This is a genomic window from Antarctobacter sp., from assembly GCF_048262615.1.
In the GTDB taxonomy this organism is placed as follows: Bacteria; Pseudomonadota; Alphaproteobacteria; order Rhodobacterales; family Rhodobacteraceae; genus Antarctobacter.
Genome location: NZ_JBLXFB010000001.1, coordinates 279,712 through 447,054, shown reverse-complemented (window position 1 = coordinate 447,054; position 167,343 = coordinate 279,712). Strand labels below are relative to the sequence as shown.

Annotated in this window: 148 protein-coding genes, 2 tRNA genes, 1 other RNA gene, 2 pseudogenes and 1 riboswitch (1 of these 154 only partly in view); of the genes and pseudogenes, 70 read left to right on the top strand and 83 right to left on the bottom strand. The window is 64.0% G+C overall.

What is annotated here, in order from left to right:
- Positions 1 to 316: 316 nt before the first annotated feature.
- Positions 317 to 1,339 (bottom strand): LacI family DNA-binding transcriptional regulator, encoded by a 1,023-nt coding sequence (locus ACN0S5_RS02130; RefSeq protein ID WP_417205500.1) that lies wholly within the window; start codon positions 1,337 to 1,339, stop codon positions 317 to 319.
- 295 nt (positions 1,340 to 1,634) lie between these two features.
- Between ACN0S5_RS02130 and ACN0S5_RS02125 the strand changes: the two genes are divergently transcribed.
- From ACN0S5_RS02125 to ssrA, 9 genes are all read left to right on the top strand, one after another.
- On the top strand, positions 1,635 to 2,375 hold the full coding sequence (locus ACN0S5_RS02125) for an ATP-binding cassette domain-containing protein (protein ID WP_417205498.1): 741 nt from the start codon (positions 1,635 to 1,637) through the stop codon (positions 2,373 to 2,375).
- Entirely contained in the window at positions 2,372 to 3,430 is a 1,059-nt protein-coding gene (locus ACN0S5_RS02120) for an ABC transporter permease (RefSeq protein WP_417205496.1), read from the top strand. The genes ACN0S5_RS02125 and ACN0S5_RS02120 overlap by 4 nt, the downstream gene beginning before the upstream one ends.
- 35 nt (positions 3,431 to 3,465) lie before the next feature.
- Complete coding sequence (locus ACN0S5_RS02115; protein ID WP_417205494.1) at positions 3,466 to 4,458, top strand: sugar-binding protein; 993 nt, start codon at positions 3,466 to 3,468, stop codon at positions 4,456 to 4,458.
- Between the two features lie 130 nt (positions 4,459 to 4,588).
- Positions 4,589 to 5,668, top strand: a complete 1,080-nt coding sequence (locus ACN0S5_RS02110; protein ID WP_417205492.1) for a Gfo/Idh/MocA family protein — start codon at positions 4,589 to 4,591, stop codon at positions 5,666 to 5,668.
- 12 nt (positions 5,669 to 5,680) lie between these two features.
- Positions 5,681 to 6,517: an amidohydrolase family protein gene (locus ACN0S5_RS02105; RefSeq protein WP_417205490.1), complete on the top strand. Its 837-nt coding sequence runs from the start codon at positions 5,681 to 5,683 to the stop codon at positions 6,515 to 6,517.
- Positions 6,518 to 6,638: 121 nt separating this feature from the next.
- Positions 6,639 to 7,772, top strand: a complete 1,134-nt coding sequence (locus tag ACN0S5_RS02100) for a metallophosphoesterase family protein (protein ID WP_417205488.1) — start codon at positions 6,639 to 6,641, stop codon at positions 7,770 to 7,772.
- Positions 7,769 to 10,396 carry a chromosome segregation protein SMC gene (locus tag ACN0S5_RS02095; RefSeq protein WP_417205486.1) on the top strand — a complete coding sequence of 876 codons (2,628 nt, stop codon included), beginning with the start codon at positions 7,769 to 7,771 and terminating at the stop codon, positions 10,394 to 10,396. Before ACN0S5_RS02100 ends, ACN0S5_RS02095 begins: the two co-directional genes overlap by 4 nt.
- Before the next feature lie 5 nt (positions 10,397 to 10,401).
- Entirely contained in the window at positions 10,402 to 11,292 is an 891-nt protein-coding gene (locus ACN0S5_RS02090) for a fatty acid desaturase (RefSeq protein ID WP_417205484.1), read from the top strand.
- Between the two features lie 18 nt (positions 11,293 to 11,310).
- Positions 11,311 to 11,660: a transfer-messenger RNA gene (gene ssrA, locus ACN0S5_RS02085) on the top strand.
- 18 nt (positions 11,661 to 11,678) lie between these two features.
- On the opposite strand, the gene ACN0S5_RS02080 is transcribed toward ssrA, so the two are convergent.
- Entirely contained in the window at positions 11,679 to 13,310 is a 1,632-nt protein-coding gene (locus ACN0S5_RS02080) for a tryptophan halogenase family protein (protein WP_417205482.1), read from the bottom strand.
- A gap of 134 nt (positions 13,311 to 13,444) precedes the next feature.
- On the opposite strand from ACN0S5_RS02080, the gene chrA reads away from it, so the two are divergent.
- The 7 genes and pseudogenes from chrA (at position 13,445) to ACN0S5_RS02045 (ending at position 19,085) form a co-directional block, all read left to right on the top strand.
- The gene (gene chrA, locus ACN0S5_RS02075; RefSeq protein ID WP_417205480.1) at positions 13,445 to 14,689 is read left to right on the top strand and encodes a chromate efflux transporter; all 1,245 of its coding nucleotides are present in this window, start codon (positions 13,445 to 13,447) and stop codon (positions 14,687 to 14,689) included.
- 73 nt (positions 14,690 to 14,762) lie between these two features.
- A complete protein-coding gene (locus tag ACN0S5_RS02070; RefSeq protein WP_417205478.1) occupies positions 14,763 to 15,239 on the top strand; it encodes an SspB family protein in 477 nt (158 codons plus the stop codon).
- A 64-nt stretch (positions 15,240 to 15,303) separates the two neighbouring features.
- Entirely contained in the window at positions 15,304 to 16,359 is a 1,056-nt protein-coding gene (locus tag ACN0S5_RS02065) for an ATP-binding protein (RefSeq protein WP_417205476.1), read from the top strand.
- Between the two features lie 74 nt (positions 16,360 to 16,433).
- Complete coding sequence (gene fumC / locus ACN0S5_RS02060; protein ID WP_417205474.1) at positions 16,434 to 17,828, top strand: class II fumarate hydratase; 1,395 nt, start codon at positions 16,434 to 16,436, stop codon at positions 17,826 to 17,828.
- 159 nt (positions 17,829 to 17,987) lie between these two features.
- A pseudogene (locus ACN0S5_RS02055) lies at positions 17,988 to 18,389 on the top strand (ferric reductase-like transmembrane domain-containing protein); the annotation flags it as partial.
- 298 nt (positions 18,390 to 18,687) lie between these two features.
- Positions 18,688 to 18,861: a DUF4169 family protein gene (locus ACN0S5_RS02050; protein ID WP_417205472.1), complete on the top strand. Its 174-nt coding sequence runs from the start codon at positions 18,688 to 18,690 to the stop codon at positions 18,859 to 18,861.
- Positions 18,858 to 19,085 carry a ribbon-helix-helix domain-containing protein gene (locus tag ACN0S5_RS02045; protein WP_417205471.1) on the top strand — a complete coding sequence of 76 codons (228 nt, stop codon included), beginning with the start codon at positions 18,858 to 18,860 and terminating at the stop codon, positions 19,083 to 19,085. Before ACN0S5_RS02050 ends, ACN0S5_RS02045 begins: the two co-directional genes overlap by 4 nt.
- A gap of 30 nt (positions 19,086 to 19,115) precedes the next feature.
- Here the strand turns inward: ACN0S5_RS02045 and ACN0S5_RS02040 are convergent, their stop codons facing one another.
- From ACN0S5_RS02040 to ACN0S5_RS02030, 3 genes are read right to left on the bottom strand one after another with little or no spacing between them, the layout of a single operon-like run.
- A complete protein-coding gene (locus ACN0S5_RS02040; RefSeq protein WP_417205470.1) occupies positions 19,116 to 20,225 on the bottom strand; it encodes an ABC transporter ATP-binding protein in 1,110 nt (369 codons plus the stop codon).
- 43 nt (positions 20,226 to 20,268) lie between these two features.
- Positions 20,269 to 20,811, bottom strand: coding sequence for an RSP_2648 family PIN domain-containing protein (locus ACN0S5_RS02035; RefSeq protein ID WP_417205468.1), 543 nt, complete (start codon positions 20,809 to 20,811; stop codon positions 20,269 to 20,271).
- Positions 20,808 to 22,016 carry an RSP_2647 family RNA methyltransferase gene (locus tag ACN0S5_RS02030; RefSeq protein WP_417205466.1) on the bottom strand — a complete coding sequence of 403 codons (1,209 nt, stop codon included), beginning with the start codon at positions 22,014 to 22,016 and terminating at the stop codon, positions 20,808 to 20,810. Before ACN0S5_RS02030 ends, ACN0S5_RS02035 begins: the two co-directional genes overlap by 4 nt.
- Positions 22,017 to 22,183: 167 nt before the next feature.
- Between ACN0S5_RS02030 and edd the strand changes: the two genes are divergently transcribed.
- Complete coding sequence (edd, locus tag ACN0S5_RS02025; protein WP_417205465.1) at positions 22,184 to 23,989, top strand: phosphogluconate dehydratase; 1,806 nt, start codon at positions 22,184 to 22,186, stop codon at positions 23,987 to 23,989.
- Between the two features lie 60 nt (positions 23,990 to 24,049).
- Positions 24,050 to 24,694, top strand: coding sequence for a bifunctional 4-hydroxy-2-oxoglutarate aldolase/2-dehydro-3-deoxy-phosphogluconate aldolase (gene eda / locus ACN0S5_RS02020; RefSeq protein WP_417205463.1), 645 nt, complete (start codon positions 24,050 to 24,052; stop codon positions 24,692 to 24,694).
- 3 nt (positions 24,695 to 24,697) lie between these two features.
- Here the strand turns inward: eda and ACN0S5_RS02015 are convergent, their stop codons facing one another.
- Together ACN0S5_RS02015 and ACN0S5_RS02010 are read right to left on the bottom strand one after the other, a co-directional pair.
- The gene (locus tag ACN0S5_RS02015) at positions 24,698 to 24,982 is read right to left on the bottom strand and encodes a hypothetical protein (protein WP_417205461.1); all 285 of its coding nucleotides are present in this window, start codon (positions 24,980 to 24,982) and stop codon (positions 24,698 to 24,700) included.
- Positions 24,979 to 27,756: a glutamine-synthetase adenylyltransferase gene (locus ACN0S5_RS02010; protein ID WP_417205459.1), complete on the bottom strand. Its 2,778-nt coding sequence runs from the start codon at positions 27,754 to 27,756 to the stop codon at positions 24,979 to 24,981. The genes ACN0S5_RS02015 and ACN0S5_RS02010 overlap by 4 nt, the downstream gene beginning before the upstream one ends.
- Before the next feature lie 98 nt (positions 27,757 to 27,854).
- On the opposite strand from ACN0S5_RS02010, the gene ACN0S5_RS02005 reads away from it, so the two are divergent.
- The 5 genes from ACN0S5_RS02005 to ACN0S5_RS01985 all read left to right on the top strand — a co-directional run bounded on the left by ACN0S5_RS02005 (position 27,855) and on the right by ACN0S5_RS01985 (position 30,861).
- Positions 27,855 to 28,322, top strand: a complete 468-nt coding sequence (locus tag ACN0S5_RS02005; RefSeq protein ID WP_417205457.1) for a YbaK/EbsC family protein — start codon at positions 27,855 to 27,857, stop codon at positions 28,320 to 28,322.
- A 215-nt stretch (positions 28,323 to 28,537) separates the two neighbouring features.
- Positions 28,538 to 28,981, top strand: coding sequence for a DUF2852 domain-containing protein (locus ACN0S5_RS02000; protein ID WP_417205455.1), 444 nt, complete (start codon positions 28,538 to 28,540; stop codon positions 28,979 to 28,981).
- Positions 28,982 to 29,038: 57 nt separating this feature from the next.
- A complete protein-coding gene (locus tag ACN0S5_RS01995) occupies positions 29,039 to 29,482 on the top strand; it encodes an RDD family protein (protein WP_417205453.1) in 444 nt (147 codons plus the stop codon).
- A 162-nt stretch (positions 29,483 to 29,644) separates the two neighbouring features.
- Positions 29,645 to 30,457, top strand: coding sequence for an arginyltransferase (locus ACN0S5_RS01990; RefSeq protein WP_417205451.1), 813 nt, complete (start codon positions 29,645 to 29,647; stop codon positions 30,455 to 30,457).
- Between the two features lie 167 nt (positions 30,458 to 30,624).
- Positions 30,625 to 30,861: a hypothetical protein gene (locus ACN0S5_RS01985; protein ID WP_417205449.1), complete on the top strand. Its 237-nt coding sequence runs from the start codon at positions 30,625 to 30,627 to the stop codon at positions 30,859 to 30,861.
- Between the two features lie 77 nt (positions 30,862 to 30,938).
- On the opposite strand, the gene ACN0S5_RS01980 is transcribed toward ACN0S5_RS01985, so the two are convergent.
- The 4 genes from ACN0S5_RS01980 to ACN0S5_RS01965 all read right to left on the bottom strand — a co-directional run bounded on the left by ACN0S5_RS01980 (position 30,939) and on the right by ACN0S5_RS01965 (position 36,538).
- A complete protein-coding gene (locus ACN0S5_RS01980) occupies positions 30,939 to 33,299 on the bottom strand; it encodes a TRAP transporter large permease (RefSeq protein ID WP_417205447.1) in 2,361 nt (786 codons plus the stop codon).
- A 15-nt stretch (positions 33,300 to 33,314) separates the two neighbouring features.
- Positions 33,315 to 34,274 carry a TRAP transporter small permease subunit gene (locus tag ACN0S5_RS01975; protein WP_417205445.1) on the bottom strand — a complete coding sequence of 320 codons (960 nt, stop codon included), beginning with the start codon at positions 34,272 to 34,274 and terminating at the stop codon, positions 33,315 to 33,317.
- Between the two features lie 114 nt (positions 34,275 to 34,388).
- Positions 34,389 to 35,477 (bottom strand): TRAP transporter substrate-binding protein, encoded by a 1,089-nt coding sequence (locus ACN0S5_RS01970; RefSeq protein ID WP_417205443.1) that lies wholly within the window; start codon positions 35,475 to 35,477, stop codon positions 34,389 to 34,391.
- Between the two features lie 185 nt (positions 35,478 to 35,662).
- Complete coding sequence (locus ACN0S5_RS01965; protein ID WP_417205441.1) at positions 35,663 to 36,538, bottom strand: LysR substrate-binding domain-containing protein; 876 nt, start codon at positions 36,536 to 36,538, stop codon at positions 35,663 to 35,665.
- Positions 36,539 to 36,719: 181 nt separating this feature from the next.
- Between ACN0S5_RS01965 and ACN0S5_RS01960 the strand changes: the two genes are divergently transcribed.
- The 3 genes from ACN0S5_RS01960 to ACN0S5_RS01950 are packed head-to-tail and all read left to right on the top strand — an operon-like array spanning position 36,720 to position 39,031.
- Complete coding sequence (locus tag ACN0S5_RS01960) at positions 36,720 to 36,932, top strand: DUF6552 family protein (protein WP_417205440.1); 213 nt, start codon at positions 36,720 to 36,722, stop codon at positions 36,930 to 36,932.
- Between the two features lie 39 nt (positions 36,933 to 36,971).
- Positions 36,972 to 38,390, top strand: coding sequence for a cache domain-containing protein (locus tag ACN0S5_RS01955; RefSeq protein WP_417205438.1), 1,419 nt, complete (start codon positions 36,972 to 36,974; stop codon positions 38,388 to 38,390).
- Positions 38,387 to 39,031 (top strand): response regulator transcription factor, encoded by a 645-nt coding sequence (locus tag ACN0S5_RS01950; protein ID WP_417205436.1) that lies wholly within the window; start codon positions 38,387 to 38,389, stop codon positions 39,029 to 39,031. Before ACN0S5_RS01955 ends, ACN0S5_RS01950 begins: the two co-directional genes overlap by 4 nt.
- A gap of 32 nt (positions 39,032 to 39,063) precedes the next feature.
- Here ACN0S5_RS01950 and ACN0S5_RS01945 read toward each other — a convergent pair whose 3' ends face one another.
- Together ACN0S5_RS01945 and ACN0S5_RS01940 are read right to left on the bottom strand one after the other, a co-directional pair.
- A complete protein-coding gene (locus ACN0S5_RS01945; protein WP_417205434.1) occupies positions 39,064 to 39,273 on the bottom strand; it encodes a hypothetical protein in 210 nt (69 codons plus the stop codon).
- 95 nt (positions 39,274 to 39,368) lie between these two features.
- Positions 39,369 to 39,521, bottom strand: a complete 153-nt coding sequence (locus ACN0S5_RS01940; protein ID WP_417205432.1) for a hypothetical protein — start codon at positions 39,519 to 39,521, stop codon at positions 39,369 to 39,371.
- Positions 39,522 to 39,913: 392 nt separating this feature from the next.
- On the opposite strand from ACN0S5_RS01940, the gene ACN0S5_RS01935 reads away from it, so the two are divergent.
- Both ACN0S5_RS01935 and ACN0S5_RS01930 read left to right on the top strand, forming a co-directional pair.
- On the top strand, positions 39,914 to 41,668 hold the full coding sequence (locus ACN0S5_RS01935; protein WP_417205430.1) for an acetolactate synthase 3 large subunit: 1,755 nt from the start codon (positions 39,914 to 39,916) through the stop codon (positions 41,666 to 41,668).
- On the top strand, positions 41,665 to 42,657 hold the full coding sequence (locus ACN0S5_RS01930; RefSeq protein ID WP_417205428.1) for an acyltransferase family protein: 993 nt from the start codon (positions 41,665 to 41,667) through the stop codon (positions 42,655 to 42,657). The genes ACN0S5_RS01935 and ACN0S5_RS01930 overlap by 4 nt, the downstream gene beginning before the upstream one ends.
- Before the next feature lie 10 nt (positions 42,658 to 42,667).
- Here the strand turns inward: ACN0S5_RS01930 and ACN0S5_RS01925 are convergent, their stop codons facing one another.
- Positions 42,668 to 44,695 carry an ATP-binding protein gene (locus tag ACN0S5_RS01925; protein ID WP_417205426.1) on the bottom strand — a complete coding sequence of 676 codons (2,028 nt, stop codon included), beginning with the start codon at positions 44,693 to 44,695 and terminating at the stop codon, positions 42,668 to 42,670.
- Between the two features lie 191 nt (positions 44,696 to 44,886).
- Between ACN0S5_RS01925 and ilvN the strand changes: the two genes are divergently transcribed.
- The gene (ilvN, locus tag ACN0S5_RS01920) at positions 44,887 to 45,447 is read left to right on the top strand and encodes an acetolactate synthase small subunit (protein ID WP_323770344.1); all 561 of its coding nucleotides are present in this window, start codon (positions 44,887 to 44,889) and stop codon (positions 45,445 to 45,447) included.
- Positions 45,448 to 45,532: 85 nt separating this feature from the next.
- On the opposite strand, the gene ACN0S5_RS01915 is transcribed toward ilvN, so the two are convergent.
- Positions 45,533 to 45,853: a hypothetical protein gene (locus tag ACN0S5_RS01915; protein WP_417205424.1), complete on the bottom strand. Its 321-nt coding sequence runs from the start codon at positions 45,851 to 45,853 to the stop codon at positions 45,533 to 45,535.
- Positions 45,854 to 46,075: 222 nt separating this feature from the next.
- Between ACN0S5_RS01915 and ACN0S5_RS01910 the strand changes: the two genes are divergently transcribed.
- The 3 genes from ACN0S5_RS01910 (at position 46,076) to ACN0S5_RS01900 (ending at position 48,389) form a co-directional block, all read left to right on the top strand.
- Complete coding sequence (locus tag ACN0S5_RS01910) at positions 46,076 to 46,900, top strand: helix-turn-helix domain-containing protein (RefSeq protein WP_417205423.1); 825 nt, start codon at positions 46,076 to 46,078, stop codon at positions 46,898 to 46,900.
- 119 nt (positions 46,901 to 47,019) lie between these two features.
- Positions 47,020 to 48,180, top strand: a complete 1,161-nt coding sequence (locus tag ACN0S5_RS01905) for an aromatic ring-hydroxylating oxygenase subunit alpha (protein ID WP_417205421.1) — start codon at positions 47,020 to 47,022, stop codon at positions 48,178 to 48,180.
- Positions 48,177 to 48,389: a hypothetical protein gene (locus ACN0S5_RS01900; RefSeq protein ID WP_417205419.1), complete on the top strand. Its 213-nt coding sequence runs from the start codon at positions 48,177 to 48,179 to the stop codon at positions 48,387 to 48,389. Before ACN0S5_RS01905 ends, ACN0S5_RS01900 begins: the two co-directional genes overlap by 4 nt.
- 8 nt (positions 48,390 to 48,397) lie before the next feature.
- Here ACN0S5_RS01900 and ACN0S5_RS01895 read toward each other — a convergent pair whose 3' ends face one another.
- Positions 48,398 to 49,201 carry a DUF2189 domain-containing protein gene (locus ACN0S5_RS01895; protein ID WP_417205417.1) on the bottom strand — a complete coding sequence of 268 codons (804 nt, stop codon included), beginning with the start codon at positions 49,199 to 49,201 and terminating at the stop codon, positions 48,398 to 48,400.
- Positions 49,202 to 49,451: 250 nt separating this feature from the next.
- Here ACN0S5_RS01895 and ACN0S5_RS01890 point away from each other — a divergent pair, with 250 nt between their 5' ends.
- Positions 49,452 to 50,162: a hypothetical protein gene (locus ACN0S5_RS01890; RefSeq protein WP_417205416.1), complete on the top strand. Its 711-nt coding sequence runs from the start codon at positions 49,452 to 49,454 to the stop codon at positions 50,160 to 50,162.
- 53 nt (positions 50,163 to 50,215) lie between these two features.
- Here ACN0S5_RS01890 and ACN0S5_RS01885 read toward each other — a convergent pair whose 3' ends face one another.
- The 18 genes from ACN0S5_RS01885 to ACN0S5_RS01800 form a co-directional block, all read right to left on the bottom strand.
- Entirely contained in the window at positions 50,216 to 52,006 is a 1,791-nt protein-coding gene (locus ACN0S5_RS01885; RefSeq protein WP_417205414.1) for a gamma-glutamyltransferase family protein, read from the bottom strand.
- Between the two features lie 18 nt (positions 52,007 to 52,024).
- A complete protein-coding gene (locus ACN0S5_RS01880; RefSeq protein ID WP_417205412.1) occupies positions 52,025 to 52,915 on the bottom strand; it encodes a DUF1932 domain-containing protein in 891 nt (296 codons plus the stop codon).
- Entirely contained in the window at positions 52,908 to 53,567 is a 660-nt protein-coding gene (locus tag ACN0S5_RS01875) for a dienelactone hydrolase family protein (RefSeq protein ID WP_417205410.1), read from the bottom strand. The genes ACN0S5_RS01880 and ACN0S5_RS01875 overlap by 8 nt, the downstream gene beginning before the upstream one ends.
- A 62-nt stretch (positions 53,568 to 53,629) precedes the next feature.
- A complete protein-coding gene (locus ACN0S5_RS01870; RefSeq protein ID WP_417205408.1) occupies positions 53,630 to 54,604 on the bottom strand; it encodes a TAXI family TRAP transporter solute-binding subunit in 975 nt (324 codons plus the stop codon).
- On the bottom strand, positions 54,601 to 56,523 hold the full coding sequence (locus ACN0S5_RS01865; protein ID WP_417205407.1) for a TRAP transporter permease: 1,923 nt from the start codon (positions 56,521 to 56,523) through the stop codon (positions 54,601 to 54,603). The genes ACN0S5_RS01870 and ACN0S5_RS01865 overlap by 4 nt, the downstream gene beginning before the upstream one ends.
- Positions 56,520 to 57,410 carry an amidohydrolase family protein gene (locus ACN0S5_RS01860; RefSeq protein WP_417205405.1) on the bottom strand — a complete coding sequence of 297 codons (891 nt, stop codon included), beginning with the start codon at positions 57,408 to 57,410 and terminating at the stop codon, positions 56,520 to 56,522. Before ACN0S5_RS01860 ends, ACN0S5_RS01865 begins: the two co-directional genes overlap by 4 nt.
- A complete protein-coding gene (locus ACN0S5_RS01855; protein WP_417205403.1) occupies positions 57,407 to 58,474 on the bottom strand; it encodes a 4-oxalomesaconate tautomerase in 1,068 nt (355 codons plus the stop codon). Before ACN0S5_RS01855 ends, ACN0S5_RS01860 begins: the two co-directional genes overlap by 4 nt.
- Positions 58,467 to 59,138, bottom strand: a complete 672-nt coding sequence (locus tag ACN0S5_RS01850) for a 4-carboxy-4-hydroxy-2-oxoadipate aldolase/oxaloacetate decarboxylase (RefSeq protein ID WP_417205401.1) — start codon at positions 59,136 to 59,138, stop codon at positions 58,467 to 58,469. The genes ACN0S5_RS01855 and ACN0S5_RS01850 overlap by 8 nt, the downstream gene beginning before the upstream one ends.
- Positions 59,139 to 59,214: 76 nt before the next feature.
- On the bottom strand, positions 59,215 to 60,177 hold the full coding sequence (locus ACN0S5_RS01845) for a VOC family protein (RefSeq protein ID WP_417205399.1): 963 nt from the start codon (positions 60,175 to 60,177) through the stop codon (positions 59,215 to 59,217).
- Positions 60,178 to 60,199: 22 nt separating this feature from the next.
- Positions 60,200 to 60,931: a PIG-L deacetylase family protein gene (locus ACN0S5_RS01840; RefSeq protein WP_417205398.1), complete on the bottom strand. Its 732-nt coding sequence runs from the start codon at positions 60,929 to 60,931 to the stop codon at positions 60,200 to 60,202.
- 188 nt (positions 60,932 to 61,119) lie between these two features.
- Complete coding sequence (locus ACN0S5_RS01835; protein WP_417205396.1) at positions 61,120 to 62,439, bottom strand: MFS transporter; 1,320 nt, start codon at positions 62,437 to 62,439, stop codon at positions 61,120 to 61,122.
- Positions 62,440 to 62,568: 129 nt separating this feature from the next.
- Positions 62,569 to 63,381: an XdhC family protein gene (locus ACN0S5_RS01830; RefSeq protein WP_417205394.1), complete on the bottom strand. Its 813-nt coding sequence runs from the start codon at positions 63,379 to 63,381 to the stop codon at positions 62,569 to 62,571.
- A gap of 11 nt (positions 63,382 to 63,392) precedes the next feature.
- Positions 63,393 to 64,571 (bottom strand): vWA domain-containing protein, encoded by a 1,179-nt coding sequence (locus tag ACN0S5_RS01825; protein WP_417205392.1) that lies wholly within the window; start codon positions 64,569 to 64,571, stop codon positions 63,393 to 63,395.
- Positions 64,571 to 65,425, bottom strand: a complete 855-nt coding sequence (locus tag ACN0S5_RS01820; protein ID WP_417205390.1) for an AAA family ATPase — start codon at positions 65,423 to 65,425, stop codon at positions 64,571 to 64,573. Before ACN0S5_RS01820 ends, ACN0S5_RS01825 begins: the two co-directional genes overlap by 1 nt.
- Positions 65,426 to 65,523: 98 nt before the next feature.
- On the bottom strand, positions 65,524 to 67,941 hold the full coding sequence (locus ACN0S5_RS01815) for an aerobic carbon-monoxide dehydrogenase large subunit (RefSeq protein WP_417205388.1): 2,418 nt from the start codon (positions 67,939 to 67,941) through the stop codon (positions 65,524 to 65,526).
- A complete protein-coding gene (locus tag ACN0S5_RS01810; RefSeq protein WP_417205386.1) occupies positions 67,938 to 68,432 on the bottom strand; it encodes a (2Fe-2S)-binding protein in 495 nt (164 codons plus the stop codon). Before ACN0S5_RS01810 ends, ACN0S5_RS01815 begins: the two co-directional genes overlap by 4 nt.
- Before the next feature lie 12 nt (positions 68,433 to 68,444).
- Positions 68,445 to 69,281, bottom strand: a complete 837-nt coding sequence (locus tag ACN0S5_RS01805; RefSeq protein WP_417205384.1) for an FAD binding domain-containing protein — start codon at positions 69,279 to 69,281, stop codon at positions 68,445 to 68,447.
- A 249-nt stretch (positions 69,282 to 69,530) separates the two neighbouring features.
- Positions 69,531 to 70,649, bottom strand: coding sequence for an MHYT domain-containing protein (locus tag ACN0S5_RS01800; RefSeq protein ID WP_417205383.1), 1,119 nt, complete (start codon positions 70,647 to 70,649; stop codon positions 69,531 to 69,533).
- 553 nt (positions 70,650 to 71,202) lie between these two features.
- Here ACN0S5_RS01800 and ACN0S5_RS01795 point away from each other — a divergent pair.
- The gene (locus tag ACN0S5_RS01795) at positions 71,203 to 73,371 is read left to right on the top strand and encodes a M10 family metallopeptidase C-terminal domain-containing protein (protein WP_417205382.1); all 2,169 of its coding nucleotides are present in this window, start codon (positions 71,203 to 71,205) and stop codon (positions 73,369 to 73,371) included.
- Between the two features lie 6 nt (positions 73,372 to 73,377).
- Here ACN0S5_RS01795 and ACN0S5_RS01790 read toward each other — a convergent pair whose 3' ends face one another.
- From ACN0S5_RS01790 to ACN0S5_RS01770, 5 genes are all read right to left on the bottom strand, one after another.
- Positions 73,378 to 74,295 (bottom strand): transglutaminase family protein, encoded by a 918-nt coding sequence (locus ACN0S5_RS01790; RefSeq protein ID WP_417205380.1) that lies wholly within the window; start codon positions 74,293 to 74,295, stop codon positions 73,378 to 73,380.
- A 3-nt stretch (positions 74,296 to 74,298) separates the two neighbouring features.
- Positions 74,299 to 76,698, bottom strand: coding sequence for a circularly permuted type 2 ATP-grasp protein (locus ACN0S5_RS01785; protein WP_417205378.1), 2,400 nt, complete (start codon positions 76,696 to 76,698; stop codon positions 74,299 to 74,301).
- Positions 76,699 to 76,700: 2 nt separating this feature from the next.
- A complete protein-coding gene (locus tag ACN0S5_RS01780; protein ID WP_417205376.1) occupies positions 76,701 to 80,102 on the bottom strand; it encodes a DUF2126 domain-containing protein in 3,402 nt (1,133 codons plus the stop codon).
- Between the two features lie 281 nt (positions 80,103 to 80,383).
- Entirely contained in the window at positions 80,384 to 82,138 is a 1,755-nt protein-coding gene (locus tag ACN0S5_RS01775; protein WP_417205374.1) for a methyl-accepting chemotaxis protein, read from the bottom strand.
- Between the two features lie 47 nt (positions 82,139 to 82,185).
- The gene (locus ACN0S5_RS01770; RefSeq protein WP_417205372.1) at positions 82,186 to 82,755 is read right to left on the bottom strand and encodes a cache domain-containing protein; all 570 of its coding nucleotides are present in this window, start codon (positions 82,753 to 82,755) and stop codon (positions 82,186 to 82,188) included.
- Between the two features lie 304 nt (positions 82,756 to 83,059).
- On the opposite strand from ACN0S5_RS01770, the gene ACN0S5_RS01765 reads away from it, so the two are divergent.
- Complete coding sequence (locus ACN0S5_RS01765; protein ID WP_417205370.1) at positions 83,060 to 84,598, top strand: trimethylamine methyltransferase family protein; 1,539 nt, start codon at positions 83,060 to 83,062, stop codon at positions 84,596 to 84,598.
- Between the two features lie 193 nt (positions 84,599 to 84,791).
- Positions 84,792 to 85,121 carry an SMR family transporter gene (locus ACN0S5_RS01760; protein ID WP_417205368.1) on the top strand — a complete coding sequence of 110 codons (330 nt, stop codon included), beginning with the start codon at positions 84,792 to 84,794 and terminating at the stop codon, positions 85,119 to 85,121.
- Between the two features lie 171 nt (positions 85,122 to 85,292).
- Here ACN0S5_RS01760 and ACN0S5_RS01755 read toward each other — a convergent pair whose 3' ends face one another.
- Positions 85,293 to 85,877 (bottom strand): outer membrane protein, encoded by a 585-nt coding sequence (locus tag ACN0S5_RS01755; RefSeq protein ID WP_417205366.1) that lies wholly within the window; start codon positions 85,875 to 85,877, stop codon positions 85,293 to 85,295.
- Between the two features lie 311 nt (positions 85,878 to 86,188).
- Between ACN0S5_RS01755 and typA the strand changes: the two genes are divergently transcribed.
- A complete protein-coding gene (typA, locus tag ACN0S5_RS01750; RefSeq protein ID WP_417205365.1) occupies positions 86,189 to 88,009 on the top strand; it encodes a translational GTPase TypA in 1,821 nt (606 codons plus the stop codon).
- Positions 88,010 to 88,247: 238 nt separating this feature from the next.
- Here typA and ACN0S5_RS01745 read toward each other — a convergent pair whose 3' ends face one another.
- The 5 genes from ACN0S5_RS01745 to recA form a co-directional block, all read right to left on the bottom strand.
- On the bottom strand, positions 88,248 to 88,514 hold the full coding sequence (locus ACN0S5_RS01745; RefSeq protein WP_417205363.1) for a hypothetical protein: 267 nt from the start codon (positions 88,512 to 88,514) through the stop codon (positions 88,248 to 88,250).
- A 348-nt stretch (positions 88,515 to 88,862) separates the two neighbouring features.
- Positions 88,863 to 89,336, bottom strand: a complete 474-nt coding sequence (locus ACN0S5_RS01740) for an MOSC domain-containing protein (RefSeq protein WP_417205361.1) — start codon at positions 89,334 to 89,336, stop codon at positions 88,863 to 88,865.
- Positions 89,333 to 89,620, bottom strand: a complete 288-nt coding sequence (locus ACN0S5_RS01735; protein ID WP_417205359.1) for a DUF1330 domain-containing protein — start codon at positions 89,618 to 89,620, stop codon at positions 89,333 to 89,335. The genes ACN0S5_RS01740 and ACN0S5_RS01735 overlap by 4 nt, the downstream gene beginning before the upstream one ends.
- Position 89,621: 1 nt before the next feature.
- On the bottom strand, positions 89,622 to 92,300 hold the full coding sequence (gene alaS, locus ACN0S5_RS01730; RefSeq protein ID WP_417205358.1) for an alanine--tRNA ligase: 2,679 nt from the start codon (positions 92,298 to 92,300) through the stop codon (positions 89,622 to 89,624).
- A gap of 160 nt (positions 92,301 to 92,460) precedes the next feature.
- Positions 92,461 to 93,528: a recombinase RecA gene (gene recA, locus ACN0S5_RS01725; protein WP_417205356.1), complete on the bottom strand. Its 1,068-nt coding sequence runs from the start codon at positions 93,526 to 93,528 to the stop codon at positions 92,461 to 92,463.
- Positions 93,529 to 93,698: 170 nt separating this feature from the next.
- Here recA and ACN0S5_RS01720 point away from each other — a divergent pair, with 170 nt between their 5' ends.
- Positions 93,699 to 94,289, top strand: a complete 591-nt coding sequence (locus ACN0S5_RS01720) for a gamma-glutamyl kinase (protein ID WP_417205354.1) — start codon at positions 93,699 to 93,701, stop codon at positions 94,287 to 94,289.
- Positions 94,290 to 94,357: 68 nt separating this feature from the next.
- Here the strand turns inward: ACN0S5_RS01720 and ACN0S5_RS01715 are convergent, their stop codons facing one another.
- Both ACN0S5_RS01715 and ACN0S5_RS01710 read right to left on the bottom strand, forming a co-directional pair.
- Positions 94,358 to 96,610, bottom strand: a complete 2,253-nt coding sequence (locus ACN0S5_RS01715; RefSeq protein ID WP_417205353.1) for an ATP-binding protein — start codon at positions 96,608 to 96,610, stop codon at positions 94,358 to 94,360.
- Positions 96,611 to 96,761: 151 nt separating this feature from the next.
- Positions 96,762 to 97,913, bottom strand: coding sequence for an RsmB/NOP family class I SAM-dependent RNA methyltransferase (locus ACN0S5_RS01710; RefSeq protein WP_417205351.1), 1,152 nt, complete (start codon positions 97,911 to 97,913; stop codon positions 96,762 to 96,764).
- 255 nt (positions 97,914 to 98,168) lie between these two features.
- Here ACN0S5_RS01710 and ACN0S5_RS01705 point away from each other — a divergent pair, with 255 nt between their 5' ends.
- Both ACN0S5_RS01705 and ACN0S5_RS01700 read left to right on the top strand, forming a co-directional pair.
- The gene (locus tag ACN0S5_RS01705; protein WP_417205350.1) at positions 98,169 to 98,354 is read left to right on the top strand and encodes a hypothetical protein; all 186 of its coding nucleotides are present in this window, start codon (positions 98,169 to 98,171) and stop codon (positions 98,352 to 98,354) included.
- 24 nt (positions 98,355 to 98,378) lie between these two features.
- Positions 98,379 to 99,191 carry an NAD-dependent epimerase/dehydratase family protein gene (locus ACN0S5_RS01700; protein WP_417205349.1) on the top strand — a complete coding sequence of 271 codons (813 nt, stop codon included), beginning with the start codon at positions 98,379 to 98,381 and terminating at the stop codon, positions 99,189 to 99,191.
- A 432-nt stretch (positions 99,192 to 99,623) separates the two neighbouring features.
- Here ACN0S5_RS01700 and guaB read toward each other — a convergent pair whose 3' ends face one another.
- From guaB to ACN0S5_RS01685, 3 genes are all read right to left on the bottom strand, one after another.
- Positions 99,624 to 101,072, bottom strand: coding sequence for an IMP dehydrogenase (gene guaB, locus ACN0S5_RS01695; RefSeq protein ID WP_417205348.1), 1,449 nt, complete (start codon positions 101,070 to 101,072; stop codon positions 99,624 to 99,626).
- Positions 101,073 to 101,155: 83 nt separating this feature from the next.
- Complete coding sequence (gene bluB, locus ACN0S5_RS01690) at positions 101,156 to 101,857, bottom strand: 5,6-dimethylbenzimidazole synthase (RefSeq protein WP_417205347.1); 702 nt, start codon at positions 101,855 to 101,857, stop codon at positions 101,156 to 101,158.
- Between the two features lie 40 nt (positions 101,858 to 101,897).
- Positions 101,898 to 102,076: riboswitch (cobalamin riboswitch) on the bottom strand.
- A gap of 94 nt (positions 102,077 to 102,170) precedes the next feature.
- A complete protein-coding gene (locus ACN0S5_RS01685) occupies positions 102,171 to 103,652 on the bottom strand; it encodes a hypothetical protein (protein WP_417205346.1) in 1,482 nt (493 codons plus the stop codon).
- A gap of 314 nt (positions 103,653 to 103,966) precedes the next feature.
- Between ACN0S5_RS01685 and ACN0S5_RS01680 the strand changes: the two are divergent.
- The 3 genes and pseudogenes from ACN0S5_RS01680 to ACN0S5_RS01670 all read left to right on the top strand — a co-directional run.
- Positions 103,967 to 104,239 (top strand): annotated as a pseudogene (locus tag ACN0S5_RS01680) (arginase family protein); the annotation flags it as partial.
- A 159-nt stretch (positions 104,240 to 104,398) separates the two neighbouring features.
- Positions 104,399 to 105,547: a CaiB/BaiF CoA transferase family protein gene (locus ACN0S5_RS01675; protein ID WP_417205345.1), complete on the top strand. Its 1,149-nt coding sequence runs from the start codon at positions 104,399 to 104,401 to the stop codon at positions 105,545 to 105,547.
- A gap of 109 nt (positions 105,548 to 105,656) precedes the next feature.
- On the top strand, positions 105,657 to 107,696 hold the full coding sequence (locus tag ACN0S5_RS01670; protein WP_417205344.1) for an ASKHA domain-containing protein: 2,040 nt from the start codon (positions 105,657 to 105,659) through the stop codon (positions 107,694 to 107,696).
- A 19-nt stretch (positions 107,697 to 107,715) separates the two neighbouring features.
- Here the strand turns inward: ACN0S5_RS01670 and ACN0S5_RS01665 are convergent, their stop codons facing one another.
- Positions 107,716 to 108,858 carry a fumarylacetoacetate hydrolase family protein gene (locus ACN0S5_RS01665; protein WP_417205343.1) on the bottom strand — a complete coding sequence of 381 codons (1,143 nt, stop codon included), beginning with the start codon at positions 108,856 to 108,858 and terminating at the stop codon, positions 107,716 to 107,718.
- Between the two features lie 124 nt (positions 108,859 to 108,982).
- On the opposite strand from ACN0S5_RS01665, the gene ACN0S5_RS01660 reads away from it, so the two are divergent.
- Positions 108,983 to 109,056: transfer RNA gene (locus tag ACN0S5_RS01660), tRNA-Gly, on the top strand.
- 24 nt (positions 109,057 to 109,080) lie between these two features.
- On the opposite strand, the gene ACN0S5_RS01655 is transcribed toward ACN0S5_RS01660, so the two are convergent.
- Positions 109,081 to 110,193, bottom strand: coding sequence for an acetoin utilization protein AcuC (locus ACN0S5_RS01655; protein ID WP_417205341.1), 1,113 nt, complete (start codon positions 110,191 to 110,193; stop codon positions 109,081 to 109,083).
- A gap of 81 nt (positions 110,194 to 110,274) precedes the next feature.
- On the opposite strand from ACN0S5_RS01655, the gene ACN0S5_RS01650 reads away from it, so the two are divergent.
- Positions 110,275 to 111,348 carry an AbrB family transcriptional regulator gene (locus tag ACN0S5_RS01650; RefSeq protein ID WP_417205340.1) on the top strand — a complete coding sequence of 358 codons (1,074 nt, stop codon included), beginning with the start codon at positions 110,275 to 110,277 and terminating at the stop codon, positions 111,346 to 111,348.
- 7 nt (positions 111,349 to 111,355) lie between these two features.
- Here the strand turns inward: ACN0S5_RS01650 and ACN0S5_RS01645 are convergent, their stop codons facing one another.
- From ACN0S5_RS01645 to ACN0S5_RS01635, 3 genes are all read right to left on the bottom strand, one after another.
- A complete protein-coding gene (locus ACN0S5_RS01645; protein ID WP_417205339.1) occupies positions 111,356 to 113,173 on the bottom strand; it encodes an ABC-F family ATP-binding cassette domain-containing protein in 1,818 nt (605 codons plus the stop codon).
- 60 nt (positions 113,174 to 113,233) lie between these two features.
- Positions 113,234 to 113,962 (bottom strand): GNAT family N-acetyltransferase, encoded by a 729-nt coding sequence (locus ACN0S5_RS01640; RefSeq protein ID WP_417205338.1) that lies wholly within the window; start codon positions 113,960 to 113,962, stop codon positions 113,234 to 113,236.
- A gap of 109 nt (positions 113,963 to 114,071) precedes the next feature.
- Entirely contained in the window at positions 114,072 to 114,530 is a 459-nt protein-coding gene (locus ACN0S5_RS01635; RefSeq protein ID WP_417205337.1) for an outer membrane protein assembly factor BamE, read from the bottom strand.
- Between the two features lie 89 nt (positions 114,531 to 114,619).
- Here ACN0S5_RS01635 and ACN0S5_RS01630 point away from each other — a divergent pair, with 89 nt between their 5' ends.
- From ACN0S5_RS01630 to ACN0S5_RS01595, 8 genes are all read left to right on the top strand, one after another.
- Positions 114,620 to 115,198, top strand: coding sequence for a YceD family protein (locus ACN0S5_RS01630; RefSeq protein ID WP_417205335.1), 579 nt, complete (start codon positions 114,620 to 114,622; stop codon positions 115,196 to 115,198).
- A gap of 154 nt (positions 115,199 to 115,352) precedes the next feature.
- On the top strand, positions 115,353 to 115,559 hold the full coding sequence (rpmF, locus tag ACN0S5_RS01625; protein ID WP_089279710.1) for a 50S ribosomal protein L32: 207 nt from the start codon (positions 115,353 to 115,355) through the stop codon (positions 115,557 to 115,559).
- A gap of 27 nt (positions 115,560 to 115,586) precedes the next feature.
- Positions 115,587 to 116,687 carry a phosphate acyltransferase PlsX gene (gene plsX, locus ACN0S5_RS01620; RefSeq protein ID WP_417205334.1) on the top strand — a complete coding sequence of 367 codons (1,101 nt, stop codon included), beginning with the start codon at positions 115,587 to 115,589 and terminating at the stop codon, positions 116,685 to 116,687.
- Positions 116,684 to 117,655: a beta-ketoacyl-ACP synthase III gene (locus ACN0S5_RS01615; RefSeq protein WP_417205332.1), complete on the top strand. Its 972-nt coding sequence runs from the start codon at positions 116,684 to 116,686 to the stop codon at positions 117,653 to 117,655. The genes plsX and ACN0S5_RS01615 overlap by 4 nt, the downstream gene beginning before the upstream one ends.
- A 151-nt stretch (positions 117,656 to 117,806) precedes the next feature.
- The gene (gene ihfA / locus ACN0S5_RS01610; RefSeq protein WP_089279707.1) at positions 117,807 to 118,109 is read left to right on the top strand and encodes an integration host factor subunit alpha; all 303 of its coding nucleotides are present in this window, start codon (positions 117,807 to 117,809) and stop codon (positions 118,107 to 118,109) included.
- A 10-nt stretch (positions 118,110 to 118,119) separates the two neighbouring features.
- On the top strand, positions 118,120 to 119,262 hold the full coding sequence (locus ACN0S5_RS01605) for a MerR family transcriptional regulator (protein WP_417205330.1): 1,143 nt from the start codon (positions 118,120 to 118,122) through the stop codon (positions 119,260 to 119,262).
- Between the two features lie 65 nt (positions 119,263 to 119,327).
- Positions 119,328 to 119,404, top strand: a tRNA-Pro gene (locus ACN0S5_RS01600).
- A gap of 352 nt (positions 119,405 to 119,756) precedes the next feature.
- Positions 119,757 to 120,839 carry a 2'-deoxycytidine 5'-triphosphate deaminase gene (locus ACN0S5_RS01595; protein WP_417205328.1) on the top strand — a complete coding sequence of 361 codons (1,083 nt, stop codon included), beginning with the start codon at positions 119,757 to 119,759 and terminating at the stop codon, positions 120,837 to 120,839.
- Between the two features lie 9 nt (positions 120,840 to 120,848).
- On the opposite strand, the gene ACN0S5_RS01590 is transcribed toward ACN0S5_RS01595, so the two are convergent.
- The 8 genes from ACN0S5_RS01590 to ACN0S5_RS01555 all read right to left on the bottom strand — a co-directional run bounded on the left by ACN0S5_RS01590 (position 120,849) and on the right by ACN0S5_RS01555 (position 129,563).
- Positions 120,849 to 121,022, bottom strand: a complete 174-nt coding sequence (locus ACN0S5_RS01590) for a hypothetical protein (protein WP_417205326.1) — start codon at positions 121,020 to 121,022, stop codon at positions 120,849 to 120,851.
- Positions 121,023 to 121,082: 60 nt separating this feature from the next.
- Positions 121,083 to 121,766: an SMC-Scp complex subunit ScpB gene (scpB, locus tag ACN0S5_RS01585; protein WP_417205324.1), complete on the bottom strand. Its 684-nt coding sequence runs from the start codon at positions 121,764 to 121,766 to the stop codon at positions 121,083 to 121,085.
- Positions 121,759 to 122,550 carry a segregation and condensation protein A gene (locus tag ACN0S5_RS01580; protein ID WP_417205322.1) on the bottom strand — a complete coding sequence of 264 codons (792 nt, stop codon included), beginning with the start codon at positions 122,548 to 122,550 and terminating at the stop codon, positions 121,759 to 121,761. The genes scpB and ACN0S5_RS01580 overlap by 8 nt, the downstream gene beginning before the upstream one ends.
- Positions 122,547 to 123,557: a glycoside hydrolase family 3 N-terminal domain-containing protein gene (locus ACN0S5_RS01575; protein WP_417205320.1), complete on the bottom strand. Its 1,011-nt coding sequence runs from the start codon at positions 123,555 to 123,557 to the stop codon at positions 122,547 to 122,549. The genes ACN0S5_RS01580 and ACN0S5_RS01575 overlap by 4 nt, the downstream gene beginning before the upstream one ends.
- Entirely contained in the window at positions 123,554 to 124,483 is a 930-nt protein-coding gene (locus tag ACN0S5_RS01570; protein ID WP_417205318.1) for an SPOR domain-containing protein, read from the bottom strand. The genes ACN0S5_RS01575 and ACN0S5_RS01570 overlap by 4 nt, the downstream gene beginning before the upstream one ends.
- Positions 124,484 to 124,622: 139 nt before the next feature.
- Positions 124,623 to 126,365, bottom strand: coding sequence for an arginine--tRNA ligase (gene argS / locus ACN0S5_RS01565; RefSeq protein ID WP_417205317.1), 1,743 nt, complete (start codon positions 126,363 to 126,365; stop codon positions 124,623 to 124,625).
- Between the two features lie 51 nt (positions 126,366 to 126,416).
- Positions 126,417 to 128,273, bottom strand: a complete 1,857-nt coding sequence (locus ACN0S5_RS01560) for a cation:proton antiporter (RefSeq protein WP_417205315.1) — start codon at positions 128,271 to 128,273, stop codon at positions 126,417 to 126,419.
- A gap of 108 nt (positions 128,274 to 128,381) precedes the next feature.
- Positions 128,382 to 129,563, bottom strand: coding sequence for a deoxyguanosinetriphosphate triphosphohydrolase (locus ACN0S5_RS01555; RefSeq protein WP_417205313.1), 1,182 nt, complete (start codon positions 129,561 to 129,563; stop codon positions 128,382 to 128,384).
- 348 nt (positions 129,564 to 129,911) lie between these two features.
- On the opposite strand from ACN0S5_RS01555, the gene ACN0S5_RS01550 reads away from it, so the two are divergent.
- The 3 genes from ACN0S5_RS01550 (at position 129,912) to ACN0S5_RS01540 (ending at position 132,268) form a co-directional block, all read left to right on the top strand.
- A complete protein-coding gene (locus tag ACN0S5_RS01550; protein WP_417205311.1) occupies positions 129,912 to 131,042 on the top strand; it encodes a trypsin-like serine peptidase in 1,131 nt (376 codons plus the stop codon).
- A 120-nt stretch (positions 131,043 to 131,162) separates the two neighbouring features.
- Positions 131,163 to 131,879, top strand: coding sequence for a trypsin-like serine peptidase (locus tag ACN0S5_RS01545; protein WP_417205309.1), 717 nt, complete (start codon positions 131,163 to 131,165; stop codon positions 131,877 to 131,879).
- A 65-nt stretch (positions 131,880 to 131,944) separates the two neighbouring features.
- Positions 131,945 to 132,268, top strand: coding sequence for a HesB/IscA family protein (locus tag ACN0S5_RS01540; protein WP_417205308.1), 324 nt, complete (start codon positions 131,945 to 131,947; stop codon positions 132,266 to 132,268).
- Positions 132,269 to 132,367: 99 nt separating this feature from the next.
- Here ACN0S5_RS01540 and ACN0S5_RS01535 read toward each other — a convergent pair whose 3' ends face one another.
- The 3 genes from ACN0S5_RS01535 to ACN0S5_RS01525 form a co-directional block, all read right to left on the bottom strand.
- Positions 132,368 to 133,261, bottom strand: coding sequence for a DMT family transporter (locus ACN0S5_RS01535; protein WP_417205306.1), 894 nt, complete (start codon positions 133,259 to 133,261; stop codon positions 132,368 to 132,370).
- A complete protein-coding gene (locus ACN0S5_RS01530) occupies positions 133,258 to 134,316 on the bottom strand; it encodes a DUF6902 family protein (RefSeq protein WP_417205304.1) in 1,059 nt (352 codons plus the stop codon). Before ACN0S5_RS01530 ends, ACN0S5_RS01535 begins: the two co-directional genes overlap by 4 nt.
- Positions 134,317 to 134,381: 65 nt before the next feature.
- The gene (locus ACN0S5_RS01525; RefSeq protein WP_417205302.1) at positions 134,382 to 135,101 is read right to left on the bottom strand and encodes a hypothetical protein; all 720 of its coding nucleotides are present in this window, start codon (positions 135,099 to 135,101) and stop codon (positions 134,382 to 134,384) included.
- 413 nt (positions 135,102 to 135,514) lie between these two features.
- Between ACN0S5_RS01525 and xth the strand changes: the two genes are divergently transcribed.
- The 4 genes from xth (at position 135,515) to ACN0S5_RS01505 (ending at position 137,922) form a co-directional block, all read left to right on the top strand.
- Positions 135,515 to 136,297 carry an exodeoxyribonuclease III gene (gene xth / locus ACN0S5_RS01520; RefSeq protein WP_417205300.1) on the top strand — a complete coding sequence of 261 codons (783 nt, stop codon included), beginning with the start codon at positions 135,515 to 135,517 and terminating at the stop codon, positions 136,295 to 136,297.
- 79 nt (positions 136,298 to 136,376) lie between these two features.
- Entirely contained in the window at positions 136,377 to 136,613 is a 237-nt protein-coding gene (locus ACN0S5_RS01515; RefSeq protein ID WP_089277755.1) for a BolA/IbaG family iron-sulfur metabolism protein, read from the top strand.
- Between the two features lie 169 nt (positions 136,614 to 136,782).
- Positions 136,783 to 137,145 carry a Grx4 family monothiol glutaredoxin gene (gene grxD / locus ACN0S5_RS01510; RefSeq protein ID WP_417205298.1) on the top strand — a complete coding sequence of 121 codons (363 nt, stop codon included), beginning with the start codon at positions 136,783 to 136,785 and terminating at the stop codon, positions 137,143 to 137,145.
- 90 nt (positions 137,146 to 137,235) lie between these two features.
- Positions 137,236 to 137,922 (top strand): hypothetical protein, encoded by a 687-nt coding sequence (locus tag ACN0S5_RS01505; protein ID WP_417205297.1) that lies wholly within the window; start codon positions 137,236 to 137,238, stop codon positions 137,920 to 137,922.
- Between the two features lie 51 nt (positions 137,923 to 137,973).
- On the opposite strand, the gene ACN0S5_RS01500 is transcribed toward ACN0S5_RS01505, so the two are convergent.
- Together ACN0S5_RS01500 and ACN0S5_RS01495 are read right to left on the bottom strand one after the other, a co-directional pair.
- Entirely contained in the window at positions 137,974 to 138,375 is a 402-nt protein-coding gene (locus tag ACN0S5_RS01500) for a cell division protein ZapA (RefSeq protein WP_417205295.1), read from the bottom strand.
- A complete protein-coding gene (locus ACN0S5_RS01495) occupies positions 138,372 to 139,061 on the bottom strand; it encodes a hypothetical protein (RefSeq protein ID WP_417205293.1) in 690 nt (229 codons plus the stop codon). Before ACN0S5_RS01495 ends, ACN0S5_RS01500 begins: the two co-directional genes overlap by 4 nt.
- A 243-nt stretch (positions 139,062 to 139,304) precedes the next feature.
- Here ACN0S5_RS01495 and tkt point away from each other — a divergent pair, with 243 nt between their 5' ends.
- A complete protein-coding gene (tkt, locus tag ACN0S5_RS01490; RefSeq protein ID WP_417205291.1) occupies positions 139,305 to 141,320 on the top strand; it encodes a transketolase in 2,016 nt (671 codons plus the stop codon).
- Between the two features lie 79 nt (positions 141,321 to 141,399).
- On the opposite strand, the gene lpxB is transcribed toward tkt, so the two are convergent.
- The 12 genes from lpxB to frr form a co-directional block, all read right to left on the bottom strand.
- Positions 141,400 to 142,560: a lipid-A-disaccharide synthase gene (lpxB, locus tag ACN0S5_RS01485; protein WP_417205289.1), complete on the bottom strand. Its 1,161-nt coding sequence runs from the start codon at positions 142,558 to 142,560 to the stop codon at positions 141,400 to 141,402.
- Entirely contained in the window at positions 142,560 to 143,348 is a 789-nt protein-coding gene (locus tag ACN0S5_RS01480; protein ID WP_417205287.1) for an LpxI family protein, read from the bottom strand. The genes lpxB and ACN0S5_RS01480 overlap by 1 nt, the downstream gene beginning before the upstream one ends.
- Before the next feature lie 7 nt (positions 143,349 to 143,355).
- Complete coding sequence (lpxA, locus tag ACN0S5_RS01475) at positions 143,356 to 144,144, bottom strand: acyl-ACP--UDP-N-acetylglucosamine O-acyltransferase (protein WP_417205513.1); 789 nt, start codon at positions 144,142 to 144,144, stop codon at positions 143,356 to 143,358.
- Entirely contained in the window at positions 144,144 to 144,605 is a 462-nt protein-coding gene (gene fabZ / locus ACN0S5_RS01470) for a 3-hydroxyacyl-ACP dehydratase FabZ (protein ID WP_417205285.1), read from the bottom strand. The genes lpxA and fabZ overlap by 1 nt, the downstream gene beginning before the upstream one ends.
- 66 nt (positions 144,606 to 144,671) lie before the next feature.
- Entirely contained in the window at positions 144,672 to 145,286 is a 615-nt protein-coding gene (locus tag ACN0S5_RS01465) for an OmpH family outer membrane protein (RefSeq protein WP_417205283.1), read from the bottom strand.
- 7 nt (positions 145,287 to 145,293) lie between these two features.
- Positions 145,294 to 147,690: an outer membrane protein assembly factor BamA gene (gene bamA, locus ACN0S5_RS01460; RefSeq protein ID WP_417205281.1), complete on the bottom strand. Its 2,397-nt coding sequence runs from the start codon at positions 147,688 to 147,690 to the stop codon at positions 145,294 to 145,296.
- Positions 147,691 to 147,772: 82 nt separating this feature from the next.
- Positions 147,773 to 147,904 carry a hypothetical protein gene (locus tag ACN0S5_RS01455; RefSeq protein WP_281256095.1) on the bottom strand — a complete coding sequence of 44 codons (132 nt, stop codon included), beginning with the start codon at positions 147,902 to 147,904 and terminating at the stop codon, positions 147,773 to 147,775.
- Between the two features lie 85 nt (positions 147,905 to 147,989).
- Positions 147,990 to 149,333 (bottom strand): RIP metalloprotease RseP, encoded by a 1,344-nt coding sequence (gene rseP, locus ACN0S5_RS01450; RefSeq protein WP_417205279.1) that lies wholly within the window; start codon positions 149,331 to 149,333, stop codon positions 147,990 to 147,992.
- 14 nt (positions 149,334 to 149,347) lie between these two features.
- Entirely contained in the window at positions 149,348 to 150,523 is a 1,176-nt protein-coding gene (gene dxr / locus ACN0S5_RS01445) for a 1-deoxy-D-xylulose-5-phosphate reductoisomerase (RefSeq protein ID WP_417205277.1), read from the bottom strand.
- The gene (locus ACN0S5_RS01440) at positions 150,520 to 151,308 is read right to left on the bottom strand and encodes a phosphatidate cytidylyltransferase (RefSeq protein WP_417205276.1); all 789 of its coding nucleotides are present in this window, start codon (positions 151,306 to 151,308) and stop codon (positions 150,520 to 150,522) included. Before ACN0S5_RS01440 ends, dxr begins: the two co-directional genes overlap by 4 nt.
- Positions 151,305 to 152,030 (bottom strand): isoprenyl transferase, encoded by a 726-nt coding sequence (locus ACN0S5_RS01435; protein WP_323770251.1) that lies wholly within the window; start codon positions 152,028 to 152,030, stop codon positions 151,305 to 151,307. Before ACN0S5_RS01435 ends, ACN0S5_RS01440 begins: the two co-directional genes overlap by 4 nt.
- A 262-nt stretch (positions 152,031 to 152,292) precedes the next feature.
- Positions 152,293 to 152,856 carry a ribosome recycling factor gene (gene frr, locus ACN0S5_RS01430; protein ID WP_323770250.1) on the bottom strand — a complete coding sequence of 188 codons (564 nt, stop codon included), beginning with the start codon at positions 152,854 to 152,856 and terminating at the stop codon, positions 152,293 to 152,295.
- 106 nt (positions 152,857 to 152,962) lie between these two features.
- Between frr and ACN0S5_RS01425 the strand changes: the two genes are divergently transcribed.
- A complete protein-coding gene (locus ACN0S5_RS01425; protein ID WP_417205274.1) occupies positions 152,963 to 153,961 on the top strand; it encodes a GlxA family transcriptional regulator in 999 nt (332 codons plus the stop codon).
- 343 nt (positions 153,962 to 154,304) lie between these two features.
- On the opposite strand, the gene pyrH is transcribed toward ACN0S5_RS01425, so the two are convergent.
- Positions 154,305 to 155,084 carry a UMP kinase gene (gene pyrH / locus ACN0S5_RS01420; protein WP_417205273.1) on the bottom strand — a complete coding sequence of 260 codons (780 nt, stop codon included), beginning with the start codon at positions 155,082 to 155,084 and terminating at the stop codon, positions 154,305 to 154,307.
- Between the two features lie 110 nt (positions 155,085 to 155,194).
- Here pyrH and miaA point away from each other — a divergent pair, with 110 nt between their 5' ends.
- The 7 genes from miaA to ACN0S5_RS01385 all read left to right on the top strand — a co-directional run bounded on the left by miaA (position 155,195) and on the right by ACN0S5_RS01385 (position 165,279).
- Positions 155,195 to 156,100 (top strand): tRNA (adenosine(37)-N6)-dimethylallyltransferase MiaA, encoded by a 906-nt coding sequence (gene miaA, locus ACN0S5_RS01415; protein ID WP_417205271.1) that lies wholly within the window; start codon positions 155,195 to 155,197, stop codon positions 156,098 to 156,100.
- Complete coding sequence (locus ACN0S5_RS01410; RefSeq protein WP_417205269.1) at positions 156,067 to 156,954, top strand: AraC family transcriptional regulator; 888 nt, start codon at positions 156,067 to 156,069, stop codon at positions 156,952 to 156,954. The genes miaA and ACN0S5_RS01410 overlap by 34 nt, the downstream gene beginning before the upstream one ends.
- Before the next feature lie 251 nt (positions 156,955 to 157,205).
- Entirely contained in the window at positions 157,206 to 158,876 is a 1,671-nt protein-coding gene (locus ACN0S5_RS01405; RefSeq protein ID WP_417205267.1) for an ABC transporter substrate-binding protein, read from the top strand.
- 135 nt (positions 158,877 to 159,011) lie between these two features.
- Positions 159,012 to 160,148 carry an ABC transporter permease gene (locus tag ACN0S5_RS01400; RefSeq protein WP_417205266.1) on the top strand — a complete coding sequence of 379 codons (1,137 nt, stop codon included), beginning with the start codon at positions 159,012 to 159,014 and terminating at the stop codon, positions 160,146 to 160,148.
- Positions 160,149 to 160,158: 10 nt separating this feature from the next.
- On the top strand, positions 160,159 to 161,610 hold the full coding sequence (locus ACN0S5_RS01395; protein ID WP_417205264.1) for an ABC transporter permease: 1,452 nt from the start codon (positions 160,159 to 160,161) through the stop codon (positions 161,608 to 161,610).
- A 101-nt stretch (positions 161,611 to 161,711) separates the two neighbouring features.
- A complete protein-coding gene (locus tag ACN0S5_RS01390; RefSeq protein ID WP_417205262.1) occupies positions 161,712 to 163,799 on the top strand; it encodes a dipeptide ABC transporter ATP-binding protein in 2,088 nt (695 codons plus the stop codon).
- Between the two features lie 61 nt (positions 163,800 to 163,860).
- A complete protein-coding gene (locus ACN0S5_RS01385; RefSeq protein ID WP_417205261.1) occupies positions 163,861 to 165,279 on the top strand; it encodes a hypothetical protein in 1,419 nt (472 codons plus the stop codon).
- A gap of 239 nt (positions 165,280 to 165,518) precedes the next feature.
- Here ACN0S5_RS01385 and ACN0S5_RS01380 read toward each other — a convergent pair whose 3' ends face one another.
- Together ACN0S5_RS01380 and ACN0S5_RS01375 are read right to left on the bottom strand one after the other, a co-directional pair.
- On the bottom strand, positions 165,519 to 166,478 hold the full coding sequence (locus ACN0S5_RS01380; protein ID WP_417205259.1) for a hypothetical protein: 960 nt from the start codon (positions 166,476 to 166,478) through the stop codon (positions 165,519 to 165,521).
- 97 nt (positions 166,479 to 166,575) lie between these two features.
- On the bottom strand, positions 166,576 to 167,139 hold the full coding sequence (locus ACN0S5_RS01375) for a lytic transglycosylase domain-containing protein (RefSeq protein WP_417205511.1): 564 nt from the start codon (positions 167,137 to 167,139) through the stop codon (positions 166,576 to 166,578).
- 197 nt (positions 167,140 to 167,336) lie between these two features.
- Between ACN0S5_RS01375 and ssb the strand changes: the two genes are divergently transcribed.
- Positions 167,337 to 167,343, top strand: partial view of a single-stranded DNA-binding protein gene (gene ssb / locus ACN0S5_RS01370; protein WP_417205258.1) — the 5' end (the start) only. The gene runs 518 nt beyond the window's last position; 7 of the gene's 525 nt are visible here — the first part of the coding sequence; the start codon lies at positions 167,337 to 167,339; the stop codon falls past the right edge of the window.

Below are 167,343 nucleotides of genomic sequence, written 5' to 3'. Positions count from 1 at the left end.
ATGGTCCACGGCGGCCCCTACCCGGCCTCGACCAACTTTGGCGCAACCTCCGTCGGCACCATGGCCATCCGCCGCTTCCTGCGACCGGTCTGCTACCAGAACATGCCCGACGACCTGCTGCCCGAAGATCTGCGGTAACATCTGAACCCGAACCACAAATAAAGGGCCGCGCTGGTGCGCGTCCCTTTGCATGACGGTGATGGCCTGCGGTGGCCCCAGCACCCCGATCCCCGGTTGCGCCGACCGATAGCGGTGCCCCTTGGCACCTCCCGCAACCCATGGTCCCGGCCACCTTGGCCCCATCCGAGTCCGGGTGTCAGGCGCCGCAGTTGTACCGGGTATGAAGCAGGATCTGGGTCGGGTCCGGCTCGCTTGTCACCCCTTCGAGGAATGCGCCGATCCAGCGCACCGCCTGCGTCAGTTCCGCTTCCAGATCATGCGAAACAATGAAATCCATTGTGCCTGCCTGCAACAATCGGCGCGACACCGGTGTCAATTCGTGCCCCACAAGGATGGTATCCTCGGCGCGCCCGGTGTCCTCCAGCGCCTGCGCCACCCCCCGGTTGGCCCCGGCGACGTTGTAGATCGCCGGCGGCACCCCGTTGAGATCAAAGTAATCGGCAAGCTGCTGGCGGGTGGTTTCCGGGCTGTCATCGGAAAACAGGCGCTCCTCGATCCGCAAGTGGGGAAAGCTGGCGCGCAGGACCCGGCGGAATCCCATTTCGCGATCTTTCTGGCTGCGGAAGGCGGCGCTCATGATCAGCAGGATACGCAAGCTTGCCTTTGGCAACGACCGCCCGATCACCTGCGCCGCCACGCCGCCCGCCGCGTGCTGGTCATTGCCGACATAGGTATTCCGGCGCGAGCTGGGCAGATCGCTGGTCAGGCAGACCACCGGCTTTCCCGCCCGCCGCAATTGCCGGATTGCGCTGTTGATCGCCGGGTGCTCGCGCGCGACCACAACGCTGCCGTCGGTCCGACCGCCGTCTTCCAGCAAGCTTGCGGCAAAAACATTGGCGTCCAGTTCATTGGTCATGGTAAAGGCGCTGCTCACAACCACCCCCGGCTCGCTCCGGTGCAGGGCCCGGATGGCGGACCTGACCTCACCGTTAAAACTGTCGCCGGATTCACAGTGCAACGCGATGCGCAGCGGCTTGGCGTCCGAGGTTTCCTGCCGCAATTTCTCAAACGCGATGCGCACCCGCTGGCGCGTTTGTTCGCGCACACCGGGGCGGTTGTTCAGCACCCGGTCCACGGTGGCGGGGCCGACCCCGGACACCTCGGCGACCTGTTGAATTGTCGGGCCTTTCCAACCTGCTTTGCGATCTGACGTGGTCACGTCACCGGCCTCCCCCCGTGGTCACGGCCACATTGGCCTGCTTTCCGAATTTTGATGTTATTCACATCATTTTTTCCGGGTCTAGAGGCTTTGTGTTTAGCGGTAACTGGGCATACTCTGGCACACAATAAGGGAGGAGGCCGCCGCAAAAGGCGGCCCTTGCAAATCGACATACCGGGGCGCCGATACAGGCGCGGGTCCCATGATGCGGTGTTTTCCGTGTCTGGGTATGTGTTTGTCTGTCCTGGCGCATCCTTCGGGATGCCCAAGGACGAGGGATGAAAGGGAGTTGCCCATGAGCTTGATGGAGCTCAGACACGTCACCAAGAGTTTCGGCGCAATCCACGCGCTTAACGGGGTCGACCTAAAGCTGGAGCCGGGCGAAGCGGTTGGCCTGATGGGCGACAACGGTGCGGGAAAATCGACGCTGATGAAGATCATCGCCGGCAATTTTCCCCCGACAACGGGCGAAATCCTGATCGAGGACAAGCGGGTTCATTTCACACGCCCCATCGACGCGCGCGAAAATGGGATCGAGATCGTCTATCAGGATCTGGCGCTGTGCGACAACCTGACCGCCGGGGCCAATGTCTTTCTGGGCCGAGAGATCAAAAAGGGGATCTGGCCGTTCCGCAAGCTGGACCATCAGGCGATGAACACCCGCGCTGGCGAACTGTTCGGCGAACTGAAATCCGAAACCCGCCCCCGCGATCTGGTCAAACAGATGTCCGGCGGACAGCGGCAGGCGGTGGCGATCGCCCGCACCCGCCTGTCCGAACCGAAACTGGTGCTGATGGACGAACCCACCGCCGCCATCTCGGTCCGGCAGGTCGCCGAGGTGCTGAACCTCATCAAGCGGCTCAAGGATCAGGGCCACGCGGTCATTCTGGTCAGCCACCGGATGCCCGACGTCTTTGAGGTTTGCGACCGGGTTGCCGTGCTGCGGCGCGGAACCAAGGTCGCCGACAAGAAGATCAACGATACCAGCCCGGAAGAAGTGACCGGCCTCATCATCGGAGCGATCCAGGCAGCATGACCGACAATACCCAGACCCCGCAAGACGCCCACGACCAGACCGCGCAGACGCCCACGGTCGATCACGCCGCCATCGACGAAAGCATCACGCTCCGGCAGGAGGTCTCCAGTATTGGGGCGATCCTGCGGACCCAGCCGTTCTGGGTCTTCGTAGCGATCTTTGCCATCGGCGTAGTGATGACCTTTGTCTCTGACGCCTTCCTTACCGAACGCAATATGTTCAACATTACCCGCAACATGGCCTTCTTCGGCATCATGGCGCTGGGGATGTCGGCGGTGATCTGCACCGCCGGGATCGACCTGTCGGTCGGATCTCTGCTGGGCCTGTGCGGCATCAACCTTGCCCTAGTGCTGAATGCGGAATGGAGCGTCGGCGTCGGCTTTCTTGTCTGCATCGGCACGGCCGCTCTGGTGGGGTTCATCAACGGGGTGCTGATCGCCTATGTCCGGCTGGCTCCCTTTGTGGTCACGCTGGGGATGCTGGCCATGGCACGGTCCATCGCCATGGTGATCTCCAACAACAAGATGATCTATGAATTCGGCCCCGGACAAGACACCTTTGAATGGATCGGCGGCGGCAGCATGCTGGGTGTGCCCAATGTCGTCTGGGTGCTGACCGCCATGACGCTGTTTTTCCTCTGGGTCTGGAAGTATTCCGAATGGGGCCGCTGGGTCATCGCCATCGGCGGCAACGCCCACGCGGCCAAGCTGTCGGGCATCCCGGTCGAACGGGTGATCGTCTCTGTCTACATGGTCTGTTCCATGTGCACCGGCATCGCGGCCTTCATGTTCATCGGCTACACCGGGTCTGCCACCAACGGCATGGGCGCCACCTATGAGCTGAACGTCATCGCGGCCAGCGTGATCGGCGGGGCCAACCTGATGGGCGGCGTGGTCTATGCGCTTGGCGCGCCGATCGGGGCCGCGCTGGTCGAACTGATCCGCAACTCGCTGCTGCTGGCCGGAATCCCGGCGCTCTGGCAGCAATTCTTTGTCGGCTTGTTCCTCATCCTTGCTGTTTTGCTGGAACAACTCCGCAATCGCGGGGGCAAATAATGGCCCCCAACTTCATGACAACGGGAGGAAAATTCATGAAGAAACTACTGACCGCAACCGCGCTGCTGGGCGCACTGGCCGCACCGGCCTTTGCCGAAAGCCACGGCGGTTACACCTTTGCGCTGGTGCCCAAGGCGATGAACAACCCGTTCTTCGATCTGGCCCGCGACGGCTGTTACGCCGCGCAGGAAGAGCTGGCGGACGTGACCTGCGAATACATCGGCCCCGGTGAGCACACCGAACTGGAGCAGATCCAGATCGTTCAGGACCTGATCACCAAAGGTGTCGACGGGATCGCGGTGGCCCCCTCCAACGCACCGGCCATGGCCAAGGTGCTGAAGGGCGCGATGGATGCCGGTATTCCCGTCATGACATGGGACTCGGACCTGCTGCCCGAGGATCTCGCCCTGCGCACCACCTATGTGGGCACCAACAACTACAACATCGGCGTGCACCTCGCAGAGCTGGTGATGGCGCGTCATCCCGATGGCGGCACCGTCTGCCTGCAAACCGGCGGTGCGGCGGCGGCCAACCACAACGAACGCCTGCTGGGCGCGCGTGAGACGCTGGCCGGCATGGACCTTGGCGATCCTCCGGGCCGCCCGCTGGACGGTGACAACGGCTGGACCGAAATCGCCGGTTGCCCGCTGATCACCAACGATGACGGCAACGTCGCCGTGCAGGGCATGACCGACATTCTGGCCGCCAACCCGGACCTGACGGCGTTCCTGTCGACCGGTGCCTTTACCCAGTGGTTCGACAATGCCTATCGCAACGCCGCCGAGCCGTATAAGGCCAAGATGGACGCCGGTGAGCTGACCATCGTGGTCGCCGACACGCTGCCGATGCAGCTGGCGCAGACCAAGGACGGTCTGGGCAACGGTCTGGTCGGCCAGCGCCCCTACGAGATGGGCTACAAGGCGATGTACATCCTCAAGGACATCGTCGAGGGCAAGGACGTCGAGGACCCGATCTATACTGGCCTCGACATCTGCAACAACGACAACGTCGACACCTGCGTGAAGTGATCGACACCGCGTGACCTGTGACGGCGGCGCCCCGGCGCCGCCGTTGGCTTGGGGGCGCTGCCCCCGCCGCCCTTCGGGCGCCCCCCGGGGGATTTTTACAGAGAAGAAACGACAGAAAGGGGCTGGTTGGATGGACAAGGTGCGATACGCCGTGGTCGGCGCGGGCTGGATCTCGCAGATCGCCTTTATGCCGGCGGTGGCGCAGACCGGCAATTCCCGGATCACCGCCATTGTCAGCGGCAACGCCGAGGCCGCCGGAAAGCTGGCCGCGTTTCACGATGTCCCCGAGGTGGTCGGCTATGACGGCTACGATGCCCTGCTGGCCTCGGACCGGATCGACGCGGTCTACATCGCGCTGCCGAACTCGATGCACGCGGACTACACCATTCGGGCGTTGAAAGCGGGCAAACACGCGTTGGTGGAAAAGCCCCTTGCCCTGACCCAGGCCGAATGTCAGGCGATGATCGACGCGTCCGCGGCCTCGGGCGCGCTGCTGATGACTGCCTACCGGCTGCACCATGAGCCGGGCACCGTCGAGGTGCTGGACCGCATCCGGCGCGGCGATATCGGCGATCCGCGGGTTTTCAGTTCGGTCTTTGGCATTCAGACCGCCGCAGGCAATCACCGTTTGCGGGCGGAACACTGGGGCGGCCCGTTGCAGGACATTGGTGTCTATTGTCTCAACGCCGCGCGCCATGTGTTTGGCGACGAACCGGTCGAGGTGAGCGCCATGGGGTCCAACGGGGACAATGACCCGCGATTCTCGGAGGTTGCGGAAAGCGTTGCCGTGACCCTGCGCTTTCCGCGCGGCAGGCTGGCGCAATTTGTGGTCAGTTTTGGCACGGACGAGCAGGACAGTTATACGGTGATGGGCACCAAGGGGACGCTGATTGTCGACCCGGCCTTTCGGTTCGAGAGCCATATCGGGCTGCGCCACCGGGCCGAAGGTGTCGAACAATCGGCCTTTACCGCGCCCGATTGCGACCATTTCGGCGCGCAGACGGCCTATTTTTCGGATTGCATCCAGAGCGGTACAGGCCCGGAGAATGACGGCGGCGAAGGTCTGGCCGACGTGGCCATCCTGCGCGCGATCGAGGCTGCGATGCAGTCGGGAACGACGCACAGCATCGCCCAGCCGCCACGTCCCGGCCATCCGGACCGGACGACGATCCGGGACGTGCCGCGCACAGACCGCCGTCTTGTTTTCTGAACGGAAGCCGACATGACCCGGATCGACGCCCACCACCATTTCTGGAATCCCGCGCGGGGCGATTATGGCTGGATGCCCGATGACGACCCGATCCTGAGCCGCCCCTACACCGCCGCGGATCTGGCCCCGGCGTTGCAGGCCACCGGCGTCACCCGGAGTGTTCTGGTGCAGGCCGCGCCCTCGGTTGCGGAAACCGAATACCTGTTGGGCATCGCGGACAGCACCCCGCATGTGGCGGCGGTTGTCGGCTGGATCGATTTCGAGGATCGCGCTCAGAAAGCCACGCTGGAACGCCTCGCCCGGCATCCGAAATGCGTGGGCGTGCGGCCGATGATTCAGGACATCCCGGACGTCGACTGGATGCTGAGGCCGGATGTGCAATGGGCCTATGAGGCGTTGATTGATCTGGACCTGACCTTTGATTGCCTCGGTTTTACGCGCCATCAGGCGAATTTTCTGACGCTCCTGCGGCGCTATCCGGAATTGCGCGCGGTGCTGGACCATTGCCTGAAACCGCAATTGCGCGACCCGTCAGAGGCGCATTTCGACGCCTGGGCAGAGGGCATGACCCGGCTGGCCGAGGGCACCGCTGCGTTCTGCAAGCTGTCGGGCCTCGTGACCGAGGCGGATGACATGCCCGCAGAGTCGCTGCTGAAGCGCTACACCGACCACGTGATCGCGGCCTTTGGGCCTGAGCGGGTCATGTGGGGCTCGGACTGGCCGGTGGCGCGGTTGCGCTGCGAATATGCTGATTGGCACGCCATGGCAGAGCGATTGACGGCGCATCTGGCGCAGGACGCGCGGGCGCGCATTTTCGGCGGCACGGCGGCGGCGTTCTATCGGATCTGACCCGCGTGGTCCTTGCGCGCGCCGATGGCCGTGCCGCGCCGCTGTAAACCGCCCTCCCTTGTTACGTCCATTGCACTCTGCCCGCTGCCCTGAAAGAGTGGCGGCAAAGAGACTGTTTCGCATGCCCCCCATCCGATTTATCCATTCCTCCGACCTCCACCTTGGCCGACGTTTCGCCAATATCCCGGAACCGCAGGATGGCAACATTCGCGGCCGGTTGATGGAGGCGCGCCACGGCGTCATCACCCGGCTGGCAGAGGCCGCGCGCCGTCATGGCGCGGCGCATATCCTGCTGGCAGGCGATACCTTTGACACCGCCACGCCCTCGGCCCATGTGCTGCGGCAGGCACTCACCGCGATGGGTGAGGATGCCGCAATCCATTGGTGGCTGCTGCCCGGCAACCATGACAACCTGCGCAATGCCGAACCGCTGTGGGAGCGGCTGATGGCAGAGGCCCCGGCCAACGTCCACGCGCTGACCACCGCCACGCCCGTGATGCTGGACGACAGCGCCTGCCTGTTGCCTGCTCCGGTGACGCACCGTGCGCCGGGGCGCGATCTGACCGATGGTCTGGCGGCCCTGCCCGCGCCCGAGGGCGCTCTGCGGATCGGCCTTGCCCATGGCGGCGTGACCGATTTCGAGGACACCGGCGCGCATATCCCGCCCAACCGGGCGGAAAGCGCGCGGCTGGACTATCTCGCGCTTGGCGACTGGCACGGGCGGCTGACCATCGGCCCGCGCACGCATTACCCCGGCACGCCGGAACAGGATCGGTTCAAGCACGGGCGACGCGGCGTTTGCCTTGCGGTGACCATCGACGGCCCCGGTGCCGCCCCCCGTGTGGACGAGATCGAAACCGGCCAGTTCCACTGGACGGAAACGGAACTGCCGGTTCAGGCGGGACTGGACACGCCGGAGGCGCTGACAGGCCTCCTGCCGGAGACTGGCAGGCGCGACGTGCTGATGCGGGTCAGGGCGATCGGCTGGGCCAGCCTTGCGCAGCGCGCCGAACTGGAACGCGCCGCCCATGCCGCCGCCCCGGACTTCGCCCATTTTGAACTGGTCACAGACCGCCTTGGCGCGCTGCTCGACACCGTCGACATGGAGGCCATCGACCACGCGGGCGCGCTGCGCCAAGCCGCCGAAGACCTCAAGACAGAAGCAGAGGATACAACCCGCTCTGCCGAGGATCGCGGCATCGCGGCAGAGGCGCTGGCGCGGCTTTATGCCTATGTGACGGAACCCACCTCATGAAGCTGCGCCGCGTCGCCGTCCACAACCTTCGCCGGTTCACCTCGCCAGTCGAACTCTCCGGCCTCAGCGACGGGCTGAACGTCCTTGCCGCCCCGAATGAACAGGGCAAATCCACGCTGTTCGACGGCTTGCAGGCGCTGTTTTTCACCGCCCATGGCGGCCGCCCGAAAGAGATCAAGGCGCTGCAACCCCATGCGGGCGGCGCGCCCGAGGTGCTGGCCGAGGTCGAAACCGATGGCGGGCTGTTCACCCTCGCCAAACGCTGGATCTCCAAGCCGCGGGCCACGGTGCACCGCGATGGCCGCCTGATCGCGCAGGCCGATGAGGCCGAGGCATGGATTGCCCGCCTTGCCGCGACCGACGCGGGTGGCCCGGCGGGCCTGCTCTGGGTGCGTCAGGGGCTGACCGCGCTGGATGACGGCAGCAAACGGGAAAGCGAGGCCGCCCGCGAGGTGCGCCGCGACCTGCTGTCCTCCGTCACCGGCGAGGTCGAGGCCATGACCGGCGGCCAGCGTATGGATGCGGCGTTGAAACGCTGTCGGGCGGAACTGGACAATTACGCCACCGCCACCGGGCGTCCGCGCACCGGCGGCCCGTGGAAAGCCGCGCAGGACCGGGCCGAGGGGCTGCGTGCCCAGCACGAAGAGATGGCCCAGACCGTCGCCGCCCTGCAAGACGACCTGTCGGCGCGCAAACGCGCCCGCGCGGAACTGGCGGAACTGACCGACCCCGAGGCCGCGGAGCGCCGCAAATCCCGCCTGACAGAGGCCACCGCCGCGTTTGCCGCAGCGGAACGGCACGCGGCGCAGGTCGACACTCTGACCCGCGCCGCCGATACCGCGCGGCTGCGGCGGGACGGGCTGCTGACCCGCAAACGCGCGCAGGCAGAGGCGCGCGCAGAACAGGCTGAGGCCAGCACGCAGGCGCAAGCCGCCCGCGCAGCGCGCGCGACGACGGACAAGGCGCAGACGGACGCTCAGGATCTGGCGCAGGCCGCGCGCGAGACTCTGACCGCCACCCGCGCCGCCTTGGCCGAGGCGGAACAGCGCCTGCACGCCGCCCAACGCGCCGAGCGCGCGCAGGACACCGCCCGGCAGCGCGCAGAGTTGACAGACCGCCTGTCCAAGGCTGAAGCCCTGCGTGAGACCGCCGACGCGGCGCGCGCCGCCGCCGCAACCGGCCCCACCGCCGATGACCTCAAGACCCTTGAACGCATGGCCGCCGCCTTGGAACAGGCGCGCGCCTTGCAAGCCGCCAGCGCCGCGCGGCTGGAACTCCGCTATGCCCCCGGTCATCAGGGCCACATCCGGCGGGACGGCACCGCCCTGCCCGACGCCACCTCCTTGCCGCTGATCGCCACCACGGATCTGGAAATAGACGGCATCGGGCAGATCCGGTTCACCCCCGGCGGCAAAGGCGAGGATGGCAGCGTCGATGCCGCCAGCGAGGCGCTGACCGGCGCGCTGCGCAGGCTGGCCGTCGACACGATCGAGACCGCCCGCGCGCAGGCCGACGCCCGCGCGCAGGCTGAACGCAGGCTGTCCGAGGCGACCTCCGCGCTCAAGGCGCATGCGCCCAAGGGGCTGGACGCGCTGCACGATGCGCTTGCCGCGCTGCCCGCGCCGTTGGCGGATGACGCCGGCGATGCGCCCGCGCTCGACGAGGCCAACGCCACCCGCGCCAAATGCGGCGCCGACCGGATCACGGCCGAAACCGCGCTGGAAACCGCGCGCGACAGGCTAGATGCGGCCCGGCAGGAGGCCGCCCGCGCGCAGGCCGCAGCGCAGGCCGCCGAGGACCGCCTGACCCGCGCCGAGGCCGCGCTGTCGCGGATCGAGCCGATTTCGGACGCGGCCCTTACCGCCGAACTGGCGCAGGCCGAAACCGCGCTGACAGAGGCCGAAACCGCCTGCACGCAGGCCAAGGCCGCCGCGCCCGACCTCGAAAACACCAAAGCCGCGCTGGCGCGTGCACAATCGGCGGACCGCGCGGCGGATGACACTATCTCGCGCCTGAACATGGATCTTGCGCGGCTGGACGAACGGGTGCGCCGCAATGCCGATGGCGCGGTCGAGGAACGGCTGGAGGAGCTGTTGCAGGATCTGACCGCCGCCGAGGCCGACCTTGCCCGCATGACCCGCGAGGTTGCTGTCCTGCAACGTCTTGCCACCGCGCTGGAGGCCGCGAGGATCGCCGCACGTGACCGGTATTTCACGCCTGTTGCCAATACCTTGCGGCCACTTCTTCAACTGCTTTGGCCAGAGGCGCAACTGGATTGGGACGATTCCGACCTGCTGCCGCGCCATCTGATCCGCGACGGGCGCGAAGAACCGGTCGACATCCTCTCTGGCGGCACGCAGGAACAACTGGCCCTGCTGGTCCGCCTCGCCTTTGCCCGGCTCTTGGCGCAGGACGGGCGCGCCGCGCCGGTGATCCTCGACGATGCGCTGGTCTACACCGACGACGACCGGATCGAGCGGATGTTCGACGCCCTGCACCGGCAAGCGGGCGACATGCAGATCATCGTCCTGACCTGCCGCCAACGCGCCTTTCGCGAACTTGGCGGCCAGCAACTGAGCCTCCAGCCGCTGCGCCTGCCCGGCGATAGTCTGCTGGACATGTAGGCCCGATGGATCACAAAGCCGTCCTTGCCAGACTGCCCGCCGACACCCGCGCCCAACTGACGGAAACCCGCGACGCGCCGGGGCTTTGGCATCTGGCCAGCCACCTTGGCGCGATCATTGTCATCGGTGCGCTGATCCTTGCCCGCGTCCCGTTCTGGCCGGTGCTCATGCTGCCTCAAGGCATCCTGCTGGTGTTCCTGTTCACGCTGCTGCACGAAACGGTGCATGACACGCCCTTTCGCACCCGCTGGCTTAACCGCGCGGCGGGGCTGCTCTGCGGAGCGCTGCTGTTCCTGCCGCCGGTCTGGTTTCGCTGGTTTCACCTTGCCCATCACCGCCACACGCAGATCCCCGGCAAAGATCCGGAATTGGCCGAGCCCAAGCCCGAGGCCCTGCGCGGCTGGCTGCACCATGTCTCGGGCCTTCCGGTCTGGACCGGCCATGCCCGCACGCTGATACGGAATGCTACCGGACAGGGCGACGCCGCCTATGTGCCCACGGCCCGCCGCACGGATCTCACCCGCGAGGCGCGGCGGTTGCTTGGTCTCTACGCATGCCTGCTCCTGCTCAGCCTCATCGCGGGCAGCACCGCGCTGCTGTGGGTCTGGCTGATCCCGCTGCTGCTGGGGCAACCCTTTCTCAGGGTGTATCTGCTGGCCGAACACGGGCGCTGCGCCTTTGTCGCCAATATGCTGGAAAACAGCCGCACCACCTTTACCAACCGGCTTGTGCGCTGGCTGGCGTGGAACATGCCGTATCACGCCGAACACCACAGCTTTCCGGCGGTGCCGTTTCACCAACTGCCCGCGCTGCACGCCCATATGGCACCGCATCTGGCCGTGACAGAGAATGGATACCGCCGCTTCACCGCCAAATACCTGTCGACCCTGCGTTGACGGCGATTCCGCCGAATACCCCTTTGCAACGGCGCAAGACCTGCCTATATTCAATCTGTTCCCTCGGGAACTATGGGCATAAACGCGCATGTAATAAACGGATCGGACCCGGGGGCGGTACCCGGCGTCTCCACCATATATCCCTTGTTGGGGGATCTTGGGGACGAAATAGGATCGACGAACGCGTAAAGATGTGGCTTTGTCCCGGTGAGATACCACCGTTATCGGTTCACAAAGTACAATTGCCAACAACAATCGTGCTCCGGTGGCTCTCGCAGCGTAAGCTGTTAGAAATACCGAAATCTAAGCCCTTGCGCCTAGCAGCGTAAGGCGGGGTTCGCAGGCACCTGGCAACAGAAGCCTGCACTTTACCCCCCCCATTTTCACTACAAGATGCTGCTTTCGGCCAGATCCGGTGCGGCGCGCGGCACATTCACCGCCTCGCCGCGTTCCACGGCGCGCCGTTCGCGTCCCATCAGCTCGCCCCGGATCTCGCGGAGCAGATGCCGGTGATTGGCCGCGCGGCTTGCGAACTCCGCGTAGCGCGCCCGCCGTTGCGCCACGAACTCCCACCAGCGGTCCTCATCCAGCGCGTATCCGGCGGCGAAATTCTCGGCCTTGTAGCCCATGTCATAAACCCGCTTGCCCAGCAGGACCGCCTGATACACCTGCGCCGAAAACAACACGGCCGAGTCCAGATCGCCGGGCTGCGGCAGCGCGTGACGCCACAGCGCCAGATTTTCGGCCAGTGTGTCCGACACCGCCAGTTCCTCACGCGCGTCGATCCAGTATTGGCTGTCGGTGCGGTTCCCCAACGCATAGTGCAGGCAGATGAAATCGCGCACCTCATCGTACAGCCGTTCCATCTGGCGGTTGTAGCGGTGGCGCAGCGGATCGGCATAGCCGGTGTCCGGGAAATAGGTGATCAGCGCCCGCACGGCCATGTCGATCATGTGGATCGCGGTCGATTCCAGCGGCTCGATAAAGCCCCCGGACAGGCCCACCGCGACGCAGTTCTTGACCCAGTTTTCGCGGTTGCGACCAATCCGCATCGGAATCACGCGCGGCTCCAGCCCCTCACCCGCCGGGCCGACCCAGGACATCAGCTCATCGCGGGCCTGCTCATCGGTGCGGTGCGCGCTGGAGAAGACATAGCCGGTGCCGACCCGGTTGAACAACGGCACCCGCCATGTCCAACCGGCTCCCAGCGCGGTCGAGCGGGTCATCGGCTCGATGTCGTCGCTCAGGTGCGGCACCTGCACCGCCATCGCACGATCATTGGCGAGGTACTTGGAATAGCTGATGAATTCGCTGCCCAGGGCCTTGTTGATGATCAACCCGCGAAAGCCGGTGCAGTCCAGAACCAGTTCGACCCCGTGCCGCCCGCCCTTTTCCAGATGCAGCGCCGCGACCTTGCCGGTCTCGTCCAGTTCCACCTCCTCCAGATTGTCAAAGACATGCACCACACCGCGCGCGACGCAGGTGTCGCGCAGCAGCGCCGCGAATTTTCCGGCGTCCAGATGATAGGCGAACCCGGTGCCTTTGGCGAACTCTCCGGCGCGGAACGGGCGCGGCCCGCGCAATTCATCCCGCAGGTCAAGGCAAGGCGAAAAGAGATGAACAAAATCAAGGTCTCCGGCGCCATACTTCAGGTAATATGCGGCCAGCGGCGCACCGTTCAGCGGCGGCGGCGCGTCAAACGGATTGACATACGACACGGGCTGCCCGTCCGCGTCCACGTTCCAGTGATCGAACAGCACCCCCAGCTTGAAAGAGGCATTGCAGCAGCGAAAGAACTCGGCCTCCGAGATCCCGCAATCGGACAGGGTGCGCGGCATGTTGGGCACCGTCGCCTCGCCGACGCCGACCGTCGGGATGTTGGGCGATTCGATCAGCGTGATCTCGACCGCATCCTCGGGCGGGCGTTTCTCGCGCAACAGGCTGTTGAGCAGCGAGGCGGCCAGCCAGCCCGCGGTGCCGCCTCCGACGATGGTGATTTTCCGGATCGGTGCCGTCATGCCCTGCCCCCTTTTGACTTCCCTAACGGCAGCCTACCCCGGTCGCGGCGCAAATCAATCCCGCAGGCGGGCTTGACCCGGCGGCCTTGCCTGCCACACAGGGGCGGTGCCCTTCTCAGCAAAGCGTAGGCCCGATGACACCGCTTTCCACGCTTGCCCATGTCTTTGGCCGCATCGGGGTGTTGTCCTTCGGGGGGCCCGCCGCGCAGATCGCGCTGATGCACCGCGAACTGGTCGAGGACCGCCCTTGGCTGTCGGACCAGCAATTCCTGCGCGCGCTCAGCTTTTGCATGTTGCTGCCTGGACCGGAGGCGATGCAACTGGCCACCTATGCCGGGTGGCGGCTGCGCGGGGTTGCGGGCGGGCTGATCGCGGGCGGGCTGTTTGTGCTGCCGGGGGCCGTGGTGATCGCCTTGCTGGCCCTGCTGTACGCAGAGTTCGGCGCCCGGCCAGAGACAGAGGCGCTGTTGCTGGGGGTCAAGGCCTGCGTGGTGGTCATTGTCGCGCAGGCGCTTGTCCGGCTTTCGGCCAAAGCGTTGAAAGGCGCGCCGGACTACATCGTGGCGAGCCTGTCCTTTCTCGGCATCTTCGCGCTTGGCCTGCCGTTTCCGCTGATCATCGGGCTGGCCGCGCTTTGGGGCGCGACGCGGGGCACGCCCGCGCATGACACCCCGCCAGAGCCAACGGGGCGCAAGACCCGTCCCGCCACTCTTGGCCTCTGGGCCGCGCTCTGGCTGGCGCCGCTGCCGGTCCTCTGGATTACCGGGCAGCAACTGCTGTTCGACCTCGCCGCCTTTTTCGCCAAGCTGGCGGTTGTCACCTTTGGCGGTGCCTATGCGGTGCTGGCCTACATGGCGCAGGAGGTGGTCGAGACGCGCGGCTGGCTGGACGCCACACAAATGGTCGACGCGCTGGGACTGGCCGAAACCACCCCCGGTCCGCTGATCCTTGTGACGCAGTTTGTCGGGCAACTGGCGGGCCACGCGCAAGGCGGGCCATGGCTGGCGCTGGCGGCGGGGGTGCTGACGCTCTGGATGACCTTTGTGCCCTGTTTCCTGTGGATTTTCGCGGGCGCGCCCTATGTCGACAACCTGCTGGCCCGGCCGCGCCTGCAATCGGCGCTGGCCGCAATCACCGCCGCCGTGGTCGGCGTGATCCTCAACCTGTCGCTGTGGTTTGCGCTGCATGTGCTGTTTGCCGCGCTGACCCCGATCGCGCTGGGCCCCATCGGTTTTGCCGTGCCGGAACCGGCCACGCTGCGCCGGGACGTGTTGCCGCTGATCGCGCTTGCCGCGCTGCTGCTCTTGGGGGCCAAACGCGGCGTTCCGCTCACTCTTTTGACCTGCGCCGCGTCGGGCTGGGCTTTGTCGCTGCCATGATTTTCACCCCTTTCGCCCCTTTTACTCTCTGCCAAAAGCAATATGGTGGGGGGACGCTCAGAAGGATCCCCATATGTCCGAAGGCATCGATTACGGCAAGCTCATGCACCGCGCTATGCGTGGCCTGATCCAGCAGGTTCTCGAGGACGTGCAGCGCGACGGGCTGCCGGGCGACCATCATTTCTTCATCACCTTCGACACCGGGCATCCGGACGCCGAACTGGCCGACTGGCTGTCGGACCGCTACCCCGATGAAATGACGGTGGTGATGCAGCACTGGTACGACAATCTTGACGTGACCGACGACGGGTTTTCCGTCACGCTGAACTTCGGCGACGCGCCCGAGCGGCTGTATATCCCCTATGACGCGATCAAGACATTTGTCGATCCGTCGGTGGAATTCGGACTGCGCTTCGAGAGTCAGGACGAGGATGACGACGACGGCGACGATCCCACGCCACCGGACGGTCCGGGCCGCGATACCGACCGCGCCGACCACGCGGAACACCACGACGCCGAGGTTGTCAGCCTCGACCGTTTCCGCAAGTGAACCTTTCGTCAACTTTAACGCCGTAGCCTTTGCCGAATTCCCTTGGTCGGTATTGAGGCGCACGATGGAGCCATTAAGCTTCGACATTCTGGATTACGTGCCTCAGGCCGTATTTGCTCTGCGCCCGATCGACGGAGAGCCGATTTATGTCTTCTGGAACCGCACAGCCGAAAAACTCGGCGGTCGCAGTCGCGATCAGGTGATCGGCAAGACCGCCCGCGACATCTTTCAATCCGAACTGGGGGAAGAGGCCTATCAGCGTCACTGTGAGGTGATGCGGTCCGACAGCCAGATGGAATACGATCTGGTGCTGGATCTCGACGACAAGCTGTGTGAGGTCCGCACAACCCTGGCCCCGGTCCGGAATGCGCGGGGCGAGGTGGAGGCGATCGTGGGGTCTTCGGTGATCCTGTCCGACCAGCGCGCCGCCGAACAAAACCGGCTGGAGGCGATGGCCCTGATCGAACGCGCCCGCGTCGAGATGGAACAATACCTTGCCTTCGCCGCGCACGATCTGCGCGCGCCCATGCGCCGCATGTCCGGCCTCACCGGCCTCATTCAGGAGGAATTGCCCGACAGCGCCGTCGAGGCCCGCAAAATCGCCGCGATGATGGAGGATGTCAGCCTCAAGGCGCAGGCTTTGATCTCGGAGGTGCTGAATTTCTCCGAGGCCAACAACGCCGTCAGCTGTGTCGAGACCTTCGACCTGCGGGCCATGGCCCGCGACATCTTTACCGTGCTCGACCCTTTGCACAAACACGACCTCTCCGCGGAACGGGCACGGATTTCGACCGATCGCGTGGCCCTTCAGATCATCCTGCGCAACCTTGTGGACAACGCGATAAAGCATCGCGACAAGGGCAGGATCAGGCTCAAGATCGCGCTGGAAGACACGGCAGAGGGGCTGGCCATCCGCGTGACCGACAATGGCCCCGGTCTGCCCGCCACGGACCTGCAATTTCTCGACGGCAAGGGATTCGAATACGGCACCGGTTTTGGCCTGCTGGGCATCCGGCGTCTGATCACCACCCGCGGTGGATGTCTTTCGGCCAGCCTGCGGCCGGAGGGCGGCACCTGTTTCCGGATCAAACTGCCCTCGCTGACACGCATTTCGGGCTGATTGCGCCACCAGAATTGCCCTTTGCCGGGGCATCGGCTAGGCCGTGGCGCAACATAGTTCAGGAGCCACCTTCCATGACCGCGACCCGCACCGAATCCGACAGCTTTGGCCCGCTCGAAGTCCCCGCAGACAAGTACTGGGGCGCGCAGACCCAGCGGTCGATCATGAACTTTCCCATCGGCTGGGAAAAACAGCCCGTCGCCATCGTGCGCGCGCTGGGGGTGATCAAGCAGGCCTGCGCCATGCAGAACAAGGCCACCGGCAAGATGGATGCCAAGATCGCCGACGCGGTGATCCAGGCCGCCGGTGAGGTCATCGCGGGCAAGTTCGACGACAACTTTCCGCTGGTGGTCTGGCAGACCGGGTCCGGCACCCAGTCCAACATGAACTCGAACGAGGTCATCGCCAACCGCGCCATTGAACTGCTGGGTGGAGTGATCGGATCGAAAAACCCGGTGCACCCGAACGACCATTGCAACATGGGCCAGTCCTCCAACGACACCTTCCCCACCGCGATGCACATCGCCACCGCCATGATGGTGCGCGACGTGCTGGTGCCCGGCCTGACCAAACTGGCCGAGGGGCTGGAGGCAAAATCGGCCGAGTTCAAGGACATCATCAAGATCGGTCGCACCCATACCCAGGATGCAACCCCGCTGACTTTGGGTCAGGAGTTTTCCGGCTACGCCCACCAGATCCGTCAGGGGCTGAAACGGGTTGAGGCGGCGATGCCCGGTATTTACGAATTGGCGCAGGGCGGCACCGCCGTCGGCACCGGGCTGAACACCGCCCCCGGCTGGTCCGAGGCCGTGGCCGCCCACATGGCCGATATCACCGGCCTGCCCTTTGTCACCGCCCCCAATAAATTCGAGGCGCTGGCCGCCCATGACGCCATGGTCTTCCTCTCGGGCGCTTTGGCGACGATCGCCGGTTCCTGCTACAAGATCGCCAGCGACATCCGGTTCCTTGGCTCCGGCCCGCGCTCTGGGCTGGGCGAATTGATCCTGCCGGAAAACGAACCGGGCTCGTCGATCATGCCGGGCAAGGTCAACCCGACACAGGCAGAGGCGCTGACACAGGTGGCGGCGCATGTCATGGGCAATGACGCGGCGATCAAGTTTGCAGGCTCTCAGGGGCACTTTGAACTCAATGTCTACAACCCGATGATGAGCTATAACCTGTTGCAATCCATCCAGCTTCTGGGGGATGCCGCCGACAGCTTTACGCTGCGGATGCTGAACGGGATCAAGGCGAATGAGCCGCGCATCGACAAGCTGATGAAAGAATCGTTGATGCTGGTGACGGCGCTGGCGCCCACCATCGGTTATGACAACGCCACCAAGGTCGCCAAGACCGCGCATAAGAACGGCACCACCCTGAAGCAAGAGGCGATTGCGTTGGGCTTTGTCGATGAGGCCACCTTTGATGCTGTTGTGCGCCCGGAACAGATGATCGGCCCCAAGGACTGATCACTGGCGTCAACGCCGTCAGGGCGGCATTTCAAGACACACACAGTCAGGGCGCCGGTTTTCGATCCGGCGCCTTTTCTTTATCCTGAACGGAAATTTGCGACGGAACCCGCTCTGCCCGCCGTGTCACCCCGGCGACACAAACAAAAGAGCGTTCCAATGCCCCGATTGTCCCCCTACTGGCTTTGGCTGGTCCTCGCCCTGCCCGCCTTTGGCATGACCTATGACCTTGCCAGCACCACCAATCCCCGCATTTATCACATCCTTGTCCATCCGACCGGCGAATTTGCCGCGCGGTTCATGATCGTCGCCATGTTGGCCGCACCGCTGACCCTGCTGTTCAAAGGCTGGCGCGGGCCGCGCTGGCTGAAAAGGAACCGGCGTTATTTTGGCGTGGCGGCCTTTGCCTACGCCGCCGCGCACACCCTGTTTTACGTCATCGACAAAGCCAGCTTCGAACGGATCGTAGATGAGCTGCCACGGCTGTACATCTGGACCGGCTGGCTGGCCTTTGCGATCTTCATTCCGCTGGCTGTCACCTCGATGGATTTTTTTGTCCGCACCATGGGCAAGGGCTGGAAACAGCTTCAGCGCTGGACCTACGCGGCGGCGGTGCTGACATTGGTGCACTGGGCCGCGCTGCATGCTGGGGCCATCCGGCAGCGGCGCTGGTTCACTTTGCACCGCTTGCGGCGCTTGAGGCCTACCGCCTCTGGTACTGGTATCTGCGCCCCCGCCAGCCCTCTGTTGCCTGACCGGTCGCTCCGGGGCCACCGCTCCGGGGCGCGCATATCATGCGCATGGGGTGTGCATCATTTGTGCATGGATTGTGCCTGTCGATTTGCGCTAGAATTTGGCCATGTCGAAGGTCGTGAATCTCAACCGTTTCCGCAAACAGCAGGCCCGCGACGACAAACGTCGCGACGGCGATGCCAAGGCCGCGCAACATGGTCTGAGCAAGGCGCAAAAGGACCTTGCCAAGGCCCGCGCCGATAAGGCGAACCGCGATCTGGACGGGCATGAAACCGAATGAACGGGCGTCCGGTCAAACATTCCCTGACCCTCAAGGGGCACCGCACCTCGGTCTCGCTGGAGGATCTGTTCTGGCAGGAATTCCGGCGCATCGCCCGCGAGAAAAACAAGACAATCAATGCTTTGGCGTCGGAAATTGATGTAAGCCGCGATCCCGAGGTCGGTCTGGCCTCGTCGATCCGGGTGTTTGTCCTGACCCATTGCCTGTCTTCGCGCGCCGGGTGAGGTGTTATCCACAAGTCGCTGTGGATAAACCTAATGTGCCGGGAAAACAAAACAGCGGTCACGCCGGATGCTCAGCCACATCGGCGTGCCGGGTTTGGGCAGAAAGACATTCGGCACCGTCGCGCGCAGCTTTTGCCGATCGTGATCCATGCGGAACTCCACAAGGCTTTCCGATCCCATAAAGCGCGCCCGCTCCACCACACCGCGCGCCGGCGCCCCCGTCCGCGCCGAGGGGCTGGGCCCCTTGCCGGCGCGGTCAAAGTCAATGCTGACATGTTGCGGACGAAAGACGATCTCGACCGCGGTGCCATCGGCAAAGCCCGGCGCAAAGAACTGACCAAAGGGGGTTGCCACCAACGCCCCTTGAACCTTGCCGCGTATCGTATTGATATCGCTGAAAAAGGCCACCGCCTCACGGTCCGCCGGAGAGTTGTAGATATTGTACGGCGCGCCCATCTGGACGATATGCCCCTTGCGCATCAGGGCAATTTCATCGGCCATCCGCATGGCCTCTTCGGGTTCATGCGTGACCAGCAGGACAGAGGTGCCCTCTTCCTTGAGCAGTTCCAGCGTCTCATCCCGGATGCCGTCACGCAGCCGGTTGTCGAGGCCGGAAAACGGCTCATCCATCAGCATGACACGCGGTTTCGGGGCCAGCGCGCGGGCCAGCGCCACGCGCTGCTGCTCACCGCCCGACAGTTCGTGCGGAAAGCCGTCGATGAAATGTTCCAGCCCGACCCGGTCCAGAAACTCTCGGGCGCGGGCTTTCTTCTCCGGCCCCGGTCCCTTGAGCCCAAAGGCGACGTTCTCTCCGACGCTAAGGTGCGGAAAAAGCGCGAAATCCTGAAACATCAACCCGACTGACCGCCGTTCGGGCGGCACCCGGAACACGGTGTCGCAGATCAGGTTTCCGTCGACAAAGATGCTGCCCGCATCCTGCATCTCGACGCCTGCGATGATCCGCAACGTGGTGGATTTGCCGCAGCCCGACGGCCCCAGAAGGCAGGTCACATTGCCCGGCTGGATCGCCAGCGACACATTGTCGACCACCGGTTTGCCGTCATAGCGGCGGATGATATTGCGGATCTCAAGGCGGGGCGGCTGCACGGGCGGTCCTTTCCGGTCTCCGACGGATTTCATCGGATTTGGCGAGAGATAAAGCGCCCGGCCTGCCCCTGCAACCCTAGCCCGCCAGCGCCTTGCCCAGTCGCGGCAGACGCGCCTTTTTCATCAGGTCGCGCACCGTCCAGAGTTGCCCGGACAGCGCCTCGGCCTGCACGCGCACGGCCTCTCCGACCTGCGCCATCCTGTCGGGCTGCGCCTGCCAGAGACCCAGCAGGAAAGCATCGGGATCGGCGCGGCTAAGGCCTTCTTCGGCAAGGACATTCCTTGGAAAATCCTTGGCGTTGACGGTTATGATCACATCTGCGTTGCCGGACACCGCGGCGGCCAGAACATGCACGTCATTGTCGTCCGGCAGCCACAAACGCCCCTCCAGTGAGGGCTTCCACGTGACCTCGGCCTTGGGCCAAGCGGCGCGGGTCAGGGCGACCTCTCCGCGCGCCTGCGCCTCACCCTGCGGTCCCAGCTTGCGGGCCGCCCGCGCCCATTCCTCAAGGATGCGCGCGGACCAGAGCGGCGTGTACAGCCCCTGCCCCGCAGCCCCCAACAGGACCTCACGCATCACCGTCGGATACAGCACACATGTATCCAGCAGCACCTTCACAGGCGGAAAACCAGCGCCTTGAGGTAACCCGATTCAGCCAGTTGCGGCAAAAGCGGATGGTCCGGACCGGCAGCGCCCGTGTGGATCAGTTGCGCCCACCGGCCCGACCGGCCGATGCCGCGCAGGCAGGCCCCGGTAAAGCTGTTCAGATCGGCGGCATGGGAACAGGAGCACAGCACCAGATAGCCGTCCTCCGCCACCAGCGTCGCGGCAAGCCGCGCCACACGTTCATACGCGCGCAACCCCTTGTCCAGCGCCGGTTTGTTCGGCGCAAAGGCGGGCGGGTCGCAGATGACCACGTCGAACTTTGCGTCCTCTGCCACCAGCGCATCCATCACGGCAAAGGCATCGCCCTGGCGGGTCTCGAACCGGTCAGCCGCACCCATGGCAGCCGCCCCCTCGACGGCAAGCGCCAGCGCGGGGGCCGAGCCGTCCACCGCCAGCGCATCGGTCGCCCCACCGGCCAGCGCGGCAAGGCCAAAGCCGCCCACATGGGTGAATACGTCCAGCACGCTCTTGCCGCCTGCAAGGCGGGCGACAAAACCCTGATTGTCGCGCTGGTCGTAAAACAGGCCGGTCTTCTGACCGCCGGTGAGATCGGCCATGTAGGTGGCGCCGTTCATCTGGACCGGCAGCGGGCCTTCGGGGGCCGCGCCGTGCAGCACGGCGTCCACATCGTCCAGCCCTTCCAGCGTGCGGCCACGGCCAGAGGCGTTCTTGAGCACGTTGCTTACGCCGGTCACGGCGACCAGCGCCTTGGTCAACGACTCAAGGTGGGTTTCCGCCCAAACCGCATTGGGTTGCAGCACACAGGTATCGCCGAAACGGTCGATCACCACACCCGGCAGCCCGTCGCCCTCGGCGTGGACCAGTCGGTAGAACGGCGCGTCGTAGATGCTTTCACGCAGCGACAGCGCCTTTTGCAGGCGTGTGGTGAACCACGCCTCGTCGATCTCTGCGGCCGGATCGCGGTCCAGCACCCGCCCGACGATGCGCGAGGCGGGGTTGACCGCGACCGTCGCCAGCGGCGTGCGCTCTGCGTCCTCCAGCGTGGCGATGCTGCCGGGTGTCAGCGCCTTGCTGCGCCGGTCCATCACGAGTTCATTGTCAAAGACCCATGGCGCGCCGCGACGGATCGCGCGTGCATTGGCTTTGGGTTTCAGGCGCAGCACAGGGCGGCCTTGCGATGTGTCTATATCTGTCATGTCCTCCGATTAGCCTGCTTCGGGAACCGTGGAAAGCGTTGGTGCGTTTCCTCCTGTGCACCCTGCGCAGAATCCGCGCAGGAGGTCATTGGCCCTTTACCGTTAGCGCTAACTGGCGTAAGGGAAAGGCACCTCCAAGCCCACGCAGATCCCCAAGGGAGACCCGAATGCCGCTTGACGCCACAATCGCCCGTGTCACCGCCCGCATCGAAGCCCGCTCAGAGCAGATGCGCGCCACTTATCTGGACCGGATGCGCCGCGCCGCCGACGAAGGCCCGCGCCGCGCGCACCTGACCTGCGGCAATCAGGCCCATGCCTATGCCGCCATGGGCGACGACAAGGGCGCCTTGGCCGGTGGTCGGGCCCCGAACCTTGGGATCGTGACCGCCTACAATGATATGCTCTCGGCGCACCAGCCGTTTGAGACCTATCCGCAAGTGATCCGCGAGGCGGCGCGCGCGGCGGGCGGCACCGCGCAGGTCGCGGGCGGCGTGCCCGCCATGTGTGACGGCGTCACCCAGGGCCAGGTCGGCATGGAACTGTCGCTGTTTTCGCGCGACGTGATCGCGCTGGCCGCCGGGGTCGCGCTCAGCCACAACGTCTTTGACGCCGCCGTCTACCTGGGCGTCTGCGACAAGATCGTGCCGGGTCTGGTGATCGCCGCCGCCACCTTTGGCTATATCCCCGGCCTGTTCATTCCCGCCGGTCCGATGACCTCGGGCCTGCCCAACGACCAGAAAGCCAAGGTGCGCCAACAGTTTGCCAGCGGCGAAGTGGGCCGGGACAAGCTGATGGAGGCCGAGATGGCCTCATACCACGGCGCGGGCACCTGCACTTTTTACGGCACCGCCAATTCCAACCAGATGTTGATGGAGTTCATGGGCCTGCACCTGCCCGGCACTTCGTTCATCAACCCCGGCACCCCCCTGCGGGAGGCGCTGACCGTGGAGGCCGCGAAACACGCGCTGTCGATCACGGCGCTTGGCAATGCCTATCGCCCGGTCTGTGACATCCTCGATGCCAAGGCCTTTGTGAACGGGATCGTCGGGCTGATGGCCACCGGCGGGTCGACCAACCTTGTGCTGCACCTGCCCGCCATGGCGCGCGCCGCCGGTGTCGCGCTGGAGCTTGAGGATTTTGATGAGATCAGTTCGGCCACGCCGCTGATGGCCAAGGTCTATCCCAACGGTCTGGCGGACGTGAACCATTTCCACGCGGCGGGCGGCTTGCAGTACATGATCGGCAGCCTGCTGGACGCGGGCCTGCTGCACGACGATGTCAAGACCGTCGCCGGGGACGGCCTGTCGCTCTACACCCGCGAACCGGTCCTGACCGGGGGGGAGATCACCTATCGCGACGGCCCCCGCGACAGCCAGAACGACAAGATCCTGCGCCCCGCGCGCGCCCCGTTCCAGTCCACCGGCGGTCTGAAGCAACTGCACGGCAACCTTGGCCACGGCATGATCAAGGTCTCCGCCGTCGCGCCCGAGCGCCACGTGATCGAGGCCCCGGCCCGCGTCTTTCAGGATCAGGACAGCGTCAAGGCGGCGTTCAAGGCGGGTGAGTTCACCTCTGACACCGTGGTCGTCGTGCGCTTTCAAGGGCCAAAATCCAACGGCATGCCGGAACTGCACGGCCTTGTCCCCACGCTTGCCGTCTTGCAGGATCGCGGGCTGAAGGTGGCGCTGGTCACCGATGGCCGCATGTCCGGTGCGTCCGGCAAGGTGCCCGCCGCGATCCACATCTCGCCCGAGGCGGCCAACGGCGGCCCGCTGGCGCGCCTGCGTGACGGGGACATCATCCGCGTCGACGCCGTGAAAGGCACGCTGGAAACGCTGGCCCCGGATTTCGACAGCCGTGAGCCGGTTGTGGCTGACCTGACAGACAACGGTCACGGCGTCGGACGCGAGTTGTTCGCGGCGTTCCGCGCGAATGTTGGCCTTGCCTCCAACGGGGCTGCTGTGGTGGTGTGACTTGCCGCTTCTTCTTTGCCCAAATACCCAAAATCCCCCTGCCAGAGTGAGACCCCATTGATGACCCCACAGGACGCCAGCCAAAGCAACGAGGCGCTGTGCCGCCTTGCCCCCGTGATCCCGGTTCTTGTGATCGACGACGCCTCCAAGGCGCGCGCCTTGGCCGAGGCGCTGGTCGCCGGTGGCCTGCCGGTGCTGGAAGTGACGTTGCGCACCCCTGCCGCACTGGATGCGATCCGCGAAATGGCGCAGGTCGAGGGCGGCATCGTCGGCGCGGGCACCTTGCTGACCCCCGAGGACGTGGCCGCCGCCAAGGCCGCAGGCGCGAAATTCGGGGTGTCGCCGGGGGCGACCGATATCCTGCTGGACGCCTGTGAGGCCGCAGATCTGCCGCTGCTGCCCGGCATTGCCACCTCGACAGAGGCGATGCGCCTGCTGGAGCGCGGCTATACGGTGCAAAAGTTCTTTCCCGCCGAGGCCAATGGCGGCGTGCCCGCGCTGAAATCCATCGGCGGTCCGATCCCGCAGGTGCGGTTCTGCCCCACCGGCGGCGTCAGCCCGGCAAACGCGCCTGCCTATCTTGCCCTGTCGAACACGCTGTGCGTCGGCGGCAGCTGGGTCGCGCCCAAGGATCTGGTGGCTGCGGGCGACTGGGCCGGGATCACCGAACTGGCCCGCACCGCAGCGGCCCTGCCGCGCAGCTAAGGCTCAGCTTTCGCCCATGTCCGGGCGGGGCCGCGATTTCCAGCCCCCCCGACGGCGCGGCTTGCCCGTCGTTTCCAGCCCCTCGCGCAGAACCTGCGTCATCGGGTGGTCCGCCGCCGCGCCGTGGCGGGCCAGCATCGTGCCGATCAACGCCTGCATGTCCGCACCGTCCGGCAGCGACAGTGCCCAATCCAGAAAGATCGACCGGCATTCTTCGGCGGTGATCCCCTCGATGGCATAGGCATCGGCCATCAGGCCCTTGGCGTCGATCGTGTCGCCTTTTGTCATCTCTCACCCTCCGTTTGTGGCAGATCGCCGTCGATGATCTCTGCGGCGCGGGCGGCTTTCGCCTCCAGATCCGACCGCAGCGCAACCATATCCGACGCGCCCGCCACCCGCAGCAAAAAGGCGCATCCGCCGGTGCCAAGCCTGTCGGGGTCAAGCGCCTCGTCGCTGACCAGCCGCGCGCCGATCTGCAACGTCCAGAACAGCTCATAGGCGTCGACCAGCACCTTGCGGTCCGGTTCCGGCAACCAGTCGGCCAGCCGCAACGCACGCGGGGCCTCGCGCAAGGGGCGTCCCGCGATCAAGGCGCAGGTTTGCGCGTAAAGCTCGATATCCTGCAACCGCCCGGCACCGATCTTGGCGTCCAGCGGCCCGCCCGTCGCCTTGGCGGCGGCGATACGGGCGCGCATCTCGGCCACCGAGGTGCGCAACGCACCGGCGTCACGGGGCCTTGCAATCACTTCGCGGCGCAGCGCCTCGACGTCTTCGGCCAGTTCCGCAGGCCCCGCGACCACCCGCGCGCGGGTCAGCGCGAGGTGCTCCCAGGCCCAGGCCTCTTCACGCTGATAGCTCTGGTATGAGGCCCATGAGGTCGCCACCGGCCCCTGATTGCCCGAAGGACGCAGCCGCATGTCGATCTCGTACAGTTTGCCCTCGGCCATGGGCGCGGTCATCGCGGTGATCAGCGCCTGCGTCAGGCGCGCGTAATAGGTGCGGCTTGCCAGAGGTTTGCGCCCCTCCGAGGCGTCCACCCCTTCCGCGTCGTAAATCACGATCACATCCAGATCAGAGCGCGCATGCTGCCGCCGCGCCCCCAGCGATCCCATCCCCAGAACCACCGCGCCGCGCCCCGGCGGGGGGCCGTGTTTGACGGCGAACATCGTCTGCACCTGCGGCCAGATTCCGGCCAGAACCGCCCCGGCCAGATCGGCATAGGCCTTGCCCGCCTCCTCTGGACCTATCAGTCCCCGCAACAGATGCACCCCGATCCGGAAATGCCAGTCCTTGGCCCACCGCCGCGCGGCGTCCAGCTTCAGTTCATAGTCCCCGGCCTGGTCCAGATGCTCCAGCAGCGCCACCCGCAACGCGTCCCCCCCCGGCCAGGGGCTAAAGAAATCCCCCGCGATCACCGCGTCGAAAACGCTGGCGTTTCGGGACAGGTAACGGGCCAGATCGGGCGAAGTGCCGACAATGTCGACCAGCAGATCGATCAGTTGCGGATTGGCGTCGAACAGCGAGAAAAGTTGTACCCCCGCAGGCAACCCGCGCAGAAAGCTGTCAAAGGCGGCCAGCGCCTCATCCGGACGCGCGGCCTCGGACAGGCGGCGCAGGATCTCCGGGCGCAGACGCTTGAATATCTGCACGGCGCGCTGCGACCGCAGGCAGGGATAACTGTGCCAGCGCGACGGCAAAGGACTGTCGGCAAAGGCTTCGGGCGTGGCTTTTGACCCGCGCGTGTCAGGGGCAAAGAACCCTTCGGTCAGGTCGTGCACCTCGGTCAGCCGCGCGCGAAGATCGCGCTCGACCTCGTGCAGATCCCGGCCCATCAGGCAGGCCAGCCGCTGCATGCCCTCCGGGGACTTGGGCAAATCGTGGGTTTGCGCGTCGCCGACCATCTGAATCCGGTGTTCGACCTCCCGATGGGCGCGATAATGTTCGGCCAGCTTTCCGGCCACATCCTGCGGAATCCAGCCCTTTGCCGCCAGACACGTCAGCCCCTCGACGGTGCCGCGCACCCGCAGCTCCGGATCGCGCCCGCCAGCGATCAACTGCCGCGTCTGCGTGAAGAATTCGATCTCGCGAATACCGCCCCGGCCCAACTTCATGTTGTGGCCGGACAAGGTGATCGCCCCGTGAAAGCCTTTGTGCTCGCGGATCCGCAGCCGCATGTCATGGGCGTCCTGAATGGCGGCAAAATCCAGATGCTTGCGCCAGACAAACGGCGTCAATGACGTCAGGAACCGCGCCCCCGCCGCCAGATCCCCCGCCGAGGGCCGCGCCTTGATATAGGCGGCCCGCTCCCACGTGCGCCCGACGCTTTCGTAATAGCGCTCCGCCGCTTCCATCGCCATGCAGACAGGGGTCACCGACGGATCGGGCCGCAGCCGCAGATCGGTGCGAAAGACATAGCCCTCCCCCGTCAGATCGTTCAGGGTCGCGGCCATCTTGCGCGTGGCCCGCACAAGCGTGGACCGCGCCTCGTGGTAGTCGTCCGGGTCATAACGGGTCTCGTCAAACAGACAGATCAGGTCGATGTCCGACGAATAGTTCAGCTCTCCGGCCCCCATCTTGCCCATTGCCAGCGCCACCATGCCGCCCGCACTGGCAATGTCATCCTCGCCCATGCCCGGCAGTTTGCCGCGGGTGATCAGCGGGGCAATGGCCGCGCGCAGCGCCAAAGAGACGGCCAGATCGGCAAACTCCGTCAGCGTGCCGGTCACCTGTTCCAGCTCCCAGGCCCCAGACAGGTCGCACAGCGCGATCAATAACGCGACACGCCGCTTCGCCTGACGCAGGGCATCGCCAATCCCACCCGGCGCGACCGTTTCCAGATCGGCGCACAGCGCGGCCACCGCCGCCTCCGGATCGGCGACCGCCGCTTCAAGCCATTCTGTTTCCCTCAGGATCAGCCCGCGCAGATAGGGGCTCGATCCGCCGGTGCCCACGATCAGATCGGCCAGACGTCCAGAGGCCCAGGGACAGGCTTCCAGCGCCTCACGCCCGTGATCGGGATCAAAGGCGCGCGGGCTACGGGTCATACGGTTTTCCAGCGTCATGCCCGCAGATGGCCACCATTCGCGCCCAAGTGCAACTGCCTTGCGGAGCCAGCGCCGCTGTCGCACTCTGCGCCCAAACCGCCCGACCGGAGACCCCGATGAGCAAGAGCCTGAAACGCGTCCGCGCCGCCCTTGACGCCGCCGGACTGGTCCCGGACCTCCGCGAGGTGGGTCAGGCCCGCACCGCGCAAGAGGCCGCCGACAGCGTCGGCTGTACGCTCGACCAGATCGTCAAGTCGATCATCTTTCGCGCCGAGACCAGCAACGCGGCGGTGCTGTTCCTGACCGCCGGGGGCAACAGGGTCTGCGCCGACAAGGCCACCGCGCTCGCCGGGGAACCCCTTGGCAAGGCGGACGCCGGGCTGATCCGCGCACAGACCGGGTTCGCCATTGGCGGGGTCTCTCCGGTTGGCCATCTGACCCCGATCCGGGCCTGGCTGGACCCGCGCCTGATGGGTTTTGACAAGGTTTGGGCCGCCGCCGGAACACCCCGGCATGTGGTGGCGCTGGATCCAAGGGATCTGCCCCGCCTGACCGGAGCCACAGAGGCCGATTTCACGCTCTGACCCCGATCCGCGGCTTCTTCTCTGTGAAAATACACCCGGGGGAGTCGCCCGCAGGGCGACGGGGGCAGCGCCCCCACCTGCGCAACAGATTGAAAACAAAGCACGATCACGAAAAATGTAAAATACCTTCACATCCGCCCTTGAAAGCCGCGCAGCCAATCCCGATCTGTTTCAATGTGAAAGGCATTCACATCACATACCGAACGGAGAGAGACATGACCACCGCCGCATATACGACCCACCTGCCTGCCAACGCCGGCTGGCTTACACGGGCCGAGGCATGGCTGGATCACAAGGGCAAAGGTGCCTGGATCGCGGCCATGGTTCTCGGGTTCGTCTTCTTCTGGCCTGTTGGCCTTGCCCTTCTTGCCTATATGATCTGGAGCAAACGCATGTTTTCGAAATCCTGCCGCACCCACGGACGTCACCACGAAGGCCGCAAGGCGGCTTGGGCGGCGATGAAACCCTCGGGCAACAGCGCCTTCGACGCCTACAAGACCGAAACGCTGCGCCGCCTCGAATCCGAGCAAGAAGCCTTTCAGGAATTTCTTGAGCGTCTGCGCGAAGCCAAGGACAAGACCGAGTTCGACCAGTTCATGGACGACCGCGCCCGCCGCGCCCGGACCGCAGCCGATGCCGAGGCCGCCGAAGACGCCTGACCGTGCCGGCGCCCCCCGATCCGGGGGCGCCATCCTCTTTTCTGCCAGGAGCCATCAATGTATTCCGAGCCTATGTCCCACCTGCCCGATCCCGAACGTCAGGCCGCCTTTTACGATGGCGTGACCGTCAAGCGCGGTCTGGCCTGGGTGGTCGACACCGTGCTCATCGCACTGATCACCCTGCCGATCTCGGTGTTTTCCATCGTCGGACTGTTCATCCTGCCGCTGATGTTCCTTGTCATCGGCTTTCTCTATCGCTGGATGTTCATCGCGGGCGGGTCTTCGACACCGGGGATGCGGCTGATGTCGATCGAATTCCGCAACGCCTTTGGCGTGCGGCTGGATGGCGGTGAGGCCTTTCTGCACACGCTGGGCTATACGCTGATTTCCACAACGGTGATTCTGCAACTTGCCTCCATCGTGCTGATGTTCGTCAACGAACGCGGTCAGGGCCTGCACGACATGGTTCTGGGGACTGTCGCCCTCAATCGTCGCGTCTGAGGCAACAGACCTTTGGAATTCGACGTATTTTGCCGCATAATCACACCGTTTACCACGTAATAGGAAAGGCCCCGCCGGTGCGGGGTCTTTGGCGTTGTAGGACTTGGCGCTGGCCGGGATCATTGTTACCTTTTCATTAAATTGCCGAGGTATTTAGGTCCGATGCGCCACTCGCTGCCGCTAGCTCCACAGTTCTACGTCACCGCGCCCCAGCCCTGCCCCTATCTGGAAGGCCGGATGGAGAGGAAACTGTTCACGGCCTTGCAAGGCGACACGTCGCAAAAGTTGAACGACTCCCTGTCGAAACAGGGCTTTCGCCGCTCGCAAAACGTGCTGTACCGGCCGTCCTGCGCGGATTGTGCCGCCTGTCTGTCGGCCCGGATCGACGTGACCCGGTTTCAACCCTCGCGCAACCAGCGCCGAGTGATGCGGCGCAACGCCCATCTGGAACGGCGCGCCACCAGTCCCTGGGCGACAGAGGAACAATACGACCTGTTCCGCCGCTATCTCGACACTCGCCACGCGGATGGCGGCATGGCGGATATGGACGTGTTCGAATTTGCCGCCATGGTCGAAGAGACCCCGATCCGCAGTCGCGTGATCGAATACCTTGATCGCGACAGCGGTGCGCTGATCGCCACCTGCCTGACCGACATGCTGGATGACGGATTGTCGATGGTCTATTCCTTCTATGAGCCGGACCTTGCCCGCAACTCATTGGGAAAGTGGATGATTCTCGACCATATCGAAATCGCGCGTGAGGCCGGTCTGCCCTATGTCTATCTTGGCTATTGGGTGCCGGGCAGCGACAAGATGGGCTACAAGGCTGAATTCAACGCGCTGGAGATCTACCGCCGCGACGGTTGGGAACGGCTTGAGAATGCCAGCGATTTCAATGCCGAAATGCATCCGCTCTCGACCGATCCAATCGCCGAACAGGTTGCAAACATCTCCTTTCCTGATACGCGCGGCTGAAGCGACACTTGCCGGTTCGGCGGGTCTGCTGGCCCTTGTCGTTCCGGGCACGTCGGCGCGCTCCCCTAGCGGAATACTTGTGTCCTCAACGACCTGATCGCAAAAAAGTTGACCGGAAGGTCAAATTTGCCCTCCACATCCCATGGACAACTGGATAGTCGGGGCAAATGACGCAACCAGAAGAATACTTGCCGGCCTTTCTTGCCAGCATCGAGTCGCTTGAACCGGACCGTCAGGTCGGACAAGCGCGGGGCTTTGTCGTCGCCGTGGTCGAGCATCTCGGCTATGTTCTGGCGCGGGACACCGGCACGACCGCCGCGACCTCGGCCTTTATCCTCGCGGCCGAGTTGGAGAAACGTCTGAACTCACTGGAACTGATGGTCGAATCGGACCGGACCTCCTGAGGTTTCCATTCCCCCGAAAGAAAAAGGGCAGGCTGTGACGCCTGCCCATTTCGGTTTTCTCTGGAAAATGCCCCGGATCAGCGGCCCAGAAGCGCTGGCACAATCGTCACGATCCCCGGAAACAGCGCAAGGATCGCCAGACCCAGAACCTGAATCAGGACAAAGGGAATCACGCCACGGTAGATATGGCCGGTGGTGACTTCCTTGGGCGCAACGCCGCGCAGGTAGAACAGCGCAAAGCCGAAGGGCGGCGTCAGGAACGAGGTTTGCAGGTTGACCGCGATCATGATCGTCACCCATTTCGGGTCGAAATGCGCGCCGTAGATCACCGGCCCCACGATCGGCACCACGATGTAGATGATCTCAAGGAAATCCAGAACAAAGCCGAGGATAAACAGGATGATCATCACGATGATAAAGGCCGTGCGCGGATCGTCGAAGCTGCGCAGGAACTGCTGGATGTATTCCTCACCCCCGAATGAAATCACCACAAGGTTCAGCAGTTGCGAGGCGATCAAGATGGTGAACACCATCGAGGTCACCTTGGCCGTCTCCCGCACCGCTGGCGTCAACACCCCGGACCGGAACAGGACCCAGCAGCTGAACAGCAGACCAAAGAGCGCATACAACCAGCAGACATAGGCGAAGAAGAACGCCACCCATGTCTCGAATGAGACATTTTCGGTGTTGATGCGCAGGTCAAAGTTGATGCCCGTCAGGATCATCAGGACAACGGCCAGCGTCGACCAGATGACAATCTTGGGGCTCCGGTCTTCTTCTGACAGCTTGCGGTAGGCGGCCAGCATGATGGCCCCCGCCGCCCCCAGCGCCGCGGCGGGCGTCGGGTTGGTGATGCCGCCAAGGATCGACCCCAGCACCGCCACGATCAGAACCAGCGGCGGAAAGACCACGCGCAAAAGCTCGTTCTTGGACAAGCGGCCCATGGCGTAGAAGCACCCGTAGATGGTGATCGCCCAAGGCAGCGCCATGAGGATCACCGTCGTCAGCGACGAGGTGGTCGGAGACAGCAGGAAGACATCGACCAGCAGCCCCAGCACGATCCCAGCCGCGCCGATCTGCAACGGCAGCGGATTGGCCGAGGGCGACACACCGCGCGCCACCGACAGGATCAGGCCAAAGACGATGGCGAGGATGGCGATGCCGGTGCCCACAGGTGCCGCATTGGCAATGGTGTCCGCCCGCAGCGTGGTGATCTCTTCGGCGCTGAGGCGGGTGCTTGTCTGCGCCCCACCCCCGGCGTCGATTTCCGCCTGTTCGGCCACCGCCCTGTCCCATGCCTTTTGGCCATGCAGGTCGATCATCGACGCCTTGCACTGGTCCGACACATTGGTGCGCAAGGATGCGGAGTCGCCGGTATCGGTAAAACTGTTGACCTGCGTCGACTGCGTCCCGACCAGACCGACCTGCGCCAGCAGCATGACACCCGCGATCAGCGCCACCGGCACCCCCACGTACCATGTAAAGGCCTCACCGCGTGTGACCGGCTCACCGTGTGCCTCTGCCATGGCCACGGCAGGTGCCTTGGACGGGTTCAGCATGGCATAGCCGAAGGCATAAAGCGCGTAGAGCACCGCCAGCAGGATACCCGGCAACAAGGCCGCCTGAAACAACGTGCCGACAGAGACGACCGCCGGACTGCCCAGATAGGTCAGCGCGTCGGAACACCCCGCAAGCTGGGCCCGCGATTCCTGTGCCGCCGAGTAGAGATCCCCAGCCAGCGTTCCCAGAAGGACGATGACAATCGACGGCGGGATGATCTGCCCCAGCGTCCCAGAGGCCGCGATCACACCCGTCGCCAGTTCCGGCGCGTAGTTGTTACGCAGCATCGTCGGCAGCGCGAGCAGGCCCATCGTCACCACAGTCGCGCCGACGATCCCGGTCGAGGCGGCCAGAAAGGCCCCCACAACCACAATCGACACGGCCAGACCGCCGGGCAGCGGGCCAAAGACCCGCGCCATGGTGGTCAAAAGATCGTTGGCGATCTTCGAGCGTTCCAGCACGATGCCCATCAGGACAAACATCAGCACCGCCAGCAGCGTCTCGATGGACTGCCCCGCGATCACGCGTTCGTTGATCCGGTTGGTGATCCCCGCGATGACGCGTTTCATCGCGCCTTCGTAATCCCCGGCGGGAAAGATCGAATCCGCCGCCACGCGTGGCAGGTCAGGATACCGGAAGATCGAGATCGCCTTTTCCGGCACGCCAGAGGCAATCAGAGCCGCATAAGGTTCTGACGAACTGTCGATGGCCTGGTGAATGAGAATGCCTGCGCTGTCCAGCGCGGCGATGATACCGAAAGAGATGACCCCTGCGCCACCGATGGCAAAGGCCACCGGGAACCCCGAAAGGATCGCCGAAAAGAGCGCGAGAAAGACGATGATCAGGCCGATCTCGACGCCGTCCAGTCCGAATAGCATTATCCCACTGCCCCTTTAGAATTCTGCGTGATCGTAGGGCTCTTCGCCCTGTTCGATCACGTCTTTGTCCAGATATTTGCCGTCGCTTTCGGGTCCTTCGATCCACTCAAGGTACGAGCGGTAGAAAAAGGCCCATGCGTGGACAAAGATCATGCCGATCATGACCAGCATCAGGATCTTGAACAGAAAGTAGCCGTTGAACCCGTTGGGCGAAAAGCCGATGGTCTCGACGTTCCAGCGCAGCGCGCGGGCCTTGAGCACCAGCCGGTCCAGTTGATCGGTGGCGTTCACCGGCGGCACAATCAGCGACCGCCACATGAAGGTCCATGTGAACATCCAGATCAGCACCGCCATCGGCAGCATGAAGAAGAGCGAGCCGAACATGTCGATCACCCGCTTGGCGCGGTGCGACACCGCCGCATAGACAAGGTCAACCCGCACGTGGCCGCCCTGAACAAAGGTGTAGGTCAGGCACAGTGCAACCACCATCGCATTGTAAAGCTTGAGTTCTTCGGCATACCAGGAGATGTCGAATTGCAGCGGGATGCCAAAGCCGAAGACGATGTCGGGCCGGGTGAAGATCCGTTGCAGAAAGACGATGACCACCTGTTGCAGCACCATCAGCAAACCGGCCCAGGCGGCAAAGCGGCCAATGGTGTTGGCAAAGCCTTCCAACACCCGGACGACCCCCCAGAGAAAGCTGTTCTTCCAGACCCCGAACACAAAGATCATCAGGAAAAAGACGAAAGCCACAAAGAAGAACTCGACCGATGCGCCGTAGTAGACAAGGCGCATCATCGATTGCTTGGCTTCCAGCGTTTCCATGCCGCTCAGCCAGCCCAGCCAGTCGGCGGAATGCGTCACCGCATATCCCAGATTGTAAAACGCCATGGCGAGGTTTTGCAGGATCCAGACGATCCCATCCCCCAACGCACCCATGAATTGCCCGAAACCGACAGGCCCTGTCTCTTCCATTTGTCCCCCCACACCCCGCAGGATTCGTCCGGCCCAGATTGATCGGCACCAAACGTAGCACGAAAAGAAGCCCCCGCGTCACGCGCGAGGGCTTCGGCTTTCAAAGCTGACCGATCAGCCGCCCAGAACGCGCACGCGCTGTTCGACGTAGAACGCATCCGACTTGCCGATCCAGCTTGCCGAGTTGGCCATGCTGGTCTCGAACGAATTGCGGATCTTGGCGAACAGTTCGTCGCCCATGTTCTCGTCCATGACCTTCTTGGACGCGGCGCCGAAGGCATCCCAGACGTCGTTCGGGAACTGAAGCGTCTTGACGCCCTGCGATTGCAGACGCGCCAGCGCGGCTCCGTTGTTCGCAAGGGTTTCGGCCAGCTGATAATGCGTGGTCGCCATCGAGGCATAGCGCAGGATGTGCTGCTGCTGCGCGGTCAGGTCGTTCCACACGTCAAGGTTGACGTTGGCGGCCAGCGCCGAGCCCGGCTCATGGAAACCGGCGGTGTAGTAGATCTTGGCCACTTCCTGGAAGCCGGCGCGCTCATCCGCCATCGGGCCAACCCACTCCAGACCGTCCAGAGCACCAGACGACAGCGCCTGATACAATTCGCCGCCGGGAATGTTCTGCACCGATGCGCCCAGTTCGCCCAGCACCTTGCCGCCCAGACCGGGCATCCGGAACTTGAGACCGTTGAAATCGTCCGCCGAGGTGATCTCGTTGCGGAACCAGCCACCGGACTGCGACCCGGAGTTGCCCGCCAGCAGACCCTTCATGTTGAAGATCAGGCCCAGTTCGTCATGCAGTTCTTCGCCGCCGCCATGGTAGTACCAGTTGGTGACTTCCTGCGCGGTGCCGCCAAAGGGAACAGCGGTGAAATAGGCATAACCGGGGTGGTTGTTGATAAAGTAGTAGTCGGCGGAGTGGTACATGTCCGCCTGTCCCGACGACACGGCGTCGAACACTTCCAGCGCACCCACCAGCTCACCCGGCGCTTTCTTGTCGATGGTCAGCATGCCGTCGGACATTTCACCGACCATCTGCTCCAGATAGCTGGCGGCGTCGTCCAGAACGGCAAAGCCGCGCGGCCACGAGGTGACCATGGTCAGGGTCCGCTTGCCCTGAGCATAGGCCGGCGCGGCCAGAGTCGATGCTGCGGCGGCGGCACCGGCACCCAGAGTCGAGTTACGAAGGAAAGAACGGCGATCCATAGAAAACCTCCCAGTTTTTTGTTCTGCGCAAGGCTCCCCACCCCGCGCGGATCGATTTTTAGTGGATGCACCCTAGGGCGGCCTTTCGCGCAAAGAAATACCCAGTGCTACGGAGGTGGAGAGAAAATTTGACCAACCGGGCCGCAAATTCCGATCCGGGCCGCCTGCTCGGGTCCGCGCCCGCGTCACTGCTGGGCGCACGATTCGTTTTCCGCCGCCGCGCAGAGCCAGTCAAAGACCGTGCGCCGTGCCGGGTCGGCCAGATCCTCGCGCGGGCAAAGCGCGACGTAGCATTGGGCAGAGGTCAGACTCCCCGGCACCGCTTGCACCAACCGCCCCAGCCGCATGTCACGCGCCACGAGGAACCGGCTGGCCAGCGCCACGCCCTGTCCCGCAAGGGCGGCCTCTATGGCCAGCGTGATCTGGCTAAAGCGCGGCCCCGGCAGGTGATCGGGTCTGGCCTGCCCCATGACCGCGTCCAGAAACTCGGGCCAGATGTCCAGCGCATGGTGCAGCAGGACCCGCCCGGAGATCCCCTCACCGGGCAGGTCGGGGGCGCAGACGGCGATTGCCTCACCGGCAAACAGCCTGCGCATCTCCAGCCCCGCCGCTGACCTTGGCACCCCGTAGCGCACGGCAATATCCACCCCATCCGCATGAAACTGTGACAGCGCCTCTGTCGCAAGGACACGCAGATCGATGTCCGGGTGATGGGCGGTAAAATCCGGCATGTTCGGGATCAGCCATTTCGACGCAAACGACGGTGTCACCGATATGGTCACGCTGCGGGCGCTTGGGCGCAGGTCGCGCGTGGCGCTTTCCATCAGGCGAAAGGCCCGTGCGATCTGGTCGTGGTAGCGCCGCCCGTCCTCGGTCAGGCGCAACCCACGCGCGTGCCGTTCAAACAGCCGCAGGCCCAGCCGCGCCTCCATCCCGCGCACATGCTGCGCCACGGCCCCCTGCGTGACACGCAACTCCTGCGCCGCCGAGGCAAAGCTCAGATGCCGCCCCGCCGCCTCGAAGGCGCGCAGGGCATTCAGCGGAGGCAATCGTTCAGCCAATAGTTTTCCTATCGAGTCATAGCAGTCGTTCTGGCCTGTTCGACCCCCTGTATGCCGCATAATTCATGCGGGAAACACGCAAAACCGGGGTTTTGAAATGACTGTAGCGGAAATGGCAACTGCCTGTGCAGGCGATACAACACGGACGCTGGCGCCATCCGCGCCCCGTCAGGCCGGAGCGATGATCGACACCATCAAATGGGGCGCGTCCATCGCCCAGATCGGCGGATACACCGCCACCGGCTTTGGCTTCACCACATGGGCCCTGCCCTTTTTCGCGGTTGGCCTGCTTGGCTGGCTCGCGGTTGGCATGGCGTGGCGCGACCGGGCCATCGTGCTGATCCACATTGTCGCGATGGCCGCGATGTTGACGGGGCTGGCCACACGCGGCTGAGGCCTTTTCTTCGCCCTGGCACTCTGCTTTTCTGCGGTCATGCGCACCATCCTCCAGCGTTTTCGACCGTCCTACCGCCAAAAGCTGTTTCTTTTGGCGGCGGCCCCCTTGGTCATCGCCGTTTCGGCCATCGCGCTATTGGTGGCCGAACAATCGCGCGAGATGGCCGAGCAGGAAATCCGCCAGCTGGAATCGCAGATGCTGGAAACCAAGAAACGCGAACTGCACAATTATGTCACGCAGGCGCGCAACGGGTTCTATTTCATCTACGGCTCCGCCGCCCCCGACGACGAGGCGGCCAAGCAACAGGTCATGCAGATCCTCGCCGCAATGATCTATGGCGAAGAGGGGTTTTTCTTTGTCTACGACTACGAGGGCCAGAACCTTGTGTCACCGCGCCAGACCGAATTGATCAACGGCAATCACTGGGATCTGACCGACAGCGAAGGCACCTACGTGGTGCGCGACTTCATCGAGACCGCCCGTCAGGGCGCGGGATATGTCGAACACCTCTGGCCCAAGCCCTCGACCGGCGAAGAGGCCCGCATGATCACCTATGTCACCTCCTTTCCAAGCTGGCGCTGGACGGTGGGCACAGGCGTCTTTATCGACGATGTGCTGGCCAGCGTCGCGGCGGCCCGCGCCGAGGTTGAGGCCAAGGTGCGGCGCACTTTTCTGTATATCGGCGCAATCACCTTTGCGGCGCTTCTGGTGGTCTTTGCCTCCGGCCTTGTGCTGAACATCCGGGAACGGCGGCTGGCCGATGCCAAGCTGCGGGAACTGACCCAGCGGGTGCTGGACACCCAGGAAGAAGAGCGCGGCCGCGTCGCGCGCGAGTTGCACGACGGCATCAGCCAGATCCTTGTCGGCGTGCGCTACGCGCTGGATGTCGCCCGCCGCCGCGTCGCCTCGGGCGATCCTCGGGCCGTGGACACGCTGGCCAAAGGCACCGAGAACCTCGGGCTGGCGATTCAAGAGGTGCGTCGCATCAGCCGCGATCTGCGCCCCGGCGTGCTGGACGATCTGGGCCTTGGCCCCGCGATCAAGACACTGGCCGAGGATTTCAGCACCCGCACCGGGATCGAAACCGAATTTTCGACCGTCGTCTTTCGCAACCGTCTGGATCAGGACGCCAAGATCGCCCTCTACCGCATCGCGCAAGAGGCGCTGACCAATGTCGAACGGCATGCCAGCGCCACCCGTGTCAGCATTGACCTGCGCGGCCATCGCGCCGGTGCCACGCTGAAGGTGGCCGATGATGGCATCGGGCTGCGCGGCCTGCGCACGCCCTCTCCCGGCATCGGATTGCGCAACATGCAGGAACGGATGGACCAGCTTGGCGGCACGCTGCGTATCTTGTCCTCTCGCGACGGGACCATTATCGAGGCACAGGTGCCGCTCAGCCACCTGTTGCCCCCCGAAGATGGCACCGTCACCCAACCCAAGGTCCGCGCATGAACCCTCGTCCCACCCGCGTCGTCGTTGTCGATGATCACCCGATGGTCGCCGAAGGCATCGAGGCCATCCTCGAAAGCTATGAGGACGTCACCGTGCTTGCCACTCTGTCGGATGGGCAGACCATGATTGACCGGCTGGTCGAACTGTCGCCCGATGTCATCCTGATGGACCTGAACATGCCGGGGCTGGGCGGGCTGTCCGCGACGGAAATGATCCTGGAACTGCGGCCCGAGACGCGCATTCTGGTGCTGTCGATGCACGACTCACGCGAATATATCACCACCGCGCTCAGCCACGGCGCGCGGGGCTATGTGCTCAAGGATGTGCCGACCGATGAGATCAAGCGCGCCATCGACACGGTGATGGCGGGCGACCGCTATCTGTGTCCCGGCGCGGAGGGCGCATTGACCCCGTCCGGGCAGGAACGCGAGCAACTGACCAACCGCGAACAGATGGTGTTGCTGCAACTGGCGCAGGGCAAATCGAACAAGCAGGTGGCCGAGGCGCTGGATATCTCGGTCCGTACGGTGGAAACCCACCGCAAGAACATCCGCCGCAAACTGGGCGTCAGCAGCACCGCCGAACTGATGCGCTATGCGCTGGAACACGGTGTCTTGCAGGGAACCGGCGCGAACTTCTGAAATGAGAGGCGCGTCGCCGGGTCACAGGTCTGTCACAGGTCGACGATCGGCCCCACCGGAACACAATCTTCCCACGCCTTGTAAACCATGGCGGGAATGACCTCTGCCGCCGGCAACTCTGCCCCGGCATAGGCTGTCGACGACTTGGGCACCCCACCCAGAGCGACGGCGAGGCCCATCAACGCCACAAGTGCCACGGCCTTGCAGATGGTGAAATCGCGGTAAAATACATTTTTCGGCATGACGATCTCCTCGTCTCCTGTGAACTCATGCACAGCATCGCGGAAGTTCCGTCTCCGAACAACTCACGATGCCGCGCGCGATTGTTGCAAAACCCCTAGGGAACCCAGTCAACCGGGGCCCGCGTGACATCGACACCCCCCGTGGCGACAGACCCGCAGCCCTGAAGGATGCCCGCCGCAAAGATGAGCACGGCCAGCGAAGCGGCCTTGAACAAAGAGAAATTTCGGATCGTCCCGGACCGGAGCATGGGCGGTCTCCCAGAGAATGAACTGTTGGGTTCACTCATGCCAGACCGGCACACCCTGCGGCAATCGACAATATGCGCATGAATGCACATCAAATATGCATGACCCACCCCCCTGAGCGAAAATCACCCAGCCCGGCAACATTAATAAAGCCCGCCCGCATGCAAACGAAATTTGCTTTCTCCCACTTCACAGGTTGACGCCTAGTTCCTCGCGCCATAATGTCCCCGCGCAATGCAAGGGAGCCTCGGGCATGACCACGCTAGTGGTAATTGTAGGAGTAAGGCGCATGGGCCGGTAACGGAATCCCTACTAGGACCCCATGCGCCCCCGGAATGAACCTCGGGGGCTTTTTTGTGCGCAGAATTTCAGTGTCGTGAACGGAGAACATGCGATGACACGTCAGATGACCGGAGCGAAAATGGTGGTTCAGGCCCTCAAGGACCAGGGCGTGGACACGGTATTCGGCTACCCTGGCGGCGCTGTACTACCGATTTACGATGAGGTGTTTCAGCAAAACGACATCCGCCATATCCTTGTTCGCCATGAACAGGGCGCGGTGCACGCGGCAGAGGGCTATGCCCGCTCCACCGGCAAACCCGGTGTCGTTCTTGTGACCTCTGGCCCCGGTGCCACCAACGCGGTGACCGGGCTGACCGATGCGTTGATGGACTCGATCCCGATTATCGTGCTGACCGGACAGGTTCCGACCTTCATGATCGGCTCGGACGCCTTTCAGGAGGCCGATACCGTTGGCATCACCCGCCCCTGCACCAAGCACAACTGGCTGGTGAAGGACACCGCGCGGCTGTCGTCCACCATCCATGAGGCGTTCCACGTCGCCACCTCGGGCCGTCCCGGTCCGGTGCTTGTGGACATTCCCAAGGATGTCCAGTTCGCCAGCTCGCAATATCAGGGCATCCCCAAGGCCGCGACCAGCCACTATCAGCCGCAGGTCAAGGGCGACATGCAGATGATCGAACATCTGGTCGAGGCGATCGAGATGGCCGAACGCCCGGTGTTCTACACCGGTGGCGGCGTCATCAATTCCGGCCCCGCCGCCAGCCAGCTTTTGCGCGAAATCGTCGAGGCGACGGGCTTTCCGGTCACCTCGACGCTGATGGGGCTGGGTGCCTACCCGGCCTCCGGCAAGAACTGGCTGGGCATGCTCGGCATGCACGGTCTGTATGAGGCCAATCTGGTGATGCATGGCTGCGATCTGATGATCAACGTCGGCGCGCGGTTTGACGACCGCATCACGGGCCGCCTTGACGCCTTCAGCCCGCATTCGCGCAAGGCGCATATCGATATTGATCCGTCGTCGATCAACAAGGTGGTCAAGACCGACTACCCGGTTGTCGGCGACGTGGCCCACGTCCTCGAAGATGTGCTGAACCTCTGGAAAGCGCGCGGCCGCAAGGTCAACCGTGAGGCGATTGCCCGCTGGTGGAAGCAGATCGAGGAATGGAAAAAGGTCGACTGCCTGAAGTACAAGCCCTCCGAAGGCACCATCAGGCCGCAGCACGCGCTGGCCCGGCTTGAGGCGCTGACCAAGGACCGTGACCGCTATATCTGCACCGAGGTCGGTCAGCACCAGATGTGGGCCGCGCAGTATCTTGGCTTTGAGGATCCCAACCGCTGGATGACCTCCGGCGGGCTGGGCACCATGGGCTACGGCACACCCGCGTCGATCGGCGTGCAGATCGCGCACCCGGACTCGCTGGTGATCAACGTCGCCGGTGAGGCCTCGTGGCTGATGAACATGCAGGAGATGGGCACCGCGGTGCAGTACCGTCTGCCGGTCAAGCAGTTCATCCTCAACAACGAGCGTCTGGGCATGGTGCGCCAGTGGCAGGAACTGCTGCACGGCGAACGCTATTCGCAATCCTGGTCCGAGGCGCTGCCCGATTTTGTCAAGCTGGCCGAGGCGTTTGGCGCCAAGGGCATCCTTTGCAAGGATCCCGCCGATCTGGACGATGCGATCATGGAAATGCTGGACTACGACGGTCCGGTGATTTTCGACTGCCTCGTCGAAAAGCATGAAAACTGCTTCCCGATGATCCCCTCGGGCGCGCCGCACAACAAGATGTTGCTGGGCGATGCCTCGACCAAGGACGCCATCGGCTCCAAGGGCGCGGTGCTCGTGTGACCACCTCGCCGCTCACCCGGTCCGCCCCGGCGGGCCGGGTGGTGTGGCTGGACCGGGCCAAGGGGCTGGGCATCATACTGGTTGTCTTCGGCCATGCGTGGCTGGGGGCGCAGGCGGCAGGGCTTTTGCCCGCCGACAGGCTTTTCCATACGGTCGAAAAGCTGATCTACAACTTTCACATGCCGCTGTTCTTTCTGCTGTCGGGCGTCACGTTCGAGGCATCCGCACGACGAAAGCCGCTGTGGCGCGGTGTGCGCGACAAGGCGTTGCGCCTGCTCTGGCCGCTGCTGCTGTGGACCTACATCTTTGCCGGGTTCCGCTATCTTGCGGGTGGCGCCATCAACACCCCCGAGGCGCTGTCCGATCTGATTGGCTGGCCGCTGCCGCCACGGGATCACCTGTGGTTTCTCTGGGCGCTGTTCCTGATCCAGATGCTGGCCCTCTTGATCGCCGTGCCCGGCGCGCGGGCGCGTCCTACGTGGGTCTGGCTTGTGCTGGCTGTTGGGGCTGCGGCGGTCGTGTCGCTGCCCGGATTGCCGCTGGGTCCGCTGACGGTGAACGCCGCGCTGCATCTGGGGCTGTTCTGTCTGGGTGTCTGGCTGGCGCGGGCGGGGCCCCTGCCCTCTGGCACCTCCGCCGGGCTCAAGGCGCTGACGGTCTTTGCCGTGGTCCAGATCATCAGCTTTGGCCTGCCCGACAGCGTTCTGGCGTTTCAGATTGTTGCCGCGGTGCTGTCGCTTGGCATGATCGTGATGCTGAACGCCCGCTTTGGCGCATTGGGGCGGCTGCTGGTGCGGCTGGGCCAGCTTTCGATGCCGATCTATCTGGCGCACACGCTGTTCACCGCCGCCACGCGCATTGTTCTGTTCAAATTCACCGACGATGCGGCGCTGCATCTGGCCCTTGGCACGATGGCGGGATTGATTGGTCCGGTCGCGGTGTTTTACGCGGTGCGCGCCGTCGCCTCGCCCCGTTTGCTGGGGTTCTGAGACCGCGCCCTCACGAGGCCGCCGCCCGGTCAGACGCCGCGTTGATATGGGTGGCAATAGTCAGCAACAGCGCATCGCGGCGCACAGGTTTGCTCAGAAAACCGTCCATGCCCGCCTCTGACGCCGCCACGCGGTCCCGGTCAAAGGCGTTGCCCGTCAAGGCGATGATCGGGCGGTGCGGCCAGCCGCGTTGCCGCTCGCGGTCGCGGATCAGGCGGGTGGCGTCCAGACCGCTCATCTCGGGCATCGACAGATCCATAAGCACAAGGCCAAAGCGGTTGGGATCGTATAGCTCCAGCGCGCGGCGTCCATTGTCCGCCAGAACCACCTGCGCGCCCCGCCGCTCCAGCATTTTCTGCGCCACCGCCTGATTGGTGCGATTGTCCTCGACCACCAGAACACAAAGCCCGTCCAGACGCATCGCCTCGGTCGAGACCGGCGCGGCGTCCGGCGCACCGAAGGCCACCGCCGGCAGCGGCAAATCCACCGTAAACGTGGTTCCGCGACCTTCGTCCGAGGCGGCGGAAATCGTGCCACCCATGGCAGACACCAGCCGCTTGCAGATCGACAGGCCAAGGCCGGTGCCCTCGAACTGGCGTTCGTGGCCCTTGTGGACCTGTTCGAAGGGATCGAAAATCACCGCCAGCCGGTCCGCGGGGATGCCGATCCCGCTGTCGGTCAGGGTAAAGCGGATTTCATTGCCGCGCGCGGTCTTGCGCGACAGGTGCAAGGTCACCTGACCGGCCAGCGTGAACTTGATCGCATTGCCCATCAGGTTCATCAGCACCTGCCGGATGCGCAGGGCGTCCCCCTCGACCAGTTGCGGCACATCCGCATCAATAATGCACTTCAGCGACAGCCCCTTTTGCGCCGCCAGCGGCGACAACAGATCGCTGATCTCATCGACAAGCCCCGAAATCTCGAACGCCGCCGTTTCCAGTTCCAGATGTCCGGCCTCGACCTTGGAAAAGTCGAGAATGTCGGAAATCAGCGAGGTCAGCGCCAGCGCCGCCCCCCGGATGGTGGCCACGTAACTGGCCTGTTCGGGGCCAAGGTCGGTTTCGGTCAACAGATCCGCCATACCCACGATCCCATTCATCGGGGTGCGGATTTCATGGCTCATATTTGCAAGAAATGACGACTTCGCCTCATTGGCGACATTGGCGGCGTCCCGCGCGGCGCGCAGTTCGGCGTTCTGGTTGCGCAGCTCGGTGATGTCGGTGTGAACGATCACGTTTCCCAGCGGCGGGCGCGACGAGGCCTGCATCAGAAAGCTCCGACCGGAGTCGGGGATTTCCATCAGCACCTTGCGGCCTTCGAACAGCGCCTGCTGGACATCGCTGTGGGACGATGGATCGTTCGGGGCCTTGTTCTTCCGGACCAGCATGGCAAGGTGATCGCGGACCGGCGTGCCGTTGGGCACGTCCTCCGGTTGCAGGCCGAACAACTGGAGATACGCGGGGTTCACCTGTACGATCCGGTTGTCGGGATCGTCGAGCCGTGTCCCCGACGTCACCAGCAGCCCCTCGCCCATGCCCTGAACGATTTCGGTCAGCAGGTGGTTGGTTTCCGACAGTTCATTGGCCTTGTCGATCAGGCTTTGTTCCAGCACGGCGGTCCGTTTGTTCAGCCCGGCGACCAGCGAGTCCGTCACATCGGCCTTGCGCATGACCGCGCTGATGTTCAGCGTAATCCCGCGATAGCCGGAAAATTCGCCGTTTTCGGACCAGATCGGCACCGCGCTGTCCATCAGCACCGCACGTGTGCCGTTCACCATGATGCGTTCATAGCTGAGGCCGCGCACCTCACGCTGGTCGCGCAGCGCGTCCATCAGACGATCCAGCCCGGCCTCATCGCCGCTGGTGGTGTCCTGATCGAGAATATACAACCCGTTCAACTGCTGCGCCGACAGGTGCAGGCCAGAGTGGCGGATATTGACATAGCTCAGCCGGTAATCGGCATCCGACTCCCATGTCCATGCCGGCATGAGGTGAATGACATCCGCCCAGATCCTGGCGTCTTTTTCCCTCTCGGACATAAGTGGCACCTGATCTCCGGAAACAAACGCAACGCAATGACACCGGCGTAGAGGCAAACCGTTGACATGCGATTAAATCCCTTTCTTTGTCCGATTTCGCCGCTCTGGCCGCTGGCCAATGGCTGCAATCTTGGCTAACTTCCTGTGCGGCCCGCCTCTTGCGGGTCGGCACCCCTCAGAAAGGCCCGGCGATGTCAGCACTGAAGATCAAGAAAGGTTCGAGCAAGCACTCTGCCTATAACCTCCGCCCCAATTTTTCGGATGTGCAGGAGACACACACCCTTGCGGTGCTGGTAGAGAACGAACCGGGTGTACTGGCACGGGTCATCGGGCTGTTCGCGGGCCGTGGCTACAACATCGACAGCCTGACCGTGGCCGAGGTCGACCATCAGGGGCACCTCAGCCGCATCACCATCGTCACCACCGGCACGCCGCAGGTGATCGAACAGATCAAGGCCCAGCTTGGCCGCATCGTGCCCGTGCACGAGGTGCATGACCTCACGGTCGAAGGCAAATCGGTCGAACGGGAACTGGCGCTGTTCAAGGTCAACGGCACCGGCGACAAACGCGTCGAAGCGCTGCGCCTTGCGGATATCTTTCGGGCCAATGTGGTGGATTCGACGCTGGAAAGCTTTGTGTTCCAGCTCACCGGCACCCCGGACAAGATTGATGCCTTTGCCGATCTCATGCGCCCGCTTGGTCTGGCCGAGGTCGCCCGCACCGGCGTCGCGGCCCTGGCGCGCGGCGTCTGACACCTGACAACAAACATTTGGCGCGACACCCGATCATGGGTGTCGCGCCAAACGATCTGCCTTTTCCTTACCCGGCTTAGACGACTTACCCGGCGCGGCGCGCCTCGGGAAAGCTCACGACGTTGTCGGCCGTGCTGCTGCCCCTTGGACCCCGGTTGCGCAACTCACGCACGATGGTCGGGGCAAAGCCCGCATCCACACGGCGCAGATTGCGCGCCCGACGGACATCGCGATCCTCTCGCAGATCGAACTGGATCAGGTCGCCCGCATCCAGATCGATCCCCTCGTGCACGCTCTGCTCCGCAGCCGTGTAATACGCAAGGTTTCCGTGATCTTCGCACCAGATCACGGCTTTGCGGTCATCGACATCCGCCCACAAAACAACGCCCAGCATCTGATCCTGCATGTTACACCCACTGATGTTTGTAAGATGAAGGTGAACGAAACCTTTCCGACGCAATAGGTTATTTTCCGTGTCTTCGTCTTGATTTTTGTGGCGTGACAAGTCAATTTTGCCGCCAAGTAGCATCACACATGACGCCAATCAGCATCAAGTGGTGATGTAGCAGGGGACAATCGCGCGAAAATCCTGCAACCTAAAGGCGCTACAAGACAGGACTGGGACAACATGTCGGAAAAGTCTGCCACAAACTCGAACACGCGCGGACCGGCGCCGGCCGAGTTGCGCAGCATGCTTGGTGCCAATCTGCGCCAGTTGTCTCAACGCGCGCCGTCGATTTCCGCGCTGTGCCGAGACCTCGGGATCAACCGGACGCAGTTCAACCGCTACCTTGCCGGGGAAAGTTTCCCGCGCCCCGATGTTTTGCATCGCATTTGTTCGTATTTTCACGTCGACGCCCGCATCCTGCTGGAGTCCGTTCAGGAGATCACCAACAACGACGCCGGAATTCTGAACAACCCGGCGATCTCGGACTATCTGGGCAATGCGATGCGCCCGGTCAGCGAAGAGGCGTTTCCCAGCGGCTTCTACCGCTTTGCCCGGCGCAGCTTTCTGGATGAGCACATGTTTGTGCGCGGGCTGATCTACGTGTTCCGCAGCCGCGACGGCACCTTCCTCAAGGGGTTCGAGGCCAAGGACGCCATGCGCCAGCAGGGTTTACCCATCGACCCCGCAACGCGTGAGTTCCGCGGCGCGGTGATGCCGCAGGAGGACGGCATCGCCGCCCTTGTCAGCCGCCGGGGGGCCACCACCACCTCGTTCAACTTCCTCGCGCGGATCCCGTCGTTCGAAAACAACTTCTGGGTCGGATACGTGACCCGCACCGTGCGCGAGAACGTCGCCGGGCGCCGGGTCGAACGGCTGGTCTATGAATATCTGGGCAAGGACATGGCCCATGTGCTGCCCGCCGCCCGCAGCGCCGGCTTTTGTGCCGAGAGCGATCTGCTGGGCTATCAGCGCAATCTTCTCAAACCGTCCGAACCCTTCATTTGACACCGGGTCCGGCGGGCCTGCGGTCGCTGTGATACAAACTGTGTCGGGTTTGATCGGTTCAAGTCCGCTTTCTGCGTCTAACCGGGATACTGTCCCACGTCAGCAGAAGGCCCGCCCCGATGACCCTTCCCCCGACCGATCTGGCCAGCGTCCGCCGCCCCGTTGCACAGGCCAACGGCCTGCCCAACGCCCACTACATCGACCCCGATGTCTTTGCCGAGGAACGTGAGGCCGTGCTGTTCCGCCAATGGGCGGGCCTTGCCGTCACCGCCGATGTTCCCGAAGAAGGCGATGCCAGGCCGATCACCTTTCTCGGCATGCCGCTGTTGCTGTTGCGCGGGCGGGATGGGGCCGTGCGGGTCTTTCAGAACATCTGCCGCCACCGGGGCATGATCCTTGTCGAAGAGCCCCGCAAGATCGAGGGCGCGATCCGCTGCCCCTATCATTCGTGGTGCTACGGCACCGATGGCCGCCTTGTCAGCACGCCGCATGTCGGCGGCCCCGGACACAACACCCATGACGCCATCGACCGCGCCACCCTAGGCCTGATCGAGGTGCGCAGCCACATCTGGCGCGATGTGGTCTGGATCAATGTCTCAGGCGATGCCCCCGCCTTTGAAGAGGCCATGGCCGAGGTCATGACCCGCTGGGCCGAATTCGAGAAGCCGCTGTATCACGGCGGATCGGACAGCATGATCACGCTGGAGGTCGCGACCAACTGGAAACTCGCGGTCGAAAACTACTGTGAGAGCTATCACCTGCCCTGGGTCCATCCCGGCCTGAACTCTTATTCGCGGCTGGAAGACCATTACAACATCGAACAGCCGGGCTGCTTTTCCGGTCAGGGCACCGAGGTCTACCGTCAGGTCACCAATGAGAACGGCGATCCGTTCCCCGACTTCGACGATATCTCTGACAAATGGGATACCGCCGCCGAATACATCGCGGTCTATCCGAACGTGCTGTTCGGCGTCCACCGCGACCACGCCTTTGCCATCGTCCTGCTGCCCGAAGGTCCGGCCAAGACGGTCGAACATATCCACCTTTACTACGCGCAACCCAAGACCGACAGCGGCCTGCGCCAGCGCAACACGCAACTGTGGAAGACGGTCTTCGAGGAAGACATCTTTGTCGTCGAGGGGATGCAGCGTGGCCGCCATGCCAGCGGCTTTGACGGCGGGCGCTTTTCGCCCGCGATGGACAGCCCGACCCATTGTTTTCACGACTGGGTGGCCGCGCAGGTACAGGCCTGCCGCGACTTGGCCACGGCGGCAGAGTGAAACAGCTCGACGACAGGTTGCTGGAGGCGCACGCGCGGGATGACCGCGCGGCGCTGGTGGCCCTTTACGCGCAGGCGGCTGAAACGGTGAACGACCTGGACGCCGCCTGTTTCTACCTGACCCACGCCTATGTGTTTGCGCTGGAACTGGGCGACGCCCGCGCCGCCGGGCTGCACGCCCGCCTCAAGGCCGAAGGGCGCGAGGCCTGACAAGGCGCTCAGGCCGCCACATGGGCCCCGGCCTCATGGCTCTGGCCATAGGCCACCATGTCATACAGATGCCACGTCGCATGCCCCAGCAGCGGCAGCGAGATGAACAGCCCCAGAAACCCCGGCAGCATCGACACCAGCGTCACCACCGCAATAAAGATCGCCCAGCCCAGCATCGGCACAGGATGCGCCTGCACGTAGGCAAAAGAGGTGATCATCCCGGTCACGAAATCGATCTCCCGGTCCAGCAGCATCGGCAGCGACAGCACAGTGATCATGTACAGCAGCGCAGCGAACACCGCCCCCACCGCCGTGCCCACCGCCAGCATCGTCAGCCCGTTTGCGGTGAAATAGATATCCAGTGAGCTGGAGACATTGGTCATCGTCGACAGGCCCAGAAACAGCGCAAAGATCATATGCGCCAGAAAGAACCAGAACAGAAAGACCACAAGGATGATCGCCCCCAGCCAAGGCAACTGACGCCCGGACTCGCGCTTGACCACCCCTAGGATCTGCATCCAGTCCAGCGGGCGGCCCTGTTCGATCCGTCGGCTCACGTCGTAAAACCCCACCGCCGCAAAGGGCGCGATCAGCGGAAAGCCGATGGCGGCAAAGACCAGCCAATAGCTTTGTCCGGTGATCCATGTGATCCAGGCCATGAACCAGCCGCCCAGCACATAGACCAGCGCGAACAGCAGGGCAAACCCCGGCGCGCGCCTGAAGTCGCGCCAGCCGCGCCGCAACGCCTCTTTCAGCAGGCCCGCATCGACCGGACCCAACTCCGGCACACCGGGTTTGGGGGTATCAGGCACGGCTTTCCTCCCACGCTCAGCCCATTGCTCTGCATTCAGTAAAGGGCATATGAACGACCGGCGTCAACCGCGCGGTCGGCTGACGCCGGCCAGCGCGCGGCATCGGGCCATCTGCGGTAACAGGCCGCCCCGCCCAATAAAGTACGGATTTCGCGACCCGGTCACGGGCAGGCCGGGACTTGGCCTTTGCCGCGCGATTGTCTACATTTCAGAGACCTATTTGAGGTCCGTGGTATTTGAGGTCCCTGTCATGTTCCCTTGTCGCTGCCTGCCGATTGCCTTTGCCGGACTGCTGATGGCGCAGGCGGCCACCGCTCAGGACGGGCCCGGTGACATCACGCCCGCCGAGCAACTGATGGCCGACATCCTGATCGCCGTCGCCGAGATCGAGCTGGACCTGAAAAATCGCGGGGCCGAGGTGGGTGAGCCGCCGGACGGGTCCGGCGATCTGCTGGACACAACCCGCGACCGGGTTGCGGCGCTGGATGCGGTTGACCTCCCCGACCGCACCGTTGAGGTGCCCAAGGACGACCCGCCGGAAATCGTGTCCCCCGAAATCGTGTCCCCCGACATCGACCCGCCCGACATCGACCCGCCCGACATCGACCCACCAGACATCGACCCGCCTGAGGTGGACGTCGCCAAAGCCGATCCGCCTGTGGTCGACGGCGCGCCTGACGGGATCGGCGTAACGCCCGTTTCACGCAACGGCACCAGCGTTCACAGCGTGCTGTTTCAGGACCTCACCCCCGACGAGATCGCCAAACTGCCACAGGCCGACCCCGAGCGGTGCAGCGAACTGGGCGACTGGTTCCTGACTCTCGATCTGCAACGGGACTTTCTGGCCTTCTTCGTGGCCGAAAAGACCAATGTCCGCATCTGCCGCCGTCTGGGTCAATCGTGGTTCATCAAACGCGCAAGCAATGGCAACCGCGCGCATCTGGTGGCCGCGATCCAGTGAGCCGCGCCGCAGCGAGGCCCCCAAAAACCGACCTCCCCTTGGCTGATGCCCGGCTACCGCCCCGCCGCATAGGCCTGCATCAGGCGCGGCGTGGCCCCGGCGCGCAGGAGCCCATCCGCCCCGCGCGCCACCGCCGTCAACCGCCCCAAGGTCCAAGGGTCCGCCTGCGTGACCCGGTGGCCGCGCCCGCGCAGCGCCTCGACCGCGCCGGGGGCAAACCCCGGCTCGACCAGCAGCGCGCCCGGCTCTGACCCGCGCGGGTAAAAGCTCGACTGCAAATGCCCCGACAGCACCAGCGGCGCGTCGATCGCCGCTTGCAGGGTCATGCCGTGATGCACCAGCCGCAGCAGCAGGAACAATTGCCACTGGTCCTGACTGTCGCCCCCCGGCGTGCCAAAGGCCAGCCGCGTCCCGTCCGGGGCCCGCGCCATCGACGGCGTCAAGGTCGTGCGCGGCCGCCGCCCCGGTGCCAGCGTCGTCGGCAGCCCCTCATCCAGCCAGAACATCTGCGCGCGGGTGTTCAGCGGCACGCCCAGCCCCGGCACCACCGGGTTCGACTGCAACCAGCCGCCAGAGGGCGTGGCCGAGACCATATTGCCCCAGCGGTCCACCACATCCAGATGCACGGTGTCGCCTTCGCGCTTGTCCAGATGCGCCATTGTCGGCTCTCCGCCACCGGCCCCCTTGGCCGCAGGGATCGCCCGCGCCGCCCGCGCGACAAACCGCTCTGCCAAGTTTTCCAACCCCGGCACCAGCCCCGGTCTCTGCTCTGTCGAGGCCCACGGGCCGATCAGCCCGGCGCGCTCGCGGGCGTAGTCCTCTGACAGCAGATGCGCCGCCGGAATGTCGAACTGCGCGGGGTCGCCGTAATAGGCCTCGCGGTCCGCAAAGGCGAGCTTCATCGCCTCCACCGCCAGATGCACAAAATCCGCCTCCAGCGGTCCGGCGTCGCCGATACCGGTCTGCGCCAGCAGGGTCAGTGACTGCAACAGCGCCGGTCCCTGCGTCCAGAACCCGCCTTTCCAGATGTCCCAGCCGTGATAGCCCCCCTGCACCGCCGGTTCGACGGTCGCGGTCCAACCGGCCATATCCTGTCCAGTCAGCACCCCGCTGCGGCGCGCGCCGGTGCCATCCATCACGCAGGCATCGCGCATGTAATTGTCGACCGCCTCGGCCACAAACCCCTGCGCAAAGGCCCGCCGCGCCGCCTCGATCTGCGCCTCGCGTCCCGTGACAGCCTCTGCCTCGGTCAAAAGCCGCGTCCAGACCCCCGCCAGATCGGGGTTGCGGAACAGGCGGCCCGCCACCGGCACCGCGTCCCCCGGCAACCAGACCGCCGCCGAGGTGGGCCATTCGGTGCGGAACAACCCGGCATGATCCGCGATCACCCCGGCGGCGCGGGCAAGGATCGGATGCCCGGCCTCGGCATAGTGGATCGCCGGTTCCAGCACCTCGCGCAGGGACATCGTCCCGTGATCGCGCAGCATCAGCATCCATGCATCAAAGGCCCCCGGTATCACCGTCGCCAGCAGGCCGGAACCGGGGATCAGGTCCAGCCCCTGATCGCGGTAATGCGCCACCGTCGCCCCGGCAGGCGCGCAGCCCTGCCCGCAGATCATCTGCGGCGCGTCGTCTCCGGCAGGCCAGACCAGCGCGGGCATATCGCCCAGCAGGCCGTTCAGATGCGGCTCGACCACGTTCAGCACAAAGCCCGCCGCCACCGCCGCGTCAAAGGCATTGCCGCCCGCCTCCAGCAGCTTCATCCCCACCGCACTGGCCAGCCAGTGGGTGGTGGCGACCATGCCGAATGTTCCGGTCAGTTCCGGCCGTGTGGTGAAATCCATGTCGCCTCTTTCTGCGTCTCAGCCCTCCTGAAACCTACGCAGGTATGCGCGCGCGAACCAGACGTGATCGGGGGTCGCGCCCTCTGGCATCTCCACCCCGCCGGAGGACAGCGCGCGCTGCCACCGCGCCGTGGCCGCCGACATGTCGCCGGGCAGGCCGAGGTCGCCCAGCATTTGCGCCGCCTCGTCCATCTCGGCGGCGCGGCGCGCGCCATGCACAAGACTGCGCTCAAAGTTATAGGCCGCGTGGGCGGGCACATCTATGCCCGGATGGCCGTCCTTGAGAGAGGGGAACACCTCATCCTCGACCCCCGCCGCCACCGCCGCCAGCACGCATTCGGCGGTCAGCGCCTCCATCCCCTTGACCATGATCGAGCGGACCAGCTTGATCGATGAGGCGCGGCCCACCGTCTCGCCCACCACCCGCACCTGCATCGGCAAGGCGGTCAGCAACTGCGCGACCGCCTCTGCCTGCGGCCCTGAGATCAGGCAGGGCACCAGATTGCGTTTGGGATGAACCGGCGCCATGACCGCCACATCCAGATACCGCCCGCCCGCCGCCGTCACGATCCCTTCGGCCCGCTGTTTGGAGGCGGGCGCGCAAGAGTTCAGGTCACACCACAGCGCGCCGGGGGCCAGATGCGGCGCGCAGTCCTGCGCCGCCGCCACCGCCTGATCCGCCGTCACCGTCGAGAACACCAGATCCGCACCCGCCAAGGCCTCTGCCGCGCTGGCGCAGGCGGTCACGCCCAGCCCGTCGGCCCGTTTGGCGATGACGGCCGCCGTCTCATGCGACGCCGTCTTGATGTCCCACGCCCGGATCGTCCCGGCCCGTGTGGCCCCCCAGCCTAAGATAAAGGCCGAGGCCGCCTCACCCAAACCCACAAAGGCAATGCGACCCTCAGACATGCTGCCCGATGAACTCTGCTGCGCGGGCAAAGGCCTGATCGGCCGCCGCCGCGACATAATCCGCAGGCCGCGCGTCATTGGCAAAGGCGTGGCCCGCCCCGTCGTAGGTGAACACCTCCATCTCGGGCCAGTAGGTCCGCGCCGCGTCCAGCATCGCGGGCGGCACATGGCTGTCCTCAGCCCCCCAATGCCCCTGCACCGGGGCGGTCAGGGGCGCGATCTGGTAGGCATCCAGCCGGGTGCCGTAGAACGGCACCGCGCAGGCCACGTCCGACACCTGCGCTGCGCGGATCGCCAGCCCGCCGCCCCAGCAAAATCCCAGCGCCGCCACCTTGCCGCCGCGCGCCGCCAGCATCGCCACCGTCGCGTCGACGTCTTTCATCACCGTGTCCAGATCCGAGGCCAGCATCAGGTCGCGCCCCTTCGGGGCCTCCGCAAAGGGGATCACCGCGCCCTTTTGCTGGCGGTCGAACAGCGCCGGGATGGCCACGTCATAGCCCGCCTTGGCAAAGCGCGCCGCCACGCCTTTCAGTTGGTCGGTCACGCCGAAAATCTCTTGCAGGATCACGATCCCGCCCCGGCGCGTGGCCTCCGCCTCAACCAGCCAGCAATCCAGCACATGTCCGTCCGCCGCCGTCACTTCGATCATCATGTCTCTTGCCTTTCAAAGGGGGCGCGCCGCGCGGAAATCGCCCTCCGCGCGGCGCGGAAAACTCATTCGCCGACCGCGATCCCGGCCTCTTCGAAGTATTTCAGCGCGCCGGGGTGGTAGGGCACCGCCGAGGCCGGGGCCATCGTCGCCGCATCCGCCCGCGCAAAGGCCCCAAAGCTGGCTTTCAGGGCGTCCTTGCCCTCGGCCACCGCTTTGGTCATCTGATAGACAAGGTCGTCGCTGACATCGCCATTGGTCAGCAGCACCCAAGGAATGCTCATCAGGTTGGCGCCCGCATCCTGCAAGCCGGTGATCTTGTCGTTCTGCGGCAACGAGACGATGCTGCCCGCTGGCAGGTACTCCTTGAAGGCGGCTTTCCCGGCCTCGGAATCGTCCAGCGAGATGTAGCACAGCCCGCCGCGCCCTTGCAGCTTGACCGCCGCCTGCTGACCCGCGCCGGAATTCAGGCTGACCAGCGCTATGTCGACCAACCCGTCCCCGAGCGCGTTGATGCCCGCGACAAAGCTGGCCACTGGAACTTGCTGGAAATCCTCATAGCTGAGGCCCGCATTGGCCAGACCACCGGCGATATAAAACGGGATGATCGTGGAGGAGGTGTATTCAGAGGCAATCCGCAGATCGCCCGCCTTGTCCTTCAGCTCGGCCACCGTTTCCAGCCCCAGATCGCAGGGCGCCATGATCGAGGTGGTCAGCGGGAACATCGTGCCCACCAGCCGGATATTGGGATGCGCGCGGTCATAGTTGCCGGTGCCCTCAAAGGCGTATTCCGCCTCGACCCCGTTGGAGAACCCGAAATCCACCTCGCCCGAGTGGATCAGCGGCAGGTAGCCCACCAAGGGCTGCGTGCGCGCGGTGATGCCCGCCTCGTTCGCGACCTTGGCCACCGCCTGCCCGGTGTTATACGCCAGCGACCCCTGCGCGCCGCTGGCCACCGTGACCACCTGCGCCCCGGCCACTCCGGCGCACAGGCTCAGCGCCGCCGCGCCCCCCAGCATCATGCCTTTCAGAAATGTCATGTCATTGTCCTCCCTGGTTCAGTTTTCTTGTGTTCGTTGGTTCCACGCGCCCGGATCAGCAGCACGCCTGCCAGCGCCGCCACCGCCAGTGCCGCCGGGATGTGCCATGCCGCCGCGCCGGGCAAAAAGCCCAGCGGCAGCGTGACAACCCCCAGCCCGACAAAGCCCAGCCGCAGCAGCACCGACAGGCGCGCGCCCCAAAAGCCGACGATCCCCGCCGTCACCGCGCCAATGCCGATCATGGCAAGGCACAGGTTCAGCGCAATCGCCGCCCAATGACCGGTCATCAGGATTTCCGGCGTGGCGACAAAGACAAACGGCAGGATAAACGCGGCCCAGCCGACGCGCATCGCCGCCAGCCCGGTGCCCAGCGGGTCATCCCGCGTGATCGTCGCCGCCGCAAAGGCCGCCAGCGCCACCGGCGGCGTGATCATCGACATCATGCCGAAATACAGGATGAACAGATGCGCCGCGATCTGGTCGATCCCTGCCTCCACCAATGACGGCGCGACCAGCGCCGCCAGCAGGACGTAGACGCCAGAGGTCGGCATTCCCATGCCCAGCACGATGCAGATCACGGCGGAAATTCCCAGCAGCAGCACCACATTGGCCCCCACCGCATCCACCAGCACCAGCGTCAGCGCAAAGCCCAGCCCGGTGATGTTCAGCACCCCGATGACAAAGCCCGCCGCCGCCACCACAAGGATCAGATCGACCATGCCGGTGCCGGTCTCGACGAATGTCCGCCACAGCGTGTGCAGGCTCAGCCGCTGGCCCCGGTAGCTGCGCAGGAAACTGACCAGCACGATCACCAGCGCCGACAACAGCGCCGAATCCGCCGGGTCCATCCGCCACCAGAACAACGCCCCCAGCAGCACCCCGAACGGCAGGACAAAATGCCATCCCTCGCGCAGCACCTGCCGGACGGTCAGCCCGTCCACCTCTGTCGGCGCGATCCGGTCGCGCCCGGCGATCAGATCCACCTGTAGAAAGACGCTGAAGTAATACAGCGCCGCAGGCAGCAGCGCCGCCCCCGCGACAGTGAAATAGGAGATGTCCAGAAACTCGGCCATCAGAAAGGCCGCGGCCCCCATGATCGGCGGCGTCAACTGCCCCCCGGTCGAGGCAACCGCCTCAATCGCGCCCGCATCGCGTTTGGTATAGCCGCCGCGCTGCATCAGCGGGATCGTGACCACGCCGGTTGTCACCACGTTGGAGACCGCACTGCCAGAGATCGACCCGAACAGCGCCGAGCCAACGACAGAGATCTTGGCGCTGCCGCCGCGCGACCGTCCCGTGGCCGCCATCGCCAGATCGGTGAAAAACGCCCCGCCCCCGGCGGCAAACAGCAGCTTGCCGAAAAACACGAACAGCAAAACGATGATCGTGCCCACCGCCAACGGCGTCGAAAACACCGCGTTGGGGTCAAAGCCGACGTATTGCACCAGACGCTCGGGCGACAGTTCCTTGCCGATCAGCCGCCCCGGCACCTTGTCCGCGAACAGCGCATAGATCAGGAACACACCGACGATGGAAAACAGCATCCAGCCCGCGCGCCGCCGCACGCCCTCCATCACCGCGATCACCACCACGGTGCCGACAAGCGTGATCTGCCAAGGCCGGTAGGCCTGTTCCTTCAGCAGCCAGACAAAATCCCATGCGGCATACATCAACACGCCAAAGGCGGTCAGCGCCAAGGCCCCGTCGATCCAGCCAACCCGCGCCTTTTCCTTCCCACGCCAGTCAAAGTTCAGATAGGCGATGGTCAGCGCCAGACCCAGTTGCAGCGCCATGTATTGCTGCGTCAGCACCGCCACACCCAGCCGCGTGGGTGCCTCAAGGTTCCACAGGATACAGGCCACCACCATGGTGACCGCCAGACCGGCGATCACCCCGTCCCGGAGGCCCTGCGCGGTCATGCCCCCTCCTCGGGCCAGTACAACCGCATCGGATTGTCCACCAGCAACCGGCGTTGCAGATCAGCGGTCGGCGCGATCCGCGGGATCACATCGACCAGCGCGCCATCGTCCGGCACATGGCTTTTCATGTTGGGATGCGGCCAGTCGGTGCCCCACAGCACCCGGTCCGGGAACCGTTCCACCAAGGCACGCGCAAAGGGCACCACGTCATCATAAGGCGGCCCCGCCACGGTCAGGCGCTCGGGGCAGGACACCTTGACCCAGTACCGCGCATCCTCGGCGAGAAAGTCCATAAACGCGCGGAACCCCGCGCCCTCGACGCCCGCGGTCAAATCCGGTCGCCCCATGTGGTCGACCACGACAATCCCCGGCAACCGCCGCACCAGGGGCGCGACCTCGTCCAGATCCTGCCCCTCGAAATAGACCACGATATGCCAGCCCAGCCGCGCCACCTTTTCGGCGATCCGCTCAAACACAGCATGCGGCGTGGCCTCGACCAACCGCTTGATGAAATTGAACCGCACGCCGCGCACCCCCGCGTCGTCCAAGGCACGCAATTCGTCATCCGTCACATCCGCGCCAACGATGGCCACCCCGCGCGCCATACCGTTCGACGCCTCCAACGCATCCACCAACGCGGCGTTATCCTTGCCATGACAGCTGGCCTGCACAATCACATTGCGTGCAAATCCCAGATGATCGCGCAGCGCAAACAACTGCTCCTTGGGCGCGTCGCAGGGCGTGTACTTGCGCTCTGGCGCATAGGCAAAAACGTCCCCCGGCCCAAAGACATGGCAATGCGCATCCACAGCCCCCGCAGGCGGCACATAGTCCGGCACCTTGGGGGCGGCGTGAAACGGCAGATAACCCGCTGTCATCTCGGTCATGAATTTTCCTCCCTCGGGAACACCGTCCCGTCCATCAGTTTGCGCGCGGTGCGCAGCACCTCGGCGCGTGTCACCACGCCGTTCTCCACATGGCCCACCACGGTCATCTCTCCGGTGGGATGCTCGATGGACAGCGGTTTGGCCGCACCTTCGGGGACCACGGCCAGATCCTGTCCCACCGCCCCTGGCGTCAGACAGGCGGTCGCCACGCTGACCGCGCCCAGCACGCCAATCGCCTTGTGGCAGCGGTGCGGAATAAAGGTCCGCGTGGCAATCGCCCCGCCCGACCGTGGCGCGCTGACCAGCGTCATCTTGGGCACGGATTTCTCCGCCACGTCGCCAAGATTCATCATCGGCCCAGCGATCAACCGGATCGCCTCCAGCCGCGCCCGCAGGCCCTCATGCGCCTCCAGCGCCTCGGGGGCCTCATCGCCCACAATGCCCAGATCCGCCGCCCGCAACACCACGCAGGGCATCCCGTTGTCGATCAGCGTGACCTCGGCACCCTCGATCACATCCATCACCTGGCCGGTCGGAAACAGCGCCCCGCAACTGGACCCGGCGGTGTCGCGAAAGGCAATCGGGATCGCCGCCGCCCTGCCCGGCACCCCGTCGATCCGGGCATCGCCCGCATAGCTGACCCGCCCGCCCGGCGTCGGCACCCGCGCCACCGCAACCTGCCCGGTGTTCTCCATCCAGATGGTCACCGGCGTCTCGCCGTCGCGCGCGGGCACCAGCCCGCGCTCAATTGCGAACGGCCCGACACCGGCAAGGATATTGCCGCAGTTCTGCGCATCCGTCACCACGGCCCGGTCGACAAAGACCTGTAGGAACAGATAATCCACGTCGATCCCCTCCCGCACGGAGGGCGCGACCACCGCCACCTTCGAGGTCAACGGATCGCCGCCCCCCATACCGTCGATCTGGCGCGGATCGGGACTGCCCATGACCCCCAGCAACAGGGCATCCCGCGCCGCGCCGTCCCCTGACAGGTCGGAGGCAAGGAAATACCCGCCCTTCGAGGTCCCGCCCCGCATCCACATGGCGCGCAGCCCGTCAGACATAGGTCAGGCCCTTCGCCGCCAGCCGCCCGCGCATGTCGTAGATGTCCAGCCCCAACTCGCCCGAGGCCAGCCGCACCCGCTTGGCCTCTTCCGCATCCAGCCGCGCCTGCGCCTTTTCCATGACCGCCGCCGCCTCCAGCCGCGGCACCACGCAGACCCCGTCGTCATCGGCCACCACCACGTCGCCGGGACAGACATGCGCCCCCGCGCAGACCACCGGCAGGTTCACATCCCCCGGCGTCGCCTTCACCGTCCCCTGCGCCGACACCGCCGTCGACCAGACCGCAAACCCCATCGCCCGCAGATCCCGCGTGTCGCGCACGCCCGCATTGATCACCAAGGCACGACAGCCGCGCGCCATGGCGCTGGTCGCCAGCAGATCGCCGAAATAGCCCATGTCACAGGGCGCCGTCGGTGCCAGCACCAATACATCCCCCGGCTGCAATTGCTCGATCGCCACATGCAGCATCCAGTTGTCGCCCGGCGGCGCGCTGATCGTCACCGCCGACCCGGCCAGCCCGAAATCCCGCTGAATGGGCCGCATACCAGCGGCCATCAGCCCGCGCCGCCCCATCGCCTCATGCACGGTGGCGACCCCCGCCGCCCCCAGCCGCGCGATCACATCCGCATCGGCCCGTTCGATGTTCCGCACCACAACCGCCATCTTGCGCTCCTTACGTGTTTCTTTTCTGCCCAAATACACCCGGGGGTGAGGCCAAAGGCCGAGGGGGCAGCGCCCCCTACCCGCCCACGACCGGCGGCGTCCCATGAGTGTGGAAACTCGGGATCGTCTTCAGCCCCCAGGCCTGCCCGCGCTTGCGTTCGCTTTCGGTCCAGACCACCGGCTCCCAGTCCGGGGCAAGGATCAGCCGCGCCCCGGCATTGGCCAGTTCCACCCGGTTGCCCGCAGGCTCCCAGACATACAGGAAAAACGTCCCCTGAATGGCGTGTTTGTGCGGCCCGGTCTCGATATGCACCCCGGCCTCAAGGAACAGATCGGCGGCGCGCAGAATGTCCTCGCGCTGGTCGGTGGCATAGGTCACATGATGCAACCGTCCCATGCCGCCACCCTGTTCTTCGGTGCAGGCAAGGTCATAGGTCTTGTTGTTGACGGTGAACCAGCAGCCGCCGATGCGGCCATTGTCCAGCTGGATCATCTCGGTCACGCGGCTGCCCAGACAGACCTCCATGAACCGGCGGAATTCCGAAACATCCGAGGCCAGCAGGTTCAGGTGGTCGATGCGCCGGGGCGGCACGCCGGTGAACCGGCTGGCGGTGTTCTTCAGCGCCGGGGCGTCGCCCGCGCCCGGTTCCGCCCGCCGGGTGTCCCAGTAGATCTCGAAGACATGGCCAAACGGGTCCTCAAAGCGATACGCCCGCCCGTGGCCCGGATCGCCCTCGACCCAGCCGTGGGTCGTGTACCCGCTGGCCTCGATCACCGCCACCCGCCGCGCCAGCGCCTCGGGTGAGGCGGCGCGATAGCCGATATGCCCCACCCCGGTGGTCGCCGCAGCGGTCAGCTTCAGCGAATGAAACTCGTAATCGTCCCAAGCGCGCAGATAGGCGCTGTCGCCCTCCCGCGCCGACAGCTTCAGCCCATAGACCTCGGTGAAAAAGGCCAGACTCTCATCGAACCTGTCGGTCAGCAGTTCCACATGGCCCAGATGGGCGATGTCAAAGCTGGGATTGGTCGCTGTGGTCATGTCACTCCCCCCCGGAGATGTCTCAAAGAACGTCCACGGTGCGCGGAAAGACCGACTGGAAACCCTCGGCATACTGGCAGTCGCGCCCGCCGGACTGGCCACCGGAATTGCGCTTGAAATGGTTGGCGCGCTGCTGCGCCACGCGGGTGTAATAGTCCCACAGATGCACCTGCCCGTTCATGCATTCCATGGCGGCGCGCTTTTTCTCCCAGACCGGGGTGATGTCCAGAAACACATCCGGCTTCCAGCCCATCTGCTCGGTCTGGTGCGGCTCGAACAGGTAGAGTTGCGGCGCGCCCAATACCTTTTCACCGGGATTGTGGCCCCAGGCCTGCGCGATCATCCGACATTCCAGCGCCACCTGCGTCATATACATGTGGTCGGTGTTGTAGGGGTCGTACTGGCTGTGGCTCATCATGAAGGACGGCTGCACCCGCCGGATCAGATCGACCAGCGCGAACTTGTCCGCCTGTTCCAGATGCAAAGGGTAGTCGCCCAGATCGAAACAGACCAGCTCATGCGCGCCAAGCACCTCTGCCGCCGCCTCGGCCTCGGCGCGGCGGATGTCCTTGACCTCGTCCAGCGACTTGCCTTCCTTCCACAGGCGCGCGCTTTCACCGCGTTCGCCAAAGGACAGGCAGGCCACCGTCACCTCATAGCCCATCTGCGCGTGCAGCGCGATCGCCCCGCCGCAGCGCCAGACAAAATCCGCCGCATGCGCCGAAATCACCAATGCCGTTTTTGTATCGCTCATCGCACAGCCCCTCCTCCATGGCCTTCAGTCTGCCCTGTCGAGGCCCGACCGGCCAATTCCAAACTCTGCGAAGGTCATGAATTTTTGCTATAGCCGGACCGCATCCCCGCTGACGGGACGGCACCCGTTTCCGCCCGCCTGTGCGTGATGCGGCAAAGCCGACCGCCCCCTTCCGCCCCGTCAGGCGGTCAGAACTTCGCGCCCCAATGCGGGTGCCGGTCGTCGATCACCAGCGGGTGCGCATGTTCGCGGTGGCCCGCCAGATGCGGGTCGTCCAGCGGCAGGTTGTCGTGCCGGTGCGGCACCGCCCCGGCCTCGTCCTCCGGCCAGACCCGCCGCGCCAGTGCAACGCCCGCGCCCGCCACAACCGCCAGCACCACCAGCGCGGACACCGCGCCATAGGCCGTCATCAGCCACCCCGACAGCGGATAGGTCAGCAGCCAGCAGGCATGGCTCAGCGCGAATTGCGCCGCAAAGACCGCCGGGCGGTCCTCTGGCTGGGCCGAGCGTTTCAGCAATCGCCCCGAGGGCGTCAGCACCGCCGAATAGCCCAGCCCGACCATGACCCAGACCGCCGCCAGCAGCGGCCATGTCAGGCCGGTGGCGGCAATCCCCACCGCCAGCGCCAGCAGGCCAAGCACCATTACCCCCGCCCCGATCAGCATCACCGGGCGGTCCCTAACCCGGTCCAGCAGCCGCGGCAGCAGCAGCGCCGCTGTCATGGACCCGGCCCCAAAGGCAAACATCACCCATGCCAGCGCGGCCTCGTCCAGCCCCAGATCGCCGCGCACCAGCACCACAGAGTTGACCAGCACCATCGCCCCCGCCGCCGCAGCGGCAAGGTTCAGCGCCAGCAACCCGCGCAGGCGCGGCGTCGCCAGATATATTCGGATCCCCCGCGTCGTGCGGTCATAGATGCCGCGCCGCGTGCCTGACTTGGGGCTGGGCAGCATCACCGACACCACCAGCAATGCAGAGCCAAGAAAGCCGACAACGGTGCCCAGAAACAGCGCGTTATAGCTCATCACCGCCAGCAGCAGCGCCGCCAGCGTCGGGCTGGCGATGTTTTCCAGATCATAAGCCAGCCGCGACAGCGACAGCGCGCGGGTATAGCGCGCCTCCTCGGGCAGCACGTCCGGGATGGTTGCCTGAAAGGTCGGGGTAAAGGCGGCAGAGGCCGATTGCAGCACAAAGACCAGCGCATAGACCTGCCAGATTTCGGTGACAAAGGGCAGGCACAGGGCCGCGCCCGCGCGCACCACGTCCAGCGTCACCAGCAGCGCGCGCCGGTTCACCCGGTCGGCAAAGGCCCCGGCCACGGGCGCGATGCCCACATAGGCCACCATCTTGACGGTAAAGACCGTGCCCAGCACCATCGCCGCGCCGTCGCCCGCCAGATCAAAGGCCAGCAGACCCAGCGCCACGGTCGCCAGACCGGTGCCCAGCAGGGCCACCACCTGCGCAAGAAAGACGTGACGATAGGTGCGGTCTGACAGGATTTCGAACACCGCGCGGCCTCTTTCTGACTAACAGCCTTTGCGCCGAGTCTAGAGCATGTTCCGGCCCCGTGGAAAGAGGCCGCTTTCGGGCGGCGAAATCCTAACGCTTGATGAATTCGTCTCTGGAAGCCCTTGATTTCATTCAACCGCCAATCTGTCCACATGTGGACAGGCCCCCGCCGCCCGCCGCCACGCGACGATCTCGGCCAGGATCGACAGGGCAATTTCCGCCGGATCGACCGCGCCGATATCCAGCCCGGCGGGTGCCTTCAATCGCCCCAGCCGCCCGGCGTCCAGACCCGCCGCCAGCAGCCGCTCGCACAGCACCCCCGCCTTCTTTCTGGAGGCCACCATCGCCACCCGCCCCGCATCGCTGTCCAGCGCCGCTTTCAGACAGGCCAGATCGCGTTGCCCCTGACTGGCCACCACCACGGTATCCCTCGGGCCCAGCCCCAGCGCGGCGATCTCCTCGCCCTCAAAACGCCGCACCTCCCCCGCGCAGACCACCCCCTTGGCCAAGGCGACGCGGTAGCCCGCCAACAGCCCATGCCCCGCAACCGCGCGGGCAATGGGCGACGCGCCAAAGATGCAGATCAAGGGCGGCATTGCAAAGGGTTCGATCATCAGCTCCACCGTTCCTCCCGAGGGGCAGCCGCTCTTGTAGACCTCCGCCCCATCCGCGTCGCGCAGCGCCACCACCGTCTCGGATGGCTTTACCCGGATCACCCGAGGCGCGCCGCTGTCCAGCGCCGCTTGCCCCGCCTCGCGCACCGCGCGGGTCACGCAGGCCCCGCCCAGATGACCGATGACTTCGCCCGCCTCGGTCAAGGCCGCCTTCGCCCCGGCCCGCGCCGAGGTCGCCGCCTCGGTCCGCACCACGGTCACAAGGCAAAAAGGCCGCCCCGTGGCGCGCAACCGGGACACGGTGTCGAAGATGTCGAATGGGTCCATGATGTCCTCCGTCAAAGCCGGGCAAATTCGGGTTCAAGCGCGGCCAGCGCCGCGATCGTATTGGCGGGCAGCAAGGCGTCCAGATGCGGGAGCGCGGCGGCCATCGCCTGCGCCACCGGCGCATGGTCCTGCCAGCCATTCAGCGGGTTGAGCCAGATCACCCGATGCGCGCGCCGTTGCAGACGTCTCAACCCCTCGGCCACCGCCTCGGGCGCGCCGGTGCAATAGCCATCGCTGAGGAGGATCACCACGGTCCGGCCATTCACCGCGCGGCTTGCATAGCCCTCGTTGAAACTCCGCAGCGCGCCGCCGATATCGGTGCCCCCGCCAAACCCCTCGGCCATAAGGCTCAACCGCCCGGCCGCGCGCAGGGTGTCATGATCGCGCAGCGCCTCGGTGACGCGCATCAGCCGGGTGTGAAACAGATAGGCGTCGGCCCGCGTGTCGGTGCCGATCAGCCCCCTGAGAAAGGCCAGAAACACCCGTGAGACCGTGGTCATCGACCCGCTGACATCACAGAGCGCCACGATCCTCAGCGCACGGTCGGGCCGCCTGCGGCGCGGCAGGTCCAGCGGTTCGCCCCCGCGCGCAAGGCTGGCGCGAATGACCCGGCGCAGGTCCAGCGCCTGACCCCGTGTCGCCTGCCTGCGCCGCCGTGAGCGCCGGTCCCTGAGCGCACGCGCCAGATCGCGCGCGGCCCTTTCGGCGGCGCGCAGGCTGTCCTCATCCATCAACTCACGCAGGTCGCGACGGCTAAGCGCCTCTGTCCGCGTGGCGATCAGGCGACCGTCGATGCCCTCTGCCTCACCGTCGCCGCCATCGGGCTGGCCTGCATCCCCGTCCTGTTCCGCACCATCGTCGCCAAGATGCGTCTGCCAAAGCGCCGGTTTGGCGCTTTGCACCCGCACATGCGCATTGGCCTGCCCCTGCCGCTGTTTGCCCGCGTTGAACCAATAGCCGTCAAACAGATCATCAAACCGACGCCAGCCCTCGGCGTCCGGCACCAAAAGCACCTTGAGCGCGCGGCGCGCCTGATCCGGGTCACTGGCCGTGACCTCTGACAGCGCCGCCAGCGCGGCCACCGTCTCCCCCGGTCCCAGACGCAGCCCGTTCATCCGCAGATGTCCGATAAACCCGGCCATCCGGTCGGCCAGCCCTTCGGCGCGGGCGGGAAAGCGGGTGACCGCCATCACGCCACCTTGCCCACGATGCGCGCCATGACCTCGGGCGGCAGGGCGTCCCGGTCGGCGGCGGTTTTCAACAGGCAAACCAGCGTCGCCTGTACCTGTGCGGGGTTGCCGCTGAGATCGTTGATCCCAAGACCCGACAAGGCAGCGGCCCAGTCCAGCATCTCCGCGATCCCCGGCGATTTCTCCAGATCCTCGCGGCGCAACGCCTGCACCACGCCGATGATCTGCCGCGCCAATCGCGTTTCCACCTCTGGCGCGCGGCGGGCGAGGATTGCCAGTTCGGTGTCCCGGTCCGGATAGTCGACATAGGCATACAGACACCGCCGCCGCAATGCGTCCGACAGGTCACGCGTGCCATTGGCGGTGAGGACAACCACCGGGCGCGTGCGGGCGCGGATGGTGCCCAGTTCCGGGATGGTGATCTGAAAGTCCGACAGGATTTCCAGCAGATAGGCCTCGAATTCCTCATCAGCCCTGTCGATCTCATCAATCAGCAGCACCGACCGCACCTCTTGCGAGATCGCCTCCAGCAAGGGCCGTTTCAGCAGGTATGTCTCGGAAAACAATGCCGCCTCATCGGCGCCATCGGCCCGGATCGCCAGCAACTGCCGCTGATAGTTCCATTCATAGATGGCGTGGCCCGCATCCAGCCCTTCGTAACACTGCAACCGGATCAACCGCGTGGCCAAAACCTCTGCCAGCGCCTTGGCGATCTCGGTCTTGCCGACACCGGCGGGCCCTTCCAGCAGCAGCGGACGGCCCAGCGTCAACGCCAGATGCAGCGCCATAGACAAGGTCTCGTCCGCCACATAGCCGGTGGCGGCCAGACGCTCTCGCAGTTCCGTCTCACGCATCGCCCGCATCTTCTTCTCTGGTAAAATACCTCGGAGGGGGTCCGGGGGAGGCAGCGCCTCCCCCGGTGGATCGCCGCGCCCCGCGCGGCGACACCGCTTTACCCGTGCAGCCCCAGATCACGCGCGATCCGCCACACCCGCCAGTGGTCATGCGGCATATGGCTTTGCGTCAGGCCAAAGGGCCGGAAGGCATCGTGGACCGCGTTGGAAAACGCCGGAACCGACCCGACATTCGGGCTTTCGCCCACCCCCTTGGCCCCGATGGGATGGTGCGGTGAGGGCGTGACGGTAAAGTCCGTCTCATAGGTCGGCGTCTCCCACGAGGTCGGCAGGAAGAAGTCCATCAAGGTTGCGGTCTTGTGATTGCCCATGTCGTCGTAAGCAATCTCTTGTCCCATGGCGATGGCATAGCCTTCGGTCGCGCCACCGTGGACCTGCCCCTCGATGATCATCGGGTTGATCCGGGTGCCGCAATCGTCCAGCGCGTAGAACTTGCGGATCTCATGCTCGCCGGTGTCCACGTCCAGCTCCATCACGCAGATGTAGGCCCCGAATGGGAAGGTCATATTGGGCGGATCGTAGTAGCTGACCGCCTCCAGACCCGGCTCCAACCCCGGAATGGCCTGATTGTATGAGGCAAAGGCGATTTCCTTCATGGTCTTGAAGCGATCCGGCGCGCCCTTGACCACAAAACGGTCGACGTCAAATTCAACGTCGTCGTCATGCACCTCCAGCAGATAGGCGGCGATCATCTGCGCCTTGGCGCGGATCTTGCGCGCCGCCATGGCCGTGGCCGCCCCGGCCACCGGCGTCGAGCGGGACCCGTAGGTGCCAAGCCCATATGGCGCAGTATCGGTGTCGCCCTCTTCCAGCGTGATGTCATCCGCCGGAATGCCGATCTCGGACGCGATGATCTGGGCAAAGGTGGTCGCGTGCCCCTGCCCCTGACTGATCGTGCCCAGCCGCGCGATGGCGCTGCCGGTCGGATGGATGCGGATTTCGCAACTGTCGAACATCCCAAGGCCAAGGATATCGCAGTTCTTGACCGGCCCCGCGCCGACGATCTCGGTGAAATGGGTCAGGCCGATCCCCATCAACTTGCGCGTCTTTCCGGCCTTGAAATCCTCCAGCCGTTGGGCTTGTTCCTTGCGCAGATCGTCATAGCCAACCGCCGCCAGCGCCTTGTCCCAGGCGGTGTGATAGTCGCCGCTGTCGTACTCCCACCCCAGCGCCGACTGATAGGGAAACTGGTCCTTGCGGATAAAGTTGATCCGCCGCAGGTCCGCCGCGTCCATGTTCAGCTTGATCGCCAGTACCTCGATCATGCGTTCGATGAAATAGGCGGCCTCTGTCACGCGGAAGGAACAGCGATAGGCCACGCCCCCCGGTGCCTTGTTGGTATAGACCCCGTCCACGGCCAGATAGGCCACCGGGATATCATAGGATCCGGTGCAGATGTTCATGAACCCCGCCGGGAACTTGGTCGGGTCGGCGCAGGCATCAAAGCCGCCGTGATCGGCGGTCGTGTGACACCACAGCCCGGTGATCTTGCCCTCCTTGGTGGCGGCGATCTTGCCCATCATCCAGTAGTCGCGGGCAAAGGCGGTGGACATCAGGTTGTCCATCCGGTCCTCGACCCATTTCACCGGTTTGCCGGTGACAATGGAGGCGACAACCGAGCAGACGTAGCCCGCGTAGGCGCCAACCTTGTTGCCAAAACCGCCGCCAATATCGGGCGAAATCACGCGGATGTTGTGCTCGGCGATGCCAGAGATCAGGCTAACCACCGTGCGGATCGCGTGCGGAGCCTGAAAGGTGCCATGCAGGGTCAGCTTGCCCGTCACCTTGTCCATGCTGGCGACACAGCCGCAGGTTTCCAGCGGACAGGGATGCGTGCGGTGATAGTACACCATCTCCTCGGCCACCACGTCAGCCTCGGCCAGCACCGCCTCTGTCGCCTGCCTGTCGCCCTGTTCCCATGTAAAGATATGGTTGTGATGTTTGCGCGGGCCATGCGCGCCCTCGGTCTGGCCCTCCAGATCCTCCCGCAGGACAACGTCCGATTTCAGCGCCTCGAACGGATCGGTCAGGACCGGCAGTTCATCGTATTCGACCGCAACCGCCTCGACGCCGTCAGCAGCGGCATAGCGGTCCTTGGCGATCACATAGGCCACCTCCTGCCCCTGAAACAACACCTTGCCATCGGCCAGCACCATCTGTTTGTCACCCGCCAGCGTGGGCATCCAGTGCAGGCCCAGCGGCTCCAGATCGGCGGCGGTCAGCACCGCCAGCACGCCCGGCACCTTCATCGCCTCTTCGGTGTTGATCGAGACGACGCGTGCATGGGCATAAGGTGAACGAACGAAATCACCGAACAGCATCCCGTCCAGCTTGATATCGTCGACATAGTTGCCCTTTCCTTGCGTGAACCGGACATCCTCGACCCGCTTGCGCGAGCAGCCCATGCCTTTAAGGCCAGCGCTGCGTTCTTCGGGGGTTGCGACCTCGTCTTTCATTCCGCCGCCTCCTTCTGGGCGTTCATCATGTCAGCGGCCGCAAGGATCGCCTTGACGATGTTCTGATAGCCGGTGCAGCGGCACAGGTTGCCCGCCATGCCGAACCGCACGTCCTCCTCGGTCGGCGTCGGGTTTTCCTGCAACAGACGATGCGCACGGGTGATCATCCCCGGCGTGCAGAAACCGCATTGCAACCCGTGATGCTCTCGGAACATCTCCTGAAGGACCGAGAGTGAGCCATCCGGGTTCACCAACCCCTCGACCGTGGTCACATCCGAACCCTGCGCCTGCGCCACGAAGACCGTGCAGGATTTCACCGACTTGCCATTCATATCGACGGTGCAGGCCCCGCAATGCGAGGTTTCGCAGCCCACATGCGGCCCCGTCACCTTGAGGTTTTCACGCAGGAAATGGATCAAAAGCGTGCGCGGTTCTGCAAGGCCCTCGACCTCTTCACCGTTCACCTTCAGCTTTACATGCATCTTGCTCATACCGTTCCCCCCTCAGCCCGCGACGCGCGTCAGCGCCCGGTCGATGGCGCGGCGCAACACGATGCCCGCCACATGTTTCTTGAACTCCACCGGCCCGCGCATGTCCTCCTGCGGATCAATGGCGGCGAGCGCGGCGCTGACAGCGCCCTCCCTGTCCCCGGCGGCCAGAGCCGCACCCGCCTCTGCCGACCAGATCGGCGTATCCGCCAGATTGGTCATGGCAATGGATGCGCCGCCTTGGCCCACCAGCACCGCCGCGGCGGCGGTGGCATAGTCACCAATCTTGCGCTTTTGTTTTTCATAGGCATATCCGGTGCCCGCGGCTGGCAGAGGGAGGGTGATCCGTGTCAGGATCTCCTCATCGCTGCGCGCGGTGAAATAGGCGGAGTCGTAGAACGCCCGCGCCGCGATGCTGCGCGCGCCGTCCGGGCCGACCACCTCGTAAGAAGCATCAAGGCACTGCATCAGACCCGGCATGTCATTGCCCGGATCGCCGTTGGCCACATTGCCGCCGATGGTGCCGACATAGCGCACCTGCGGATCGGCAATCTGTAGCGCCGCCTCGCGCAGGATCGGGACGGCCTGTGACAGGCCCGCATGGGTGATCAGCTCATTCTGGGTGATCATCGCGCCGATGGTCACGCTGCCCGCGCCCACCTCGATGCCCTTGAGCTCGGCAATGTCCTGAAGGTCGATCAGATGTGACAGGTGCGCCATGCGCAACTTCATCATCGGGATCAGGCTGTGCCCGCCCGCGACCACCCGCGCCTCATCCCCATGGCTCTGCAAAAGGCCGATGGCCGACGCGACGTCGGCCGGTCGATGGTATTCGAACCCGGCTGGTATCATTTTCGAATGTCCTCCCTGCGGTCTCCTGCCGCACGCCTCCAGAGTTCCCCGAAGCAGGACGCGAACCAACGAAAGAGCCATGAAATGCAGGGTGACGCGCACGAAATGCGAAATACCTGCACGAGGTGCGACGCCTTCGGCGAGGACCGGGTTTGGCCGGGGACGGCGGGCGGGGCGACGTTTCGGCCAAAGGCCGGATCGAGCGCCGTCTGTCGTCTCCGGCGAACGGCCTCACAAAAGGCCGGATGTTCAGATGCCCAGAACGTCCCGCACACCTGACAGGCGCGAGCGGCTCACCGGCACCTTGGGCAGGGACTCGACCGCCTCGAAAAAGCACAGACCGGTGTCCTTGGTCCGTCGAAATTCGGTGACGAAGGCAGGGTTGACCAGATAGCTGCGGTGGGTCCGGATCAGCCCCGCGGGGCCCAATCGCCGCGCCGCCTCGGATATCGACCAGGGACAGAACAGCTTGGCCCTGCCGGAGTACAGCACCGTATAGTGCCCCTCCGCGCGCACCGCAGCGATTGCGCCCGCGTCAAGAAACTGGGTGCGCCCGTCTTTTTCGAAGGGGACAGAGACACGTGCCCCCACAGGCGCAGTTGTTGGCACCACTTCTTCGGGGACTGCGACAGCATCAACCGCCGCCGCCGGGGCCGCGGCCTTCACCGGAAAGAAGGTGGCACCGGACAGCAGGAATGCGCCGCAGATCGCGAAGGACGACAGCGTCACCCCCATTGCCAGAATTTCATTCGACAAGATCGGACCCGCGCCGCCACCGCTGCCCAGACCGACAAAACCGGTTCCGGCCATGGCAACGAAATGCACGACAAAGACCGAAACGCCAAAAAACAGCGTGCCCAGCAGGATGTGGCCCCGTGTCCGTTCGCCATAGGCCACCCAGATCGCGGCGACCGAGAGTGCCAGCGCCGCCACCAGCGCCACGACCACACCGCCGACGCTGTAGACCGGGCGGCACAGTTCCATCCCGCTCATACCGACGTAATGCATCGCGACGATCCCGGCCCCGACAATCGCCCCCGCCAGCGTCAGGCTGGCAGGCGTGCGCCGATGGAAATGCAGGATCAGCAGGGCCAGCCCCACCATCAGGATCGCTATCAGCGCCGAGATCAGCGTCACCAGCCCGTCGTAATAAAACAGGATCGGCAGTTGCAGGCCCAACATGGCCACAAAGTGCATCGACCAGATGCCACCGCCCAAGGCGACGGCCGAAATCGCCACCACCGCCTTGCGCCGCGCCAGCGGCAACGCAGAGGCGCCACGGGTGATGGCAAGGCCACTGAAACCGGCCATGAGCGCCACCGCAAGGGACGCCACCACAAGCGCCGGATGATGCGAGAACTCCAGCACGCAGCCGCTCCTCCAGATGGGCGAAAATTAGTCGTGCCGCCTGCGTGGCGCAAGCGCATCCAGCCTGACACCGCCGTGACTCGGCGCAATTTATGCTAGAATAGATAAAATTTCTCCCGACAGAACAGGGTGCTATCGGAAACACTCATGTCTTTTCGTTGTTTACGGTTTCTTAACCCGCACCAATGACGCGCTTTCAACAATATCCCGCCCAACCATTCCCGGATTCGCATTCCAAAGCTGAAGAACGGATCGGTTTGCCCCCGGTTCACCTGCTCGCCACGCTGCTACAGGACCTCTGAAGTGACCGATCACGCACGGCCTATCCCGCCCTCGCACGACGCGCCTCCGGCGCTCTGCGTGGCGCTGTGCCCGGTCTCCGATGTCTTGCCGCACGTCACGATGACACCAACTGTCGGGTCTGCTCCCGATCACAACCAACCGTCCGCGACGGGCCCTCTGCCGGGCCTTCGCACGACGGTTTCGCCCCTGCGCGTCTCGCCGCTGCCCAAGACCAGGCGAGGCGCGCACCTGATGAACTGGACCCCGCCCCATGTGCTTTCTCTGTCAGAGCCTGAACCCCAAGACCGTTGACTATGATTTCCATGGCCTGAGCGGCCCGGCCGCCGCGCCCACTGTCGACGATGGCAGCAGCGCGTCCGGGTCTTCAAAACCGGTCTATACACTGGACCAGGTCGCTGCCCAGCTGACCCACGGCTATTGGCAGGCGGGCGGCGGCGACTGGCGTGCCTTCGACGTTCAGGCCGGCGATACGCTGACGGTCAATCTGGACGGGCTCGACCCGATCGGTCAGGCGGCCGCGATGGCGGCGCTTGCCTCCTGGACGGCGGTGTCGGGCCTACAGTTCATCACCACATCCGGCGACGCGGACATCACCTTTCAGGATACCGAAAGCGGTGCCTATGCCTATTCCGCCGTCTACGTCGGCTGGAACCAGATCGCCTATTCCGTGGTCAACGTGCATGTCAGCTGGCAGAACAATGTCGACTACTATTATCAGACCTTTGTGCATGAGATCGGCCACGCGCTAGGCCTCGGTCACGGCGGCAACTACAACGGTAGCGCGGACTTCGAGAGTCAGGCGCTGTATGCCAACGACAGTTGGCAGATGTCTGTCATGTCCTATTTCGGCCAATGGGAAAATCCGAACATCGACGCCTCGGCGATGTATCTCAACACGCCGCAAATGGCCGATATTCTGGCCATCCAGACCCTCTATGGCACGCCCACCAACGTCCATACCGGCAACAGCATCTATGGCGACACCACCAACCTGACCGCCACCGGGATGGATCTGGAACCGGGCAAGGCCGTCACGATCTTCGACAGTTCCGGCATCGACCTGATCGACCTTGGCACGCGGGTCTACAACCAACGCCTGAGCCTGATCGACGCCACTTGGTCGGATCTTGATGGCTATGTGGGCAACTTTGGCATCGCCCGCGGGGCGGTGATCGAAAACGCCATCACCGGGTCGGGAGACGACCACATCACCGGCAACGCCGCCAACAACGATATCCAGACCGGCGGCGGTGCCGACACGGTGAAACCCGGCGAAGGTGACGACACCATTGACGGCGGAGCGGGGGACGACACCGTAATCTTTACCGGTGCCTCCGAAGGGTATGACCTGATTTGGGATGGCACGCTGCGGATCACCGACACCGACCTGACCGATGGTGACGACGGCACCGATATGTTGACCGATGTCGAAACCCTGAGCTTTACCGACGGGGCCTTTGGCACGATCGAAAGCGACGGCGCGGTCACCAGAGTACGCCTGTACAAAACCGGCAGCAGCCTGACCGAAGAAACCCTAGAGGTTGACGTGGCCGACAGCCACGACTGGCAAAGCATCGCCCGCAGCTTTACCGCCTCGGGCCAATGGGCCAGTCAGACAAACACCTATGACAATGGCCGTGTCCTGCAAATCAGCTTTGCCGACGGGCAGCGCAGCCAGACCACCATGACCGACACCGCCAATATCTATTCGTGGGCCAGCTACACCGACACTTACGACGAAAACGGGGCCCGGATCGTCAACAGCTTTACATGGGATACGGGCAAGGTCGTCGATATCTTCTACAATGCCGAGGGCGCGCGGACGGGTTCTCTTGTGACCGACGGCGGCAACCAGTTCGCATGGCATTCGATCGCCCGCAGCTATGACGCCGAAGGCGCGCTGACCGAACAGAACAACATTTTCGACGACGGCAGCGTTCAGGTGATTTCCTACACCGGCGGCGTGCGCAGCGGCTTGTCCATGACGGATGGCGCCGACAAGGCGATCTGGTCCAGTTATGCCGACACCTACGACACCACGACCGGGGCCAAGGTCTCTCGCGTGATGACCTACGACGATGGCCGCGAGATCGAGACCGGCTATGACAACGGACAGATGGTCTCGCAGACGATCACCGACGGGGCCGACGATTTTGTCTGGCAGTCGATTGCCCGGACCTACGATGCAGAGGGCGTGCTGGACAGCCAGATCGACACCTATGACGACGGGCGCGTGATGGAAATCGACTATGTCAACGGATTGCGCAGCAGTGCGGTCCTGACCGATGTCGCGGATGCCTATGCATGGACCAGCGCGACAGAGACCTATGACGACAGCGGCACCCTGATCGAACGTGTCACCCGTTGGGATGACGGATCAGAGGACGTGGCGACATTCGGCGCGGACAGCATCGCCTGAGCGGGCTCAGATGGAGGTGCTGCGGCTGCGGTCCTCTGTCGGCCCCTTGTCGGGCACCGGGACGACATCGACGCTGTGCTGTGTGCTGTGCAGCCCCGAGCTGCGCAGCGAGCCCTTGACCGGTGCCACGTCGGCATAATCGCGGCCCACCGCCACGCTGATGTGGTCGGCACCCACACGCATGTCATTGGTCGGATCAATCTCGATCCAGCCCATCTCTTGCCCGCACCAGGCCCGCACCCAGGCGTGCATCGCATCCGCACCGGCCAGGCGCTCCTGCCCCTCGGGCGGTTCCGTCCGCAGAAAGCCAGAGACATAGCCCGCAGGCACCCCGATCCCGCGCAGGGCGGCGATCATGATATGGCTGATGTCCTGACAGACGCCGCGCCGATTGGCAAAAGCCTCTGCCGGATCGGTGGTCACATCCGTCGCGGTGGGGTCAAAGGTGATTTCCTCGTGCAAGCCGTGTGCGATGGCCTCGACCACCTTCAGCACCGGTTGGTCCAGCCGGGTGAGGCTGCGGGCAAAGGCGCTGATCGCGGCCACCGGGGCCACGCGGTCCGAGGCCGCCATAAAGTGATGCGGCGACTCCGGCGCAAGCGAGGGCACCTCTGCCAGTTCGCGCGGCATCCCCTGCAAGGCGCAGGACAGGTCCAGTTCACTGGGCAGATCATTGCGCCGGATGCGCCCGGTAAAGCGAAAATCGACCGCGTCCAGCGGCGTATCATAGGTGATCTCTGTCAACGCGTTGCCAAAGAAATCCACCCGGTCCCGGCGATAGGCCGGTTGTGGGTGGGCCACCAGAAGACCGGACACCAGCCGCTGCGCCGGACCGCTGCCCGGCATCATCCGCAGGTGCATCCGCGCGGACGCGGCAGGCAGATTGTAGGCATAGCGCACCGCGAGCGTGACGTCGTAGAGCATCGCCTACCCCATGTACTCGTTGTGAATGGCGTCCGACACCGCCTGCAAATCGTCGGCCAGTTTGGCCAGCGCGGCATTGCTCAGATCCTCTGGCGTGGCCACGCTCAGGTCGGTGTGAACCCGCAGGATGCGGCGACCCACAACGCTCAACTGGCTGGACTTGCTGCGTCGGGGCAGTTTCGCCTGCTGATCGCGCAACACCCCCGCCTGATAGATGACGGATCGAGGGTTCTCCGGGTCCAGTGCCAGCAGGTCGACCACCGTGGTGCGGTTTGTCTCGACCGAATAACGGCGGCGGTGGGTCATCACGCTGTCGCCAATCTCCAGCGCGGCATCAAGACTGCCCTGAGGCGCGCCCTCGGCGGAAAAGACCGCCAGCAGGTCCGAGATCTGCACGCCGCGTTCCAATGCGCGCCCCATCGACATAAAGCGCCAGCCCGAGAACCGGAACATGTTGTCATTCACCAGACCGGCAAACCCGGCCAGCTTGCGCAGCAACTGGCTCAGCGCGCGGCCGGTGGCATCGCCCGGCTCGACCGCACCGGCCAAGGCGCGCGCCGCGGCCTCCAGTTCATCCAGTGCGTACCAGCCATCGTCCGAGAACCTGTCCCGCACCTTGCTGGCGCAGCCCCGTGCGTTTTCCAGCAGCGTCAGAAACAGCTCCGGCATGGGGTGCGACAGATAGAGGCCCCGACCTTCGAGAAAGCGGCCCAACTGGTCAAAGACCGGCATCGGGGTTCCGCTGTGATCCTCCAGCCGCAGGTGATAGGCCCGCAGGGTCCGCGCGGTAAAATCCGCCCGCTCCACGTAGCGGCCCAGCCAGAACAGGTTGTCCGCCGCCCGCGCCGGAAGACGTCCGGGCATCCGCCGCACAAACGGTCCGGGCTGTTGGCCTGACAGGGTATCGGGCGCGACCGGGCGGTCACCGACAATCCAGACATCGGCCACCGATCCGCCGCTTTGCATGGCCAGCGCCGTGGGGTCGCCATTGCGCCCGATGCGCGCGTACCCCCCCGGCATCACGGTCCAGCCGTCGCGCGTGCGCGCCGCAAAGACCCGCACCACCATGGGCCGTGGGACCAGTTGGCCGTCGATCATGGCGGGTGTCGTCGACAGCGTCACCGCCTCCTGCCCCACCAGCGAGTCGCCGTTCTTTTCCAGCCAGTCCAGCACCGGCCCCCGCGCATTGTCCCGGAACCGACCGCCAAGCGCCGTGGTGCTGTCGTAGTCAAACGGCAGATCGGTCGACAATGCCGGGCCAATCATCATCCGTTCCAGATTATCGCGGACATAGGCGCGTTCCTTGGCCTGCCCGCACCACCATGTGGCGATATTGGGCAGCTTCAGCCGCTCTCCCAGCAGCGCCTCGGAGATACGCGGCAAAAAGGCCATCAGCGCGCGCGCCTCCAGCACACCCGACCCAAGGCAGTTCAGCATCGTCACCGAGCCTGAGCGCAGGGTGCTGACCATGCCCGGTGTGCCAAGCGCCGAGGTTTCATCCAGTTCCAGCGGGTCGGCAAACCGCGAGTCAAGCCGACGCCAGAGCACGCTGACCGGCTCCAGCCCGCTGATCGTGCGCACCATCAGCCTGCCGTCCACCGTCACCAGATCCTCGGATTCCAGCAAGAGGAACCCCAGATACCGCGCGATATAGGCGTGTTCGAAATAGGTGTCGGTGTGCTGACCGGGGGTCAGGATCGCCACCTGCCCCTGCTCTGTCCCGCGCAATTGGGTCAGCCGATCCCGGAAACTGCGAAAGAACCCGGCAAGGCGCTGAACATTCGCCTCGGGGTAAAGTTCATGGAAAACGCGCAGGGTCGCCATGCGGTTTTCAAGGGCAAAGCCGCTGCCCGACGGGGCCTGCGTCCGGTCGCCCAGCACCAGCCAACTGCCATCGGGGGAGCGCCCGATCTCGAAGGCAAGGAAATGCAGGTAATGACCCGAGCGCGGTTTCACCCCGACCATCGGGTTCAGCCATTCGGGATTGCGCGCGACCAATTGCGGCGGCAGCAGGCCACGTTTGACCAGATCCGCGGGACCGTACAGGTCCGCCATGGTGCGTTCCAGCAGTTCGGCCCGCTGTTCGATCCCGGCGGCAAGGTCGCGCCACTCTGACTCGGCAATGATCACCGGGATATGGCTGAGTGGCCAATTGCGCATGGCGGATTCGTCGCCGGTGTACTGGCGATAATAGACGCCCGCATCCTGTAGGTAGAGATCGCCACGGGCAAAGTCCTGAGCAACCTGACCGGGGTCACGCCCGGCCAGATGGTCAATCATCGGCTTCCACGCCGGACGCAGGCTGCCATCCCGCCGCAACAATTCATCAGCCACCCCTTTGGGTGGCTGATAATGTTCCAGCGGCGCCTTGCGCGCCGGTGCAGCGGCGCCGGGGTCGACCATTGTCAGATCCAGGGGGCGCGGCGCAGATCGAGCGTCATCGGGAACTCCGGATGCGTGTTTTCGGTAGCCGGTTGGTAGGTCCCCGGGGTATGCCCCCATTTCTCGAACCGTGCAAGACGACGGGCGTCCGCCTCATTGGTATTGACCGGGAACGTGTCGTAACTCCGTCCGCCCGGATGCGCGACATGATAGGTACACCCGCCGATCGCCCGCCCCGACCAAGTGTCGAAGATGTCAAAGATCAGCGGTGCGTCCACCGGCAGGACCGGGTGCAGCGCCTCGGCCGGTTGCCACGCCTTGAACCGCACACCACCAACGCGGCGGCCGCTGTCGCCGGTCTGCGACATCGGCACCTTGCGTTGGTTACAACACACGACATAGCGGTCCGGATCGGCAGAGGTCAGTTGCACCTGCATCCGCTCAACCGAACTGTCGGTATAGCGCACCGTGCCGCCGATTGCGCCGCGTTCGCCCAGCACATGCCACGGCTCCAGCGCCTGACGCACCTCCAGATGAACGCCATCGGCCTCGATCTCGCCGGCAAAGGGGAAGCGGAATTCACGCTGCGCCTCATACCACTCGGGCCGCAGATCGAACCCGTGTTCCTTGAGATCGCGCAGCACGTCAAGGAAATCGGCCCAGACGAATTCCGGCAACATGAACCGGTCGTGCAGCGTGGTGCCCCAGCGCACCGGCTTGCCCTTGACGGGCGATTTCCACAGCCGCACCAGCAGCGCGCGGATCAGCACCTGCTGCGCAAGGCTCATGCGCGGATCAGGCGGCATCTCGAAGCCGCGGAATTCCACCAGCCCCAGACGCCCGGTCGGACCGTCCGGTGAATACAGCTTGTCGATGCAGATTTCGGCCCGGTGGGTGTTGCCGGTCACGTCGATCAGGATGTTGCGCAGCAGCCGGTCCACCAGCCAGGGCGGTGGCGTCCCCCCTTCATCCGGATCGGGGATCTGCGACATCGCGATTTCAAGCTCATAGAGCGTGTCGTGCCGCGCCTCATCAATCCGTGGTGCCTGACTGGTCGGCCCGATAAAGGTGCCCGAGAACAGATAGGACATCGACGGATGCCGCTGCATGTACAGGATCAGTGAGCGCAGCAGGTCGGGTCGCCGCAGGAATGGCGAGTCCATGGGCGTCGCGCCGCCCACGACCACGTGGTTGCCGCCGCCAGTGCCGGTGTGTTTGCCGTCGATCATGAACTTGTCGGCACCAAGGCGGCACTGACGGGCCTCATCGTAGACCGTGCTGGTGATGTCGACGCAATCCTTCCAGCTGGACGCGGGATGCACGTTGACCTCGATCACGCCGGGGTCCGGTGCCACCTTGATCACGTTCAGGCGGGAATCGTGCGGCGGTGTATAGCCTTCGATGTGCAGCGGAAGGGCCAGCGCCTCGGCGGTGGCCTCGGCGGCAGAGATCAGTTCAAGGTAATCCTCCAGCTGTTCCACCGGCGGCATGAACAGGCAAAGCTTGCCATCGCGCGGCTCCACCGCGATGGCGGTGCGCACGGTGGCCCCCTCCGGCGTCACCGCCTGTTCGCGCAGCGCCTCTGACGGCTCATCCCCGCGCAGGGCGGACACGGGTTGTTCGCGGCCCGGCGTGGTTTCCGGCAGGGTGTCGCGCTCTTCCTGTGCGATGCGCCGCAGCTCTTCGAAAACGGCCTGCCGCTTGTCGTCCATTTCCAGGAAATCCGGCAATTCGTCGACCGGCACATTGGGGTCCGCCGGATAGACGTAGGGATAGTTGGACGGGCTGACATAGGGCAGCGTTCCCAGCGGCAGGCGAAAGCCCACCGGGCTGTCGCCGGGGATCAGGAACAGGTGGCCCCGCCGCGCGCGCCACCGCTCTGACCGCCAGCCACGGCCAAAGGCGCGCGATTGCCAGCGCTGGATCGGCAGCACAAACCCGGCGGGTTTGTCCAAGCCGCGGTCAAACACCCGCGCGATCCTTTGCCGGGCCTCGGGGTCTTTCAGGCGGGAATCCTCGGGCGTCACGTTCTCTGGCAATTCCGCCTCCTTGAGGATCCAGACGGCCGGGTCCTCATAGGCGGGTTGCACGTATTCCGTCCCGATCTCCAATGATTTGGCGAAGCCGACCATGAACCGCTCGGCGTCGACCTCAGTTGCGGATTTGTCGGTTTCGCGGGCCACCAGATCCTTGTTGCGCCAGATCGGTTTGCCATCGTGCCGCCAGTACAGCGAAAAGGTCCAGCGCGGCAGGGTTTCGCCCGGATACCATTTGCCCTGCCCGTAGTGCAGGAAACCGCCGGGCGCGAACTTGTCATGCAAGCGCCGGATCAACTGGTCTGCCAGATCGCGCTTTTGCGGGCCGACGGCATCGGTGTTCCACTCCGGGCTTTCGAAATCGTCGATGGACACAAAGGTCGGCTCACCGCCCATGGTCAGGCGCATGTCCGCCGCCTCGATTTCCTCGTCGACCTTGTGCCCCAGCGCATTCAGCGCGTCCCAGCTTTCTTCGGAGAACGGCTTGGTGATGCGCGGGTGTTCCGCAATGCGGTTGACCTCCATCGCAAAGTCGAACTCGGTCTTGGTGTCCTTGTGCCCCTCAAAACCGCCCACGATGGGGGCCGCGTTGCTGTAGTGCGGGGTCGCGGCCAGCGGGATGTGGCTTTCGCCGGTCAGCAGGCCGCTGGTCGGGTCAAGGCCGACCCAGCCCGCGCCGGGCAGATAGACCTCACACCATGCGTGCAGATCGGTGAAATCATGGTCGGTGCCCGAGGGGCCATCCAGCGCCTCAAGATCCGGCTTCAACTGGATCAGGTAGCCCGAGACAAAGCGTGTCGCAAAACCAAGATGGCGCAGGATATTGATCAGCAGCCAACTGGTGTCACGGCACGAGCCAGAGCCTTTGGTCAGCGTTTCCTCGGGCGTCTGCACACCGGGTTCCATCCGGATCAGATAGTCGATTTCGGTTTCTAGCTGCCGGTTCAACTCGACCAGAAAATCGATGGTGACCTGCTTCTTGCGCGGAACGCTTTCGACCCATGCCTTGACCTTGGGGGTGATCGGCACGGCCCTGCGGTAAACCGCAAGATCCGGGGCGATATCCTCGGGGTAGGAAAAGGGCCATTCGCGGGCCACGTCGTCCACGAAGAAATCGAACGGGTTGTAGACGGTCATGTCGGCAACCAGATCGACCTCGATCCGGAATTCTGTCACCGGCTCCGGAAAGACAAAGCGCGCCAGCCAATTGCCGTAGATGTCCTGCTGATGGTTTACGAAATGGTCTTCCGGCGAGACTTTGAGCGAATGGCTGATCACCCGTGTTCGGCTGTGAGGCGCAGGGCGAAGACGGATAATCTGCGGAGACAGGGTGACCGGACGGTCATACGTATAGTGCGTGAGGTGCCGAATGCTCGCCGTAATCGCCATTTTGTTCCCGTCTGTCCCGAGTTGCGTTTTCCTTCTTCCACAGAACCCTTCACGGAGCGGGATGTAAACCCGTTGCCACGGTCGACCGGCAATCGGCCAGTCGATACCGTCCCCAAGTGACAGCTTTCGGCAAATGCCCTGTTTTTGGGCGATCCGGCGCAAGACGGCGGGCAAGTGCCGGATTTTCGACCGCCCGAAAGCCTGTCGAAGAAGCGGGCGGCGACCCTTCTGGCACGCGTGACAGGTCAGTGACTCAGGCACGCGTTCTCAGGCAAGTGTTCTCAGGCCGCCCTATTCGCCGGTTTCTTGGCAGGTCCACGGTCCGTGCGGTCGGCAGAGCCCGCTTTTTGCGTGGTGAAACGCCCGACGGTCTCGCTGAGCGCGCTGGCGTCGCCCCGCATCATATGTGCCGAGGCGGTGGCCTCCTCGACCATGGCCGCGTTCTGCTGCGTGACCCGGTCAAGGTTTGACACACCCACATTGATTTCCTGCAAACCCTGTGCCTGTTCCCCGGCGCTGTTTGCTATGCCGCTGACCATCTTCGAGACATCGGCAACACGGGCCAACACATCGTCCAGTGCGCCACCAGCCTCCTCGACCAGTTTGACGCCGCTGGTGACCTGTTCACCGGCGCCGGTGATCAGATCCTTGATCTGCTGGGCCGCCGCAGCGCTGCGCTGCGCCAGCCCCCGGACCTCTGTCGCCACAACGGCAAACCCCTTGCCGGATTCCCCTGCCCGTGCCGCCTCGACACCGGCATTGAGCGCCAGCAGATTGGTCTGAAAGGCGATGTCGTCGATCACATTGGTGATCTCGCTGATCTGATCCGAAGATTTCTCGATTGCGCCCATCGCTTCGATGGCGGACCGCATCACCTGGCCATTGCGTTCGGCGATGTCGCGGGTCTGGCGCACCTGCTCATCGGCGCTTTGGGCATTTTCGGCCGCTGCTGTCACACTGCTCAACAGTTCCTCCAGCGCCGCCGCCGATTGCTCCAGCGTGGCTGCCTGCGTTTCCGTCCGGCGGGCAAGATCGTCTGAGGCAGAGGTGATCTGGTTGGCATTGTCGAGCAAGCTGCCCGCGCTCGCCGAAACCTCGTCGATCACCTTCCGGAGGCTGGCGATGGCGCGGTTGTAGTTGGCGCGCAAGGCCGCGTATTCCTCCGGGAATTCTGCCTCGATCTCGCGGTTGAGCACACCATCGGCCAGCATGTCCAATGCCATACCCAGATGGTGCACCATTTCGACCTGCCGTTCCATATTCTCGGCTCGCTCCTCCTCGGCGGTGCGTGCGGCACGCAGCGCGACGATCAGCGACCGCATGTGCGCCACGATTTCACCGAACTCGTCACGCCGCCCGGCCATTCCGACCTCGGTCTCATAGTCGCCTTGCGAGACCCGGTTGACCGCTTCGGTCAACTGCCGCAAGGGCCGCCCCAGACTGCGCTGCAAAACCAAAAGCGTACCCGCCATCAGGACAACAAAAACCGCCGCCGCCGTCAGCAAAATGAGCTTGTTTTCCTTCCGGGAATCCGCCAGCGCCGCATCCGCGTTCCACGCCATCACCAAAGCACCGATCACCGGCCCCTCCGGTTCGGCCAGCACAGGTTCCGCGACGATCAACCCGTCGCCCGCCAATTGTCGCGTTCCCTCTGCCAGGGCCGTGCGCGCGATCGCCGAAATCTCATCGACAAGCGCCGGATCGTCACCGGCGCTGGCCAATACCGCGCCTTCTGCGTCCAGAACCACCATGGCGCTTCCGTCTGCCCCGGCCGCGCTCAGCGCAGCCGAAGTCATTTCTTCTATCTTGGGCACAACGCCGAACCGGATCGGTTTGACCAGCGACTCTGCATATCGGTCGGTCGACTTTGCCGCCTGATCGACGACGCCCTTGACCGCGAGCCCCTTTATCAAAGACCCCGCCTGGACCGAAATCACGCCCGCCACCACAATCGTGGTGACGGCCATGATCGCCGCACATCTGACGAATACCGAATGGAGCCCGGCCCCAAGCCGCCCCTTGCCGTCCTGTGTCATGCTCGCGTTCCTTGCCCGTTTTTTTGAGTTTCGTTGGTGTGCGGTGCTTACATCAGCGCTTCGGCGTCGATTCCGATGGTCATCGCACCGATGGGTTCGCCGCTTGCAGGGTCGGTGATGGTGACGGAAATCTGCGCCTGATAGGTCTGACTGGATTCATCGAACTCGATGTCGCCAAAGTGCACCGCACCCGCCCCCTTGGGATAGGTTTCCTGAAACTTCGCCTCATCCCCCTGCCAGTAGTCAGAGGTGGCCCCGGACGCGGCAACGTTCAGACCCTGCGCGTCCATGACAAAAACCTCTGTGATCATGCCGCCGCTGGCGGCGATCTGGCTGCGCAGGAAATCGGCGGCGGCGTTCTTGAGCACGCCATTGACCAGGTCAGAGCCGGTGCCGACCTCGGAGCGCCATGTCTTGTCCAGCGCATCGATCCGAATGGCATCGTAGTCGGCAGTTTCGGCGTTTTGGGCAGTGATCGCCTTGATGATGGTGCCGTCATGCGCCCAGCTCATGATTTCGGTATCAACATAGGCCTGCATTGCGGCATGGGGTTCGACCGCCATGGCCATCGGGGGTGTCGCGACAAGCGCGGCAGACAGAAGAAAAGCGCGGATCATTCGTTTACTCCGGTGTTGGATTCGGGTTCCCGCACATTAGGCGCAGCGCATTTACGCGCCCTTAACCGTCTGTAAAATTGAATTCATTTTTGCCGCCGGATCAAAAACGACACGGCGTCGTTTTCGGCACAGACAAGACCGATGCGGTCGGAGACGCTGCCAGACATGTGCTGGGAATACGCAACCATCTCCTTGATCCTGCGCAAGATTGGCGCCCGACGCGGACGCGCGGCCCGTGGTCGGCCGGACTAGGCCCGCCGCCTCCGATCTGCCCTTTGCATTCCTGAAAAACGGACTTCTGAACATGACCGCACCCCTCTCGCGCCGCAGTGGTGGCCGTGCCGCACGGGTTGCCGCCCGCGCGTCCTCCCTGTCCGATGACATCCGCCCTGTCCGTCCCGGCATGACCGGCGGAAAATTCCGCCCGCTGACCGAGGCACAGGTCGCGCGGATTCATGCGACCGCCCTGCGCGCGCTCGACGAAATCGGTCTTGCCGATGCCCCTCCCTCGGGGATCGAACTGCTCACCGCCGCCGGTGCCAGACTGGGCGGCGACGGACGGCTGAGGTTTTCCCCGGCGCTGGTCGAGGACATGTTGGCCAAGGCCTGCCGTGACCTGTCCCTATGTGGCCGCGATCCGCGCTTTGACCTCGACCTGTCGGGGCAGCGCGTCCACTACGGCACCGCGGGTGCCGCGGTGCACATGGTCGACGTTGCAGGCCGTAACTATCGCGAAAGCACCCTGCAAGACCTGCACGACGCCGCGCGCATCGCGCATGTGCTGGACAATATCCATTTCCTGCAACGCCCGATGGTGGCGCGCGACATCCTCGACAACCGAGAGATGGACCTGAACACCATCTACGCCTGCTGCGCGGGCACCACCAAGCACGTTGGCACATCTTTCTCTGACCCGTCACATGTGGCGGAGGGGCTGGAGCTGTTGCACATGATCGCCGGTGGCGAGGCGGCATGGCGCGCACGGCCGTTTGTATCCAATTCCAACTGTTTCGTCGTGCCGCCGATGAAATTCGCCACGGAAAGCTGTCAGGCGATGGAGACCTGCGTCCTTGGCGGCATGCCGGTCCTCCTGCTGAGCGCCGGGATGGCCGGGGCCACCGCGCCCTCGACCATCGCGGGGGCCATCGTGCAGGCCGTCGCCGAATGCCTTGCCGGTGTGGTCTATGTGAACGCATTGAAACCGGGCCATCCGGCGATCTTCGGCACATGGCCGTTCGGGTTGGACCTGCGGTCAGGGGCCATGACCGTGGGATCGGGTGAACAGGCGCTGCTGTCCTCGGGCTGCGCGCAGATGCACGCATTTTACGGACTGCCCGGCGGGGCCACCGGCGGGGCTTCGGATTCCAAACTGCCGGACATGCAGGCGGGATGGGAACAGATGTGCACCAACGTCATGGCCGGACTGTCGGGCCTGAACATGGTCTACGAGGCGGCGGGAATGCATGCCTCCTTGCTGGGGTTCTGCCACGAAAGCCTGATCCTGGGCGACGACCTGATCGGTCAGGCGCTGCGCTGCGTGCGCGGGATCGAGGTGGACGACGACACGCTGGCGCTGGAGCAGATGCGCGATGTCTGCCTGAACGGACCGGGCCACTACCTTGGCACCGACGCGACCCTTGGCCGGATGCAACGCGACCACGTCTACCCCAAGCTGGGCAACCGCAGTTCCCCGAAGGAATGGGAAGAAAAGGAAAAGCCCGATCTGCTGGTCAACGCGACCGCCCGCAAGGATGACATCCTTGCCTCCCGCAGCCCGGCGCGGTTTGACCCCGCCACCGACGCCGCAATCCGGGCGCGGTTCAACATCCATCTGCCCGCCTGAGACCGGCCGGGCAAAGGACGCCACCGCCCCCGATCCCCATAAGGTTTCGGGGCGCTCCGGCGACAGCGGCCTGTCGCTGCGCGGCGACGTCTGCGCCTGCAATCATCACAGGGACCAGCCGCTTGCGGTTGCGCGCGGGTCACGCTAGCGGTGATCCCGCGCCCGCCGTTTCGCAAGTGGCCCGGAGTTTTCGATGCCTTACCTGATCCTCGCTTTCGCTGTTCTGGCCGAAACCATCGGCACAACCGCGCTGCAAGCCAGTCAGCAATTTTCCAAGGTGGGGCCGACGATTGTTGTGGTCCTTGCCTACGGCGCGGCCTTTTACCTGCTGGGCGTCGCGCTGAAGTATTTCCCGGTCGGCATCGCCTATGCGATCTGGTCGGGACTTGGGATTGTCCTGATCGCGGCCATTGGTGTGGTGGTCTTTGGCCAGCGGCTCGACCTGCCTGCCATCCTGGGCATGGGGCTTATTCTGACCGGGATTCTGGTCATTCACCTGTTTTCGAACACGTCACCACACTGAAACCACACCACGCCCACCGCTGAAATCCACCGGTCCGGCAACCGGCCCAGCCGGTGTCGACCTTTCACAAGGACGGGCACCCGTCCCCGACGGTTCCGCATCTCAACAAAAAATCCCCCCGGAGCGATTGCTCCGAGGGGACCGTGCCTTCCGCAAACACGTGAGGGGACATCAGAAGCGGAAGGAACCCCGCAGCGAGAATGTCTGCGCGTCGATGTCGGCACCGGATCCGCCCACATCGTCAAAGCTGTGCGCCAGCGCCTCACCACCGATCGAGAACCGGTCACTGACGCGATACTCGATGCCGACACCGCCGACGGGACCGGTTGCATCTCCCAGCGCGGTGTCGATCCGCGCGACACCGGCGGTGCCGTACAGCAGCGACTGGCCCATCTCATAGCCGACCCGCCCTTTGAGCCGCATGACGTTGTCCACGTCCACGCCACCAAGGGAATAGTCGTCACCGGCCTGATACTCGAACTCGCCGCCGACCACGACTTTGCCGAAGTCATAATCATAGCCGGTGTGCAGGCCATAGATGGTGCCGTTGTTCGACGTGCCGCCGCCCTGCGCGTTCATGTTGCCCAGCGAAAGACCACCATAAATGCCGGTCCAATCAACGCCGAGGGGCGCCACGGGCACAACGGGTGCCATGGGGGCAACCTCGACCGGGGTGTCGTCAAGGCTGCCGGCAAGGACCGGGGCCGCACCAAGAGTTGCCGCCGCTGCGACAAGGGCAAAAATGCTCGATTTCATGACTGTCTCCTTTTCTGGTTCCGTACGCCGCTCTCAGGCAGCGCGTCATGTCACGACGGGATGTATCCGTCCGTCATGCACTTTCAACGGGCCAGACCCCGACTTGTTCCATCCGGTTCGCCCCCGGGCTCCCGGACCGGCCAAAGACCGCTGAGGCAGCCCGTTCCTCGGCCAAAGCCCGCCGGTTCCCTCTGGCGCTCTCGTGACCGTGACCTGTTCCCCCCTTGCAACTGGCTTGCGGCAAAACGGCTCTGGCCTTTTTGCCGCGTCCCGGCTACGTCCGCGCCAACTCCGGACAAAGGAAACGTCTTATGGATTTGCGCAACGTCGCGATCATCGCCCACGTGGACCACGGCAAGACAACATTGGTGGACGAGCTGCTGAAACAATCCGGCGCCTTCCGCGCCAATCAGGCTGTGGCCGAACGTGCCATGGATTCCAATGACCTGGAACGTGAACGCGGGATCACCATTCTTGCCAAAGCGACCAGCGTCGAGTGGAAGGGCAAGCGCATCAATATCGTGGATACCCCCGGCCACGCCGATTTCGGGGCCGAGGTGGAACGCATCCTGTCGATGGTCGATGGCGTCGTTTTGCTGGTCGATGCCGCAGAAGGCCCGATGCCGCAGACAAAATTCGTCACCTCCAAGGCGCTGGCGCTGGGCCTGCGCCCGATTGTGGTGCTCAACAAGGTCGACAAACCCGACGCCGAACCGGATCGCGCGCTGGATGAGGTCTTTGACCTGTTCTCGAACCTCGACGCGGACGAGGACCAGCTTGATTTCCCGCATCTCTACGCCTCGGGCCGCTCTGGCTGGTGCGATGCGGAACTGGACGGCCCGCGCAAGAACCTTGATGCACTGTTCAACCTGATCGTGAACCATGTGCCCGCGCCGCGGCAGGTCAAACATGTCGACGACGATTTCCGCATGTTGTCGGTAACGCTGGGTGCCGACCCCTTTGTCGGTCGCCTGCTGACCGGCCGCATCGAGTCCGGTCGTGTCAAGGTGGGACAGACCGTGCAGGCCCTGTCGCGTATCGGCCAAAAGATCGAACAGTTCCGCGTCACCAAGATTCAGGCTTTTCGCGGTCTGCACCTACAGGACATTGACGAAGCAGAGGCCGGCGACATTGTCAGCCTTGCAGGCATGACCAAGGCCACCGTGGCCGACACGCTTTGCGCGCTGGCGGTCGAAGATCCGCTGGAGGCCCAGCCCATCGACCCGCCGACCATCACCGTCACTTTCGGCATCAACGACAGCCCGCTGGCCGGCCGTGACGGCAAAAAGGTCCAGTCCCGCGTGATCCGCGACCGTCTGTACAAGGAGGCCGAAACCAACGTCGCCATCCGTATCAAGGACACCCCCGGCGGCGAAGCGTTTGAGGTCTCGGGCCGTGGCGAATTGCAAATGGGCGTGTTGATCGAAAACATGCGCCGCGAAGGCTTTGAACTGTCGATCTCGCGCCCGCAGGTGATCCTGCGCGAGGCGGACGGCAAGACGCTGGAACCGGTCGAAGAGGCCACCATCGACGTCGATGACGAATACTCCGGTGCGGTAATCGAAAAACTGACAGGCGTGCGCAAGGGCGAACTGGTGGAAATGCGCCCGGCAGGCGCCGGCAAGACGCGGATCATCGCGCATGTCCCGTCGCGCGGGTTGATCGGCTATCACGGCGAATTCCTGACCGACACCCGCGGCACCGGCGTTCTGAACCGCGTCTTTCACGGCTGGACCCCGCACAAAGGTCCGATTCCGGGCCGTCGCGCCGGTGTCCTGATCTCGATGGAAGACGGTGAGGCCGTGGCCTATGCGCTGTGGAACCTCGAAGACCGCGGCCGGATGATGATCGGGGCCCAGACCAAGGTTTATCAAGGCATGATCATCGGCGAACACAGCCGCGAGAATGACCTTGAGGTGAACCCGCTCAAAGGCAAGAAGCTGACCAACGTGCGCGCCTCTGGCACCGATGACGCGGTGCGTCTGACCACGCCCATCACGCTGTCGCTGGAAGAGGCCATCGCCTATATCAACGACGATGAGCTGGTCGAGGTGACGCCCAACGCGATCCGCCTGCGCAAGCGCCACCTTGACCCGCATGAGCGCAAGCGCGCCACACGGGGTGGGGTCTGACCCACCGCAGCCGCAAAGGGCGCTGACGGCGGTTTGACAGGGTCGGTCGGCCCCATGCTCCCTTCCCCCGGATACGGGGGGAGGACAGGTGGGGGGCCGAGGAGAGGATGTGCCGCATCAGCGGCGCCGCTGGATCACGGCAGCCTTTGTTCTCTGGCCTTGCCGCATGTGCGGCGCCTGAAAACAGAAAAGGCGCGGGGTGGCAGACCCCGCGCCTTTCTTGTTCGATGTACGTGAATTACTTGCAGGCCGCTTTCTTGGCCACGTAGTAGCCCTCTTTCACCATGTGCTTCGACTCTTTGTAGACAGCCGGATAGTGGACTTTGATCATCTGGCCGTTCTTGTATTCCCACTCGGTGTGGGCCGCCATGATCAGGTGCTGTTTGTAGCCGTATTTGGCCGGAACCCAGACCTTGTCATAGCAGGCAACAACTTTGCCTTCCCATGCCATTGCAGGTGCTGCGAAAGCGGCTGCGATAAGTGCGCCGACAAGAACTTTTTTCATGATCTTTCTCCCAAGAAAATTGAAGGTATCCAAACTCTAGCCAAGAAAATCGCCACCGCGCGACAGGAATTCCTGACTTGGCGCGGCAAAATTCCACAAACTCTACTTTTTCCAGCCGGAATCAGGGATTCTGTGGTGGAGGTGCCATAGTTTTGCAACGGTCCAGTCCGATCGGACCGACACGATATTTTCTATATCGGGAACAATTCACGGGATCGAAATTTTTCACCCCTCTGACAAGGGTTTGGCCGGAATGTCGCACGAATCAGTTATCATCCAAAGACCGGGAAAAATTTGTGGCAGGAGATTGCCCAAATGCCATAGCGCCGGGCAAAAAGGTGCCGACGCTCAGTCCGCGTCCACAACGACAGCGTCACCTTGGGCGATTGACCCCGATTGCACGACGGAACAACACCAGCCGCCATGCCCGCGCATGGCCGAATAGCCCCCCGGCCCTAGGATCGCCTCCATGCGGGAACAGGGCGCACATGGCGCCGTGACCTGCAACCGGACAGATCCGATACGCAGGCCAAATTCCCGAAGCGCTGTCAGGTTGATGCCCGAGATCACCAGATTGCGCCGCAGCACATCGGGTGGCACGTCTGGACGGTTCACCAGCGCCGCTACGACCGGCAGGTGCTCCGCCTGAATAACGGTCACCGCGCGTTTCCCGGACCGGCCATGGTCGCCGGTCAGGCCAGCGGCCCCGATCTCTGCGCGCGCGACCGCGACCAGCGGTGCTTTGCGTTCGGGCCGCAGACCAATCCACTCCAGCCGCCCCGGCCCTGCAAAGGTCCGGCGCAGGTCGGCAAGCGATCTCACTCGGAGATCTCGACCACCATCAGTTCACGCTCGGACGCGCCGCGTGCATGGCTCAGGGCCTCCTGATAGGCGTCGGACTGATAACATTCCACCGCCGCCTCGACCGAGGGGAACCGGGCAACCACATTGCGCGGGCGTTCCTTGCCTTCAAGTTGCACAAAGCGCCCGCCACGGGCGATGAAAGTCCCGCCATGAGCAGCAATGGCCGGCCCCGCTAGTTCGGCATATTGGCCGTAAGCTTCGGTGTCGGTCACGGTCACATGGGCAATCCAGAGTGCGGCCATCTCATTTTCCTCCAATTACGGCTTCTGCCGCCTTGATTGCAGCATCGGCGTTGTCGGCGCTGGCACCACCGCCCTGCGCCATGTCGGGACGGCCACCGCCGCCCTTGCCGCCCAATTCGGCCACAGCGGCCTTGACGATATCTACCGCCGACAGCCTGCCTTTCAGGTCATCGGTCACGCCCGCAGCCACCGCCGCCTTGCCGCCCGCATCGGCGATCAGCAGAACCGCGCCTGAGCCGATCCGGCCCTTGTGCTCGTCGATGAGCGGCGGCAGGTCTTTGCCCGTCACCCCGTTCAGCACCTGAGAAACAAGCTTTACACCATTGATTTCACGCACTTCTGCGCCACCACCCTGCCCGGCACCACCGGCCATGGCCAGCTCGCGCCGCAGTTGTGCCACTTCGGATTCGAGCTTTTTTCGGTCGTCCAGCAAGGCCTTGACCCGTGCAGGAACATCCGCCGTGCTCGCCTTCAGCGCACCGGCCACTTCGGCCAGACGGTGATCCTGCTCCGTGAGGTAATCCAAGGCCGCAGCACCTGTCAGCGCCTCGATCCGGCGCACGCCTGCGCTCGACGCGCTGTCGCCCAGCGTGACAAACAAACCGATATCGCCGGTCTGGCTGACATGGGTGCCGCCACACAGTTCGATCGAATAGGTCTGCCCCTCCGCGCCCTTGCCAGAGCCGTTTTGGATGCCCATCGACACCACGCGGACCTCATCGCCGTATTTCTCACCGAACAGCGCTTGCGCGCCGATCTCTCGCGCATCGTCCGGCGTCATGATCCGTGTGCTGACAGCGGCGTTCTGACGGATAAAGGCGTTTACATCGCGCTCCACCGCCTGCAATTCCGCAGCGCTCAACGCCTTGTTGTGGCTGAAATCGAAGCGCAGGCGGTCCGGTGCGTTGAGCGAGCCGCGCTGTGCGACGTGATCGCCGAGCGCCTCGCGCAGCGCCTCGTGCAGCAGGTGCGTGGCCGAGTGGTTGGCGCGGATCGCCGACCGGCGCGCATGATCGACCTCAAGCTGTAGCGCATCGCCTTTGGTCAGCGCGCCCCGGTCCACCGTCACATGATGCGCCGTGATCTTGCCACCCGCCATCTTTTGCGTGTCGGTGACCGTCGCGCCCTCATCTTCGTTTTCCAACCGGCGCAGCCAGCCGGTGTCGCCGACCTGACCGCCGGACTCGCCATAGAACGGCGTCTGGTTCAACACGACCCAACCGCTTTGGCCCGCATCCAGTTTCGAGACCGCCTTGCCGTCCACCACCAGCGCAAGAACCTGGCCCTCGGCGGTTTCGGTGTCGTAGCCAAGGAAATCAGTCGCACCATGGGAATCGGCAATGTCGAACCAGACGGTGGCATCCGCCGCCTCACCCGACCCGCTCCATGCGGCGCGCGCCCGTGCTTTCTGTTCCTGCATGGCAGTATCGAAGCCGTCGACATCCACGGTCCGGTTCTTCTCACGCAAGGCGTCCTGCGTCAGGTCCAGCGGAAACCCAAAGGTGTCATACAGCTTGAAGGCCGCAGCCCCCGGCAGCGGCGCGTCTTCGTCCAGCCCCGCCAATTCGTCGTCCAACAGCTTGAGCCCACGGTCCAGCGTCGCCTTGAACCGGGTCTCTTCCGATCTCAGCGTTTCCTCGATCAGCGCCTGCGCACGGCCCAGTTCGGGATAAGCCTGCCCCATCTGGCGCACCAACGCCGGGACAAGGCGGTACATCATCGGGTCTTGCGCCCCCAACAGGTGCGCGTGGCGCATGGCGCGCCGCATGATCCGACGCAGCACATAGCCGCGACCGTCATTGGACGGCATCACGCCATCGGCGATCAGAAAGGATGTCGACCGCAGGTGGTCGGCAATGACGCGGTGATGCATCTTGCCCGGCCCGTCCGGATCGACGTTGGCCGCATCCGCGCTCGCCTCGATCAGGCTGCGCATCAGGTCGGTGTCATAGTTGTCGTGTTTGCCCTGCAACAGCGCGCCGATCCGCTCCAACCCCATGCCGGTGTCGATCGACTGCATGTCCAGTGCCTTCATCGAGCCGTCCTCAAACTGCTCGTTCTGCATGAAGACGACGTTCCAGATCTCGATGAACCGATCGCCATCTTCATCCGGGCTGCCCGGAGGTCCGCCCCAGATATGATCGCCATGATCGTAGAAGATTTCCGTGCAAGGCCCGCAGGGGCCGGTCGGCCCCATCTGCCAGAAGTTGTCAGAGGTGGCGATGCGGATGATCCGATCCTCGGGCACGCCGACCTTTTTCCAGATCTCGAACGCCTCGTCGTCGGTGTGATAGACCGTGGTCAGCAGACGCTTGGGATCAATGCCGAATTCCTTCGTGATCAATTCCCAGGCGAATGGAATGGCATCCGTCTTGAAATAATCGCCGAAAGAGAAGTTCCCAAGCATCTCAAAAAAGGTGTGGTGGCGCGCAGTATAACCCACGTTGTCGAGGTCATTGTGCTTGCCGCCGGCGCGCACGCATTTCTGCGAGGTGGTGGCGCGGTTGTAATCGCGCTTTTCGACCCCGGTGAAGAGGTTCTTGAACTGCACCATGCCCGAGTTGACAAACATCAGCGTCGGGTCGTTGCGCGGCACCAGCGGGCTGGAGGCCACAACCTCATGCCCCTGCTTCTCAAAATACGTCAGAAAGGTAGAGCGGATGTCGTTCAGGCTTGCCATGTCGGGCCTCTTCGCGGGCGAGTGATCGGCGAAGATGTATCCGCGCCATCCGGCGGTGTCCACCGCCCCTTGACCCGGTGTGGGTCCGTCCGGGACTGTCGGGTGATCAAGAGAAAGGGCGCCCGGTGTGGCGCCCTCTCTGTTCCGATCGAGATAGAGATCAGTCCTCGGTCAGTTCCGGATCGTCTTCGGGCATGTCGAATTCCAGCCCATGCGCCGCGCGGATCTTGTCCTCGATCTCAAGCGCGACGCGTTTGTTTTCACGCAGGTAGGTCTTGACGTTCTCACGCCCCTGCCCGATCCGTTCATCGCCGTAACTGTACCAGGCCCCGGATTTCTCGACCACGCCGGCTTTGACGCCAAGGTCGATCAGCTCGCCCATCTTCGAGATGCCTTCGCCATACATGATGTCGAATTCCACCTGTTTGAACGGCGGAGCGACCTTGTTCTTGACCACCTTGACGCGGGTCTGGTTGCCCACCACCTCATCGCGGTCCTTGATCGCACCGATGCGGCGAATATCCAGACGGACCGAGGAGTAGAACTTCAGCGCGTTGCCGCCGGTGGTCGTTTCGGGAGAGCCGAACATGACGCCGATTTTCATCCGGATCTGGTTGATGAAGATCACCATGCAGTTCGACCGGCTGATCGACCCGGTCAGCTTGCGCATGGCCTGACTCATCAGACGGGCCTGCACGCCGACGTTCGAGTCCCCCATGTCGCCTTCGAGTTCGGATTTCGGCGTCAGCGCCGCGACCGAGTCGACAACCACAAGACTGACCGCGCCGGAGCGCACCAGTGTGTCCACGATTTCAAGGGCTTGCTCACCGGTATCGGGCTGGGAGATCAACAATTCGTCCAGATCGACGCCCAGTTTTTTCGCATATTGCGGGTCGAGTGCATGTTCTGCGTCGACAAAGGCGCAGACGCCGCCTTTCTTCTGCTCTTCCGCCACCACATGCAGGGTCAGCGTTGTCTTGCCCGAGCTTTCCGGGCCGTAAATCTCAATGATCCGCCCTTTGGGCAAACCGCCGATTCCCAGCGCGATATCAAGCCCCAGAGAGCCGGTCGAGGTCGACTCGATATCCTTGATGGCGTTCTCGCCCCCAAGCTTCATGATCGAGCCCTTGCCGAACTGACGTTCGATCTGGGCCAGCGCGCTGTCCAGGGCCTTCTGCTTTTCCGCTTTTTTCTTGGTATCCATGCTCAGAAGATCTGCCGTTGCCATGCGTTTCGATCCTTATTCCATATGCCGTGGAGCGCGGCAATCGCTGCTTTCGTTCACCTCTTGTTCCCAACCCTATGAGACCAAAGAGTGAACATTTCAAGTCAAATCTTTCCTTTCCCACTGTGCTGAGAGAGGGTTAAAGCAAGGTTTACGAAACAGGAACAAATTGAATGCTGGTGTTCTGGAAAGCGCGTCTTGTGATGTTGGCGGTGCCCAAGACGGGCACATCGGCCTATGCGCGCGCGCTGGCGCCGGTGGCTTCGATGGCCGTATCCGAACCGCCGGAACTGAAACATGCGCCCGTTTACCGCTACAATCGTTTTTTTCGGCCAATGTTCGAAAAAGTCGGTGGAGAGATGGACTTGCTGGCGGTCATCCGTGAACCCGTCGATTGGCTGGGGTCTTGGTATCGGTATCGCCAACGCGGGTTTCTCGAAGGCAAACCAACGTCGACACGGGGTGTGACATTCGACATGTTCTGCGACTCTTATGCTCAGGGAGATCGTCCCGCCTATGCAAATGTCGGCAGTCAGGCGAAATTCGTTGAGCCGCGGCCAAATGGCGTGGCGGTGTCACATCTGTTCAAATACGAAAATCAGGCTGGATTGATCGGTTTTCTGGAAGACCGGTTGCAGACCCGGATCGACCTGCCGCGGGAAAATGTATCCCCCAGCCGGGATGTGACCTTGTCCGCCGAGACCGAAGCGAAGCTGCGACGAAAATGCGCGGCGGACTTCGAAATCTGGGAAAGCGCGCGCTGACGCTGCCTGTCGGAGTTCGAGGCGCGACCCGGACGGCACCGCAAGGTCAAGAAACGGCCATCGGCCCGTCAGTTCAACTGGCGATGCACGGTTTCGGTCAGATCCGACAGCGAAAACGGCTTGGGCAGGAACACCGAATTCGGGATTTCCTCGCTTCCTTCGCCAAAGGCATCCTCGGCATAACCGGAAACGAATACCACACGGGTATCCGGCCGCCGCTCCCGCGCCTTGCGCACCCATGTCGGCCCGTCCATTCCGGGCATCACCACATCGGTCACAAAGATATCGACGGCCAGATCCTCATCATCGAGGGTACTCAGCGCATCCTCGGCGGTTTCGGCCTCGATCACGGTGTAGCCCCGCAGCCGCAACGCACGGGCGGCAAACGCGCGGACCGGGGCCTCGTCCTCGACCAGCAGAACGACACCAGAGCCCTGTTCCGGCAGCTTGCGCTCATCCTTCTGGACGGCCACCGGCGCTACCTGTCGTGGCGTTTCATAAGCCGGGAACAACAGGGTAAAACAGGTGCCCTGTCCGACCACGCTGTCGACAAAGATGAAACCGCCGGTCTGCTTGACGATGCCATAGACGGTCGACAACCCCAGCCCGGTGCCTTCGCCGGTCCGTTTGGTGGTAAAGAACGGTTCGAATACCTTTTGCAGCTTGTCCTGCGGGATACCGATGCCCTCATCGGTGACCCGAACGGAGACATAGGTGCCCGGAGCCACAACCGCGCGGTCGCGGGTCATCGGGTCGTTCAGGGTGCGCGACTCGGTCTCGACGACGATTTCGCCGCCATCAGGCATGGCGTCACGCGCATTGACGACAAGGTTCATCATGACCTGTTCCAGCTGGCGACGATCGCCGCGGACCGGTGGCAAGACGGGGTCATGTTTGAGCGTCAAACGCACCTTTTCGCCGACAAGACGATTGAGCAGATGCGCTAGATCGGACAGCGTGTCGCGCAGATCCATGATCTCTGGCTGCATCGTCTGCTTGCGCGAAAATGCCAGAAGCTGCCCAACCAGAGCCGCCGCGCGGTTGGCGTTCTGATTGATCTGCACAAGGTCGCCATAGTCCGGATCGCCCTGATCGTGACGCAGCAGCAGCAGATCGCAATGCCCGGAAATCGCAGTCAGCAAGTTGTTGAAATCATGCGCAACGCCACCGGCAAGCTGACCGATGGCCTGCATTTTCTGGCTTTGGACAAATTGCGCCTCTAGGGTCTTGAGTTCGGTGGCATCGTTCAGAACGGCGATCAGCGCGGTTTCGCCCTCTTCGATCACACGGTTGAGCGTGACCTGAACAAAAACCTCCCGATCCGCGCGGGTCAAGCGCAGAAATTCCGACCGGTGCAAACCACGACCGTCCGCGGCCTCCTGCAACCAGTCCTTGATGGCGCGGCCCAACCCCTCCATGTGTTCGGCCACATGCCCCGGATTGCCTTGACCCAGGTTCAACAATCTTCGCGCCTCGGGATTTGCGCGGACCACTTCCCCGTCCGGCGCAACCTTGAGAAGCGGCACCGGAAGCCCGTCAAAACTGCCCATGATGTCCTGTCGGCCCGCATCTTCGGCGATCGGAGACAGGACAAGTTCCTGCCGCCCGCCACCGATATCGGCGCTGTGGACCAGCACGCTTTGTCCGGCATGGCTGCCTTTGAGGCAATGCACGCCATCGGAACGCAGGGGCAGATCGGCAAAGATATCGTCAAGCCGTTTCACCCGCTGTCCCACCAGTTGGCGCGCCACCGGGTTCATGTAGAGCACCGCGCCGTTGCGCCCCAGAGAAATCACCGCCAGATCGGCCCGCGTCCGCCCCCCTGCACGCTGCGACTCATTCTCCAGCCGCCAGAGCATGAGGTCGGCATGGAACGCCCGGACATAGATGCGATAGCCTTCCGAATGGCTGGTCACATCCTCCACCGCCGCCCCGTCCCGAAGCGCCTTTTGTTGCATCCGGTAAACAATGCCTTCGGAACTGGCGAACACATCCCGCAACATTGCCGAGAGACGGCTTTCGTTCTTGCCGACAAACCGGTCACGCGCGGCCCGGTTGGTGCACAAGACCACCCCGTCACCATCGGTGAGAAAGCAAAACGCCGGCTCCGTCTCGATAAAATCGGCCAATTGCGCGATGCGCCGATGCTGTCGACCGCCGGTGATCCGATCAACCACCAGCCAGACCAGAGCCAGACACCCGAACGCCCCGGTTGCGGCCAGCGCCACCACCTCCACGGTGCGGACCGTGGCGAATTGCGACACAAGGAGGGACAGGCTGGCAAGCACGACTAGCGCCGATGCCCCCAATATGGGTGACATTCCGCCCTGACGCTTGCGCGCAATATCGATTGTCGCCTCCACGCCATCCCCCGAAATCACGAATCGTTGCCTCTGAGTATGCTCACCAAGTCCGTTAAGAGCACGTTAACCGTCCAAGGATTTCTCGTCAAAGTTGTGAGTGCAAGACGGGTTACGATCGCAGAACCGCTACAAAAAACCCGTCGCCGCCGTCGGACGGCAGAAACTGGCGCGCGACCTCCAGACGCCAATCGGGTGAGCGTTCCAGAAAGCGCCGGATCTGGTCGGCGTTTTCCTCTGCCAGCACCGAACATGTGGCGTAGGACAGGCATCCACCCGGCGCAACCAGCCGCGCGGCCCGGTCCAGTATCCCGGCCTGCGTGACGCAAAGATCCGCCAACTGCGGCGCGGTCAGCCGCCACTTGCCTTCGGGCGCGCGGCGCCACGCCCCGCTGCCGGAACAGGGCACGTCGCAGAACACCAGATCATACGCCCCCCGTGGCTCTGAAACGATCCGAACGTTTGCCCCGGCACGCTGGGCACGGGCGGGCAGGTCCGCCATGCGCCGTGGGGCCGCGTCATGGGCATCGACCCGGCCGCCGCCGAGCCGCGCCGCCATCGCCAGCGCCTTGCCGCCACCACCGGCGCAATAGTCCAGAACCGAAGACCCGGAGCCAAGCGGCAGCAGGTCCACCACCGCCTGACTGGCCGCGTCCTGCAATTCCACAGCCCCCGACAGATAGGCATCGCTGCGGGCAATGGCGCGCGCGCCTTCCGTCACCCGCAAGGCGGTCGGTGACAACGGATGAGGCTCTGCCGTGATCCCGTCTTGGGCCAACTGAGCGACGGCTTGATCAACGGTGCCCCGCAGGCTGTTGACCCGCAGGAACACCTCGGCCCGCGCGCGCAGCGCCTGCGCTGTCGCCTCGGTCGCGGCCCCCAGACTGTCGCGAAACCGCGCCGCCAGCCAATCGGGCAGGTCCAACGCCGCGTCTCCGTCGGGCGCGCGTCCTGCATCTCGTTCCGCGTCGCTCAATTCTGCCGGAGCATGCCCCTGCCCGGAAAAGATCGTTTCGGGGTCTTCGCCGCGCTGCCGTATCACCCCCAACATGCGCGACCGGCCGCTTTCGCCCCCGCCCAACACAGCCGCGGACCGCCAGCAGCGCAGCGCGTCAAACACAAGGTCGCGCACCGCCGCCCGGTCTTTGGACCCGGCGTAACGCGACGTCCTGCCCCATGTGGTCAGCACCTTTTCCGCCGGACGGCCAGCGGCAATCTGGTCGATCAATTCGATAGCGGCCTGAACACGGGCGGCAGGGGTCATGGGCGGGTCTCCGGTGCGGCAAGATCTGACCTGCCTAGCCCAGCCCACCCAATTTGACGAGAGCCAACGCTTGGCCCTTGGCGCTGAGCAACGAAAGCGGCTAGGGTCGCCGCGGAGCGAAAAGCCGGGAGAGGGTCGTGGGCATTTCGATAGACTGTCGCGTCGACAGCCAATGCGCTTTCGGCGCGGGGGCACCTGCGGCCTTGCGGGCACAGTTTTTTGGGCGGCCTTGCACCGTGCAAGCACGGGCCGGGCATGTATGTCACCGACGACGTCCGCAAGCCCGGCAACACCTGCGATTGCTACGATGTTCCCGGCATACCACGTGACCACCCCGGCAAAGGCCGCGCGCCCCGCACCGACCAGCCGCAGGCCAACGGGTTCAATGCCATCACAGACTTTGGTACGCAGGGCCTTCTCCAAACCCGCATTGCCAACTGACGGACCAGACACAAAGGATTTCCCATGCACCCGACCTCCAAGCTGAACCGCCTCCTGATCACCGGAGCCGCCGGCGGACTGGGCCATGCCCTGCGCTCGCGCCTCACCCATCTGGCGGACAAGATCCGGCTGTCGGACGTCGCGGACATGGGCGACGCCGCCCCGCATGAGGAAATCGTGCCCTGCGATCTTGGCGACAAGGCCGCGGTCGAGGCATTGGTCGAAGGCTGTGACGGCATTGTGCATTTCGGCGGAAAATCTATCGAAGGCACATGGGAGGTGATCCGCAACGCCAATATCGACGGGGTCTACAACCTGTACGAAGCGGCCCGCAAACACGGCAAGCCGCGCATCGTCTTTGCCTCGTCCAACCACGCCATCGGGTTTTACCGGCAGGATCAGGTTATCGACAATACGGTCTACCCGCAGCCCGACGGGCTATACGGTGTCTCCAAGGTCTTTGGCGAGATGATGGCATCGGCCTATTGGAACAAGTTCGGACAAGAAACGGCGGTGGTGCGGATCGGCTCTTCTTTCGATGAGCCGAAATCGCACCGGATGCTGTCCTCATGGATGTCCTACGGCGATTTTGTCTCATTGATCGAACGGGTTTTCGACGTGCCCCATCTGGGGTGCCCGGTGATCTACGGGGTCTCCGACAATGACAGCGTCTGGTGGGACAATACCAAGGTTGCCTGGCTGGGCTGGCGTCCTCAGGACAACTCCGAGGCCTATCGCGGCAAACTGGACCAATCGGAAGCCAAGTTTCCGGCCGATGCGCCGGATGTGGTCTATCAGGGCGGCGCCTTTACCGCCGATGGCATCCACCAAGAGTGACCCGCCTGAACCAGTTGAATCCTGCAATAAATCAGCAGGTTGAGACCCAGGTCTAATCCCGCCTGTCAACGGCACACAGGCCTGTCCTGCCCCACCGGCGCAGACCGCTCCCCAAGTGTCTGTTCCCCGGAGCCATCCCTCGCTGATGCCGAAAAGAGGCGACTGGCTCCGGCCTGCAAGGGTGCGCAGCACCGCGCATCGCGCGGCTTGCCCTTGCGGGGCGGTGCCGGTTGTCTCAGGCATCATCAGGCGAGGGATGGCTTCGGGGAACAGGCACGGGCGTGTTCGCGGGTGAATCCCGAAGCGTCGAACGCGCCAAGGGCGCGCCCTGCCAACCGGAGCCGAATAAAGGGTTGGTGGGCGGGCGATGGGACCGGCACGGGCCCGAGTCCCGTCCCCAACCCATGCAGCCCGCTCCATCGCCGTCCCTGATCACCCGATCCGGTAGTTCGGCGATTCCCGCGTGATTTCCACGTCGTGGACGTGGCTTTCCTTCAATCCCGCGCCGGTGATCCGCACAAAATTGCAATTGCGGCGCATCTCTTCGACCGTGGCGCAGCCAGTGTAGCCCATCGCCGCCCGCAGGCCGCCCACCAGCTGGTGGATCACCGTGCCCGCCGGACCTTTGTAGGGCACCTGCCCCTCGATCCCTTCGGGCACCAGTTTGTCACTGGCGGCATCCTTCTGGAAATACCGGTCGGCCGATCCGCGCGCCATGGCCCCCAGCGACCCCATCCCGCGATAGGCCTTGTAGCTGCGGCCCTGATACAGGATCACCTCACCCGGACTTTCATCGGTGCCCGCGATCATGCTGCCAACCATGGCACAGCTAGCCCCCGCGGCAATGGCCTTGGCGAAGTCGCCCGAAAACTTGATGCCGCCGTCGGCGATCACCGGCACGTCGCCCGCCGCGCGCGCGCAATCCATGATCGCAGTCAGTTGCGGCACGCCGACCCCCGCGACCATCCGCGTGGTGCAGATCGACCCCGGACCAATCCCCACCTTGATCGCGTCGGCCCCCGCGCCGATCAGCGCCTTGGCCGCCTCGGCGGTGGCGACGTTGCCCGCAATCACCTGCACCTGATTTGACAACAGTTTGGCACGTTCGACAGCTTCCAGCACGCCCGCCGAATGGCCATGCGCCGTGTCCACCACGATGATGTCCACCTGCGCATCCACCAGCGCCTGAGACCGTTCGTACCCGCTGTCACCGACGCCGGTTGCCGCCGCCACCCGCAGCCGCCCCAGCCCGTCCTTGCAGGCCGTCGGGTTCAGCACCGCCTGTTCGGTGTCTTTCAGGGTCAGCAACCCGGTCAGCTTGCCCGTCGCATCCGTCACCAACAGCTTTTCGATGCGCCGCGCCTTCATCAGGTTGATGGCTTCCTGTCGGTCAGCGGGTTCGGTCAGAATGGCAAGGTTGTCGCGGGTCATCATTGCCTGAACAGTGGTCGCGTCATTTTCGGCAAAGCGCATGTCGCGATTGGTGACGATGCCCACAACTCGGTGATTTTCGTCGATCACCGGAAAGCCGGTAAAGCCGTACCGTTCTGTCAGCATTCGCGCGTCGCCCAACGTCTGGTTGGGGCGCAGGGTCACCGGGTTGTAGACGATGCCGCTTTCAAAGCGTTTGACCCGGCGCACTTCGCGGGCCTGTACCTCGATGCCAAGGTTTTTGTGGATCACCCCCATGCCGCCCGCCTGTGCCATGGTGATGGCCATGCGGCTTTCGGTGACCGTGTCCATTGCGGAACTCAGCAGCGGGATATTGAGGGCGATGGATTTGGTGACCTGCGTGCGCGTGTCAGCGGTGGACGGCAACACGCTTGAGGCCGCGGGAACAAGCAGAACGTCATCGAAGGTCAGAGCCTCGCGAATCTCCATGGGGGCACTCCTTGGGAGGGATCGGTTGGCGCGTCCCTATCGCATGGGCGACGGGGAAAGGAAAGCCCGCGCGGCGCACCACGTTACCTCACGTCCGTTTCAGGGCCCTCGCCACGCCAGCGGTCCTCCATGATCAGACTGTCCAGTGCCAGCCGCCGACGCCATCCGCGCGCCTGCAATTCCGGCTGGCCAAAGGCCTCTTCGATGTGTCCGACACATAGATAGGCCACCACTTCGACCGTTTCCGGCAGATCCAGAAGGCCGCGCATATCCTCTTGTCGAAAGATGCTGACCCAGCCAACGCCCAGCCCCTCGGCCCGCGCCGCCAGCCAGAGGTTCTGCACCGCGCAAACCGTTGAATACAGGTCCATGTCCCGGTTGTGGGTGCGCCCCAGAACCACCTTTCCGCCGCGCGCGCGGTCGCAGGTGACAGCGATGTTCAGCGGGGCTTTCAGGATGCCCTCCAGCTTCAACGCGGCGTATTGGGCGCGCTTTTCGCCCTGAAACATCGCCTGCGCCTCGGCATTGGCCGCCTCAAAGGCCCGGTGCACCGCCTGTCGCCGCGCGGCATCGCGGATCAGGATGAAATTCCACGGCTGCATGAACCCGACAGAGGGCGCGGCATGGGCGGCCTCCAGCACCCGGCGCAACATGTCGGGGGCCACCGGGTCGGGCAGGAATTCATTGCGCACGTCCCGGCGCGCATTGATGACATCATACAGCGCCCGACGCTCGGTCGGGGTGAACTGGCGCGCCCTTTCGGGCGCGATGGCGGGTTGGGTCATGGATGGCCTCGCAAGTGACAGCGATCAGACGCGGTCCAGGCGTCGATCCATGTCGTCAGGCCGGTCTTCTGGCTTGGGATCTGCCGAAACGCACACCTTCCCGGAGAACCCCAGTGGCACAAGTCCGTTTCGTCCCCGTTACAGCGGCGGGCCCGCGCTGGAGTTTCACCAGCTTCCCGATTCTCCCCGTGGCGGGGCACCTGACAGCGGGCAGAGTGCGTTGGAAACCGTGCCTCGACAACCCACGATCCGCAGGTCCAAACGCAAAACAGGCGCCCGCAAGCGCCTGTTCCTGTTTCAAAGCCGCAAAAGGTCAGTCTTTCTTCTCATCCATCGCCTTGATCGCATCCCCGATTGCCTCAACCGACCAGGCGAAATCAACATCCAGCGCCGTGTCGAACACCCAGAAGTCACGCGGCACATAGAAATTGGCCGCGTAGTTCGACCCGCGTCCACCCCAGGCCGCAAGGCCGTGGCAGGTCATGCAGTTGGTCTGGATACCCATGTCGGTGGTCGTGGTTGTCCACGCGCCCTTGCCGTCCGGCGTCTGCACCGTCTCCATGATCGAGATGACCGGCGTGCCGAACCCCGCCTCCAGATAGGGATTGAAGGCGGTGACCAGCGCGCCGACGTTTTTGCCACCCACCAGCGGCTGCGCGGGCACCAGCATCGAATAGGCCGGGGCCATGGCGTAATGCGCCGCCTGGGTGGTCAGCGTATCGGGACGCGCCGCGGCGATGGCTGCGCTGGAGGGGGTGTTGGGATGCGCGGCATCCGCCTCCCACCAGAAGGTCTGCCATGTCCATTGCGTCGTCTCGCGTGAGGTGACGTGCATCGCCACCAGCAGCGCAATCGCCGGGCCATCGCCGCCAATCTCTTGCGTCTCGCCCGTCGCGTTGTTGACAAAGGTCGCACCCGCGTTCTTCAGATCAACGGCAATGAAGTCATCGACCGAATAGATATTGCCCTCACCCGGACTTTTGCAGTTCACGTCCACGCCGGTCGAGGTGGTTGGCCCCTTCAGATCCATGTCGACGTAAACGCATTGCTGCCAGAGCGTCTCGGGGTAGCCGCCCTTTTTCATGTCGGGGGTCCAGTTGGCGAGGTCGGGAATGCCCGGCCATGCGGGAAAGGCGTAGAGCTTGCGCGTTCTGCCGTCGGCATCGGTCCAATCGGTCAGCCGGTCGTTGGTGATCAGCTTGTAGACCGGTTTGACGTTCACGGAATCGTCGGGGAACTGCACCCTGTCGCCATCCGCCAGCAGCCGGTCCAGAACCTCGGGTTTGCCGGTGCCGGTTTCCAGCAGATACGCCGCCGACGGCGGGCTGTAGGCCACGTTCTCCAGTACATCGGTGTTCACAAGAATTCCGGCGGCATTGGTCGTCGGTTCGGTGCCGTCCTTCTTTTCAGAGGCGGCGTTGGCCAAAAAGCCATCCACCAGCCCGTGCCGGAACATCTGAGAGGATTCGCCCAGCTGGAACTTGTCCTGCGGGTCCTTGCCGGTAAAGACCGCGATGATATTCGCCTTGGTCAGCCATGTCTGATAGGTCACGCGGGCAAGCGCGCCCTCGCCGTCGACCGGCTTGGTCAATCCCGCCCAGATGCCCCAGGCATGGGCGTGAATCGCTGCCTCATTCTGCGGATCGGCGTAGATCCAGGAATTGATCTCATCCTCGGCGGTGGGGAACACGACCCCCGGTGCCGGGTCTGCCGGCATGTTCACGCCATAGTCCTGAGCCGCTGCCGCCAGTGGCAGCATGGCCAGTAACCCCGCTTTAACCCCGAAATCACGCATCCCTGTCTCCTCTTCTCAATCCATGGCAGGCTTCAAGTGACGCAAGGTTAACTAACGTAAGGGCGAAAACAAAGTCCATCAATCAACTTTTACGGTAATAACCTGCTTGACATGGCGCCGCATTTGGCGCTGCGATGTCCGCCGGACAGGCTGTGCCCAGCCTTGGAGATTGCGCAATGCGCCACGGGCCGACAGCGGCCGCCGGAACCTGCCTTTTACCGGGATCTGCACCTTTGCCCACGCGCCCTTCCAACCGGACTGAACCACGCTGAACGCCGATGCCGCCATCCTTGGCGTGCCTTTCGATGCGGGCCCCCAAGAGCGCGCCGGTCTATGTCACCATCGACATCGACGCCTTCTGTCCTTTGCGCGCGCCGGGAACAGGCACGCCCAGCCACGGCGGATTTCCGCACGACGAGGTCCTAGAGCTTCTGCAATTCGTCACCCGGACGCCCCCCGTTGTCGGCATCGACCTTGTCGAGGTCGCGCCCGACTATGCCGCGACAGGCAGCACGTCGATCCTTGCGGCGCAGCTTTTGGTGAACATGCCGGGCTTTGTTTGTCACGACGGATTGCCTCGTCCCTAGACGGCTGCCCTCTGTTTCGGCACAACGTCGCATGATCGCTCCGACAGACCCGCATCATCGGCGGAGCGGCGCGGACCGCGATGCAGACCCCTTGCCGTTACCGCCCTGTCACGATTGTGTGGTCAGAGGCCTCACGTTACTCAGAACTGGACCCCGCCCATGACCGCCCCCCTTGCCGGATATGTCATCCTCGACCTGACGCATGTGCTGGCCGGGCCGTTCTGCACCATGTCCCTGTCCGACATGGGCGCGCAGATCATCAAGGTCGAGGCCCCCCGGACCGGCGACGACACCCGGACCTTTCCGCCCTTCAAGGACGGCAAGTCCGCCTATTTCGCGGCGCTCAATCACGGCAAGAAAAGCATCGCGCTGAACCTCAAGGGCGATGAGGATCGGGCGATTTTTGAACGTCTGTTGGGCCGGGCGGATGTGATTGTCGAAAACTTCCGCCCCGGCGTGATGGAGCGGTTGGGCTATGGCTGGCAGGATCTGCACGCCGCCTTTCCGCGGCTGGTCTACGGGGCCGTGTCGGGCTTTGGCCACACGGGACCGGATTCGAAACGCCCCGCCTATGACATGGTGGTGCAGGCGCGCGGCGGCGTGATGTCGATCACCGGCGAAAAGAACCGCGAGCCGGTGCGCGTCGGCGCGTCGATCGGCGATATCGTGGCGGGCATGTTCCTCAGCCAGGGCATCCTTGCCGCCCTGCTGGACCGTGACCGCAGCGGAGTCGGTCGCAAGATCGATGTGTCGATGCTGGACAGCCAGTTGGCGATCCTTGAACACGCCGTCGCCCTGACCACCGTCACCGGCAAGGCGCCAGGACCGTCCGGCGCGCGTCACCCGTCGGTCACCCCGTTCGAGACGTTCCACGCCAGCGACGGGCTGTTTGTGATCGCCGCAGGCAACGACCGGCTGTTTGAAAAGCTGTGCATCGCGCTCAACCTGCCGATCTCGGACGATCCGCGTTTTGCCACCAACCCGGCGCGCTGCGAACACGCGCGCCTGCTGAAACGGTTGATCGAGGCGGTGACGCTGGACAACACCCGCGCCTACTGGATCTCGCGGCTGACCGCCGCCGGCATCCCGACCGGGCCTATTCAGGACGTGGCGCAAGTGTTGAAAGACCCGCAGATCATCGCGCGCAACATGGTGGTGGACGTGCTGGATAAGAATGGTCGCCAAGCCTACAAGGCCGCCGGAAACCCGATCAAGATGAGCGATGCGCCCGACCCGACGACACGCGGCCCGGCCCCCGATCTGGATGGCAACCGGGGGGAAATCCTGCGCTGGCTGGAGCAAGGCTAGACCGCGGCCCGCGCCATGCCGTTTTCGACCGGTATTCTGACGCCGCACCGCCTTTCCATCCCCGCGACAGACGCTATGGTCCCGGCCAGCACCCGACAGAGGCAGAAACATGGCGCAAGACCCCCTCGTGATCTTCACCCCATCCGGCAAGCGTGGCCGCTTTCCCGCTGGAACCCCCGTCCTGACCGCCGCCCGCCAGTTGGGCGTCGATCTCGATTCAGTCTGTGGCGGGCGGGGCATCTGCTCAAAATGCCAGATCACCCCGTCTTATGGCGATTTCCCCAAACACGGCGTTCATGTGGAACAGAACGCGCTGTCGGACTGGAACAAGGTCGAGGCCCGCTATGACGAGAAACGCGGGCTGAAAGCGGGCCGCCGTCTGGGATGTCAGGCCACCGTGCAGGGCGACGTGGTGATCGACGTGCCGCCCGAAAGTCAGGTCCACCGTCAGGTCGTACGCAAGGCCGCCACGGCCCGCGTGATCGAGATGGACCCGGCCACGCGGCTTTACTATGTCGAGGTTCAGGAACCCGACATGCACGAACCGACCGGTGATCTGGAACGCGTCGCCCGCGCACTGGCATCGCAGTGGGATATCCCAGAGATATCCACAGAGTTTTCCACACTCGCCAAATTGCAACCTATTCTGCGGAAAGGTGGTTGGAAAATCACCGTGGCCTTGCACAAAGACGATCACGACGCCGTGCCGCGCCTCGTCGCGGCATGGCCCGGCCTGCATGAGGGCGGGATTTTCGGCCTTGCCATCGACCTCGGCTCGACCACCATCGCCGCGCATCTGACCGATCTGGAAACCGGCGAGGTCAAGGCCTCGTCCGGGATCATGAACCCGCAGATCCGCTTTGGCGAAGACCTGATGAGCCGCGTGTCCTACGCGATGATGAACCCCGGCGGCGACGTCGAGATGACCCGCGCGGTGCGCGAGGCGCTGGACACATTGGCGCGCGAAATCGCCGCCGAAGCCGGGATTGACCCCAGCCTGATCCTTGAGACCGTCTTTGTCTGCAACCCGGTGATGCACCACCTGCTGCTGGGCATCGACCCGGTGGAACTGGGACAAGCGCCCTTTGCGCTGGCCACATCGAACGCGATGACGCTGACCGCCCGCGATCTGGAACTGATGAGCCTGCCCGCCTCCGCGCAAATCTATATCCTGCCCTGCATCGCGGGCCATGTGGGGGCCGACGCCGCCGCCGTGGCATTGTCCGAGGAACCGGGAAAATCCAAGGACTTGGCGCTCATTGTTGATGTCGGGACCAATGCCGAGATCCTGCTGGGCGATACCACCCGCGTGCTGGCCTGTTCCTCGCCGACCGGCCCCGCCTTTGAGGGCGCGCAGATCAGTTCCGGCCAGCGCGCCGCCCCCGGCGCGATTGAGGCGATCCGCATAGATCCGGTGACAAAAGAACCGCGTTTCCGCGTGATCGGGTGCGAAAAGTGGTCGGACGAAGAGGGCTTTGCCGAGGAAACCGCCGCGTCGGGCATCACCGGCATTTGCGGCTCCGGCATCATCGAGGCGGTGGCGGAACTGCGCACCGCTGGCCTGATGGACCCCTCCGGCCTGATCGGCGGTCCCGACAAGACCGGCACGGATCGTTGTTTCCCCGAGGGGCGCACCTATTCCTATCTGGTTTACGATGCCAGTGAAGAAGGCGGGCCACGGATTACTGTCACCCAAGGCGATATTCGCGCCATCCAACTGGCAAAATCCGCACTGTATGCCGGTGCCCGCCTGTTGATGGACACGCGTGGCGTCGACAAGGTGGACCGCGTTGTGCTGGCGGGTGCATTCGGGGCGCATATCTCACCGCTGCACGCCATGGTGCTGGGCATGATCCCCGATGTACCGCTGGACAAGGTCACCAGTGCGGGCAACGCCGCAGGCACCGGGGCGCGGATCGCGCTGTGCAACCTTGCAGCCCGGCGCGAGATTGAGCGCGTGGTGCGCGAGATCACCAAGGTCGAAACCGCCATCGAGCCGCGGTTTCAGGAACATTTCGTCGCCGCCAACGCGATCCCGCACGCGACGGACCCGTTTCCGGAGTTGAAAAAACTCGTCAACCTGCCGCAGGTCAGTTTCAACACCGGCGGCGACGACCGAGGCGGACGGCGGCGGCGCAAACGCGTCTGACCCGCCTGCGCCGGGCTGCCTAAAGCAGCCCGCGCGCCGCCAGATTGCGCATCAGCGCACTGGTGCCAAATGTCCACGGCGGGCATTCGGTCGACAGCCTTACGGTATTGGCCAGTCTGCCCAAGGCGGGTTCCGAAATTTCGACCACATCGCCCAGTTTATGGGTAAACCCCTCACCCGGTACATCGCGGTCCTCGGTCGGGGCAAACAGCGTGCCCAGCATCAGGAAAAACCCGTCAGGGTACTGGTGATGCGCGCCACAGGTCTGCGCCACCAGATCCTCCGGGTCGCGGCTGATCTGGGACATGCTGCTGCGCCCGTTCAGAACGTAGCCATCGGTGCCCGTCACGGTCAGCGTCAGTTCCGCGTTGCGCACATCTTCCAGCCCATAGCTGTCGTCGAACAGCCGCAGCATCGGCCCGACCGCGCAAGACGCGTTGTTGTCCTTCGCCTTCCCCAGCAGCAGCGCCGAGCGCCCCTCGACGTCACGCAGGTTCACGTCGTTGCCCAGCGTCGCACCCTTGATCCGCCCGCCGCTGTCACAGGCCAGCACGATCTCCGGCTCCGGGTTGTTCCATGTGGAAATCGGATGCAGCCCGACACTGGCGCCAAAGCCCACCGCCGCCATCGGCTGCGCCTTGGAGAACACCTCGGCATAGGGACCGATGCCCACCTCAAGATACTGCGACCAGACGCCATCGGCGATCAGAACCTCCTTGAGTTTCAGCGCCTTGTCGGACCCCGGCTGCACGTCGCGCAGGCTGTCGCCCAGAATGGCGGTACAGCGTTCACGGATCGCCAGCGCGCGCGCCGGATCGCCCTTGGCCTGCTCCTCGATCACCCGTTCCAGCATGGAGGACACAAAGGTCACGCCGCAGGCCTTGACCGGTTGCAGGTCGCACGGGGCCAGCAGATACACACCATTGGGTGCTTCGGTTGACGCCTCGGCCAGCGCCTCCAGCGGTCCGAGGTTTTCGCCCGGTGCCGCAGCGGCGAAACTGGCCGCATCGTCGCGGTCCAGCAACGCCTGCATGGTCGGCACCTCTGGGCAGGTGATATCCACGGCCTCGGCCCCTCGCCGGACAATCAGCGCTGGACCGTTGCGATCAGGCCGCCAGGCGCGGCCGACAAAAATGCCCGTCGCGGGCAAAGCGAGCGTCATGATTAGGTTCCTCCCGAGGTGTTTTCTGATTTTCCCAGAGGTCTAGAGCATATCCCCGGCGGGCGGAACAGGCTCGGAGAGTTCTTGACGACGCGCCGAGGCTAAGCTACCGATGCGCCTCGCGGCGGGTATGATGTAATGGTAGCCTGTCAGCTTCCCAAGCTGAACGCGCGGGTTCGATTCCCGCTACCCGCTCCAACTCTCCCAATTCAGATGGCAGCGTCAGACGACGGCGCGAAGACGCGCTTTTAGTTGGGCGATGTCCGCCTTCAGGTCCGCCGAAACCGGCCCTTCGCGCGGCGCGTCCAGAAGCGTCGTCAACAGCGCGGGATCGGGTCTGCCCTTGCGATGCCACATCAGCCCGCGCAATACGGCCCGTGCCGCCTCTGGCAAGTTGTCCGGAATCTCGACCCCCGCAATCTCGCCCCAGACGGCGGTCCAGCAGCGGGCCACGCTCCACGGGTTGTAACCGCCGCCGCCCGCGACAATCATGCGGGGCGCAAGTGGACGCAGGGCGCGCACTGTGGCCACATGGCACCGGTTCGACAGGGACAGGCGGGCCAGCGGGTCTTCCAGCAGCGCATCCGCGCCGCATTGCAGATAGATTGCATCGGGTCGGAAATCGGCAACGGCGGGCAGGATCACCTCCTCCAGCACGAGCGCGAATTCCGTGTCGTTGAAGCCGCGCGCAACCGGCAGATTGAAGGCCGCACCGCCGCCCGTATCCTGCAAGGCCCCGGTGAAAGGCCAGCGCCGCGCCTCATGGACAGAGACTGTCCGGACATCCTCGCGCCCCGCAAACGCGGCCTCGACCCCGTCACAGTGATGCGCATCAATGTCGACATAGGCGACGCGAGACAGCCCCATCTGCAACAGACGCTCAATCGTCAAGACCGGCTCATTGAGATAGCAAAACCCGGCGGCACGGTCCGGCATGCCATGATGCTGGCCACCGCCGGGGTTGTGAACCACGCCGCCCCCGGCCACCAGTTCGGCGGCCAGCAACCCGCCGCCCACAGCCGTTGCCGGGCGGCGGTACATCTCGGCAAAGACCGGGTTGGACAGCGTGCCCAGCCCGTGCCGCGCGCGCACGGCATCGCTGACGGATTGCGCCGCTTCGGCGGCCTGCAAGGCTGCCACGTAGCCGGATGTGTGAAACCGCGTCAGCGCGGCAGATTTGGCGCGCGGCGAGGTGCGATACCGCGCGACAGGCAACCAGTCCAGCGCGCGGGCAAGGTCGATCACCGCCGGCACCCGCTGGATCGAAAGAGGATGCCGCGCCCCGTAGACAGAGCCGCGATAGATGGGAGAGCCGATAAAGCGCGCGTCAGCCATGACCGAGAGCTAGAGCCTTTGGACAGCAAAGGAAATCCCCGGCGCATTGCACAGCGCGACAAGCGGGAATATCACTCACACATGCATGATTTCCCCACCTTCCGCCTTATCTGGCAGACCGCCGCGATGATCGCCTTTGGCGCGCTTGGCGGCTTTGTCGCGACCTTGGCGCATGTGCCGATGCCATGGATGCTGGGCGGGCTGCTGTCCTCTGCGCTGGTGATCCTGATCTGGGCGCCGCCGTTCCTGAAGGACTACGATTTCCCGCTGCCGTTCCGGACCGGATTCGTGGCGCTGATCGGGGTGATGATCGGCACCCAAGTGACGGCGGACCTGTTGGCGATGGCCGGGCAACTGCCCTGGACAATGGGCGGGCTGGTGGTCTTTGTGATCTGCGCGCACCTTGGCAACACCTTCATTTTCCGCCGTCTGGGGGGCTATGACCGGGCCACGGCCTTTTATTCGGGGACGCCCGGCGGGCTGATGGAAAGCATCGTCATGGGCGAAGGCGCGGGGGCCGACATCCGCATTCTGACCGCGCAACAGTTCCTGCGGATCATCGTGGTGATCACCCTGTTGCCGCTCTGTCTGTCGTTGTGGATGGGCACCCCGGTGGGGAGCGCCGCAGGGTTGCCGGCGGCATCGGGACACGCGCCGGTGGCGCCGCAGGCACTGGTGCTGATCGGCCTTGCGGCCGGTCTGGGCCTGTGGCTGGCGCGCCTGATCCGGCTGCCTGCGGCCCAGTTGAGCGGACCGATGATTCTGGCGGCGCTGGCCACCACAACCGGCGTGCTGGACCTGCACCTGCCGATCTGGCTGATCGCCGCCGCGCAACTTGTGATCGGCGTCAGCCTTGGTATGCGATTCAAGGGCACCAACCTTGCGCTGCTTCGCCGCTGCGCGTGGCTGGCGCTGGTGTCGGTGGTCTTTATGCTGGTTCTGGGCGGTGTGCTGTCGGCGATCCTCTGGCAGATCACCGGCATCGAATGGCTGCACCTGCTGATCAGCTTTTCACCGGGCGGCGTGGCGGAAATGTCGGTGGTGGCGCTGAGCCTTGCGGCCAACCCGGCGCTGGTCGGCCTGCATCACGTTGCGCGTATTCTGATGACAGTGGTGGAACTGAGCGTGATGGCGCGCCTGCTGGGATTGCGCTAGGGCGCGCTCAGGCCTCTTCGGCCTTTTCCGCCAGTTCCAGCCACTCTTCCTCCGCCCCGGCCAGCGCGGTCTGCCGCTCGACCAAGGCATCGGTCGCCTTCCGGAATTTCAAAGGGGCCTTGGTGAACAGATCCGGCTCGGCAAGGAACTGCTCCAGCTTGGCAATCTCAGCGGTCAACCGGTCAATCACCTCTGGCAGTTCTTCCAAGCGATGGCGCTCGGTAAAACTGAGCAGCGGCTTTGGCTCGGGCTTTGTGGCCGGGGCGGCGCTGTCCTGTTTCGGGGCTTGCCTTGCCTTCTTCTCTGGCGCGGCATCCGCGCGCTTTTGTGCCTGATAGTCGGACCAGCCACCAGCATAGACAGTGGCGCGGCCCCTGCCCTCCATCGCCACGGTGGTGGTGGCGACCCGATCGAGAAAATCACGGTCGTGGCTGATCAACATGACCGTGCCGTCATAGTCGTCCAGCAGTTCCTGCAACAGGTCCAGCGTTTCAACATCCAGATCGTTGGTCGGTTCGTCCAGGACCAGCAGATTCGATTCCCGCGCCAGCAGTTTCGCCAGCAGCAGACGCGCCTTTTCACCACCGGACAAGGACCGGACCGGCGCGCGGGCCTGACGTTCGTCAAAGAGGAAATCCTTGAGGTAGCCGACAACGTGACGCGGCGCACCCCGCACCATGACCTGATCCGAAGACCCGGACACCCGCATCCCACGATCCTGCGTGAGACTGTCCCAAAGAGAGGCATCGGGGTCCAACTGCGCACGGCTCTGGTCAAAAATCGCGGGTACAAGGTTGGTGCCCAGCTTGACGGACCCCTCGTCGGGCGCAAGCTCTCCGGTGAGGATCTTGATCAGGGTCGTCTTGCCCACACCGTTCGGCCCGACAAAGGCAACACGGTCACCGCGCTGGATGGTGATATCAAAGCCGCGCACGATGGTGGTGTCACCAAATGCATGGGTTATGCCCTTGGCCTCTATCACTTTCTTGCCCGACTTTGGACCGGCGGTCAGTTCCAGCGCCGCAGACCCTTGCCTGCGAATCTGTGAGGACCGTTCCTTGCGCAAATCCTGCAAGGCGCGCAAACGTCCCTGATTGCGGGTGCGCCGGGCGCTGATGCCTTCGACGGCCCAGCGGCCCTCGGCTTTGATCTTGCGATCAAGCTTGTGACGCTGGGTGTCTTCTTCATCCCATGCCTTGTCACGCCACGCCTCGAAGGCAGAAAACCCCTGTTCCTGACGACGCACCACGCCCCGGTCGATCCACAGCGTCGCGCGGGTAAGTTCGCTCAGGAACCGCCGGTCGTGTGAGATCAGGACAAAACCCTTGCGGGTGGACTTCAACTCGTCCTCCAGCCAGGAAATCGCCTCGATATCCAGGTGGTTGGTCGGTTCGTCCAACAGCATCAGATCGGGTGCTTCGGCCATCAGCTTGGCCAGCGCGGCGCGTCGCCGCTCACCGCCCGAGGCGGTGGCGACAGGACGCTCGGGGTCAAACTTCAACCCTTCGGAGGCGCGTTCGACACGGTACATTTCCGAGGCCGCAAGCTCAGAGGCGGCGAAGTCCCCCAACGTCTCGAACCCGGACAAATCCGGGTCTTGCTCCATGTAACCCACCGACGATCCGGTCGGCACCACGCGGTCCCCCCGGTCCGCTTCGACCAGCCCCGCCATGACCTTCATCAGGGTGGATTTGCCGGACCCGTTGCGCCCGACCAGCGCGACGCGGTCGCCCTGATGGACGGTGAGCGACAGGTTGTCGAAAACAGGATCGCCGCCAAAGGTGAGCGATATGTCGGTGAGCTGAAGAAGAGGAGGTGTTGCCATGCAGGCCAGCTAGGCAAGCGCGGGCGCGCCGTCAAGCCGCCATGCGACACCGCCCCGGTCTCAGCCCACCACCGCGCGCAACAGTTTTTTCCGGGCGGGCGGAATGGCGGCGATTTCGACCCCGGTGAAGACGTGAAGTGTATTCATCTGCGAATCCACCACCGCGTGGTCGCTCACCCAGCCGCCCATCATCAGGTAGGTGCGCAATAGCGGCGGCATCCGCAGCATGGCTTTCTTGGCATCCGGCTTGCGTCGCAGACGCTGGGCAAAGCGAAAGACATCCGGCGCCTTGACGCGCGGCAGCCAGCGGCGCGGGGCAAGGTGACGCGCCTTGAGCATGGCAAAGGCATCGTAATAGGTGCGCGCGTCGGTGCCTGAAAAGCTGGCGCAGCCGAACAACAATTCGACCCCCCTGTCGTCGACATAAGACGTCATCGCCCCCCAAGCGACCCGCAGAACGTCAGGGTCATGCAGATCGGGATCTATGCAAAAGCGGCCCATCTCAACCATCGGCCCCGCAAAGGATTCGAGCGCGGAAAGCTCATAATACTGCGCCGAATAGCTGCGCCCGATCTCTCCGCCGCTGGCCAGTTGCAGGAACCGAAAACAGCACACCAAAGCGCCGGTGCGGTTCTCCTCGACAAGCACATGATCACAGAGTGCGTCAAAATCATCCGCATCCAGCCCGCCTCCGTGAAAGGCGCGGCCACGCAGGGTCTGGGCCGCGATGACATCGGCCTCACTGTCGGCAAAGCGCGCGCGATACCGGCCACGTTTCAACTGGATCATCTCGCCCGCTCCTGCCCGGCGCGCGACTCGCACGTCCGTGTGTCAGACGAGATGCCAAAACCGCGTGACAATCAAATGACAGTTGTACGGCAGGAAAAAGCCGAGGCGATCACTCGCCGAACAGACCCGCCGCCGAGATGCCGCCAACATTGCCGAACAGCTTGCGGATAAAGTTGATGTCGCCATCGGATGTCTGGGTCACACGGCGGTTGAGCGTCACGACGCGGCCATCCTCCAGACCGTAGGTGGCGATATTCTTGACCACGTCCGCCTCATCAAAGGTGATGGCGACGATGGTCCGCTCGACGACCTTCGGCTTTTGGTAGGCAAAGTGGCGCACTTCGGTCTCTATATAGTAGTAGCCCGACCCGCTCAGCACGCCCGCGGCGTTGGGCACCCCGATCAGGTCCTCAACAGAGGCCTTGGTGTCGATACCGGGAACGATCTGCTGCAAGTCTTCCTCAGAGGGAAGATAACCGTGGGTGCGGTACTGCGCGGCGCACGCCGACAGCGTCACCAGCATCACTGCCGCGACGAAAACCTTCACCTTGCCTGCAAATCCGTTCATGTCACGCCCCTCTTGTCACGGGCCCTTCTGCCACCTATCCCGCTTACATAAGGAATGCCCGCCATTCAAGCACAGGAAAAGCTGTCACAATGACCACCGATCCCTCCGAAGGCCGCTCGACCGCCGCGCGGCTGCGCGTCGCCAGCCTCCGTCAGACCGGATCGACGCCCGTGAACATGGAGCCCGGCGCAGCCGCGCGCGCGCGCTACGCCGCCGAACTGGGTGCAGAGGCGCTGCGCAAGCTGCGATTCCAAGGCAAACTGACCCCGATGGGCAAATCCGGCTGGCGGCTGGACGCGAAACTGGGCGCAACGGCGGTTCAGGCCTGCATCGTCACGCTGGACCCGGTGACCACGCGGATCGACACGACCGTCGTGCGCGAATTCTTGCCACCCGAGCGGATGGACGCCCCCGAGGCCGGGTCGGAAACCGAAATCCCCGACGACGACAGCGTCGAGGTGCTGGGCGACGAGATCGACATCGAGTCCATCATGCTGGAGGCGCTGTCGCTGGCTCTGCCCACCTACCCGCGCAAAGACGGCGTTTCATTGGGAGAGGCGCAATTTGCCGCCGATGGCGTGGTGCCGGTAACCGACGAAGAGACCAAGCCATTTGCCGGACTAGCCGGCTTGCGCGAAAAAATGCAGGACAACGACAAAGAGGGCTGAGATTCCGCTTGCCAATTCGGCGCTACCGCGTATTTTCGCGCGCTCATGAGTACGTCAGGCGCATGTCGCCGCGAGCCGATCACGGCTGCGCGGCATGGCCCCATCCGAAACACCACGGGCGGCCCCGCCCCCCGGCGACAAAAAAGGTTGAGACATGGCTGTCCAACAGAACAAAGTTTCCAAGTCGCGCCGCAACAACCGTCGCGCGCATGACGCCCTTTCCGGCGCCAACCCGAATGAATGCGACAACTGCGGCGAGCTGAAACGCCCGCATCACGTCTGCCCGTCCTGCGGCCACTACGCCGAGCGCGAAGTTGTTGCGATGACCGACGACATCGAACTGGACGAAGACGCCGCCTGAGCATCTTCCCGTCGGGACGCCTACTGAATGTCTTCCCAGAAGGACCACCGAGGCTCCGACTCGTCTCGCATTGTGATCTCGGTCGACGCCATGGGCGGCGACCGGGGCCCGGCGGCTGTGATCGCGGGAATCTACGAGTCTGCCCGCATCAATCCCGAACTGGATTTCATCCTGCACGGTCCCGCGGATGAGCTTGAAAAGCTCGTCGCGCGGCGTCGTGGTTTGGATCAACGATGCCAGATTCGCGACGCCCAGGGCATCGTGAGCATGGAGGACAAGCCCAGCCAGGTGATGCGTCACGGCAAGGGCACCTCCATGTGGTCGACACTGGAATCGGTGCGTGCGGGTGAGGCGACCGTGGCTGTAAGCTGCGGCAACACCGGCGCGCTGATGGCACTGTCGATGATCCGCCTGCGCAAGCTGCCCGGCGTCAACCGCCCCGCCATCGCGATTCTCTGGCCGTCACGCAACCCGCAGGGGTTCAACGTGATGCTGGACGTTGGCGCGGATATCCGCGCCGACGCCGAAGACCTGTTGCAATACGCGCTGATGGGATCGGCCTATGCCCGCAACGGTCTGGCGCTGACCAAGCCACGGGTTGGCCTGCTGAACGTCGGCACCGAAGAACACAAGGGTCGCGCCGAACTGAAAGAGGCGCATGACCTGATCGCCGCCCAGGAAGACGCCGGAAACTACAAATTCGTCGGCTTTGTCGAAGGCGGCGATATTCCGGGCAAGCGCTGCGATGTCATTGTCACCGACGGCTTCACCGGCAACGTGGCGCTGAAGACCGGCGAGGGCACCGCCTCTTTGATCGGCGATCTGCTGCGCGAGGCATTCGCCTATTCCCCGCTGTCGCGCATCGCCTCGTTGCTGGCGCTGACATCGTTGCGCCGCCTGCAAAAGCGGATAGATCCGCGACGGGTGAATGGCGGCATCTTCCTTGGCCTGAACGGAACAGTCGTCAAATCCCACGGCTCGGCCGATGCGACCGGCGTCTCTGCCGCGGTAAAGCTGGCGTTTGAGCTGGCGCGCTCGGGCTTTGGCGACAGACTGGCCGCACGGGTTGCCTCTGCCGCCGAGGCGTCGCAGGATGGCGGTTCACAAAAGGACGTCAAGAAATCATGACCATACGCGCCGTCGTCACCGGCGTCGGGCACTACCTGCCCGATCGCGTCGTCGAAAACGCCGAATTCGAGGCGACGCTGGAGACCAGTGACGATTGGATTCGCAGCCGATCAGGTATCGAACGCCGACATTTTGCCGCCGAGGGTCAGACCACCTCGGATCTGGCCACCCGCGCCGCCAATGCCGCATTGCAGGATGCCGGTGTCACCGCCGATACGGTGGATGCGCTGATCGTCGCCACCTCGACCGCCGACCTGACATTTCCGTCCGCCGCGACCATGGTGCAGGCCGAGTTGGGCATGACCACAGGGTTTGCCTTTGACGTGCAGGCCGTCTGCGCCGGGTTCATTTACGCACTGGCCAATGCCAATGCGCTGATCGTCTCCGGTCAGGCAAAGCGCATTCTGGTGATCGGCGCAGAGACGTTTTCGCGCATCATGGACTGGACCGACCGGGGCACATGCGTGCTGTTCGGCGATGGTGCCGGGGCGCTGATTCTGGAGGCCGCCGACGGGGACGGTACCAAGGCCGACCGGGGCATCCTGTCGACAGACCTGCACAGCGACGGTCGGTTCCGCGACATCCTCTATGTCGATGGCGGCGTGAGCAAACAGAACACCGGGTTCCTGCGGATGCAGGGCAAAGAGGTCTTTCGGCACGCGGTGGAAAAACTGGCCTCCACAGCCACAACCGCGATGGAAAAAGCCGGTGTCGCCTCCGATGAGATCGACTGGGTGGTACCGCATCAGGCCAATATCCGCATCATCAACGGGACGGCGAAAAAGCTGGGACTGCCAATGGACCGGGTCGTCGTGACCGTTCAGGACCACGGCAACACCTCTGCCGCGTCGATTCCACTGGCGCTGTCTGTCGGCAAGGCGCGGGGTCAGATCAAGCGCGGCGACCTTGTGGTGACTGAGGCGATCGGCGGCGGGCTGGCCTGGGGATCGGTGGTTTTGCGCTGGTAACTGCCACCGCAGGGCTGTGCACATGGGCGGATGTCCACGCATGTTGCAGTTTAGCGGTGATCGAGAGGATAAATTGCTAGCCGCAAGTCATTGATATTGACTTGTGATTTTTCACCCCAATAATCCAGAAGAAACATCGGGAGGGACGATCATGGGTGAAAAGACGCTGACGCGCATGGACCTGAGTGAGGCGGTATTCCGCGAGGTCGGTCTGTCGCGCAACGAAAGCGCCGAACTGGTCGAAGCGGTGCTTCAGCACATGTCGGATTCGCTGGTCGCGGGCGAGCAGGTCAAGATTTCGTCCTTTGGCACCTTCTCGGTCCGGGAAAAGGCGGCCCGTGTCGGACGCAACCCCAAGACCGGACAAGAGGTCCCGATTCAGCCGCGCCGCGTGCTGACCTTCCGCCCCTCGCACCTGATGAAAGACCGCGTGGCCGCGGGCAACAAGCGCTGAGGCGGCGCTGATGCCCAAGTCTCGGGACGCGTTTCGGACCATTTCGGAAGTGGCGGACTGGCTGGAAACACCAGCCCATGTGCTGCGCTTCTGGGAGAGCAAGTTCAGCCAGGTCAAACCCGTGAAACGCGCCGGCGGACGTCGCTACTATCGCCCGGCCGACATGGAATTGCTGGGCGGAATCAAGAAGTTACTGCACGATGATGGCATGACCATCAAGGGTGTGCAAAAGGTCCTGCGTGAACAGGGCGTACGCCATGTCGCCTCTCTGGCGGCGCAGTCCGCAGAGGCCGACCAGAGCGATCTGATTGAGGATGCCCCCTATGCCGAAGTGCCGTTGCACGACACAGAGGCCGAGGTGGTGGCCTTCCCGTCCGAAGCGGTTGTGATGCGGGCCGACGACACGCTCACACCTCAGACGGTTGGCGACGCTCCGGAACAGGAAGCCGATGCATTAGAACCCGCCGCCCCTGACCTGCCTGACAGTGTCGACGTTGACCCGCCGCAGACCGCGCCTGAGGCGCCCGCCGCACAGGACTTGTCCGTGATGGCCGACGCGGCGGAAGGTTTTGAAAACATCCAAGACGACACGACGGAAGAGGCGGATCTCCCCATGCCGGAGGCGTTGGACAATGCCGTCTCTGAGTCGCCGGTGCATCACTGTTCCGACTCGCAACAAATCGAAGCGTCACAGCAAATGGAAGCAGAGCCGTCACCTGCCGCAAAAGAGACGCCAGAGGAATCGGGCGATCACGGGGACACCGAATTGGCAATCGACACCGCTCTGCCACAGGCAGAGGTCGACGCCGCACCCTCCTCTGGGCCGTCAGATTCGCCACCCGAGCGTGAGCCCGCCGACACCCCGGAACTGCCGTTTGACATACCCGCCGCTGCGCCGGTGGCAGATGACGGGCCAGCGGTGGTTGCCGACCCGGAAACCGAATCCAAGGCTCGGAACCCGCTTGATCTGCCGGATTTCAGCATCTCGGAAACCCCGCCACCTGTTGCCGAACCGGTTGTCCGCCCCGCCATCGGCCCACTGGGCCAGATCGCAAAACTGTCCTCCCTTTCAGAGGCGCAAAAGGCCGCGCTTGCAGCGCAACTTCCCGCTCTGGAAGCGCTCCGGGATCGCCTGTCTGCACCGCTTTCCTGAGCCTCGGATTTTTCGTTCTGAGGGGTTGCTCTTGACGAAAAAAAGCGTAAACCACCCCGACACGTCGGGCTATGGCGCAGTCTGGTAGCGCGTCCGTCTGGGGGACGGAAGGTCGCAGGTTCGAGTCCTGCTAGCCCGACCAATTTTCCAATCCCAGCCAATTCTATGCAACGTCCCTGTGGGTTGGCTGGTGCCTCAGGTGCCCACCAGTCGTGAATGCCGGACGGCGGGCAGACCCATCTAACATTCAAAACAACCGACTTGGACGGGCCACCGCCCCCCCTTGCGGAACGTGACACGTCAAGGCACCCATACGTGCCGGTGCCCCTGCCATGGCCCACCTTTGCCGCTGCCGATGCGCCGACTCCGGATGCCATATGTGTCGCGCGGGACGGGCAGTTCCGGTTTCGCCTGCCCTGCCCCCGCCGCGCGACGTTTTTGCGCTCCACCTCATCCCATGCGCTTGCTAAGACGGGCGAAACAAGGGGAATGCGATGACCGGGGTTCTGGCCAGCCAAGAGATCGAAGCGTTGATCACGCAGGGTGCGATTGCCGCCGACGTGCCGTTTGTCGACGGACAGGTGCAACCGGCGAGCCTTGATCTGCGGCTGGGACAAACCGCCTACCGGGTGCGGGCGTCCTTTCTGGCCGGTCAGGGGCGCAGCGTCTCTGACCGTATCGACGAATTCGAAATGCACAGGATCGCCTTGGGGGCGGAGGGTGCGGTGCTGGAAAAGGGCTGTGTCTATCTGGTCCCTCTGATGGAGCGCGTTCGCCTGCCCCAGGACATTCAGGCCATCGCCAACGCCAAAAGCTCGACCGGGCGGCTGGACCTGCTGACGCGGGTGATCACCGATGGCGGGGTGGAGTTCGACCGCATCGCGGCGGGATATGACGGGCCGCTCTATGCCGAGATTTGTCCGCGCTCATTTTCTGTTCTGGTGCGTCCGGGGATGCGCCTGAACCAGATCCGGTTCCGGCGCGGGCGGTCGGTGCTCAGCGATACGGAACTGCACGCTCTGCACGAGGCGGAAACGCTGGTCGGCGGCGGTGCCCCGGTGATCGGTGAGGGGCTGGGTTTTTCCGTCGACCTGCAACCGGGGGATGGCGGGTTGATCGGCTATCGCGCGCGCCCCCACACCGGGGTAATCGATCTGGACCGGATCGGGGCCTATGACCCGCTGGAATTCTGGGATGAACTGCGATCGGACAGTGGACAACTGATCCTCGATCCCGGCGCGTTCTACATTCTTGTCAGCCGTGAAGCGGTGCATATCCCACCGGGATATGCCGCCGAAATGGCCCCCTATCTGGCCATGGTCGGGGAATTCCGGGTGCATTACGCGGGCTTTTTCGACCCCGGATTTGGCCATGCCGCCGCAGGCGGCGCAGGCGCGCGCGGCGTGCTGGAGGTGCGCTGTCACGAGGCCCCCTTTGTGCTGGAGCACGGCCAGATCGTCGGGCGACTGGTCTATGAGCGCATGTCGCAGGTGCCGGCACAGCTATATGGTGCCGGGATCGCGTCGAACTATCAGGGTCAGGGCCTGAAACTGTCCAAGCATTTTCGCGGTCGCTAGGCCCGCGCGTCAGAGACGGTTGCCCATCCGGGCCGCACGGCGCGCCTGACGGATGGCGCGCTGCGCCTCGCGGCCCTGTTGTCCACCTCCGGTCGCGCGCTGAATGCCCGCGTCGATGCCTTTGTGAACCAGTTTGCGCAGCACCATCTGCACAACCATATTGACGATCTGTTGGACGTTCATGCTCGAATCTCCTGTTTTGGTACGCAGATTAACCAGCAATTGTGCCGATTTTCGGGCAGGTTAATCCTCGAACAGTTCGCTCTGGCCTTCTTCCAGCCCTTCTTCGGCGTCCACATCGCCCTCACCCGCCTGCGGCACGCCCAATGGCGAGGGGCGGCTTTCCAGCAGACCGGCGGCGCGCAGATCCGCCAGCCCCGGCAGATCGCGTGCGGATTCCAGCCCGAAGTGGTCCAGAAAGCCCTGCGTCACGACAAAGGTCACCGGTCGCCCGGGCGTCATGCGGCGGCGGCCAAAGCGGATCCACTCCATCTCCAGCAATTGATCCACCGTGCCGCGCGACACGGACACGCCGCGGATTTCCTCGATCTCGGCCCGTGTGACCGGCTGGTGATAGGCGATGATCGCCAGCGTCTCGACCGCCGCACGGGACAGTTTACGCGTCTCGACCGTTTCGCGCTGCATCAGAAACCCAAGGTCCGGCGCGGTGCGGATCGCCCATGCATCCCCGACACGGACCACCTGCACACCGCGCCCGTCATACCGCTTGCGCAAGTAGACCAGCGCCTCGGCGGCGTCGCAGCCGTGCGGCATCCGGTCGTTGAGTTCCTTCACGGTCACCGGCTCGGCGCTGGCAAAGAGGATCGCCTCAACCATGCGCTCTTGTTCCGCGATGGGAGGGGCCTCGAACAGGCTGTCGCGGGGCGCGCGGTCTTCTTCGGGCGCGGCCTCGGGGGTGTCAGTCATCCCGCCTCTCCTTACGGCGCATCATGATGGGCTCGAACGTGCCGGATTGTTTCAACTCTGCCTTGCCCTCTTTGACCAGTTCCAGCGAGGCGGCAAAGGTCGCGGCGGTGGCGGACCGCCAGCGCACCGGGTCTTCGGCCCAGCCCTCGGGCAGATAGCTTTGGATGTCGGTCCAGACCCCGGCAAATCCGATCAGACCGCGTATCCGTTCCAGCGCCTGTTCCATGGTGAACACGCGGTCGCGGTCCATCACAAACGGGCGGAATTCATCGCGGGTGCGGATACGGGCATAGCCCTGCATCAGGTCCAACAATGTGGCGGTGTATTTCACCTGCCGCACCTGTTCGACCTGTTCCGGCAATCCACGCCCAAAGAAATCGCGCCCCAGTTGATCGCGCGCCATCAACCGGGCGGCGGCGTCGCGCATCGCTTGCAGGCGTTCCAGTTGAAAGGCCAGATGCGCGGCTAGATCCTCGCCCGATGGCCCCTCTTCGGAGGGGTCAGGCGGCAGCAACAGACGTGATTTCAGAAATGCCAGCCAAGCGGCCATGACCAGATAGTCGGCGGCCAGTTCGATCCGCAGCGTCTTGGCCTCTTCGACAAACCGCAGATATTGCCGCGCCAGTTGCAGGATCGAAATCTTGCGCAGGTCCACCTTTTGGGTCCGCGCCATGTTCAGCAGCAAGTCGAGCGGTCCCTCGAACCCATCCACATCAACCACCAGCGCCTCGGCGGCGAGGCGTTCGGAAACCGAAAGGTCGACAAGATCGGGGGTGTCGTTCATGCGGGGTCGGTGTGCGGGTCCAAAGCCGTGAAGGCGTCAGCCTCAGCGCGCAGGGCCGCGATGTCAACCGGCTTGGGGGTTGTGCGGGCCATCAGGGCACGTTCTGCGCGGGCTTGCGCCTGTGTGTCCATCGCTCCGACCTCGGCACACAGGGACTGCATCTCTGTCAGGTCGCCGTTGCAATGCAGGATCACATCACAGCCCGCCTTGCGCGCGGCGATGCCGCGTTCGGGCACGGTGCCGGTCAGCGCCTGCATCGAAATATCGTCGGTCATCAGCAGCCCGTCGAAACCGATTTGCTCCCGCATAACGCGGTTCATCACCGGCGACAGCGTTGCGGGGCGCGGGTCGATGTCCTCAAACACCAGATGCGCGGTCATCGCCAGTGGCAGGTCGGCAAAAGCCTTAAAGACAGCGAAGTCCTGTGCGTCGAGCATGGCATGATCCGTTGCCACGCGCGGCAGGTCCAGATGGCTGTCCAGCGTGCCCAGCCCGTGACCGGGCATGTGTTTCATCACCGGCAGTACGCCGCCGTCAAGGCAGCCCTGCACCACGGCGCGGCCATGGCGGATCACGGTGTCCCGGTCGGTGCCATAACAGCGGTTGCGCAGCACGGCGTGGGTGTCCGGCCGCGCAATATCCAGCGTCGGGATACAGTTGCCGTCAATGCCGAGCGCGCACAGCTCATCGGCAATCAGGCGCGCCCGAAGGTAAAAGCGGCGCTCAGCCTCTGGGGCATTGGCATCGTCCAGCGGCGCGGGCCAGTCGCGGGCCAGTGGTGGGCGCAGGCGCTGCACGCGCCCCCCCTCTTGGTCGATAAAGATCGGCGCATCGTGGCCCGCAGCCTCCCGCAAGCTATCGCAAAGCGCTCGGATCTGGTCCGCATCCATCAGGTTGCGGTTGAACAGGATAAAGCCAAAAGGCCGCGTCTCTGCAAAGAGAGATTTTTCCGCATCAGAGAGTGTCGCGCCAGCACAGCCAAGTATGACTGCACCAAACGCCGTCATCGCGTCACAACCGGAATGCAGTCGACCTTTTGCGCGACAAAGGCGGCGCAAAAGCGGCGGGCGTCGGAAAGGTCTTCAAAGCCGTGGGCGCGGAGACGGTAAAAGGTGCGTCCACCAGACGAGGCTTTCTGGATCACCCGCTCTTTGTCATCGAGGTAGTCGCCGAACCGCCCGTCAAGGCGCTGCCATTCCGAACGCGCCGCGTCGGGGCTGTCAAAGGCCCCGATCTGCACCAGCCGGGTCCCGGCGGACAGGGTGGCGGGGTCCAGTTCCGTCACCGGCCCTGCGGCGGCAGCGGCAACAACGGCCGCCTGTGTTGTGCGCGGGGCGCTTGCCAGACCGGCAGGACGCAGACGCGGGCGCAGAGACCGGGCAAGACCGGGTCCGTCAAACTGTTCCAGATCCGTCTCTGGCAGGGCAGAGGCCAGCGCGGTCACCACTTCGGCGTCGGTGCCTTCGGGCAAGGCGCTCAGCGGTTTGGCCCGCGCGGCGATCTCATCGGCCAGCGCAGCAAGCGCGCTGTTCGGCTCGGCGCTTTCGGGGATCGGTGCGCCCGAGGGCGGCAATTCGACGATTTCGGCGTTGCGGGCCAGCGTCGGCGACACATCGCGCGGTTGTTCCACCGGCGCCATTGCGCCCAGAGCCACATCATCGGCCTGAAGCCCTGCGGCGCGCGGGGCCAGCGTCAACTTGTCCACCGGGTCCGCCGCGCCGCCGTGACCGGCAACCGCGTTGACCGCCAGCCCCTGATGATCGGCCAGCGTGCCGCCGGGATCCTCTGGCGCCACGCGCATCGGGCCGGACATGGCCTGTACCACCGGCACGCCGCTGACGTCCCGCGCCACAACCTTATAGCCCCAGACCGCGATGCCGACGACCAGCGCCAACGACATGGCCGCCCCGGCCCAGTTGGCCATTGACGCCATGTTCCCAGAACCCGAATGCGGGGCCGGGCGACCCCCTTCAAAGGTGAAATCCGCCATTTCTGCCTCATGTCCCCCAGGCAGTGCTTTGCCACCCGGATGCGTTGCTGCTCAACTCAAAACCCGGCGGAGGCGGCTTTTGTCAGCGCATTTCTTCCACCGGGGTCACGCCAAGGATACCAAGACCGGCGGAAATCACAACCGCCACGGACCGTGCCAGCGCAATTTTGGCCTGTGTTGCAACAGGATCATCCTGCACAAAGCGCAGTTCGGGCACATCGTTGCCCCGGTTCCACAGCCCGTGCAGGTCTGCGGCCAGTTCGCTGAGGTAGGTGGCGATCCGGTGCGGTTCCTGCGTGCGGGCGGCAATTTCCACCAGACGCGGCCATTCTGCCAACTTGCCCGCCAGCGTGATTTCCGCCGGATGGGTCATGCCGGACAGGTCAGCAGCGGCCAGCGTTGCGTCACTGACGTCTACTCCCGCCTCCGCCGCCTTGCGCAGCACCGAACAGATCCGCGCATGGGCGTATTGCACGTAAAACACCGGGTTTTCCTTGGACTGCTCAACAACCTTGTCGAGATCGAAATCCAGCGCGGCATCGCTTTTACGGGTCAGCATATGGAACCGGGCCACATCCGGCCCGACCAGATCCACCAGATCGCGCAACGTGACAAAGGTCCCTGCCCGCTTGGACATCTTGAACGGTTCGCCGTTCTTGTACAGCTTGACCAACTGGATCAGCTTGATCTCCAGCGGCACGCGGCCATCGGACAATGCGGAGACCGCCGCCTTCATCCGTTTGACATAGCCACCGTGATCGGCACCAAAGATGTCGATGAGCAGATCAAAACCGCGCTCCACCTTGTCATAGTGATAGGCAATGTCCGGCGCGAAATAGGTCCAGTTGCCGTCCGATTTCATGATCGGGCGGTCCACATCGTCGCCGTGTTCGGTGCTTTTGAACAAGGTCTGCTCGCGCGGTTCCCAGTCTTCGGGCTTTTTGCCTTTGGGCGGCTCCAGCACGCCGCGATAGATCAATCCCTTGGCCTTCAGGCTGTTGATGGCAGCCTCGATCTTGCCGGTGCCGTACAGCGACTTCTCGGAAAAGAAGTGATCCATGTGCACGCCAAGGGCCGCCAGATCGGCCCGGATCAGGTCCATCATTGCGTCGGTGGAGAACTCGCGCACCTCTTGCAGCCAGTCCTCTTCGGGGGCATCCAGCCAGACATCGCCGACCTTGTCCTTCAGCGCCTCACCCACGGGGATTAGGTAGTCACCGGGATAGCTGCCCTCGGGCCAGTCGACGCTGAGGTCATGCGCCTCAAGATAGCGCAGGTAGACGGACCGCGCGAGCGTATCGACCTGACCGCCGCCATCGTTGATGTAATATTCGCGCGTCACATCGTAGCCCGCATAAGCCAGCAAAGAGGCCATGGCGTCCCCCACGATCGCGCCCCGCGCGTGGCCGACATGCATCGGCCCGGTCGGGTTGGCCGAAACGTATTCGACGTTGACCTTTTTGCCCTGACCCATGGCAGACCGCCCATAGGCGGTGCCGTCCTTCAGGATCGCCGCAGGCAGGGTCTGCCAGACCGCGGGCGACAGCCGCAGGTTCAGGAAACCGGGACCGGCGACATCGGCAGAGGCGATACGGGCATCCGCGCGCAGCTTGGCGGCCAGCGCCTCGGCGATGTCGCGCGGCTTGGCCTTGGCGGGTTTGGCCAGCACCATGGCGGCATTTGTCGCCATATCGCCGTGCAGCGGATCGCGCGGCGGTTCCGTGGTGACGGGATCGGTGTTCAACCCCTCGGGCAGCGTGCCCTCGGATTGCAATGCTTCGATGCCCTCGATCACGAGGGCGCGGATATCGGAAAACAGGTTCATGTCAGCGGCTCCAACGCGGTTGGGCGGTCTCTATCACTTTGACACGGGGCGTCAAACGTCCGCCTTGTCCGCATCATCATCGGGCTCTGGTTCGGCGGCGCGTCGCTCTGCCCGTTTGGGCAGGCGGGCAAGCAGCTTGGACCCCGCCGCGCCGCGCAATTCGTCCTCTGGCCCCAGCAGGCGCAGGGTGCCGTTTGGTCCCAGTTCGGCCATCGCCACCGCCTCGGGCTGCGCCGCGCGCCAGTCCTCCAGCGTGAATTCCTCGGTCAGCTTTGTGACCCGGAATTCGCTGCCGGCGGCGATCACGGCATTTGCCTCAAAAAAGGTCTCATCCGCGCCAAAAGCCTTGCCGCCCAGTGTGGCGGGCAGCACATGGCGGCTGGAGGTGTCACGAACCCGTTTGATCTGAAAGATGTTGTCGCGCCCGAATTCCGGGGCAAGGTCGGTGGCGACCAGCGTGTTGTAGGCGTCGTTGTCACTGGCGCAGACAAGTTTTTCGTAGGCGACAAATTCAACCCGTTCTTCGGCGGATTCCGACAGGATGTCGCCATAGAAGGTGTCGATCCCGGCCTCGCGCGCGCTGCGCAGATGGGCGTTGTTGGGGTCGGCGATGATCACCGGCAGTTCCATCTTCTTGAACGCCGCGCCCAGTTCGACCGCCCATTTCGACCCGCCCATGATCAGCACACCCGGCAGCCGCGAGGCGGTCAGCCCCAATAGCCGCGCCATGGGCGCAAGGGTAAAGCCGTGCAGGACCACCGTGGCGGCCACCAGCGCAAAGGCCAGCGGCGCAATCCGGTCGGCGTCTTCAACGCCGATCTGCACCAGACGTTCGCCAAACAGACCCGCGACCGCCACCAGAACCACGCCACGCGGTCCGGTGAACGCCACCAGCAGGCGTTCCTTCCATTCCACATTGGTAAAGGCAAGGGCGGCAAGGACCGGCAAAGGCCGCGCCAGCAGGATCACCGACAGGACAAAAGCCCCGGCCCGCCAGTCCAGCACAGCGAGACGTTCAAAGCTCATGCCCGCCGCAAGCAGGATAAAGACGCCCGAGACCAGCAGAACCGTGGCGTGTTCCTTGAAGCGGTACAACTCGGCAAAGCTGGGCAGGCCCGCGTTGGCGATCCACAGCCCCATGATGGTGACGGCCAGCAGACCGGATTCGTGCAACACATGGTCGGCCACGCCAAAAACCGCCAGCAGCACCACGAACAGCACCGGCACCTTCATGTATTCCGGCACCAGCGCCTGACGAAAGGCGCGCACAATGCCCCATCCGCCCGCAAGGCCAAGCGCCGAGGCCATGGCGATGCCGGTCAGCAGTTCGACCGTGGCGGGGCCAGCGCCGGTGGCGGTGCGCAGGACCAGCACCACCTCAAAGGCCAGCACGGCGGCCAATGCGCCGACCGGATCGTTGACGATGGCCTCCCATTGCAGCAGCGCGGCGGGGCGACGGCGCAGGCGCGCCTGCCGCAACAATGGCGCGATGACGGTGGGCCCGGTAACGATCATGATGCCGCCAAAGACGGCGGACGCCTCCCAGCTGAGGCCCGCCACCCAATGCAGGACAGAGGTCGACGCCATCCATCCCAAAGGCGCGCCAATCAGAACCAGCCGCCGCACGCCTTTGGCCGCATCCGACAGCCGGTGCAGGTCAAGCGTCAGACCGCCCTCGAACAGGATGATGGCCACCGCCACCGCGATCATCGGTTGCAGCATGTCGCCAAACTGCGCCGCCGGGTCGAGAACGCCCGTCACCGGGCCGATCACCAGACCCGCCACCAACATCAGCACAATCGCGGGCAGACGCAAACGCCACGCCAGCCACTGACTGCCCACGCCAAGCGCCCCCACAAGCCCGAAGGCCAGAACGGGATCCAGCCCGCCGGTCTCTGCAACTGCCATTGTATGCTCCCTGCCCTGCGCGCCTGTCTTGCCTTGCCTTGCCTTGCCTGTCTTGCCTGCCCGGCTTAGCCTAGCCGCTTGCCCTTGGTCCGTCGATCCGTCGATCCGTCAGGCGCCCGCGTCCTGTCCGGGCCATAGCCCTTCCAGCACATCCCGCCCAGAGTAGCGCGCGTGCTGCTGCAAGGCGAAACGATCCGTCATTCCGGCGATATAATCCGCCACCAGTCGCGCCAGCGCCGTCTCATTCGCCGCCTGCGCCACGTCGCCCTGCCAGCGCTGCGGCAACAATGTCGGATCGGCCAGATAGATCGGAAACAACTCCATCACCGCCTGCGTGACGCGGGCGCGCTGTTCCATCACGTGGGGGGCGCGGTACATGTTGTTGAACAGGAACGACCGGATCTGTTTCAGGTCCGCCCACAAGGCATCGGAAAATCCGATCACCGGATACCCGATATCGCGGATCTCCTGCGCGCTGTTAGCCCCCGTGCCGACGAGCCGCGCGCGTGAGGTTTCGATCAGATCGGACACCATCGCGCCAAAGACCCGGCGCAGCGCCTCATGCCGACGCCGGTAGCGGTCAGTCGTGGGGTATTTGGCGTCGACCTCGGCATAGGCGTCGCGCACGATGGGCAGATGGGCGATTTCCTCTTCGGTAAAGAGTCCCGCCCGCAACCCGTCGTGCAGATCGTGGTTGTTGTAGGCCACATCGTCGGACAGCGCCGCCACCTGCGCCTCGGCGCTGGCGTGGGTGTGCAGTTCAAGGTCATGCTCGGCGTTGTATTCGGCCAGCGCATAGGGGATGTCGCCCACGACCGGACCATTGTGCTTGGCGATGCCTTCCAGCGTGTCCCATGTCAGATTGAGCCCGTCGAACTCGGCATAGTGCCGCTCCAGCCGGGTGACAATGCGCAGGGTCTGGGCGTTGTGGTCGAACCCACCATAAGGGGCCATCAGCGCGTGCAGCGCGTCCTCACCCGTGTGGCCAAAGGGCGTGTGGCCAAGGTCATGCGCCAGCGCCACCGCCTCTGTCAGGTCAAAGTTCAGACCCAGCGCGCCGGCGATGGTGCGCGCGACCTGCGCCACCTCGATCGAATGGGTCAGCCGGGTGCGATAGAAATCGCCCTCATGTTCCACAAAGACCTGCGTCTTGTGTTTCAGACGCCGGAAGGCCGAACAGTGAATGATCCGGTCGCGATCGCGCTGAAAACAAGAGCGATGCGCGCTTTCCTCTTCGGGATAGCGGCGACCGCGTGCGCTGAGTGGTGTCGCGGCAAAGATGGCGCGCATGGTTTCTGTCCCGAATTACGTGTTCCGTGGCCGTCATAGCGGTTGCCCCCTGCCAAAACAACGACTTGCGTCGGTGGTGGTCAGCGACCGGGCCGTCGGACCCGCGTGCCCCGGCCTTCTGTGTGTGCCGCGGCTGGTGTTGCCAGGCCCTCAAGGGACGAGTCGGACCACCGGGAAGCTCAAGATACCGCGAAACGCGCCACAGGCGCAGCGCAGGCCGTTTGAACGTTTTCAGACACTTGGCTTTTTGGCCACCGTCAAAACGTCCGGGGAACCTTACTATGCGGCGACCTGTGCAAAAGATAGACTGGGGGCAAGTATTTTAGCGTTCAACCCTTGGAGAAAGCCATGTTCAGCCCCCTGCGCAGCGTCGCCCTCAGCTGTATTATCCTTGCCCTGCCCGCGACTGTGCTCGCGCAGAGCGAGACGGACAAGATCAAGCCTGTCACTGAAACCCTTGTGCTTGACCCCACGGCCAAGTCCGACAAGGACGACAAGCCGATCACCATCCGGTCGAAAAACCCGACCCTGATCAACCCCGGCGCACCGCCCGCCAAGGCACCCAACCCCGGAACCCGCCCGCCGGCGCCCGCGCCGACGCCTGACACCGTGATCACCCTGCCTCTGATCAACCCCGGCACCTCCCGTCCGCCCGCGCCGCCGATCCTTGCGCCCAACCCGGTGGTCCCGCGGCAAACCCGTGGCCCGGTGCCGACACCGCCGCCGCCGACCATAAACCCCGGACCGCAACTGACGGGCGCACCGCTTGCCCCGGCGACGTCGACCGATGCCAAACCGGTCGAAGAGATGCCCTACATCACCTTCGCCGCCCCGACCTATGGCGATGCCTATGAGGTCTCCATCGTCAACAGCGTGCGCGGCACGGGCCGTCTGCGTGTGACCACCGACTATGGTCCGGTGTTCTGCTCCGGCTTTGTGTTCGGCCCCACGGTTGTGGCAACCTCCTATGCCTGCGTGCCCGGCATCCTTGAGGACCCGCGCGTCGGTGCCAACTCGATCGAGGAAATCCGCATCGTCTTTGACCACGTGTTCCCGGATCAGCGGCTGTGGTCGGCGCAGGGCTATGTCCTGACGCTGGACACCGAACTGTCGAGCCGGGAGACTGGCATTGCCGTCCTGCGCATCGCCGCCCCGGATACCAGCTTTGCCCCGGACCGCATCCAGCGCGTCGGCAAGGCCGTCCCCGATCCCCGGTCGCCGCTGTTCATGTTGTCACATCCGCGCGGCGGGTCGATGCAGTTCCAGCACTGCGGCGCGGTGGCCACCGATCCGGCCTACCTGCCCGCCAAGACCTTTGAGCACACCTGCCAGAGCGATTACGGCGATCTGGGCGCGCCGATCTTTGACGCCGCAACCGGCGCGGTGGTCGGCCTGCACCTGAGCCACGAACTGTCGACCGGACGCCGGTTTGCGCAACAGACGCTGGATCTGGCCAACTGGATCGGCGACCAGCAATAACCCGACGCGGCAACATTGGCCCCCGCCCTGCACAGGGCGGGGGCTTTGGCGTTGGCAGACACATGCCCCGCCTTGTGGTATCCTTGGTCCATTGCATGCACATTATTGGAGGACACCCTTTTGCGACTGTTAACACTGGCCCTGCTTGCAGGTCTTGCCTTGCCTTTCGCCTCATCTGCCCGCGCTGCCTGCGACGGCGCGAACTGTTCATTGCCCGAAGACGACAAGGTCCGCGCGCTGGCCCGTGGCGTCGGTCGGATCGACATCCTGCTGCGCGAAGGCGCGGGGTATTGTTCCGGCTTTATCGTCGCGCCGACGATTGTGGCCACCTCTTGGCAATGCGTGCCCGGAAAGATGCAGCTGGACGGTTATCCGACCGCGCTGATTTCCGGCATCTTGCTGGACTACACCGCCAAGGACGGCGACGGCGCAGAGACACGCTATCTCTATTTCGATCCGCGCATGGGGTCCGAGGGGTTCGGCGTCAGCTTTCTGCAACTGATCGACCCAAAGACAGCGTTCGAGGAAGACCGCGTACTGACATTGTCCGAACAGGACCCCGCACCGGGACAGCCTCTGGCGGCGCTGGTGCATGAAAAAGGCGGGGCCATGACCTATGTGAGCGACGCCTGTGCCGTGACCGCAATTGACGGAACAGGCTCTGATTTGGTCGTACATAAATGCGGGCTCGGTGACGGCGCGGTGGGGGCACCGCTGCTGGACCCGGACAGCGGCGAGGTTCTGGCCATTCACCTGTCGACCGGCAAGGACGGCGTGGGCCGTGCCCGCAGCGCCGCCGCGTTGCTGCGGCTCCTGCCCCCCTCCGAAGACAAATGACACGGCTTGAAGCTCTGCCCGGCCATGCCTAAGTTCCGACAAAGGGTTATTCCAAGGGGAACAACATGCAACTGCCTCCGAAAGTAACGGACCGCGCCTTTGCGCGCCTTGCCGAGATCGGCGCCGGGACGGACGGCAAAGCGCTGCGCGTGGCCGTCGAAGGCGGCGGCTGTTCCGGGTTTCAGTACGAGATCAAGCTGGACGATCCGGCGGAGGACGATCTGGTGATCGCCGGCGGCGCAGAGCAGGTGATCGTCGATCCGATCTCATTGCCGTTTCTGTCGGGCGCCGTGATCGATTTCTCGGATGAACTGATCGGCGCGCGGTTTGTGATCGAAAACCCGAATGCCACCAGTTCGTGCGGCTGCGGGACCTCGTTTTCGATCTGAGACCTGCACCCCTAGCGGGCATTCGCATCGCCACAGCGGCAAAAAACGCAACAAGGGCGCCCCATCCGGGCGCCCTTGTCATGTTTTCGGTGCGCAAGATCACTCGGCAGGGATAACCCGTGTGCGGCCAAGGTGTTCCTCAAGGATCAGCCACAGTCCCGACCCCACCACCAGCATCACACCGGCCCATGTGCCGAGTGTCGGGATCTCGCCAAAGGCCAGAAAGCCGATCACCACCATCCAGACAAATTGCAGGTTCATCAGCGGCGTCGCGACATAGGCGGGCAACAGGCGCAGCGCCTCGGCCACCACGTAGCGGGCCGCGAACAGCGCGGTGGCATAGGCCGTGACCCAGCCCATGTCGATCATGGTCATGGGTTTCCAGACGAATGGCAGGGCCACCGCCATGGCCACCATCAGCGCGGCATTGGGCCAAAAGACCTGCGCCAGCGGCGCGCGTTCCGCCTTGGCGATGACACGGGCGGCCAGCATGGACCCGCAGCCCGTGACAGCGGCCAGCAGCGCCCAGGCATGGCCAGCTTGTGCGTTCGAAACACCGCCGGGCATCAGGAACAGGATACCTCCGGCCCCGAGCGCCAGCGCGGCCCATGCGGCGGGGCGCGGTGTCTCGCCCAGAACCGGACCGGACAACACGGCGGCGATCAGGGGGATAAGGCCGATAAAGAGAAAGACATCGGCAAAGGGCAACAGTCGGAACGCCTGAAAGAAGGCGACCGAGGCGATGACCGTCAGCACCGATCTTATCGCCATCGCCTTTCTGGACCGGATGCGCAGACCGGGTCCGGCCTCATGCGCCTTGGCCCCGGCCAGAGCAAAGGCCATGACCAGCGCCGAGGACAGCACAAAAAGCTGCGGGGCGGCATAGCCACCGGCGATGAATTTGGTGATCCCGTCCGCGGCGGCCATCATGCCGGTATAGACAAGGATCAGCGCCGCCCCCACCGTGGCACCAGACAGAACAAGCCGGTTCATGCCCGACCTGCCCGGGCGAAGCCCTCGAAATAGGCGTCGAACAGCGCGCTCGACTGGACGGCGACGCTCAGCACGTCACGGGCCTGCGGCGACAGCGCCGGTTCCATCCGTGGCCGCATCCGCCCCCAGTCGCCCGAGCGTTGGTCAAGACCGTAGATCGCCTGACTGAGTTCACGCAGGACGGTCTGGGCACGTGCGCCGCTTTGAAAGCGCAGGCGCTCATCACAGACCGGCTTGCGGAACAGTGCCGAGCCGATGACGGCCTGATGCCAGTTGCACACCAGATATTCGTGGTAATCGTCATTGATCGACCCTGCCGGATCGGCAGTGACCCCATAGGCGGCGGTCTCCTGCTCCAGCCATGCGGTCCAGACGGCGGGCGGCGTCTGACCGGCATAGTGCAGCGCGATGCAGACCTCGGCCACAAGGTCAGCGTTCTGATCCAGAAATGCGGTCAGCCCGGCGAAATGCAGGCTTTGGATCGCCTCATCCGGCAGGCCCGGATCGCGGCGACCATATTCCGAGAGGTAATAGACAATGTGGGTCAGCTCATAGGCGGCCTTCTTGTTCGGCAGCGCAAAGGTCGCGGTGCGGGCGCAAAAGGCGCGCAGCCGGTCGTTCAGCCCCTCATCGCGGATCGGATCAATGCCCCGGCGTGTCATCAGACGGCGCGCCTCGGCGCGTTGCAGATCCGAAATCTCGGCCTCGGCCAGCCCTTCGCGGGCCGCGAAATCCACCATCCTCTGGGCCTGGTTTCCCGGCATCCCGAGATCTTCGAGATCCAGCGCCAGCGACAGGATAAAGCGATAGTACTGCGGAAAGAACTCCAGCCGCGTCACCGCGTCGGCATAAAACCCGGCGTGCCGTGCCAATGCTTCGGGCGCCACGCTCTGGCCGGTGCATTCCAGAATGTTCAGCAGTTCGGCGTTTTCCTTCAGCCAGAACACGTCATCGCCGGTGCGGCGGTGGTCGGCGAAGGATCCCAGAAGCGCGGTGATCCGCGCTTCCAGTGGGGGTATCCGGGACGGGACGGTCAGTTGGATGATATTGCTCATCGCTGGGCTCTCCTGCTGCTTTGCGGCAGAGCATCCCCGCCCCGCCCGGGTATCGGTCTTGTGGATCAGGCGCGGGTCGGGCCGGACCAGCTGGTGAAGGCCTGCACGCTGTCACCGGTTTCGGTGTTGCCGGTCACCGGGCCGGACCACGAGGTGAACGCCTCGACATTATCGCCTGTTTCACGGTCGCCTGCGGCGGGGCCGGACCAGCTTGTGAAGGCTTGCACGTTGTCGCCACGCTGGGCGTCGCCGGTCACCGGGCCGGACCACGAAGTGAACGCCTCGACATTGTCGCCTGTTTCACGGTCGCCTGCAGAGGGGCCGGACCAGCTGGTGAAGGCCTGAACATTGTCGCCACGCTGGGCGTCGCCGGTCACCGGGCCGGACCACGAGGTGAACGCCTCGACATTGTCGCCGGTGTCACGGTCGCCTGCGGCGGGGCCGGACCAGCTTGTGAAGGCCTGAACATTGTCGCCGCGATCAATGTCGCCAGCCGCCGGGCCGGACCACGAGGTGAAGGCCTCGACCTGGCCACCCCTATCCATCTCGGCAGTTGCAGGACCCGACCAGGAGGTGAATGCTTCGACAGCATCGCCCGTTTCGCGTGTGCCGGTCGTCGGACCGGACCAGGATGTGTAGGCTTCTACGGAGCCGCCTGCGAAGAGATCGCCTTCGGCCGGGCCAGACCACGAGGTGAACGCCTCGACGGCGTCGCCGGCAAAGGCACTCGTTTCCGCGCTGGAAACGATTTCTTCAGGGCTATGGATCTTGATGAGGGCAGTCATGGTGTCGCTCCTTGTCCAGGTTGAGCTGCTATGCCCTTGAAATCTGCACGCAAAAGCTGTTTGCAAAAAAGTTAATTCTTGTTAAGGTTGTTTAAGAGAAGGTTTATCCACAATTTCGATTCGCGCAGCCGTTTCGAAACCCGTCACAATACGACTTATCCACAGAAACAAATTTCCTGTGGATAGTTTCAAACTTTGCAACGCAACGGCGCTTTGCAAACCCGAAACTGTGCGAATCGCCCCCGAATCACATATGGTCCAGAGCGTGTTTTGTGACGCCGCAGACGCCAATAGGTTGAAACAGCGTCACAAAACTCAACCAAGCTGATACAATTCTGTCCTTTTTCCGCTGCGCTTGACCGGAACCGTGTTGCCTGCAATCCATGACCCCCAAACCGGCAGGAGAACGCGCCATGAAGATCGCCACCTTCAACATCAACGGCATCAAGGCCCGCCTGCCTGCCGTCCTTGACTGGCTGGACGAGGCACAGCCCGACGTGGTGCTGTGTCAGGAAATCAAGTCGATCGACCAGAATTTCCCCCGCGAGCCGTTCGAAGAACGCGGTTACAACGTGGAAACTCACGGCCAGAAAAGCTTTAACGGGGTCGCCATCCTGTCCAAGCGCCCGCTGGAGGACGTGCGGCGCGGTCTGCCCGGCGACGACAGCGACGAACAGGCGCGCTGGATCGAGGCGACGGTCATGGGCGACACGCAGGCGGTGCGGATTTGCGGCCTGTACCTGCCCAACGGCAACCCGACTCCCGGCCCCAAATACGACTACAAACTGGCATGGATGGACCGGCTGGAGGCCCGCGCGCGCGACCTGATGGCCGACGAAATGCCCGCGCTCATGGCCGGGGACTACAACGTGATCCCGCAGGCCGAGGACGCGGCGCGCCCCGAGGTCTGGACAGAGGACGCGCTTTATCTGCCGCAGACCCGCGCCGCCTTTCGTCGCATCCTGAACCTTGGCTTTACCGAGGCGTTCCGCGCCCGCACCCAGGCACCGGGGTACTACAGCTTTTGGGACTATCAGGCCGGCGCGTGGGAAAAGAACAATGGTATCCGCATCGATCACCTGCTGCTGACCCCTGCCGCCGCCGACCTGATGACCGACTGCCAGATCGACTCTGCCATCCGAGGCCGTGAAAAACCGTCGGACCATGTGCCGGTCTGGATCGAACTGGCGGCCTGATCACAGGCGCACCCCGCTTGCACGCCCCCGGATGACACCCTATTTCTGTCGGAAACACCGAAACGAGCGGAGCCGCCCCATGCCGATGTATGCCAAGGAACTTGAGGACCTGCTGCGCCAGTCCTTTCCCGACGCCAAAATCTCTGTCGATGGACAGGACGGGGTCCATATGTCGGCCCTTGTCATCGACGAAAGCTTTCGCGGAATGAACCGCGTGCAACAGCAGCGGGCGGTTTACGGCGCGCTCAAGGGCAAGATGGACGGCCCCGACGGCGCGCTGCACGCGTTGGCCCTGACGACCAAAGCGCCCGACTGATGGACGAGGCCGCAGGCTGGGTGCTGAACGCGCTCCTGCATGTGGTCTTTGGAATTTACGATGCGGTCACCCTTTTGTTTTGCGGGTTGCCGCAATTTCTCAGACATGGGACGCGTCTTTGGCGGGTCCAAAGACAAATGCGCCGACGGGCGTGGAAACGGAGACAGATATGAGCGATGCCAAGACCCAGATCGACGAGACCGTAAAGGCCAATGATGTCGTGCTCTTCATGAAGGGCAACAAGACCATGCCACAATGCGGCTTTTCCAGCCGCGTGGCAGGCGTGCTCAACTACATGGGCGTTGAGTACAATGATGTGAACGTGTTGGCGGACGATGCAATCCGTCAGGGGATCAAGGACTACTCCGACTGGCCGACCATCCCCCAGCTTTACGTCAAAGGCGAATTTGTCGGTGGCTGCGACATCATCACCGAGATGACCCTGTCCGGTGAACTGGACCAGTTGTTCGAGGCCAATGGCGTCGCTTACGACAAGGACGCCGCAGACAAGATCCGCGAAGCCAACGGTTGACCCGCGCGCAAGCGTCGGAAAAATTGTGATGGCGGGCAGGTTTCCCTGCCCGCCATTTCTTTGTCGACGATTGCGTGCCGGAGGTTTGTCATGGAGATTTTTGTTGCCGCTGTCCTGATCCTCGCCTCTTTTCTGGGGACCGGACTGATCGCCTTGGCCCTGAGGCGCGGCGCGCAACGCCGCGAGCGGTTGGCGCGGTTTGCAGCCGAACGGGGCTGGACCCATCACCACACCCCGTCCTCCGGCGGGCGCGGCAGCCGGACAGTGATTTCAGACCCCGCCGAGGGCTGGGAACTGGTGCAATATGTCCATACCGGCGGGACGCAGGGGGGCAGTACGCGCCGTTGGTCCCAGTTCACCCAACCCCGGTTGGCGCTGGACGAGGGGCTGGCGCTGCTGGGGCCGGACATCCCGGAAAAAACCGCCGCCATGGCTGAGACAATGCTGGCCAAGACCGGCGGCGGCATGATCGGAAAGATGCTGCTGAACCGGATGACCGGCGGGTTGGGCGAAGAGGCGGCGGATCTGCGCGCCGTTCCCGGTGAGGGTCCCGGCACGCTGTTCGCCACACCGGGCCAGGAACACGCGCTTGCGCCGGTCCGCGACATGGCCGACCTGATCGAGGCGCGCGCCGGATTGAATGAGGCGATGCAACCGGTGGTGTCGCGGGGACGTGAGGGGCTGCGGCTGCGCCGGACCGGCCTGCTGCGCGACACCGACGACATGCTGCGTTTTGTCGATCTGGGGCGGGCATTGAGCCGGGAACTGGCGCGCTAGGCCCGTGGTCCCTCCCCCCGCCCGCCATTGCAGCGGGGGGCGTTCCTCTTGCTACCCGGCCTGTGCCTCGTCGAAGGTATTGGCCAGCGCCTCGGCGCGGGCGGCGATTTCGGCCAGCGCATCGGTCAGATCGTCCGGGATCACCGCCACCTCGACCTTTTCCGGCGCGGGCGCTGGCTGTGCCTTGACCTCGGCCAGTTCGCCTTCAACCGCCTTCAGTTTGTCCTGCGTCTCGCGCAGCCGCTCTTCAAGGCCCGCGGTCTTGTCCGCCAGCATCAACCCCGCCATCAGCAGCATCCGCGCCTCTGGCATCCGGCCGATCTGGGTCACCAGCACCTGCGCCTCTGTATCCAGAAGCTGCGCAGCGGAGAGGAGATACTGTTCCTCGCCCTGCTGGCAGGCCACCTCAAAGCTGCGCCCGCCGATCTTGATTTCGACTTCCATCTGGCTCATCCCGGCCTTCCTTCTTCTGCGGCCTCTGCCAACAGCGGTGTCAGCGCGTCCAGAACGGCCCCCGCCTCGGCGGCTTCGGCGGCGCGGGCGGCGCGCAGCGCCTCCAGTTCGGCCTCCATGCCGCGATTGATCAATTCCGGCTCGCCCACGCCCTGCGCGTTGGCCTCGCGCAGCGCGGCATTGTTGGCCATCAGGTCCTCATTCGCGGCACGCAGCTTTTGCAATTCGGCATCCAGCGCCGCCATCGACAGCGTCTTGGCGGGTTCGGCGCTGGCGGTGTCCGCCTCGGCCATCCGCGCCTTGAGCAATCGCAGACGTTCCTGAAGCTGCGCGTTGGCCATCTGCTCTTCTTCGAGCGCCTCCCGCAGTTCCGCAACCTCGGGCGTATCCGCCCCGTCTGCCTCGGCTTGCAGGCGGGCGCTGGCCTCAGCCTGAATCCGCGCCACCTCTTCGGCGGCCTCGGCCCGCACCGCCGACACGGCGGCGTCAAGATCGGCCTCGGCCTGTTCGCGCGATGCGGCAAAGGCCTCTCGCGTTTCGGCCAGTTCTTGCTCGGCGGCCTCGGCCCGTCCGCGCAATGCCGCGAAATCCTCTGATGCAGGGTCGAGGTTCAGCCCGTCGATCCCCTGCCCGATACGATCCAGTGCGCGGGTGATACGCGCCTGCAAGTCCTCGATCTGGCTCATCTGCCCTGTTTCGTCCTCTTGCCCGGCCCTGCGGTCTTTCCCCCGCAGAGCGCCTTTTCCCTGTGGACCGAATCGCCACACGTTGGGTTCTGGAAAGTTTAACAAGCGAAAAAGGAAAATGCGCCCCCTTATCTTCCAAGGCCTTAGGCGGCGGCCTTCATGCTGGGCGCGGCGCATTGCTTGCACTTCGCCGCGTGGCTGCTATTGACGCGGCAAAACCCCCAGCCAGAGGATCGAAACCCGGTGGATATCCAAGAGCTTCGCACCCGCAATCCGGATCACTGGATGCGCGCCACGGCCATCCGCGCGCTTGCGCTTGACGCTGTCGCGGCCGCCAATTCAGGTCACTCGGGCATGCCTATCGGCATGGCCGACGTCGCCACCGTGCTGTTTTCGAAGCACCTCAAGTTCGACGCCGCACAGCCCGAATGGGCCGACCGTGACCGCTTTATCCTGTCGGCGGGCCATGGCTCGATGCTGCTGTATGCGCTGCTGTACCTGTGCGGCGATCCCGAGATCACGCTGGAGCAGGTCAAGAACTTCCGCCAGATGGGCGCAAAGACCGCCGGTCACCCGGAAAACTTCATGGCCAAGGCGATCGAGACCACAACCGGCCCGCTTGGTCAGGGCATCGCCAATTCCGTTGGCTTCGCCATCGCAGAGGAAAACCTGCGCGCGCGATTTGGCAAGAAGCTGGTCGATCACCACACCTATGTGATCGCTGGCGACGGTTGCCTGATGGAGGGCATCAGCCAAGAGGCCATCGGCCTTGCGGGCCGCTATGAGCTGGGACATCTGATTGTCTTCTGGGACAACAACGACATCACCATCGACGGCAAGGTGTCGCTGTCGGACCGCACCGATCAGGTCGCGCGGTTCAAGGCGTCCGGTTGGCACGTACAGGAAATCGACGGCCACGACCCGGAGGCCATCGACGCCGCCATCGCCGAGGCCAAGAAGACCGCGCAGCCGTCGATGATCGCCTGCAAGACGCATATCGCGCTTGGTCATGCGGCGCAGGACACCTCCAAGGGTCACGGCGCGCTGACCAACGGTGACCAGAACGACGCGGCCAAGGCGGCGTGGGGCTGGTCCTCGGCCCCGTTCAACATCCCCGCCGAGATCAAGTCCTGGTGGGAAGAGGCCGGATCGCGCGGCGCTGCGGATCGTGCCGAGTGGGAAACCCGCTTTGGCGATGCCAGCGAAAGCCGCCAAAAGGAATTCACCCGCGTGATGGCGGGTGAGGCCCCGAAAAAGCTGTCGGCGGTGATCAAGGCGCTGAAAAAGCAGGTCTCGGAGACCGCGCCCAAGGTCGCGACCCGCAAGGCCTCCGAGATGGCGCTGGAAGTGATCAACCCGGTGATGCCGGAAACGCTGGGCGGCTCGGCCGATCTGACCGGATCGAACAACACGCTGACCGGCGATCTGGGCGTCTTTGACACCGACAACCGCAAGGGCCGTTACATCTATTACGGAATCCGCGAGCACGGCATGGCCTCGGCGATGAACGGCATGACGCTGCATGGCGGCGTGCGCCCCTATGGCGGCACCTTCATGGCCTTCACCGACTATGCCCGCCCCGCGATGCGGCTGGCGGCGCTGATGAAGGCCCCCACGGTCTTTGTGATGACCCACGATTCCATCGGTCTGGGCGAAGACGGCCCGACTCACCAGCCGGTCGAACACCTTGCGATCTCGCGCGCGACGCCGAACACGCTGGTGTTCCGCCCCGCCGACACGGTCGAAACCGCCGAGGCCTGGGAAATCGCGCTGCGCCAGACCGCGACGCCGTCGGTTCTGTCGCTGACACGTCAGGGCCTGCCCACCGTCCGGCTGGAACACAAGAACGCCAACCTGACGGAAAAAGGTGCCTATGTGCTCGCCGACGCAGAGGGCAAGCGCGAGGCGATCCTGATGGCAACCGGCTCTGAGGTGGCAATCGCATTGGCGGCCCGCGACCTGTTGCAGGCCCAAGGGATCGGCACGCGGGTTGTGTCGATGCCCTGCTGGGAACTGTTCGAGGCGCAAGACGAAAGCTATCGCCGCCGCGTCCTGCCCGGTGGTCCGGTGCGCGTCGCCGTCGAGGCAGCGGTCCGTTTTGGCTGGGACCGCTGGCTGTTCGGGGAACGCGGCAAGCGCGACAAGGGCGAATTTGTCGGCATGCAGGGGTTCGGGGCCTCCGCGCCGGCGGAAGAACTTTATGCGCATTTCGGCATCACCGCCGAGGCGGTTGTGGAAAAGGTCAAAGGGTTGCTCTAAGCTCCCCTTGTCCACGACACTGATTTTCGGGCCGGAAACGCAAGTTTCCGGCCCGTTTTCGTGGCACATTCGAGTCGGATCAGTGCAGCGGCTTGCCGCCCGGCAATCGGGTCAGCACCGCGCGGGCGGCGCGCAGACCGGGGCGTTCTCCGCCCCGGCCCAACCGCTGCATGGTCAGATCCATCGCCGCCTGTTGCGCCTTCGGCGCGTCCAGAACCCCTGTAACCGCTTTGGCAATGGGACCGGGCAGGCACTTGGCCCCGATAAATTCGGGGATCACGCGGGTTTCGGACACCAGACTGACCAGCGTCACGCTGTCCACTCGCAACATGCGACCGATGATCTGGCGGCTGAGCCAGCTCATGTCATAGGCGATCACCATCGGCGTGCCCGCCGCCGCCAGTTCCAGCGACACCGTCCCCGACGCCGCCAGCGCCACATCCGCCGCGCCAAAGGCCGCGCGTTTTTCCAGCCCGCCGGGATCATGAGCAGGCTCGATCACCAGTGGCGCGCCGGGCCATGTGGCCACAGCCGCGCGCACCGTCGCCGCGACCGGGGCAGCGGCGGGAATGACCAGTTGCAGGTCCGGGCGCGCCCTGTGCAGCAGCCGCGCAACCTGCGCAAAGACCGGTAACAGGCGGCTGACCTCGGACCGGCGCGAGCCGGGCAGGATCAACGCCATCTCGCCTGAAATTCCGTGCCGCAGGCGGAACGCCTCTGTGTCTTCGGCACTGGCCTGCGGCTCCATCACCACAGGATGCCCGACGAAATCGCAGGGAATGCCCGCGGCCTCCATATAGGGCGGCTCAAACGGCAGCAAGGCCAGCACCTGATCCACATGCGCGGCCATCTTCTCGGCCCGTTTGGGACGCCATGCCCAGACAGTGGGGGCCACGTAATGCACCACGCGCACGTCCGACACCGCCTTGACCAGCCGCGCCACACGCAGGCTGAACTCCGGCAGGTCCACGGTGATCAGCACGTCGGGGCGTTCAGCCACCACCGCGTCGGCGGTCTGGCGAATGCGCGCCTTGAGATGGCGGTATTCCCTTAGGATCTCACCGATCCCCATGATGCTGATTTCATCCATGTCGAACAGGCTGTCCAGCCCTTCGGCCTGCATCAGCGGCCCGCCGATGCCGCGAAACGTGACATCCGGCACCAGTTCCTTCAGCCCCGCCATCAGGGCTGCGCCAAGGCGGTCGCCAGAGGGTTCTCCGGCGGTGATGAACACGCGCATCACGCCCCCCTTTCGCGGACCCAGAGGTACAGACCGGCCGCATCCAGCAGCGCCACAACCTGCGCAAAGTCCAGAACCATGACGCCGCGCGCCTCGATCACGATCCCTGCAAGATCGCTGGCAATCGCGCCCTCGGCGGTCCCGATGCCGATCACCGGCAAATCGGCACGGCGTTCCTGCCCCGGTTTGGGGGCCTTGTACAGCATGCCGCCCCGCGCCTCTGGTCCCAGCCCCCGCAACATGGCATCGGTGCCCTCCTCGTCTTCTGTGGCGATCAGTTTCCCTTCTCGGAGGACGCAGGCCTGCCCCAGATCGCGCCGCGCCTGTTGATCCGAAACGCTGTCGCCCATCCCGGCCGCCTGCACTGCGGCATTGTCTGGCTGGGCCACTGTTGGCACACCCGCCGCGGGCAACAGATCGGGCACCAGATCATGCGCGGCGAGCACCGCGAACCCGGCGTTTTCAAGGATATCGATGGCAATGCGCAAGGCCCCGTCGTCCCCGTGTCGCAACGCGCGCAGGATACGTGGGACCAGCGGCAAGGTGCGCAGGTCCAGTCGCGCCAGCGACAGGTCGGGGCGGGTTACGGCACCGCAGAGACAGACCCGCGTCACGTTCCGGGCCTTGAGCCATGCCAGCAAGCCGCCAAGCCGCTCAAGCCGAAACAGGTGATCGGCCTCTATCTGGTCCGGAGGGCAATGTTCAAGACCGCAGACCACGACGCCGCCGGAAACGGATTTGGCCACGGCGGCGGGCAAGGCTCCACGGCCTGCGATCAAGGCCAGCATCGCCCGCTCAGCCCGGCGTCAGGAAACTGCGGTCGCTGTCGCCCAGGATGAAATCGACAATCTCGCGCACATAATCGCTTTGCGTTTCATCACCCAGCCGCCGCGCGCGGTCCTGAAACGCGCCTTCGCCCTGCGCCAGCATCTGAAAGGCGGCGCGCAGGGCGGTGATGTCGGACCGGGCCACGCCGCGCCGCTTGAGACCGACAAGGTTCAGACCGTCCAGCACGCCGCGCGGCCCCTGCACCAAACCGTGCGGGATCACGTCGTTGGTGACCATGGTGACAGCGCCGATGATCGCCCCGCGCCCGATCCGGACCCATTGATGCACGCCGGACAGGCCGCCGATGATGACCTCATCCTCGATCACGCAATGCCCCGCGAGCGCGGCATTGTTGACGAGGATCACGTTGTTGCCGACCTGAACGTCATGCGCCACGTGACAGCCCGCCATGAACAGCCCGTCGTTGCCCACACGGGTCACGCCGCCGCCGCCCTCAGTGCCGGTGTTCATGGTGACATGTTCGCGGATGCGGTTGCGTTCACCGATCACGAGGCTGGTCTTTTCACCCCGGAATTTCAGATCCTGAGGGATTTCCCCGATCACCGCGAAAGGAAAGATCACCGTTTCAGAGCCGATCTCTGTCTTGCCGGTGATAACCACATGACTTTTCAGTTCGACCCGGTCGTGCAGCACGACCTCTGGCCCGATGTGGCAGAATGGGCCGATCACGCAGCCTTGACCAATCTGCGCGCCATCCTCGACAACGGCGGCGGGGTGGATCACCGTGTCCGCGATCAAGACGGCAGGTCCATCATGGCGGTGAACTCCGCCTCGGCGGCCATGTCCCCCTCAACCTCGGCCACGCCGCTGAACTTCCAGACCTTGCCGCCGGGTTTGCCACGCAGGGTGGTCAGCCGCATCTTGAGCTGATCGCCCGGCACAACCTTGCGGCGGAACTTGCACTTGTCGATGGCCATGAAATAGACCTTCATCTCTTTGTCGGCCATATCCAGCGCGGTCCCCACCATGACGGCGGCGGTCTGGGCCATGGCCTCGACGATGGTCACGCCGGGCATGATCGGCAGGCCGGGGAAATGGCCCTGAAAATGCGGCTCGTTCATGGTGACGTTCTTGATCCCGATGGCCGACTGCGTGCCGTCGATCTGTTCGACCCGGTCGACCAGAAGGAACGGATACCGGTGCGGCAGAATGCGCTGGATCAACTGGATGTCCGCGCTGAGAAGCGTGTCGGTCATGGGCGGGCTCCCTTCAAGATTTGGCGTAACCCCTAGCAACGGCGGCGGGCGGGGGCAAGCGCGGGCTCACTCTTGCGGGTCGGGTTGCATCTCCGGCACCTGGGGTGCCGGATCCGGCGCGGGATCTTCGGGCGCGCCGTCGCCGATCTGGGCGTCGATGCGCGCGATGGTGCGGTCGGTGATATCAATGGCATCCGCCGCCACCAGCACCGTGCGCCGTTCAAGGATCAGGGCCGCGCCGGCCTCGCGCAGCAGACCCTCAAGCACCGGCTGGGCGACGGTCAGGAACCGGCGGCGCGCCTCTTCGGTGCGGGCGCCAAGCGCGCGGGCCTTGGCGTCCTGTTCATCGCGCAAGAGCTGCACCTTTTCGTCAAAGGCATCGGCCAGCTTGCGGAATTCGTCGGGGGCCAGTGTCGGGCGCAGGTCGGTCAGCCTGCGCTCTTCCTCGGTCAGTTCGGCCTCGATCCTGCGGTTCTCGGTGGCGATGGCCCGGCCCGCCTGTTCGATCTCGCTGTTCACCCGCAGACCAAAGGCGCTTTCGGAAAAGACCCGCTCAAACTCGATGACAAGGATCGGTGTCTTGGGAACAGCGGTCAGAAAGGGGCTGCCCTGCCCCTGAGCGCCTGCTGCCGCGCCCCAAAGGCCCAGCAGCAGGATCGCAAGACGGACGGCCAGTCGCACGCCCGCCTCAGAACTGCGTCGAGATCGTCAGGTTGAAGTTCTGCGCTTCGTCATACTTTCTCTTCACCAGAGGCTCGGAGAAGTTCAGACGAAGCGGGCCAAGCGCGCTGTCCCAGAAGATCGAGAAGCCGATGACATGGCGGGCGTCAAAGCCGGTGGAGACAACCGTGCCGGTCGCCTTGGCCTTGGTCGCGTCGCTCAGCCCCCAGACCGACCCGACGTCATAGAACAGGCCGCCGGAGATGCCGTATTCTTCGGGCAGGCCCAGCGGGAATTCCGCCTCGAACCGGGCCACGGCGTAAAAGTTACCGCCCAGCGAGTCGTCGACACTGCCGCCGATTTCACGCGGGCCGATACCGCCGTAGGTAAAGCCGCGCATGATGTCCGGCCCGATCAGGAAACGGTCGGTCACCCGGCTGTCGCCCTTGGAATAGGTCAGCGCCCCACCTTCCAGCGTCGCGCGCAGGGTTACTTCCTCGTTCCAGACACGGGTCTGGGCAATGGCCTTGGCATTGGTTCTGACAAAGGTGGTGTCGCCGCCAAGACCCGCAAAGTCCTGTCCGAATTCGAAACGGTAGCGGGTGTTCGGGTCCAGACCTTTTGCCAGCGAATCAAAGATATAGGTGTAGCCGAGCGAACTGTCGTACCGCTCACCTTCGAGCGCTTCGGCCTTGACGACGCCGCCGATGTCGGTGGCGGTCTGATCAACCCCGGTAATGTGGCCGTAATCCAGCGTGTACCGCAGTTGCAGACGCGACTGTTCCGCCACCGGGAATTCGAGGAACGGCTGGAAGATGCCGGTCACCGTGTCGAACACGGCGTTCAGGTTATCGGTTTCCGAATAGCCCAGCTGGAACCCCAGAGCCAGATCGCGCCCGAACAGCCCCGGTTCCGCGAACCGCAGGCCGTATTGCTGCGATTCAGCGGCGTTGCTGATCTTGAAGCTGAAGGACTGACCGCGCCCGAGGAAGTTCTTTTCGGAGAAGGCGAATGTCACGCCGATCCCGTTCGCCGTGGAATAAGACCCACCCAAGCTGATCGAGCCGGTGGGCTTTTCCTCGACGTCCACGTCAATGACCACCTGCTGCGGGCTGGACCCTTCGCGGGCATCCACATCCGCCTTGTTGAAGAAGCCAAGCGCGCGGATGCGTTCGGCGCTTTCGCGGATGGCGCGCGGATTGAACGGATCGCCCTCGACCACCTCGAACTGGCGGCGGATGACGCGGTCCAGCGTTGTGGTGTTCCCCTCGATATCGATGCGTTCGATAAAGATGCGTTCGCCGCGCACCAGCTGGAACTCAATGTCCAGCGTCAGATCGCGGTCGTTGCGGGTGACGCGCGGTTCAACGCGGACAAAGTTCAGTCCCTCGTTCACCGCCAGTTTTTCAAGCCGGGCAATCTCATTCTCGACCAGAGCGGGCGAATAGACCTTGCCGCGCTTGAGACGGACCCTGCTGGCGAACAGATCGGCATCGACCTCTGACAGATCAGAGGTCACAGAGACCTCACCGACCTTGAACTGCTGGCCTTCCTCAACGTTGAAGGTGACGAAATAACCGTCCCGTTCCTGGCTGAGTTCGGCGTTGATCCCGGTGATGCGGAAATCGACATAGCCGCGCGAGGCGTAGAAGTCGCGCAAAAGCTGTTTGTCGAATTCCACGCGGTCTTCGATGAAGGTATCCTTGCGGATCACAGCGCGCAGCAGGCCCGCCTGTTTGGTGTCCAGCACGCGGCGCAGACGCCGGTCGGAGTATTGCCCGTTGCCGACAAAGCCGATGCGCTCCACCTCGGCGACGCCGCCCTCAAAGACCTCGAACACAAGGTCGACGCGGTTGTCGCTGCGACGGATGACCTTGGGCGAAACACGCGCCGCCAGACGGCCCTGCACCTCATAGGCCTTGCTGACGGCCTGTGCGTCGGCCTCGGCCACACGCGGGCTGAACACGCGGCGCGACTGCGACTGCACGATCTTCGCCAGATCCTCATCCTTGATCCGCTTGTTGCCCTCAAAGGCGATGCGGTTGATGGTCGGATATTCGACGACGCGGATGACCAGACGCGATCCTTGCGGGATGATCTCGACGGTCTCGAACAGACCGGAGCCAAGGATTCTCTGGTAGGCATCATTCAGTTCCGCCGCCGAAACGCGATCGCCACGGGCGATGCCGGCATAGGACAGAATCGTACCCGGCTCGACCCGGCGATTGCCTTCGATCGAGACGGAGTTGAAAACATAGCTTTGCGCGAAGGCAACTTCAGGGATGGTGGCCACCCCTGCCCCCATCGCGACGGCGAAGGTCAGGGCAACAGCCCTCCCCGCGTTCACGACGTGAAAACCCGTTGCACGGCCCTGCGCTTTACGCGCGGAAATGACCTTTGCCATCATCGCAATCCACTTTGACATCCCGGAGTCGTAGGTATCGGGAATGCGGTGGCTTGTCAAAAGCCCGAAGGCGCGAATTTGGCCGACTGTCGCCTGACAGCGACTAGTGCATCATCAGGCCCAGCCATCCCCCGAAAAACAAGGCGAAGACGATGGTGGAGATATACAGCAGCCGGTCCCAGTTAATGGTCACCAGCAAGCTCATGCTGCGGTAGCCCGCGTGAATCGTGTGCATGGAATCGGTCCTCGGTTGCGTCAGTGCAGCCTTGGTATGGCGGATGATTCAGGCAGGAATTTGACGCTGTCCGCGAGAATTTATGTCAAGGACAGAACAAATCGTTGGAAAGTGCGAAGACCATCAACGAAAGCACAACAGTCAGCCCGATCGACATCAGCACCTTGAGCGCGCGATCGCTGGGCGGACGGCCCGACACGGCCTCATAGGCAAAGAAAACAAGGTGCCCGCCGTCCAGCACAGGGACCGGGAACAGGTTCAAAAGGCCCACAGCCGTCGACAGGACCGCGATGAACCAGATGAAATTGGTCGTGCCCTGGCTGGCCATGTCGCCGCTGGTTTCGGCGATTCCAATCGGCCCCGACAGGTTGCAGGTGCTGATCGCCCCGGTGGCCATGTGCCACAGGCCCGACAGGGATCCTTCGATGATCCGGCCCACCTGCGTGACCCCCGATCCCAGAGCAGAGCCGATTCCCGTCGCCTCTGTTGCCGGTTCAAAGGCAACGCCACCGACGATTCCGATCCGGTAAAAGGTCTGGAACCCGCCGCCCGGCTGCGGCTCATCCACCCGGCGCGGGGTCATTTCCTTGTCCAGAACCGCGCCATCGCGCCAAACGGTCAGTTGCAGGGTCGCGCCCTTTGATCCCTCGACCCGGTCCTTGAGTTGCTCAAAGGCATAGATTTCCTCGCCGTCCACGGCGGTGATCACGTCACCGGCGCGCAGACCGGCATCACCGGCGGCAGAGCGCGGCGCAATCTGTGTCGCCAGCGGCGGATAGGTAAAAGGCCCGGCTACGGTGATCTCGCGCCCGTCGCGGTCGACGGTATAGTCCAGCGTCGGCTGATGCGGCAGCGCGTCGAAATAGGCCCCCAAAACGGCCCGGTCTTCGGAATCGGGCAGTTGGCTGCCTTCGATGGCAAGGATTCGGTCGCCGGACTGAAGTTCCTGCTGCACAGGAAGCGGGCGCAAATCCCCTACCGTCAAAGGTTCGGCCAGTTCGCCCCGGAACATGATGACGCCGGTAAAGATCAGGATCGACAGGGCAAAGTTGAACAAAGGCCCCGCCGCCACCGTCGCCGTGCGCGCCCAGAGCGGCGCGCCGGACATGGTGCTGCGCATCTCGTCCTTGCTCAGCCCCTCAACGGCCTCTTCGTCGATGCCGCCAGAGGCATTGGCGTCGCCCCGGAACTTGACGTAGCCCCCAAAGGGAATCGCCGCGAGTTGCCATTTGGTGCCGTCCCGGTCGACGCGCGACCAGATGACCGGACCGAAGCCGAGGCTGAACACTTCGGGGAAAATGCCGGATTTCTTGCCGACGATGTAGTGCCCGTATTCATGCACCGCGATGATCACCGAAAGCGCGACCACGAAAAAGATCACGGTCCAGAGGGCTCCGCCGAACTGCGGTATGAATGTCATCGGGTCCAAGCTGCGGGCTCCCCTTACCAGGTTTTTCGTTGCATGACCGCGTCGGCCGCTATGCGTGCCAGATGGTCCGCCTCGGCCACCATATCAAGTGTAATCCCGGCGTCATTGTGACCCGCATGGGACGAAAGGCTGGCCAAGACCTCTTCGACAACGCCCGCCATGCCCGGAAAGGAAATCCGGTGATCGATGAAGGCATCCAGCGCCCGTTCCTTGGCGGCGTTGAAAACCGCGCCCATCAGCCCGCCCGCCATCATGACCTCGCGCGCCAAACGCAGCGCGGGCCAGCGCGTCTCGCAGGGCGCGCGAAAGGTGAACTGCCCAAGCTTGACCAGATCCAGCCGTTCCACCGGAAGTGCGCGGCGTTCCGGGTGGTGCAGGGCAAAGCCGATGGCATGGCGCATGTCCGCCGGGCCGACATGCGCCATCAGCGCACCGTCCGCGAACCCCACCAGCGCGTGGATCATTGATTCCGGATGCACGACGGTTTCGATCTTTGCAGGATCGAGGCCAAAGAACTCTTTTGTCTCAATGAGTTCCAGCGCCTTGTTGAACATGGACGCGGAATCTATGGTGATGCGCTGCCCCATGGACCAATTGGGATGCGTGGCCGCCTGTTCCGGCGTGGCACGGGCCAGATCCTCCAGCGGCCAGTCGCGAAAGGCCCCCCCGCTTGCGGTGATGATGACCCGCTCGACCGCCGCCAGATCTTCACCGATCAGGGCCTGAAAAACCGCCGAATGTTCACTGTCTACCGGCAGGATGTGCGCCCCGTGTTTCCGCGCGGTGCGCAGCATCAATGGACCGGCGCAGACCATGCTTTCCTTGTTGGCCAGCGCCAGCGTCGCCCCCTGCTGCAACGCGCGCAGGCCCGGCTCCAGCCCGGCAGCGCCAACGATTGCCGACATGACCCAATCGGCAGGCCGGGACGCGGCCTCGACCAGCGCGGCGCGTCCGGCGGCGGCCTCTATTCCGCTACCCGCAAGAGCGGCGCGCAGATCCTCCAGCCTGTCCTGATGCGCGGTGACGGCAATTTCGGCCCCCAAGGCGCGGGCATCCCGTGCCAGTAGGCCGATGTTCGCGCCGCCTGTCAGTGCAACGGTCCGATAGGCATCGCGGTCCCGCGCAATCAGGTCAATCGTGCTTTGGCCGATCGATCCGGTTGCGCCGAAGATAGAAATGCGGCGGCTCACAGCGTCCCCAACAGACTCAGGACCATGAACAGCGTGGCCGCGCCGACGATGCCATCGAACCGATCCAGAAAACCGCCATGACCCGGAATCAGGTCCGAGGCGTCCTTGACGCCCGCCCGACGCTTGATCGCGCTTTCGGCGATGTCCCCCAGTTGTGAGGCCAGCGACAGGAACATCGCCGCCACCGACCATGTCAGCACAATCGTGACCGGCAGACCGGCGTTCACCGCAAGGCTCCCGGCAAGGATCGCCGCCACAATCCAGCCCGCCACAATCCCGGACCATGTCTTTTTCGGACTGACACGCGGCCAGAACTTGGGCCCGCCCAATGCGCGCCCGGCGAAATACCCGGCGATATCGGTCAGGATGACAATCCCCAACAGCATCAGGATCAACCCCGGTTGCAGCGCCGCAAAAGCCGCCAGCCACAGGCCGGATAACAAGACCGCGCCGCCATACAGAAAGCCGATCCACCAACCGCGCCCCGCAAGCAGCGCAAAAAAGATGCACAGGCCCAAGAGCACCAGAGCGCTTTCCAGCACATCCGCCCTGCCCAGCCGGAAGATCCAGATGAACATCGCCGTGACCGCCACGCCGGCGACAACCGGCAAGGCCCGGTGGCGGGGTTTCAGCAGGTTGCACATTTCCCAGATCATCACCCCGGTCACACCCGCGATCAGAAACTGAAAGGCCCCCGGCCCCGCAAGGAATGCGCCCACCGCGACGGCCAGCATGACAACCGCGGACAAGCCGCGAACGCGCAGGTCACGCCACTTGTCACTCATGCTTTGACAGCACCGAAACGGCGGTCCCGCTGCCCGAACTTGGCGCAGAGACGCCCCAGTTCCTCGGCCCCGAAGTCGGGCCAGAGCGTATCGACAAATTCATATTCCGCGTAGGCCGACTGCCAGAGCAGAAAGTTGGAAATCCGCGCCTCTCCGCTGGTGCGGACCACCAGATCGGGGTCGGGCAAGACATGGGTATCAAGGTAACGCGGCAGGGTTTCCAGATCGATGTCCGAGGGGTCAAGCTTGCCCTCTTTCACATCGAACGCCAGCCGTTGCGCAGCGCGCGCCACCTCATCGCGACCGCCGTAGTTCAACGCAATCGTCAGATTGACGCCGGTGCAATGTTTGGTGAAATCCTCGGCCTCGTCCATCAGGGCGCGCAGTTTGGCGTCCAGTCGAACGCGATCACCGATGAAACGCACGCGCACGTTTTCTTTCACAAAGGCCTGCATCTCTTTCATGATGTAGCGCCGGAACAGGCTCATGAGGCCCGCGACCTCGACCTGCGTGCGCTTCCAGTTCTCGGTGGAAAAGGCGAATATCGTCAGGTACTTGACGCCGAAATCCGGGCACGCCTCCACCACTTCGCGGACGCGGCGCGCACCGGCGTGGTGCCCGAAAAGACGCGGCCGCCCGCGCATCGTCGCCCAGCGTCCGTTGCCATCCATGATGATGGCCACGTGTTTCGGACCAATCGTGTCCAGCATCGGTCTGGCCATCAAATTTCCTTCCAAGACGAAATGCGCGGCATTTACACGCTTAATTCAACATGTCCGCCGTTCCAAAGCAACGATACCGGCACATGGTTAAGCCCTGTGTGCCGGTGGCGAAAGGCGACAGTGTGGCGATGGCGCGTCGCAAGCGGACCTTTGCGGCCACAAGGCAACGGTCCACCGCGCCATGCCGTCTTTTTAAGCGGCACCAAGGGTCCGGCGTCTCGCCGGTGCCGCCCTGCTGCCCTGTCACCCTGTCGCCCGTGGCTCAGACCTGCATGATTTCCGCTTGTTTGGTCTCAAGCGCCTCGTCGACCTTCTTGATATAGGTGTCGGTCATGTCCTGCACCTCGGACTCCCAGAGTTTCTGGTCGTCTTCGCTCATGCCGTCGTTCTTGGCCTTCTTGATCTGCTCCATACCGTCGCGGCGCACGTTGCGGATCGAGACACGGGCGTGCTCGGCGTATTGCCCGGCAACCTTGCCCAGTTCGCGGCGGCGCTCCTCGTTCAGCTCGGGGATCGGCAGCATGATGATGGTGCCGTTAAGCTGCGGGTTGATCCCAAGGCCGGATTCGCGGATCGCCTTTTCCACCTTGCCCACCAGACCCTTGTCCCAGACGTTGATGGTGACCATGCGCGGTTCGGGCACGTTGACGGTGCCGACCTGATTGATCGGGGTCATCTGGCCGTAGGCGTCCACCTGAACCGGCTCCAGCATCGAGGCCGAGGCGCGTCCGGTGCGCAGCGACGCAAATTCCGTGCGCAGGTTAGCCATGGCGCCATCCATGCGGCGCGACAGATCGGCGGTATCGAGTTCGAAATCTTCGGACATCTTGGCCCCTCGTTGATCAATTGTGCTCGGGTAGCACTGGTTAGCCCGACCTTTACCGCAGATCAATCATCCTTGACCAGAGAAGCCGGTGCGGGCGGGTCGGCCCATGCAACCGATCCTTAACCCCGCCGTGACAAAACCATCGGCGTTCCGCCAAATGGGTCCGTCGTGTATGCATGTTTGCCTGATCCTCTTTCCCGGCTTTCCGATGCTGACCTATGTGCTGGCGCGCGAGGTGCTGCATCTGGCGAACGATTGCGCGGGCCAGCAGCTTTTCACGTTTCAGACACGGACGGTGGCGGGCGCGCCGGTCGCGGCCGCCGATGGTACGCCCCTGCGTGGCGATCAGCCTGACTGGCATGGCGCGCAGGGGTTTGACCTTGTGCTGCTTTGTGCGGGGCGGGATCCGCTGAATTGCTTGCCCATGGGCCTGCGCGCCTTTCTCAACCGCGCCGATGCCACGGGGGCCACGCTGGGCGGGTTGGACGGCGGTGGCCTGATCCTTGCCAAACTGGGCTTTCTGTCCGGGCGTACGGCGGTTCTGGATCAGGCGGCCCTGGCGGATCTGGTTCCGGACTGTGACGACATCGCCCTGACAGAGGGCACGTTTTCCTGTGACCGGCAGCGGTTGACCACGGCGGGTGGCATGGCCACCGGCGATGCGGTGCTGGCCTGGATCGCGCGCGCGCACAGCCCGTCGCTGGCCGCGCGGGTGGCAGAGTCTCTGGCGCACGGTCGCATCGGTCAGGCAGGGGCGCAGCAAAGGTTGGTGCAGGCCGTCGATCCCCTGCTGGACCGGATGCAGGCGATCATGGCCGCGCATATCGAAACGCCAATTCCGGTCGAGCGGGTCGCCGCCGAACTGGAGCTGAGCCCGAAGCAGCTGCGCCTGCGCTGCCGCAAGGCGCTGCGCCTGACCCCGGTACAAATCTATACCGGGCTGCGGCTGGACCGGGCGGCACAACTGATCTCGACAACCGAACTATCCGTGCAAGAGGTCGCGCGGGCTGCGGGCTTTGCCTCCCCCTCTGCCTTTACCCGCAGTTACCGCGCACGCTTTGGTGCACCGCCCCGCAGTCAGCGGCGCGCACGGCGGGCGGGATAAACAGACGCTCAGGCCATCGCCGTGCTGGCCAGACCGTGCGGCGCGGGCTTCCGGGTCGCGCCACGTGCAACGGCACAAGACCAAAATGCCGACACCGCACCGTCATGCCGGACCGGAGCGGGGTGCCGACCCGGTCCTGATCGCCTGCAACCTATGCAGGCCACCAAATGATTGCTGCGAAAACAGAAAAATTTCTACCGCACATTCCGGCACGGCACCGGGCGGGCTAAGTCGGGTTTGGCCCACCCCGGCGCCGTCCGGTCCCGGTCGTTGTCAGACAGGCGGAGTAACGGCGCCGCCGAACGCGCGTCGCCGGTACATGTCGGATTGGCAGCGCGGCGTCTCAGGCCGGGGCCGGTCCGGGCTTGTCCAACTGCGCGCGCGGCGCTTTTTCGCAGACCCGTGTATACGTGCCCTGCCCGGCAAGGATACCGCGAAACCCGCCCGGCTCATCCAGCGAGAACACGATGATCGGCATGTCGTTGTCCCGCGCCAGCGCGATGGCCGAGGCATCCATGACCTTGAGGTTCTTCGACAAAACCTCGTCAAATGTCACCTGATCGTACCGTTTCGCATCGGGATTGGTGCGTGGGTCGCTGTCATAAACCCCGTCGGTGCCGTTCTTGCCCATGATGATCGCCTCGCAGGCCATCTCATTGGCGCGCAACGCCGCCGCGGTGTCGGTGGTGAAATACGGGTTGCCGGTGCCGGCGGCAAAGATGCAGACCCGCTTTTTCTCAAGGTGGCGCACGGCGCGGCGGCGGATGTAGGGCTCTGCCACCTCGTCCATGCGGATCGCGCTGATCACGCGGGTGAAGACGCCGACACCTTCCAGCGCCGATTGCATCGCCAGCGCGTTCATCACCGTGGCCAGCATGCCCATGTAGTCGGCAGTGGTGCGTTCCATCCCCTGCGCGGAACCGGCCAGCCCGCGAAAGATATTGCCGCCGCCGATCACCATGCAGATCTCGACGCCCATTTCCTGCACCGATTTCACCTCGCGGGCGATGCGCTGCACGGTCGGCGGATGCAGGCCAAAGCCCTGATCGCCCATCAGCGCCTCGCCGGAAATCTTCAACATGACACGCTTGTAGGTGGTTTGCGGGATGCTGGCCTCGGTCATGTTGCGCTCCGTCGTGGGGGGGATATGATCGCGCGCATATGTGGCGGAAAACCACCTGGGCTGCAATGGTCCAGCGGGCTCTGTCACGGGACACCGGGACAGGCTGCGCAATGCGTGACAAATCGGCAATCGAGGCATGCCTTGCCTCTTGCGCGCCGGATCGGCCTGTGCTGATCGCGGGGCCAACGGCAAGCGGCAAGTCCGCGCTGGCGCTGGCCATCGCCGAGGCGCAGGGCGGCGTGATCGTCAACGCCGATGCGATTCAGGTCTTTGCCGACTGGCGCGTACTGACCGCCCGACCATCGCCCGAGGAAGAGGCGCGCGCGCCGCATGCGCTATATGGCCATATCCCCGGCGAGCAGACCTATAGCGTGGGTGACTGGCTGCGCGAGGTGGCCGCGCTTCTTCCCGGAACAGAGCGGCCGATTTTCACCGGTGGTACGGGGCTTTACCTGACGGCCTTGACCGAAGGACTGGCCCGGATCCCCGCCACTCCGCCACAGATCCGGGCCGACGGCGAGGCGCTGTTGGCATCGCGCGGTCTGGCTGCAATGGTGGCGGACCTGGACGCCGGGACCGCCGCCCGCATCGACCTGCGCAATCCGGCCCGTGTGGCCCGCGCGTGGGAGGTGCTGCGCGCCACCGGACGCGGAATTGCCGCGTGGCAGGATGAGACGCCGCCGCCGCTGTTGCCGCTGGACCGCGCCGCTGCCTTTGTCGTCGATGCCCCCAAGGACTGGCTCACCCCCCGGATCGAGAGCCGTTTCCGCAAGATGATCGAGAGCGGCGCCTTGGACGAGGCCCGCGCCAATCGCCCCGGATGGACCCCGGACCGCCCCTCTGCCAAGGCCATAGGGGCGGCGGAACTGATGGCCTATCTGGACGGCGAAATCCCACTTGACCGCGCGATCGAGCGCGCCACGATCCTGACCCGCCAATTCGCCAAGCGCCAGCGCACATGGTTCCGCGCCCGGATGGGGCAATGGACCCAACTGACCGCAGAGATACTGGCCTGATGTCGCGGCCCGGCTTTCTCAGGACCCCGATGCCGCCCGCACCGCCCAAGCCCAAGGGACCTGTGCGCAGCGGCTCTTACGCGATGGAACTGCAAGGCGCACCGTGGAAGTTCACGCTGCTGCACGACCGCGAAGACGACGTTGTGCTTTGGGTGACAAAGGGTCAGGGCCGCGTCGTGGTGAACGGCATCCGTCGCGGAATCTCGGTGAACAATGCGCTGTTTGTGCCCGCTGGCACACTGTTTGCCATCGACATGCAGCAAGGCACACAGGCGCTGATGGTGCAAAGCCCCTCGGGGCTGAGCCCCTACCTGCCGCATGCGCCGGTGTTGTTGCGGGTGCGTGAAAGCCTTGCTCAGGCAGAGCTGACCGGCACCATCGACGCGATGAACCGCGAAATGATGCAGAACCGCGCCATGCTGCAAGAGGCGCTGTCCGCGCATGTTGGCCTGATCGCCGTCTGGTTGCAGCGCCAGATTCAAGCGGGCACGGCTGATTCTCCGCCCGAAAGCGCCGCGCAGCGGCTGGTGCGGCGCTATGCGCGGGCCGTGTCGCAGGATTTTCGCAAGCCGCAGGTCATGGGACACTATGCCGAGTCCCTCGACGTCACGCCGACCCATCTCAGCCGCGTCTGTCGGGTCTGTTGCGGCAAAACCGCCGCCGACATCCTGACAGAGCGCAAATTGCATGCCGCCCGGATTGCGCTGGAAAGCCCCAAGCCGGCGGTAAAAGAGGTGGCGCGGTCGCTGGGGTTCACCTCTCCGGCCTATTTTACCCGGTTCATCCAGAGCCACACCGGGCAGTCTCCGTCCGCCCTGCGCGCGGCGAGCCAACACCCGACAAGCCGACGATAACCGGGTGAGACCCTTGAAAATTCGACAGTGGTGACTTGGAAGTGACTTGCACATCAGGCGATGTCGCTTTTGAATAAGGTCGATGTCGCTTTCGGACCCCAAAAGGGCGAAAGCGGGCGTTGACGGGGCAAGGCTTCTCGTGCGGAATGACATGCAGCGAGGGGCATGGCCGAAGGGTGAATTACAAAAACCCGCTCAGGAGCCAGAAATGAGACCCCCGGCTGAACAAGACGTGTCACAGGGAGACAAGAATGACATCGATGGATAACCTGCAACGGGTGCACCCGGCTGCAAAAATGTACGCGCGTGAACTTAAGCAGGGCCTGCTTGACCGCCGCGAGTTCCTTGCACGCACAACCGCGCTTGGCGTGACCTCGGCTGCGGCCTATATGCTTGGCGGCCTTCAGCGCCCCGCCGAAGCGGCGGCGCATGCCCAGCAAGGCGGCACCATCCGCTATCAAATGGAAGTGCGCGCCCTGAAAGATCCGCGCACCTACGACTGGACCCAGATCGCCACCTTTACCGCCGGCTGGCTGGAATATCTGGTGGAGTACAACAGCGACGGTTCCTTTGAGCCGATGCTGCTGGAAAGCTGGGAGGCGAATGACGACGCCACCGAATTTACGCTGCATGTCCGCAAGGGCGTCAAGTGGAACAACGGCGACGATTTTACCGCCGAAGACGTGGCCCGCAACATCGCCATGTGGTGTGAGAGCGAGGTCGAGGGCAACTCGATGGCCGCGCGCATGGGGTCGCTGATCGACGAAACCACCAAGAAAGCCTCGGACGGCGCGATCACCGTTGTCGACAGCCACACGGTCAAGTTGACGGCAAACGTGCCCGACATCTCGTTGATTCCGGGCATGGCCGACTATCCTGCCGCCATCGTCCACAGCAGCCACGACGCGAACAACATGCTGGCTAACCCGATCGGCACCGGTTTCATGCTACCCGAAAGCCACGAAGTCGGCGTCAAGGGTGTGCTGGTCCGGAATGAAGGCCATGATTGGTGGGGCTATGCCGCTGGAAAAGGTGGCTACATCGACCGCATCGAGTTCATCGACTACGGCACAGATCCGGCTGCGTTCATCGCCGCCTACGAGGCCGAAGAGATCGACATGAACTGGGAGTCGGTCGGCGAGTTTGTCGACATCTTCGACAGCCTGGGCCTGGAACGCTCCGAGATCCCCTCGGGCTTTACCATTGTGATCCGTCCCAACCAGCTGGCCGAAGACGCCGACGGCAACAAAATCTACGGTGACAAACGCGTCCGTCAGGCGCTGGCCATGGCCGTCGACAACAACGTCTGCCTTGAACTGGGCATGGCGGGCTACGGCATCGTCGCCGACAACTGCCACGTCGGTCCCATGCACCCGGAACATGACCCGTCGGTGACACGCCTTCCCTATGATCCGGCCAAGGCGCTTGAGCTGATCAAAGAAGCGGGCATGGAAGACTTCGAGCATGAGGTGCAGTCGATCGACGACGACTGGCGCCGCAACACCACCGCCGCTCTGGTGGCGCAGTTGAACGATGCCGGCATCAAGGCCAAACACACGGTTCTTCCCGGTTCGACCTTCTGGAACGACTGGACCAAGTACCCGTTCTCGTCGACCAACTGGAACCACCGCCCGCTGGGCACACAGGTTCTGGCGCTGGCCTACAAATCGGGCGCGGCCTGGAACGAATCCGGGTTTGCCAACGAAGAGTTCGATACGCTGCTGGCAGAGGCCAACTCCATCGCGGACGCCGATGCGCGCCGCGCGGTGATGGCGAAACTTCAGGCGATCATGATCGACGAAGGCGTGACGGTTCAGCCCTACTGGCGCACCGCCATCCGCCACCACAGGGACAACCTTGTCGGGGTGGACAAGCACATCGCCGACTTGCCCCAGATCTACAAGTTCGGGATCAAGGCCTGACAAGGCGCCTCCCCAAGGGCCGCGCGGACAACCGCGCGGCCCTTTTCGTCTCAGGCCGCGCGATACCTGCGGCCCTTTGCAAAACCAAAAAGCGACCGGAACAATACCGGTCCACAGCCACCAACGGGGGCTTTTATGGGTCTATTCATTCTCAGGCGCGTGGGGGTCATGCTACTGACCGCCCTTTGCCTGACGTTCATCGTCTTCGTTATGACGAACCTCTATCCAAACCTGGAAAAGCTCGCGAAATCCGAAGGCAACTTCCGGATGACGGATATCGAGGTGGCCACATGGCTGTCCAACAACGGCTACCGCTCGCCGCTGGACGAACAGATGCTGGCCGACTACCGCGCCAACAAGATCACCCTTGAAGAGGCCTCGGCGCAGGTCAATTCCGGGTTCGATGCCCGCATCTTCCGCAACTACGCCGAGTGGATCGGCGTCTATCCCGGCTGGACCGGCGTCAATCGCGATGGCATCGCGCGCGGGCGCTGCATCCTTCCCGGCGCTGACCCGGCGGAGGCCCCGACTTTCTGCGGCATCCTGCAAGGCAAATGGGGCTGGTCGACCGTGGCCAAGGCACCCGTGGCCGAGGCGCTGGGAACCCGGATCGGCAACACCGGCTTTCTGATGCTCTGCGTGATGCTGCTGATGGTGCCCTCGGCGCTGATCGTCGGTGTGCTGGCGGGGATGCGCGAAGGCTCGGCGCTGGACCGCTCCCTGTCCACCTTTTCGATCACCACAACGGCGACGCCGGAATATGTCTCTGGCGTTCTGTTCATCGCGATCTTCACATCGTCCGCCGTGGGCCTGAAATGGTTCAAGGGCACCGCTACCAGCGCCATGGACAACGCGACGTTCGAGAATTTCTTTCTGCCGGTGCTGACCATCGCGCTTTACGGCATGGGCTATATCGCCCGGATGACCCGCGCCTCTATGGCCGAGGTCATGACCGCGCAATACATCCGCACCGCCCGTCTGAAAGGCGTGAGTTTCGGCAATATCGTCATGAAACACGCGCTGCGCAACGCGCTGATCGCGCCCTTCACGGTGATCATGTTGCAGTTCCCGTGGCTGCTAAACGGCGTCGTCATCGTCGAGACCCTGTTCCAGTACAAAGGCGTCGGTTGGGAACTGGTCCGCGCGGCGGGCAACAACGACATCGAGATGCTGCTGGCGATCTCGGTTGTTTCGGTCTTCGTGGTTCTGGTGACACAGCTCATATCCGACATCGGCTATGTTTATCTGAACCCGCGTATCAGCGTCACCTGAGGAGGCATCCATGGACCCTTTAACCTGGACCGGCTCCCTGGGGAGCATCCTGAACCCGATCCTGACCATTCTGGTGCCCGTCTTCGCGGTCGCCGTGGTGGCGCGGATCCTTCTGTCCTTTTTTGAACCGGACACCGGCATCCAGACCAACCCCGACGGCACGATCATGGCCACCGGCGGCATCTTTGGACTGTCGGCAAGGCTGGTGAACTGGCTGGGACTGGCGCTGCTGGTGCTGGTGCTGGCCTACATCCTGCTTGGCGCGCTGTTTGGCACCGGCGCGGGCATCATCGGCGGCATCAGTCGGCAGTTCCTGCCGGTCTGGATCGCCCTGATCGCAACCTTTGTCGCCTCCATCTGCTACAAACGGCGGCTGGGACTGTATGGCAAGCTGTTCGACTCGATGATCGGGATGATCGGTTTCGGCATTGTCATGTTCTGGGTCTATACGGCGATTTTCTACGGTGTCTTCGACTGGATCGCCACGCATGACCCGCTGGGTCAGGCTTCGGGGATGAAGAACAAGGTGCCCGGCACCCCCCTGCGTGGCGCTGAAGAGGCTGATTTTCAGTGGTATCTGTTTGGCGGCGACAACCTTGCGCGCGATATCTTCAGCCGCGTGGTCGCCGGGTCGACCATTGTCGTTGCCATCGCCCCTTTGGCCACGCTGTTTGCCTTTATGGTCGGGATCACGCTGGGCCTGCCCGCGGGCTACTACGGCGGGCGTCTGGACACCTTGCTGAGCTTTGTCGCCAACCTCATCCTCGCCTTCCCGGTGATCCTGCTGTTTTACCTGCTGGTCACGCCCGAGATCGTGGCGACGGGGCTGCCGCAGTTCATGGCCGTGGTGCTGTTCCTGTTTCCGCTGATCTTTGCCGGGGTGCTGATCCATTCGCGTTACCGCACCCAGCCCAGCAAGGACTATCTCTACCTTGCGGTTGTGCTGGTCCCGATGGCGCTGATCTACATGTCGCTGATCAACAACCCTGATCCGACCTCGTCCAGGATCACCTTCTGGCCGCTCGATTTCTTTGACATTCCGGGCGGTGTTCTGGTGGTCTTTGTCTCGGTGGTCTTTGTCAACTCGCCCACAGTGTTCCGCATCGTGCGGGGCCTGACCATGGACATCAAGACGCGCGACTATGTGGCCGCGGCGCAGACCCGTGGCGAACGCCCGTGGTACATCATGCTGTGGGAGATCCTGCCCAACGCGCGCGGGCCGCTGATCGTCGATTTCTGCCTGCGCATTGGCTATACCACGATCCTTTTGGGGACCTTGGGCTTCTTCGGTCTGGGTCTGCCGCCGGAAAGCCCGGACTGGGGGTCAACGATCAACGAGGGGCGCAAGCTGCTGTCGATCTACCTGCACCCTGCCCTGCCACCCGCGCTGTCGCTGTTGTCGCTGGTTCTGGGTTTGAACCTGCTGGCGGACGGGCTGCGCGAAGAAAGCTTGCGTGACTGATGACGGTTGGTCCGGGGGCACCGCCCCGGACCCCCGAAAGCATTTGGGCCAAGAAGACGCGCAAAACGTGTCGAGGCCCCTCCTACAGGGAGCACTGTGACATGACAGACGATTATGACGGGCCGATCCTGGAGATCGACAACCTCTCGATTTCCTTCTTTACCCGCTTGCGCGAAATCCCGGCGGTGATGGACTTTTCGGTCAAGGTCCAGCCGGGAGAGGCCGTGGGCCTTGTCGGCGAATCCGGTTGCGGCAAATCCACCGTGGCGTTGGGGGTGATGCAGGATCTGGGCAAAAACGGACGCATCGTGGGCGGCTCGATCAAGTTCAAGGGCCGCAACCTGAACGAGATGAGCCAGGAAGAGTTGCGCGGGATACGCGGCTCTGAGATCGCCATGATCTATCAAGAGCCGATGGCCTCGCTGAACCCGGCCATGAAGGTCGCCCAGCAGTTGATGGAAGTGCCGATGATCCACAAGGGCGTCGGCAAGGAAGAGGCCTATGAGCGCGCGCTTCAGGTGGTGACGGACGTCAAACTGCCCGACCCCAAGCGTATCCTCGACAGCTATCCACATCAGCTATCGGGCGGTCAGCAGCAGCGCATCGTGATCGCGCTGGCGCTGATGGCGGAACCGGCGCTGCTGATCCTCGATGAACCCACCACCGCGCTGGACGTGACCGTCGAGGCGGCGGTGGTCGAACTGGTCAAGGAGTTGGGCAAGAAATACGGCACCTCGATGCTGTTCATCTCCCACAACCTTGGTCTGGTGCTGGAAACCTGTGACCGGATCTGCGTGATGTACTCCGGCGAAGCGGTCGAGACAGGCAGCATCGTCGATGTCTTCGATGAGATGCAGCATCCTTATACGCAGGCGCTGTTCCGCTCGATCCCGCTGCCCGGAGCGGACAAGAACGCGCGCCCGCTGGTGGCGATCCCCGGCAACTTCCCCCTGCCCCATGAACGCCCGGACGGCTGCAACTTTGGCCCGCGCTGCGATTACTTTGAGGCCGGGCGCTGCGATGCGGTCGACCGCGTTCCGATGTCAAAGATCCCCGGCAACGACCGTCACAACTCGCGCTGTCTGCGCATCGACGAAATCGATTGGAACGCACCGCCGCAGAACGTCAAGTCCACCGAAAAGGCCGAACCGGGCAAGGTGATCCTGAAGATGGACGAGCTCAAGAAATACTACGAGGTGGCCGCCAACGCGCTGTTCGGCAGTTCCGGCGAAAAGAAGGTGGTCAAGGCCAACGAGACGCTGAGCTTCGAGGCGCGCGAATCCGAGACGCTGGCCATCGTGGGCGAATCCGGCTGCGGCAAGTCGACCTTTGCAAAGGTTCTGATGGGACTGGAGACGGCGACCGACGGGCAAATCCTGCTGGACAACCGCAACATCGAAAGCACCCCGATCGAAAAGCGCGATACCAAGACCATCGCCGACGTGCAGATGGTGTTCCAGAACCCGTTCGACACGCTGAACCCGTCAATGACGGTCGGGCGGCAGATCATGCGGGCGCTGGAAATCTTTGACCATGGCGATTCCGACGATGCGCGGCGCGAGGAAATGCTGCGCCTGCTGGACCTCGTGAAACTGCCGCGCGCCTTTGCCGAGCGGATGCCGCGTCAGCTATCGGGCGGTCAGAAACAGCGTGTCGGCATCGCGCGGGCCTTTGCGGGCGGCGCGCGGATCGTGGTTGCGGATGAACCCGTCTCGGCGCTGGATGTGTCGGTGCAGGCGGCGGTGACCGACCTGCTGATGGAAATCCAGCGCGAGCAGAAGACCACTTTGCTGTTCATCAGCCACGACCTGTCGATTGTCCGCTATCTCAGCGACCGGGTCATGGTGATGTATCTGGGCCATGTGGTGGAACTGGGATCGACCGATCAGGTGTTCTCGCCCCCCTACCACCCCTATACAGAGGCGCTGCTCTCGGCGGTGCCCATTGCCGACACCCGCGTCAAGAAAAAGCACATCGTGCTGGAAGGCGACATTCCCTCTGCGATGAACCCGCCGCCCGGCTGCCCGTTCCAGACGCGTTGCGGCTGGAAGGGCAAGGTGGCCGGGGGTCTCTGCGAAAAAGAGGTGCCGCCGGTGCGCATCATGGACGATGGTCACCAGATCAAGTGCCACCTCTCGGACGAGGAATTTGCCAATATGGAGCCGGTGATCAAGATCGCAGCGGAATAAGACATCCACGCGGGCGGCCTGCCTCCCTGGGACGCCCGTGTGATCTAGGCAGAGGTTTTGGATGATGCGTTTTTTCTGTTGCCTTGTCGGCTTTCTTGTCGCGGCGGCTTTTGCGAATACCGCACAGGCCGCCCGGATCACCCCCGGCAAGGCCGGCCTGTGCCGCGTCACGCTTGAGGGGGAAATCGCCCCCGGCGACGTCGACAGACTGCGCGCCGCGCCGATGGACATGCCGATCTGGTGGTCGAACTTCGAAGATGGCAGCTGGGCCGCGATCTGTCTGGACAGTCCCGGTGGCAGCCTGTCCAGCGGGCTGGAACTGGCGCGGTACGTTCTGGACAACCGCATCGGGACGATCATCGACGATGGGGCCGAATGTCTGTCCGCCTGTGCCCTTATCTTTATGTTCGGGACGGCGCATCAACACGAATCCGTCGCCCTCACCAACCGCCGTCTGCATGTGGGCGGGCGTCTGGGGTTCCACCAGCCGGATCTGACGCTGGATCGCACCCGCGATTACAGTGTTGACGATGTCGAGGCCGCCTTTGACCTTGCCATCGAGGCGACGCTGAATTTTCTCGCGCTCGCCGCGCGTCCCCGTCCCGATACACCGCGCCCTTTTGTGGACGGTGACCTGCTGGAGGCCATGCTACAGCACAAGGGGCAGGATTTTTTCGAAATCGACACGGTGAACAAGGCCGGTCGGTGGGACATCGCCTTGTTCGGCTTCACCCCGCCGCACCTGACGGACGAGGGCATGGTCTACGCCTGTCAGAACATGACCGGCTGGTCGGCACGGCTGGAACAGGATCAAATGCCCTATCAGCCCGATGGCTACAGCCACAGGATCGACGCGGTTCAGGGGCAAGACGGCTTTGTCGACGGGCAACGGTTCCGCGTCGATTTTTCCGGCATGATGACATACGCCTGCGAAGTCGGTCTTCGGGGCAGCTATCAGGGCAGCCCGCAGGCGGTGCTTTGCGGCTACCGTGAAAACCTGTCGGCGCAGGTTGGTCCTGACACGTGTTTGCAGGGGTCCGGCGCGCCTGGCCGCTGGCCGGTTATCCCGGCTGCTGCTTTACTGCCCGCCTCGACAACCCTGAAGGATCTCAAGGCCGCACGCGGCACGGGTGAAACGGCGCGCGTACTGTCGGACAATGCCTGCATGTCCTCAACAGGCCGCGCGCGGGTCATCAACGTACAGAACTTTACATCGCTGCGGCAGGTCATGTCCCATGACGCGCAGCGTCTGGCCGAGCTGCCGCTTGGCAGCGAGTATCAGGTCGCCAGAGCGCCAAGCGGCGACTTCCGACACCCGCGCCATGCGGATTGCAAGGCCTTGTGCCAAAAGGCCGAATTCGGCAGCCCCTATGACAGCGCCGCGCTGAAATCCTGTATCGAGACGGATTGGATGTGGTTTCAAATCCAGACGCCTTCGGGACAAAGCGGCTATGCCAGCGCCAGATACCTGGACTACTGAGGTCTGGACGACAGAGGTCTGACGCAATGTGGTCTGACCCAATGTGGTCTGGACGGGCCGCTTTGTGCCGTCCGGGCCTCTGGTTCTGGCCCGCGTGCTGGAATGTTGTCCAAATGCGCCGCGCCGGTCGCGCGGCCCCCAAGTCTCATCGGTATTTGGCATTTGTCCGATGCCGTGAAAGGCCCCCCCCCCCTGAACCGAACAGGCGCGCGCCGGTGCGCCGCCCGCCTCTGCCCTGTTCAGATCAGACGGCGCGTGGCCTCTGTCCCGCCATCCCGCGCCTTGCGGATGTAGAATGGCGAAATTGTCGAGAATTCAAGGATTTCGCGCTGGGTCTTGATGGTGATTGGTTTTTCGAACCGAAAATCCACAACCGTTTCATGGATGCTGCCGCAGACCACCGAAAATTCGAACTCCTCCACAACCAAGGTGGAGAGGCTGCCGCGCAGATCCATCAACGCCTCATCAAAGGCGAGGGTGTTCAACGGATGAAAGCGGCAACCGCCCTTGCCCAAGGTGATAACCAACCCTTCGATGACCCAGGTGCCGACCCTGATATCCGCCGGAACCCGGCAGGCCTTGCGATTGTAAAGCAGGGCCATCATCCAGCGATACCCGGTGTCGACCAGCACAAGCAGCGAAATGAACCCCGCCATTGCGACCACCACAGCCCCGGCGGCAAAGAGTTTTTCCTCTTCAGCGCGCTTGCCGACCTCGGCCCAGTTCAACCCCTTCTCGTCAAAGAACCCGCCGTCGCGCCCCTGTTGCCCGTTTTGATAAATCGACTTGCCGTTATCTTGGCACGCCAGTGTGCGTTGCTCATCCAGCCGCCGCAACAACGCCGAAAGACGCGCCGGTTGATAATTCGCGCCGCTGGCCAGTCTCTCCGCCTCGGCCAGAACATCGACCGCGACCGGGGCGATGCTGTTCATCCTGCCGTCTCGCAGGGCGTTCAGTATCCGTGCCTCGGAGATGGACAGCATTTGTTGGCCCAGCCGATCCGACATCGCCGTCGGCAGTTCATCGACATCCATCGGCAAGGCCGCAAGCGTCCGCGCCACCGCCATCAGATCAGGTGGCACCTGGCACGACTGCGCCGCCGCCGCCATCGGCAGAGCGCCCGCAACAACAGCCGTCACGCCAGCCAGAGCCGCAGACCGCAAAGCGCGGCAAACAGTCCAGAAAATGAAAAGCACCATACCACCGTTCCCGCGTTACCGGCGACCACGGCGATCATTCTGACAGCAAAGCCATAACCAAGGTTTAAGCCACACCTAATCCGGCGCGGCCCGAAGGTCAGCTGCCCCAGATTTTCTTCACGTAATTCTTGGTTTCGCGGTAGGGCGGCACGCCACCGTGTTTGATCACCGCACCGGGTCCGGCATTGTAGGCCGCCAGCGCCAGCCGCCAGTTGCCGAACTTTGCGTACTGTTGCTTGAGATAGCGCGCCCCGCCTTCAAGGTTTTGCTGCGGATCGTTCGGATTGACCCCAAGCAGCGCGGCGGTTCCGGGCATCAACTGCGCCAGACCGATTGCGCCCTTGTGCGACTTTGCCTTGGGGTTGAACCGCGATTCCTGCATCACCAGACGCAAGAACAGGTCTTCGGGGACACCATGTTTGCGCGCCGCGATGCGGGCCATGTTCACATATTCGCCTTTGTAGCGGCCACGGTAAACCGGCAGGTCCCCATCGGTTCCAGTCCCCCATTTGGTGGGTGTCACCACCTTGGGAGGTTGCAGGCGGACAGAGCTTTTGTATTGCTGAGCCGCACGGTTATCCAGAACCTTGGTCTGGCTGGAGAACAGCACCGACCTGTTCTTGGTTGACAGCACCTCGGCACCCGCGCTGCCGGCGAGCATCGCAAACGACAGCCCGCAGCCAAGCGCGCGAATTCCCCATCGCACCATGTCACTAATCCCCTCGGTCACCTTATTACGGCCAAGACTATACCCAGTTTTCAGTTTTTCGCCAGTGCTCAGGGCGCGCCCCTTCCGCCCGGTTCCAAGGCTGGTATAGGGTCGGCAAACACGCGCTGAAAGATTCGAAGGGGAAAGACATGGCCG

Excerpts from the sequence above, each read along its gene's own strand:
- ACN0S5_RS02125 (WP_417205498.1), top strand. The coding sequence starts at position 1,635 with ATGAGCTTGATGGAGCTCAGACACGTCACCAAGAGTTTCGGCGCAATC.
- ACN0S5_RS02120 (WP_417205496.1), top strand. The coding sequence starts at position 2,372 with ATGACCGACAATACCCAGACCCCGCAAGACGCCCACGACCAGACCGCG.
- ACN0S5_RS02115 (WP_417205494.1), top strand. The coding sequence starts at position 3,466 with ATGAAGAAACTACTGACCGCAACCGCGCTGCTGGGCGCACTGGCCGCA.
- ACN0S5_RS02110 (WP_417205492.1), top strand. The coding sequence starts at position 4,589 with ATGGACAAGGTGCGATACGCCGTGGTCGGCGCGGGCTGGATCTCGCAG.
- ACN0S5_RS02105 (WP_417205490.1), top strand. The coding sequence starts at position 5,681 with ATGACCCGGATCGACGCCCACCACCATTTCTGGAATCCCGCGCGGGGC.
- ACN0S5_RS02100 (WP_417205488.1), top strand. The coding sequence starts at position 6,639 with ATGCCCCCCATCCGATTTATCCATTCCTCCGACCTCCACCTTGGCCGA.
- ACN0S5_RS02095 (WP_417205486.1), top strand. The coding sequence starts at position 7,769 with ATGAAGCTGCGCCGCGTCGCCGTCCACAACCTTCGCCGGTTCACCTCG.
- ACN0S5_RS02090 (WP_417205484.1), top strand. The coding sequence starts at position 10,402 with ATGGATCACAAAGCCGTCCTTGCCAGACTGCCCGCCGACACCCGCGCC.
- ACN0S5_RS02080 (WP_417205482.1), bottom strand. The coding sequence starts at position 13,310 with ATGACGGCACCGATCCGGAAAATCACCATCGTCGGAGGCGGCACCGCG.
- chrA (WP_417205480.1), top strand. The coding sequence starts at position 13,445 with ATGACACCGCTTTCCACGCTTGCCCATGTCTTTGGCCGCATCGGGGTG.
- ACN0S5_RS02070 (WP_417205478.1), top strand. The coding sequence starts at position 14,763 with ATGTCCGAAGGCATCGATTACGGCAAGCTCATGCACCGCGCTATGCGT.
- ACN0S5_RS02065 (WP_417205476.1), top strand. The coding sequence starts at position 15,304 with ATGGAGCCATTAAGCTTCGACATTCTGGATTACGTGCCTCAGGCCGTA.
- fumC (WP_417205474.1), top strand. The coding sequence starts at position 16,434 with ATGACCGCGACCCGCACCGAATCCGACAGCTTTGGCCCGCTCGAAGTC.
- ACN0S5_RS02050 (WP_417205472.1), top strand. The coding sequence starts at position 18,688 with ATGTCGAAGGTCGTGAATCTCAACCGTTTCCGCAAACAGCAGGCCCGC.
- ACN0S5_RS02045 (WP_417205471.1), top strand. The coding sequence starts at position 18,858 with ATGAACGGGCGTCCGGTCAAACATTCCCTGACCCTCAAGGGGCACCGC.
- ACN0S5_RS02040 (WP_417205470.1), bottom strand. The coding sequence starts at position 20,225 with ATGAAATCCGTCGGAGACCGGAAAGGACCGCCCGTGCAGCCGCCCCGC.
- ACN0S5_RS02030 (WP_417205466.1), bottom strand. The coding sequence starts at position 22,016 with ATGACAGATATAGACACATCGCAAGGCCGCCCTGTGCTGCGCCTGAAA.
- edd (WP_417205465.1), top strand. The coding sequence starts at position 22,184 with ATGCCGCTTGACGCCACAATCGCCCGTGTCACCGCCCGCATCGAAGCC.
- eda (WP_417205463.1), top strand. The coding sequence starts at position 24,050 with ATGACCCCACAGGACGCCAGCCAAAGCAACGAGGCGCTGTGCCGCCTT.
- ACN0S5_RS02015 (WP_417205461.1), bottom strand. The coding sequence starts at position 24,982 with ATGACAAAAGGCGACACGATCGACGCCAAGGGCCTGATGGCCGATGCC.
- ACN0S5_RS02010 (WP_417205459.1), bottom strand. The coding sequence starts at position 27,756 with ATGACGCTGGAAAACCGTATGACCCGTAGCCCGCGCGCCTTTGATCCC.
- ACN0S5_RS02005 (WP_417205457.1), top strand. The coding sequence starts at position 27,855 with ATGAGCAAGAGCCTGAAACGCGTCCGCGCCGCCCTTGACGCCGCCGGA.
- ACN0S5_RS02000 (WP_417205455.1), top strand. The coding sequence starts at position 28,538 with ATGACCACCGCCGCATATACGACCCACCTGCCTGCCAACGCCGGCTGG.
- ACN0S5_RS01995 (WP_417205453.1), top strand. The coding sequence starts at position 29,039 with ATGTATTCCGAGCCTATGTCCCACCTGCCCGATCCCGAACGTCAGGCC.
- ACN0S5_RS01990 (WP_417205451.1), top strand. The coding sequence starts at position 29,645 with ATGCGCCACTCGCTGCCGCTAGCTCCACAGTTCTACGTCACCGCGCCC.
- ACN0S5_RS01985 (WP_417205449.1), top strand. The coding sequence starts at position 30,625 with ATGACGCAACCAGAAGAATACTTGCCGGCCTTTCTTGCCAGCATCGAG.
- ACN0S5_RS01980 (WP_417205447.1), bottom strand. The coding sequence starts at position 33,299 with ATGCTATTCGGACTGGACGGCGTCGAGATCGGCCTGATCATCGTCTTT.
- ACN0S5_RS01975 (WP_417205445.1), bottom strand. The coding sequence starts at position 34,274 with ATGGAAGAGACAGGGCCTGTCGGTTTCGGGCAATTCATGGGTGCGTTG.
- ACN0S5_RS01970 (WP_417205443.1), bottom strand. The coding sequence starts at position 35,477 with ATGGATCGCCGTTCTTTCCTTCGTAACTCGACTCTGGGTGCCGGTGCC.
- ACN0S5_RS01960 (WP_417205440.1), top strand. The coding sequence starts at position 36,720 with ATGATCGACACCATCAAATGGGGCGCGTCCATCGCCCAGATCGGCGGA.
- ACN0S5_RS01955 (WP_417205438.1), top strand. The coding sequence starts at position 36,972 with ATGCGCACCATCCTCCAGCGTTTTCGACCGTCCTACCGCCAAAAGCTG.
- ACN0S5_RS01950 (WP_417205436.1), top strand. The coding sequence starts at position 38,387 with ATGAACCCTCGTCCCACCCGCGTCGTCGTTGTCGATGATCACCCGATG.
- ACN0S5_RS01945 (WP_417205434.1), bottom strand. The coding sequence starts at position 39,273 with ATGCCGAAAAATGTATTTTACCGCGATTTCACCATCTGCAAGGCCGTG.
- ACN0S5_RS01940 (WP_417205432.1), bottom strand. The coding sequence starts at position 39,521 with ATGCTCCGGTCCGGGACGATCCGAAATTTCTCTTTGTTCAAGGCCGCT.
- ACN0S5_RS01935 (WP_417205430.1), top strand. The coding sequence starts at position 39,914 with ATGACACGTCAGATGACCGGAGCGAAAATGGTGGTTCAGGCCCTCAAG.
- ACN0S5_RS01925 (WP_417205426.1), bottom strand. The coding sequence starts at position 44,695 with ATGTCCGAGAGGGAAAAAGACGCCAGGATCTGGGCGGATGTCATTCAC.
- ilvN (WP_323770344.1), top strand. The coding sequence starts at position 44,887 with ATGTCAGCACTGAAGATCAAGAAAGGTTCGAGCAAGCACTCTGCCTAT.
- ACN0S5_RS01915 (WP_417205424.1), bottom strand. The coding sequence starts at position 45,853 with ATGCAGGATCAGATGCTGGGCGTTGTTTTGTGGGCGGATGTCGATGAC.
- ACN0S5_RS01910 (WP_417205423.1), top strand. The coding sequence starts at position 46,076 with ATGTCGGAAAAGTCTGCCACAAACTCGAACACGCGCGGACCGGCGCCG.
- ACN0S5_RS01905 (WP_417205421.1), top strand. The coding sequence starts at position 47,020 with ATGACCCTTCCCCCGACCGATCTGGCCAGCGTCCGCCGCCCCGTTGCA.
- ACN0S5_RS01890 (WP_417205416.1), top strand. The coding sequence starts at position 49,452 with ATGTTCCCTTGTCGCTGCCTGCCGATTGCCTTTGCCGGACTGCTGATG.
- ACN0S5_RS01885 (WP_417205414.1), bottom strand. The coding sequence starts at position 52,006 with ATGGATTTCACCACACGGCCGGAACTGACCGGAACATTCGGCATGGTC.
- ACN0S5_RS01880 (WP_417205412.1), bottom strand. The coding sequence starts at position 52,915 with ATGTCTGAGGGTCGCATTGCCTTTGTGGGTTTGGGTGAGGCGGCCTCG.
- ACN0S5_RS01875 (WP_417205410.1), bottom strand. The coding sequence starts at position 53,567 with ATGATGATCGAAGTGACGGCGGCGGACGGACATGTGCTGGATTGCTGG.
- ACN0S5_RS01870 (WP_417205408.1), bottom strand. The coding sequence starts at position 54,604 with ATGACATTTCTGAAAGGCATGATGCTGGGGGGCGCGGCGGCGCTGAGC.
- ACN0S5_RS01865 (WP_417205407.1), bottom strand. The coding sequence starts at position 56,523 with ATGACCGCGCAGGGCCTCCGGGACGGGGTGATCGCCGGTCTGGCGGTC.
- ACN0S5_RS01860 (WP_417205405.1), bottom strand. The coding sequence starts at position 57,410 with ATGACCGAGATGACAGCGGGTTATCTGCCGTTTCACGCCGCCCCCAAG.
- ACN0S5_RS01855 (WP_417205403.1), bottom strand. The coding sequence starts at position 58,474 with ATGTCTGACGGGCTGCGCGCCATGTGGATGCGGGGCGGGACCTCGAAG.
- ACN0S5_RS01850 (WP_417205401.1), bottom strand. The coding sequence starts at position 59,138 with ATGGCGGTTGTGGTGCGGAACATCGAACGGGCCGATGCGGATGTGATC.
- ACN0S5_RS01845 (WP_417205399.1), bottom strand. The coding sequence starts at position 60,177 with ATGACCACAGCGACCAATCCCAGCTTTGACATCGCCCATCTGGGCCAT.
- ACN0S5_RS01840 (WP_417205398.1), bottom strand. The coding sequence starts at position 60,931 with ATGAGCGATACAAAAACGGCATTGGTGATTTCGGCGCATGCGGCGGAT.
- ACN0S5_RS01830 (WP_417205394.1), bottom strand. The coding sequence starts at position 63,381 with ATGGACCCATTCGACATCTTCGACACCGTGTCCCGGTTGCGCGCCACG.
- ACN0S5_RS01825 (WP_417205392.1), bottom strand. The coding sequence starts at position 64,571 with ATGGCGGTCACCCGCTTTCCCGCCCGCGCCGAAGGGCTGGCCGACCGG.
- ACN0S5_RS01820 (WP_417205390.1), bottom strand. The coding sequence starts at position 65,425 with ATGCGTGAGACGGAACTGCGAGAGCGTCTGGCCGCCACCGGCTATGTG.
- ACN0S5_RS01815 (WP_417205388.1), bottom strand. The coding sequence starts at position 67,941 with ATGAAAGACGAGGTCGCAACCCCCGAAGAACGCAGCGCTGGCCTTAAA.
- ACN0S5_RS01810 (WP_417205386.1), bottom strand. The coding sequence starts at position 68,432 with ATGAGCAAGATGCATGTAAAGCTGAAGGTGAACGGTGAAGAGGTCGAG.
- ACN0S5_RS01805 (WP_417205384.1), bottom strand. The coding sequence starts at position 69,281 with ATGATACCAGCCGGGTTCGAATACCATCGACCGGCCGACGTCGCGTCG.
- ACN0S5_RS01795 (WP_417205382.1), top strand. The coding sequence starts at position 71,203 with ATGTGCTTTCTCTGTCAGAGCCTGAACCCCAAGACCGTTGACTATGAT.
- ACN0S5_RS01790 (WP_417205380.1), bottom strand. The coding sequence starts at position 74,295 with ATGCTCTACGACGTCACGCTCGCGGTGCGCTATGCCTACAATCTGCCT.
- ACN0S5_RS01785 (WP_417205378.1), bottom strand. The coding sequence starts at position 76,698 with ATGGTCGACCCCGGCGCCGCTGCACCGGCGCGCAAGGCGCCGCTGGAA.
- ACN0S5_RS01780 (WP_417205376.1), bottom strand. The coding sequence starts at position 80,102 with ATGGCGATTACGGCGAGCATTCGGCACCTCACGCACTATACGTATGAC.
- ACN0S5_RS01775 (WP_417205374.1), bottom strand. The coding sequence starts at position 82,138 with ATGACACAGGACGGCAAGGGGCGGCTTGGGGCCGGGCTCCATTCGGTA.
- ACN0S5_RS01770 (WP_417205372.1), bottom strand. The coding sequence starts at position 82,755 with ATGATCCGCGCTTTTCTTCTGTCTGCCGCGCTTGTCGCGACACCCCCG.
- ACN0S5_RS01765 (WP_417205370.1), top strand. The coding sequence starts at position 83,060 with ATGACCGCACCCCTCTCGCGCCGCAGTGGTGGCCGTGCCGCACGGGTT.
- ACN0S5_RS01760 (WP_417205368.1), top strand. The coding sequence starts at position 84,792 with ATGCCTTACCTGATCCTCGCTTTCGCTGTTCTGGCCGAAACCATCGGC.
- ACN0S5_RS01755 (WP_417205366.1), bottom strand. The coding sequence starts at position 85,877 with ATGAAATCGAGCATTTTTGCCCTTGTCGCAGCGGCGGCAACTCTTGGT.
- typA (WP_417205365.1), top strand. The coding sequence starts at position 86,189 with ATGGATTTGCGCAACGTCGCGATCATCGCCCACGTGGACCACGGCAAG.
- ACN0S5_RS01745 (WP_417205363.1), bottom strand. The coding sequence starts at position 88,514 with ATGAAAAAAGTTCTTGTCGGCGCACTTATCGCAGCCGCTTTCGCAGCA.
- ACN0S5_RS01735 (WP_417205359.1), bottom strand. The coding sequence starts at position 89,620 with ATGGCCGCACTCTGGATTGCCCATGTGACCGTGACCGACACCGAAGCT.
- alaS (WP_417205358.1), bottom strand. The coding sequence starts at position 92,300 with ATGGCAAGCCTGAACGACATCCGCTCTACCTTTCTGACGTATTTTGAG.
- recA (WP_417205356.1), bottom strand. The coding sequence starts at position 93,528 with ATGGCAACGGCAGATCTTCTGAGCATGGATACCAAGAAAAAAGCGGAA.
- ACN0S5_RS01720 (WP_417205354.1), top strand. The coding sequence starts at position 93,699 with ATGCTGGTGTTCTGGAAAGCGCGTCTTGTGATGTTGGCGGTGCCCAAG.
- ACN0S5_RS01715 (WP_417205353.1), bottom strand. The coding sequence starts at position 96,610 with ATGTCACCCATATTGGGGGCATCGGCGCTAGTCGTGCTTGCCAGCCTG.
- ACN0S5_RS01710 (WP_417205351.1), bottom strand. The coding sequence starts at position 97,913 with ATGACCCCTGCCGCCCGTGTTCAGGCCGCTATCGAATTGATCGACCAG.
- ACN0S5_RS01705 (WP_417205350.1), top strand. The coding sequence starts at position 98,169 with ATGTATGTCACCGACGACGTCCGCAAGCCCGGCAACACCTGCGATTGC.
- ACN0S5_RS01700 (WP_417205349.1), top strand. The coding sequence starts at position 98,379 with ATGCACCCGACCTCCAAGCTGAACCGCCTCCTGATCACCGGAGCCGCC.
- guaB (WP_417205348.1), bottom strand. The coding sequence starts at position 101,072 with ATGGAGATTCGCGAGGCTCTGACCTTCGATGACGTTCTGCTTGTTCCC.
- bluB (WP_417205347.1), bottom strand. The coding sequence starts at position 101,857 with ATGACCCAACCCGCCATCGCGCCCGAAAGGGCGCGCCAGTTCACCCCG.
- ACN0S5_RS01685 (WP_417205346.1), bottom strand. The coding sequence starts at position 103,652 with ATGCGTGATTTCGGGGTTAAAGCGGGGTTACTGGCCATGCTGCCACTG.
- ACN0S5_RS01675 (WP_417205345.1), top strand. The coding sequence starts at position 104,399 with ATGACCGCCCCCCTTGCCGGATATGTCATCCTCGACCTGACGCATGTG.
- ACN0S5_RS01670 (WP_417205344.1), top strand. The coding sequence starts at position 105,657 with ATGGCGCAAGACCCCCTCGTGATCTTCACCCCATCCGGCAAGCGTGGC.
- ACN0S5_RS01665 (WP_417205343.1), bottom strand. The coding sequence starts at position 108,858 with ATGACGCTCGCTTTGCCCGCGACGGGCATTTTTGTCGGCCGCGCCTGG.
- ACN0S5_RS01655 (WP_417205341.1), bottom strand. The coding sequence starts at position 110,193 with ATGGCTGACGCGCGCTTTATCGGCTCTCCCATCTATCGCGGCTCTGTC.
- ACN0S5_RS01650 (WP_417205340.1), top strand. The coding sequence starts at position 110,275 with ATGCATGATTTCCCCACCTTCCGCCTTATCTGGCAGACCGCCGCGATG.
- ACN0S5_RS01645 (WP_417205339.1), bottom strand. The coding sequence starts at position 113,173 with ATGGCAACACCTCCTCTTCTTCAGCTCACCGACATATCGCTCACCTTT.
- ACN0S5_RS01640 (WP_417205338.1), bottom strand. The coding sequence starts at position 113,962 with ATGATCCAGTTGAAACGTGGCCGGTATCGCGCGCGCTTTGCCGACAGT.
- ACN0S5_RS01635 (WP_417205337.1), bottom strand. The coding sequence starts at position 114,530 with ATGAACGGATTTGCAGGCAAGGTGAAGGTTTTCGTCGCGGCAGTGATG.
- ACN0S5_RS01630 (WP_417205335.1), top strand. The coding sequence starts at position 114,620 with ATGACCACCGATCCCTCCGAAGGCCGCTCGACCGCCGCGCGGCTGCGC.
- rpmF (WP_089279710.1), top strand. The coding sequence starts at position 115,353 with ATGGCTGTCCAACAGAACAAAGTTTCCAAGTCGCGCCGCAACAACCGT.
- plsX (WP_417205334.1), top strand. The coding sequence starts at position 115,587 with ATGTCTTCCCAGAAGGACCACCGAGGCTCCGACTCGTCTCGCATTGTG.
- ACN0S5_RS01615 (WP_417205332.1), top strand. The coding sequence starts at position 116,684 with ATGACCATACGCGCCGTCGTCACCGGCGTCGGGCACTACCTGCCCGAT.
- ihfA (WP_089279707.1), top strand. The coding sequence starts at position 117,807 with ATGGGTGAAAAGACGCTGACGCGCATGGACCTGAGTGAGGCGGTATTC.
- ACN0S5_RS01605 (WP_417205330.1), top strand. The coding sequence starts at position 118,120 with ATGCCCAAGTCTCGGGACGCGTTTCGGACCATTTCGGAAGTGGCGGAC.
- ACN0S5_RS01595 (WP_417205328.1), top strand. The coding sequence starts at position 119,757 with ATGACCGGGGTTCTGGCCAGCCAAGAGATCGAAGCGTTGATCACGCAG.
- ACN0S5_RS01590 (WP_417205326.1), bottom strand. The coding sequence starts at position 121,022 with ATGAACGTCCAACAGATCGTCAATATGGTTGTGCAGATGGTGCTGCGC.
- scpB (WP_417205324.1), bottom strand. The coding sequence starts at position 121,766 with ATGACTGACACCCCCGAGGCCGCGCCCGAAGAAGACCGCGCGCCCCGC.
- ACN0S5_RS01580 (WP_417205322.1), bottom strand. The coding sequence starts at position 122,550 with ATGAACGACACCCCCGATCTTGTCGACCTTTCGGTTTCCGAACGCCTC.
- ACN0S5_RS01575 (WP_417205320.1), bottom strand. The coding sequence starts at position 123,557 with ATGACGGCGTTTGGTGCAGTCATACTTGGCTGTGCTGGCGCGACACTC.
- ACN0S5_RS01570 (WP_417205318.1), bottom strand. The coding sequence starts at position 124,483 with ATGGCGTCAATGGCCAACTGGGCCGGGGCGGCCATGTCGTTGGCGCTG.
- argS (WP_417205317.1), bottom strand. The coding sequence starts at position 126,365 with ATGAACCTGTTTTCCGATATCCGCGCCCTCGTGATCGAGGGCATCGAA.
- ACN0S5_RS01560 (WP_417205315.1), bottom strand. The coding sequence starts at position 128,273 with ATGGCAGTTGCAGAGACCGGCGGGCTGGATCCCGTTCTGGCCTTCGGG.
- ACN0S5_RS01555 (WP_417205313.1), bottom strand. The coding sequence starts at position 129,563 with ATGCGCGCCATCTTTGCCGCGACACCACTCAGCGCACGCGGTCGCCGC.
- ACN0S5_RS01550 (WP_417205311.1), top strand. The coding sequence starts at position 129,912 with ATGTTCAGCCCCCTGCGCAGCGTCGCCCTCAGCTGTATTATCCTTGCC.
- ACN0S5_RS01540 (WP_417205308.1), top strand. The coding sequence starts at position 131,945 with ATGCAACTGCCTCCGAAAGTAACGGACCGCGCCTTTGCGCGCCTTGCC.
- ACN0S5_RS01535 (WP_417205306.1), bottom strand. The coding sequence starts at position 133,261 with ATGAACCGGCTTGTTCTGTCTGGTGCCACGGTGGGGGCGGCGCTGATC.
- ACN0S5_RS01530 (WP_417205304.1), bottom strand. The coding sequence starts at position 134,316 with ATGAGCAATATCATCCAACTGACCGTCCCGTCCCGGATACCCCCACTG.
- ACN0S5_RS01525 (WP_417205302.1), bottom strand. The coding sequence starts at position 135,101 with ATGACTGCCCTCATCAAGATCCATAGCCCTGAAGAAATCGTTTCCAGC.
- xth (WP_417205300.1), top strand. The coding sequence starts at position 135,515 with ATGAAGATCGCCACCTTCAACATCAACGGCATCAAGGCCCGCCTGCCT.
- ACN0S5_RS01515 (WP_089277755.1), top strand. The coding sequence starts at position 136,377 with ATGCCGATGTATGCCAAGGAACTTGAGGACCTGCTGCGCCAGTCCTTT.
- grxD (WP_417205298.1), top strand. The coding sequence starts at position 136,783 with ATGAGCGATGCCAAGACCCAGATCGACGAGACCGTAAAGGCCAATGAT.
- ACN0S5_RS01505 (WP_417205297.1), top strand. The coding sequence starts at position 137,236 with ATGGAGATTTTTGTTGCCGCTGTCCTGATCCTCGCCTCTTTTCTGGGG.
- ACN0S5_RS01500 (WP_417205295.1), bottom strand. The coding sequence starts at position 138,375 with ATGAGCCAGATGGAAGTCGAAATCAAGATCGGCGGGCGCAGCTTTGAG.
- ACN0S5_RS01495 (WP_417205293.1), bottom strand. The coding sequence starts at position 139,061 with ATGAGCCAGATCGAGGACTTGCAGGCGCGTATCACCCGCGCACTGGAT.
- lpxB (WP_417205289.1), bottom strand. The coding sequence starts at position 142,560 with ATGCGCGTGTTCATCACCGCCGGAGAACCCTCTGGCGACCGCCTTGGC.
- ACN0S5_RS01480 (WP_417205287.1), bottom strand. The coding sequence starts at position 143,348 with ATGCTGGCCTTGATCGCAGGCCGTGGAGCCTTGCCCGCCGCCGTGGCC.
- fabZ (WP_417205285.1), bottom strand. The coding sequence starts at position 144,605 with ATGACCGACACGCTTCTCAGCGCGGACATCCAGTTGATCCAGCGCATT.
- bamA (WP_417205281.1), bottom strand. The coding sequence starts at position 147,690 with ATGTCAAAGTGGATTGCGATGATGGCAAAGGTCATTTCCGCGCGTAAA.
- ACN0S5_RS01455 (WP_281256095.1), bottom strand. The coding sequence starts at position 147,904 with ATGCACACGATTCACGCGGGCTACCGCAGCATGAGCTTGCTGGTGACC.
- ACN0S5_RS01440 (WP_417205276.1), bottom strand. The coding sequence starts at position 151,308 with ATGAGTGACAAGTGGCGTGACCTGCGCGTTCGCGGCTTGTCCGCGGTT.
- ACN0S5_RS01435 (WP_323770251.1), bottom strand. The coding sequence starts at position 152,030 with ATGGCCAGACCGATGCTGGACACGATTGGTCCGAAACACGTGGCCATC.
- frr (WP_323770250.1), bottom strand. The coding sequence starts at position 152,856 with ATGTCCGAAGATTTCGAACTCGATACCGCCGATCTGTCGCGCCGCATG.
- ACN0S5_RS01425 (WP_417205274.1), top strand. The coding sequence starts at position 152,963 with ATGCAACCGATCCTTAACCCCGCCGTGACAAAACCATCGGCGTTCCGC.
- pyrH (WP_417205273.1), bottom strand. The coding sequence starts at position 155,084 with ATGACCGAGGCCAGCATCCCGCAAACCACCTACAAGCGTGTCATGTTG.
- miaA (WP_417205271.1), top strand. The coding sequence starts at position 155,195 with ATGCGTGACAAATCGGCAATCGAGGCATGCCTTGCCTCTTGCGCGCCG.
- ACN0S5_RS01410 (WP_417205269.1), top strand. The coding sequence starts at position 156,067 with ATGGACCCAACTGACCGCAGAGATACTGGCCTGATGTCGCGGCCCGGC.
- ACN0S5_RS01405 (WP_417205267.1), top strand. The coding sequence starts at position 157,206 with ATGACATCGATGGATAACCTGCAACGGGTGCACCCGGCTGCAAAAATG.
- ACN0S5_RS01400 (WP_417205266.1), top strand. The coding sequence starts at position 159,012 with ATGGGTCTATTCATTCTCAGGCGCGTGGGGGTCATGCTACTGACCGCC.
- ACN0S5_RS01395 (WP_417205264.1), top strand. The coding sequence starts at position 160,159 with ATGGACCCTTTAACCTGGACCGGCTCCCTGGGGAGCATCCTGAACCCG.
- ACN0S5_RS01390 (WP_417205262.1), top strand. The coding sequence starts at position 161,712 with ATGACAGACGATTATGACGGGCCGATCCTGGAGATCGACAACCTCTCG.
- ACN0S5_RS01385 (WP_417205261.1), top strand. The coding sequence starts at position 163,861 with ATGATGCGTTTTTTCTGTTGCCTTGTCGGCTTTCTTGTCGCGGCGGCT.
- ACN0S5_RS01380 (WP_417205259.1), bottom strand. The coding sequence starts at position 166,478 with ATGGTGCTTTTCATTTTCTGGACTGTTTGCCGCGCTTTGCGGTCTGCG.
- ACN0S5_RS01375 (WP_417205511.1), bottom strand. The coding sequence starts at position 167,139 with ATGCTCGCCGGCAGCGCGGGTGCCGAGGTGCTGTCAACCAAGAACAGG.